Annotated in this window: 217 protein-coding genes, 1 tRNA gene and 7 pseudogenes (2 of these 225 only partly in view); 109 read left to right on the top strand and 116 right to left on the bottom strand. The window is 62.9% G+C overall.

Annotated elements, in window-relative coordinates:
* On the bottom strand, positions 1 to 112 hold the 5' portion of the coding sequence (locus ACK3BK_RS15415) for a MarR family winged helix-turn-helix transcriptional regulator (RefSeq protein WP_186710151.1). Its footprint begins 344 nt before the window's first position; 112 of the gene's 456 nt are visible here — the first part of the coding sequence; the start codon lies at positions 110 to 112; its stop codon lies beyond the left edge, outside the window.
* Positions 113 to 217: 105 nt separating this feature from the next.
* Between ACK3BK_RS15415 and ACK3BK_RS15410 the strand changes: the two genes are divergently transcribed.
* Positions 218 to 1201, top strand: coding sequence for an aldo/keto reductase (locus tag ACK3BK_RS15410; protein WP_186720998.1), 984 nt, complete (start codon positions 218 to 220; stop codon positions 1199 to 1201).
* A gap of 3 nt (positions 1202 to 1204) precedes the next feature.
* On the opposite strand, the gene ACK3BK_RS15405 is transcribed toward ACK3BK_RS15410, so the two are convergent.
* The 3 genes from ACK3BK_RS15405 to ACK3BK_RS15395 form a co-directional block, all read right to left on the bottom strand.
* Positions 1205 to 2170, bottom strand: coding sequence for an endonuclease (locus ACK3BK_RS15405; protein WP_186669075.1), 966 nt, complete (start codon positions 2168 to 2170; stop codon positions 1205 to 1207).
* Positions 2171 to 2218: 48 nt separating this feature from the next.
* Complete coding sequence (locus ACK3BK_RS15400; RefSeq protein WP_186669077.1) at positions 2219 to 2458, bottom strand: DUF1654 domain-containing protein; 240 nt, start codon at positions 2456 to 2458, stop codon at positions 2219 to 2221.
* A 221-nt stretch (positions 2459 to 2679) separates the two neighbouring features.
* Positions 2680 to 3768, bottom strand: coding sequence for an asparaginase (locus ACK3BK_RS15395; RefSeq protein ID WP_411382774.1), 1089 nt, complete (start codon positions 3766 to 3768; stop codon positions 2680 to 2682).
* Between the two features lie 400 nt (positions 3769 to 4168).
* Here ACK3BK_RS15395 and ACK3BK_RS15390 point away from each other — a divergent pair, with 400 nt between their 5' ends.
* The 7 genes from ACK3BK_RS15390 to ACK3BK_RS15360 all read left to right on the top strand — a co-directional run bounded on the left by ACK3BK_RS15390 (position 4169) and on the right by ACK3BK_RS15360 (position 11207).
* A complete protein-coding gene (locus ACK3BK_RS15390; protein WP_186669081.1) occupies positions 4169 to 5122 on the top strand; it encodes a sugar ABC transporter substrate-binding protein in 954 nt (317 codons plus the stop codon).
* Positions 5123 to 5217: 95 nt separating this feature from the next.
* Complete coding sequence (locus ACK3BK_RS15385) at positions 5218 to 6771, top strand: sugar ABC transporter ATP-binding protein (RefSeq protein ID WP_186669156.1); 1554 nt, start codon at positions 5218 to 5220, stop codon at positions 6769 to 6771.
* A complete protein-coding gene (locus ACK3BK_RS15380) occupies positions 6768 to 7760 on the top strand; it encodes an ABC transporter permease (protein ID WP_186669083.1) in 993 nt (330 codons plus the stop codon). The genes ACK3BK_RS15385 and ACK3BK_RS15380 overlap by 4 nt, the downstream gene beginning before the upstream one ends.
* 3 nt (positions 7761 to 7763) lie before the next feature.
* Positions 7764 to 8786 (top strand): LacI family DNA-binding transcriptional regulator, encoded by a 1023-nt coding sequence (locus ACK3BK_RS15375; RefSeq protein ID WP_411382773.1) that lies wholly within the window; start codon positions 7764 to 7766, stop codon positions 8784 to 8786.
* Positions 8787 to 8795: 9 nt separating this feature from the next.
* Positions 8796 to 9704, top strand: coding sequence for a ribokinase (rbsK, locus tag ACK3BK_RS15370; protein ID WP_411382772.1), 909 nt, complete (start codon positions 8796 to 8798; stop codon positions 9702 to 9704).
* Positions 9701 to 10105, top strand: coding sequence for a D-ribose pyranase (rbsD, locus tag ACK3BK_RS15365; RefSeq protein ID WP_186720906.1), 405 nt, complete (start codon positions 9701 to 9703; stop codon positions 10103 to 10105). Before rbsK ends, rbsD begins: the two co-directional genes overlap by 4 nt.
* Before the next feature lie 136 nt (positions 10106 to 10241).
* Positions 10242 to 11207, top strand: a complete 966-nt coding sequence (locus ACK3BK_RS15360) for a nucleoside hydrolase (RefSeq protein WP_186669157.1) — start codon at positions 10242 to 10244, stop codon at positions 11205 to 11207.
* Here ACK3BK_RS15360 and ACK3BK_RS15355 read toward each other — a convergent pair.
* Positions 11179 to 11391: a hypothetical protein gene (locus tag ACK3BK_RS15355; protein ID WP_186669091.1), complete on the bottom strand. Its 213-nt coding sequence runs from the start codon at positions 11389 to 11391 to the stop codon at positions 11179 to 11181. The genes ACK3BK_RS15360 and ACK3BK_RS15355 overlap by 29 nt on opposite strands.
* Before the next feature lie 291 nt (positions 11392 to 11682).
* Between ACK3BK_RS15355 and ACK3BK_RS15350 the strand changes: the two genes are divergently transcribed.
* A complete protein-coding gene (locus tag ACK3BK_RS15350) occupies positions 11683 to 12006 on the top strand; it encodes an I78 family peptidase inhibitor (protein WP_411382771.1) in 324 nt (107 codons plus the stop codon).
* 87 nt (positions 12007 to 12093) lie between these two features.
* On the opposite strand, the gene ACK3BK_RS15345 is transcribed toward ACK3BK_RS15350, so the two are convergent.
* Together ACK3BK_RS15345 and ACK3BK_RS15340 are read right to left on the bottom strand one after the other, a co-directional pair.
* Positions 12094 to 12306: a cold-shock protein gene (locus ACK3BK_RS15345; RefSeq protein WP_003250656.1), complete on the bottom strand. Its 213-nt coding sequence runs from the start codon at positions 12304 to 12306 to the stop codon at positions 12094 to 12096.
* A 163-nt stretch (positions 12307 to 12469) separates the two neighbouring features.
* The gene (locus ACK3BK_RS15340; protein WP_186669096.1) at positions 12470 to 12772 is read right to left on the bottom strand and encodes a hypothetical protein; all 303 of its coding nucleotides are present in this window, start codon (positions 12770 to 12772) and stop codon (positions 12470 to 12472) included.
* Between the two features lie 330 nt (positions 12773 to 13102).
* On the opposite strand from ACK3BK_RS15340, the gene thrS reads away from it, so the two are divergent.
* The 9 genes from thrS to ACK3BK_RS15295 all read left to right on the top strand — a co-directional run bounded on the left by thrS (position 13103) and on the right by ACK3BK_RS15295 (position 20579).
* Positions 13103 to 15025 (top strand): threonine--tRNA ligase, encoded by a 1923-nt coding sequence (thrS, locus tag ACK3BK_RS15335; RefSeq protein WP_186720904.1) that lies wholly within the window; start codon positions 13103 to 13105, stop codon positions 15023 to 15025.
* Positions 15025 to 15576: a translation initiation factor IF-3 gene (gene infC / locus ACK3BK_RS15330; RefSeq protein ID WP_172964767.1), complete on the top strand. Its 552-nt coding sequence runs from the start codon at positions 15025 to 15027 to the stop codon at positions 15574 to 15576. The genes thrS and infC overlap by 1 nt, the downstream gene beginning before the upstream one ends.
* Before the next feature lie 61 nt (positions 15577 to 15637).
* Entirely contained in the window at positions 15638 to 15832 is a 195-nt protein-coding gene (gene rpmI / locus ACK3BK_RS15325) for a 50S ribosomal protein L35 (protein WP_003250667.1), read from the top strand.
* Positions 15833 to 15860: 28 nt separating this feature from the next.
* Complete coding sequence (rplT, locus tag ACK3BK_RS15320; protein WP_003250671.1) at positions 15861 to 16217, top strand: 50S ribosomal protein L20; 357 nt, start codon at positions 15861 to 15863, stop codon at positions 16215 to 16217.
* 110 nt (positions 16218 to 16327) lie between these two features.
* Positions 16328 to 17344 carry a phenylalanine--tRNA ligase subunit alpha gene (pheS, locus tag ACK3BK_RS15315; RefSeq protein WP_054892050.1) on the top strand — a complete coding sequence of 339 codons (1017 nt, stop codon included), beginning with the start codon at positions 16328 to 16330 and terminating at the stop codon, positions 17342 to 17344.
* 33 nt (positions 17345 to 17377) lie between these two features.
* Complete coding sequence (gene pheT / locus ACK3BK_RS15310; protein ID WP_411382770.1) at positions 17378 to 19759, top strand: phenylalanine--tRNA ligase subunit beta; 2382 nt, start codon at positions 17378 to 17380, stop codon at positions 19757 to 19759.
* 4 nt (positions 19760 to 19763) lie between these two features.
* Positions 19764 to 20066, top strand: a complete 303-nt coding sequence (gene ihfA, locus ACK3BK_RS15305) for an integration host factor subunit alpha (protein ID WP_003250679.1) — start codon at positions 19764 to 19766, stop codon at positions 20064 to 20066.
* Complete coding sequence (locus ACK3BK_RS15300) at positions 20047 to 20403, top strand: MerR family transcriptional regulator (protein ID WP_054892048.1); 357 nt, start codon at positions 20047 to 20049, stop codon at positions 20401 to 20403. The genes ihfA and ACK3BK_RS15300 overlap by 20 nt, the downstream gene beginning before the upstream one ends.
* A 99-nt stretch (positions 20404 to 20502) precedes the next feature.
* A tRNA-Pro gene (locus tag ACK3BK_RS15295) sits at positions 20503 to 20579 on the top strand.
* 69 nt (positions 20580 to 20648) lie between these two features.
* On the opposite strand, the pseudogene ACK3BK_RS15290 reads toward ACK3BK_RS15295, so the two are convergent.
* Together ACK3BK_RS15290 and ACK3BK_RS15285 are read right to left on the bottom strand one after the other, a co-directional pair.
* Positions 20649 to 20882 (bottom strand): annotated as a pseudogene (locus ACK3BK_RS15290) (site-specific integrase); the annotation flags it as partial.
* On the bottom strand, positions 20875 to 21420 hold the full coding sequence (locus ACK3BK_RS15285) for a hypothetical protein (RefSeq protein ID WP_411382769.1): 546 nt from the start codon (positions 21418 to 21420) through the stop codon (positions 20875 to 20877). The pseudogene ACK3BK_RS15290 and the gene ACK3BK_RS15285, both read right to left, overlap by 8 nt.
* Positions 21421 to 21534: 114 nt before the next feature.
* Here ACK3BK_RS15285 and ACK3BK_RS15280 point away from each other — a divergent pair, with 114 nt between their 5' ends.
* Complete coding sequence (locus tag ACK3BK_RS15280) at positions 21535 to 22104, top strand: GNAT family N-acetyltransferase (RefSeq protein WP_411382768.1); 570 nt, start codon at positions 21535 to 21537, stop codon at positions 22102 to 22104.
* A 54-nt stretch (positions 22105 to 22158) separates the two neighbouring features.
* Here ACK3BK_RS15280 and ACK3BK_RS15275 read toward each other — a convergent pair.
* A pseudogene (locus ACK3BK_RS15275) lies at positions 22159 to 22755 on the bottom strand (hypothetical protein).
* On the bottom strand, positions 22730 to 22990 hold the full coding sequence (locus ACK3BK_RS15270; RefSeq protein ID WP_411382767.1) for a hypothetical protein: 261 nt from the start codon (positions 22988 to 22990) through the stop codon (positions 22730 to 22732). The pseudogene ACK3BK_RS15275 and the gene ACK3BK_RS15270 overlap by 26 nt, the downstream one beginning before the upstream one ends.
* 87 nt (positions 22991 to 23077) lie before the next feature.
* Here ACK3BK_RS15270 and ACK3BK_RS15265 point away from each other — a divergent pair, with 87 nt between their 5' ends.
* Positions 23078 to 24100 (top strand): hypothetical protein, encoded by a 1023-nt coding sequence (locus tag ACK3BK_RS15265; protein WP_411382766.1) that lies wholly within the window; start codon positions 23078 to 23080, stop codon positions 24098 to 24100.
* 8 nt (positions 24101 to 24108) lie between these two features.
* Positions 24109 to 24486 (top strand): hypothetical protein, encoded by a 378-nt coding sequence (locus ACK3BK_RS15260; RefSeq protein WP_411382765.1) that lies wholly within the window; start codon positions 24109 to 24111, stop codon positions 24484 to 24486.
* 223 nt (positions 24487 to 24709) lie between these two features.
* Here the strand turns inward: ACK3BK_RS15260 and ACK3BK_RS15255 are convergent, their stop codons facing one another.
* Complete coding sequence (locus tag ACK3BK_RS15255; protein WP_186710128.1) at positions 24710 to 25258, bottom strand: RNA 2'-phosphotransferase; 549 nt, start codon at positions 25256 to 25258, stop codon at positions 24710 to 24712.
* A 153-nt stretch (positions 25259 to 25411) separates the two neighbouring features.
* Here ACK3BK_RS15255 and ACK3BK_RS15250 point away from each other — a divergent pair, with 153 nt between their 5' ends.
* Complete coding sequence (locus ACK3BK_RS15250; RefSeq protein WP_411382764.1) at positions 25412 to 25762, top strand: hypothetical protein; 351 nt, start codon at positions 25412 to 25414, stop codon at positions 25760 to 25762.
* 105 nt (positions 25763 to 25867) lie between these two features.
* Entirely contained in the window at positions 25868 to 26386 is a 519-nt protein-coding gene (locus ACK3BK_RS15245) for a GNAT family N-acetyltransferase (protein ID WP_411382763.1), read from the top strand.
* Positions 26387 to 26429: 43 nt separating this feature from the next.
* On the opposite strand, the gene ACK3BK_RS15240 is transcribed toward ACK3BK_RS15245, so the two are convergent.
* On the bottom strand, positions 26430 to 27593 hold the full coding sequence (locus ACK3BK_RS15240; protein ID WP_186669116.1) for an AAA family ATPase: 1164 nt from the start codon (positions 27591 to 27593) through the stop codon (positions 26430 to 26432).
* Between the two features lie 197 nt (positions 27594 to 27790).
* The gene (locus ACK3BK_RS15235; RefSeq protein ID WP_411382762.1) at positions 27791 to 28486 is read right to left on the bottom strand and encodes a type 1 glutamine amidotransferase domain-containing protein; all 696 of its coding nucleotides are present in this window, start codon (positions 28484 to 28486) and stop codon (positions 27791 to 27793) included.
* Positions 28487 to 28639: 153 nt separating this feature from the next.
* On the opposite strand from ACK3BK_RS15235, the gene ACK3BK_RS15230 reads away from it, so the two are divergent.
* From ACK3BK_RS15230 to ACK3BK_RS15220, 3 genes are all read left to right on the top strand, one after another.
* Positions 28640 to 29209, top strand: a complete 570-nt coding sequence (locus ACK3BK_RS15230) for an AraC family transcriptional regulator (RefSeq protein WP_411382761.1) — start codon at positions 28640 to 28642, stop codon at positions 29207 to 29209.
* Between the two features lie 279 nt (positions 29210 to 29488).
* The gene (locus ACK3BK_RS15225; RefSeq protein WP_411382760.1) at positions 29489 to 29803 is read left to right on the top strand and encodes a DUF3077 domain-containing protein; all 315 of its coding nucleotides are present in this window, start codon (positions 29489 to 29491) and stop codon (positions 29801 to 29803) included.
* A 135-nt stretch (positions 29804 to 29938) separates the two neighbouring features.
* Positions 29939 to 31174 (top strand): hypothetical protein, encoded by a 1236-nt coding sequence (locus tag ACK3BK_RS15220; RefSeq protein WP_186669121.1) that lies wholly within the window; start codon positions 29939 to 29941, stop codon positions 31172 to 31174.
* Between the two features lie 11 nt (positions 31175 to 31185).
* On the opposite strand, the gene ACK3BK_RS15215 is transcribed toward ACK3BK_RS15220, so the two are convergent.
* Positions 31186 to 32190 carry a 5'-nucleotidase gene (locus tag ACK3BK_RS15215; protein WP_411382759.1) on the bottom strand — a complete coding sequence of 335 codons (1005 nt, stop codon included), beginning with the start codon at positions 32188 to 32190 and terminating at the stop codon, positions 31186 to 31188.
* 339 nt (positions 32191 to 32529) lie between these two features.
* Between ACK3BK_RS15215 and codB the strand changes: the two genes are divergently transcribed.
* The 6 genes from codB (at position 32530) to ACK3BK_RS15185 (ending at position 37651) form a co-directional block, all read left to right on the top strand.
* Entirely contained in the window at positions 32530 to 33789 is a 1260-nt protein-coding gene (codB, locus tag ACK3BK_RS15210) for a cytosine permease (protein WP_186669125.1), read from the top strand.
* Entirely contained in the window at positions 33786 to 35003 is a 1218-nt protein-coding gene (locus ACK3BK_RS15205; protein WP_186669127.1) for a PucR family transcriptional regulator, read from the top strand. Before codB ends, ACK3BK_RS15205 begins: the two co-directional genes overlap by 4 nt.
* A 4-nt stretch (positions 35004 to 35007) precedes the next feature.
* Complete coding sequence (codA, locus tag ACK3BK_RS15200; protein ID WP_186711392.1) at positions 35008 to 36249, top strand: cytosine deaminase; 1242 nt, start codon at positions 35008 to 35010, stop codon at positions 36247 to 36249.
* A gap of 26 nt (positions 36250 to 36275) precedes the next feature.
* The gene (locus ACK3BK_RS15195; RefSeq protein ID WP_411382758.1) at positions 36276 to 36614 is read left to right on the top strand and encodes a LysE family translocator; all 339 of its coding nucleotides are present in this window, start codon (positions 36276 to 36278) and stop codon (positions 36612 to 36614) included.
* A 2-nt stretch (positions 36615 to 36616) separates the two neighbouring features.
* Complete coding sequence (locus ACK3BK_RS15190; RefSeq protein ID WP_411382757.1) at positions 36617 to 36829, top strand: hypothetical protein; 213 nt, start codon at positions 36617 to 36619, stop codon at positions 36827 to 36829.
* 81 nt (positions 36830 to 36910) lie between these two features.
* Complete coding sequence (locus ACK3BK_RS15185; RefSeq protein ID WP_411382756.1) at positions 36911 to 37651, top strand: hypothetical protein; 741 nt, start codon at positions 36911 to 36913, stop codon at positions 37649 to 37651.
* On the opposite strand, the gene glcF is transcribed toward ACK3BK_RS15185, so the two are convergent.
* From glcF to ACK3BK_RS15165, 4 genes are all read right to left on the bottom strand, one after another.
* Positions 37605 to 38870 (bottom strand): glycolate oxidase subunit GlcF, encoded by a 1266-nt coding sequence (gene glcF, locus ACK3BK_RS15180; protein ID WP_411382755.1) that lies wholly within the window; start codon positions 38868 to 38870, stop codon positions 37605 to 37607. The genes ACK3BK_RS15185 and glcF overlap by 47 nt on opposite strands.
* A gap of 9 nt (positions 38871 to 38879) precedes the next feature.
* Entirely contained in the window at positions 38880 to 39932 is a 1053-nt protein-coding gene (glcE, locus tag ACK3BK_RS15175; protein WP_186669133.1) for a glycolate oxidase subunit GlcE, read from the bottom strand.
* Positions 39932 to 41431, bottom strand: coding sequence for a glycolate oxidase subunit GlcD (gene glcD / locus ACK3BK_RS15170; RefSeq protein ID WP_411382754.1), 1500 nt, complete (start codon positions 41429 to 41431; stop codon positions 39932 to 39934). The genes glcE and glcD overlap by 1 nt, the downstream gene beginning before the upstream one ends.
* A gap of 70 nt (positions 41432 to 41501) precedes the next feature.
* Positions 41502 to 42590: an AbrB family transcriptional regulator gene (locus ACK3BK_RS15165; protein ID WP_411382753.1), complete on the bottom strand. Its 1089-nt coding sequence runs from the start codon at positions 42588 to 42590 to the stop codon at positions 41502 to 41504.
* 116 nt (positions 42591 to 42706) lie between these two features.
* Between ACK3BK_RS15165 and ACK3BK_RS15160 the strand changes: the two genes are divergently transcribed.
* On the top strand, positions 42707 to 43609 hold the full coding sequence (locus tag ACK3BK_RS15160; protein WP_186669135.1) for a LysR family transcriptional regulator: 903 nt from the start codon (positions 42707 to 42709) through the stop codon (positions 43607 to 43609).
* Between the two features lie 116 nt (positions 43610 to 43725).
* On the opposite strand, the gene ACK3BK_RS15155 is transcribed toward ACK3BK_RS15160, so the two are convergent.
* Together ACK3BK_RS15155 and ACK3BK_RS15150 are read right to left on the bottom strand one after the other, a co-directional pair.
* The gene (locus ACK3BK_RS15155) at positions 43726 to 43938 is read right to left on the bottom strand and encodes a hypothetical protein (protein WP_186669163.1); all 213 of its coding nucleotides are present in this window, start codon (positions 43936 to 43938) and stop codon (positions 43726 to 43728) included.
* Between the two features lie 389 nt (positions 43939 to 44327).
* Positions 44328 to 44780 (bottom strand): Lrp/AsnC family transcriptional regulator, encoded by a 453-nt coding sequence (locus ACK3BK_RS15150; RefSeq protein ID WP_186711385.1) that lies wholly within the window; start codon positions 44778 to 44780, stop codon positions 44328 to 44330.
* Positions 44781 to 44890: 110 nt separating this feature from the next.
* On the opposite strand from ACK3BK_RS15150, the gene ACK3BK_RS15145 reads away from it, so the two are divergent.
* The 3 genes from ACK3BK_RS15145 (at position 44891) to ACK3BK_RS15135 (ending at position 48554) form a co-directional block, all read left to right on the top strand.
* Complete coding sequence (locus tag ACK3BK_RS15145; protein ID WP_186669137.1) at positions 44891 to 45505, top strand: LysE family translocator; 615 nt, start codon at positions 44891 to 44893, stop codon at positions 45503 to 45505.
* An 88-nt stretch (positions 45506 to 45593) separates the two neighbouring features.
* Positions 45594 to 46226: a LysE family translocator gene (locus tag ACK3BK_RS15140; protein WP_186711384.1), complete on the top strand. Its 633-nt coding sequence runs from the start codon at positions 45594 to 45596 to the stop codon at positions 46224 to 46226.
* A 99-nt stretch (positions 46227 to 46325) separates the two neighbouring features.
* Positions 46326 to 48554 carry an ATP-binding protein gene (locus tag ACK3BK_RS15135; protein ID WP_411382752.1) on the top strand — a complete coding sequence of 743 codons (2229 nt, stop codon included), beginning with the start codon at positions 46326 to 46328 and terminating at the stop codon, positions 48552 to 48554.
* Positions 48555 to 48712: 158 nt separating this feature from the next.
* Here ACK3BK_RS15135 and ACK3BK_RS15130 read toward each other — a convergent pair whose 3' ends face one another.
* From ACK3BK_RS15130 to ACK3BK_RS15085, 10 genes are all read right to left on the bottom strand, one after another.
* Positions 48713 to 50899, bottom strand: coding sequence for an ATP-binding protein (locus ACK3BK_RS15130; protein ID WP_411382751.1), 2187 nt, complete (start codon positions 50897 to 50899; stop codon positions 48713 to 48715).
* 116 nt (positions 50900 to 51015) lie between these two features.
* Entirely contained in the window at positions 51016 to 51579 is a 564-nt protein-coding gene (locus tag ACK3BK_RS15125; RefSeq protein ID WP_411382750.1) for an NUDIX hydrolase, read from the bottom strand.
* A 21-nt stretch (positions 51580 to 51600) separates the two neighbouring features.
* Positions 51601 to 52347, bottom strand: a complete 747-nt coding sequence (locus tag ACK3BK_RS15120) for a GntR family transcriptional regulator (RefSeq protein WP_054892021.1) — start codon at positions 52345 to 52347, stop codon at positions 51601 to 51603.
* Between the two features lie 86 nt (positions 52348 to 52433).
* On the bottom strand, positions 52434 to 52823 hold the full coding sequence (locus ACK3BK_RS15115; protein ID WP_054892020.1) for a carboxymuconolactone decarboxylase family protein: 390 nt from the start codon (positions 52821 to 52823) through the stop codon (positions 52434 to 52436).
* Between the two features lie 99 nt (positions 52824 to 52922).
* Entirely contained in the window at positions 52923 to 53408 is a 486-nt protein-coding gene (locus tag ACK3BK_RS15110; protein ID WP_065862551.1) for a flavin reductase family protein, read from the bottom strand.
* A gap of 13 nt (positions 53409 to 53421) precedes the next feature.
* On the bottom strand, positions 53422 to 54903 hold the full coding sequence (locus ACK3BK_RS15105) for an aldehyde dehydrogenase (RefSeq protein WP_186669142.1): 1482 nt from the start codon (positions 54901 to 54903) through the stop codon (positions 53422 to 53424).
* Entirely contained in the window at positions 54900 to 55733 is an 834-nt protein-coding gene (locus tag ACK3BK_RS15100; RefSeq protein ID WP_411382749.1) for an alpha/beta fold hydrolase, read from the bottom strand. The genes ACK3BK_RS15105 and ACK3BK_RS15100 overlap by 4 nt, the downstream gene beginning before the upstream one ends.
* A gap of 60 nt (positions 55734 to 55793) precedes the next feature.
* Entirely contained in the window at positions 55794 to 56390 is a 597-nt protein-coding gene (locus ACK3BK_RS15095; protein ID WP_054892016.1) for an amino acid synthesis family protein, read from the bottom strand.
* A gap of 226 nt (positions 56391 to 56616) precedes the next feature.
* Positions 56617 to 57660 carry an LLM class flavin-dependent oxidoreductase gene (locus ACK3BK_RS15090; RefSeq protein WP_186669143.1) on the bottom strand — a complete coding sequence of 348 codons (1044 nt, stop codon included), beginning with the start codon at positions 57658 to 57660 and terminating at the stop codon, positions 56617 to 56619.
* Between the two features lie 141 nt (positions 57661 to 57801).
* The gene (locus ACK3BK_RS15085) at positions 57802 to 58287 is read right to left on the bottom strand and encodes a flavin reductase family protein (RefSeq protein ID WP_186669144.1); all 486 of its coding nucleotides are present in this window, start codon (positions 58285 to 58287) and stop codon (positions 57802 to 57804) included.
* Between the two features lie 318 nt (positions 58288 to 58605).
* Between ACK3BK_RS15085 and ACK3BK_RS15080 the strand changes: the two genes are divergently transcribed.
* Positions 58606 to 60009: a purine-cytosine permease family protein gene (locus tag ACK3BK_RS15080; RefSeq protein WP_411382748.1), complete on the top strand. Its 1404-nt coding sequence runs from the start codon at positions 58606 to 58608 to the stop codon at positions 60007 to 60009.
* Between the two features lie 43 nt (positions 60010 to 60052).
* Here ACK3BK_RS15080 and ACK3BK_RS15075 read toward each other — a convergent pair whose 3' ends face one another.
* Positions 60053 to 61663 carry a methyl-accepting chemotaxis protein gene (locus ACK3BK_RS15075; protein ID WP_411384480.1) on the bottom strand — a complete coding sequence of 537 codons (1611 nt, stop codon included), beginning with the start codon at positions 61661 to 61663 and terminating at the stop codon, positions 60053 to 60055.
* Positions 61664 to 61910: 247 nt separating this feature from the next.
* Positions 61911 to 63113 (bottom strand): NAD(P)/FAD-dependent oxidoreductase, encoded by a 1203-nt coding sequence (locus tag ACK3BK_RS15070; RefSeq protein ID WP_411382747.1) that lies wholly within the window; start codon positions 63111 to 63113, stop codon positions 61911 to 61913.
* A gap of 278 nt (positions 63114 to 63391) precedes the next feature.
* Between ACK3BK_RS15070 and ACK3BK_RS15065 the strand changes: the two genes are divergently transcribed.
* Entirely contained in the window at positions 63392 to 63934 is a 543-nt protein-coding gene (locus ACK3BK_RS15065; RefSeq protein WP_186663871.1) for an RrF2 family transcriptional regulator, read from the top strand.
* Here the strand turns inward: ACK3BK_RS15065 and ACK3BK_RS15060 are convergent.
* A complete protein-coding gene (locus ACK3BK_RS15060) occupies positions 63931 to 64269 on the bottom strand; it encodes a cupin domain-containing protein (RefSeq protein ID WP_411382746.1) in 339 nt (112 codons plus the stop codon). The genes ACK3BK_RS15065 and ACK3BK_RS15060 overlap by 4 nt on opposite strands.
* 73 nt (positions 64270 to 64342) lie before the next feature.
* On the opposite strand from ACK3BK_RS15060, the gene ACK3BK_RS15055 reads away from it, so the two are divergent.
* Positions 64343 to 65242: a LysR family transcriptional regulator gene (locus ACK3BK_RS15055; protein ID WP_411382745.1), complete on the top strand. Its 900-nt coding sequence runs from the start codon at positions 64343 to 64345 to the stop codon at positions 65240 to 65242.
* Positions 65243 to 65355: 113 nt separating this feature from the next.
* A complete protein-coding gene (locus ACK3BK_RS15050) occupies positions 65356 to 66555 on the top strand; it encodes an MFS transporter (RefSeq protein ID WP_411382744.1) in 1200 nt (399 codons plus the stop codon).
* A gap of 64 nt (positions 66556 to 66619) precedes the next feature.
* Here the strand turns inward: ACK3BK_RS15050 and ACK3BK_RS15045 are convergent, their stop codons facing one another.
* The 8 genes from ACK3BK_RS15045 to ACK3BK_RS15010 all read right to left on the bottom strand — a co-directional run bounded on the left by ACK3BK_RS15045 (position 66620) and on the right by ACK3BK_RS15010 (position 73634).
* Entirely contained in the window at positions 66620 to 67279 is a 660-nt protein-coding gene (locus ACK3BK_RS15045; RefSeq protein WP_411382743.1) for an HAD family hydrolase, read from the bottom strand.
* Between the two features lie 81 nt (positions 67280 to 67360).
* A complete protein-coding gene (locus ACK3BK_RS15040) occupies positions 67361 to 68722 on the bottom strand; it encodes an ATP-binding protein (protein ID WP_186663878.1) in 1362 nt (453 codons plus the stop codon).
* Positions 68719 to 69381 carry a response regulator gene (locus ACK3BK_RS15035; RefSeq protein ID WP_186663880.1) on the bottom strand — a complete coding sequence of 221 codons (663 nt, stop codon included), beginning with the start codon at positions 69379 to 69381 and terminating at the stop codon, positions 68719 to 68721. Before ACK3BK_RS15035 ends, ACK3BK_RS15040 begins: the two co-directional genes overlap by 4 nt.
* Before the next feature lie 2 nt (positions 69382 to 69383).
* Entirely contained in the window at positions 69384 to 70025 is a 642-nt protein-coding gene (locus tag ACK3BK_RS15030; RefSeq protein WP_411382742.1) for a tetratricopeptide repeat protein, read from the bottom strand.
* Positions 70022 to 70828 (bottom strand): SDR family oxidoreductase, encoded by an 807-nt coding sequence (locus ACK3BK_RS15025; protein WP_186663884.1) that lies wholly within the window; start codon positions 70826 to 70828, stop codon positions 70022 to 70024. The genes ACK3BK_RS15030 and ACK3BK_RS15025 overlap by 4 nt, the downstream gene beginning before the upstream one ends.
* Positions 70815 to 71495, bottom strand: a complete 681-nt coding sequence (locus tag ACK3BK_RS15020) for a TenA family transcriptional regulator (RefSeq protein WP_411382741.1) — start codon at positions 71493 to 71495, stop codon at positions 70815 to 70817. Before ACK3BK_RS15020 ends, ACK3BK_RS15025 begins: the two co-directional genes overlap by 14 nt.
* Positions 71496 to 71503: 8 nt before the next feature.
* Entirely contained in the window at positions 71504 to 72967 is a 1464-nt protein-coding gene (locus tag ACK3BK_RS15015) for an AMP-binding protein (protein WP_411382740.1), read from the bottom strand.
* The gene (locus ACK3BK_RS15010; protein WP_186663890.1) at positions 72957 to 73634 is read right to left on the bottom strand and encodes a thermostable hemolysin; all 678 of its coding nucleotides are present in this window, start codon (positions 73632 to 73634) and stop codon (positions 72957 to 72959) included. Before ACK3BK_RS15010 ends, ACK3BK_RS15015 begins: the two co-directional genes overlap by 11 nt.
* Before the next feature lie 183 nt (positions 73635 to 73817).
* Between ACK3BK_RS15010 and lexA the strand changes: the two genes are divergently transcribed.
* Genes lexA through ACK3BK_RS14990 form a run of 4 tightly spaced genes read left to right on the top strand, consistent with a single transcriptional unit; the run spans position 73818 to position 79557 of the window.
* Positions 73818 to 74435: a transcriptional repressor LexA gene (lexA, locus tag ACK3BK_RS15005; RefSeq protein ID WP_411382739.1), complete on the top strand. Its 618-nt coding sequence runs from the start codon at positions 73818 to 73820 to the stop codon at positions 74433 to 74435.
* A complete protein-coding gene (gene imuA, locus ACK3BK_RS15000) occupies positions 74435 to 75055 on the top strand; it encodes a translesion DNA synthesis-associated protein ImuA (RefSeq protein ID WP_186711259.1) in 621 nt (206 codons plus the stop codon). Before lexA ends, imuA begins: the two co-directional genes overlap by 1 nt.
* A 6-nt stretch (positions 75056 to 75061) precedes the next feature.
* A complete protein-coding gene (locus tag ACK3BK_RS14995) occupies positions 75062 to 76480 on the top strand; it encodes a Y-family DNA polymerase (protein WP_411382738.1) in 1419 nt (472 codons plus the stop codon).
* On the top strand, positions 76456 to 79557 hold the full coding sequence (locus ACK3BK_RS14990; protein ID WP_411382737.1) for an error-prone DNA polymerase: 3102 nt from the start codon (positions 76456 to 76458) through the stop codon (positions 79555 to 79557). Before ACK3BK_RS14995 ends, ACK3BK_RS14990 begins: the two co-directional genes overlap by 25 nt.
* A gap of 478 nt (positions 79558 to 80035) precedes the next feature.
* Here the strand turns inward: ACK3BK_RS14990 and ACK3BK_RS14985 are convergent, their stop codons facing one another.
* A complete protein-coding gene (locus ACK3BK_RS14985) occupies positions 80036 to 81460 on the bottom strand; it encodes a PLP-dependent aminotransferase family protein (RefSeq protein ID WP_411382736.1) in 1425 nt (474 codons plus the stop codon).
* A 333-nt stretch (positions 81461 to 81793) separates the two neighbouring features.
* Between ACK3BK_RS14985 and ACK3BK_RS14980 the strand changes: the two genes are divergently transcribed.
* On the top strand, positions 81794 to 83206 hold the full coding sequence (locus ACK3BK_RS14980; RefSeq protein WP_411382735.1) for an amino acid permease: 1413 nt from the start codon (positions 81794 to 81796) through the stop codon (positions 83204 to 83206).
* A 56-nt stretch (positions 83207 to 83262) separates the two neighbouring features.
* On the opposite strand, the gene ACK3BK_RS14975 is transcribed toward ACK3BK_RS14980, so the two are convergent.
* The gene (locus tag ACK3BK_RS14975; RefSeq protein WP_288375104.1) at positions 83263 to 83997 is read right to left on the bottom strand and encodes a FecR family protein; all 735 of its coding nucleotides are present in this window, start codon (positions 83995 to 83997) and stop codon (positions 83263 to 83265) included.
* A gap of 151 nt (positions 83998 to 84148) precedes the next feature.
* Between ACK3BK_RS14975 and tam the strand changes: the two genes are divergently transcribed.
* Complete coding sequence (tam, locus tag ACK3BK_RS14970; protein ID WP_186663905.1) at positions 84149 to 84925, top strand: trans-aconitate 2-methyltransferase; 777 nt, start codon at positions 84149 to 84151, stop codon at positions 84923 to 84925.
* Here the strand turns inward: tam and ACK3BK_RS14965 are convergent.
* Both ACK3BK_RS14965 and ACK3BK_RS14960 read right to left on the bottom strand, forming a co-directional pair.
* Positions 84915 to 85286 carry a DUF2784 domain-containing protein gene (locus ACK3BK_RS14965; protein ID WP_186707877.1) on the bottom strand — a complete coding sequence of 124 codons (372 nt, stop codon included), beginning with the start codon at positions 85284 to 85286 and terminating at the stop codon, positions 84915 to 84917. The genes tam and ACK3BK_RS14965 overlap by 11 nt on opposite strands.
* An 83-nt stretch (positions 85287 to 85369) precedes the next feature.
* Entirely contained in the window at positions 85370 to 86239 is an 870-nt protein-coding gene (locus ACK3BK_RS14960; RefSeq protein WP_411382734.1) for a LysR substrate-binding domain-containing protein, read from the bottom strand.
* A gap of 240 nt (positions 86240 to 86479) precedes the next feature.
* Between ACK3BK_RS14960 and ACK3BK_RS14955 the strand changes: the two genes are divergently transcribed.
* The 5 genes from ACK3BK_RS14955 to ACK3BK_RS14935 all read left to right on the top strand — a co-directional run bounded on the left by ACK3BK_RS14955 (position 86480) and on the right by ACK3BK_RS14935 (position 92665).
* Positions 86480 to 87796 (top strand): MFS transporter, encoded by a 1317-nt coding sequence (locus ACK3BK_RS14955; protein ID WP_411382733.1) that lies wholly within the window; start codon positions 86480 to 86482, stop codon positions 87794 to 87796.
* Positions 87797 to 87810: 14 nt separating this feature from the next.
* Entirely contained in the window at positions 87811 to 89202 is a 1392-nt protein-coding gene (locus ACK3BK_RS14950; protein ID WP_186663913.1) for an FAD-dependent oxidoreductase, read from the top strand.
* A gap of 213 nt (positions 89203 to 89415) precedes the next feature.
* Complete coding sequence (locus tag ACK3BK_RS14945) at positions 89416 to 90126, top strand: YebC/PmpR family DNA-binding transcriptional regulator (RefSeq protein ID WP_023631852.1); 711 nt, start codon at positions 89416 to 89418, stop codon at positions 90124 to 90126.
* Positions 90127 to 90200: 74 nt separating this feature from the next.
* Positions 90201 to 91145, top strand: coding sequence for a LysR family transcriptional regulator (locus tag ACK3BK_RS14940; RefSeq protein ID WP_411382732.1), 945 nt, complete (start codon positions 90201 to 90203; stop codon positions 91143 to 91145).
* Between the two features lie 107 nt (positions 91146 to 91252).
* Positions 91253 to 92665: a DOPA decarboxylase gene (locus tag ACK3BK_RS14935; RefSeq protein WP_411382731.1), complete on the top strand. Its 1413-nt coding sequence runs from the start codon at positions 91253 to 91255 to the stop codon at positions 92663 to 92665.
* A gap of 33 nt (positions 92666 to 92698) precedes the next feature.
* On the opposite strand, the gene ACK3BK_RS14930 is transcribed toward ACK3BK_RS14935, so the two are convergent.
* Entirely contained in the window at positions 92699 to 94069 is a 1371-nt protein-coding gene (locus ACK3BK_RS14930) for an MFS transporter (RefSeq protein WP_411382730.1), read from the bottom strand.
* A 279-nt stretch (positions 94070 to 94348) separates the two neighbouring features.
* On the opposite strand from ACK3BK_RS14930, the gene quiC reads away from it, so the two are divergent.
* Positions 94349 to 96244 carry a 3-dehydroshikimate dehydratase QuiC gene (quiC, locus tag ACK3BK_RS14925; protein ID WP_186720617.1) on the top strand — a complete coding sequence of 632 codons (1896 nt, stop codon included), beginning with the start codon at positions 94349 to 94351 and terminating at the stop codon, positions 96242 to 96244.
* An 88-nt stretch (positions 96245 to 96332) separates the two neighbouring features.
* On the top strand, positions 96333 to 97001 hold the full coding sequence (locus tag ACK3BK_RS14920; RefSeq protein WP_186663922.1) for a TetR/AcrR family transcriptional regulator: 669 nt from the start codon (positions 96333 to 96335) through the stop codon (positions 96999 to 97001).
* Positions 97002 to 97016: 15 nt separating this feature from the next.
* On the opposite strand, the gene ACK3BK_RS14915 is transcribed toward ACK3BK_RS14920, so the two are convergent.
* Complete coding sequence (locus ACK3BK_RS14915) at positions 97017 to 98024, bottom strand: GlxA family transcriptional regulator (protein WP_186707864.1); 1008 nt, start codon at positions 98022 to 98024, stop codon at positions 97017 to 97019.
* 169 nt (positions 98025 to 98193) lie between these two features.
* Between ACK3BK_RS14915 and ACK3BK_RS14910 the strand changes: the two genes are divergently transcribed.
* The 4 genes from ACK3BK_RS14910 (at position 98194) to ACK3BK_RS14895 (ending at position 102572) form a co-directional block, all read left to right on the top strand.
* Positions 98194 to 98406, top strand: coding sequence for a PLDc N-terminal domain-containing protein (locus ACK3BK_RS14910; RefSeq protein ID WP_054891554.1), 213 nt, complete (start codon positions 98194 to 98196; stop codon positions 98404 to 98406).
* A gap of 119 nt (positions 98407 to 98525) precedes the next feature.
* Complete coding sequence (locus ACK3BK_RS14905; RefSeq protein ID WP_411382729.1) at positions 98526 to 99029, top strand: GNAT family N-acetyltransferase; 504 nt, start codon at positions 98526 to 98528, stop codon at positions 99027 to 99029.
* A 106-nt stretch (positions 99030 to 99135) separates the two neighbouring features.
* Positions 99136 to 101616 (top strand): EAL domain-containing protein, encoded by a 2481-nt coding sequence (locus tag ACK3BK_RS14900; protein WP_411382728.1) that lies wholly within the window; start codon positions 99136 to 99138, stop codon positions 101614 to 101616.
* 77 nt (positions 101617 to 101693) lie between these two features.
* The gene (locus tag ACK3BK_RS14895; protein ID WP_186663930.1) at positions 101694 to 102572 is read left to right on the top strand and encodes a DMT family transporter; all 879 of its coding nucleotides are present in this window, start codon (positions 101694 to 101696) and stop codon (positions 102570 to 102572) included.
* A gap of 3 nt (positions 102573 to 102575) precedes the next feature.
* On the opposite strand, the gene ACK3BK_RS14890 is transcribed toward ACK3BK_RS14895, so the two are convergent.
* On the bottom strand, positions 102576 to 103205 hold the full coding sequence (locus ACK3BK_RS14890) for a hypothetical protein (protein WP_411382727.1): 630 nt from the start codon (positions 103203 to 103205) through the stop codon (positions 102576 to 102578).
* 350 nt (positions 103206 to 103555) lie between these two features.
* Between ACK3BK_RS14890 and katG the strand changes: the two genes are divergently transcribed.
* Complete coding sequence (gene katG / locus ACK3BK_RS14885) at positions 103556 to 105805, top strand: catalase/peroxidase HPI (RefSeq protein ID WP_411382726.1); 2250 nt, start codon at positions 103556 to 103558, stop codon at positions 105803 to 105805.
* A gap of 126 nt (positions 105806 to 105931) precedes the next feature.
* Here katG and ACK3BK_RS14880 read toward each other — a convergent pair whose 3' ends face one another.
* Entirely contained in the window at positions 105932 to 106882 is a 951-nt protein-coding gene (locus tag ACK3BK_RS14880) for a DMT family transporter (RefSeq protein WP_411382725.1), read from the bottom strand.
* Positions 106883 to 106985: 103 nt separating this feature from the next.
* Here ACK3BK_RS14880 and ACK3BK_RS14875 point away from each other — a divergent pair, with 103 nt between their 5' ends.
* Both ACK3BK_RS14875 and ACK3BK_RS14870 read left to right on the top strand, forming a co-directional pair.
* Positions 106986 to 107870: a LysR substrate-binding domain-containing protein gene (locus ACK3BK_RS14875; protein WP_186663942.1), complete on the top strand. Its 885-nt coding sequence runs from the start codon at positions 106986 to 106988 to the stop codon at positions 107868 to 107870.
* 81 nt (positions 107871 to 107951) lie between these two features.
* A complete protein-coding gene (locus tag ACK3BK_RS14870; protein WP_411382724.1) occupies positions 107952 to 109112 on the top strand; it encodes a GGDEF domain-containing protein in 1161 nt (386 codons plus the stop codon).
* Positions 109113 to 109127: 15 nt separating this feature from the next.
* Here ACK3BK_RS14870 and ACK3BK_RS14865 read toward each other — a convergent pair whose 3' ends face one another.
* Positions 109128 to 109451, bottom strand: coding sequence for a DUF2790 domain-containing protein (locus ACK3BK_RS14865; RefSeq protein WP_065862581.1), 324 nt, complete (start codon positions 109449 to 109451; stop codon positions 109128 to 109130).
* A 224-nt stretch (positions 109452 to 109675) separates the two neighbouring features.
* Here ACK3BK_RS14865 and ACK3BK_RS14860 point away from each other — a divergent pair, with 224 nt between their 5' ends.
* Positions 109676 to 111013, top strand: coding sequence for an OprD family porin (locus ACK3BK_RS14860; RefSeq protein WP_411382723.1), 1338 nt, complete (start codon positions 109676 to 109678; stop codon positions 111011 to 111013).
* Between the two features lie 108 nt (positions 111014 to 111121).
* Here the strand turns inward: ACK3BK_RS14860 and ACK3BK_RS14855 are convergent, their stop codons facing one another.
* Positions 111122 to 112120 (bottom strand): FecR family protein, encoded by a 999-nt coding sequence (locus ACK3BK_RS14855; protein WP_186663949.1) that lies wholly within the window; start codon positions 112118 to 112120, stop codon positions 111122 to 111124.
* Between the two features lie 227 nt (positions 112121 to 112347).
* Between ACK3BK_RS14855 and ACK3BK_RS14850 the strand changes: the two genes are divergently transcribed.
* The 4 genes from ACK3BK_RS14850 (at position 112348) to ACK3BK_RS14835 (ending at position 116420) form a co-directional block, all read left to right on the top strand.
* Positions 112348 to 112836 carry a MarR family winged helix-turn-helix transcriptional regulator gene (locus ACK3BK_RS14850; protein WP_288375075.1) on the top strand — a complete coding sequence of 163 codons (489 nt, stop codon included), beginning with the start codon at positions 112348 to 112350 and terminating at the stop codon, positions 112834 to 112836.
* Positions 112837 to 112851: 15 nt separating this feature from the next.
* Positions 112852 to 114048 carry an HlyD family efflux transporter periplasmic adaptor subunit gene (locus ACK3BK_RS14845; RefSeq protein ID WP_411382722.1) on the top strand — a complete coding sequence of 399 codons (1197 nt, stop codon included), beginning with the start codon at positions 112852 to 112854 and terminating at the stop codon, positions 114046 to 114048.
* On the top strand, positions 114045 to 115580 hold the full coding sequence (locus ACK3BK_RS14840; RefSeq protein ID WP_054891541.1) for a DHA2 family efflux MFS transporter permease subunit: 1536 nt from the start codon (positions 114045 to 114047) through the stop codon (positions 115578 to 115580). Before ACK3BK_RS14845 ends, ACK3BK_RS14840 begins: the two co-directional genes overlap by 4 nt.
* A 93-nt stretch (positions 115581 to 115673) precedes the next feature.
* Positions 115674 to 116420, top strand: coding sequence for an SDR family oxidoreductase (locus tag ACK3BK_RS14835; RefSeq protein WP_186663955.1), 747 nt, complete (start codon positions 115674 to 115676; stop codon positions 116418 to 116420).
* A gap of 3 nt (positions 116421 to 116423) precedes the next feature.
* On the opposite strand, the gene ACK3BK_RS14830 is transcribed toward ACK3BK_RS14835, so the two are convergent.
* The 13 genes and pseudogenes from ACK3BK_RS14830 to ACK3BK_RS14770 all read right to left on the bottom strand — a co-directional run bounded on the left by ACK3BK_RS14830 (position 116424) and on the right by ACK3BK_RS14770 (position 127579).
* Positions 116424 to 118112: an ATP-binding protein gene (locus ACK3BK_RS14830; protein WP_411382721.1), complete on the bottom strand. Its 1689-nt coding sequence runs from the start codon at positions 118110 to 118112 to the stop codon at positions 116424 to 116426.
* A gap of 48 nt (positions 118113 to 118160) precedes the next feature.
* Positions 118161 to 119570 (bottom strand): GntR family transcriptional regulator MpaR, encoded by a 1410-nt coding sequence (gene mapR, locus ACK3BK_RS14825; protein WP_186663959.1) that lies wholly within the window; start codon positions 119568 to 119570, stop codon positions 118161 to 118163.
* A gap of 50 nt (positions 119571 to 119620) precedes the next feature.
* Entirely contained in the window at positions 119621 to 121027 is a 1407-nt protein-coding gene (ccoG, locus tag ACK3BK_RS14820) for a cytochrome c oxidase accessory protein CcoG (RefSeq protein WP_411382720.1), read from the bottom strand.
* A 121-nt stretch (positions 121028 to 121148) separates the two neighbouring features.
* Positions 121149 to 121364: a DUF3203 family protein gene (locus tag ACK3BK_RS14815; protein ID WP_411384479.1), complete on the bottom strand. Its 216-nt coding sequence runs from the start codon at positions 121362 to 121364 to the stop codon at positions 121149 to 121151.
* A 45-nt stretch (positions 121365 to 121409) separates the two neighbouring features.
* Positions 121410 to 121777, bottom strand: a pseudogene (locus tag ACK3BK_RS14810) (transposase); the annotation flags it as partial.
* Positions 121778 to 121837: 60 nt separating this feature from the next.
* Positions 121838 to 122200: an OprD family outer membrane porin gene (locus ACK3BK_RS14805; protein ID WP_411382719.1), complete on the bottom strand. Its 363-nt coding sequence runs from the start codon at positions 122198 to 122200 to the stop codon at positions 121838 to 121840.
* Positions 122163 to 122830: pseudogene (locus tag ACK3BK_RS14800) on the bottom strand (OprD family outer membrane porin). The gene ACK3BK_RS14805 and the pseudogene ACK3BK_RS14800 overlap by 38 nt, the downstream one beginning before the upstream one ends.
* 68 nt (positions 122831 to 122898) lie before the next feature.
* A complete protein-coding gene (locus ACK3BK_RS14795; RefSeq protein WP_353886866.1) occupies positions 122899 to 123135 on the bottom strand; it encodes a transcriptional regulator in 237 nt (78 codons plus the stop codon).
* A 199-nt stretch (positions 123136 to 123334) separates the two neighbouring features.
* Positions 123335 to 124384 carry an ABC transporter substrate-binding protein gene (locus ACK3BK_RS14790; protein WP_411382718.1) on the bottom strand — a complete coding sequence of 350 codons (1050 nt, stop codon included), beginning with the start codon at positions 124382 to 124384 and terminating at the stop codon, positions 123335 to 123337.
* 37 nt (positions 124385 to 124421) lie between these two features.
* A complete protein-coding gene (locus ACK3BK_RS14785; RefSeq protein ID WP_186663965.1) occupies positions 124422 to 124886 on the bottom strand; it encodes a hypothetical protein in 465 nt (154 codons plus the stop codon).
* A gap of 2 nt (positions 124887 to 124888) precedes the next feature.
* A complete protein-coding gene (locus ACK3BK_RS14780) occupies positions 124889 to 125752 on the bottom strand; it encodes an ABC transporter permease (protein WP_411382717.1) in 864 nt (287 codons plus the stop codon).
* 11 nt (positions 125753 to 125763) lie between these two features.
* Positions 125764 to 126813, bottom strand: a complete 1050-nt coding sequence (locus ACK3BK_RS14775) for an ABC transporter ATP-binding protein (protein WP_186663969.1) — start codon at positions 126811 to 126813, stop codon at positions 125764 to 125766.
* Positions 126814 to 126817: 4 nt separating this feature from the next.
* Entirely contained in the window at positions 126818 to 127579 is a 762-nt protein-coding gene (locus tag ACK3BK_RS14770) for an ABC transporter permease (RefSeq protein WP_238343341.1), read from the bottom strand.
* Between the two features lie 479 nt (positions 127580 to 128058).
* Between ACK3BK_RS14770 and ACK3BK_RS14765 the strand changes: the two genes are divergently transcribed.
* Together ACK3BK_RS14765 and ACK3BK_RS14760 are read left to right on the top strand one after the other, a co-directional pair.
* A complete protein-coding gene (locus ACK3BK_RS14765) occupies positions 128059 to 128976 on the top strand; it encodes a LysR family transcriptional regulator (RefSeq protein WP_186720595.1) in 918 nt (305 codons plus the stop codon).
* 102 nt (positions 128977 to 129078) lie between these two features.
* Positions 129079 to 130911, top strand: coding sequence for a CocE/NonD family hydrolase (locus ACK3BK_RS14760; RefSeq protein WP_186663975.1), 1833 nt, complete (start codon positions 129079 to 129081; stop codon positions 130909 to 130911).
* 371 nt (positions 130912 to 131282) lie between these two features.
* Here the strand turns inward: ACK3BK_RS14760 and ACK3BK_RS14755 are convergent, their stop codons facing one another.
* The 4 genes and pseudogenes from ACK3BK_RS14755 to ACK3BK_RS14740 form a co-directional block, all read right to left on the bottom strand.
* Positions 131283 to 131648 (bottom strand): histone-like nucleoid-structuring protein, MvaT/MvaU family, encoded by a 366-nt coding sequence (locus ACK3BK_RS14755; RefSeq protein ID WP_186663977.1) that lies wholly within the window; start codon positions 131646 to 131648, stop codon positions 131283 to 131285.
* Positions 131649 to 131989: 341 nt separating this feature from the next.
* Complete coding sequence (locus ACK3BK_RS14750) at positions 131990 to 132283, bottom strand: hypothetical protein (protein ID WP_189665166.1); 294 nt, start codon at positions 132281 to 132283, stop codon at positions 131990 to 131992.
* Positions 132284 to 132637: 354 nt separating this feature from the next.
* On the bottom strand, positions 132638 to 132790 hold the full coding sequence (locus tag ACK3BK_RS14745; protein WP_346655470.1) for a hypothetical protein: 153 nt from the start codon (positions 132788 to 132790) through the stop codon (positions 132638 to 132640).
* Positions 132791 to 133031: 241 nt separating this feature from the next.
* Positions 133032 to 133313: pseudogene (locus tag ACK3BK_RS14740) on the bottom strand (hypothetical protein); the annotation flags it as partial.
* A 179-nt stretch (positions 133314 to 133492) separates the two neighbouring features.
* Here ACK3BK_RS14740 and ACK3BK_RS14735 point away from each other — a divergent pair.
* Entirely contained in the window at positions 133493 to 134020 is a 528-nt protein-coding gene (locus ACK3BK_RS14735; RefSeq protein ID WP_054891536.1) for an MgtC/SapB family protein, read from the top strand.
* 532 nt (positions 134021 to 134552) lie between these two features.
* On the opposite strand, the gene ACK3BK_RS14730 is transcribed toward ACK3BK_RS14735, so the two are convergent.
* Entirely contained in the window at positions 134553 to 135032 is a 480-nt protein-coding gene (locus ACK3BK_RS14730; protein ID WP_186663981.1) for a GNAT family N-acetyltransferase, read from the bottom strand.
* Positions 135033 to 135164: 132 nt separating this feature from the next.
* Between ACK3BK_RS14730 and ACK3BK_RS14725 the strand changes: the two genes are divergently transcribed.
* The 4 genes from ACK3BK_RS14725 (at position 135165) to ACK3BK_RS14710 (ending at position 137354) form a co-directional block, all read left to right on the top strand.
* The gene (locus tag ACK3BK_RS14725; protein WP_411382716.1) at positions 135165 to 135539 is read left to right on the top strand and encodes a hypothetical protein; all 375 of its coding nucleotides are present in this window, start codon (positions 135165 to 135167) and stop codon (positions 135537 to 135539) included.
* The gene (locus ACK3BK_RS14720) at positions 135536 to 135739 is read left to right on the top strand and encodes a helix-turn-helix transcriptional regulator (protein WP_411382715.1); all 204 of its coding nucleotides are present in this window, start codon (positions 135536 to 135538) and stop codon (positions 135737 to 135739) included. Before ACK3BK_RS14725 ends, ACK3BK_RS14720 begins: the two co-directional genes overlap by 4 nt.
* A 101-nt stretch (positions 135740 to 135840) precedes the next feature.
* Complete coding sequence (locus ACK3BK_RS14715; RefSeq protein ID WP_054891533.1) at positions 135841 to 136461, top strand: LysE family translocator; 621 nt, start codon at positions 135841 to 135843, stop codon at positions 136459 to 136461.
* A gap of 20 nt (positions 136462 to 136481) precedes the next feature.
* Positions 136482 to 137354, top strand: a complete 873-nt coding sequence (locus ACK3BK_RS14710) for an alpha/beta fold hydrolase (protein ID WP_411382714.1) — start codon at positions 136482 to 136484, stop codon at positions 137352 to 137354.
* Positions 137355 to 137360: 6 nt separating this feature from the next.
* Here ACK3BK_RS14710 and xthA read toward each other — a convergent pair whose 3' ends face one another.
* Positions 137361 to 138173, bottom strand: coding sequence for an exodeoxyribonuclease III (xthA, locus tag ACK3BK_RS14705; RefSeq protein WP_186663987.1), 813 nt, complete (start codon positions 138171 to 138173; stop codon positions 137361 to 137363).
* A 161-nt stretch (positions 138174 to 138334) separates the two neighbouring features.
* Here xthA and ACK3BK_RS14700 point away from each other — a divergent pair, with 161 nt between their 5' ends.
* From ACK3BK_RS14700 to ACK3BK_RS14690, 3 genes are read left to right on the top strand one after another with little or no spacing between them, the layout of a single operon-like run.
* Positions 138335 to 138976 (top strand): GNAT family N-acetyltransferase, encoded by a 642-nt coding sequence (locus tag ACK3BK_RS14700; protein ID WP_411382713.1) that lies wholly within the window; start codon positions 138335 to 138337, stop codon positions 138974 to 138976.
* 52 nt (positions 138977 to 139028) lie between these two features.
* Positions 139029 to 140771 carry an autotransporter assembly complex protein TamA gene (locus tag ACK3BK_RS14695; protein WP_186663991.1) on the top strand — a complete coding sequence of 581 codons (1743 nt, stop codon included), beginning with the start codon at positions 139029 to 139031 and terminating at the stop codon, positions 140769 to 140771.
* Positions 140771 to 144442 carry a translocation/assembly module TamB domain-containing protein gene (locus ACK3BK_RS14690; RefSeq protein WP_411382712.1) on the top strand — a complete coding sequence of 1224 codons (3672 nt, stop codon included), beginning with the start codon at positions 140771 to 140773 and terminating at the stop codon, positions 144440 to 144442. Before ACK3BK_RS14695 ends, ACK3BK_RS14690 begins: the two co-directional genes overlap by 1 nt.
* On the opposite strand, the gene ACK3BK_RS14685 is transcribed toward ACK3BK_RS14690, so the two are convergent.
* The 4 genes from ACK3BK_RS14685 to ACK3BK_RS14670 all read right to left on the bottom strand — a co-directional run bounded on the left by ACK3BK_RS14685 (position 144424) and on the right by ACK3BK_RS14670 (position 146869).
* Complete coding sequence (locus tag ACK3BK_RS14685) at positions 144424 to 144996, bottom strand: DUF2589 domain-containing protein (RefSeq protein WP_411384478.1); 573 nt, start codon at positions 144994 to 144996, stop codon at positions 144424 to 144426. The two genes, ACK3BK_RS14690 and ACK3BK_RS14685, sit on opposite strands and share 19 nt — an antisense overlap.
* Before the next feature lie 115 nt (positions 144997 to 145111).
* Entirely contained in the window at positions 145112 to 145753 is a 642-nt protein-coding gene (locus ACK3BK_RS14680) for a DUF2589 domain-containing protein (protein ID WP_186663997.1), read from the bottom strand.
* A gap of 42 nt (positions 145754 to 145795) precedes the next feature.
* Positions 145796 to 146176 carry a Mor transcription activator family protein gene (locus ACK3BK_RS14675; RefSeq protein ID WP_186663999.1) on the bottom strand — a complete coding sequence of 127 codons (381 nt, stop codon included), beginning with the start codon at positions 146174 to 146176 and terminating at the stop codon, positions 145796 to 145798.
* 231 nt (positions 146177 to 146407) lie between these two features.
* Positions 146408 to 146869 carry a hypothetical protein gene (locus ACK3BK_RS14670; protein ID WP_186664001.1) on the bottom strand — a complete coding sequence of 154 codons (462 nt, stop codon included), beginning with the start codon at positions 146867 to 146869 and terminating at the stop codon, positions 146408 to 146410.
* A 149-nt stretch (positions 146870 to 147018) separates the two neighbouring features.
* Here ACK3BK_RS14670 and ACK3BK_RS14665 point away from each other — a divergent pair, with 149 nt between their 5' ends.
* Entirely contained in the window at positions 147019 to 147207 is a 189-nt protein-coding gene (locus ACK3BK_RS14665; RefSeq protein WP_186665399.1) for a hypothetical protein, read from the top strand.
* Between the two features lie 35 nt (positions 147208 to 147242).
* Here ACK3BK_RS14665 and ACK3BK_RS14660 read toward each other — a convergent pair whose 3' ends face one another.
* Entirely contained in the window at positions 147243 to 147617 is a 375-nt protein-coding gene (locus tag ACK3BK_RS14660; RefSeq protein ID WP_186720588.1) for a fe2+ zn2+ uptake regulation protein, read from the bottom strand.
* A gap of 171 nt (positions 147618 to 147788) precedes the next feature.
* On the opposite strand from ACK3BK_RS14660, the gene ACK3BK_RS14655 reads away from it, so the two are divergent.
* Complete coding sequence (locus ACK3BK_RS14655) at positions 147789 to 150131, top strand: acylase (protein WP_411382711.1); 2343 nt, start codon at positions 147789 to 147791, stop codon at positions 150129 to 150131.
* Positions 150132 to 150182: 51 nt separating this feature from the next.
* On the opposite strand, the gene ACK3BK_RS14650 is transcribed toward ACK3BK_RS14655, so the two are convergent.
* Positions 150183 to 150905 carry a UDP-2,3-diacylglucosamine diphosphatase gene (locus ACK3BK_RS14650; protein ID WP_186664007.1) on the bottom strand — a complete coding sequence of 241 codons (723 nt, stop codon included), beginning with the start codon at positions 150903 to 150905 and terminating at the stop codon, positions 150183 to 150185.
* Positions 150902 to 151402, bottom strand: coding sequence for a peptidylprolyl isomerase (locus ACK3BK_RS14645; RefSeq protein WP_186664009.1), 501 nt, complete (start codon positions 151400 to 151402; stop codon positions 150902 to 150904). Before ACK3BK_RS14645 ends, ACK3BK_RS14650 begins: the two co-directional genes overlap by 4 nt.
* 246 nt (positions 151403 to 151648) lie before the next feature.
* Between ACK3BK_RS14645 and ACK3BK_RS14640 the strand changes: the two genes are divergently transcribed.
* Entirely contained in the window at positions 151649 to 153349 is a 1701-nt protein-coding gene (locus tag ACK3BK_RS14640; RefSeq protein ID WP_411382710.1) for a glutamine--tRNA ligase/YqeY domain fusion protein, read from the top strand.
* A gap of 9 nt (positions 153350 to 153358) precedes the next feature.
* Entirely contained in the window at positions 153359 to 154741 is a 1383-nt protein-coding gene (gene cysS / locus ACK3BK_RS14635; protein ID WP_411382709.1) for a cysteine--tRNA ligase, read from the top strand.
* Positions 154742 to 154825: 84 nt separating this feature from the next.
* Here cysS and ACK3BK_RS14630 read toward each other — a convergent pair whose 3' ends face one another.
* The 6 genes from ACK3BK_RS14630 to ACK3BK_RS14605 all read right to left on the bottom strand — a co-directional run bounded on the left by ACK3BK_RS14630 (position 154826) and on the right by ACK3BK_RS14605 (position 162148).
* A complete protein-coding gene (locus tag ACK3BK_RS14630; RefSeq protein ID WP_186664014.1) occupies positions 154826 to 156205 on the bottom strand; it encodes a sensor histidine kinase in 1380 nt (459 codons plus the stop codon).
* A complete protein-coding gene (locus tag ACK3BK_RS14625; RefSeq protein WP_186664016.1) occupies positions 156183 to 156863 on the bottom strand; it encodes a response regulator transcription factor in 681 nt (226 codons plus the stop codon). The genes ACK3BK_RS14630 and ACK3BK_RS14625 overlap by 23 nt, the downstream gene beginning before the upstream one ends.
* A gap of 189 nt (positions 156864 to 157052) precedes the next feature.
* Positions 157053 to 158069 carry a branched-chain amino acid aminotransferase gene (locus ACK3BK_RS14620; protein WP_054891515.1) on the bottom strand — a complete coding sequence of 339 codons (1017 nt, stop codon included), beginning with the start codon at positions 158067 to 158069 and terminating at the stop codon, positions 157053 to 157055.
* Positions 158070 to 158196: 127 nt separating this feature from the next.
* A complete protein-coding gene (locus ACK3BK_RS14615) occupies positions 158197 to 159777 on the bottom strand; it encodes an ATP-binding cassette domain-containing protein (protein WP_411382708.1) in 1581 nt (526 codons plus the stop codon).
* A 1079-nt stretch (positions 159778 to 160856) separates the two neighbouring features.
* On the bottom strand, positions 160857 to 161225 hold the full coding sequence (locus tag ACK3BK_RS14610) for a glyoxalase superfamily protein (RefSeq protein ID WP_411382707.1): 369 nt from the start codon (positions 161223 to 161225) through the stop codon (positions 160857 to 160859).
* Between the two features lie 65 nt (positions 161226 to 161290).
* Positions 161291 to 162148 carry a LysR substrate-binding domain-containing protein gene (locus ACK3BK_RS14605; RefSeq protein ID WP_186664022.1) on the bottom strand — a complete coding sequence of 286 codons (858 nt, stop codon included), beginning with the start codon at positions 162146 to 162148 and terminating at the stop codon, positions 161291 to 161293.
* Between the two features lie 273 nt (positions 162149 to 162421).
* On the opposite strand from ACK3BK_RS14605, the gene ACK3BK_RS14600 reads away from it, so the two are divergent.
* The 6 genes from ACK3BK_RS14600 (at position 162422) to metC (ending at position 168914) form a co-directional block, all read left to right on the top strand.
* Positions 162422 to 163261 carry a transporter substrate-binding domain-containing protein gene (locus tag ACK3BK_RS14600; RefSeq protein WP_186707807.1) on the top strand — a complete coding sequence of 280 codons (840 nt, stop codon included), beginning with the start codon at positions 162422 to 162424 and terminating at the stop codon, positions 163259 to 163261.
* Positions 163261 to 163995, top strand: coding sequence for an amino acid ABC transporter permease (locus ACK3BK_RS14595; protein WP_411382706.1), 735 nt, complete (start codon positions 163261 to 163263; stop codon positions 163993 to 163995). Before ACK3BK_RS14600 ends, ACK3BK_RS14595 begins: the two co-directional genes overlap by 1 nt.
* The gene (locus ACK3BK_RS14590) at positions 163985 to 164665 is read left to right on the top strand and encodes an amino acid ABC transporter permease (protein ID WP_411382705.1); all 681 of its coding nucleotides are present in this window, start codon (positions 163985 to 163987) and stop codon (positions 164663 to 164665) included. The genes ACK3BK_RS14595 and ACK3BK_RS14590 overlap by 11 nt, the downstream gene beginning before the upstream one ends.
* Positions 164655 to 165473 carry an amino acid ABC transporter ATP-binding protein gene (locus tag ACK3BK_RS14585; RefSeq protein ID WP_186664030.1) on the top strand — a complete coding sequence of 273 codons (819 nt, stop codon included), beginning with the start codon at positions 164655 to 164657 and terminating at the stop codon, positions 165471 to 165473. Before ACK3BK_RS14590 ends, ACK3BK_RS14585 begins: the two co-directional genes overlap by 11 nt.
* Before the next feature lie 29 nt (positions 165474 to 165502).
* Positions 165503 to 166093 carry a cysteine dioxygenase gene (locus tag ACK3BK_RS14580; RefSeq protein WP_411382704.1) on the top strand — a complete coding sequence of 197 codons (591 nt, stop codon included), beginning with the start codon at positions 165503 to 165505 and terminating at the stop codon, positions 166091 to 166093.
* Between the two features lie 121 nt (positions 166094 to 166214).
* Positions 166215 to 168914 carry a cystathionine beta-lyase gene (gene metC / locus ACK3BK_RS14575; RefSeq protein WP_411382703.1) on the top strand — a complete coding sequence of 900 codons (2700 nt, stop codon included), beginning with the start codon at positions 166215 to 166217 and terminating at the stop codon, positions 168912 to 168914.
* Position 168915: 1 nt separating this feature from the next.
* Here the strand turns inward: metC and ACK3BK_RS14570 are convergent, their stop codons facing one another.
* From ACK3BK_RS14570 to argH, 5 genes are all read right to left on the bottom strand, one after another.
* Positions 168916 to 170112 carry an MFS transporter gene (locus ACK3BK_RS14570; protein ID WP_411382702.1) on the bottom strand — a complete coding sequence of 399 codons (1197 nt, stop codon included), beginning with the start codon at positions 170110 to 170112 and terminating at the stop codon, positions 168916 to 168918.
* A gap of 88 nt (positions 170113 to 170200) precedes the next feature.
* A complete protein-coding gene (locus ACK3BK_RS14565; protein WP_186664038.1) occupies positions 170201 to 171025 on the bottom strand; it encodes an ABC transporter substrate-binding protein in 825 nt (274 codons plus the stop codon).
* A gap of 33 nt (positions 171026 to 171058) precedes the next feature.
* Complete coding sequence (locus ACK3BK_RS14560) at positions 171059 to 171823, bottom strand: amino acid ABC transporter ATP-binding protein (RefSeq protein ID WP_186665400.1); 765 nt, start codon at positions 171821 to 171823, stop codon at positions 171059 to 171061.
* A 23-nt stretch (positions 171824 to 171846) separates the two neighbouring features.
* Complete coding sequence (locus ACK3BK_RS14555; protein ID WP_054891502.1) at positions 171847 to 172725, bottom strand: amino acid ABC transporter permease; 879 nt, start codon at positions 172723 to 172725, stop codon at positions 171847 to 171849.
* A gap of 88 nt (positions 172726 to 172813) precedes the next feature.
* Complete coding sequence (gene argH / locus ACK3BK_RS14550; protein WP_411382701.1) at positions 172814 to 174241, bottom strand: argininosuccinate lyase; 1428 nt, start codon at positions 174239 to 174241, stop codon at positions 172814 to 172816.
* Between the two features lie 246 nt (positions 174242 to 174487).
* On the opposite strand from argH, the gene ACK3BK_RS14545 reads away from it, so the two are divergent.
* The 15 genes and pseudogenes from ACK3BK_RS14545 to ACK3BK_RS14475 form a co-directional block, all read left to right on the top strand.
* Positions 174488 to 175456, top strand: a complete 969-nt coding sequence (locus tag ACK3BK_RS14545) for a LysR family transcriptional regulator (RefSeq protein WP_186664042.1) — start codon at positions 174488 to 174490, stop codon at positions 175454 to 175456.
* 70 nt (positions 175457 to 175526) lie between these two features.
* Complete coding sequence (locus ACK3BK_RS14540) at positions 175527 to 179852, top strand: NEL-type E3 ubiquitin ligase domain-containing protein (RefSeq protein WP_411382700.1); 4326 nt, start codon at positions 175527 to 175529, stop codon at positions 179850 to 179852.
* A gap of 414 nt (positions 179853 to 180266) precedes the next feature.
* A complete protein-coding gene (gene proP / locus ACK3BK_RS14535; protein ID WP_186664046.1) occupies positions 180267 to 181766 on the top strand; it encodes a glycine betaine/L-proline transporter ProP in 1500 nt (499 codons plus the stop codon).
* An 86-nt stretch (positions 181767 to 181852) separates the two neighbouring features.
* A complete protein-coding gene (locus tag ACK3BK_RS14530; RefSeq protein ID WP_411382699.1) occupies positions 181853 to 182926 on the top strand; it encodes a helix-turn-helix domain-containing protein in 1074 nt (357 codons plus the stop codon).
* Between the two features lie 177 nt (positions 182927 to 183103).
* Positions 183104 to 183589 carry a DUF2589 domain-containing protein gene (locus ACK3BK_RS14525; protein ID WP_186720561.1) on the top strand — a complete coding sequence of 162 codons (486 nt, stop codon included), beginning with the start codon at positions 183104 to 183106 and terminating at the stop codon, positions 183587 to 183589.
* 10 nt (positions 183590 to 183599) lie between these two features.
* Positions 183600 to 184199, top strand: a complete 600-nt coding sequence (locus ACK3BK_RS14520; protein WP_063545193.1) for a DUF2589 domain-containing protein — start codon at positions 183600 to 183602, stop codon at positions 184197 to 184199.
* Between the two features lie 93 nt (positions 184200 to 184292).
* Positions 184293 to 184565: a hypothetical protein gene (locus ACK3BK_RS14515; RefSeq protein ID WP_063545192.1), complete on the top strand. Its 273-nt coding sequence runs from the start codon at positions 184293 to 184295 to the stop codon at positions 184563 to 184565.
* On the top strand, positions 184565 to 184864 hold the full coding sequence (locus tag ACK3BK_RS14510; protein WP_411382698.1) for a hypothetical protein: 300 nt from the start codon (positions 184565 to 184567) through the stop codon (positions 184862 to 184864). The genes ACK3BK_RS14515 and ACK3BK_RS14510 overlap by 1 nt, the downstream gene beginning before the upstream one ends.
* On the top strand, positions 184848 to 185081 hold the full coding sequence (locus tag ACK3BK_RS14505) for a hypothetical protein (RefSeq protein WP_411382697.1): 234 nt from the start codon (positions 184848 to 184850) through the stop codon (positions 185079 to 185081). Before ACK3BK_RS14510 ends, ACK3BK_RS14505 begins: the two co-directional genes overlap by 17 nt.
* A gap of 32 nt (positions 185082 to 185113) precedes the next feature.
* Positions 185114 to 185494 carry a hypothetical protein gene (locus tag ACK3BK_RS14500; protein ID WP_411382696.1) on the top strand — a complete coding sequence of 127 codons (381 nt, stop codon included), beginning with the start codon at positions 185114 to 185116 and terminating at the stop codon, positions 185492 to 185494.
* A 103-nt stretch (positions 185495 to 185597) separates the two neighbouring features.
* Entirely contained in the window at positions 185598 to 186380 is a 783-nt protein-coding gene (locus ACK3BK_RS14495; RefSeq protein ID WP_186664058.1) for a glycoside hydrolase family 19 protein, read from the top strand.
* Between the two features lie 66 nt (positions 186381 to 186446).
* Positions 186447 to 186974 carry an EndoU domain-containing protein gene (locus ACK3BK_RS14490; RefSeq protein ID WP_186664060.1) on the top strand — a complete coding sequence of 176 codons (528 nt, stop codon included), beginning with the start codon at positions 186447 to 186449 and terminating at the stop codon, positions 186972 to 186974.
* A gap of 72 nt (positions 186975 to 187046) precedes the next feature.
* Positions 187047 to 187295, top strand: coding sequence for a hypothetical protein (locus tag ACK3BK_RS14485; RefSeq protein ID WP_186664062.1), 249 nt, complete (start codon positions 187047 to 187049; stop codon positions 187293 to 187295).
* Between the two features lie 90 nt (positions 187296 to 187385).
* The gene (locus ACK3BK_RS14480; protein ID WP_411382695.1) at positions 187386 to 188219 is read left to right on the top strand and encodes a hypothetical protein; all 834 of its coding nucleotides are present in this window, start codon (positions 187386 to 187388) and stop codon (positions 188217 to 188219) included.
* 165 nt (positions 188220 to 188384) lie between these two features.
* A pseudogene (locus ACK3BK_RS14475) lies at positions 188385 to 188585 on the top strand (aliphatic sulfonates ABC transporter substrate-binding protein); the annotation flags it as partial.
* A 139-nt stretch (positions 188586 to 188724) separates the two neighbouring features.
* Here the strand turns inward: ACK3BK_RS14475 and ACK3BK_RS14470 are convergent.
* The gene (locus ACK3BK_RS14470) at positions 188725 to 189429 is read right to left on the bottom strand and encodes an SDR family oxidoreductase (protein WP_186664066.1); all 705 of its coding nucleotides are present in this window, start codon (positions 189427 to 189429) and stop codon (positions 188725 to 188727) included.
* Positions 189430 to 189538: 109 nt separating this feature from the next.
* Positions 189539 to 190432, bottom strand: coding sequence for a LysR substrate-binding domain-containing protein (locus ACK3BK_RS14465; RefSeq protein ID WP_186664068.1), 894 nt, complete (start codon positions 190430 to 190432; stop codon positions 189539 to 189541).
* A 113-nt stretch (positions 190433 to 190545) separates the two neighbouring features.
* On the opposite strand from ACK3BK_RS14465, the gene ACK3BK_RS14460 reads away from it, so the two are divergent.
* Positions 190546 to 190863, top strand: coding sequence for a c-type cytochrome (locus ACK3BK_RS14460; protein WP_411382694.1), 318 nt, complete (start codon positions 190546 to 190548; stop codon positions 190861 to 190863).
* Positions 190864 to 190997: 134 nt separating this feature from the next.
* On the opposite strand, the gene ACK3BK_RS14455 is transcribed toward ACK3BK_RS14460, so the two are convergent.
* Positions 190998 to 191912: a LysR family transcriptional regulator gene (locus ACK3BK_RS14455; RefSeq protein WP_186707772.1), complete on the bottom strand. Its 915-nt coding sequence runs from the start codon at positions 191910 to 191912 to the stop codon at positions 190998 to 191000.
* Between the two features lie 68 nt (positions 191913 to 191980).
* On the opposite strand from ACK3BK_RS14455, the gene ACK3BK_RS14450 reads away from it, so the two are divergent.
* Positions 191981 to 192763 (top strand): SDR family oxidoreductase, encoded by a 783-nt coding sequence (locus ACK3BK_RS14450; protein WP_411382693.1) that lies wholly within the window; start codon positions 191981 to 191983, stop codon positions 192761 to 192763.
* A gap of 6 nt (positions 192764 to 192769) precedes the next feature.
* Here ACK3BK_RS14450 and ACK3BK_RS14445 read toward each other — a convergent pair whose 3' ends face one another.
* Positions 192770 to 193123: a VOC family protein gene (locus tag ACK3BK_RS14445; RefSeq protein WP_411382692.1), complete on the bottom strand. Its 354-nt coding sequence runs from the start codon at positions 193121 to 193123 to the stop codon at positions 192770 to 192772.
* A gap of 177 nt (positions 193124 to 193300) precedes the next feature.
* On the opposite strand from ACK3BK_RS14445, the gene ACK3BK_RS14440 reads away from it, so the two are divergent.
* Complete coding sequence (locus ACK3BK_RS14440; protein WP_186707766.1) at positions 193301 to 193780, top strand: isochorismatase family protein; 480 nt, start codon at positions 193301 to 193303, stop codon at positions 193778 to 193780.
* A gap of 26 nt (positions 193781 to 193806) precedes the next feature.
* On the opposite strand, the gene ACK3BK_RS14435 is transcribed toward ACK3BK_RS14440, so the two are convergent.
* Together ACK3BK_RS14435 and fabF are read right to left on the bottom strand one after the other, a co-directional pair.
* Positions 193807 to 194274: a RidA family protein gene (locus ACK3BK_RS14435; RefSeq protein ID WP_186707765.1), complete on the bottom strand. Its 468-nt coding sequence runs from the start codon at positions 194272 to 194274 to the stop codon at positions 193807 to 193809.
* A 69-nt stretch (positions 194275 to 194343) separates the two neighbouring features.
* Positions 194344 to 195615 carry a beta-ketoacyl-ACP synthase II gene (gene fabF, locus ACK3BK_RS14430; RefSeq protein WP_411382691.1) on the bottom strand — a complete coding sequence of 424 codons (1272 nt, stop codon included), beginning with the start codon at positions 195613 to 195615 and terminating at the stop codon, positions 194344 to 194346.
* A 112-nt stretch (positions 195616 to 195727) separates the two neighbouring features.
* Here fabF and ACK3BK_RS14425 point away from each other — a divergent pair, with 112 nt between their 5' ends.
* Positions 195728 to 196216, top strand: a complete 489-nt coding sequence (locus tag ACK3BK_RS14425; protein ID WP_411382690.1) for a winged helix-turn-helix transcriptional regulator — start codon at positions 195728 to 195730, stop codon at positions 196214 to 196216.
* On the opposite strand, the gene ACK3BK_RS14420 is transcribed toward ACK3BK_RS14425, so the two are convergent.
* The 5 genes from ACK3BK_RS14420 to ACK3BK_RS14400 all read right to left on the bottom strand — a co-directional run bounded on the left by ACK3BK_RS14420 (position 196217) and on the right by ACK3BK_RS14400 (position 198637).
* Positions 196217 to 196468 (bottom strand): hypothetical protein, encoded by a 252-nt coding sequence (locus ACK3BK_RS14420; protein WP_411382689.1) that lies wholly within the window; start codon positions 196466 to 196468, stop codon positions 196217 to 196219.
* Positions 196469 to 196757: 289 nt separating this feature from the next.
* A complete protein-coding gene (locus tag ACK3BK_RS14415; protein ID WP_411382688.1) occupies positions 196758 to 197171 on the bottom strand; it encodes a GFA family protein in 414 nt (137 codons plus the stop codon).
* On the bottom strand, positions 197122 to 197385 hold the full coding sequence (locus ACK3BK_RS14410; RefSeq protein ID WP_411382687.1) for a hypothetical protein: 264 nt from the start codon (positions 197383 to 197385) through the stop codon (positions 197122 to 197124). Before ACK3BK_RS14410 ends, ACK3BK_RS14415 begins: the two co-directional genes overlap by 50 nt.
* Entirely contained in the window at positions 197355 to 197744 is a 390-nt protein-coding gene (locus ACK3BK_RS14405) for a nitrilase-related carbon-nitrogen hydrolase (RefSeq protein WP_411382686.1), read from the bottom strand. The genes ACK3BK_RS14410 and ACK3BK_RS14405 overlap by 31 nt, the downstream gene beginning before the upstream one ends.
* Positions 197745 to 197773: 29 nt before the next feature.
* A complete protein-coding gene (locus ACK3BK_RS14400; RefSeq protein ID WP_411384477.1) occupies positions 197774 to 198637 on the bottom strand; it encodes a diguanylate cyclase domain-containing protein in 864 nt (287 codons plus the stop codon).
* Positions 198638 to 198951: 314 nt separating this feature from the next.
* On the opposite strand from ACK3BK_RS14400, the gene ACK3BK_RS14395 reads away from it, so the two are divergent.
* The 3 genes from ACK3BK_RS14395 (at position 198952) to ACK3BK_RS14385 (ending at position 202608) form a co-directional block, all read left to right on the top strand.
* Complete coding sequence (locus ACK3BK_RS14395) at positions 198952 to 199770, top strand: substrate-binding periplasmic protein (RefSeq protein ID WP_411382685.1); 819 nt, start codon at positions 198952 to 198954, stop codon at positions 199768 to 199770.
* An 85-nt stretch (positions 199771 to 199855) separates the two neighbouring features.
* The gene (locus tag ACK3BK_RS14390) at positions 199856 to 202045 is read left to right on the top strand and encodes an OsmC domain/YcaO domain-containing protein (RefSeq protein ID WP_411382684.1); all 2190 of its coding nucleotides are present in this window, start codon (positions 199856 to 199858) and stop codon (positions 202043 to 202045) included.
* Between the two features lie 236 nt (positions 202046 to 202281).
* A complete protein-coding gene (locus ACK3BK_RS14385; RefSeq protein ID WP_411382683.1) occupies positions 202282 to 202608 on the top strand; it encodes an NUDIX domain-containing protein in 327 nt (108 codons plus the stop codon).
* Between the two features lie 42 nt (positions 202609 to 202650).
* On the opposite strand, the gene ACK3BK_RS14380 is transcribed toward ACK3BK_RS14385, so the two are convergent.
* Entirely contained in the window at positions 202651 to 202824 is a 174-nt protein-coding gene (locus tag ACK3BK_RS14380; RefSeq protein ID WP_288374990.1) for a DUF2986 domain-containing protein, read from the bottom strand.
* Between the two features lie 149 nt (positions 202825 to 202973).
* Between ACK3BK_RS14380 and ACK3BK_RS14375 the strand changes: the two genes are divergently transcribed.
* On the top strand, positions 202974 to 203408 hold the full coding sequence (locus ACK3BK_RS14375; RefSeq protein WP_411382682.1) for a GNAT family N-acetyltransferase: 435 nt from the start codon (positions 202974 to 202976) through the stop codon (positions 203406 to 203408).
* 71 nt (positions 203409 to 203479) lie between these two features.
* Here ACK3BK_RS14375 and ACK3BK_RS14370 read toward each other — a convergent pair whose 3' ends face one another.
* The 13 genes and pseudogenes from ACK3BK_RS14370 to ACK3BK_RS14310 all read right to left on the bottom strand — a co-directional run bounded on the left by ACK3BK_RS14370 (position 203480) and on the right by ACK3BK_RS14310 (position 217122).
* Entirely contained in the window at positions 203480 to 204691 is a 1212-nt protein-coding gene (locus tag ACK3BK_RS14370) for an RES family NAD+ phosphorylase (RefSeq protein WP_411382681.1), read from the bottom strand.
* 43 nt (positions 204692 to 204734) lie between these two features.
* On the bottom strand, positions 204735 to 205388 hold the full coding sequence (locus tag ACK3BK_RS14365; RefSeq protein ID WP_411382680.1) for a hypothetical protein: 654 nt from the start codon (positions 205386 to 205388) through the stop codon (positions 204735 to 204737).
* Positions 205389 to 205399: 11 nt separating this feature from the next.
* Positions 205400 to 206398, bottom strand: coding sequence for a hypothetical protein (locus tag ACK3BK_RS14360; protein WP_411382679.1), 999 nt, complete (start codon positions 206396 to 206398; stop codon positions 205400 to 205402).
* A gap of 43 nt (positions 206399 to 206441) precedes the next feature.
* Positions 206442 to 206897, bottom strand: a complete 456-nt coding sequence (locus ACK3BK_RS14355) for a GNAT family N-acetyltransferase (RefSeq protein WP_411382678.1) — start codon at positions 206895 to 206897, stop codon at positions 206442 to 206444.
* A gap of 69 nt (positions 206898 to 206966) precedes the next feature.
* A complete protein-coding gene (locus ACK3BK_RS14350) occupies positions 206967 to 208241 on the bottom strand; it encodes a PD-(D/E)XK nuclease family protein (protein WP_411382677.1) in 1275 nt (424 codons plus the stop codon).
* 155 nt (positions 208242 to 208396) lie between these two features.
* A complete protein-coding gene (locus ACK3BK_RS14345) occupies positions 208397 to 208738 on the bottom strand; it encodes a copper-binding protein (RefSeq protein ID WP_411382676.1) in 342 nt (113 codons plus the stop codon).
* Positions 208735 to 211893: an efflux RND transporter permease subunit gene (locus ACK3BK_RS14340; protein ID WP_411382675.1), complete on the bottom strand. Its 3159-nt coding sequence runs from the start codon at positions 211891 to 211893 to the stop codon at positions 208735 to 208737. Before ACK3BK_RS14340 ends, ACK3BK_RS14345 begins: the two co-directional genes overlap by 4 nt.
* Positions 211893 to 213131, bottom strand: a pseudogene (locus ACK3BK_RS14335) (efflux RND transporter periplasmic adaptor subunit); the annotation flags it as partial. The gene ACK3BK_RS14340 and the pseudogene ACK3BK_RS14335, both read right to left, overlap by 1 nt.
* Positions 213128 to 214381, bottom strand: a complete 1254-nt coding sequence (locus tag ACK3BK_RS14330) for a TolC family protein (RefSeq protein ID WP_411382674.1) — start codon at positions 214379 to 214381, stop codon at positions 213128 to 213130. The pseudogene ACK3BK_RS14335 and the gene ACK3BK_RS14330, both read right to left, overlap by 4 nt.
* 89 nt (positions 214382 to 214470) lie before the next feature.
* Positions 214471 to 214824, bottom strand: a complete 354-nt coding sequence (locus tag ACK3BK_RS14325) for a hypothetical protein (protein WP_186664106.1) — start codon at positions 214822 to 214824, stop codon at positions 214471 to 214473.
* A 180-nt stretch (positions 214825 to 215004) separates the two neighbouring features.
* On the bottom strand, positions 215005 to 215313 hold the full coding sequence (locus tag ACK3BK_RS14320) for a hypothetical protein (protein ID WP_186664108.1): 309 nt from the start codon (positions 215311 to 215313) through the stop codon (positions 215005 to 215007).
* A 352-nt stretch (positions 215314 to 215665) separates the two neighbouring features.
* A complete protein-coding gene (locus ACK3BK_RS14315; RefSeq protein ID WP_186664110.1) occupies positions 215666 to 216643 on the bottom strand; it encodes a D-2-hydroxyacid dehydrogenase family protein in 978 nt (325 codons plus the stop codon).
* Positions 216644 to 216714: 71 nt separating this feature from the next.
* Entirely contained in the window at positions 216715 to 217122 is a 408-nt protein-coding gene (locus ACK3BK_RS14310) for an ACT domain-containing protein (RefSeq protein WP_411382673.1), read from the bottom strand.
* Positions 217123 to 217303: 181 nt separating this feature from the next.
* On the opposite strand from ACK3BK_RS14310, the gene ACK3BK_RS14305 reads away from it, so the two are divergent.
* Positions 217304 to 217759 (top strand): VOC family protein, encoded by a 456-nt coding sequence (locus tag ACK3BK_RS14305; RefSeq protein WP_411382672.1) that lies wholly within the window; start codon positions 217304 to 217306, stop codon positions 217757 to 217759.
* A gap of 141 nt (positions 217760 to 217900) precedes the next feature.
* Here the strand turns inward: ACK3BK_RS14305 and ACK3BK_RS14300 are convergent, their stop codons facing one another.
* Entirely contained in the window at positions 217901 to 219154 is a 1254-nt protein-coding gene (locus ACK3BK_RS14300) for an OprD family porin (RefSeq protein WP_411382671.1), read from the bottom strand.
* A gap of 60 nt (positions 219155 to 219214) precedes the next feature.
* Positions 219215 to 219935: the 3' portion of a CitMHS family transporter gene (locus ACK3BK_RS14295; RefSeq protein ID WP_186664122.1), read on the bottom strand. Its footprint extends 584 nt past the window's final position; the window shows 721 of its 1305 coding nt (coding positions 585-1305); its start codon lies beyond the right edge, outside the window; its stop codon occupies positions 219215 to 219217.

Below are 219935 nucleotides of genomic sequence, written 5' to 3'. Positions count from 1 at the left end.
TGTTCTTCAGGCCTATGGCAGCCAGGTGCTGGTCGTAGTGACGGGTGACCATGCGCGTCAACTGGCGCAGTTTGAGATTTGTGCAGCCGGAGGGCTTGATTGGTGTGTTCATGTGAAATATTGTACCTGCAACATTTGTATATGCAAATGTTCTGTCAACCGGGAGCGATCATTCCTGGCGGCTGTTGGAACGGTATTCATCAGTTCAGGAGCATTCATGCGTTACACACCCTTTGGCAAGACCGGATTACGACTGTCCCAGCTGGCATTGGGTACAGGCAACTTTGGCACCGCGTGGGGCCATGGCGCCGACCCCGAGGCGTGCAAGGCGATGTTCGACACCTACCTGGAGGCGGGCGGCAACCTCATCGACACGGCGGACATCTATCAGTTCGGCGAATCTGAAACACATCTGGGGCGCTTGCTGGCGGGGCGCCGCGATGAGGTGGTGCTGTCGACCAAGTTCACCCAGGGTGCGTCGCCCGCCGCGGGGGTGCTGACCACCGGCAATAGCCGCAAGGCCATGGTCACCTCCCTGGAGGCCAGCCTCAAGCGTTTGAACACGGACCGTATCGATCTGTACTGGGCTCACTTCCCCGATCATGTGACCCCGACCGAAGAGCTGCTGCGTGGCCTGGAAGACCTCTCGCGATCAGGCAAGGTGCTGTATGTCGGCCTTTCCAACTTCCCCGCCTGGCGTGTGGCTCACGCGGCCACCTATGCCCAGCTTTCTCGCGCCGTACCCATCGCGGCTGCGCAGTTCGAACACAGCCTGGTGCGCCGCGAATGCGAGCTTGACCTGTTGCCGACCTGTCGGGCATTGGGTTTGGGCATGATGACTTTCTCGCCCTTGGGTGGCGGCATGCTGACCGGCAAGTACCGCCAGGGCGAGTCGGGGCGCGCCCAGGGCCTGGGCGGCAAAGTGTTCCAGCCGGAGAATTCGCCGCAGCGCAGCGCGATCCTCGATGCGCTGCTGGACGTGGCACAGGAGCATGGCGTCCCGGCAGATCAGGTAGCGATCGCCTGGGCTGCCAGTCACGACACGCTGCCGCTGATCGGGCCGCGTTCGCTGGTGCAGTTACAGTCGAACCTGGCGGCCCTTGAGGTGAAACTCAGCAGCGAGCAGTTGCAGCGCCTGGATGACGTCAGCCAGTTCGTGTCGCTGCCCGTCGAGCGGACCTCCCGCGCCCCGGTGGCATGAGGGTCAGCGGCAGTTGCCGGCCTTGCGGTAACCGGCGGCCTGGGCTTGCGACTCGGACTCGAAGCTGACCTGGTTCTTGGCTGACACCTGATTGTAGCCAGGGCAGCCGCTGGGCAAATGGTAGAGGTGGCTGTTCTGGTTGCCGATGATCGCACCCGTCACGCTGACCTTGGCCAGGGTAGGCTGAGGTGCGGCCTTGGTAGGTTTGTCGGCAAGGCTGCTGACAACACCGTCGCCGACGGTCTTGTAGCCGGCTGTCCAGCGTCGCTCGCCGCTCACGAACGGGTTGGCGTGCCCCATGATGCCGGCGATACGGCGGTCGCGCTCGCGCTCCCAGGCGGTGACCGGGTACTGCTTGTCCCAGGCCATGAGCAGTTGTTGCTGCTGGCGCGACATGTTCAGGCCATAGCGATCGAACATATAGAAGGTGGTGCGGGCGACCAGGCCCTTGACTTCATCGCGCGGCTCGGCAGCGCGCTGGTTGAAATCGACGCGGGTCTTGCACTGGCCGTACTGCTGCCCCACACCCGAGGCCATGCCATAGTTGAAGTTGCTGCGATCGCCATTCACCTCGCCCACCGCCGGGTACAGGTTGAACAGGTCGGCTTCCATGGCGCGAAATACCGGGTCGTCGTCGGCGCAATGCTCGCGGCCGCCGTTCTTCCAGCACTGGCGTTGATGGCCCAGGGTCCAGGCCGGCACGATGTGTTCCCATTCGGTACGGTCGGCGCGGGTCTGTTGCTTTCGGGCTTGCAGGCCGCAGGAGGCGGGGTCGATACGCCCCCCGGACTTGCCCACCCAGGTCCATTTGCAGCCGCAGTAGAGCTCACCCATGGCGCTGCTGGCCTGGTCGAGATAGATCTTCTGTTTGGCCACGACCTTGGCTTCGGCAAAGGTGGCGGGAGGGTTGGCGAGCGCTGGAGTGGCGACGGACAGGAGCAGGGCTACGGCAGACAGCAGTTTTTTCATGGGCGAGCGCAAATCATCTTTCGGTGGAAGAGGGGGCGGGGGAAAGGATCAGTCTTCTTTGGGGATGGTCCAGAAGATCTGAATACCGCCATCGTCGCGATGGGCGAGGGTGACGTTGTCGTTCTCGGCAATTTCCTCGAGCAGCGTTTCCCAGTCATCGGGGGACTCGTGCTCCAGGCGGAAGATCAGCGCTGCTCGGCTGCGCTGGGCGGTGGGGCTGTTGATGATCTTCTGGATGCGTACGCCGAGTTGTTCATAACTGCTGGGCGCTGCGGCGGGGCTGGCCATGGGGCTTTCCTTGTTTTGCTGTATGTGCGTACAGTATTTCACTGTCAGTTTTTTCGCAACAGCGTGTCAGGCAAAAAGCATCTATGGCGCTTGAAGGGGCTGGCACGAGTAGGCCGCCCCGAAGGATGAGGCTGCCGCAACCTCTAGGGAGAGATCGCGGCAGCTTTACTCTTTACATCGTGAGCTGGGCCGTCATACCTGCAGCCTTGCTCATGGCTGGATCAATATTCCCAGAAGATCCGCTGCAGCTCCTTGCTGTCCTGGGTCTTGGTCATGGCTACCATGGCCAGGATCCGCGCTTTCTGCGGGTTCAGGTCATGGGCCACGACCCAGTCGTTCTTGTCGTCCGGCTGCTCGGCGTTACGCAGCACGAAACCGCCCTGGTTGACGTGCGAGGAGCGAATGATCTGTACGCCGTCCTTGCGCAGTTCTTGCAGTGCCGGCACCACGCGCGACGACACCGAGCCATTGCCGGTGCCAGCATGGATGATCGCCTTAGCACCGCCCTGGGCCAGGGCTTTGTACGCGGTGTCGGTCACGTTGCCGTAGCCATAGGCGATGTCCACCTGTGGCAGGCTGCTGATCTGCTTGATGTCGAACTCGGAGTTGGTGGTGTGGCGCTTGGCTGGCAGGCGGAACCAGTAGGACTTGCCCTCCACCACCATGCCCATCGGGCCCCAGGCGCTCTTGAAGGCTTCGGTCTTGATGTTCACCGACTTGCTGACATCGCGACCGGACTGGATCTCGTCGTTCATGGTCACCAGCACGCCCTTGCCGCGCGACTGCTTGTCGCCAGCCACAGCCACCGCGTTGTACAGGTTGAGCATGCCGTCGGCAGACATCGCTGTGCCCGGGCGCATGGAGCCGACGACCACGATCGGCTTGTCGGTCTTCTCGACCAGATTGAGGAAGTAGGCGGTTTCTTCCAGGGTGTCGGTGCCGTGGGTGATGACGATGCCGTCGACGTCCTTGCTGTCGGCCAGTTCCGCGACGCGTTTGGCCAGCTTGAGCAGGTCGTCGTTGCTGATGCTCTCGGAGGCGATCTGCATCACCTGTTCGCCGCGCACATTGGCAATGTCGGCCAGTTCCGGCACGCCGGCAATCAGCTTGTCGATGCCCAGCTTGGCAGCTTGGTAGGTCGCGCTGTTGGCGGCGCTGGCGCCGGCGCCAGCAATGGTGCCGCCGGTGGCGAGGATGACCACATTGGCGAGCTTCTGCTGTTGTTCGGCTTCCTTGGCGGAAACGGTCATCGGCAGTGCAAGCAGCAGGGCGAGGGCGCCCGGCGCGAAGGTTTTCAGTGCGGTGTTCATTATTTTTTCTTCTCTCTTCCAAATGAGATGTTTGTTCGCAACAGGTTGTAGGCAGGTTCCGTACCAAGGGTGCAGTAGCCGCGAGGTGCGGGACGAGTTGAGTCGGATTTTTCGCGAGCAAGCCCGCTCCCATCCGTGTGTGGAGAGCGCAAGCATGGCGTTGCCAGTGGAGGGATGGGCTTGTCCAAGAAGAGGGTGGCAGGTGTTTTGCTATTCGGAAACCCGAACAATCCCTACAAGGGCTATTCGGTTTTCCGACTATTTGCCGGATAATCTCCGACTAACACGACCGGGCCTGGAACGCCGGAAAGTCATTTGACAAAACCTGTTCCTGTTCCCATAGTAAGGCAGCGCAAACGTTTGCGGTCCGATAAAAATCACAAGATTCGGAGTTAATCCCATGAAACTGCCGTTCCCCGGTCGTCTGCTGGCTATTGCCGTTCTCTCTTCCCTGTCTCTCGCCATTCCGCTGTCCCAGGCCCATGCCGAGGACAAGCCCAAGGTCGCACTGGTCATGAAATCGCTGGCCAACGAATTCTTCCGCACCATGGAAGACGGCGCCAAGGCCTACCAGAAAGAACATCCGAATGAATTCGACCTGGTCGCCAACGGCATCAAGGACGAAACCGATACCGGCAACCAGATCCGCATCGTCGAGCAGATGATCGCCACCGGCGCCAACGCCCTGATCATCGCGCCGGCCGACTCCAAGGCCTTGGTCCCTGTGATCAAGAAAGCCATGGATGCCGGCATCACTGTCGTCAACATCGACAACCGTCTCGACCCCGAAGTGCTCAAGAGCAAAGGCATCAGCGTGCCGTTCGTTGGCCCTGACAACCGCAAGGGCGCGCGTCTGGTCGGCGACTACCTGGCGAAAGAGAAGCTCAAGGCTGGCGATCAGGTTGGCATCATCGAAGGTGTGCCGACCACCACCAACGCCCAGCAGCGCACCGCCGGCTTCAAGGATGCGATGGAAGCCGCGCAGATGAAAATCGTCTCGGTGCAGTCCGGCAACTGGGAGATCGACAAGGGCAACGCCGTTGCCGCCTCGATGCTCAACGAATACCCCGACCTCAAGGCGCTGCTGGCGGGTAACGACAGCATGGCCCTGGGCGCTGTCTCGGCCGTGCGTGCCGCTGGCAAGACTGGCCAGGTGCAGGTAGTCGGTTACGACAACATCAACGCCATCAAACCGATGCTCAAGGATGGCCGCGTGCTCGCCACGCTCGACCAGGCCGCCAGCCAGCAGGCTGTGTTCGGTATCCAGGCGGCGCTGAAGATGGTCAAGGGCGAGAAGCCTGATGTCGATGCCGACAATGTCATCCAGACACCGGTAGAACTGATCACCAAGTGATGCTGACAGTGCGCTGAGTCCGATGGCAGTGGTGGTTCGCCGCTTACGCAGAGTCAGCGCCAGTTCAACCAGTTGCAGCTCGTTCCATGAGAGAGGTGGCCATGTCGGCCCATGAATCCGTGCTCAGTGTCACCGGCCTGGGCAAGACGTACGCCCAGCCCGTGCTCGGTGATGTCACGCTAGACCTGCGCGGCGGCGAGGTGCTCGCTTTGACCGGCGAGAACGGCGCCGGCAAGAGCACCTTGTCCAAGCTCATCAGTGGCCTGGAAACCCCCACCACCGGGCAGATGACCTACCGCGGCCAGCCCTATAGCCCTGGCAGTCGCAGCGAGGCCGAGCGCCTCGGTGTGCGCATGGTGATGCAGGAACTCAACCTGCTGCCCACGCTCACTGTTGCCGAGAACCTGTTTCTCGACAACCTGCCCAGCCATGCCGGCTGGATCAGTCAGAAACGCCTGCGTCAGTTGGCGACCGCGGCCATGGCCCAGGTCGGGCTGGACGCCATCGATCCGGACACCCCGGTCGGCGAGCTGGGCATCGGCCATCAGCAAATGGTCGAAATCGCCCGCAACCTGATCGGCGACTGCCATGTGCTGATCTTCGACGAGCCCACCGCGATGCTCACTGCGCGCGAGGTGGAGCTGTTGTTCACGCAGATCGAGCGCCTGCGTCAGCGGGGTGTGGCCATCGTCTATATCTCGCACCGGCTCGAAGAGCTGCAGCGCGTATCGCAGCGTATTGCCGTGCTGCGCGACGGCAAGCTGGTGTGCGCCGAGCCGATCGCTCGCTACAGCAGCAACGAACTGGTCAATCTGATGGTGGGGCGCGAAGTCGGCGAGCACATCGACCTTGGTCGCCGCGAAATCGGCGCACCGCTGCTCAAGGTGGAGCACATGACCCGTGGCGACAAGGTGCGCGATGTGTCGTTCGAGGTCAGGGCAGGGGAGATCTTCGGTATTTCCGGGCTGATTGGCGCCGGGCGTACCGAGTTGTTGCGGCTGATCTATGGTGCCGATCGCGCCGACAGCGGCAGCATTCAGCTGGGGCGCCCGCTACAACCGGTCAACATCGATTCGCCCAAGGCTGCCGTGCGTGCCGGCATTGCCCTGATCACTGAAGACCGCAAGGGCGAAGGCCTGTTGTTGCCGCACTCGATCAGCGCCAACGTCGCCTTGGGTAACCTCGGCGCGGTCTCCCGCGCTGGAGTGCTCGACCCCCACGCCGAGCGCCAGCTTGCCGAACGGCAGATCAGCGCCATGCGTATCCGCAGCGCGAGCCCCGCCCAGGCGGTCGGTGAGCTGTCCGGTGGCAACCAGCAGAAGGTGGTGATCGGTCGCTGGTTGGAGCGCGACTGCCAGGTGCTGATGTTCGATGAGCCCACCCGCGGCATCGATGTTGGCGCCAAGTTCGATATCTACGGGTTGCTGGCCGAACTCGCCCGCCAGGGCAAGGCCCTGGTGGTGGTGTCCAGCGACCTGCGCGAGCTGATGCTGATCTGCGACCGCATCGCCGTGCTTTCCGCTGGCCAACTGATCGAGACCTTCGACCGTGATGGCTGGAGCCAGGACCAGATCCTTGCCGCTGCCTTCGCCGGTTACCAGAAACGTGACGCATTGCTGCACGACGCAGCTCCCAGGATGGACGCATGAAGACTCCCACCCTCGACTCCGCCGGTACGCCGGTACGCCGCAGCGGCACCTATTTCGGCCTGGGCACCTACCTGGGCCTGGCCGGTGCCTTGCTGGCGATGATCGTGCTGTTCTCGTTCCTGAGCAGCCACTTCCTCTCTTATGCCACCTTCAGCACCTTGGCCAACCAGATCCCTGACCTGATGGTGCTGGCCGTCGGCATGACCTTCGTGCTGATCATCGGTGGCATCGACCTGTCGGTCGGTTCGGTGCTTGCGCTGGCTGCCTCGACCGTCAGCGTCGCCATCCTCGGCTGGGGCTGGAGCGTATTGCCTGCCGCGCTGTTGGGCATGGCCATTGCCGCTCTGGCCGGCAGCATCACCGGCGCGGTGACCGTGGCCTGGCGCATTCCGTCGTTCATCGTCTCGCTTGGCGTGCTGGAAATGGCCCGTGGCCTGGCCTACCAGTTCACCGATTCGCGCACCGCCTACATTGGCGACGCGTTCTCCTGGTTCTCCAACCCGATCGCTTTCGGTATTTCTCCGGCCTTCATCATTGCCTTGCTGGTGATCATCCTCGCCCAGCTGGTACTGACCCGCACGGTGTTCGGTCGCTACCTGATCGGCATCGGCACCAATGAAGAAGCCGTGCGCCTGGCAGGTATCGATCCGCGTCCGTACAAGATCGGGGTCTTTGCCTTGATGGGCCTGCTGGCGGGGTTGGCCGCGCTGTTCCAGATCTCGCGCCTTGAGGCTGCAGATCCGAACGCCGGTTCTGGCCTTGAGTTGCAGGTGATTGCCGCGGTGGTGATCGGCGGCACCAGCCTGATGGGCGGGCGAGGCTCGATCATCAGCACCTTCTTCGGTGTGCTGATCATTTCCGTGCTGGCCGCAGGCTTGGCGCAGATCGGCGCTTCCGAGCCAACCAAGCGTATCATCACGGGCGCTGTGATCGTCATCGCCGTGGTCCTCGACACCTACCGCAGCCGACGCGCGACCCGGCGGAACTGACCCATGGCAACCATCAAAGACGTCGCGGCACTGGCGGGTATTTCCTACACCACCGTGTCCCATGTACTGAACAAGACCCGCCCGGTCAGCGAACACGTGCGCCTGAAGGTCGAGGCCGCCATCGCCGAGCTGGACTACGTGCCCAGTGCCGTGGCGCGCTCGCTCAAGGCGCGCAGCACCGCGACCATTGGCCTGCTGGTGCCCAGCAGCGTCAACCCTTACTTCGCCGAGCTGGCTCGCGGTATCGAGGACGGCTGCGAGCGCAACGGTTATTGCGTGATCCTGTGCAACTCGGACGATGATCCGAAGAAGCAGCGCAGCTACCTGCGGGTGCTGCTGGAAAAACGCATCGATGGTCTGATCGTCGCCTCGGTGGGCGAGGACCGTGACCTGCTCGAAAGCCTGGCTGCCGTGCGCACGCCAATGGTCATCGTCGACCGGGCCCTCGAAGGCGTCGATGCCGACCTTGTGCGTATCGATCACGAGCTGGGGGCCTATCTGGCCACGCGCCACCTGCTTGAGCTCGGCCATACCGACATCGCCTGCATCGGCGGCCCGGCCGAGACCGGCGTCAGCCAACTGCGCGTGAGCGGTTTTCGTCGTGCCATGGCCGAGGCCGGGCTGAGCGTGGCGGACAATCGCGTGCTGCACAGCGACTTTACCAGCCCCGGTGGCCACGCAGCGGCCGCACAGTTGCTCGAGGATGAGCCGCCGACGGCGATTTTCGCTGGCAACGACATGATCGGTTTCGGCGTGTTGCGCGCTGCGGCCGAGCGCAATATCGAAGTCCCTGGCCAGCTATCGGTGATCGGTTTCGATGACATCGAGCTGAGCCGCTATGTGTATCCGCCGCTGACCACTGTCGGCCAGTCGATCCGCGAGCTGGGCGACAGCGCCGCGCAGTTGCTGCTGTCGCGCATCGCCACACCGCGTCGCGATGCGGCGCAGCAACGTATCGTCGCGCCGCGTATCGTGCTGCGCGAATCCACCGGGCCGCGCCCGGACCTGTTCAATGATTACCGCTAAGGAAGACCCATGCATGCCAAGGTCGTAGTGGTCGGCAGCCTCAACATGGACCTGGTGGCCCGTGCCGAGCGTCTGCCGCGTGGCGGCGAAACCCTCGCCGGCGACAGTTTCTTCACCGTACCCGGTGGCAAGGGTGCCAACCAGGCCGTTGCTGCCGCGCGCCTGGGGGCGAGCGTGGCCATGGTCGGCAATGTCGGCGATGACGCCTATGGCCAGCAGTTGCGCCAGGCGCTGGAGGCAGAAAAGATCGATTGCCAGGCCGTGAGCGTCTGTGCAGGCGTATCCAGCGGTGTGGCGCTGATCGTGGTGGATGCCACCAGCCAGAACGCCATCGTCATCATCCCGGGCGGCAATGGGCTGCTGACCCCCGAGTCGGTGCAGCGCTTCGATGCGTTGCTGCAGAGCGCCGAGGTGATCATCTGCCAGCTCGAAGTGCCGCCTGCCACTGTGGAGTGGACGCTGGCCCGCGGTCGCGAGCTGGGCAAGACGGTCATCCTCAACCCGGCACCGGCAACGGGCCCACTGCCGCGGGAGTGGTTCGCCCATATCGACTACCTGATCCCCAACGAGAGCGAGGCCGAGGCCTTGACCGGCCTGTCGGTGAGCGATATCGACAGTGCTCGCTGCGCCGCCGAGCGCCTGCGCGAATGGGGTGCGAGCAAGGTCATCGTCACCCTGGGTGCCGAAGGGGCGCTGTTCGTCAGTGAGGGCGGCAGCCGTCATTTCCCGGCAACCAAGGTCAAGCCACTGGACACTACGGCGGCAGGCGACACCTTCGTCGGCGGCTTCGCTGCGGGGCTTGCCTGCGGGCTGCAGGAGGGCGAGGCGATCGTGCGTGGCCAGCGGGCTGCGGCCATCTCGGTCACCCGCGCGGGGGCGCAGCCATCCATTCCCTTCCTCAAGGAGTTGTCGCCATGAAGAAGACCGCGCTGCTCAATATCGCCCTGTCACGCACCATTGCCGGTCTGGGGCATGGCGACATCCTGGTGATCGGCGATGCCGGCCTGCCGGTGCCGCCAGGTGTGGAGCTGATCGACCTGGCATTGACGCCGGGCATTCCGGACTTTGCCAGCGTGCTGCGCGTGGTGCTCAGCGAAATGCAGGTGGAGCGGCATGTGTTGGCCGACGAGATTTTCAGTGCCGCACCGCCTGGGCTGGTGGGGGTCGAGGAGCAACATGCGCTGGGCTTGCTCGGTGAGCGCGAGCGTATGCCCCATGATGAATTCAAGGCCCTGAGCCGACGGGCGCGGGCGGTGATTCGCACGGGGGAATGCAAGCCCTACAGCAATATTGCGTTGATTGCGGGCGTCACGTTCTGAGGTAGTCGGCGGATGTGCCGGCCTATCGCGTGACGCGCCCTCTGAAACAGACCAAACAATAAAAGCAAAGGAGTGAAGCGGGATGTTGATCAACAAAGCCAAACGTTTGCTACAAGGAGTCGTGCTTATGTCCACGATGGCTGCTGCCAGTGCATTCGCCGCCCCGCGTGACCTGATCATCGACACTGACCCCGGCGCCGACGATGTCGTGGCCTTGTTCCTGGCCATGGCTTCGCCTGAGGAGCTGAAGATCCGCGCCATCACCACCGTCGCCGGCAATGTGCGCCTCGACAAGACCTCCCGCAATGCGCGCCTGGCGCGCGAATGGGCCGGTCGTGAAGACATTCCGGTATACGCCGGGGCAGGGCGCCCACTGGTGCGTGCGCCGATCTACGCCGCCGATGTCCATGGCGAGGAAGGCTTGACGGGTGTCGCGGTGCATGAGCCCAAGCAGCCTCTGGCCAAAGGCAACGCCGTGCAGTATCTGGTCGACACCCTCGATGCCGCCGAACCCCACAGCATCACCATCGCCATGCTCGGCCCGCAGACCAACCTGGCCCTGGCGCTGATCCAGAAGCCGGAAATCGTCAAGGGCATCAAGGAAGTGGTGATCATGGGTGGCGCCCACTTCAATGGCGGCAATATCACCCCGGTGGCCGAGTTCAACCTCTACGCCGATCCGCACGCTGCCGAAGTGGTGCTGGCCAGCGGCGTCAAGCTGACGTACCTGCCGCTGGACGTGACCCACAAGATCATCACCAGCGACGCACGTCTCAAGCAGCTCGCCGCTGTCGGCAACGACGCCAGCAAGAAGGTGGTGGACATCCTCAACGCCTACATCAAGTACGACATGGACAAGTACGGCATGAGTGGTGGCCCGGTACACGACGCCACCGTCATCGCCTACCTGCTCAAGCCAGAGCTGTTCAGTGGCAAGCAGATCCACATGACCGTCGACAGCCGCGAAGGCCCGACCTTCGCCCAGACTGTCGCCGACTGGTACGGCGTGCTCAAGCAGCCGGCCAACGTGATGTGGATCGAAAATGGTGACGCCCAGGGCTTCTTCGACCTGCTCAGCGCGCGCCTGGCTCGATTGAAATAGTGTCGTGCGGCGCGTAGCGCTCGAACACCTGTTCGATGAAGCTGCGCGCCGCCTCGCTGCCACGATCGCGCACCAGCAGGTCGATGGCGATCAGCAGCAATTCTTCCGGAGTGCCCGGGCTGTAGGCACTCTGGCCCTCGGCCCATTTGACCTTGATGTCGGCGTCTATGCTGTGGGTGTTCATGCGGGTACTCGCGACTGTGCCTGGTGCCTGGGGTCGAACACCGGCTCCTGGCGTTCGCGGGGGAGGCGAGACGCACTCCACGTCTGCCAAGTAAATCATGCCTTTGCAGCCGTTGCGCTGCGACTTAAGCATAAGCAGGCCGCTCGCCCTAACCAATCGCCACGGTGCAAAATCCGGTCACGATTGCTTTTGGCCTCATCTGGCGAGATCAGGCAGACTTGAGCGGTTTTGCAACAAACTGTAAGCGGAGCGGTCGCATATGACAGTTCCCAAGATCGATTAGGAGGATTCATGTTCCGTACCCGCGCTTCCCTGGCGACCTTGCTGATGGCTGCCGTCCTGGCTGGTTGCAGCACCGGTGGCTCGTCTGATGGCGGCAGCGCCGCGCCGGCGATCCCCGTCGGTGGTGATGGCCGTTGCAGTGCCAGCGGCGCCGATTTCACCGTCGGCAAGCCGGGCACGCCCGAGCTGCTGGAGCAGGCCCGCAAGGCAACTGGCGCGCAGATCGCCCGGATCCTCAAGCCCCATGATGTCGTCACCCTGGAATACCGCTCCGACCGTTTGAACCTGAACGTCGATGAGCAGGGCAAGGTCATTCGCGCCAACTGTGGCTGATCGCCTGTGAGGGCTGGCCTGTCCAGGTAGCTCGAGCCCATAAAAAACCCGCCGGTGAAGGCGGGTTTTTTTACTGCGGTATCCGAATTACTCCGGACGAACCTGAGCAGCCTGCATGCCCTTCTGGCCTCTTTCGGCTACGAAGGAAACAGTCTGGCCTTCTTTCAGGCTCTTGAAGCCGTCGGATTCGATGGCCTTGAAGTGTACGAACAGGTCGTCGCCGCCGCCTGCTGGGGTGATGAAGCCGTAGCCTTTCTCATCATTGAACCATTTGACGGTGCCTTGTTGGCGATTGGACATGAGGTGAATCTCCAGAACATTTAGTTTTTCAGTGGTGCAATGCGGCCGAGGCTACGGAGCACCGGCAACATCATAGTCTAATTCTGCTTATGTAGCGCTCTTTACCTTAGCCGGATACTGATCTGGCGCAAACAATGCGCGATCGGTACGGCTCGGCGGGTCATCATTTTGGCTTGCAGGCGGCCTGTACTACGGTCTGAGCCTTCTGCATCAGCGCAGCGTCGACGCCGTCCTTGCTGTCGAGGTCCTGGATCTCCTTGTCGGTGAAATTCTTTTTGATGGCTTGGGCGCCGCAATCGCAGTGCTTCTTCGCCGTCGCGGCGTCCACGCCCTGGCCGGTCGCGACTTGCTGGCACTGAGACATGTACGCCTGCTCCTTGCCGGCGGGGAAGTTACCTGCGTTGGCGGCCAGTGGCAGCAGCAGGACGCTCGCGGCACACGCGGCCAGAAGAGACTGAACTCGCATAACCAGACACTCCTTGGGTTAGGTCTCATCAAGAGTAGGATGCTTCAGAGGGTCTGATAGGAATTTTTCCGTACAAGTTCACCGCCCCGGCGTAAATTCCAAATATTTCTGCGTCAGGCGCAGGCCGCGTGCTAGCATGCCCGGCTTGCAGCTGCTCACGTCCAGCGCGCAAGTTATCTTTCCAGTCACTCTGGTTCGCCCCTGACAGGCCGAAAGGCTTCTGCCGCTGTGAGGCAGGCTTTCCCCCGGGAAAGGCAGGTCGGATCTTGTACTGGCTCATCCCAACCCACGTGACCTTTGGTAGGGGTCACCACTAGGAGAGGAGGCGCCATGCCCACTATTACTCTTCCCGATGGCAGTCAACGCTCGTTCGACAAGGCCGTAACCGTAGCTGAAGTTGCCGCATCCATTGGTGCAGGCCTGGCAAAGGCCACCTTGGCCGGCAAGGTCGACGGCAAATTGGTCGATGCCTGCGACCTGATCGAACACGACGCCACCCTGCAGATCATCACCCCCAAAGATGAAGAGGGACTGGAGATCATCCGTCACTCGTGCGCCCACCTGATCGGCCACGCGGTGAAGCAGCTGTACCCGACCGCCAAGATGGTGATCGGTCCGGTGATCGACGAAGGCTTCTATTACGACATCGCCTACGAGCGTCCTTTCACCCCCGAGGACCTCACTGCCATCGAACAGCGTATGCACCAGCTGATCGACAAGGACTACGACGTCATCAAGAAGATGACCCCGCGTGCCGAAGTCATCGATGTGTTCAGCACCCGTGGCGAAGACTACAAGCTGCGTCTGGTCGAAGACATGCCGGACGAGCAGGCCATGGGCCTGTACTATCACGAAGAATACGTCGACATGTGCCGTGGCCCGCACGTGCCGAATACCCGCTTCCTCAAGGCGTTCAAGCTGACCAAGCTGTCCGGCGCCTACTGGCGCGGCGACGCCAAGAACGAGCAGCTGCAGCGGGTGTATGGCACCGCCTGGGCTGACAAGAAGCAGCTGGCGGCCTATATCCAGCGCATCGAAGAAGCCGAAAAGCGCGACCATCGCAAGATCGGCAAGCAGCTCGATCTCTTCCACCTGCAGGAAGAAGCCCCGGGCATGGTGTTCTGGCACGCCAACGGCTGGACCGTCTACCAGGTACTCGAGCAGTACATGCGCCAGGTCCAGCGCGAGAATGGCTACCAGGAAATCAAGACCCCGCAGGTCGTCGACCGCATCCTCTGGGAGCGTTCCGGCCACTGGTCCAACTATGCCGAGAACATGTTCACCACCTCGTCGGAAAACCGCGACTACGCGGTAAAACCGATGAACTGCCCATGCCACGTGCAAGTGTTCAACCAGGGCCTGAAGTCGTACCGCGACCTGCCGCTGCGCCTGGCCGAATTCGGCGCCTGCCACCGCAACGAGCCGTCCGGCGCCCTGCACGGCATCATGCGCGTGCGCGGTTTCGTGCAGGACGATGCCCACATCTTCTGCACCGAAGAGCAGGTGAAGAAGGAAGCGGCTGATTTCATCAAGCTGACCCTGGACGTGTACAAGGACTTCGGCTTCACCGACGTCGCCATGAAGCTGTCCACTCGTCCGGCCAAGCGTGTCGGTTCCGAAGAGCTGTGGGACCGCGCCGAAGGCGCGCTGGCCGACGCCCTGAACGAATCCGGCCTGGCCTGGGAATACCAGCCGGGCGAGGGCGCGTTCTATGGTCCGAAGATCGAGTTCACCCTGCGCGACTGCCTCGGCCGTAACTGGCAGTGCGGTACCCTGCAGTACGATCCGAACCTTCCGGAGCGTCTGGATGCCAGCTACATCGCCGAAGATAACGCCCGTAAGCGTCCTGTGATGCTGCACCGCGCCATTCTCGGCTCCTTCGAGCGCTTCATCGGCATGTTGATCGAGCACTACGCTGGTGTGTTCCCTGCGTGGCTGGCGCCGACCCAGGCGGTGATCATGAATATCACCGACAAGCAGGCCGATTTCGCCCTCGAAGTGGAAAAAACGCTGAATGGAAGCGGTTTCCGTGCCAAGTCCGACTTGAGAAATGAGAAGATCGGCTTTAAAATCCGCGAGCATACGTTGCTGAGGGTCCCGTACCTTTTGGTTATAGGGGACCGCGAAGTCGAAACGCAAACCGTCGCTGTGCGTACTCGCGAAGGCGCAGACCTGGGCTCCATGCCTGTCGCGCAATTCGCTGAGCTCTTGTCGCATGCGGTTTCCCGGCGTGGTCGCCAAGAATCGGAGTAATGACTATTAAGCGTGAAATGAGAAACGATAAACGAACTGCACCTAAGGCACCGATCAACGAGAATATCTCGGCACGCGAGGTTCGGTTAATTGGCGCTGATGGCGAGCAGATTGGCATCGTCTCGATTGATGAAGCGCTTCGTATCGCTGATGAAGCGAAGCTGGATCTGGTGGAAATCTCCGCTGACGCAGTCCCGCCTGTTTGCAAGGTGATGGACTACGGCAAGCACCTCTTCGAGAAGAAGAAGCAGGCCAACGAAGCGAAGAAGAACCAGAAGCAGATCCAGATTAAAGAAATCAAGTTTCGTCCAGGGACGGAAGAAGGGGATTACCAGGTAAAACTACGCAACCTGGTACGTTTCCTTACCGATGGGGACAAGGCCAAGATCTCTCTGAGATTCCGCGGCCGTGAGATGGCCCACCAGGAGCTGGGTATGGAACTGTTGAAGCGGGTCGAAACCGACCTCGTCGAATACGGGACCGTCGAACAGCATCCTAAGATGGAAGGACGCCAGCTTATGATGGTCATCGCTCCCAAAAAGAAGAAGTAATCTCCCGGGCACGGCAGGCCTGATGATTATTGTGTAATTTTATCGAATGCGGAGTTCCAACATGCCAAAAATGAAAACCAAGAGCGGTGCTGCGAAGCGTTTCCTGAAAACCGCTTCCGGCTTCAAGCACAAGCACGCTTTCAAGAGCCACATCCTGACCAAAATGTCGACCAAGCGTAAGCGTCAACTGCGCGGTGCCAGCCTGCTGCACCCGTCTGACGTGGCAAAAGTCGAGCGCATGCTGCGCGTACGTTAATTTCGGTCAAAGATAGAGGAAGTTACTCATGGCTCGTGTAAAGCGTGGCGTCATCGCTCGTAAGCGTCACAAGAAAATTCTGAAACTGGCTAAAGGCTACTACGGTGCACGCTCGCGCGTATTCCGCGTTGCCAAGCAAGCGGTCATCAAGGCAGGCCAATACGCCTACCGTGACCGTCGCCAGAAGAAGCGTCAGTTCCGCGCTCTGTGGATCGCTCGTATCAACGCCGGTGCCCGCACCAACGGTCTGTCCTACAGCCGTCTGATTGCTGGCCTGAAAAAGGCGTCGATCGAAATCGACCGCAAGGTTCTGGCCGACCTGGCAGTGAACGAAAAAGCGGCGTTTGCTGCGATTGTCGAGAAAGCTAAAGCCGTCCTGGCTTAAGTACCCGCGACAATCATCCGCCGGCACCCTGTGCCGGTGGGTGTAAAACGTCATCGATAGGGGAAGAGCCTTCAAAGCTCTTCCCCTATTTTCGTATCTGGAGTCTGTACATGGAAAACCTGGACGCGCTGGTCTCCCAAGCCCTCGAGGCCGTGGAACGCGCTGAAGACATCAATACCCTGGAACAGATCCGGGTCCAATTTCTCGGCAAGAAGGGCGAGCTGACCCAGGTGATGAAGACCCTGGGCAACCTGCCAGCCGAAGAGCGCCCCAAGGTCGGTGCGCTGATCAACGACGCCAAGGAACGCGTCACTGACGTGCTCAACGCACGCAAGGCCGCCTTCGAAGAGGCTGAGCTGAACGCTCGCCTGGCTGCCGAATGCATTGATGTCACCCTGCCAGGCCGTGGCCAGGCCACCGGTGGCCTGCACCCGATCACCCGTACCCTCGAGCGCATCGAGCAGTTCTTCACCCACATCGGCTACGGCATCGCCGAAGGCCCAGAGGTCGAAGACGACTACCACAACTTCGAAGCGCTCAACATCCCAGGCCACCACCCGGCCCGGGCGATGCACGACACCTTCTACTTCAATGCCAACATGCTGCTGCGCACCCATACTTCGCCCGTTCAGGTGCGGACCATGGAAAGCACCCAGCCGCCGATCCGCATTGTCTGCCCCGGCCGCGTATACCGCTGCGACTCGGATATCACCCACTCGCCGATGTTCCACCAGATCGAAGGCCTGCTGGTCGATCGCGACATCAACTTCGCCGACCTCAAGGGCACCATCGAAGAGTTCCTGCGGGTGTTCTTCGAAAAAGAGCTGGCAGTGCGTTTCCGCCCGTCGTTCTTCCCCTTCACCGAGCCGTCCGCCGAAGTCGATATGGAGTGCGTGATGTGCTCCGGCAAAGGCTGCCGCGTGTGCAAGCAGACCGGTTGGCTGGAAGTGATGGGCTGCGGCATGGTCCACCCGAACGTACTGCGCATGTCCGGTATCGACCCGGAAGAATTCTCCGGCTTCGCCTTCGGCATGGGTGTCGAGCGCCTGGCCATGCTGCGCTATGGCGTCAACGATTTGCGTCTGTTCTTCGACAACGACCTGCGGTTCCTGGCGCAATTCCGCTAGGCCACACCTCGACGCAATCTTCAGGAGAACAGCATGAAATTCAGTGAACAGTGGCTGCGCGGTTGGGTAAACCCGCAAGTCTCCCGTGACGAACTGGTCGCCCGCCTGTCCATGGCCGGCCTGGAAGTCGACAGCGTCACCCCGGCGGCTGGCCAGTTCAGTGGCATCGTGGTGGGCGAGATCCTCGCCACCGAACAGCACCCGGATGCCGACAAGCTGCGCGTCTGCCAGGTCAGCAATGGCCAGGAAACCTTCCAGGTTGTCTGTGGCGCCCCCAACGCACGTCCCGGCATCAAGATTCCGTTTGCCATGATCGGCGCCGAACTGCCCGGCGACTTCAAGATCAAGAAGGCCAAGCTGCGCGGTGTCGAGTCCTTCGGCATGCTGTGCTCGGCCGCCGAGCTGCAGATCAGCGAAGAGAACGACGGCCTGCTGGAGCTGGCACCCGACGCGCCGGTGGGTGAAGACATTCGCCAGTACCTCAATCTGGACGACGCCAGCATCGAAATCGGCCTGACCCCCAACCGCGGCGACTGCCTGTCGGTGGCGGGCCTGGCGCGCGATGTCAGCGCACTGTACGACGTCCCGGTCAGCCGTCCGGTGGTTCCGGCCGTCGCGCCTGCCCACGACGAAGTACGCCCGGTTGAAATCAGCGCCCCCGCTGCTTGCCCGCGTTACCTGGGCCGTGTCATCCGCAACGTCGACCTGAGCAAGCCGACCCCGCTGTGGATGGTCGAACGCCTGCGTCGTAGCGACGTGCGCAGCATCGACGCTGCCGTCGACATCACCAACTACGTGATGCTCGAGCTCGGCCAGCCTATGCACGCCTTCGACCTCGCTGAAATCAACGGCGGCATCCGCGTGCGCATGGCCGAGGAGGGTGAGAAGCTCGTCCTGCTCGATGGTCAGGAAGTCGCCTTGCGGAGCGACACCCTGGTCATCGCCGACCATACTCGCGCCCTGGCCATCGCCGGCGTCATGGGTGGCGAACACAGCGGCGTCAACACCGAGAAGACCCGCGACCTGTTCCTGGAAAGCGCCTTCTTCGAGCCAGTATCGGTCGCTGGCAAGGCCCGCTCCTATGGCCTGCACACCGATGCCTCGCACCGCTACGAGCGCGGCGTCGACTCGCAACTGGCCCGCGAAGCCATGGAGCGCGCTACCGCCCTGGTGCTCGAGATCGTCGGCGGCGAAGCCGGCCCGATCGTCGAAGCCGTGAGCGAGCAGCACCTGCCCAAGGTTGCCCCGGTCACCCTGCGCGCAGAACGCGTCAGCCAGATGCTCGGCATGGACATGGCCCCGGCCCAGGTCGAACAACTGCTCAACGCCCTGGAGCTGAAAACCAGCGCCAATGGGGCAGGGGTGTGGACTGTCGAGATTCCGAGCCACCGCTTCGACATCAGCCTCGAAGTCGATCTGATCGAAGAGCTGGCACGCCTGTACGGCTACAACAACCTGCCGGTCCGCTACCCGCAAGCCCGCCTGGCCCCCAAGGCTCGCTCGGAATCGCGCGGAGAACTGCCGATTCTGCGTCGCCTGCTGGTCGCCCGCGGCTATCAGGAAGCCATCACCTACAGCTTCATCGACCCCAAGCTGTTCGAGCTGTTCACCCCTGGCGTCGAGCCGCTGATGCTGGCCAACCCCATCTCCAGCGACATGGCCGCGATGCGCGCCTCGCTGTGGCCGGGCCTGGTCAAGGCGCTGCAGCACAACCTCAACCGCCAGCAAGACCGCGTGCGCCTGTTCGAAAGCGGCCTGCGCTTCGTCGGCCAGTTGGGCGACCTCAAGCAGCAACCGATGATCGCCGGCGTGATCACCGGCAGCCGCCTGCCGGAAGGCTGGGCCAACGGCCGTGACAGTGTCGATTTCTTCGACATGAAGGCCGACGTCGAAGCCCTGTTGGGCTACTCCGGCGCGCTCGCCGACTTCAGCTTCAGCGCAGGAAAGCACCCAGCCCTGCACCCCGGCCAGACCGCCCGCATCGAGCGCGACGGCAAGGAAGTGGGTTACCTGGGCGCTATCCACCCGGAGCTGGCAAAGACCCTGGGCCTTGAGCGTCCGGTGTTCGTCTTCGAGCTGGTGCTGGGTGAAGTGGTCGAAGGCCGGCTGCCGAAATTCAGCGAACTGTCCAAGTTCCCTGAAACCCGTCGTGACCTGGCGTTGATCGCAGGACGTGACGTGGCGTCGAGCGCCGTGCTTGAAGTAATTCGTGACAATGCAGGGGAATGGCTCACAGACCTCAGGCTGTTTGATGTCTACCAGGGTAAAGGTATTGATCCTGATAGAAAAAGCCTCGCGGTCGGCTTGACCTGGCAGCATCCATCGCGCACTCTTAACGACGATGAGGTGAACACCACCCTGCAAAATATCCTCACCTCGCTCGAACAAAGGTTGAACACCACGTTAAGGAAATAACGGCATGGGTGCTCTGACGAAAGCTGAGATGGCCGAAAGGCTGTACGAGGAGCTGGGGCTTAACAAGCGCGAGGCCAAGGAGCTGGTCGAGTTGTTTTTCGAAGAGATTCGTCACGCGCTTGAGGAGAACGAGCAGGTCAAGTTGTCCGGATTCGGCAACTTCGACCTTCGCGACAAACGCCAGCGGCCGGGCCGCAACCCCAAGACAGGGGAAGAGATCCCGATCACCGCGCGGCGCGTCGTCACCTTTCGTCCAGGGCAGAAACTGAAAGCCCGGGTTGAGGCCTATGCTGGAACCAAGCCATAACGACGAGCTGCCCCCCATTCCGGGCAAACGCTACTTCACCATTGGTGAAGTCAGCGAGCTCTGTGCGGTAAAACCGCATGTGCTGCGTTACTGGGAACAAGAGTTCCCGCAGCTCAACCCGGTCAAGCGCCGCGGAAACCGACGGTATTATCAGCGTCAAGACGTGCTGATGATTCGCCAGATCCGCGCCTTGCTGTATGACCAGGGCTTCACCATTGGCGGTGCGCGCTTGCGCATGTCCAGTGATGAGGCCAAGGATGACACGACCCAGTACAAGCAGCTGATTCGGCAGATGATTGCGGAGTTGGAGGATGTGCTGGTGGTGTTGAAGAAGTGACCTGCTTGGCGATGAGTGGATTTTTTTAAAAAAAAGCTTCCATTATTCAAAAGGTTAGGTTAGATTTCTTACCGTTCTCAGCGGTATTGAGAATAGAGTCGGGGCGTAGCGCAGCCCGGTAGCGCACTTGCATGGGGTGCAAGGGGTCGAGTGTTCGAATCACTCCGTCCCGACCAATAATCCCAATGACTTAGCCACCTTAGGGTGGCTTTTTCATTTCTGCGTGTGGGGAGTTTTTCGGGACTTCATCCGATTTTCCTCTTCAAGATCGTCAACACCGGCCCGCGAGAGTCAGTTGTTGATACCATGTTCGCAGCCTCAATCAGCTTGCCCAGCTCAGCGCCGGAATAGTGGCTGGTGATGCTGCCGTTCTTGTGCCCGAGCAGTGACTTCCGATCTTCTTCAGTAACGCCTGCGGCGCGCAGTCGGCGACCGAAGGTGTGCTTCAAGTCATGAATCCTGATCGATGCGTCAGGCGGCGATCGGGTACTGCTTGGCCAGGGCCAGCTGCACTGTCGCGATGATGCGGCAGAGGTAGGCCCAGTCCGGGTTGGGTTCCATGGCGTCGGCCGGCAGGTTCCACCAGTCGTCACCGAACACGCGGTGCATGAACTCGCGGTGGGCGCCGCCGCACTCATCAAGCGAGCTGGTGTGGCGAACATCCTCGGCCTCGTCGAGCATGTTCCGGGCGTCTTCTGCGTCCAGGTCCCGGTCACGCCGCATTTGCACGATCACCTTCCGCGCTTTGTCGGCCAGGGCCTCGGCGCTGAACCGGCGAGAGCTCAGCGACCGGTCGAAGTAGCCGATGATGTAGGCGTCGTGCAGCTTGCAGAAGAACTGGCCGATGGTCAGGCCATCCCACATGTCGCCCCAGTAGGCGTGCCAGGTCTTGTCGTAGCAGCTGACGGTGATCTTGCCTTTGCAGGGTTCGAAGTCTTCGAAGTAGACGCTGATCGGGTCCAGGCCTTCGGCGCCGGTGATCAGCAGCTTGGTGACGGTCGAGGTCTCGACTTGCATTGCGGTACTCCATGCATGCGCCGCCCTCCGTGGCCGGATGCGGCATGGGTTAGATAGTAAAAATGGGCAGCGCCTGTGTTAACTTAACGACACATTGTCAGCGGACTTATCGAAGTGCTCACAGTATTTCCCGAGTTTTTGTTAGGAAGAATTTCACTTAGAAAGATACTTCCTTCACACATAAGCGATGTGTACAAGGCGCTTTCCAACCCCCAAGTGATCGCCCACTATGGCGTTTCATATTCGAGCCTTGCCGAGACTGAAGAGCAAATGCGGTGGTTTGAGCGAATCGTCACCGAGAGGTCTGGCATCTGGTGGGGAATATCACTAATCAACAACCAATCATTGATAGGGGCTTGCGGCTTTAACAATGTGTGCCATGAGCACCGAAAAGCAGAGATAGGGTACTGGTTGATGCCGGAGTACTGGCGTCGCGGTCTACTATCTGAGGCTCTGCCGTCAATGATTGACTACGGATTCAACACAATGGGCTTGCACCGTATTCATGCAGATGTTGAGCCGGAGAATGAGCCCAGTTGCGCTCTTTTGAGGAAGTTTGGATTCAAGCTTGAAGGGACTTTGCGCGATGTGGAATTCAAAGACGGGAGGTTCTTAAGTCTCCATCAATATAGTTTGCTTTCTACAGACTCTAGACTGCGCCTAGATGACGCCCTCAAAAAGTAGTCGTTGATAGCTCAGGTGTTGTTGCTTAGTGAGGCTAGTTGTGCTTTGCCCGGTTCACATGGGAAAAGCGCGCCCATTGTGGACGCCACGGTCATAGGCAGAATCTTCGCTGGCAAGTTGTAAGGCAACAGTGCGGACTAAGCCAGGTGCGATAATCTCGTCGCCCGGATCATGCCGAATCATCAGCATGCTTTTCCGGTCGAAGACTAGGGCCAGGCGCGGCGAAATGCTGATCTCATGCCGCGGCGGGGTCAGAAACTTCGCCGCGTGCTGCCGGCCAAGGACATGGATGCCGTGAACCAGCGCTTCGATGATCTGCCCGTGGGTAGCATCGGCCCACCCGCAAATCGCTCGCAGGTGCTGGCCTGTTCGCTTCCTGGCCGAAAGCCGCAACGACTCGGTGCGCGCCACATTCCGGTGAGCTTCGATTTCGTGGCGCGTGATCCTGAACAGTGCATAGTGCCCAAGCGCTTCGACGTGATGAATCATCAGCGTCATCGCCTCGCCCTGTTCCTCGATCCCGGCCCACTCCATCAGTTACAGCAGGGCCTGTTTAGTCCCTGGTCGAACCTTCAAGCGCAGGTCTTCTTCCTGCAAGCGCTCGGCCATGGCCCTGCGCTTTTCGTCACGCTGCTGCTGCGTCAGAGCCATCATCGCCTCCATTGCGCACAAAGCGGGTGCCTGGGGCGTACTCCAGCAGGTCGCACACCCGGTTGATGATCTTGAGCGCGGCATCGAACACCTTCGCGTCGTGCGGCTCGCGGGCCAGGCGCTTCATGTTCGGCTGGTGCTCGAGGCAGACCTTGTCGACCAGGCGCCGCGCCAGCCTGCGGAGGTGATCGGCGCTGTCGTGCACGCGCAGGCTTAGCGCGAAGGCCAGGGCCACGTCATCAGGCCGGTACTGGCCGCCACTGACCTGTTTGTGGTTGGGACCGTGCTAGGCACTGGAGCGGGAAGTGACAAGGCTAATCGTGTGCTGGTCGCACGCGAACTCACCCGCCAGATCGGCAGCCGAAGTGAGGAAACCCGAGCCGCCACCATCAATGCACTTCTGGACAAGGTGGCACCAGGCGAGCGGACCCAGGACTTTGAGCTCGTCGCTCGAAGCCTGACTGCCATCGGGGCAGACGATCCGGAAAAAGTGCTCGGCATCTTGAGCGTGATGAATCGCGCCAACCTTGTGCAACAAAGCCAGCAAAACATCGTCCCTGCCGTTTGGGCCGGCTATGTACTGATGGGGGCACTCGCGACCACGCTGACTGCCACTCAGTTACCTCCCGAGCGCCAGGCCGAGATGCAGGCGGCGGTATCGAGTGCCATTGACTCGATCGAGTCGAATGTGCGCGACCTGAATCAGCGTGCCGAAATGGTTAAGCTGATTGTGGATGTCGCCATTGAAAACGTCGGCTTGCCGATACATGTGCTTGACCCGAGTTTGAAGAAGTACGAAGGTCTGCTGGTCGAAGCGGGTAAGCAGAATCCCGGCAGCGGGGGCTATGCTGGCGGTGAGCAGCCGACCAGCACATCGCATACAGGCGGCAATCAGCTTGATGGGCAGCCGGGGAGGGAGATCTACGTCACTCCCGGGCATCAGCTGAATCCGGGTGCCGTTTATTCGGAGGGCGCTGGAGATAGCGGTGCAGGTGCTAAAGACCTCGGGAAGATTTCATTTGATGCGGCTAACGGTGTGGGAACCATATATTCACCAAAAGTAACTCTGAAGGCCGGTGAAGTTATTTTCGACGATTTTGCTGTTGGGACATCGAAAGGTTTTATAGGTCATGGCTCCGATGGAGCTGCGGAGCTTGTGGGGCCGCTTAAGGAGCTTTTAGCTTACACTCAAGCTAAATGGGGGGAGACTGTCACGCTCAGAGGTTATTATGCATCGGAAGAGGGAGCCGCGCTGGGGGCGGGAAAAGTAGGAGAAAAATTTTCCTTCAGTTTCCCTGCAACGAAAGAAGGACTGCGCGAGTTTTTAAAAGGGCTAGAGCAGTGAGCGGAATTATGGCAATTGAGAAGTATTTGCAGAGCCTGCAGGCCTCCGGCTACGGCGAATATCCAGAGCCTCAAAGCGATTTACTATTGGGGGCGAGCGTGTACAAATTGCCCTTGAATGAATCCGGTATAGAGTTGTTTGAAAATGGTTTCAGGGTTGATGGTCGGATGGTGCAAGTGAAAGTTGTTATTTCAGGAGTTCTGAAAATAACGAGCCATCTCTCCGCAAAGGTGTTCTCTGAGGCTTCAGCGAGTCAGCGTGTGGATACCCTTGTTCCTATGGAGATACACACAAAAAACGCAATGTTGGTACTGAGTGTGCCATTGCTCATTTATTCGCGACTGTTAATAATTTTTAATGAAATGTGGCGCCGCCATAGGGGCTAGCCTAGGTGGCGTTCATGTTGATAGGGGAATTGTTTTTCGGATGCTGCAAGAGCCAGGACAAGCTTCAAGGGGGTGACGAGTATGATGTACTTTACGGAAGTTTAATTGCTGATGCCTGGGTTATAGGATGTGAGTAAGCTGGCTTTAGATTGATCCCATTAATCGTGATGCTTTTCATTCCCTCGAAACTTTTTTGGCAGAGTGAAGCCATTTACCGCTCCTGCTACCCTCGACTCCAATAGCCCACCGGTACCTCATTCACCAACCACACACCATTGTCCGCTTGGTAGAAACGCGCGCCGGCTTCGCGCATCTTCGATGTATTTATCACCAGCAATACGGGTTCTCCGTAGCGTCTACCCACGCCCAGCGCCGTTTCTGGGTCTTCACTCAGGTGCACATGGTGGCGAGAACCGGCAACCAGACCCTGTACCTCAATGGACGCCATGAAACGGCTGGCGGTTCCGTGGTAGAGCAGGGCGGGTGGGGTCTTTTCGACATGTTGGAGGGCGACCTGAGTCGTGCTGTGGCCTTGGGCGGCGCGGATATATCGCGCATCGTCCGAAAGGGTGAAGCGCTTCTTGTCGTTGGTTTCAACCACGTCGTGCAGGGCGGCGCGGTCAAAACTGCGTCCTTGCTCAGCGGCATTACGCAATAGTGTATCCACCTCGGCCCAACCTTCGCGGTCCAGGGTCAAGCCGATGGAGTGCGGAGCATGGCGTAGCACATAGCTGAGATACTTACTGAGTTCGTCGCGTTGTTTCTTGTTCAAGGCAATGATCCTTTTGTCTTAATCCTTTTTTTAGCGCGGTGATTGTGATCCCTAACATGCCGCTGCTCAAGTAGTGCCGCTCGCTTGACGGCCACCACGCACGCCTTTAATGTCCCGGCGCGTCCATCCGGGCAAACCTCAAAAGGAGTTGTAATGAACACGATGTCATTGTGCGCCGGTGCCTTGCTCGGGCTTTTCATGGTCGGTTGCGCGGTGCAGGACAAGCTCGACACCAGTCGCCTGACCCGTTTCGATGAGTACCACGCCAACCTTGAGGCCAATGGTGCGCGCTATACCCTCGACGCCTACATCATTCCGTTCTACCAGCCGTTCTTCATCACCGTCGAACGTGACGATGGCAAGCCGATGGATCTTGCCGAAGCGGCTGCGGTCGCCCAGCCGTATATCGTACCGCGCGGCTGTACGCAGCCTGCCGTGCGGCGCCCTGATCTGGACCGCAGCAATGCGGCCAAGACCCAATGGATCGTTGGCATCGAATGCTAACGCCAGTGGCAGCGCCACTTCCGAAGCGGCGCAGCAAATAGTCAAAGCCTTGCTGATACTAGGGGGCTCCAGGCTTTCATCCCGCGATCCAGATTTCGGGTAGCTATGTTTACGACTGTCCGCGTTGCTGTGCCAGAGGATGCGAGCCTCTTACTCTCAATCGAGCGTTCTGCCGCGCAAGCCTTTCGTGTGTTTGAAGGGTTAAGCTGGCTCGCTGATTCTCCTCCTATGCCGCTTGAACGGCATCTTGAGCTCATCGAGCGCTCGACGTGCTGGGTGGCCATCGATGCTGAAAATCGTCCGCAAGGATTTCTCAGTGCCGATATCTACGGTACAGACCTTCATATCCATGAACTTTCCGTTCGACACACCCTGCAAGGGCAGGGCATAGGGCGACAGCTCGTTCAAGCGGCGCAGGCTTATGTTGAGATCAATGAGCTGCATGCGCTGACTCTCACAACCTTCAAAGACGTACCGTGGAATGCTCCGTTCTACGCTCGTCTCGGTTTTCAGATTGAATCCGACCAATGCGTCGATGAAAGGCTGTCAACACTGTTGAATGAAGAGTATGAACACGGATTTCCCGTGGGAAGCAGGTGTGCAATGGTCTGGAGAGCGGGCTAGCAATGTTGAAGAGCGGCACTGGGAGCGGTGGTGTTTCGAAGGCTCAATCCACCCACCGCCACAGCGGCTCATCCAGCAACCCGACCCCACGCAACTGCGTCTGCCCCTGATCCTTCTCAAGCTCCAGCACATTGCACCCCTCACACGCGGTCAGCGCGTCGATCAGCGGCCTGCTGTGCGACACCACCCACACCTGGCTGCGTTGCGAGGCGCGGATGATCAAGCGCGCCAGCGCCGGCAGCAGGTCGGCATGCAGGCTGGTTTCCGGTTCGTTGAGCACCATCAGTGACGGTGGTCGAGGCGTCAGCAGGGCCGCGACCAGCAACAGGTAACGCAAGGTGCCGTCCGACAGCTCCGTCCCGCCCAGCGGGCGCAACAGCCCGTGCTGGTGAAGCCTTACGCTGAACAGCCCGCCGGGTGGTGCATCGATCTCCAGGCGGCTGCCGGGAAATGCGTCATCCAGCGCGGCAACCAGGTCTTCGACGTCACCAATCTCGATGATGGTCTGCAGTGCCGAGGCGAGGTTGCGGCCGTCGTGGTGCAGTACGGGCGAGCGGGTGCCTAGCTGTGGCTGGCGACAGGGGGCGTCGCGGTCGATGCGGAAGTGATCGTAGAAGCGCCAGCTGTTGATGAACGCGCGCAGCTCGCCGATCTCCGGGGCCTGGCGGGGGCGGCCGACGATGTTGAAGAAGCTTTCGCTGCTGTCGGCATGCTGGTCGAGTACGGACCAGCTGTTGCCTTCGCGGGCGCGTACCAGGGCGTTCTTGCGCTCGACCAGCAGGGAGGAGGGGCGGTAGGCGCCGGCGCCCCAGATGGCTTCGCACTTGATCTCGGGGTCGAGCATGAATGCGCTCGGGTAGGGCAGCGGGATGGGTAGGCCCAGGGAGATGGCGAAGCCGAAATCCTCGGTGGCGAAGCCCAGGCGCAGGCGTCTGACGTCGGTGGGGTGCTGGCCTTGGATGGGCACTTCGCCGCGCTTCATGCGGGCGCTGGTTTCCGGGCCGGCCCACCAGGTCGAGTCGAGGCCGCCTTCGCGGGCGAGGGCTTCGATCACGCCGCCTTGGGCGGTTTCGGCCAGCAGGCGCAGGGCTTTGTACAGGTTGGATTTGCCGCTGCCGTTTGCACCAGTCACCAGGTTGAGTTGGCCTAGCGGCATGACGAGGTGCTTTATCGAGCGGTAGTTGCCGATGGCGAGGGTGGTGAGCATGCGGGGCGTCCTGGCTTGGGCATGAGGGGCGATTGTCACCGATGCTGGGTGGGGTTGCCAGCCGCCGGGTGGCGGTGATGTGAATCCGTTTGTATCGGTTGTGGGGGACGGCACCGGCTTTGCCGGTGATCGCGGGACGAGCCCGCTCCTACAGGGATCGTCATCTGCGGGAGCGGATCGCGCCTGTGCCATTCGTCTCAGGCGCCTGGCTCGTGCGCCAGACGTTTGAGCAACGCCTGCGCCGCTGCTTCAGACGAAGCGGGATTCTGGCCGGTAATCAGGTGGCCATCTTCGACCACGTAGCTCGCCCAATCAGCTGCCTTTGAGTACTCACCGCCGTTGGCCTTGAGCATTTCCTCCACCAGAAACGGCACCACATCGGTCAACCCGACAGCTTCTTCCTCGCTGTTGGTAAAACCGGTGACGCGCTTGCCTTTCACAACCGGCTGGCCGTCCGCTGCCTTGACCTGCTTGAGCACGCCCGGCGCATGACAAACTGCAGCGATGGGTTTGTTCGAGGCGTACAGGGCTTCGAGCAAGGTGACCGAATCCGTGTCCTCGGCCAAGTCCCACAGCGGCCCATGACCACCTGGATAGAACACGGCGTCGAAGTCGTAAGGGTCGATTTCTCCCAACGGAATTGTGTCGGCCAGGGCCATCTGCGCCTTTGTGTCTTGCTGGAAGCGGCGCGTGGCGTCGGTCTGGGCGTCGGGCTCGTCGCTCTTCGGGTCCAGCGGTGGTTGGCCGCCTTTGGGTGAGGCGAGGGTGATCTGTGCGCCTGCGTCGATGAACACGTAGTAAGGGGCGGCAAATTCCTCCAGCCAGAAGCCGGTTTTCTTGCCGGTGTTACCGAGCTGGTCGTGGGATGTCAGCACCATCAGGATCTTTTTCATACGGAACATGCCTCCGGGTCTTCATGGGCAGCGCGCCTTTCGCCCTGCGTTAGTGTGGGAGGCCCAGGACTGGCAGATGTTCCATCGGGTGATTTTCACAACGTTTCACAGGTACGCTATGGCCAGACGCAAGGCCCAGCGGACATGTGCTCGTTGGGTGGCTCCTTCGCGTGCGACGACACCGATCCGGCGTTACTGATAGCCCTGCTGCCCACCGTCGTGCATGTCAGGAGCTCGGTGCGCTTGTCGCAGTTGGTGCAGATGGTCAGCGAGGAGTCCGTGGAGCAGAAGCCAGGCAGCGAGTTCGCCTTGTCGCGCCTGGTCGAGTTGTTGCTGATCGAAGCCATGCGCCTGGTCGCGATCGAGAATGCCCCGGTCGAGTTGCTGCGGGGGCTGGCGGATGGGCGCCTGGCGCCGGTGCTGAATCAGTTGCACGCACGTATCGATCACCCTTGGAGTGTCGATCAGTTGGCGAGCATTGCCGCGCTCTCCCGCTCGGCGTTCTTCGAGCGCTTCACGCGAACGGTGGGCGTGGCGCCAATGGCGCATCTGCTGGCCTGGCGCATGGAGGTCGCCAAGCAGTTGCTCAGGGCCCGGCAGTTGTCTGTCGCCGAGATCGCCGAGCGGGTGGGCTACGGTTCGGCCAGCGCGTTCAGCGTGGCGTTCAGCAAGCATGCCGGACAATCGCCCAGCCGTTTCCGGTTGCCTGAACGGATCAGATAAGCGAGGTGGAAAGGGGCGAATGTGCACAAATATCGTGAAACTTCCTATTGTCGCGTAGGGTATTTCTTGGGATCACGTTTCCCTGGGTTGCGCTGTTGTGCAGGCCCGTCTGGCCTTCTAATCTGCCCGTGCCCGCCGCATTTCATCTTCACGCTTTCAGCTTACGGGCAGAGACTCACGCCGGGTTCGCGTGGGTCGGGCTACAGGCGTGCGGGGGAGATGCGGCGGGCACTTTTCAATCCAGCGCTGGAAGCGCTACCGATTCTCGATGGGGGACGCATGGATAACGACGATCAATCGAACAGGAACGCTGGCCTGAAAGTGGTCAGCGCAGTACCGCGCATCCGCCGCCCACCGCGGTTGGCCTGGGTGCAGGCGATACCCGGGCTTCCGCCCAAGGAAACGCTGATGGAGGTTTCGAGCATGCTGGGGTGCGTGACCGAACTCACCCATCGCGCCCTCAACACGCCGCGCGACGCCGAGCCACTGATGCGTGCCATGTATTACCTGAGTGGCATGAGCAAGGCGATGATCGACGGGCAACTGGCGATCGTTCGCGGTGAGGTAGTGGTCGATAAAGGGAGTGACACCTAGGGGCTTTCGTCGCGAGCGCTATCAAACCCAGCATTGGATGCAGGGTGCATCGCAGAGGCCCGAGCTGGGAACTATCGCCCGCAGGCGTGATAGATTCCCGGGCTTTGTGTTACAGACCATGGACAGGCGAGTGAAATGAGCAATACCCCGCAACCTACTCCCCGTGCACATCGTGTGCGCCCGACCTTCGCCCAGGTATTTCGCAAGAATCTCAAGCGTGTGCTTGAGCACTGGACACCCTTCACCGTGACGCTGGTCTTCTTCGGGACCTTCCTCGGCAGCCTCAGCCTCTACATCTATACCCGCGCCATCGGTCGCGCCGACCTGTTCATGTCGGCGCTGGATTCCAAGTCGTCACTCGCCGCCTGGATGTTCGTGGTCGTCGCGGTGATGTTCTCCCACCTGATCATCCTGATGGGCTCGTCGTGGCTCTACGGCACGGCGGTATCGCTGTTCGGCAGGGTGCGCTGGCTCACCCGCCATGTCGCGCTGTGGCTGGTGATTCCGTTGGCGGTGGGCTACGCCGCCTTCATCGTCCTGGGCTTTTTCTACCACCGAATGCTCAGCCCCGGCGTCGCCATGCTGTTGATCTCGGCAGCCACCTTGCTGGCGTTCGCCGCGCTGTTCTTCTCCCGGTCGTTCAGGTCGTTGTTCGTTCTCGCGGCGCCGAAGAACAAGGGCAAGGCCGATCGCTGGTTTCTCGGGATCTTTCTTTCGTTCACCCTGGTGTTCGCCGTCATCGCCAGTTCGTTGTCGATGCTGTTGATCATCGACACCTACGTCGGGCGGGATAACGAGGCGGCGGTGTCGTTCGTGGCAGGCTTTTCACTGTTCACGCTGCTGATGAGCCTGCTGCCTTCGATGTTGTACTTCGTGTTCAAAGGCGATATCTACCGCAAAGTCGCCGCAGGCATCGGCGGCGCCTTGCTGTTCTTCGTGATCTTTCTCACCACCGCCAAGGGCGCGATGTCGAGCATCACCTATTCGGTGGCCGGCAGCCTGGAAGTACGCCAGGGTTTCTCCCAGCGCTACGTGCTCGATCGCCAGGTGACACTGGCCGATATCGATCCGCTGCTCTGGCACAGCCGTCTGCGTCACGATGGCAAGGTGCAGGTCAGGGCCTACCAGCTGTTCGCCTTCGGTGACCTGCTGTTGCTGTGCCCGCACAGTTTGCTCGGGGCCAGGCTTCACCAACTGCCTGACTACACCCGCCTGTGCATCTTCACCCGCAGCAGCCAGGTGGAGCGCTTGCCGCCGCTGCTGTTGCCAATCGTGCAGCGCGAGCCGCAACGGGCGCAGTGGCAAGAGGCGGCGGACCGGCGAATGGGCTGGCAGCAAATACGTGGGCAAATGCTGCAGGACAAGCGCTAGGCATGCGGCCTTTATCGGCCTGTCGCCTGTTCACTCGTAGCTTCGCCAGTGCCCTGAGTCATTACCTCCTGCACTGGCTGGCTGGCGACGTTGCGGTTGGCCACCCCGAACGGCACATGGACCATCGGCAGGTTGCCCGCCGCCGAGCTCAGGTGGCTGCGCTGGTCATCGAAGAACATGTGCGGCTTGAGAATGGACAGCACGCGGCCCTTCTCCATCCCGCCCAGAAAGAACGATTCATCTGGCGAAACGCCCCAGTTTTTCAAGGTGGTCACCACGCGCTCATGGGACGGTGCGTTGCGCGCGGTAACGATGGCAATGCGCAGGATGCGCTTGTAGTCAGGGTCTTGCGCAAGCTTCTGGTCTTCCAGGGTGCGGATGTGCGAGAGCTTGCGGTACAGGTCTGCCAGCGGTCCCGGCTGATGCGGGATAGCCTTGCGGGCGAACTCGTGGGCCTGGAAGTCGTGGAGGTTGTTGTGCTGCTTGTAGACCGTCTCGGCTTCGTCGTCGGCGATCACGCCGTCGAAGTCGAAGGCTACGCGCAGTTCGGTGTCGATCTCGTCGTCGTAGATGCGTGTGGGCAGCACCAGGCCGGCCGGATAGTCGGCGTCGATGGCGCGCTGCACGTCTTCTTCGTTGGCGCTGAGAAACAGCGACGCGTTGAACGCCGGGATGTATTCGTAGGGCGAGCGGCCAGACATGAATGCCGCGCGGGTGATGTCCAGACCGTAATGGGTGATCGAGCGAAAGACCCGCAGCCCGGTTTCGGGCGAGTTGCGCGACAGCAGCACCACTTCCACCGGCAGTTGCCCGGGGAAGGCCTTGTTGATGCTCAGGAAACGGCGGATGAACGGGAAGGCCACGCCCCGGGGGAACGGATTGTCGAGGTTCGCTTCATGATGCTGGCGATAGGCTTCGACGCCTTCGCTTTGATAGATGTCGTCGGATTCAGCGAGGTCGAACAGCGCACTGGAGGCAACGCCGACGACAAGTTTCTGTTCGATGGGGTAGGGCATGGAGAAGTCCTGAACCGAGAGGTATCACCGAGACCTGGCGCGGTGCGGCCATGATTGTACTGCCAAGGAAGGATAGCCGTGATGCTCAAGGTGTTCGTCGGCACAAAGCGCTGGAAATCCCCGGCGTGCTGGCGCAAGTCCGCCACCCAAAGGTGCACGCGTGCGTCAAAATGAGATATAAAGCCCACAAAATTTTCCAGAAATCAATAAATTATGTGCACATAGCACATGAACGGATATCGCTAGAGCCCAATTCCCAGCCTGATCATCGTCTACCCTGAATCCGGCCCAATTATTGCTCCGCCAGCGCCAACCCCCTAACACTGGAACACTATAAAAATGAGCTCACCCGGCGAATTCCCCCTGACCGAAGCCCCCCAGCACGCCCGCAAGGGCCTGCTGCCGATTGCCATGGTCCTGTTCAGCTTCACCTTCTTCACCGGCACCATGTTCGCTGGCGGCAAGCTGGGCATGGCCTTCAATTTCGTCGACATGCTGTGGATCGCCACCATCGGCAACACCTTGCTGGCGATCTATGCGGCAACGCTGGCTTTCATCGCCTCGCGCAGTGGCCTCAACACGGTGCTGATGGGGCGTTTCTGTTTTGGTGAGTCGGGCAGTCGGCTCTCCGATTTCCTGCTGGGCTTCGCGGAACTGGGCTGGTACGCCTGGGGCACGGCGACGGTGGCGATCGTGCTGGTCAAGCTGCTGGGGCTGTCCGAAGGCCTGACCATCCCCCTGATGGTGTTGTTCGGGCTGGGTTTCAGCATCACCGCGATCATTGGCTTCAAGGGGCTGGACTGGCTGTCGCGGCTGTCGGTACCGCTGATGTTCGTGCTGCTGGTGATTTCGATGGTCATCGCCACCCGCTATGTGGGCGGTTTCGAAGGGCTGATGGCCGTGGTGCCGCACGAGACGATGAGCTTCTCGGCAGCGGTGACCATGGTCTTCGGCACTTTCGCCAGCGGCGCGACCCAGGCCACCAATTGGACCCGCCTGTCGCGCAGTGGCCGGGTGGCGGTCACGGCCAGCGTGGTGGCGTTCCTGGTGGGCAACGGCCTGATGGTAGTGGCAGGCGCCTGGTGCGCGATGGTCTACCAGCAGGCCGACATCGTCGAAGTGATGATGCTGCAGGGCCTGTCGTTCGCGGCGGTGGTGATGCTGTGCCTGAACCTCTGGACCATTCAGGGCCCGACCATCTACAACGTGGCCGCGGCGACCTGCCACCTGGTGCGCAGCGAGCGTCGTCGTACTGCGACGCTGGTGGCGGCCGGCGTGGGCATCGTGCTGGCGATCGGTGGTATGTATGAATGGCTGATCCCGTTCCTGGTGCTGCTGGGCTCGATCATTCCGCCGGTCGGCGGGGTGATCATGGCCGACTTCTGGTACCGCCACCGTGGCAAGTACCCGACCCTGGCTTCGGTCAGCCTGCCACGCTACAACCGCGCCGGTCTGTTCGCCTACGCAGTGGGGGCGGTGCTGGCCTACAGTTCGCCGTGGGTCGCCCCGCTGGTGGGTATCGGTGCTTCGGCGCTGTGCTACATCGTCCTGCTTGAAGTCGGTGCGCGCGTGCGCCCCGTGGCACAGGCCAAGCCGTGAGCCTGGCACTCGATGAGTTGCTGGGGCTGCCCGGTCTCGAAGAGATGACCGTGCGAGCCGGTGCACGCAACCTGCAGCGGCGGGTGCGCTGGCCGTATGTGGCGGAGAACGAAGGCATTGCCGAATGGGTGATGGGGGGCGAGCTGGTGTTCGTCACCGGTATCAACCATCCGCGTGGCGAGGCCAACCTGCTGAGCCTGGTGGAGGATGGCGACGCTGTCGGTATTGCCGGCCTGGTGATCCTCACCGGCGGCAGCTTCATCCAGCATATTCCGGCGGCGGTGGTCGAGCGTGCCGAGCAACTGGGGCTGCCGCTGATCGAGCAGCCCTACGCCTTGAAGATGGTGGTGGTCACCCACCTGATCGGCACGGCGCTGGTGCAGATGGGGCAGGTGCGGCGCTCGCGTGACGACATCCTCGGCCAGCTGTTGACCGGCGACTACCCGAGCCTGGCCATTGCCCGCCAGCGGGCTGCACACCTGCAACTGGCGCTGGACGAGCCCCGCCGTGTGGTCGCGCTGCGACTCTCGGCAGTCGATGGCCTGTTCGAGCGGCATCGACCGGAGCAGGCCGAGCGCCTGTGGCAGAACACCCGCCAGGCGCTCGAAGAACAACTGGAGGCCTGGTGTCGCACGGTCGCCGGGGCGGTCATGGCGCAATTGCCGGGTGACCTCTTCGTGCTGCTGTTGGCCGACGCCCCAGATTTGCGCCCAGCGCTCGCCGCCTTGTATCGGCAGCTGTCCGAGGTGACTGGCGAGATGGCGCTGTTCATGGGCCTGTCGTGCCTGGCCGAAGACTGCGCCCACTACCGCCAGGCCCTGGGAGAAGCGCGCCAGGCCCTCGAAGTGGCGCAGAACATGCGCCCGGCAACCGGCCTGTGCGATTTCAGCGAGCTGGGGGTTTTGCGCCTGTTGCAGGGGATTACCGACCGTTCGCTGATCGACAACTTCGTTGCCCAGACCCTCGGCCCGCTGATCGAGACCGGACGCAAGCATCCCTACGCTCTGGTGCACACCCTCGATGTGCTGCTCAAGGAAAACGGCAACGGCGCCCAGGCCGCGCAACGCCTGGGGGTGCACCGCAACACCATCATCCAGCGTATTCAACGCATCGAGCAGTTGAGCGGACAGTCGCTCGATGACACGCTTTTCCGCATGAACGCTTCCGTCGCGCTGCTGATCTGGCGCATGAGCGAAAGCCAAGGCAAGGAGTAACCCCATGAACATCATCAACGCCCGCCTGCGCGGCAAGACCGGCCTGTTCCGGATCGAGCTCGATGGCGATCGCATTGCCGCCATCGAACCCCAGGATGCGGCCGTCGCACTGGGCAACGCCGAGGACATCGACGCGGCGCAGAACCTGGTGATCCCGCCCTTCATCGAACCGCATATCCACCTCGATGCCACTCTGACTGCCGGCGAGCCGCGCTGGAACATGAGCGGCACGCTGTTCGAGGGGATCGAGTGCTGGGCCGAGCGCAAGGCCATTACCACCCACGAGGACATCAAGGCCCGTGCCAAGAAAACCATCGGCGCCTTGGTCGATCACGGCATCCAGCACGTGCGCACCCACGTCGATGTCACCGACCCGACGCTGGTCGCGCTCAAGGCGATGGTCGAGGTGCGTGAAGAGGTCCGCCACCTGGTCGACCTGCAGATCGTCGCCTTCCCTCAGGAGGGGATCGAATCGTACGCCAACGGTCGCGCCCTGATGACAGAAGCCGTCGCTCTGGGCGCCGATGTGGTCGGTGGCATCCCTCACTTCGAGAACACCCGTGACCAGGGCGTGTCGTCGGTGAAGTTCCTGATGGACCTGGCCGAACGTACCGGCTGCCTGGTGGACGTGCACTGCGACGAGACTGACGACCCGCAGTCGCGTTTCCTCGAAGTGCTGGCCGAAGAGGCGCGGGTGCGCAACATGGGCGAGCGCGTTACCGCCAGCCACACCGTGGCCATGGGCTCCTACGACAACGCCTACTGCTACAAGCTGTTCCGCCTGCTGAAGATGTCGGGTATCAACTTCGTGTCGTGCCCGACCGAGAGCATCCACCTGCAGGGGCGGTTCGACAGTTTCCCCAAACGTCGCGGCGTGACCCGGGTGGCAGAGCTCGATCGTGCAGGCATGAACGTGTGCTTCGGCCAGGACTCGATCGTCGATCCGTGGTACCCGCTGGGTAACGGCAACATCCTGCGCATTCTCGAAGCGGGCCTGCACATCTGCCACATGCTCGGCTATGAAGACTTGCAGCGGGCGCTGGACCTGATCACCGACAACAGCGCGCGTACCCTGAACCTGGGCGAGCGCTACGGCATTGAAGTGGGGCGCCCGGCGAATCTGCTGGTGCTGTCGGCGCCGGATGACTACGAGATGATTCGCAGCCAGGGCCATGCGCTGGTTTCGGTGCGCGGCGGCAAGGTGTTGATGCGCCGTACCCCGGCACAGATCGAGCGATTCGCCTGAAGCGCTGTGTGGGGGCAACGGTTTGTTTGCCCCCACACAGCACCCAGGGCCGTGCCTATGCGGTGGCGACTGCCGTGGGCCTTGCGATTGCGCGGGCCGTGCACGTGACCTTGGCGGCATTGGGGCTGGCGGTTCTGCTCAAGACGGTCGCCTGGGCCTTCGAGCTGGTCCGTGTGGTGGGCGTGGTGTACCTGATCTGGTTGGGGCTGCGCATCGCGCGTGCGCCCAGCCTGATGCCTGAGCTGAACGCTGCAGGCTTGTCGGTAGCGCGACGCGCCTATGGCACGGCGGTATGGCGCGGGCTGCTGACCAACATCAGCAATCCCAAGGCGTTGTTGTTCTGCTCGTGTCGATGCTGGCGGTGACCATGCTCACCTATCTGGGCACCGGTGTGGTGACGTCGGCGATGCTGCCCTGGTTCGGTGTGGTGGCCCTGGCCATGCTGATCCCCACGGTACTGGGCGCGCGGGTCTACCTAGGTATCAGCGAGGCGGCGTTTCGCCGGCTGGTGCTGGGGCTGCTGACCTTGTCGGGGATAGCCATGCTGGTGGCGTCGGTGCCGGTGTTGCTGGGGCGCTGAACGCTTGCCTATGGGCGCTTTACTTGGCACGCTTGGCCCCGGTCTTCAACCGCACACGCCGCGATACAAGGAACCGCCAAGGTGAGTTGGGAAAAAGTCGGGAAAGCCCTTGCGGGCCTGCTGGTCATCGTCGTCGCTGTCGTCGTGTTGTATGCGTCGCTCAAGGATGATCGTGGCCTGAAGGCCTATGTCGCCTACGAGGCCCTGACCTACCCCAGCCAGTTCAACGAGCGCATCGGCCAGGCCCGTGAGCAACTCAAGTACGAACGCCTGTTCGCCGGTGTCGAGGCGCTGGCCAAGGGTGCGTTGAGCCGTGACCAGGTCGAGGCCTTGGTGGCCCAGGCGCAGACGCCCTACATGCAGTTGTTCGCCAAGCCCTTCGAGGCGGGGCTGGTGGACCATCGCACCGGGCTGTTCATCACCTTGCACAACACCCGCGACACGCCGCTCAAGCAAGTGCATATCCGCCTGCCGGCCAAGGGCCTGGTACAGGTGCGCGATGACGCCGGGGACGACAGCATTCCCGAGAACGCCACCAACATCATCGAAATCCCGTCCATCGAGGCCGGCGGGGTGTGCCGGGTGTGGGTGTACTTCGATGCCGACTTCCCGCAGATCACCCAGGGCGGCATCAGCATCGTGCATGCCGAGGGGCCGGCGGATATCCAGGTGATACGCCAGGTCAGCGGTTTCCAGGCGCTGATGGCCCGTTATGGCCAAGTGCTGAGCGGCCTCGTGGTGGCGCTGGGCACCCTGGTGCTGGGGCTGACCTGGGTCATCCTGCGTCAGCGCCGTCGTTTGCGCCGGCTGCGCAACTGCTGAAATCGGGGAGTGCCTCGTCCACCAGTTCGATCCAGTGCCGCACCGGTGTTCGCCCGGCACTGTCGAGGTGGGACTGGCAACCGATGTTGGCGGTGACGATCACCTCGGGGTTGCCACTCTCCAACGCATTCAGACGGTTGTCGCGCAACTGGCGTGACAGCACCGGCTGGGTCAACGAATAAGCCCCCGCCGAACCACAGCATAGATGACCATCCGACACCGGGGCCAGGCTGAAGCCCAGGCGCTGCAGCACGCTCTCGACTGCACCAGCAAGCTTTTGCGCATGCTGCAGCGTGCACGGGCAATGGAAGGCCAGGCGCCGGTCAGCCTGGATGCCCAACTGCTCCAATGGCTCCTCGCGCAACACCTGGACCAGGTCCCGGGTCAGTTCGCTGATGCGTGCGGCCTTGGCGGCGTAGGTAAGATCGGTGGCCAGCAGGTGCCCATAGTCACGCACGAAGGCACCGCAGCCGCTGGCGGTCTGCACGATCGCTTCGGCGCCGGCTTCGATGGACGGCCACCAGGCGTCGATGTTGCGCCGAGCGCGATCAAGGCCGGCGGTCTGCGCGTCGAGGTGATAGTCCACGGCGCCACAACACCCGGCTTCACGGGCCGTGATCACCGAGATCCCCAGGCGATCCAGCACCCGCGCGGCTGCCGCGTTGGTGTTGGGCGACAGCGCCGGTTGCACGCACCCTTCGAGCATCAGCACCCGACGTGCATGTTGTACGACGGGACGTGGTTTGGGGGCACGCGCCTGGCGCGGCAGCTTGGCCTGCATCGGCTTGGGCAACAGTGGCCGAAAAGCCCTGGCTGTGCGGGTCAGTGCCTTGAACAACGCAGGCCTTGGGACGAACAGGCGCAATCCTTGGCGTGCCAGACGCTCGCCCAGAGACCGCTGCACCTGCGCGTCGACCACGGCACGACCGATGTCCAGAAGGTTGTGATAGTCCACCCCGGAAGGGCAGGTGGTTTCGCAGTTGCGGCAGCTCAGGCAGCGGTCCAGGTGGGTCTGGGTGCTGGCTGTGGCCGGTTGGCCCTCGAGTAGCAGCTTGATCTGGTAGATGCGCCCACGCGGCCCGTCCAGCTCATCGCCCAGCAACTGATAGGTCGGACAGGTGGCAGTGCAGAAGCCACAGTGCACGCAACTGCGCAGGATACGCTCGGCCTCATCGGCCCGTGGCAGGCGCTTGGCCTGGTCGCTCAGGTTGGTCTGCATGTTTGGCCCTCACAGGTCGGCATACAGGCGACCCGGGTTGAAGATACCGCTCGGGTCGAGCTGCTGCTTGAGGTTGCGCTGGTAACGTAGCAGTGGCTCGGCCAGCGGATGAAAGCTGGCGCTGTGGCAGGCATGCAGGGTGGCATGACCGCCGAGGTGCGCGACCGCCTCACGGATTACCGCGGGCGAAGCGGCGGATTTCAGCCAACGCTGGGCGCCGCCCCAGTCGAGCAACTGTCGGCCGGGCAGGCTGAGCGATGGGCTGTTGTGCGGCAGCGACAGGCGCCACAAGGGCTCGTCACCGGCGAAGAAGGCCAGGCGCTGTTCGCGCAGGTCGTGCCAATAGCGGTTGTCCAGCAGCGTACCGCCCAGGCGCTCGGCGGCAGAGGCCACGGAGCCTTCACCGCCCTCCAGGCGCAGGTGCAGGGCTTCGCCGTCATGGCAGGCAGCCGTGATCGGCAGGGCTTGCTGACCCCAGGCCGCCAGCTCATCCAGGGCTTGCCGAAGGCCCATCGTCAGACACAGGCTCTGGCAGCTGCGCGGTCGCGGCAGGACTTTCAGCGATACCTCGGTCAATACCCCCAGGCAGCCGAAACTGCCGGCCAGCAGGCGCGACAGGTCGTAGCCCGCGACGTTCTTCATCACCTCGCCGCCAAAGCGCAGCAGCTTGCCGTGCCCGGTGATGACGCGGGTGCCCAGCACATGGTCGCGTACCGAGCCCGCCCAAGGCCGGCGCGGCCCTGCCAGCCCGGCGGCGACCATACCGCCCAGTGTGGCGCCGTCGCCCAGGTGCGGTGGTTCGAAGGGCAGCATTTGCCCGGCGCTGTGCAGTGCAGCCTCGATCTCGCGCAGCGGCGTGCCCGCGCGTGCCGTGATCACCAGCTCGGTGGGGTCGTAGCTGACGATGCCGCGATGGCTGCGGGTGTCGAGGGGCCGGCCGTTGACCGGGCGCCCGAGCATCGCCTTGCTGTCGCTGCCCTGGATGCGCAGTGGCGTGCAGTCGACCAGTGCCTGGCGCACCTGCTCCAGCAGGGCCGAGCTGTCGTCGTGATCCTGATCCATCAGAAACGCTCCAGGTCGGGGAAGGGCAACTGGCCGTGGTGCACATGCATCGCGCCGAATTCGGCGCAGCGCTGCAGTGTCGGGATGTTCTTGCCAGGATTGAGCAAACCCAGCGGATCGAAGGCGTGCTTGACGGCATGGAACAGCGTCAGCTCGTCGGCGTTGAATTGCGCGCACATCTGGTTGATCTTCTCGCGCCCGACGCCGTGCTCGCCGGTGATGCTGCCACCCACTGCCACGCACAGCTCCAGGATCTTGCCGCCGAGGGCCTCGGCACGCTCCAGCTCGCCGGGCTGGTTGGCGTCGAACAGGATCAAGGGGTGCATGTTGCCGTCGCCGGCATGGAACACGTTGGCCACGCGCAGGCCGTGTTCGCGCGACAGCTCGCCGATGCCGTGCAGCACCCCCGGCAGCGCCCGGCGCGGAATAGTGCCGTCCATGCAGTAGTAGTCGGGGGAAATGCGCCCGACCGCAGGAAAGGCGTTCTTGCGCCCGGCCCAGAAGCGCACGCGCTCAGCCTCGTCGCGCGCCAGGAGCACCTCGCTGGCGCCGGCTGTCTTGAGCACGGCCTCCACGCGCAGGCAGTCGTCCTGCACGTCAGCCTCCACGCCGTCGAGTTCGCACAGCAAGATGGCGGCGGCCTCGACCGGGTAGCCTGCGTGGATGAAGTCTTCGGCGGCCTGTAGCGACAGGTTGTCCATCATCTCCAGGCCCGCGGGAATGATGCCTGCGCCGATGATGTCGGCCACCGCACGACCGGCCTTTTCCACGCTGTCGAAACTGGCCAGCAATACCCGCGCCACCTGTGGCTTGGGCAACAGCTTCACGGTGACCTCGGTGACGATGCCCAGCAAGCCTTCGGAGCCGGTGAACAGCGCCAGCAGGTCGAACCCTGGGGCATCCAGGGCATCGCTGCCCAGCGTCAGGTATTCGCCCTCGATGGTGAGGATTTCGACCTTGAGCAGGTTGTGCACGGTCAGGCCGTACTTCAGGCAATGCACGCCCCCTGCGTTTTCCGCGACATTGCCGCCGATCGAGCAGGCGATCTGCGAGGACGGATCTGGGGCGTAGTACAGCCCGTGCGGTGCTGCGGCCTGGGAGATGGCCAGGTTGCGCACGCCAGGCTGAACCCGGGCGAAGCGGCCTGCGGGATTGATCTCAAGGATGCGGTTGAAGCGCGCCATTACCAGCAGGATGCCCTGTTCCAGCGGCAAGGCGCCGCCCGACAGGCCGGTACCGGCGCCCCGGGCCACCACCGGCACCTGGTGCGCGTGGCAGATCTTCAGCAGCGCCTGGACCTGTTCCAGGCGTTGGGGCAGCACCACCAGCAGTGGCACCACGCGGTAGGCGCTGAGGCCGTCGCACTCGTAGGGGCGCAGGTCTTGTGCGGTGTGCAGGATGTCGAGGTCGGGCAGAGCACTGCGCAGGGTGTCCAGCAGCGCGGCCTTGTCGACCGTGGGCAGGGCGCCGTCCAGGCGCTCGTCGTACAGGATGTTCATGGGGCGGACTACCAGGCACTTGTCGTTGTTGTGCGGGGAAGGATAGCTACCCCTCGGCCTAGTGCACCCTTCAGTGGGCGTTCTGTGTGAGGCGAATGATCTGCCGGGCCAGATACGCACCGGTCAGGATCACCCCGAACAGGCGCAGTGTCTGCATCGCCAGCACCATGCCGACATCGGCGTGGGTTTCCACCGCGATGATCGCCATCGCATCCAGGCCGCCGGGGCTGGTGGCCAGGTACATGGACAGGAAGTCGGTGCCGGCGACCCGCGCCAACAGCCAGGCACAGCCTGCGCAGAGCAGGATCAGCACCACGGCGCCGGCGATCATGGTCGGCAGACGCTTCCACACATAGCGCACGGTCTGGCGGTCGAAGCGCAGGCCGATGTAGCAGCCGATGGCACCGTAGGCGATGGCCAGCACTTCGCTGGGCAGGCTGACGTGCAGCAGGCCCGTCAGTTGCAGCACTGCGCCAAGCATCAGCGGCATCAGCAGGGCACCGGCGGGCATCTTCGCGCCGACGGCTACGCCCACCAGCACCACGCCCAGGCCGAGCAGCAGGTTGCCCAGTTGCACGCTGTCGGCGGCCACCGGCACCTGGGCCACGTCGCTGGCAACACTGGTGGCGCCGAGCAGATGGCTGACCAGCGAGCCGATCATCACCACGCACACCACGCGCACGTATTGCATGGTCGCCACCACGCGCCCATCGGCGCCGTTGTCCTCGGCCATCGACACCATCGCCGAGGCCGCGCCGGGTGCGGTGCCCCAGGCCGCCGTGCTGCCGGGGATGTCGCCGAAGCGCACGGTACCCAGACCGACCAGCGCGCTGAGCGCGACGGTGGCGAAGGTGGCGAACAGCATCAATGGCCAGGCGTCGGCCAGCGAGGCGAGCACCGGCCAGGTCACCGAGTGGGCCACCAGCAGTCCGACACAGCCTTGGCCGAAACGGAACACCTGGCGATGCAGGCTTAGTTGCGCGCCGGATACACCGAAGACGATGGCCACCAGCATGGGGCCGAGAAACAGCCCTGCCGGCACGGTGAGGGCGTGCAGGATCTGCCCGGCGGCGCCGGCACAAAGGATCAGCGCGAGCCATTGCAGGATCAGGGTTGGGGACGGGTTCTTTGCTGCTTGGGGGGGTAGGGTGGGGGGCAAGTCGATCTCCCTTTACGGCGAGAGCCAGAGATGGCTGACAGAGAAAATTATCGACCTGTGGATTGATCAAGTCTATTTTCTACTTTCTATGAATCCATAACTGAAATTCATCGATCATGGACCTACGTGACCTGACCTATTTCGCCACCATCGCCGAACTCGGCCACCTGGGGCGCGCCGCACAGCAACTCAACCGCAGCCAGCCGGCGCTGAGCAAAAGCATCCAGCGCCTTGAAGAATCTCTGGGCGCGCGGCTGTTCCAGCGCGACGGAAGGCGCATCAAGCTGACCGATGCCGGCGCGTTGTTGCTGGCGCGTGGCAAGCAGTTGCAGGTGAGCATCGCCGAGACCGAGCGTGAAGTACGCGACTTCGCCAGCGGCCTGGTGGGCAATATCCGCCTGGGCTGCGCGGCGAGCATGGCCGAGCACCTGCTGCCGCAACTGACCGCTTCGCTACTGGAGCGGGCGCCGGAGCTGACCTTGAAGCTGTCGATCGGCCAGGACGACATGCTCAAGGACTCGCTGCGCTCAGGCCGGCTGGACGCGATCATCTGCGGCCTGATCGTCGACGATCCGCAGTTCCGTTCCTACCCCATCCTGCAGGACGAAGCGGTGGTGGTGGCCAGCGCCGATCATCCGGTGTTCTCGGGTGAGGTGCAGTTGAAGGACCTGTGCACCTACCGCTGGGTACTGGCGGCACCGACGGTGACGGCGCGGCGCTGGATCGACAATGTGTTCAGCAGCCATCAGTTGCCGCTGCCCGAGGTGCAGATCGAGACCAACTCGATTTCGCTGCTGCCCCGGCTGATCGCCAAGACCCGCCTGCTGAGCTTTGCCGCGCGCGAGACGCTGGAGCACGGGCTGGGCATGGCATGGTTGCGCGAAGTGCCGCTGGAGGCCACCACCATGCGCCGCACGGTTGGGGTGACTGTACGTGCCGAAGGGTATCTGCCGCCGGCGGCGGGGGCGATGGTGGAATTGCTGAGAAATGCCGGAGATGGGTTCTTTCGCGGGGATTGATGGCTGATAGATGGCTGATAGTGCGCCGCAACCCGAGACTTGCGGGGGCTTTTGTGGGCGCGGCGGTTCGGCACCCCGACTTGCCCGCGATGGGCCGCACTGCGGCCCTGGCGATCTCAGCCTTGAACGTGCTGCTCGACCCCATCCAGCAAGGATTCGACCAGCGCCTTGCAGGCATCGAGCCCATGATCATTGCTCAGCAGCAGATCCCGACAGATGCCGGTGGCCAGTTCCATGGCGGTCTGGTTTGCCGCTGAAGCGCCTTTGAGCAGGGTGGACAAGTGCACCAGCGCGTCTTCGGCCGCGACACCGGCACAGACCGCAAACAGTGCACGATGGCTACCGTCGCAGCTACCGAAATGCGCAGGCGCGGTGGTGGGTGTAGGGGGATCGGGCAAGCCTTTCGTCATTGTGTCGCTCCTTGATTCAATGGAGTCGCCACCGTTCGCTACCAAACGAAAGGGTGGCGGCTGTACGCAGGTTGGTAGACCGGGAATCAAGGAAACCGGCGCGCACGAAGGCGCCCTGCGCACAGCCACCGTCGAACGCAACAGCAGGTACAAAAACCAACTGAAAGTTAGAGCGGGCGCTTGTGCGCCTTGATTGATCGCGGGCTACCAAACCCGACTGCTGGACTTACAGCAGCGCGCAGAGGTTACCGGTCCGAGGGAAGCGTTTCAAGGCGGGGCCACCTCCAGATACATTTCAGGGTGCTCACTCACATGGGCAACAACCGATCCTGGATCACTTCCTTCATCACCAGCGTCGAGCTCAGCCGTTTCACATTGGGAATGCTGGTCAGCACCTCGTCATACAGCTTCTGGAACGCCGGCAGGTCCTTGGCCACCACATGCAGCAGGTAGTCCGGGTCGCCGAACAGGCGCTGTGCCTCGACGATCTGCGGCACCTCGGTCACCGCGGCCTCGAAGTCGGCCACTGGCTGGCGGGTCACCTCGCGCAAGGTGACGAACACCAGCGCCGCAAAGTTCAGGCCCACCGCCGACGGCGCCAGGCGTGCGTGGTAACCGAGGATCGCCCCAGACGCTTCCAGCGCCTTGAGCCGGCGATGGCAGGGTGAAAGGCTCAGGCCGACACGATCGGCCAGCTCGGTGACCGACAGGCGACCGTCTTTTTGCAGTTCGGCAAGGATTTTTCGATCAGTGCGATCCATGGGGGAGAATCTTCCAAGGTGTTCAAGGTTGCCAGCAATATACGAAAGATAATCCCCGGGCGGAATCCGTAATCTTCCTTTCAACCAGACCCCTGAAAGGAACACCCGAAATGACCCTCAGTGTATTGGCCGCGTTCTGGGCCGTGTCGTTGCTGTTCGTCATCACCCCCGGCGCCGACTGGGCTTACGCGATCTCGGCAGGCATGCGCGGGCGTTGGGTGATGCCGGCGGTGGCCGGAATGCTGTCGGGGCATTTCATGGCCACCCTGGTGGTGGCGGCCGGGGTCGGCAGCCTGATTGCCGGGCACCCACTGGCGCTGATGCTGCTGACACTCGCCGGTTGCCTGTACCTGCTCTGGCTGGGCGGCAACCTGTTGCTCAAGCCGGCGGCGCCACAGGCGGGGCTGGAGCTGGCAGGTGAGACCGGTTCGCGCTGGGCGCTGCGCGGGTTCTGCGTGAGCGGGCTCAACCCGAAGGTGTTCCTGCTGTTCCTGGCCTTGTTGCCGCAATTCACCGACCCGACCTCAAGCTGGCCGTTGCCGCTGCAGATCCTCCTGTTGGGCCTGGTGCACCTGTGCAGTTCGCTGGTGATCTACCTGATGGTGGGCTACGGCGCCAAGGCTGTGCTGGGCACACGGCCGCAGGCAGCGAAGATCGTCGGGCGGGTCTCCGGCGCGGTGATGATCGCGATTGCGCTGGGCTTGATGCTCGGGCAGCTTGGTTGAGCGCAGCACCTTGCACTGACGGGCGTTCCAAGGTCGGCCCCACTGCGGATACACTCTGCGCTCTCTCCGCACGCCAAGGATGCGCCCGATGCCCGAGTCCTCCCACCTGCTGGCCTTTGCCCTGATCGCACTGGGCATGGTCCTGACCCCCGGACCGAACATGGTCTACCTGATTTCCCGTTCGATCTGCCAGGGGCGGATTGCCGGGCTGATTTCCCTGGGGGGTGTCGCCCTGGGCTTCGTGTTCTACATGCTCTGCGCGGCGCTCGGTATCACTGCGTTGGTGATGGCCGTGCCCTATGCCTACGACGCATTGCGCATCGGCGGCGCGCTGTACTTGCTGTACCTGGCCTGGCAGGCGCTCAAGCCCGGAGGACGCTCGCCGTTCCAGGTCCGCGACCTGCCGGCCGACAGCCCGCGGCGGTTGTTCATGATGGGCTTTCTGACCAACCTGCTGAACCCCAAGATCGCGGTCATGTACCTGTCGCTGATGCCGCAGTTCATCGAGCCGGGCCACGGCAGCGTGCTGCTGCAATCGCTGGTACTGGGCTCCACGCAGATCATCATCAGCGTCACGGTCAATGCGATCATCGCCCTGATGGCCGGTTCCATCGCCGTGTTTCTTGCTGGGCGCCCGCTGTGGCAACAGGCACAGCGCTGGTTGATGGGCACGGTATTGGCCGCGCTGGCGGTGCGCATGCTGGCTGAAGGGCGTCGCTGAACGCGCTGATGCACAGGCGGATGGAACATCTGCGCCGCGCGGGTTTCATATCCTCAGATACTCAATACAGTGCCTGGAAACACTGATGGTCTGCATGACATGAAATCACTACAGGACCGTGATACCGAACACGCTCGGCGCCCGGAGCCCGGCTTTCTGATCAACGGCGGCACGGTCGGCTCGCTGCTGCAGAGCCTGGAATGGACCGAATCTCCGCTTGGCGCCCCAGGCCGCTGGTCATCCGGCCTGCAGACGCTGATGGCCACCATCCTCCCGGCCAAGGCTCAGATCGTGCTGTTCTGGGGCCCCGAGTACGTGGCGCTCTACAACGATGCCTACGCCCCGACCATCGGTGCCAAGCACCCGCGTGCACTGGGGCGGCCGGCCCGCGAGCACTGGAGCGAATTGTGGGACGACCTCGAACCGTTGCTGCGCAATGTGCGTGAAACCGGCGAGACCTTCTCGGCGCGCGACCGGCCGTTCTACATCGAGCGCCGGGGCCTGGGCGAGACCGCCTATTTCGATGTCTCCTATTCGGCGGTACGCGAGGCCGATGGTAGCGTGGGTGGGGTGCTGTGCATCGTCACCGAGACCACCGAGCGCGTGCAGTTCGAGCGGCGTCAGTCGTTTCTGCTCGCGTTGGGCCGAGCGCTGCCGGAGATGGACGAACCCGAGGCGATCGAGACCTATGCCACGCGCCTGCTTGGTGAGGAGCTGGGCGCTTCCCGGGTGTTCTTCGCCGAGGACCTGGGCGATGACGAACGCTATGTCGTCGCCCGTGACTGGGTCGATGGGGTGCCGTCGCAAACGGGGGAGCACTTCTGGCGCCAACATGTCGGCTTGTTGCGTGAGCAATTGCAGGCGGGTCATGAGGTGCATGGCGACTACCCGGCTGGCGCCTCCAGGGACCTGTGCGCCAGCCTGAAGGTGCCGCTGCTGCGCGGCGGCGTGCTCGAGGCCATGCTGTGCGTCTACTTCAATCGCCCCCATGTATTCGCCGACGATGAGTGCCGGCTGGTGGAAGAGGCGGCCAAGCAGACCTGGTCGGCGATCATCCACGCCCGGGCCGAGCGGGCATTGCGCGCCAGCTCCGCACACCTGGAGGCCACGCTGGCCGAACTGATGACGCTCAATGCCACGCTGGAGGAACGGGTTGCCAGCATGCTGGCCGAGCGTGAGTCCGATCTCATGCAACTGCATGAGGCGCGCAAGATGGAGGCCGTTGGTCAACTGACCGGCGGCATTGCCCATGATTTCAACAACATGCTCACCCCGATCATCGCCTCGCTGGAGCTGATCGCCCGACGCCCGGACGACGCGGCGCGTTCGACGCGTCTGATCGAAGGCGCGCTGCAGGCGGCGGAGCGGGCACGCAGCCTGGTCGGCCGCCTGCTCAGCTTCGCTCGGCGCCAGACGCTCAAGCCCCAGCCTGTTTCCCTCGCGGCACGGGTCGGTGACATGCACGAATTGATCACGCGTTCGCTGGGGCCGACCATCGAGGTGCAGGTCGATATCGACCCGGCGCTGCCGGCGGCCGTCGTGGACCCGCATCAACTGGAACTGGCGCTGCTCAACCTGGTGATCAACGCGCACGATGCGATGCCGGACGGTGGCAGGCTGAGGATCAGTGCGGGGCTGGACACCGCGCGGGCAGGTCGGCCGGCGGGGCCGGAGCGAGGGGCGATGGTGCGGCTGGAGGTGGCCGATAACGGCTGCGGCATGAGCGATGAGGTGCTGGCACGCTGCTGCGAGCCCTTCTATTCCACCAAGGGCACGGGCAAGGGCACCGGGCTTGGCCTGCCGATGGTGCAGGGGCTTGCGATGCAGTCTGGCGGCGGATTCGCCATTCGTTCGCAGCCGGGGCAAGGCACGACAGCGACACTGTGGCTGCCGATTACCGATGCCGATACGTTGTGTCGGGATGAAACGGCGGATGAAGTGTCCAGGCCGACGCGCCCGGTCAGGGTATTGCTGGTGGACGATGAAGCCATCGTGCTTCAGGCCACGGCAATGCAGTTGCGTGACCTGGGGTATGAAGTGAAAGCGGTCATGAGCGCGGCCGAGGCCGAGCAGGTGCTGGAGCAGGGGTTTGCCGTGGAAGTGCTGGTGACCGACCAGATGATGCCCGAGCGCACCGGCGCCGAGTTCGCCCAGGGGCTGCGGCGGCGTATGCCAGGGCTGCCAGTGTTGATCATCACCGGCTTTGCCAACCTTACGCCCAGTGAGCTCTGTGGTTTCGAGGTGTTGCGCAAGCCGTTCCGGCAGGCGGAGCTGGCGCAGAGCCTGGCGCGGTTACTGCCGCTGGTTTGCACGCAAGCCGAGCGCTGACGCTGGTTTTTCTGTTTTGTGGGGGCGGCGGTTCGGCGCCCCGACTTGCCCGCGAATACGGGCGCAGCCCGTGCCATACAAAGCGGTGCCCTTTTCGCGGGCAAGCCCGCTCCTACAGATCCAGCTCTCACAGATCCAACGGACAGGGTGCAAGGCCGTTACAGGTGTTGTGTCAGCACTTTGTCCAGCAACTGGCACACCTGCTCGGCCGAATATGGCTTGGCCAGGAAGGCGAAGCCCTGGTGGCCGCCTTCGGCAATGGCATCACTGTAGCCGGAGGTGAGGATCACCGGCAGTTGCGGCCTGGTGCGGCGCAGTTCCCGGGCCAGAGCCAGGCCTCCCATGCCGGGCATTACCACGTCGGAAAACACCACATCGAAGCCCCGTGGTGTCATGTGCAACTGCGCCAGTGCATCCTCGGCACTGGTCGCCCAGCTGATCTGGTAGCCATGGTCCTTGAGAATCTGCGCGGTAAAGCTGCCGACGTCGCGGTTATCCTCCACCACCAGGATGCGCCGTGGCCGGCTGTCGATCGATGCGCTTGCCGCGCTGGCGAGGCTTTGTTCAGCTTCCGGTGTCGGGACCTGAGGCAGGTACAGGGTGAAGGTGGTGCCCTGGCCCGGCACGCTGGTGACCTGCACATCGCCGCCGGACTGCTTGACGAAGCCGAACACCTGCGAAAGGCCCAGGCCCGTGCCGTGGCCCGAGGGCTTGGTGGTGAAGAATGGGTCGAAGATGCGCTCCAGCAGTTCGTGGGCGATCCCGACGCCGCTGTCGATCACCGAGATCGCCGCGAACACGCCCGGCTGCCCCGCTTGCCCACGTTGCCCCGGCATCACCTGGTCAGGCTGCAGGTGCAGGCGCAGCGTGCCTTCGCCGCTCATGGCGTCGCGGCCGTTGATCATCAGGTTGATCACCGCCGTTTCCAACTGGCCGAGGTCGGCGCGGATATGGCAGGGCGTGTCGGGCAGCTCAAGTTTGACCTGGATCCGTGCGCCGGTAGCGGTGTCGAGCATTTCGGCCATCGCCGCCAACTGCGGCCCGACTTCGAACACTTGCGGGCTCAGGGCCTGGCGACGCGCGAAAGCGAGCAGTTGGCCAGTGAGCTTGGCGCCGCGATCGACGGTGTCTGAGACGGTCTTGAGGTAGCGCTGGCGGCGGCTGTCGTCGAGGTCCGGGCGCTGCAGGAAATGCAGCGACGAGCGGATGATGGTCAGCAGGTTGTTGAAGTCGTGGGCGACGCCCCCGGTGAGCTGGCCTATGGCTTCGAGCTTCTGGGCCTGACGCAGCACGGCCTCGGTATGCAGCAACTGTGCGGTACGTTCTTCGACACGCTGCTCAAGGGTAACGTTGAGCGACTCGAGCGCCTGCACCGCTTCGTGTACTTCGGCGTGTGCCTGAACCCGCTGGATGTGCGCCCAACTGCGTTCGGTGACTTCGCTGATCAGCGCCTGTTCGTAGCCGGTCCAGACACGCGGCTGCTTGTCATGGATGGCCATCAACGCCGTCAGGCGCCCATCCTTGATCAGCGGCATGCAGATGATCGCCGTGATGCCGATGGCCTGGAAGGTCGCGGCCTCCTGTGGTTCGAGCTCGCTTAGGTTGTCGTTGATCACCAGCGTCAGCCCCGCGCGCAGGCGCTGCACGGCGAGGCGGCCGAAGTCGGCGAGATGGTACTGGCCGAGCAGGCGTGGCGAGCCGGGCGTGACCCAGTCGCCGCAGATGGTGAAGCCGTCCTGATCGGGCTCCATCACGGCGTAGGCGCAGCTCGACAGACGCAGGTGTTCGCCCAGCTTGCGGGTGGTGATGGCCAGGATCCGGTCCGGGTCGGTGGCGTTGGCCACGGCGCGGCCGAGGTCGTCGAGGAAGTTCAGGCGGTGGTTGGCGACCACGCTGGCCGTGGTTTCGGTGACAGTGTCGAGCATGCCGACGATCTGGCCGTCCTGGTCGCGGATCGGGCTGTAGCAGAACGTGAAGTAGGCACGCTCCGGCCCGTTGTGGCGGTCGATGACCAGCGGGAAGTCTTCGATGTATACCGCCTCGCCGCCCAGGGCGCGGCGGGCCATGGCGCCGATATCGTTCCAGGCTTCGTGCCAGACGTGGCTGAAGGGCCGACCGAGGGCTGGGGGCTTGCCGCCGAGGATTTCGCTGAAGGCGTCGTTGTGCAGGGTGATCAGGTCATTGCCCCACAGCACCGCTTGCGGGAAGCGCGAGGCCAGGCACAAGGCCACGGTAGTCTTGAGCACGTCGGGCCAGGCATCCAGTGGGCCCAGGGGCGTTTTCGCCCAGTCGTGATTGCGGATGCGTTCGGCCATGAGCCCGCCGCCTTCCAGCCATTTCGCCATGAGGTTTGCCGCTTCGTTTGCATGGAAGGGATAGGTTGCACCGAGAATGTCGGGCTGGCGAGAAATTTGTGGGGTTGTTTGGGTGCCGGGCCGTTGCGCGACAGGCGCGGGCCTGCTCAGCGCATGAAGTGCACTTTGCCGGTGTCGTCATTGCCCATGTAGATGCCATACACCCCGGCCTGGCGTTCGAGGATGTAGCGTTCGAGGATCTGGCGGATCGCCGGGTAGTAGATTGCGTCCCAGGGAATGTCCTCGGGCGCGAAGAAACGATAGTCGAGGGTCTCGGGGCCGAACTGGCCCGTCTCTTCGCTGGCGATGGCGCGGAAGATGATGTACACCTCGCTGATCTGCGGCACGCTGAAGATCGAGTAGGGCGAGACGATGTCGGCGCGTACGCCGGTTTCTTCCCAGACTTCGCGCAGCGCCGCTTGCTCGGTGGTTTCGCCGGCCTCCATGAAGCCTGCAGGCAGGGTCCAGGTCCCGGGGCGTGGCGGGATGGCACGCTGGCACAGCAGGTACTTGCCGTCGCGTTCGATGATGCAGCCGGCGATGATCTTCGGATTGATGTAGTGGATATAGCCGCAGGCGGGGCAGTGCAGGCGCTCGTGGGTGTCGCCGCTGGGAACGCCCCGGTCCAGTGCCGTGGTGCAGTGCGGGCAGTAGCGCGGGGCGTTGGGCATGATCGGTGGCCTGTGTGGGGGTTAAATGCGTGGATCCTTCAGCGCCAGGGGCTCGACCATGTCGCGGACCTTGGCATTGTCGTCCTGCTTCTGGCGCAGGTAGTCCAGCGCTACCTTGGCGGCGGCGCGTACATGGTCGACCGACGCCTGGTGAGCGGCCAGCGGATCGCCGCTCTTGATGGCCTCGACCATCTTCTCCATTTCACGGTTGCTGGCGCCGCGGCGGTTTTCCTGCGAGACCGAGGTGGCGCGCAGATAGCTGATACGGGCCTGCAGCTGACGCAGCTGGGTGGCGGCGACGTGGTTGCCGGAGCCTTCGAGCAGCACATCGTAGAAGCCCTGTACCGAATCGAGCACCTGCTGCAGTTCGCCTTCCTCCAGCGCTTCGCGGTTCACGTCCAGGGCGCGCTCCAGGGCGCGGATGTCCTTGGCTTTGGCATTGAGGGTGAACAGCTGGACGATCAGGCCTTCGAGCACGCAGCGCAGCTCGTAGATGTCGCGGGCGTCTTCCAGGGTGATGATGGCCACGCGCGGGCCCTTGGCATCGGCGAACTCCACCAGGCCCTCGGACTCGAGGTGGCGCAGGGCTTCACGCACCGAGGTACGGCTGACGCCGAGACGGTCGCACAGGTCGCGCTCGACCAGACGGTCGCCCGGCAGCAGGTGGAAGTTCATGATCGCCCCGCGCAGCTTGTCGAGCACGATTTCGCGGAGCGTGACGGGGTTGCGGTTGACCTTGAAGCTGTCGTCGAGTGGCTGGCGTTTCATCAGGTGCGCTCTTTATGAGGCTGTTGCGCCAACGTCGGAGTGCCCCGAACCCAGGCGCTCCTTGCAGTGGTTCGAACAGCCCGCTGTTAACGGGTTGGCTCCGCATCGGCTTCGGCGAACGCTTCGCGGGCCAGGCGGAAGCTGTCCACCGCCGCGGGCACGCCGCAATAAATGCCGACCTGGAGCAGGATTTCGCGAATCTGTTCACGGCTCAGGCCATTGCGCAAGGCGCCGCGGATATGCAGCTTGAGCTCGTGGGGCCGGTTGAGGGCGGAAATCATCGCCAAGTTTATCATGCTGCGCTCTTTGAGCGATAAGCCGTCGCGGCCCCAGACATGGCCCCAGCAATACTCGGTGACCAGCTCCTGAAGTGGCTTGGTGAAGTCGTCCGCGTTCTGGATGGAGCGGTTGACGTAGTCCTCGCCCAATACCTGGGTGCGGATCTGCAGGCCCTTCTCGTACTTTTCATTGCTCATTGCAGTGCTCCGAATGAAAACAGGGGCCGCAACCGAGGGTGAGACGATTAGCGCGGCCCCAAAAAACAGGGTCATCGGCGTGGGCTTCTTCGCGGTCTATCAGCCCAGCGAGGGCAGGGCACCCAGCTTGCCCTTGTGATAGACCATCGGCGTCACCGGCTCGGCCGGCAGCACCAGGTTTTTCACTGCACCGACGATGATCGCGTGATCGCCGCCGTCGTACTCGCGCCACAATTCGCACTCGATGATCGCCGTGGCTTTGGCCAGCAGCGGGTTGCCCAGCTCGCTCAGGTGCCAGTCGATGCCTTTGGCCTTGTCCTTGCCTTTACCTGCAAAGGCGTAGGCCTCGGCGGTCTGGTCGGCCGACAGCAGGTGAATGGCGAACTGCTTGCTGTCGCGCAGTATCGGGTAGGTGTCGGAGGCGTAGTTGGGGCAGAACAGCACCAGCGCCGGCTCGATCGACAGCGCGCTGAAGGCGCTGGCGGTGATGCCGACGATGCCGCCATCGCCATCGAGCGTGGTGACCACGGTCACGCCGGATGGGAAGGAGCCCATCACGTCTTTGTAGATGCCAGGTTCGATCATCTCGTGCTCCTTCTCAACGCATCACAAACGGATCGGGCATCGGCGCCGTGGACAGGTTGATCCACACGGTCTTCAGCTCGGTATAGGCCAGCACCGAATCGATGCCGCTCTCGCGGCCGTAGCCGCTGTTCTTGAAACCACCGATCGGCGCCATGGCCGAGACCGCGCGGTAGGTGTTGACCCAGATGATCCCCGAGCGCACGTCGCGCGCCAGGCGATGGGCGCGGCCCAGGTCGCGGGTCCAGATGCCGGCGGCCAGGCCGAACTGCGAGTCGTTGGCCATGGCCAGCGCTTCTTCCTCGGTCTTGAAGCGGATCACCGCGGCGACCGGGCCGAATACTTCTTCCTGCATGATGGTCATCGAGTTGCTGTCGCACTCGAACAGGGTCGGCTCGTAGAACCAGCCGTCGCCTTCGACCTCGGCGCGCTTGCCACCCAGGCGCAGCTTGGCGCCCTCGGCCTTGGCCGCAGCGACCAGACCTTCGACCACGGCCAGTTGCTGGGCGGTGGCCATCGGGCCCATCTCACTGGCATCGTCCTGCGGGTTGCCGATGCGGATGCGCTTGGCCCGCTCGATCAGGCGCTCGACGAACTCGTCGAAGATCTCGTCCTGCACCAGCAGGCGCGAGCCGGCCACGCAGCTTTGCCCGGAGGCGGCATAGATGCCGGCCACTGCGCCATTGATGGCGCTGTCCAGGTCGGCGTCGGCGAAGATGATGTTCGGCGACTTGCCGCCCAGCTCCAGCGACAGCTTGGCGAAGTTCTCGGCGCTGCTGCGCACCACATGGCGGGCTGTGGCGGCGCCGCCGGTGAAGGCGATCTTGCGTACCAGCGGATGACGGGTGAGCGCAGCACCGGTGCTTGGGCCGTAGCCGGTGACCACGTTGACCACGCCAGCCGGGAAACCGGCCTCCAGCGCCAGGCGGGCCAGCTCCAGGATAGTGGCTGACGCATGCTCGGAGGGTTTGAGTACGATGGTGTTGCCCGCAGCCAGGGCCGGGGCGAGCTTGATCGCGGTGAGGTACAGCGGGCTGTTCCACGGAATGATGCCCGCCACCACGCCGATGGGCTCGTGCACGGTGTAGGCGAACAGGTCGGGCTTGTCCAGCGGCAGGGTGCCGCCTTCGAGCTTGTCGGCAAGGCCTGCGGTGTAGTGGAAGAACTCCGGCAGGTAGCCGACCTGGCCGCGGGTCTCGCGGATCAGCTTGCCGTTGTCGCGGCTTTCAAGCTGGGCCAGGTGCTCCTTGTTCTCGGCGATCAGGTCACCCAGGCGGCGCAGCAGCTTGCCCCGTGCGGTGGCGGTGAGCCCGCGCCAGGCCTTGCTGTCGAAGGCACGCTGGGCGGCCTGTACCGCCAGCTCGACGTCCTGCTCGCCGGCGTCGGGCAATTGTGCCCAGGGCTGGGCGGTGGCCGGGTCGAGGCTGTCGAAGGTCTTGCCGCTCTGGGCATCGCGCCACTGGCCGTCGATGCACATCTGGAAACGAACGAGGGTCATGCAACTATCCCCTTGGCGGATTCGGTGAGGGTGCGGGCTTGGCTCAGGAAGTCCAGCAGCATGCGGTTGACTTCGCGCGGAGCCTCAACGGGCATCATATGCCGTTGTTCGGGCAGGACCACGCTGCGGGCGCCGGGAATGCGCGCGGCGAGCTGGCGGGTCATGGCCGGGGTGGAGCCGGAATCGAGTTCGCCGGTGGCGATCAGCGTTGGCACCTGGATGCTGCCCAAGTCCGCTTCGCGGTACATGTCCTGGGTGGCGAACAGCGAATAGGTGGTGTGGTAGCCCTGGGGGTCGTTGCTGGCCAGCACCTGGCGGATGGCCGCGACCTGGGCCGGGTTGGCCGCCTTGTACTCGCGGCTGAACCAACGGTCCAGCGCCGCGTCGACGTTGGCGTCCGGACCAAGCTCGGCAGCCTGCGCGGCGCGGGCGATGACACCGGCGCTCTGCTCGGGGCTGCGGTTGAACACGCTGTTGAGCACGACCAGTGCCGACAGCAGCTGCGGGTAGTGCAGGGCGAAGGCGCGCGCGACCAGTCCGCCCATGGAGAAGCCGATGACGGTGGCCTGGGGGATCTGCAGGTGGTCGAGCAGTTCGGCGAGCTGGGTGGCGTAGCCTTGCAGGTCGGTGTCCGGCGCGGGCAGCGCGCTCTGGCCATGGCCGAGCATGTCGTAGGCGATGACCCGGTAGTCGGTGGACAGGCCGACGAACTGGCCACCCCACATTTCCTTGTTCAGGCCCACGCCGTGGATCAGCACCACGGGTTGGCCCTGGCCGAGGCTCAGGTAGCTGGTCCCGGCAGGTGTACGTTCAGCGACAGGCTGAATCATGGATGGCGCTCCTTGAAAGGCCGGTGCCGTGACGCTTGGCTCCGGCCTGTCTGCTTATTGTTATTGAGCGTTGGCTTTCTCGGCAGCCAGTTCTTCCAGGTCGATGTAGCGGTTGCCGATGCGCGGGTGCAGGCGGCCGCCGTCGGAGGCGCCCAGGACCACGACGATCTCGTCGGCGCGCGGGGCGTCTTCGATCTGCATTTCCAGGGTGATGTAGTGCGAGCGCAGGCCTTCGTCGTCCTTCTGCATCATCGGGATCTGGATCGAGGTGCCCGGGCCGCCGCGCTTGTTGGTGAAGCTCAGGTAGCTCTTGGCCTGGACCGCTTCACGGTAGTGGTTGCCAAAGCGCAGGGTGTGGATCACCGCCGACGCGTGCTCGATCTCACCCTCGGCACCGACCACGGCCGCCTTGCCGTATGCCTCGATCTTGTCGGCCCCGCCGATGGCGGCGGTCAGGCGCTCGACCATCAGCGCACCCAGTTCGGAGCAGTTGGCGCGGATTTCCGGCTTGAGGTCTTCGACGAAACCACGGCCAGCCCATGGGTTCTTGATTACTACGGCCAGGCCGACCATGGTCACGGGTTTGTCGGTGGCCTTGCCGCCTTCGATGCGTGTTTCTTCGGAGTAGGTGACGATCTTGCGGATTTCGAAACTCATGGGGGGCTCCTGGATTTTTGGGTTATCAGGCTTTGTTGTCTGATGGTATACCATAATATTGGATGTGCAAGAGGAATGCTGAATTTCTCTTGTACGGTTGCCTGTTAGGGCCCTATCGCGGGCAAGCCCGCTTCTGCAGGGCGCGAGAGGGCTGCTACAGGCAAAAAAATGCCCACCCCCGCACGCAGGAGCGGGCCGTTCCCGCAATCAATCAGACAAAAGGCATTCAGCTGAACGCAGGCACCACTTCCTTGATGAACAGCTCCAGCGATTTGCGTTTCTCTTCGTGCGGCAGGCTGTTGTCACACCAGAAGCTGAACTCGTCGACGCCAAGCTCCTGGTAGTACTTGATCCGCGCGATGATCTCTTCGGGGGTGCCGATCATGGTGTTCTTGCGGATGTTCTCCAGCGCGAAGGCCGGCACCTCGGCGAACTTGGACTCGGGGCTGGGCTCCAGGAATCCGTTGACCGGGGTGGTCTTGTTACCGAACCAGGCATCGAAGGTGCGATAGAAGCGCGAGATCGCCTGGGCGCCGATCTTCCAGCCATCAGGCTCGGCCGGGCTGTGCACGTGGGTGTGGCGCAGCACCATCAGTTGCGGGCGCGGCACGTCTGGGTTGTTGTCCAGGGCGGCCTGGAACTTGTTCTTCAGGTCCAGCACCTCTTCGTCACCCTTCATCAGCGGGGTGACCATGACATTGCAGCCATGCTTGACCGCGAAGTTGTGCGAGTCCGGGTCACGGGCGGCGATCCACATCGGTGGCATGCCGTGCTGCACTGGCTTGGGCACGCTGGTAGAGGTGGGGAAGTTGTACACCTCGCCTTCATGGGCGTAGTCGCCCTGCCACAGGGCGCGAACCGCCGGGACCATCTCGCGCAGGGCCTTGCCACCGTCGGTGGCGGGCATGCCCCCGGCCATGCGGTCGAACTCGAACTGGTAGGCGCCGCGGGCCAGGCCCACTTCCATGCGGCCGTTGCTGATCACATCGAGCAGGGCGCATTCGCCCGCCACGCGGATCGGATTCCAGAACGGCGCGATGATGGTGCCGGCGCCCAGGCGAATGGTCTCGGTACGGGCAGCCAGGTAGGCCAGCAGCGGCATGGGGCTGGGCGAGATGGTGTATTCCATGGCGTGGTGTTCGCCGATCCATACGGTGCTGAAACCGCCGTGCTCGGCCATCAGGGTCAGTTCGGTCAGGTCTTCGAACAGCTGGCGGTGGCTGACCTGGTCATCCCAACGTTCCATGTGTACGAACAGCGAAAATTTCATGGGGCTTTCCTCGGAGCTTGTTGTGGTCGATGTGAGGACGGCGCGGCACAGGGAGACAAGCCGCGTCCGGAATGACACCGGCTTTGCCGGTGATCGCGGGACGAGCCCGCTCCCACAGAGTCTTGCGTCGAACTGCAGGTATCAGGCGAAGGCGGGCAGGCTGGCCATCTTGCCGCGGCAGTAGACCATCGGTCGTGGGGCGTCCTCAGGCACGATCAGGTTGTGTACCTTGCCGACCATGATGGCGTGATCGCCGCCTTCGTATTCGCGCCACAACTCGCACTCGATGATCGCGGTGGCCCCGGCCAGCAGCGGGTTGCCCAGCTCGCTCAGGGTCCACTGGATACCGCTGGCCTTGTCCTTGCCTTTTTTGGCGAATGCATAGGCTTCGGCCTGCTGCTCGCCGGACAGCAAGTGGATGGCGAAGCGCTTCTGCTTGATCAGTACAGGATAGGAGTCGGAGCTGTAGTTGGGGCAGAACAGCACCAGCGGCGGATCCATGGACAGGGAAGAAAAGGCGCTGGCGGTGAGGCCGACGACCGAGCCGTCGTCGTCCAGGGTGGTGATGACCGTGACGCCGGACGGGAAGGAACCCAGGACGTGCTTGTAGACGGTTGCGTCGATCATGGCGTGTACCTCTAAGGGGCGTGCGGTGGTCCGCGTTTTTTATCGTTGATGTGTCTGATGGTATACCGTAATACCTATATTGCAAGCAGAATTTTCCACGCACCGGAACACACGATGAACGGTAAAGGCCCCGTATTCATTGGTCTTGATGACTAGAGCCCTGCGCCGCAGTGGCGTACAAGGCAGATCAGATGCGCTGAAAAAACGCGGCGCAGTGTTGTCAAAAGTTTGGAATACCATAATATGGTCTTCAGCTGAGAGGCCGCCTCGAGCGGTTTCCATACAACGATAAAAATGATCCTTTCGAGCTGAAATCCTATGTCCCAACCGTCGTCGCAACACCAGTTTGTCGAGAATCATACGGTCGATCATGTTCCCCCCTCCGAGCGCCACGGGAAGGCGCGCGACCTCTTCACCCTCTGGTTCAGCACCAATATCGCGCCACTGCCGATCGTCACCGGCGCGATGGTGGTCCAGGTGTTCCACCTGAACCTGCTGTGGGGCCTGGTCGCCATCGTGATGGGGCATCTGCTGGGCGGGATCGTCATCGCCCTGGCCTCTGCGCAGGGACCGCAGCTGGGCATTCCGCAGATGGTGCAGAGCCGCGGCCAGTTCGGGCGCTACGGCGCCTTGCTGATCGTGTTCTTCACCGCGCTGATCTATGTCGGCTTCTTCATTTCCAACATCGTCCTGGCGGGCAAGTCGATCCACGGTATCGCCCCGAGCGTGCCGATGCCCACGGCCATCGTCATCGGTGCCCTGAGCGCCACGGCCATCGGTGTGATCGGCTATCGCTTCATTCATAGCCTGAACCGCATCGGTACCTGGGTGATGGGCTCGGCGTTGCTGGCCGGCTTCATCATGATGTTCGCCCAGGAACTGCCGGCAGACTTCTTCAGCCGCGGCGCCTTCAATCTGTCGGGCTTCATCGCCACGGTGTCGCTGGGCACCATCTGGCAGATCAGCTTCTCGCCCTACACCTCGGATTATTCGCGTTACCTGCCGCGTGAGATCGGTATCGCCAAGCCGTTCTGGGCGACCTATTTCGGCGCGACCCTGGGCACCATCCTGTGTTTCAGCTTCGGGGCAGTGGCGGTGCTGTGCGTGCCGGAAGGTACTGATGCGATGGATGCGGTGAAGCAGGCCACCGGCTGGCTGGGGCCGATCCTGATGGTGCTGTTCCTGCTCAATATCATCAGCCACAACGCGCTCAACCTGTATGGTGCGGTGCTGTCGATCGTCACCGCGATCCAGACGTTCGTCGCTCACTGGACGCCGAGCGTGCGGGTGCGGGTAGTGCTGGCGTCGGTGATCCTGCTCGGGTGCGGGCTGGTGGCGCTGAATGCCTCTGCGGGGTTCATCGGCCAGTTCATCGGCCTGATCCTGGCACTGCTGCTGGTGCTGGTGCCCTGGGCGTCGATCAACCTGGTGGACTTCTACCTGATCAAGAAGGGCGAATACGACATCGCTTCGTTCTTCCGCGCCGATGGCGGGATCTACGGGCGCTTCAACCACCACGCCATCGTCGCCTATGTGTGCGGGATTCTGGTGCAACTGCCGTTCGCCAATACGGCGTTGTATGTGGGGCCGTATTCGAACATCGTCGAGGGCGCCGACCTGTCGTGGCTGTTCGGGTTGCTGGTGACGGTGCCGCTCTATTATTGCCTGGCGACTCGCGGCAAGGCGGTGAAGGCGGGACGTGCAGTAGGTGTGAGCGACTAGTTGGTTGGCAAGAGGGCCGCAAAGCGGCCCCCGGTGTTTCAGTTCACACCTTGAACTGCGCCACCATCCCGTTCAATTCCACCGCCAGGCGCGACAGATCCTGCGCCGCAGCGCTGGTCTGGTTGGCGCCCGCCGAGGTCTGCATCGCCAGGTCGCGGATGTTCACCAGGTTGCGGTCCACCTCACGCGCCACCTGGGCCTGCTCTTCGGATGCGCTGGCGATCACCAGGTTGCGCTGGTTGATCGCGGCGATCGCCTCGGCAATCAGTTCCAGGGCCTGGCCCGCCGCCTGGGCAATCTCCAGGGTGCCGCTGGCACGGCCTTGGCTGCTGTGCATCGAGCCCACGGCGCGCTCGGTGCCGGTCTGGATACCCCCGATCATCTGTTCGATTTCTGCGGTGGACTGCTGGGTCCGGTGCGCCAGTGCCCGCACTTCATCGGCGACCACGGCAAAACCACGCCCGGCCTCACCGGCCCGTGCGGCTTCGATGGCGGCGTTGAGCGCCAGCAGGTTGGTCTGCCCGGCGATCGAGCCGATCACATCGAGCACGCGGCTGATTTCGTTGGCGCTGTTGGCCAGCTGTTCGATCTCGCTGGAGGTGCCGGTGACGTCCTCGACCAGTTGCTGGATCGAGCTCAGTGCCTGGTTGACCTGGTCGCGGCCATCGCGGGTGGTCTGGTCGGCGCCCTGGGAGGCGTCGGCGGTGCTGACCGCGTTGTTGGCCACTTCCTCGACGGCAGCGGTCATCTGGTTGACGGCCGTGGCGGCCTGGTCGATCTCGGCACTTTGCTGGTGCAGGCCGCGGCTGGTGTCTTCGGTGACGGTGTGCAGCTCTTCGGACGCCGAGGCCAGTTGGTCGGACGAGGCGGCGATCTTGCGGATGGTGTCGCGCAGGCTTTCCTGCATGCGGCTCAAGGCCCGCAGCAGCAGCGCCGGCTCGTCACGACCGACGATGCGGATTTCCTGGGTCAGGTCGCCGGTGGCCACGCGCTCGGCAACGCTCACGGCATCGGCCAGCGGCACGACGATGCTGCGGGTCAGCAGCACGGCGATGGCCACCAGCGCGAGGATGATCGCCACCAGCGACAGCACGATCAGGGCAAAGGCTTCGTCATAGGCGTCACTGCTGCGCTGCGAGGCTTTGTCGGCGCCGTCGGAGTTGTACTGGATCAGGGTGCCGAGCGCTTTCATCATCGAGTCGGCGTATTCGGCCAGCGGGCCGTTGACCAGGCGTTTGGCCTCGACAATGTCGCCATTGGCCGCGGCATCGCGGATCGACTTCTGCAGGCCGTGGTAGCGCTGGGCGAGGGAGACGAAGTTATCGAACAGGGCGCGGTCGTCCTTTTCGATGATGGTCGATTCGTAGGATTTGATGCCTACCTCGAGCGAAGCATTGATCTCGCCGATGCGGCCGAGAGTTGCCTGGCGGACGGCGGGGTCTTCCTCGATCACGCTGCGCAGAGTCATAGCGCGGGCGCGGCCGAGATTGGTGCTGACCTCGTTCAGATAAATGATCGCCGGAATCCAGGTGACACGGATCTCATCGGTGGCGCTGTCCATGCGCCGGGTTTCGTACAGCGATATCAAGCCCATGACCAGTACCAGGACGCCCAGCAGCGTAAATACGCTGGCCGCCCGGATACCGATCTTCATATTCCTTAACTGCATGGAGCTACTCCTTGAATGTGGCGTGCAGGCTTCAAGCGCTGGGGCGTGGGGCCGGAACCGGCGAAAGGGCCAGGCGTCTCGGTGCGCTGCGGGAAAGTACAATATCCTTAACTTTAGTGGGTTTTTTGACGTCAATAATGCCACGGTGCCACTATTATTGACCAGTCATTCAATGTAACTACACGTACAAACAGATCCGTCATTTTTTGACGGATCTGTCAGGTTTATTCGCTTAAACGATGGCGATCATTGGATCGGCAGCGGCCAGGGCCTTGCTGCGATCAGCCTCTGGCGGGTAGATCCACACCGAGTTGATCTGGCGCTTGAGCTGCTTGCCTTCGTCACCCTGCAGCTTCAGTTCACGTTCCCAACCTTCGCTGAACGCCGCGCCCCAGTCGCCCAGGTCGAGGCAGGTGACGTACTTGGGCTGGCGATACACCACCGGCGCCTCGCCGAGCAGGTCGGCCATGGCATTGTTGCCCGAGTGACGGCCCATGGGGATGGCATGCTGGCAGGTCATCATCGCGTGGTTGCCCAGGTCATCGACTGCGGCCCAGGCCACGTCGCCGGTGGCGTAGATGTACTGCTGACCGATGACCTTGAGGTGCTCGTCGACGCGCAGGCGGCCCTGGGCATCGCGCTCGCCGGCGATCTGCGCGGTCAGCGGGCTGGCCTTGACGCCTGCGGTCCAGATCACCGTCTTGCTGGCGATGTACTCGCCGTTGTCCAGGGTCACGCCACCGGTATCCACCGCGATCACCGAAGCATTGGTGAACCATTGCACGCCGGCGTGCTGTGAGGCGGCAACGATGGCTGGGGTGATGCCTGCACCGAGGGCTGCGCCGACCTGTGCGCCGCGATCAATCACGATCACGCGGATATTGGCCTGCTCGCCGAGTACTGCGCGCAAGCGGGCAGGCATTTCGGTGGCGGTCTCGATACCGGTGAAACCGCCGCCGCACACCACCACGGTGTCGCGGGCCGGGGAGGCCGGCAGGCTGGCGAGGTCGGTCAGGTGCTGCTCCAGCTTGATCGCCGACTCCATCTGGTCGACATCGAAGCTGTGCTGGTCCAGGCCCGGTAAGGCGGGGCGGGCGACCTGGCTGCCGGCGGCCAGCACCAGGCGGTCATAACCCAGGTGGCGGGTCTGGCCATTGGCGTCGATATAGGTGACCGAGCGTGCGGCAGCGTCGATGGATTGGGCATGGCCCTGGATGAAATTCACCCCTACAACCTCGAACAGCTCGCCAAGCGGCGCTTTCATCGAGTGCACATCGGCCTCGTAGAAGCGCGGGCGGATGCGCAGCTCGGCCTGCGGTGCGAGCACGCTGATGTGGATGTCGCCACGCTTGGCGAGGTCGAGCAGGCGGGCGGCGCTCAGGGCGCTCCAGACGCCGGCAAAACCGGCACCGATGATCAGGATGTGTGGATTCATGGACAGGCTCCGCGAGAGGGTCGAAGGGTTTTGGGTCGAGGTTCGGCGTGCGTTGCTGCGCTTGCCGAGTAACTGCGACTCTATTGGTCGTAGTTTAAAACGACAAGCTTTTTTTTAACGGGCAGTCGCGGGCGGCCCTCGCTATGCAGGTGAAGCAGCGATAAATCAAGGGTTCTGGGCTATTGAGAAAAATAGGCGGGCGACCGGTGGTGGCCGACGGCTTTGCCAGTTTCTGGAGAAGGGCGTACTATTTGCGACAAATTTGGTCGGAGATTGATATGTCGTTATACAGCGCGGGCGTCGAGTACGGCATTCACTGCCTGCTGTTTCTCATCGACGAGCGCGGCGACAGCCGCGAGTCCAGCGTGCGCGATCTCGCCGAACTGCAAGGGGTGCCGCAGGAATACCTGGCCAAGGTCTTCACCAAGTTGGCGCGTGCCGGGCTGGTGGCGGCCACCGAAGGCGTGCGCGGCGGTTTTCGCCTGGCCCGGCCTTCGGATGAAATCACCGTGCTGGATATCGTCAATGCCATCGATGGGCCGAAGAAGATCTTCGATTGCCGCGAGATCCGCGAGCGCTGCTCGCTGTTCGACGGCACGGCGCCAGGATGGGCAACCGAGGGCACCTGTGCCATCCATGCGGTGATGCTCAGCGCACAGAAACGCATGGAAGAGGCGCTGGCCCAGCAGACCATCCTCGACCTGGCGCGGCGCTTCGGGCGCAAGGCGCCGGCCGAGTTCGGGCAGAAGGTCAACGACTGGATGAGCGAGCGGCGCGATGGCAAGGGTGGGGCGGCGGAAATCGCGCTCAAGCAGCTCTAGTCGGTGGCGCTCCCGTAAAACACTGCCAGCCAGACTGTCGTCGCATCGGCTTGCGTCCACTCTACGCGGTGCCTGCAATGTGGCGGGATATCCAGGTGGTCGCCCGCCTTTAGTACGCGTGTTTCGCTCTCGTGCTCCAGGCGTAGCCCGGCACTGCCGCTGAGTACCACCACCCACTCGCCTTCGGGCTGGTCGTACCAGAAACCAGGCGGGCTGCATTGGCCGCTGGAGACGATACGCTCGATGCGCAGCCCCGGGCGGCGCAGCAGCTCGTCGAATTGCTCGGCTGTTGCAGGGTCGAGCGGGGGCAGGGGGCTGAACAGGTTGTCGGGCATGAACGTTTGCCTTTCTTGATTCCGGACTGTGATTGTAGGAAGGTTCCGGGATTTTCTGCACGGAACCACGCCAATGGACAAGCTGCTAGCCATCAAGATGTTCATGGCGACTGTTGAAGCCCAGGGCTTTTCCGCTGCCGGCCGACGGCTCGGTGTCGCGACCTCGTCGGTGACACGTCTGGTCGATGCGTTGGAAAGCGAGCTGGGTACCAGCCTGCTCAACCGCTCGACCCGGCAGGTCAGCCTGACCGAGGCGGGCGTCGGCTACTATCAGCGCGCCCGCGCTATCGTTGCGGCCCTGGCCGAGGCCGATGCCAGCGTCGCCGATCGTGGACAGGAACCGGTGGGCGTGCTCCGCCTGTGCCTGCCGGTGGAGTTCGGGCGGCGGATGATCGCGCCACACCTGGGGCGCTTCATGGCCCGCTACCCCGCGCTGGAGCTGGATATCGACCTGAGCGATCGCTTCGACGATTTGCTCGACGGGCGCTATGACCTGTCCATTCGCCTGGGTGATCCGGCGCCGAGCGACGAGCTGGTCAGCCGTACCCTGGGCACTTTCGAGCGCTGGCTGGTGGCCAGCCCGGACTACCTGGCCAGCCATCCTGCGCTCGAGCACCCCGCGCAACTGAGCGAGCATGCCTGCTTGCGCTTTCGCTATGGCGGCCTGGGGCGACCGTGGCAACTGCGCCAAGGTGATGAGCTGATCGAGGTGGATGTGACCGGGCCCTTGCGCTGCGCCAACTCCGATTTACTGCGCGAGGCGGCGGTGGCGGGCAGTGGTGTCAGCCTGCTGGCTGACTGGTTGGTACGGGACGATGTCGCTGCCGGGCGTCTGGTGCGGTTGTTCCCGGGCTGGCAGGCCAATCCGATCGCTGCCAGTGGCAATATCAACGCCTTGTATCTGCCCAACCATCGTTGGTCGCGGCGGGTAACGGCTTTCATCGAGTTCTGCGAGTCGTTGCTCAGGCCTTGAACGTAGTGGCGTTGCGCCTGGCGCAACGCCGCTTTGCGTTGCGTTCCGATTCCCTCGGCAGGCCCTGGCCGCTAAGGTGCGTGGCATGTCTTGCCATGTGTGAAGAATCTGAAATGACTGCTTCTTTAGCGACATCCTCTACATCCGGCACATCACTGAGCCGAGGCCTGGTGACGCTGCTGGCGTTCTGCTGTGGTGCCATCGTTGCCAACATCTACTACGCCCAACCCATCGTCGGCCTGATTGCGCCTGACCTTGGGCTGTCCACCGAGCGTGCCAGCCTGATCGTCTCGCTTACCCAGCTGGGTTACGCCCTGGGCCTGCTGTTGCTGGTGCCGTTGGCCGACCTGGTGGAGAACCGCCGGCTGATGATCGCCACGGCGGTGCTGTCTTGCGCCAGCCTGCTCCTGGCGGGCAGCAGCGGGCATGGCCAAGGTGAGCTGTTTCTTGGTTATGCCTTGCTGATCGGCTTCAGTTCGGTGGCGGTGCAGATGCTGATCCCACTGGCTGCGCATCTGTCGCCGGAGCAACAGCGTGGCCGGGTGGTGGGCAACATCATGGGTGGCCTGCTATTGGGCATCCTGCTGGCACGGCCCTTGTCGAGCCTGGTGGCCGATCACTTCGGCTGGCGTGCCGTGTTCCTGGGGGCGGCGGTGCTGATGGCGGCAATCGTCGTGCTGCTGGCCGTGACCCTGCCGCGACGGATGCCGGAGCACAAGGCCAGCTACGTCGAGTTGATGGCCTCGCTGGGCGGGCTGCTTCGGCGCTACCCGTTGCTGCGCCAGCGTTCGCTGTATCAGGGCCTGATGTTCGCGACGTTCAGCCTGTACTGGACCGCCGTGCCCTTGGCGTTGGCGACCGAACATGGCCTGTCGCAGAGCCAGATCGCGTTGTTCGCGCTGGTGGGCGCGGTGGGCGCGATTGCTGCACCGATTGCCGGTCGCCTTGCCGATGCCGGGCATGCGCGCCAGGCGTCGTTGCTGGCCTTGGTGCTGGCGCCATTGTCGCTGCTGTTCGGATTGAGTGCGCCGGGCTACAGCGTGATCGGCCTGGGGTTGACCGGGGTGCTGCTGGACTTCGCCGTGCAGATGAACATGGTGATCGGCCAGCGTGAGGTGTACGCGCTGGACCCGGCCAGCCGTGGGCGGCTCAATGCCGTGTACATGACCAGTATCTTCATCGGCGGTGCGCTGGGGTCGGCGGTGGCCAGTGCCTTGTATGCGGGTTATGGCTGGAATGGCGTGGCGCTGGTGGGCGCGGTATTGCCGGGGCTGGCGCTGGTGATCTTCCTGATGGTTGCGCGACGGGCTTGAACCACCCTTCGGTAGGCGCGGGCCAAGTCGCAGTGGCGAACCGCCGCTCCTGTCGAGGAGCAGGTTACGCCTGCATCTCTTTGATCAACGCCCACAGCCGTGGGTCGTTGTAATCCTCGATCACCAGTTGCGCGCCGGCCTGCAGCAGGCGCTCGGCTGGTTGGGTGGTGGCCAGGGCCACGGTGAAGATCCCGGCGTCGACCGCCGCTTTCACGCCGGGCAGTGAGTCCTCGAAGGCCAGTGCCTGCTCGGCCTTGGCTTCCAGGCGCTGGAGGCCGGTGAGGTAGGGCAAGGGGTCGGGCTTGGGCCGGGCCAGCTCGTCGGCCACCAGCACATGCTCGAAGCGCTTGCCCAGGCCCATGGCCCCTAGCATGTGCTCGGCATTCAGCCGTGGGGCATTGGTCACCACGCACATGCCGATGCGGTGGCGCTCGGCGTGGTCCAGCAGGCGCAGCAGGCCCGGCATCGGCTCGAGCGTGGGCGACATGTCGCGGAACAACGCCTCCTTGCGGTCGGCCAGAGCCTTGCACTCAGCTGCATCGGCCTGGGGGAACAGCTCCTTGAACAGCAAACCGTTGGAACGCCCGCTGACCTGGGCGTTGAATTGCTCCTGGGTCAGTTCGCGGCCGTCGTACTCGTGCAGCAGCTTGCGAAATGCCTGCAGGTGGAGGGTGTCGGTGTCGGTGAGGGTCCCATCGAGGTCGAACAGCAGGGCGGTCAGCATCGGGCATCCTGGCAGTGAAGAAACAATTCAGCAGCAGCCATCATACCTGTATTGATCGATGACCGGTCAAGGGCCTCGACATCACGCCATGGGCAGTCGCAAGGTGGCTGCCAGCCCTTTGTGCGGTCGATTTTTCAGTCGCACCTGGCCCCCAAGGCGATCGATGATAGTCGCCACTATCGAAAGACCCAGACCTGCACCGTTCGTGGTGTTACGACTGTAGAACCGTTCGAATACACGGGAAAGACTCGCTTCATCGATACCCGGGCCTTCATCCTCGACCACTAATTCGAAGGCGTTGTCCAGGCGCTTGAGTGACACGATGATGCGGCCTGCCGGCGGTGAATGCTCTACCGCGTTGGACACCAGGTTCTGCAGGGCGATGCCCAGCGCGCCAGCATCGATCACCAAGTGATGGTCGCCTTCGTCGATTTCCAGGGAGGGCTCCAGCCCCCGGTCCAGTATCCATGGGGTCAGATCGGCCAGTGTGTCGGCGACCACTTCGGCCAGGTCTACGCGGGTAGTCGCACGCTGACCCAGCCGGGGCTCGACGCGGGCCAGTGTCAGCAGCTGATTGACCACTCGCGTCAACCGATCGACACCGCCCATGAGAAAGCCCAGCGCTTTTTGCCGCTCGCTATCGTTACTGGCAGCCAAGGCATTCTGTGCATGCAGGCGCAGGACCGCCAACGGCGTGCGCATTTCGTGGGCGGCATCGGCGATGAACCGATGCTCGCGCCGTAGCAGGTCCTTGATCTGGGCCAGCAAGCGGTTGATGGCGGCCTGCATGGGCTCAAGCTCCGAGGGCAGGGGCACCAGTTGCAGAGGCTCCAGCGAGTCGGCGTGACGCCCGCGTATGACATTGGCCATGTTCTGGAGCGGTCCAAGCCCCCAGCCAATGGCGGCCCAGACCAGCAATGCCAATGCCAGGCTGCCGAGTAGAAAAGGCAGCAAGGTGTGACGCACGATGCGGTCGATCAGGTCGTAACGTACGTCGTCACGCTCGCCTACCCAGATCACCCAGTGTTTCTCCGGCACCGGTAACACGAAACCACGCCACTGTTCGCCAGCGGAGGTGAAATCGTAGAAGCCCGCCGCAGTTGGAGGAGGCATGGTCGGTGCGCTGGGGGTATGCACCAGCAGGCCTGCCCCCTCCTGCCACACCTGGAAAGCCAGTTTGCTTTCATATGGGTGCCCGACCTGATGCCGTCCTGCCTTGCTCAGAGCCTCGTTGAAGGCCTGATACAGCACTTCCCGTGAGCCTTCCTGCACCGGCATGTTCATGACGCCCTGTAGCAGGCGAGCATTCTGGGCGAGGTGGGCGTCATAGACTTCGTTAATCTCGCGGCGGCTGTCGTGATAGTTGTAGAGCGCCAGCAGGCCGGTGCCCAGTAGCAGCAACAGCATCACCCGCCAGAGTGTGCGTTGGCGTAGCGAAGTCATGCCTTGGCCTCGACCAGGTAGCCGATCCCGCGCACCGTCCGAATCAGACCGTTGAACAGCTTCTTGCGCAGGTGGTAGATATTGACCTCCAGGGTATTGCTCTCGGGCTCTTCGTCCCAGCCATACAGTAGCTGGGTCAGGCGTTCACGGGTGAAGACCCTGCCCGGTTGCGCCAACAGTTCGTGCAGCAGCAGGTATTCCTTGGGGGTCAGCACCACCTCGTTACCTTTGTAGTGCACTTGCTGGGTGGCCGGATCGAGGCTGACGCCTGCATGCTCGATCAACAGCTTGGCGCGCCCGGCGCTGCGCCGCAGCAAGGCGCGCAAGCGCGCCTTGAGCTCGTTGAGGTCGAAAGGCTTGACCAGGTAATCGTCAGCGCCGGCATCGAGGCCGGAGATACGGTCGTCCAGTGCATCCCGTGCCGTGAGGATCAGCACCGGCAGGCTTTCGCCACCGGCGCGTACCCGTCGCAACAGTTCCAGGCCATCCATGCGAGGCAGACCAAGATCCAGAATCACCAGGTCGAAGCTCTCATGTTGCAGCGCATGCAAGCCACTGACACCGTCACGAAGCCAGTCCAGGGTGTAGCCCTCCTGGCGCAAACCGTCACAGATCCCTTCACCCAGTGCAATTTCGTCTTCAACCAGCAGCAGCCGCATGCTCAGTCCTGTTTGTCCTTGATCATTTTCATTAAAGCATCGATATCGCCGCGCCGACCTTGGTCAGCCAACTCACGTCCTGGTCGCGGTGGGGCTTGCAAGGCTTTGTGCAGGGCTTGAGTGGCTTCAGGATAACGCTTCTGCCGGTAGAGGTGATCGGCCCAGAAGTAGTTGCTGTCGATCCCGTTGGGGTTGATCTGCAGGGCTTGGCGCAGCAAGGCGTCTGCCTTGTCGGAATCGCCGAACCCGATCGGCCAGCCAGGCACTTGGTCGTATAGCGTGCCGAGACTGGTGTAGGCCGAACCCTGCAAGGCGTTGGGGTCCAGTTTCATGGCTTGTTCCAGGCTGGCCTTCGCCGCCTTGACCTTGCTCAATGCGCCAAGGCCACCTGTAGCCCCGGCCCAGCTGCTGTTGATGATGCCTTGCCAGATCAAGGGTTCAGGGGTGCCGGGGTACTGATGCACGAACGTGGCGGCATCGGCAGCCAGCTTTTCAAGCGCGTCGGCGCGTTTTTCCTTGGGCAGTTGATACTGGATCTGCGCCCAGCGCTGCTGCAGGCTGCTCAGGTGTTCGGAGCCGGCTTGGTCCAATGCCCAGGTCAAAGGTGTGAATGCCAGCAAGCTGGCGACGAACAGGCGCTTCATTTGATTGACTCCTTGGAGTGGTTACCGATATAGCGGCGAATGACGGGCAGTTGCTTGCGTAGCGCCCGATCGACGATGCCTGGCAGCATGCTGTTGATTCGCACGAAGAGTTTTTCCGGCCAGCCCAGGTATACCTCGCTGCGCTCGGACTCCACGGCCTCAAGCACAGCGCGCGCGACATCTGCCGGGTCGTCCATGCCGACCTTCAGCGCTTGGTTGAGCGCGGTCGCGGCGCTGCTGTTCATGGCGGTATGAGTTGCCCGTGGGGCGGCGTACAGGACGTTGACCGTGGTGTCGGCCAGCTCACGGCGTAACGCCTCCGAGAACCCGCGCAAGGCGAACTTGCTGGCGCAGTAGGTGGCGTAGCCCGGATAGCCGATCGATCCGTAGGTTGAGCCGACGTTGACCACCAGCGCCTTGGGCTGAGCACGCAGCAGTGGCAGGCAGGCACGTGTCAGTTGCAGCGGCGCCTTCAGATTGATGTCCAGCAGTTCGTCGAGCGCCTGCTCGTCCAGCTGATCGAGCAGGGCGAAGCTGTTCACGCCAGCGGCGTTGATCAGCACGTTGACGTGGCCCCTCTCGCGGGCGCGGGCGACCACCTGTTCTCGCCCCTCTCGTGTGCGCAGGTCGGCGGCTTGCCAGTACAGACGGTCCGGGTATCGGTTCATCAGGCTGGCCAGCTTGCCCATGTGTCGGCTGACGGCCAGCACCTGGGCACCGGCAGCGCACAATTGCTCGGCCAGCTCCAGGCCAATGCCGCCACTGGCGCCGGTAAGGATCACGACAGATTCAGGCAAACGCATGATTCACCTCATGCTGCCCAGCGCGTGGCAAGCCTTGGAACATCTCGGTGTACAGGCGATAGACGACTTTCGCTGCGTGGATGACGGCCTGTTGATCCGCAGCATCGTCGAGACGGTCCATCAACTGTTTGTAGGTCTGCATGTGGCCCTGGTCGAGCGCACCATGGGAGCTGAGGTAGCTGAACGCTTGGTTGGGCAGGCCCAGGGTGCTTTGGATGGTGCCCGCCGCCTGGGTGGCCAGGGCGATGCTGGTGCCTTCGAGCACGTTGACCATGCCGAACAGGCCGACCGGGTTGTCGCGAGCAATCAGGTCGTAGAGGTAGGCGACCATCAGCTCTATCGACAGTGCCGGTCGACCATCACGTACCGCTTCCCAGTCACCGCCGCACGCCTTGATGTCGTTGAGAATCCACTGCTCGTGGCCGTACTCCTCCTCGATGTATTCGCACACCGCGCCGCGCAGCCACTCCAGCCGCGACGGCAAGCGTGCGCCACAGGCCATCATCAGTGGAACGGTGTGACGAACATGGTGGTAGGCCTGGGTCAGGAAGGCGACATAGCTGTCCAGGCTGACCTGGCCGGCCAAGGCTTCACGGATCACCGGCACAGCGAACAATGCCTGGCGTTGTTGGGCTGTCTGTGTTTGCAGGGTGTCGAAAAAGGACATGGTAGACCTCACAAAGAAATGTCGGATAACAACGTGTGGTAACGCTTCAGGATCGCCTCGCGCCGAGGACGGCCATTGGCAGTCAGGGTCTCGTCATGGATGCTCAGTGGGGTCGGCAAACGGCGCCATGCAGACACTCGGGCGTAATCGGGCAGTTGCGCGTTGCAGTGCTGCACGGCCTGCTCGATGGCTTCATCGCTGGCGGTGGGGTCCAGTGGCCACAGCAGTGCCAGGTTGTGCGGCAAGGCTTCGCCATGTACGAATGCCTGGGCGATGACGCCGCTCTGGGTCAGCTCGGCTTCAACCCACTCTGGGTTGACGTTGCGCCCGAAGCTGGTGATGAACTGGTGTTTCTTGCGCCCGTTCAGGTACAGGTAGCCCTCGTCGTCGAGGTGGCCGAGATCGCCGGTCGCCCACCATGACTGGGTAACCGGGGCGTCCTCCAGGTAGCCAAGCAAGGTCGAGCCGGCCACCAGCACCTCGCCGTCCTCGGCAATGCGCACCTGCACGTGGGGCAATGGCTTGCCGACGCTGCCAGGGCGAATGGCCCCCGGACGGTTCAGCGCAACCACGGACGCGCATTCCGACAGACCATACCCTTCGAACACCGGTAGCCCGACCGCTTCGGCCCGTGCCAGCAGGCTTGGCGATACCCGTGCACCGCCCACCGCGACTAAACGCAGTGGGCCAACGCGCATCAGTCCGCGCTCGATGGCCATGACCAGCCCCATCAGCAATTGCGGTACGAGTATCAGGCTCTGCGTACCGCTGAGCGCAATGACGCCCAGCAGCCGCTTGAAGTCGACCTGGCTCGCCCCGTTCATGCCCAACTGCTGCTGCGGATATAGCTGTACGCAGGCGCCCGCCATCAGTGCGGCGTAGACACCAATATTCTCCAGCAGCACACCCACTGGCAGCACTGCCAGATAGTGCAGTGTTTCGGCTGGTCGGCTGGCAGCTTCCAGCTCGCGCGCTACACGCAGTATGGCTTCGGCGCTGAGGCAGACACCTTTGGGGTTGCCGGTGCTGCCAGAGGTGTAGGTGATCTTGGCTGTGCCATCAGGCAATTCCGCGCAGGTCGCTTTTTCGCGTACCCAGAACTCACCATTCTGGACAAATCCCTTGTCTAGCAGATGCGGCGTCCACTGCGTCGTGCACAACACGGCTGATGCACCGCTTTGGACAATGCAGTGATCGAACTGCGCCGCACTGAAGAACGACGGCACGATCACGCAGGGGCGCTCTGCGAACAAGGCCGCCAGATCCCAGAACAACAGCTCAGGGCCGTTATCCAGGGCCAGTACCAATGTACCCGCAGGTTGTCGATGCAGCACCTGAGCGCGCAGCTCCACCTCTGCGAGCAATTGCCGATAGGTGTAACGGTCAGTCGCACCCTTGACCGCCACGGCACCTGCATGATCACGTGCGAACGACATCAGTTGCTCGCGGAAACGCTCCAGTTCACGCAGCATGACCGGCCTCCCTGGCAATCGCGGGAAAGCCCAGTCGTTGGAATACGCCGGATCGGGTCAACGCGTCGAAGCCATCGCCGATGCGCCCGACGAACACCTGGGGGCGTTGGTCATAATAGGTCCCCCATTGGTCTACCTGGCCTGGTAAGCGGTTTGGGTCGGCCGACGCCAGCACGGTGGGTGTCAGCCCTAGCCGCCGAAAGCTGTTGATCAAGGTCGCGGCGCCGGTGAATGCGACCCACTCAAGGCCACGGATGGCAAGCAGCCAGGTGATGGCAATGATAATGATGCGGGCGCTGCCGGCGCTGAGCGAAGCCAGGTTGCCTACCTCGACCATGCAGGCGCGGCTTGGCGAAGTGCCTGTGAGCTGGGAAACGGCGGCCTCCAAGGGCATGTCCAGATACTTTTCGAGGAAAAGCGGACCCTCGCAGGCGGGGCGCATGCCTGCAGCTGCGATCAGTTGGCCGTGACTGTCCTGCAATGCCAGCAGCTCTGGCAGGTAATGCTGCACATCGGCCTGGTGCACGGTGGCAAAACATTGGTGGATAAAGTGCTCCAAGTCCTTGCGCGTGGGGTCATCCGCTCGATGAAGCGACAGGTGCGCGCGATGATCCGGGTGATTGCCGATAGCGAGTGGGAGCAGGCTGCTCCATTGAGATTCGGTCATGAAATTCCCCCCAATTGGGCTTGACGGGGTGGATTATCGGTATCGAATCTGAATGGAATCTGAAGTGGTGCGTTCGATGTCGGTTGCGCGCCACAGGGGCGCTGTTCGAGGGCGTCGGCCTGGGCAAAGACCCGAGGTGCGGCGACGAAGGGGGCTGTTCAGTGTTCCTGGAAAAGAGTACAAATGTGCTCCATGAACAGATTATCCCCCAAACGCCGCGCCATTCTCGAATTCATCCGCGAGCGCATCGCCGACCACGGCCAGCCGCCGAGCCTGGCCGATATCGCCGAGCGCTTCGGTTTTGCCTCGCGCAGCGTGGCGCGCAAGCACATCACCGCCCTGCATGAGGGCGGCTACATCGAGGTCACGCCTAACCAGGCGCGAGGCATTCGCCTGGCCGAACCGCTGCGCCGCCCGGAGATCCTCGAGATTCCGGTGCTTGGCCGGGTCGCCGCCGGTGCACCGATCGGCCCGGACCTGGGCATCCACGAACAACTGCTGATCGACCCCAGCCTGTTCCGCCGCACGCCCGACTACCTGCTCAAGGTGCGGGGCGATTCGATGATCGGCGACGGCATCCTCGACGGCGATCTGGTTGGCATTCTCCAGCAGGCCGATGCCCGTGACGGGCAGATCGTCGTCGCGCGGCTCGATGGCGAGGTCACCATCAAGCGCCTGCAACGGGTGGTTGGCGGCTATCGGCTGTTGCCGCGCAACCCGGCCTATGCCCCCATCGACGTGGGCCCCGAGCACGACTTCTGCATCGAAGGCGTGTTCTGCGGCCTGCTGAGGCGTGACTGATGGGCGCGGTGGTCGATCTCGAGGGGCTGCTCGACCAGCGCCGAATCTGGCGTGGGCGGCAGGTTCAGGCGCGCCCGCTCGGCCTGCAGCCCACCGGTCATGCCGTGCTGGACGAGCGTCTGCCTGAGGGGGGCTGGCCGTCGGCGGCGCTCAGCGAGTTGCTGCTGGCCAGCCCCGGTTGCGGTGAGCTGCAGTTGCTCTGGCCGACACTCGCCCGGCTGAGTGGCGAGGGTGGGCGGGTGGTGCTGGTGGCGCCGCCATTCATTCCCTACGCACCGGCCTGGCAGGCGGCAGGCGTCGATCTGCGCTGGTTGGCGCAGGTCGCGGCTGAGCCGGACGATGCCCTGTGGGCTGCCGAGCAGTGCCTGCGCTCTGGCAGTTGTGCCGCGGTGCTGTGCTGGCCGGAACGCACCGACGACCGAGCGTTGCGCCGCCTGCAGGTGGCCGCTGAAACCGGCGATGCGCTGGCCTTCGCCTGTCGATCCCAGCAGGCGGCACACAACCCGTCGCCTGCGGCTTTGCGTATCGCCATCGATACGCGTCCGGCACAGTGGCGCGTGCTCAAGTGCCGTGGCGGCCTGGTGCCGGCCACGCCCATCGCTGCTCCCGGACGAGGCTGATGCGCCATGCTCTGGGCCTGCATCCTGCTGCCGCAACTGGCGCTGGACACTGTCCAGCGCGGACGGGACGACGCCGATTCACCACTGGTACTGCTGGGCGGCCCAACTCAACGGCGCGTGTTGCAGGCGGTCAATGCGGCGGCCGCCGACCTGGGCCTGCGCGCCGGGCAGACGTTGGCTGCCGCCCGGGCCCTGGCTGACGGCTTCACCTGTGTCGAGGCCGATCCGGCGCGTATCGATGAGGTACAGCAACTGTTGGCGGCCTGGGCCTATCGGTTCAGCGCCCAGGTCAGCCTGCACTATCCACGTGCGTTGTTGCTGGAGGTGGGGTCGAGCCTGCAACTGTTCGGTCCGTGGTCGAGTTTCGAGGCGCGCCTGCGTACAGAGCTGCAGGAGCTCGGCCTGCGCCATCGTATTGTGCTGGCGAGCAACCCGGTGGCGGCACGCATGCTGGCCAACGGGCACGATGGCTTGGCGCTGACCTGCGCCGAGCAGACGCGCGCGGCATTGGCGAACATGCCTCTGGACCGGGTGGGCTTGCCTGCCGATGCCGCCCAAGCCTTCTCGCGCATGGGCTTGCGTCGGCTGGGGGAGGTCATGGCCTTGCCGCGCGCTGCCCTGGCCAAGCGTTTTGCTGCGCCTGTGCAGTTGCACCTGGACCAACTCTTCGGCCAGCGTGCGCTGGGGCTGGATTTCTATCAGCCGCCAGACCGCTTCGAGTCCAGGCTGGAGCTGAATTTCGATGTGGAATCGCACCAGGCGTTGTTGTTTCCCCTGCGCCGGTTGATCAACGATCTGGCCGCCTTTCTTGCCGGGCGTGACTGCGGCGTGCAGCGCTTCGACCTGCATCTGGAGCACGCCGAAGGGCCGGATACCGTGCTCAAGGTCGGCTTGCTGGCGGCCGAGCGCGAAGCGGCGATGCTCTTCGAACTGGCCCGTGGCCGGCTGGAACCGCTGCGCATTCCGGCACCGGTGCGCAACCTGCGCCTGCTGGCCGACGACCTGCCACCCTTCGTGCCTCAGCATCGTGCGTTGTTCGACCCGCGCGCGCAGCAGGCCCAGCCCTGGGAACAGTTGCGCGAGCGCCTGCGGGCGCGGTTGGGGGACGAGGCGGTCAAGGGCCTGCGCGCCGAAGCCGATCACCGTCCCGAGCACGCCTGGCAGGCCAGCGAGCAGGGCGCGGCGGGCAGCCTGGCGGTCGCGCCCGGTAGCCGTCCTGGCTGGTTGCTGGCCCAGGCCCTGGCCCTGCCCGAGGGCGGCCTGCAATGGCTTGGCCAGGCCGAGCGCATCGAGTCGGGCTGGTGGGATGGCGGCGATGTGCGCCGTGACTACTACCGCATCGAAACCCGCGAAGGGCTGCGCGGTTGGGCCTACCGCGACCTCGCCCAACCCGGCCCCCTATGGCTGCAGGGCTGGTTCGCATGAGCCTGCCTGAGTATGCCGAGCTGCATTGCCTGTCGAATTTCAGTTTCCAGCGCGGCGCCTCCAGCGCCGACGAGCTGTTTCGTCGAGCCCATGAGCAGGGCTATCAGGCCCTGGCAATCACTGACGAATGTACCCTGGCCGGTATTGTCCGTGCCTGGCAGGCAGCCCGTGAGCATGGCGTAAGGTTGATCGTCGGCAGCGAAGTGCAGGTGCAGGACGGGCCGCGCCTGGTGCTGCTGGTGGAGAACCTGACCGGCTACCAGAGCCTCTGCGCGCTCATTACCCGCGCGCGGCGCCGGGCAGAGAAGGGCGAGTATCGATTACTGGCCGAAGACCTGCAGGCACATTGCGCAGGCTTGCTGGCGCTGTGGATCGCTGACGTCCCTGGCGACCCCGAACCCGGTCGCTGGTTGCAGACACTGTTCCCCGAACGCCTGTGGCTGGCGGTGCACCTGCACCGTGGCAGCGACGACGCATCGCGCTTGCAGCGTTTGCGTGTCCTGGCCGGGCAACTGGCGATTCGCCCCGTGGCCTGTGGTGACGTGCACATGCATGTGCGTGGCCGTCGCGCCTTGCAGGATTGCATGACCGCGATCCGCCAGCACTGCACGGTGGCCGAAGCCGGTGGCTACCTCTACCCCAATGGCGAACGTCACCTGCGCAGCCGCGAACAACTGGCCGAACTGCACCCCGGCGACCTGCTGGCCGAAACCCTGGTCATCGCCGAGCGCTGCCGCTTCGAGCTGAGCGAGCTGAAGTACCAGTACCCCCGTGAGCTGGTCCCCGAAGGCCACAGCCCGGCGAGCTGGTTGCGTCGGTTGTGCGAGCAGCGCCTGGCGATACGCTGGCCGCAAGGCGCGAGCGCCGAGGTGTACCAGACCCTCGAAGGCGAGCTGGCGCTGATCGAAGAGTTGGGGTACGAGAGTTACTTCCTCACCGTCTACGACATCGTCGATTTCGCCCGTCGGCAGAACATTCTCTGCCAGGGGCGGGGATCTGCCGCCAATTCGGTGGTGTGTTTCGTGCTGGGCATCACCGAGCTCGACCCGATGACCCACCGCCTGCTGTTCGAGCGTTTCCTTTCACGCGAACGCAACGAGCCGCCTGACATCGACGTGGACTTCGAACACGACCGCCGTGAAGAGGTGATCCAGTACGTGTTCAGGCGCTATGGCCGGCACCGCGCGGCACTTACGGCGGTGGTCAGCACTTATCACGCCGCCGGCGCCGTGCGTGACGTGGCTCGGGTGCTGGGCCTGCCGAGCGACCAGGTGGATGCCCTGGCCAAATGCTGCGGGCGCTGGAGCGACCGCATCCCCGATGCGCAGCGCCTGGCCGAGGCCGGCTTCGAGGCGCAGAGCCCGTCGTTGCGACGCATCCTGGTGCTGGCCGGGGAGCTGATCGGTTTCCCTCGGCACCTGTCGCAGCACCCTGGCGGCTTCGTGATTTCCGAACAGCCATTGGACCAGCTGGTGCCGGTGGAGAACGCCGCCATGCCCGAGCGCACGGTGATCCAATGGGACAAGGACGACCTGGACATGGTCGGCCTGCTCAAGGTCGATGTGCTCGCCCTGGGCATGCTCAGCGCCCTGCGCCGTTGCTTCGATCTGCTCCGGCTGCACCGTGGCCGCGAGCTGACCCTGGCCAGCATCCCCCAGGAAGACCCGGCCACCTACGCGATGATCAGCCGCGCCGAGACCATGGGTGTGTTCCAGATCGAGTCGCGGGCACAGATGGCCATGCTGCCGCGCCTTAAGCCGCGCACCTTCTACGACCTGGTCATCGAAGTGGCGATCGTGCGGCCCGGGCCGATCCAGGGGGACATGGTGCATCCGTATCTGCGGCGGCGTCTGAAGCAAGAGCCGGTCACCTATCCTTCGGAAAAGCTCAAGGCGGTTTTCGAGCGCACCCTCGGCGTGCCCTTGTTCCAGGAGCAGGTGATGGAGCTGGCCATGGTCGCGGCCGACTACACGCCAGGCGAAGCCGACCAGTTGCGCCGCAGCATGGCGGCGTGGAAGCGTCATGGCGGGCTGGAGCCGCATCGCGTGCGTTTGCTCGAGGGCATGTTGCGCAACGGTTACGAGCTGGCCTTTGCCGAGCGCATCTTCGAGCAGATCAAGGGCTTCGGCAGCTATGGTTTTCCCGAGTCCCACGCCGCCAGCTTCGCCTTGCTGTGCTATGCCAGCAGTTGGCTCAAGTGCCACGAGCCGGCGATCTTCACCTGCGCGTTGATCAACAGCTGGCCCATGGGCTTCTACAGCCCCGACCAGCTTTTGCAGGAGGCGCGTCGGCAGGGCATCGAAGTGCGACCGGTGGATGTCGTTCACAGCCTCTGGGACTGCACCCTGGAACCGCAGGGCAATGGCGCCCTGGCGATTCGCCTGGGGCTGCGGCAGGTCCGCGGTTTCGGCGAAGACGACGCCCGGCGCCTGGAGCAGGCGCGGGCGCAGCAGCCATGGCGGGATGTCGAGGATCTGTGCCTGCGTGCGTCCCTCGACAGCCGCGCCCGCGCGCGCCTGGCCGATGCCGGTGCCTTGCGTGCCCTGGCTCGCGATCGCCATCAGGCGCGCTGGCAGGTCGCTGCCGTGCAGGCGCAACTGCCGTTGTTCGCTGGGGTCGAGTCTGCGCCTGAGAGCGAAGTGAGCTTGCCGGCGCCGAGCATCGCCGAAGACCTGTTCGCCGACTACGCGACCCTTGGCACCACACTTGGCCCGCATCCCTTGACGCTGCTGCGCTCACGCCTGCGCGCGCTGGGTTGCCGCAGCTCCCGTGAGCTGGATGGCTTGAGCCATGGCGACAGTGTCGCCGTGGCCGGCATCGTCGTAGGTCGCCAGCGCCCCCAGACGGCCAGCGGCGTGACCTTCGTCACCCTGGAGGACGAGTTCGGCATGCTCAATGTGGTGGTGTGGCGGGATCTGGCCGAGCGACAGCGGCGAGCCCTGGTGGGCTCGCAATTGCTCAAGGTCAGTGGTCGGCTGGAGCAGGAAAATGGTGTCAGACACTTGATCGCGCGGCGGTTGGAGGATGTCAGCGGGTTGCTGCAGGGCCTGGATACAAGAAGCCGGGATTTCCATTGAGCCCGGCATTGGCTTCTGTTTTTGCTCCGCTTTTGCTTCTAGGCGCGCAGCGCCCTGAGGCGTAGCCGAAGTTGCCAGGCGAAGTGTTTGCGTAGAGGCTGATAGGTGCTCGCCGAAAGATATTTAGCGCCTCTGAGATCGAGCGCCGCCCGCGCGGCGCTTCGCGGGCAAGCCCGCTCCCACATTTGTTTTCGGGCCAGTTTCTCCTGTATCCATCGGTACGCGGCCCCTTGGCGCATGACTGGATATGGAAGAAAGGTAACTGCTCAAATGCGATATCGAAGGGGGCAAACAAGGGGCGCGCGGCAATCACTCAGGAATAATTGGCCCGAAACAAATGTGGGAGCGGGCTTGCCCGCGAAGCGCCGCGCGGGCGGCGCTCGATCTCAGAGGCGCTGAAAAGCTTTCGACGAGCACCTGTGAGCCCTCACGCAATCACACGCAAACACCTTGAAAGGCAAGGCTATAAAAGCAAAGCTCAACCCCCCCCGCGCCTGACATGCCTGACCAGAACCTTCTCCAGCAACTCCCACATCCTGGCATCCGTACTGAACGCCACATTGAACCGCATCCACCCCGTGGCCTGCGCATCGACCATGAACAACTGCCCAGGCCCAAGCATGATCCCCTGTTCCAGCGCATCGTCCAGCAATGCCGCACTGTCGGGGATGGCCGGGTGGCGGGTCCAGATGTACATGCCTTCATCCGATTCGATGAACAGCTCGAAGCCCAGCCGATGCAGGTGTCGACCCACTTCCTGATGCGCTTCGGCCAGGCGCTGGCGCAGGCGCTTGAGGTGCTTGCGCCAGCGACCGTCGATCACTGCGGCGTACACCACGCGCTCCATCACCTGCGAGGTGGTCAGCCCTGAACGCATCTTCAACTGCAACAGCTGCTGCATCACCTCGGCTTCAGCCACCAGGTAGCCCACCCGTACGTTGGGCGAGATGCTCTTGGAGTAGCTGCCCACGTATACCACCTGCTGCAGATGGTCGAGGCTGGCAAGGCACGGCTGCGGCTCGGCGATCATGTCGGCGTAGAGGTTGTTCTCCACCAGGCGCAAGCCATGCTGCGACGCCAGTTGCAGCAGGCGGTGCAACTGCGCCAGCGGCGTGCGCGAACAGGTCGGGCTGTGCAGGTGTGGCTGGGTGAAGAACACTGTCGGGCGATGGTGGGCGAGCAAGCGCTCCAACTGGTCGAGGTCGTAGCCCACCGGTGTGCGCGGCACGCCGACCAGGGTCGCGCCCTGAAAGCGCAGGATGCTCATCAGGTTGGGATAGCCTGGGTCGTCCACCAGCACCACGTCACCCGGTCGCACCAGGGTGCGCACCGCCAGGTCCAGCGCCTGGCTGGCGCCATGGGTGAGCATCAGTTGCGCAGGGCTGGCGACGATCGACAGCTCCTGCTGCAGGTTCTGCGCGGTCAGCGCGCGCAGTTCGGGCAGGCCCATCGGGTCACCATAGCCAGACAGCTCCAGCGGGCTGCCGGCCACCTGGCGCATGCCGCGACGCAAGCCGTCTTCGTACATCCAGTCGTTGGGCAGCCAGCCGCAGCCGGGTTTGAATGGCAGTTGGCGGGTCTCGAAGATCTGTTGCAGGTACCACTCGGAGTTGAACGATGGTCGGGTTGTGTCAGCTTGCGGGGTGTGCGTGTCGAGCAACTCGCCCGCCGAGCGGCTGACGAAGAAACCCGCATTGCCGCGACTGACCAGCAGCCCCTGGGCCACCAGGCGGTCGTAGGCTTCGACCACGGTGAAGGTACTCACCGAGTAGGTCGAGGCGAACGCGCGGATAGACGGCACCTTGGCGCCGGGCTTGAGGGTCTGGTTGTCGATGAGCTCGCGCAACCCGTCAATGATCTGGTTGACCAGCGGGGTAGGGGAGTCCGGATGTAGTCGCAGCATGGGGTGCCTTCAGGTGTGCGTAACGCCAAGCGCCTGCAGGGTGTCGCGGGTGTATTGCATTGGCGGCCTGTACAGTGCAGTGCGAGTTTCATGCCACTGTGCATGGCTCTATGTGGCGGACATTTTTACATTAGGTGTCAGATATCGCCAGATGCAACACGTTCAGTTCGCCCGAGCGGCAACCCTCGGGCGCGTCAGCAGGCCGCCATGGAAGGTCTGCGTGTGTTCCTCACACCTCCTGCCCGCAATAGCGCTGATGTACAGGTGAGGCCGATAACCATCGGGGTTTCACAGTTTTTCCTTGGATAAAAAGAAGCACGGGGTACACAACTGATGGACGCAACATCCACATCCACCACCTCCGCGAAAGGCGGGCACGAGAGCAAGCTCAGTGCCTCGCTCAAGTCGCGCCACCTGACGATGATGTCGATCGCCGGGGTCATTGGCGGCGCCTTGTTCGTCGGCTCTGGCAGCGTGATCCACAGCGCCGGCCCAGCGGCTGTCCTGGCGTACCTCGCCGGCGGCATCCTGGTGGTGCTGATCATGCGCATGCTCGGCGAGATGGCGACCTCCTCGCCGGACACCGGCTCGTTCTCCACCTACGCCGACCGCGCCATCGGGCGCTGGGCCGGTTTCACCATCGGTTGGCTGTACTGGTGGTACTGGGTCATCCTCATGGCCTGGGAAGCCTACGTGGCGGGCAAGATCCTGCATGGCTTCTTCCCTGATGTCAGCGTCAACGTGTTCGTGCTGGCGACCACCTTGCTGCTGATCACCGTGAACTTCTTCAACGTCAAGCACTACGGCGAGTTCGAGTTCTGGTTCGCCTTGATCAAGGTGGTGGCGATCGTCTGCTTCCTGGTGGTGTGTACCGCCGCCGTGATGAACGTCTGGCAGTTCGGTGAGGTACGCGGCATCACCCACCTGACCGCCGAAGGCTTCATGCCCAATGGCATCACCACGGTGATCGGCGCCTTGCTCGGGGTGATGTTCGCCTTCCTCGGTGCCGAAATCGTGACCATCGCGGCCTCGGAAGCGAAGGATCCGGCTACCCAGATCGTCAAGGCCACCAACTCGGTGGTGTGGCGTGTGTGCCTGTTCTACGTCGGCTCGATCTTCCTGATCGTCTGCCTGGTGCCGTGGAACGATCCGCACCTGGGCGTTTCCGGTTATGGCGCCTACCGCCGCACCCTGGAACTGCTGGGTGTGCCGTATGCCGAGCTGCTGATGAACTTCGTGGTGTTGACCTCGGTGAGCAGTTGCCTGATCTCCGGCCACTACACCGCTTCGCGCATGCTGTTCTCGCTGTCCCAGCGGGGCGATGCGCCGTCGTTCTTCAAGATCACCCGCGCCGGCACGGGTGTCCCGGTGTACGCAATCCTCGGCTCGTGCGCCGTGGCGGTGGTCTGCGCGCTGATCAACTTCAGCGAGACCCTGCGCCCGAAGGACGTGCTGGAAACCCTGATGAACACCACTGGCATGATCGCCCTGCTGGTGTATCTGGTGATTGCCTTCTCGCAACTGCGCATGCGCCGCAAGCTGATCGCCGAAGGCCGCGAGGTGCGCCTGAAAATGTGGCTGTTCCCCTGGCTGACCTACCTGGTGATCGCCTTCATCGTTGCCGCACTGGTAACCATGGCCTTCATGCCTGACTACCAGATTCTGGTGATCTCCACCGGTATCGCCGCAGCCATCGTGGTGGCCATGGGTGTGGTACACCAGATCCGCAGCGCCAAGCGTCACTGACCGCTGCCGGGCTGTACGGAAAACGCGGCCGGCTCCCCAGGGGACCGGCCGCGTTTTCATTTGCGGCGCACCACGGTCAGCCAGTCGGTGTAGTGGGCAATCTTGATCGGCAAGCTGGCCTGCAGGTCATCGAGGGCCTGGTCGGTGTCGTCCAGGGCCAGGTCGTCGGCGACCTTCAGGTCGGCCAGCGACGGGGCATCGAACAACAACAGGCCGCGGTGGTGTCGGGCCAGACGCTCGAGCGTTTCGTTCAGCGGTTGACCGTCGCCTGGCAGGCGCTCCAGGTACCAGGCTGCCTGGGTATCGCCGGTATCGACCTGGGTCAGGGTTGCGGGCGTGATGCCATCGAAGCGCAACTGCTGGCCGCGGTTGAGCGACAGTTGGCGACCGTTGACAGACAGTTCGACCCGCCCCTCCAGCACGGTGACTTCGCTGCTGTCCTGCAGCCGCTCGACGATCAGTTTCGCGTCCAGCGGACGCAGGCTGCCCTGTGGGGTGACGATGAACAGCGGGCGGGTATCGCCCCGGGCCACTTCCAGCAGCAACTGGCCCTTGAGCAGGTCGATCCGTCGCTGAGTCCTGTCGAACGCCAGGTCCACGGCCGACCCGCTGTCCAGGGTCAGCAGGCTGCCGTCCTCCAGTTGCCGGGTCAGGCGGTTCTGGCTGTCGGTGGACAGGTCGGACAGCTCGAAGCCCTGACCCATCCAGGGCGAGGCGAGCAGGATGGAGGCGCCGATCAACGCAAGGATGGCCAGGGGCAGGGCGAGACGCGGGTAGGGGAAGGCATTCATGGCGAGCGACGTATGGAGGTTATGCGGATGACCTCCAGCATAGGCTGTCAGTTCCTGTTTTCGTTCAGGCGAAGCGGATCGGTCAGACCGATACCCCGAACGTTCGGCAAAAGGCATATGCTAGCGCTTCCAACTGCCAAAGGAGTCGCCCATGGCCTGGTCCGCCACCCAGTATTCGCTCTTCGAAAACGAACGCACCCGTGCCGTGCGCGATCTGCTCGCGGCTGTGCCAGCGCGACCGGTACGCCACGCCACGGACCTTGGCTGCGGCCCTGGCAACTCCACCGAGGTCCTGCTGCAACAGCATGGCGACGCCCAGGTGCTGGCCTTGGACAGCGACCAGGACATGATCGACAAGGCGCGCGAGCGACCACGCCTGAAGGTGCCGCGGGTGCGTTGCGAGGTAGCCGATATCGCCACCTGGAAGGCTGCCGAACCCCAGGACCTGATCCTCGCCAACGCCTCGTTGCAATGGGTGCCGAACCACCGTGAGCTGTACCCGCACCTGATCCGCCAGCTTTCCGAGGGGGGCAGCCTGGCGGTGCAGACCCCCGACAACCTCGATGAGCCTGCCCACAAGCGCATGCGCGAGATTGCCAGCCAAGGCCCGTGGAAAGACAAGTTCAGCGATTTTTCCTTGCCACCGCGACACAGCGGCGCGTTCTACTACGACCTGCTCAGCCCACTGTGCACACGCGTGGATGTGTGGCGCACCACCTATCACCATGTCCTCGAGGGCGGCGCGAGCGCTGTGGTGGAGTGGTTCAAGGGCTCGGGCCTGCGGCCGTACCTGGCGCGGCTGGACGAGGCCGAGCGCGAAAGCTTCCTGCAACTCTACCTGCAGGCCATGGAGCAGGATTACCCGAAAGCCACCGATGGCAAGGTGCTGCTGCCGTTCCCCCGGTTGTTCGTGATCGCTACCCGCTAGCACGCCTCCCGCGCCAGAGCACATAGCCGTAGATGCCGAGGTTGACCAGCAACACGATCAACCCAAGCAGCACCTGGACCTGTGGCGTCAGCCCGGCCGGGTAGATCAGCGGCCAGACATAGTGCTCGACGAACCCTCCCTGGTAGCCGGCCTGGCCGGCTGCCAGACGCATGCGGTTTTCCCAGTCGGTCAGAGGGCACTGCAGGTGCAGGCATTCCACCGCCAGGCCCCAGGCCAGGGCCGGCAGATGCAGGAGCAGGGCGCGGCGCCAGCGCAGCACCAGCAGGCCGCCGAACAGCACCAGCAGGATGAAGGCCAGGTGCAGCAGAACCAGAGTGTCGGCGCTGAGGCGGTAGAGCATGGGCGGGGTCCGCTGTGGGGCGAGTCATCAGCATAGGGCAGATCACGGGGGGCCGGCATGGTCGCGGGGTGGCACCGCTGAACTCACAACGCTTCTTGCACCATCTGCAGAAACGTCGCCACCACGCGCCGCGTGCGTTGTTCGCTCAGGCACACCAGCGTCTCGGTCAAGTGGCGTTGGCAATCGACGATGGGGAGTGCGCACACCCGTGAGTCGGCGCCGAACTCCGCCGCCGACACCACGCCCACGCCGATCCCCACCACCACCGCTTCACGCGCCGCTTCGCGTCCCTCGACCTGGATGGCCGGGCGGATGCGCAGGCCCGCGCGCTGCATTTCTTCTTCCAGGGTCTGGCGTGTCACCGAGCCGGGCTCACGCAAGACCAGCGGCGTGTCGTCCAGGTCGGCCAGGCTGATCGAGGCGCGGCTGGCCCAGGGGTGGTCCTGGGAGACGAAGGCCACCATTGGGTCACGCCGCATCGGCACGCAGAACAGCCGCTGGTCATCGACGTCGCGCCCGAGCAGAGCCAGGTCAGCCTGGTAGCTGAACAGGCGCGCCAGCGACTCATCGGTGTTGCCCGTCTCGATCTTGACCTGAATCCCCGGATAGCGCTGACAGAAGCGCGCAACCTGCGGCAGTACGTGCACGGGGGCATCCACTGCCAGCACCAGGCTGCCGGTGTGCAGGGCACGCGAATCCTGCAGCAGCTCCAGTGCTTCGGCCTCACAGGCGAACAGGCGTTGGCTGATGCCCAGCAGGCGCTCGCCCAGGTCGGTGAGCTGCACCGAACGCTTGTTGCGCTGGAACAGCAGCACGCCGAAGCGTTCCTCCAGCTTGCGCACCTGGTCGGACACCGCTGGCTGGGTGAGGAAGAGTTTCTCGGCGGCCCGGGTGAAGCTGCCGTGTTCGGCCACCGCGTGAAAGGCCTTCAGTTGCGCTTGCGAGACAGACATGGAGCACCTCGGAACAGGTTCTTTTAAAAGCTGGGCTTATGTGTGAAATACGATAAATCGATTTTATTTATCAGTCACCAGCTGTTTCCATGTCGCTCAACCCGGGGCAGCTTCACACCCCCTTGCACCGGGCCATGGTCCAGCCAGATGACGTCCCTCCGTCATGCAGTGCGCAACACAACAACAAGACAGGCGTTTCTTCACATTCTGCCGGCACACTCAGCAAGAGGTCAGAGTCAAATGAACCAGTCTTTCGGTGCCATCAAGCGGTGGCGCATGCAGATCTTCGCCATCACCTGGCTGGCCTACGCCGCCTTCTACTTCACCCGCAAAGCCTTCTCGGTCGCCAAGCTTGGCATTGCTGAAGACCCAGGTTTCATGCTCGACAAAGCCGCCATGGCCAACCTCGATGCGATCTACCTGGCGGCCTACGCCGTAGGCCAGTTCACCTGGGGCATGCTCGCCGACCGCTTCGGCCCGCGCGTGGTGGTACTCGGCGGGCTGCTGATCTCGGCCGCAGCAGCGGTGGTGATGGGCAGTTACGCGACCTTCCCGATCTTTGCCACCTGCATGCTGATCCAGGGCCTGGCGCAGTCGACCGGCTGGGCAGGGCTGTGCAAGAACATCGGCAGTTTCTTCCCCGCCTCCCAGCGTGGCCGGGTACTGGGCCTGTGGAGTTCGTGCTACGCCTTTGGCGGCCTGGTGGCCTCGCCCTTTGCCGGGTGGTGGGCGTACACCCTGGTCGGCAGTTGGCACGCAGCGTTTTTCTCCAGTGCCGTGGTGGTGGCGGTGGTGGCGCTGCTGTTCTTCCTCTTTCAGCGCAACAAGCCCGAAGACGTCGGCCTGCCAGCGGTAGAGCCGGAGCCACAGAGCATGGCGCCAGGCGCGAACCTGTGCAGCGTCTGGGCGCCGCTGCGCGAAATCCTGCGCAACCGCACGGTCCTAACGCTAGGGCTGGCCTACTTCATGCTCAAGCCGGCGCGTTACGCGATCCTGCTCTGGGGGCCGGTGATCGTTTTCGAGCAGATGCCTTCGGTGGGCAAGGTTGGCGCAGCGATCATTCCCACGGCCTTCGAGCTGGCCGGGTTGCTTGGGCCGATCCTGATCGGCCTGGCCTCGGACAAGCTGTTCGGTGCACGGCGCATGCCTGCCTGCGTGATCAGTCTGCTGCTGCTGACCGTCACTCTGGCCGGCTTCATGGCGGCCATGCACAGCGGCAGCGTGCTGCTGGTGGTGGCGCTGCTGTTCGTCATGGGCCTGACCCTGTACGGCCCGGACTCGATGATCAGCGGCGCGGCCGCCATCGACTTCGGCACCGCCAAGGCCGGCGCTACCGCAGCCGGGTTCGTCAATGGCTGCGGCTCGGTAGGCGCGGTGCTGGGTGGGCTGCTGCCGGGCTACTTCGACAGCGTCACCGTGTTCATTGTGTTCGCCGGCACTGCGCTGTTCTCCGCCCTGGTGCTGCTGCCGCACTGGAACAGCCGCCCGGTCAGTGCAGACGCGGTACATGACGTGGCACCCAATACCGGCATGGCGATCAAGCCGGTACGTACCTGAAGGAAAGTGAAACGATGAGACCGTTCTGGCTGCAACAGGCCCTGGACCCGCAAAACGAAGCCGTGTGCCCGCCGCTGCAAGGCGATGTGCGCTGTGATGTCTGTATCGTCGGCGGCGGCTACACCGGCTTGTGGACCGCACTGCTGCTCAAGGAGGCGGTGCCGGCGCTGGATGTGCTGTTGATCGAGGCGGATATCTGCGGCGCCGGTGCCAGCGGGCGCAATGGGGGCTGCGCGCTGTCGTGGTCGGCCAAGTACTTCACCCTGGAGCGCTTGTTCGGTGTGGCCGAGGCGGTGCGCCTGGTCCGTGAGTCGGAGCGCAGTATCGCGGCCATCGGCACGTTCTGCGCCGAACATCACATCGACTGCGACTACCGCATGGACGGCACCTTGTACACCGCCACCAATGCCGCGCAGGTCGGCAGTACCGATGCGGTGATCGCGGCGCTGCAGCGCCAGGGCATCAACTCGTTCCAGCGTCTGGCGCTGGATGAAGTGCAGCGCCGGGCCGGCTCTGACCGCCACCGGGAAGGCTGGTTCTCGCCAGCGGCCGCCACGGTGCAGCCGGGCAAGCTGGTGCGTGGCCTGCGCCGGGTGGCCTTGCAGCGCGGCGTGCGCATCCACGAAGGCACGGCGATGACCAGTCTTGAGCACGGCACCCCGGTGCAGGTGCGCACCGCCCACGGCACCGTACGTGCCGACCGGGTGGTGCTGGGCCTCAATGCCTGGATGGCGCGGCAGTTTGCGCAGTTCGAGCGCAGCGTGGCGATCGTCTCCAGCGACATGGTGATCACCGAGCCGTGCCCCGAGTTGTTGCGCCAGACGGGCCTGGAGACCGGGATCAGCGTGCTTGATTCGCGCATCTTCGTGCACTACTACCACAACACCCCCGACGGGCGCCTGATGCTCGGCAAGGGCGGCAACACCTTTGCCTATGGCGGGCGCATGCTGCCGGTCTTCGATCAGCCGTCGCCTTACCGAGCGCTGCTGCAACGAACCTTGGGCGAGTTCTTCCCGGCGTTGGCCGAGGTGCCGCTGGCTGCGAGCTGGAACGGGCCATCGGATCGCTCGGTGACCGGCTTGCCGTTCTTCGGCCGCCTGGACGGGCAGGGCAACGTGTTCTATGGCTTCGGTTATTCCGGCAGCGGCGTAGGGCCTTGTCACATGGGTGGGCAGATCCTTTCGTCGCTGGCCCTGGGGATGGACAACGCCTGGACGCGCTCGCCCCTGGTCAAGGGGCCGCTGGGGCAGTTTCCGCCGGAGCCGATCCGCTACCTGGGGTCGCTGATGGTGCGCGATGCCGTGCGGCGCAAGGAACGCGCCGAAGACCGAGGGCAGCGCCCGCGGCGGCTGGATGTGCGGCTGGCGAAGTTCGCGGCGGCGGCGGGGAAGGCGGACAAGGGTTGAGTCGGTGTGGGCTTTTTCGCGGGCAAGTCGGGTCGCCGCACCGCCGCTCCCACAGGTAGCCACCGCTTGCAGGAGCGGCGGTTCGCCGCTGCGGGTTGCCGGCGAATGGCTGCCACGCGATTTCTTGTCGATCCCACCCGCGAGGGCGTATAAACTCTCCCCACTTTTGGCCGGTCGCTTCCTGAACCGGCCGCTGAGACAAAGAGAGTCGAAATGGGCGCACAGTGGAAAGCCAAGCATAGAGAAACCGCCGCCAACGCCAAGGGCAAGATCATGGGCAAGTTGGCCAAGGAGATTCAGATCGCTGCCAAGTCTGGCGCCGACCCGGACATGAACCCGCGCCTGCGCTTGGCCATCGTCCAGGCCAAGAAAGCGTCGATGACCCGCGAAACCCTCGAGCGTGCGATCAAGAAAGGCGCTGGCCTGGATGGCGAGGCGGTGCAGTACCATGCCGTCAGCTACGAGGGCTTTGCGCCTCACCAGGTGCCGCTGATCGTCGAATGCCTGACCGACAACGTGAACCGTACCGTCGCCCAGATCCGGGTGTTGTTCCGCAAGGGCCAGCTTGGCGCAAGCGGCTCGGTGGCCTGGGACTTCAACCATGTCGGCCTGATCGAGGCCACCCCGGAAGGTGATGCCGACCCGGAAATGGCCGCCATCGAAGCCGGCGCCCAGGATTTCGAAGACGGCGAGGAGGAGGGCTCGACCCTGTTCATCACCGACACCACCGACCTGGACGCGGTGCAGAAGGCCCTGCCCGAGCATGGTTTCACCGTCACCTCGGCGAAAATCGGCTACACCCCGAAAAACCCAGTGAGCGCCGCCAGCCTGAGTGCTGAAGCCCTGGCCGAGGTCGAAGCCTTCCTCGAGGCGATCGACGAGAACGAAGACGTGCAGAACGTCTATGTCGGTCTGACGGACTGACTTCCTGCCGGGCTGCCTCGCGGCCCGATGGGCCCCTTCATGGGGCCCTCCACCTCACCCGCGCAGGTCACCCCATGACCCCCACTTTCGCCTCACTGAGCCTGGCCCACCTGCGCACCCTCGATTGCCTCCTGCAATTGAAGAACCTCAGCCACGCCGCCGAGCGCCTGGGTTGCAGCCAGTCGGCCTTGAGCCGTCAGCTTGCCCACCTGCGCGATGCCTTCGGCGACCCGCTGCTGGTCCGCCAGGGCCGCGGCTATGTGCTCAGCGAACATGCCGAAACCTTGGTCGAACCCTTGCGCCAGGTGCTCGATGAGCTCAGCGCCCTGCGCCAGCCTGCCGCCTTCGACCCGGCACGTTGCGAGCGGCGTTTCTGCATCGCCGCCTCCGACTATGTTGCCGAGCATATCCTTCCGGACCTGGTGACGGCACTGGAGCATGAGGCGCCCGGAGTGTCCCTCGAGTACCGCACCTGGCAGGCTGGCCAATACGCCTCGCTGGCCAGTGGTGAGGTCGATCTGGCTACCACGCTGTTCGATGAGTCCCCGCCGAACCTGCATGGCCGGCTGCTCGGTGAAGACCGGGCCGTGTGCCTGATGGCGGGCGAGCATCCGCTGACTGCCTGTGCCACGATCAGCCAGGACGACTACCTTGCCTATCGCCATGTGCGGGTTTCCGGCGGCGGCGACAAGGACAGCTTCATCGACCGTCACCTGCGTGCCCAGGGGCTGCAGCGGCGCATGCAGCTCCAGGTGCCGTTCTTCAGTGCCATGGTGCAGGTGATCGGCAATGGCCAGGCGTTGGCCACGGTGCCGGAGCATATCGCCCGCCAGCTTTGCCGTTTGCATGGCCTGGCCTGGCGGCCGCTGGGTTTCATCGAGCACAGTCAGCGCTACTGGGTGGTCTGGCATCAGCGCTTGCAGGCCTCGGCCGAGCACCGCTGGTTGCGTAACCGGGTATTCGAGCTGTGGCGCCAGTCGTCGTTCGGCGTGCAGGGCGCAGATGCGCGGTTGCGATAGCAGCTATGCGCGAAACGGGGTTATTGCGCGGGGACGGGTTGCCTAGACTGGGCTGATTGCGGGGTGTCGGTGCTGACACCTCATCCCTTCCCCCAGGAGCCCGCCCAGTGACCCCCGAACAATTTCGCCAATACGGCCACCAGCTCATCGACCTGATCGCCGACTACCGCCAGACCGTCGGCGAGCGCCCGGTGATGGCCCAGGTCGAGCCCGGCTACCTCAAGGCCGCGCTGCCCGAGGCTGCGCCGCAGCAGGGCGAGCCGTTCGCCGCCATCCTCGATGATGTCTCCAGGCTGGTGATGCCCGGCCTGTCGCACTGGCAGCATCCGGACTTCTACGGCTACTTCCCCTCCAACGGCACGCTGTCGTCGGTGCTCGGCGACTTCCTCAGCACAGGGCTTGGCGTGCTCGGCCTGTCCTGGCAGTCCAGCCCGGCCCTGAGCGAGCTGGAGGAAACCACCCTCGACTGGCTGCGCCAACTGCTGGGGCTGTCGGCGCAGTGGAGCGGGGTGATCCAGGACACGGCCTCCACCAGCACCCTGGTCGCGCTGATCAGCGCACGTGAGCGCAGCACCGACTATGCCCTGGCTCGCGGCGGCCTGCAGGCCCAGGACAAGCCGCTGATCGTCTACGTCAGTGCCCATGCCCACAGCTCGGTGGACAAGGCTGCGCTGCTGGCCGGGTTTGGTCGCGACAACATTCGCCAGATCCCCACCGACGAGCGCTTCGCCATGATTCCCGAAGCGCTGCAGGCGGCCATCGAGCAGGACCTGGCGACAGGCAACCAGCCCTGTGCGGTGGTCGCTACTACCGGCACCACCGCTACCACGGCGCTGGACCCGTTGCGCCCGGTCGGTGAGATCGCCCAGGCGGCGGGGTTGTGGCTGCATGTCGATTCGGCGATGGCAGGCTCGGCGATGATCCTCCCGGAATGTCGCTGGATGTGGGACGGTATCGAGCTGGCTGACTCGGTGGTAGTCAATGCGCACAAGTGGCTGGGCGTGGCCTTCGACTGTTCGATCTATTACGTGCGCGACCCGCAGCACCTGATCCGGGTGATGAGTACCAACCCCAGCTACCTGCAGTCGTCGGTGGATGGCGAGGTGAAGAACCTGCGCGATTGGGGCATACCGCTGGGGCGGCGGTTCCGTGCGCTGAAACTGTGGTTCATGCTGCGCAGCGAAGGGGTCGAGGCCTTGCAGCAGCGCCTGCGCCGAGACCTGGAAAATGCCCGCTGGCTGGCCGAGCAGGTCGAGGCTGCGCCGGGCTGGAAACTGCTGGCGCCGGTGCAGTTGCAGACCCTGTGCATTCGGCATGAACCCGAGGGGCTGGAGGGTGAGGCGCTGGATGATCACACCCGTGGCTGGGCAGATCGGCTCAATGCTTCCGGCGACGCCTACGTGACCCCGGCAACCCTGCAAGGCCGCTGGATGGTTCGGGTGTCGGTCGGCGCGCTGCCGACCGAACGGGCGGATGTGGAGCGGCTGTGGGGGAATCTGCAGGCGGTGGTCAAGGCTTGAGATTGTCGGGGCCGCTGCGCGGCCCCGACTGCCTTACTGGCTCACCACCTCGAAGCTGCTTTTGCGGCTGGCTTCATAGGCGTCCTTTTCCAGCGGTTTGGCCTGCGGGTTACCCAGGTCTTCCATGGCCAGCCGGTAGGTTTCAGGCGCCACATAGGCTGCCAGTGCGCACACGCAGGTGATGGCGAAGGCCAGGGCACCGACCACCAGCCAGATATGCTCTGAGCCAGGTGGGGCGACGGCCGCGAACAGCGCCGGCAGCATCGCAGTGAGCATGGTGCCGATGTTCTGTGCGATGGCCATGGCCGACACCCGGTAGCGGGTCTGGAACAGCTCCGGGTAGAAGCTTGGGAACACGGCGTTGTAGCCCTGGTAGACCATGCCCCACATCAGGATCGAGCCGACGAAGGCAAGTGGCACGTTCTGGATGCTGATCGCATACAGGTAGACGAACGCCAGCAGACCCGATCCCAGGCACCCGGCAATCATGGTCGGACGTCGGCCGATGCGGTCCGACAGGTTGCCCACGAACGGAATCACCAGCACCGCGACGACATTGCCCACCACCGGGATCCACAGGTACACGCTCTTGTCGAAGCCGATGCCATAGGCCGGCTGTACCGCATAGGCCGCGCCGAAGATGGTGGCGACCACCGGGATCACGTTCATCAGTGCCATGAACATCACCAGCACCATGTGTTTCCAGTTGTGGCGGAACGCTTCGCCGATCGGCGACTTGGCCACCTTGTCCTGTTTTTCTTCCTGAACGAATGCCGGGGTTTCATGCACCTCCTTGCGGATGATGAAGCCTGCGATCAGCACCACCGCGCTCATCAGGAACGGAATACGCCAGCCCCATTCGTTGAACGCTTCGCTGGGCATGAAGTAGGCCAGTGGCAGGAACACCGCGGCGGCCATCACCTGGCCGGCCTGCACGCCTTGCAGGGTGTAGCTGGCGTAGTAGCCGCGACGCCCGAAGGGCGCGTGCTCCATGATCATGGAACTGGCGCCGGAGATCTCTCCGGCCACGGCGAAGCCTTGGACCAGGCGCAGGACCACCAGCAGGGCAGGGGCGAGGAGGCCGATGTCGTGGTAGGTGGGCAGTAGGCCTACCGCCATGGTCGAGATGCCCATCAGGAACATGCACAGCAGCAGCACGTTCTTGCGTCCTCGCGTGTCGCCCCAATGACCGAGCACGAAGGCGCCGACCGGACGGGCCAGGTAGCCGACGCCATAGGTGGCCAGGGAGGCGATGATGGCCATCTTCGGGTCGCTGGACGGGAAGAAGATCTGCGGGAAGATCAGCGCTGCCGCCTGGGCATAGATGAAGAAGTCGTAGTACTCGAGGGCCGAGCCGATCCACCCGCTGGCGGTGGCTTTCTTGGCCTGTGAAGAGTGGGCCATGGTGTCTCCGTTGTTCTTGTTGGTTGTCGGATGGCGGTCGCACTCGGGCAGGCATGAGCCCGGATGGCGGCGACTGAATCCATGGTCGTCCAGGGTTCTGCGCTGAATCAATTCGTCTTGCTGGCTTCTGTTCGGTTATCGAACACAAACTAACCATTTCGTACAAAGTGCATTGCCGCCACGACTTTACCTGCGAATAATCGATCCTGCCATCGTCGAGAACAAGCAGGTTCACAGGTCAGACGAACCTGCCCCTGTACAAACAACAAGGAACTCCACATGCAGCGTTCGATCGCCACCGTCTCACTCAGCGGTACCCTGCCCGAAAAGCTCGAGGCCATCGCCGCCGCAGGCTTTGATGGCGTCGAGATCTTCGAGAACGACCTGCTCCATTACGCCGGCGCCCCGCGTGAGATTCGTCAGCGGTGTGCGGACCTGGGGCTGGCCATCACGTTGTTCCAGCCGTTTCGCGACTTCGAGGGCTGCCGCCGTGATCGTCTGCACAAGAACCTCGATCGCGCGGCGCGCAAGTTCGACCTGATGCAAGAGCTGGGCACCGACCTGGTGCTGGTGTGCAGCAATGTGCAGCCCGATGCGCTGGGCGATGAGCAACTGCTGGTCGATGACCTGCGCCTGCTGGCCAAGCATGCCGGTGACCGAGGCCTGCGCATCGGTTACGAAGCGTTGGCCTGGGGGCGTCACGTCAACACTTGGCAGCAGGTGTGGCACTTGGTGCGTGAGGCTGATCATCCGGCCCTGGGGGTGATTCTCGACAGCTTCCACACGCTTTCGCTCAAGGGGGATCCCCGTGGGATCCGCGATATTCCCGGCGAGAAGATTTTCTTCGTGCAGATGGCCGATGCGCCGATCCTGGCCATGGATGTGCTGGAGTGGAGCCGGCATTTTCGCTGCTTCCCCGGCCAGGGTGAGATGGACCTCGCAGGTTTCCTGGCGCCGATCATCGCCAGTGGATATCGCGGCCCACTGTCGCTGGAAGTCTTCAACGATGGTTTTCGCGCCGCGCCTTCGCGTCAGAACGCCGCCGATGGCCTGCGCTCGTTGCTGTACCTGGAGGAAAAGGCCCGTGTGCGCCTGGCCGAGCAGTCGGTCGCGGTGGAACCCGGCGTGTTGTTCACACCGCCTGCGGCGAGCCGCTATGACGGGGTGGAGTTCGTCGAGTTCGCCGTGGATGACGCGGTCGGTGCGCGGCTGGGGGGGTGGTTGAAGCGCCTGGGGTTCGCCGAGGCTGGGCGGCACCGCAGCAAGGCGGTCAGGCTGCTGCGCCAGGGAGATATCAATATCGTGCTCAACGCCGAACCCTATTCCTTTGCCCACAACTTCTTCGAGGCCCATGGTCCATCGCTGTGCGCTGCAGCCTTGCGTGTGGATGACGCCCAGGCCGCGCTGCAACGAGCCGTGGCCTATCGCGGTCAGCCATTCCGTGGCCTGGTCGGCCCCAACGAGCGGGAAGTCCCGGCGGTGCGCGCGCCGGATGGCAGCCTGATCTACCTGGTGGAGCGGGCCGGGGCAGGGCAGAGCATCTACGACAGCGACTTCTGCCTTGATCCGTCGGCTTCTACCGATGGCGGGCTGCAGCGCATCGACCACATGGCCTTGGCCTTGCCGGCCGAGGGTCTGGACAGCTGGGTGCTGTTCTACAAGAGCCTGTTCGACTTCACCGCCGACGACGAAGTGGTGCTGCCTGACCCTTATGGCCTGGTCAAGAGCCGCGCCCTGCGCAGTCCGTGCGCAACGTTGCGCCTGCCGCTGAACATCTCCGAGAACCGCAACACCGCCATCGCCCACGCCCTGTCGAGCTACCGTGGTTCGGGCGTGCACCATATCGCCTTCGACTGTGCCGACATCTTTGCCGAGGTCACGCGGGCCAAGGAGGCTGGCGTGCCGTTGCTGGAGATCCCGTTGAACTACTACGACGATCTGGCGGCACGCTTCGAGTTCGACGATGAGTTCCTCAGCGAGCTTGCGTACTACAACGTGCTGTACGACCGCGATGCGCAGGGCGGCGAGCTGTTCCATGTGTACACCGAGCCGTTCGAGGGGCGTTTCTTCTTCGAGATCCTCCAGCGCAAGGGGGACTACGCGGGGTATGGCGCGGCGAACGTGGCCGTGCGCCTGGCGGCGATGGCCAAGCTGCGCGCGAGCCCGGGCAGCTAGCACGTTCCACATCCACCCTTGCGCTTCCCTGCACCGCCCGGCTCACGGATAATCCCCGCACATTCCAAACAACAGCCTGTGAGTCGGTATGAGTGATCCGCAAGTCAGCCTCGGTCAGTCCGAGGCCGGGGCGCGCAAGTCGCGCAAGAACAACCCGGAGAAAACCCGCGAGGACATCCTCCAGGCTGCGATCCACGAATTCGTCCAGCAAGGCCTGGCTGGCGCGCGGGTCGATGCGATCGCCGAACGCACCGCCACGTCCAAGCGCATGATCTACTACTACTTCGGCAGCAAGGAACAGCTGTACCTGGAATGCCTGGTCAAGCTCTATGGCGACATCCGCAAGACCGAGCACAGCCTGGACCTGGAGTCGTTGCCGGTCGAGCAGGCGATCCGCCGGCTGGTGGAGTTCACTTTCGATCACCACGACCACAATGTCGACTTCGTACGCATCGTCTGTACCGAAAACATCCATTACGGTGAGTTCGTCAAGCAGGCGCCGGTGATCCGCGAAATGAGCAGCCTGGTGCTCGAGTCACTGGCGCGCACCCTGCAGCGCGGGGTCGAGGAAGGCATGTTCCGTGCGGGCATCGAGGTCATCGACCTGCATATGCTGATGAGTTCGTTCTGCTTCTATCGGGTCTCGAACCGGCACACCTTCGGCGAAATCTTCCAGATCGACCTGGCGGACGAGGCGATCAAGCTGCGGCACAAGCAGATGATCTGCGAGGCCGTGCTCAGCTACATCCGCGCCTGATCGCCAGGCGCCGCATCACTCGCCGAGCCGCTGCTCGCGTGAGGGCGGGTAGCCGAAATACGCTGCGTAGCACTTGCTGAAGTGCGACACCGAAACGAACCCGCAAGCCACCGCCACTTCCATTACCGACAGGTCCGAGTACTGCAGCAGCCGCCGGCTCTTGGTGATGCGCAGCTCCATGTAGTAGCGCCGCGGCGAGGTGCCGAGCTGGGCCTGGAACAAGCGGTCGATCTGCCGACGCGAGCGGCCGCTGTAGGCGGCCAGCTGATCGAGGCTGAGGGTCTCCTCCAGGTTGTTTTCCATCAGCTCGACAATGGTGCGCAGTTGCAGGCTCATGGACTTCTTCGCCCCGGGCCCGACCTGGCGATAACGGGCACCTGAGAACGACAGGATCTCTTCGACACCTTCGGCCAAGGCATCGCCATACAGCCGGCGTACCAGGCCCAGCATCAGTTCCATGGCGCCATTGGGGCTGGCAGCGGTCAGGCGATCTCGATCGAGGGTGAAGCTGGCCGGCGTGATGCGCGTCTGCGGGCTGCGTTCGGCGAGGCTGGCGCGCTGTTCGGGGTGGATGCTGCAACCGTAGTCGCCCAGCACCCCGGCGCGGCCGAGGAACCATGCACCGCTCCACAAGCCCCCCAGGGCCATGCCGTGGACCGCGCAGTCGCCCAGCAGGCGGTCGAGTTCGGGATATTTGAGCGGGGTGCGCAGGCCGGCGCAGATGACCAGGAGGTCGGGCTCCTTGAGCTTGCGCGGGTCCAGCTCGCTGGCCACCAGTTCCAGGCCCAGGTCACTGAGCACCCGGTCACCTTCGAGTGACAGCGGAGTGAAGCGGAAACTCTCGGCTCGCAGCAGGTTGGCGGTGACCAGCACGTCCATCGCCACGGTGAAACTGGCCATGGAAAAATGCTCGAGCAGAACGAAGTCGACGCGGTACGGCACCTGTTCGTCGCTGGCGCCGGATTTGAGCCGCAACATGTTACTGGTGCTAGTCTTCTTGCTGAACTGGCGAGGCGTGGGCACAGCGGACTCCGTTTCCTTCGATGGCGCAGGAAGTGTGCTGGGAGTTGCGGGGAAAGACAATCACTGGCCGGATAATGCCGCGAGCCCTGGCACTGGCGGTAGGCGGATTGGAATGAACCCTTGGCGCCTGGCGTGAACAAATGCAGTACATGCTCACAGGAGAACGCTCATGGAAATCGGAACGGTCTGGATCCTCGTCGCAGTGCTGGTGATTCTTCTGCAGATCTGGGCGATATGGCACATCATCGGCAGCGAGCGCCGTGCCGAGCGCAAGATGTTGTGGGTCGTGTTCGTGGTCTGGGCGCCGTTCCCCGGCCTGTTGTTCTGGGCCTGGCGCGGGCCGCGGGCGGTGAAGGGCAGGGCCGTGCTGGAAGAGAAATGAGCCTTGCCTGGCGCCTGTCGCAAGGACAGGCGCCACGGACTTGGATCGAGGTGCCGATCCCTGGAAAAACCTGTCTGGGCGGGTAGAATTGGCGCTCCTGCCTTCAGCGAGTCCGCCCCATGTCAGCGCCGACACTCGAGCTGTTCCCAACCGGCGCTGAACACGCCGACGTCATCCGCAATCTGTACCAGTTCTATGCCTACGAGTCCTCCGACTGGGAGCAGGAGGACGTCGAGGCGGACGGGCGTTTCTACCTGCATGAGGCGCATATGGCGCGCTACTGGCAATCGCCCGGGTGGTGCGCCAGCCTGGTGCTGGTCGACGGTTTCATCGCCGGTTTCGTGCTGGTCGAGCGCAGCGAGCTGCCAGGCATCGAGGCCCTGGAACTGGCCGACCTGTTCATCCTCAAGCGCTACCGTCGCCAGGGCATCGGCCGGGCGGTAGCGTCCCAGGTGCTTTGCAGTGGCGCCCACGACTGGCTGCTGCGCTGCTTTCGGCAGGATGAAGTGTCCATGGCTTTTTGCACCCGCATCGTTGCCGAGTTGCCGCGCGCCGTGCAGGTGATCGCGCTGGAAGATGATCCGCAACTGCATTCCTGGCGCGTCATGGCGGTGCGCCACTGAAGTGCCGCACGCGCGAATTTTTGTGAACCACTTCACAAAATCCTGTCGCTCAGCGGCATAATGCCAGTATCTTGAAAAACGGCCCCGCAGGTTCAGGAAGAATGCCATGTCGCTAGTCGCGAGCCCCGACGTCATGTACCGGTTGTTGATCCAGAGTGTGGTGGACTATGCCATCTACCTGCTGACCCCGGAGGGGATTGTCGCCAACTGGAACCCGGGGGCGCAGCGCGCCAAGGGCTATGAGGCCAGCGAGATCGTCGGGCAGCACTACTCGCTGTTCTACAGCGAGGCGGACCGCGCTGCCGGACTGCCGCAAGCCAACCTCGAGCAGGCACGCCGCAGTGGTCGTTTCGAGGAGCATGGCTGGCGCCTGCGCAAGGATGGCAGCCTGCTGCGCGCCCATGTGGTGATCGAGGCGGTGCATGACGACGACGGGCAACTGGTAGGATTCGCCAAGATCACCCGTGACTGCACCGAGCAGTACCATGCACAGATGGCCCAACGCGAGCAGGAGCGACATTTCCGCCTGCTGGTGCAGGGCGTGCGTGACTATGCCATCTACATGCTCGACAGCGCCGGTCATGTGATCAACTGGAACGCCGGTGCCGAGCGAGCCAAGGGCTACAGGGCCGATGAGATCGTCGGCCAGCATTTCTCGGTGTTCTACACCCACGAAGACCGCGTCCGCGGCCTGCCCGAGCATGGGCTGGAGACGGCACGGCGGGAAGGGCGCTTCCAGGCCGAAGGTGTCCGTCAGCGCAAGGACGGCTCGCATTTCTGGACCAGCGTGGTGATCGAGGCCATCCATGACGAGGACAGCGGCCAACTGATCGGTTTCGCCAAGGTGACCCGTGACATCTCCGAGCGTCGCCGCTACGAGCTGGAGCTTTTGCAGGCCAAGGAACTGGCCGAGCAGTACAGCCAGGAGATGAGCACCCTGTCGCAGTTTCTCGATTCGGTGATCGCCAATATTCCGGCCTGTGTCATCGTCCAGGACCTGGCCAGCCAGCGCATCCTGTTGGCCAACCAGCAGGCCGAGCGTTTGTTTGGTGGCCAGGGGGCGAGCCTGATCGGTACGCTGCCCGCCGAGTGCGTGGTGCCGGCTGCCGCCGAGTTTCTCGAGCAGCAGTTGGCGCGCGGCGCACGCAGTGCCAAGGGCTACGCCGCTGAAACCCGTGTCGAAACCCTCGCAGGTGCCCGCACCTTGCGCAGCCGCGCGCTGATCAGCCAGAACCGCGACAACCAGGCCGATTACGTGCTGTTCATCGCCGAGGACGCCACTGAAGAGCTGGCAGCCCACGCGCAGATCCACCACATGGCCCATCACGATGCACTGACCGGCCTGCCCAATCGCACGCTGTTCCACGAGCGTCTCAAGCAGGCGCTGGCGCGCGGCGAGGACAGTGGCAAGCTGACCGCCACCTTGTGCCTGGACCTGGACAACTTCAAGAACATCAACGACTCCCTCGGCCATGCCTTCGGCGATAAACTGCTGCGTGCCCTGGGCAAGCGCCTGCGTCGAGAGCTGCGCGAGCACGACACCCTGGCCCGGCTAGGCGGCGATGAGTTCGCCGTGGTTCTAGCCGGGCTGGACAACCGCGAGGCGGCCTGCAATACCGCCCGGCGCCTGATCGATGCGATCTGCCCGCCATTCCAGATCGAAGGGCACCAGTTCACTGTCGGCGTAAGCATCGGGATTGCCTTTGCGCCTGAGGACCAGGACAACGCCGAGCTGCTGCTGGGTTACGCCGACATGGCCCTGTACGAAGCCAAGCGCAATGGTCGCAACCGCTACGAATGCTTCCATGTCGAACTTGACGTTGCCGCACGCCAGCGCCGCCTGGTGGAGACCGACCTGCGCACGGCCCTGCACCTGGGGCAACTGCAATTGCACTACCAGCCGGTGGTGGACCAGCAGTGCAACAGCGTCACCGGCTACGAGGCGCTGCTGCGCTGGGAGCACCCCAGCCGCGGCATGATCATGCCCATGGACTTCATCCCCATCGCCGAGGAAACCGGGCTGATCCACGAGATTGGTGCCCGCGTGCTGAACCTCGCCTGCCAGGAGGCGGCAACCTGGGAAGGGCAGGAGGTGGTGTCGGTCAACCTGTCGCCGGTGCAGTTCAAGAATACCGGGCTGGCGCATACCGTTTCCCTGGCACTGTCGGACTCAGGGCTTGACCCGCAGCGCCTGGAGCTGGAGATCACCGAGTCGGTGCTGCTGGGCAACAGCGAGGAGAACGTGCGCATCCTGCGGGAGCTGAAAGACCTGGGCGTGTCGATCTCGCTGGATGATTTCGGCACAGGTTATTCGTCGCTGGGTTACCTGCGCTCGTTCCCGTTCGACCGGATCAAGATCGACAAATCTTTCGTCCACGACATGTGCGACAGCCGTGAGGCGATGTCGATCATCCGCGCGATTACCGAGCTGTCCAACAGCCTGATGATCAAGACCACGGCCGAGGGCGTGGAGTCGGTCGAGCAGATGGAGCGTCTGGCCGCAGAAGGGTGTTCGCACTTCCAGGGCTACTTCTATGGACGACCGGCACCGGCCAGCGAGCGCTTGAAGCAGATTGTCAGGGATTGACGGGCTGGCAAAAACACTTGCCACCCGACGCCCCATCTCTTCTAAACTCGCAGGGTTCGCCTCACCCAGAGATCCGCATGACCACCCGTACCCCGCTGTCCGGCGTCAACCACCCCTTGCGCGGCATCGCCCTGGTGGTGGCCGCGACGTTCCTGTTCGCCAGCCACGACGGGCTGTCGAAGTTCCTCGGTGGGATCTACCCGGTGATCATGGTGGTCTGGGCCCGCTATGTGGTGCATACGCTGCTGATGGCCGGCATCTTCATGCCCCAGGCTGGGCTGAGCGTGCTGCGCACCCGACGCCCGTTGCTGCAGACCTTGCGTGCCTTGAGCCTGCTCAGCACCAGCCTGCTGTTCACGGCGGGGCTTCAGTACTTGCCGCTGGCCGAGGCCACGTCGGTCAACTTTCTCGCCCCGGTGCTGGTCACTGCGCTGTCGGCTCCGCTGCTCAAGGAGCGGGTCACGCCGGGCCAGTGGCTGGCGGTGGTGATGGGCTTCATCGGCGTGCTGGTGGTGGTGCATCCGGGCGGGGCGATGTTCACCCCGGCGATCCTGTTTCCCTTCGGTTCTGCCCTGGGCTTCTGCTTCTATCAGCTGCTGACGCGGATTCTGGCCGCCCACGACAGCCCAACCACCAGCAATTTCTACGCAGGGCTGTGCAACACCCTGATCATGAGTGTGCTGGTGCCGTTCTTCTGGCAGACGCCGCAATGGCAGCACGTGCTGCTGATGCTCGCGCTCGGCGGTTGCGGCATGACTGCTCACCTGCTGCTGACCAAGGCCTTCCGCCACGCAGCGCCGGCGCTGCTGGCGCCGTTCAGTTACTGCCAGATCGTCTTTGCGGGGGTGCTGGGCCTGGTGGTGTTCGGCCAGGTGCCGGACACCACCAGCATCGTGGGCATCGCCATCATCTGCTTGAGCGGCCTTGGCGCCGCCTGGATGCAGCGGCGCAAGTGACCGTCAGCCGTTGACCAGCGCCTTGAGCGAGGCGTCGAAGCTGCGCAGGGCATCGGCCTGCACGTTCTGCTCGACCTGCAACTGGTGGGCAAGATTCGTCATGTCACTGGGCAACGCTTCACGGGCCTGACCTTCGGCGCGGCCGATGTAGGTCAGTTGGTCATCGTAGAAGCGTGCGACCACCTGGGTTTCGATGTCTGGGCTGGTGGCGCTGGCGAGGCGGCTCTGGGCATCGAGCAGCACGATCACGTCGGGGTGGTCGGCGAGCAGGGTATCCAGATCGTCGTAGAAGGTGACCTCGGCGAAGGTCTGCGCCAGCGACTGGGCCAGCCAGCTGTAGGCCTGGCTGCCACCGTTGAGCGTGGCCACTTGCACGGCACGCGAGGCGCCAGGCACTGAAGGCGGGGCTTCGCGATGGCGCTGCAGGTAGTCCAGGGTAGCGGAGGCATTGCGGCCCAACAGCACGGCGACATGCTGGCCCGGTGTCAGCGACACGCTGGACAGCTCGGTGGCCGAATAGAAGTGGCCGTAGGGTTGCGCCACCTGCGAGGTGGCCGAGGCGGCACAGCCACCCAGGGCGGCCAGCAGGGCCAGGATCGCGGCGAGCATGCCGCCTTTGCTGATCGATGCCATGATCGTTGCCTCATCGAAGGTTCAATGAAGCCATCTTCCGCCTCCGGTTCTCGCGGTGGAACTTGAAGATATTCATGGTCGCTATCGACGATGTCGATGGGCGGCGCTGCCAAAGCCCGGCCTGACAGACCCAGCCTATCGCCTTTCAATAGTCGCTCTATTAGACCTCTGCCCATGCTGGGCTAGTCTTTCCCGTGGCCTCCCGATTTGCGCGTGCAGCGCCGCGGCCCCGCGTCGGCAACAGACCGACCACCACCTGATGAAGAGAAGGCCCGAGCCTTGCGGCTCGGGCTGCAGAACACCTGGCATAGACCGGAAATCTGGACAACCGACCCATAAGGTACCCGCAGATGTCGAACGAATCGAAATGCCCGTTCCATCAAACCGCAGGCGGCGGCACCACAAACCGTGACTGGTGGCCCGACCAGCTCAACCTCAGGATTCTCCACCAGCATGGCAGCCAGTCCGATCCCATGGACCCGGCATTCGACTATGCCAAGGCGTTCAAGAGCCTTGATTTCCAAGCCCTGAAAAAAGACCTCACAGCGCTGATGACCGACTCCCAGGATTGGTGGCCTGCGGACTTCGGCCACTATGGACCGTTGTTCATCCGCATGGCCTGGCACAGCGCAGGCACCTACCGCATCGCCGACGGCCGTGGTGGCGCGGGCTCCGGCCAGCAGCGCTTCGCCCCGCTCAACAGTTGGCCGGACAACGTCAGCCTGGATAAGGCCCGGCGGCTGCTGTGGCCGATCAAGCAGAAATACGGCAACAAGATTTCCTGGGCCGACCTGATCGTGCTCACCGGCAACGTTGCGTTGGAGTCGATGGGCTTCAAGACCTTCGGCTTCTCCGGTGGCCGCGCCGATGTCTGGGAGCCGGACGAAGATGTGTACTGGGGCTCGGAGAAGGTCTGGCTGGGTGGCGACACCCGCTACGGCAAGGCCCAGCCACCTGGCAAGGGTGATCTGGTGGCCGAGCCTGGCAAGCATGCGCAGGAGCAAAGCCGCACCGAGCCTGCGGGACGCAATCTGGAGAACCCGCTGGCTGCCGTGCAGATGGGCCTGATCTACGTGAACCCCGAAGGCCCGGAGGGCAATCCTGACCCGGTCGCTTCGGGCAAGGATATTCGCGAGACCTTCGGCCGCATGGCGATGAATGATGAAGAGACCGTGGCCCTGATCGCCGGCGGCCACGCCTTCGGCAAGACCCACGGTGCAGGCCCTGCGGACAACGTCGGCGCCGAACCTGAAGCCGCCGGGCTCGAGCTGCAAGGGCTGGGCTGGGCCAACAAGCTCGGCAGCGGCAAGGGTGGCGATACCATCACCAGCGGCCTGGAAGTGACCTGGACCTCGACCCCGACCCGCTGGAGCAACGAGTACCTGAACAACCTGTTCAACTTCGAGTGGGAACTGACAAAGAGCCCGGCGGGCGCCCACCAATGGCGTCCCAAGGACGGCGAGGGTGCCAACAGCGTGCCCGATGCCCACGACCCGACCAAGCGCCATTCACCGATGATGCTCACCTCTGACCTGGCCTTGCGCTTCGACCCGATCTACGAGCCGATCGCCCGGCGTTTCAAGGAGCATCCCGAGCAACTGGCCGACGCCTTCGCCCGTGCCTGGTACAAGCTGATCCACCGTGACATGGGGCCGCTGGCCCGTTATCTGGGCCCGGAAAACCCACAGGAAGAACTGCTCTGGCAGGACCCGATCCCCAAGGTCGATCACCCGCTGGTCGGCGAGCAGGACATCGCGGCGCTCAAGGCCAAGGTGCTGGCCTCGGGTCTGAGCGTTGCCGAACTGGTGTCCACCGCCTGGGCGGCAGCCTCGACCTTCCGTGGCTCGGACAAGCGCGGGGGCGCCAACGGCGGGCGTCTGCGCCTGGAGCCTCAGCGTTCCTGGGCCGCCAACCAGCCTGAGCAGTTGGACAAGGTGCTCAAGGCGCTGGAGAACATCCAGGGCGAGTTCAACAGCGGCGGCAAGAAGATTTCGCTGGCCGACCTGATCGTGCTGGCTGGCTCCGCTGCGGTCGAGAAGGCTGCCAAGGACGCTGGGCACACGGTCAGCGTGCCGTTCCGGCCGGGTCGTACCGACGCCTCCCAGGCGCAGACGGATGTCGAGTCGTTCGCCGTGCTGGAGCCGCTGGCCGACGGCCTGCGCAACTTCACCAAGGCCAGGTACAGCGTCAAGGCCGAGAAGCTGCTGCTGGACAAGGCCCAGTTGCTGACCCTCACCGCGCCGGAACTGACCGTGCTGGTCGGCGGCCTGCGGGTGTTGGGCGCCAACCATGGCGGCAGCCAGCATGGGGTGTTCACCGACAAGCCTGGCACCTTGAGCAACGATTTCTTCCGCAACCTGCTGGACATGGGCGTGGAATGGAAGCCGACCTCGGCCGACAACGAGACCTTCGAAGGCCGTGATCGCAAGACCGGGCAGGTGAAATGGACTGGCACCCGGGTCGACCTGGTGTTCGGCTCCCACGCCCAGTTGCGGGCGTTGAGCGAGGTGTACGGCAGCAGCGATGCCGAGGAGAAATTCGTCAAGGACTTCGTGGCGGCCTGGGTGAAGGTGATGGAGCTGGACCGGTTCGATTTGTAGAAGCGGGGTCGTGGGGCGCTTTTTCGCGGGTAAACCCGCTCCCTCAGGTGTTGCGCAAGCCTTGAAGGTTTGCCGAGACCTGTGGGAGTGGTTTATCCGCGAAAACAGCACCGCAGTGGTCAAGACTCAGGCGACAGCCTTCTGCACCTCGGCCACCTTGGGTTTGGCCGGCTTGAGCCGCGATACCCCCAGCAACACCAGCACCAGCCCGGCAATCTGATACCCCGAGATCGCCTCACTGAGGATGGCCCAGGACGCCAGCATGGTCAGCACCGGCCCCAGGTTGCCGACCGCCGCAGTGTGCGTCGGCCCCAGGCGCTGGATCGCCAGGGCTACCCAGTAGATCGGCAGTACCGTGGAAAACAGCGCCATCATCGCTGCATTGGCCCACACCGCAGCGGGCAATTGCGTCAACTGGGTGACATCCGCCACCAGCAAGTAGTGCGCCAGCACCATCAGCGACGATGCCGAACCACACAGCCCGGCCATGCGCATCGAGCCCATGCGCTTGAGCATCATCCCGGTACCGGAGTAATACAGCGCGTAGGTCACTGCGCTGGCGAACACCCACAGCGACCCCGCCAGCACTGCGTGCCCGCCGCCGGCGGCACCCAGGTCGTGCACGAAGGCGATGCCCAGCCCCAGGTAGCACAAGCCCATCGCCAGCAGGGTGCGCGGGGTAGGGCGCTCACGCATCGCGATGGCCTGGAATACCAGCACCAGGGTCGGGTAGGTGAACAGGATCAGGCGCTCCAGCCCCGCGCTGATGAACTGCAAACCATAGAAATCGAACAGGCTCGACAGGTAGTAGCCCAACAGGCCGAGCACTGCCACGCGAAACCCGTCGCCCAGGGTCAGCGGGATGCTCGCCGGGCGACGGCTGGCCCACACCAGCCAGGCGAACAGCGGCAGCGACAGGCCCATGCGCAGCGCCAGCAAGGCCACTGCATCCACAGGCCCCGCAGCGTAGGCAAGCTTGACGAAGATCGCCTTGAAGCTGAAACCCAAGGCGGCCAGGACTGCATAGAGGCTGCCGTTTTGCAGGTGTCGTTCAAGAGAGGTACGCAGGCTGTTCATGCTGAATCCGCAACAAAATAAGTCAGAGGCTTATTCTGAATAGAAGGCCCGAAAGCTAGAATCGCTTTTTCTGGAACATGGCGTTCGCTTTTGGAGAAACCCCATGCACTTCGATCTTCAAGACCTGCGCTTGCTGGCTGCCATCGCTGCGACCGGTAGCCTGAGCAAGGCCGCAGCCGGTTTTCCGGTGGCGGTGTCGGCGGCAAGCACGCGCTTGCGCCTGTTCGAGGAGCGTAGCGGTCTGACCCTGTTCACCCGCAAGGCCGACGGTATGCAGTTGACCCCTGCCGGGCGGCTGGTGCTGGAGTCGGCCCGTGGGGTGCTGGGCGAGGCGCAGAAACTGCAGGACACGCTCAAGGAGCTGGCGGGCCAGCGGCGCATCAACTTGCGCCTGGCGGCTTCGACGGTCACCAACAGCACCTTGCTGCCAGCGGTACTCGGGCCTTTCCTGGCCGACTACCCCGAAGTCGACCTGCTGCTGGTCGAGCACAAGAGTGTCGATGTACTGCGCGTGGTGCTGGCCGGGGAGTGCGAGATCGGCGTGTTCGACGGCAACCTGGTCAACGATGGCCTGGTATCGCTGCCGTTTCGCACCGAGCGCCTGGTGCTGCTGGTGCCCGCCGATCACGAGCTGGCCGGGCGTGAGCAATTGCGGCTGATCGATGCGCTGGATCATGCCTTTGTCTGCCTGCCGGCAGAGCGCGCCATGCAGCGATTCGTCGAGGAGTTGGCGATGAACCTGGCCATGCCGCTGAAGATCCGCGTGCGTGCGCCCAGTTTCGAGGCCATTGCCCAGTTGGTCGCCCAGCGTGCCGGGCTGGCGATTGTCCCGGAGATTGCTGCCGTGCGTGCCGAGCAGGAGCTCGCGGTGCGCCGGGTGGCACTGGAGGAGCGTTGGGCGACCCTGGAGCTGCGCATCTGCTTTCGCAGTTGGGAAGGTCTCAGCTCCCACGCCAGGCAACTGGTCACCTTCCTTTCCGGGCAGTAATCCGATGAGGTGGCACTCTGCAATCCTGCCGGGAGCGCTTACAATCGCCGCTTTTGCACTCCAAGACAGGCACGCCGGTCAATGACGCTCGACCCCCCAACCCTCCTGGCCCTGACCGTTGCCCTCGCGGCAGCGGCGGCGCTTTACCTGACGATCGAATGGCGCAGTGTGCGCGAGTCGTCGTTGCTCTACTGGAGTGCCGGTTTCGCCACCATCACCGTTGGCTCCACCCTCGCGCTGCTGCGCATGAACGGTTTCCTGCTGATTGGTATCTGGTTCGCCAACGGTCTGCTGGTGTTCGCGCATTTCTGCTTCCTGCTGGGCGTTGCCCGTTTCACCGAAGTGCGATTGTCACGGGGCTGGCTGCTGGTCGTGCTGCTGTGGGTGAGCCTGCTGCTGCTGCCGGAAGGGCCGTCGTGGTCCAAGATCATGCTGGTGGTCAATTCGCTGCTGGTGGCGCTGGTGTCGCTGCGGGCCAGTTTTCTGCTGCGTCCGCACGGTGTGTCGCTGAGTGTGGGGGCGGTGCAACTGCGCTACGTGATGCTGATCCACGGGCTGTTCTACGTGATCAAGGCCCTGACCGTGGTGATTCCGGGAGCCTTGCTCGATCTTGCGGCCTTTCGCGGGGAAATCATCCAGATCTCGCTGATCGAAGGGGCGATGGCGATCATGCTGATCGCCCTGTCGATGACTGGCACCGAGCGTTACCGTCGCGAGGAACGCATCGCGCTTCTGGCCGCGCGTGATCCGCTCACGGCGTTGTTCAACCGCCGCGCCCTGGAAGTGCGCGCGCCGGTGCTGCTGCAGGCGACCAGCCACGAGCGCCCTGGCGCCGTGCTGTTGATCGATATCGACAACTTCAAGCTGGTCAATGACCTGTACGGCCACACCGCCGGTGACCGGCTGCTGGTGGCGCTGAGCGAAACCATTCGCGGCCTGCTGCCGGCCAATGCCCTGGCCGCGCGACTGGGTGGCGATGAATTCGTCATTCTGCTGGGCAACGCGCGCCGCGACGAAGTCGAGGTGCTGGGCACGATACTTCGTGAGCGCTTCCAGGACATCGCCGCACAATCCTTCGTCACCCCGATGGCGGTGACCTTGAGCATCGGTGCCAACCTGTTCGATCAGCCGCCGGCCAGCCTCACGGCGCTGATCGAACAGAGCGATGCCGCGCTGTATCAGTCCAAGCGCAGTGGACGCGACAGCATGCGCCTGGTGGACGTGACCTTGACGGGCAATTGAGCCTGCGTCGGGTTTTCACTTGTTGTTGATGCATTCGGACTGCACCGAATAACGCACGGTACGCAAGGTGCCCTGGCTGTCCTCGAAGGTCATCAGGCGCGGTACCACCTCGCAGGTGCGCGGGTCGCCCGACTGGCGCACCAGGCGCGCCACATCCAGTGGCATGCCGTAGCGGTAGTCGACGATCTCCGGCATGGGTTTGTCGCGCTTGATGGCGTAGGCGGCCACGGCTTGCTGGTGGGCCTGCAGCAACTGCTCGCTGCGCTGAGCGGAAAAGCCGGTGGCCTGGACGCCGAAGGCCAGCAGGAGCAGGGCGATCGCTGTGCTCAGTCGTTTCATGGGGTGTCTCCGGAAGGGCTGTGGTTTCCGGATCACGCTAGCGAGCAGCAGCCAACAGGGGCATGACGACAGCCTTACAGTTGTGAAAGGTCCGCACGCATGACGTCATTGTAATGTGCCGATCACCTTCCCGTTATCCATCTGCGGCGAGCATCGATGCTGGCCGCGAACGCACCTGCGCAACGGCCTGACAAGAACAACAGCCGTTATCGAAGGAGCATCGCATGAGATACCGACCAGGACTTTCCCTGGCCGCGCTGGTGGCGCTGGCCGGTCCTTCGGCGTGGGCCGAGGACGCTGCGAAGGAAGGGTTCATAGAGGGCAGCCGCCTGAGCGTGCTGAACCGCAACTTCTACTTCAACCGTGACAACCGCGACGGGGTGGCGCCGACCTACAACCGGGCCAAGGCGCCCGACAATGGCTATTCCGAAGCCTGGGCGCATGCCGTCATCACCCGCTTCGAGTCCGGCTTCACCGAGGGAAGCGTGGGGGTAGGGGTCGATGCCTTTGCCATGCTCGGGCTCAAGCTCGACACCGGAGGTGGACGCAACGGTGGACGCAGCTCGTTCGATGTACTGCCGGTGGATCGTGACGGCCAGGCGCGCGACGAATACAGCAAGCTTGGCGGCGCGGCCAAGATGCGGGTGTTCGACACGGTGCTGCGGGTGGGCGATGTGTTTCCGGCCAACCCGGTGGTCGCGGCAGGGGATTCGCGCCTGTTGCCGCAGAGCTTTCGCGGCGTGACCGTCGAAAACACCAGCCTGGCGGGCCTGAACCTGCAGGCCGGGCGCCTGCATGCCATGAGCCAGCCGATGTCCAGCGACATGCGCGAGTCTTTCGCGACCTTCTATGGTGGGCCCGTGGACTCGCCATGGATCGCCTATGGCGGCGGCGACTATGCCGTCAACGAACAGGTCAGCGTCAGCCTGTTCGGCAGCCGCCTGAAGGATGTGTGGAACCAGTACTACGCCGGTACCAGCGTTACCTGGCCGTTGAGCGATGAGCTGGCGCTGATCGGTGGCTTCAACTTCTACAACGCCAAGGACGAAGGGCGCAAACGCCTGGGCACCTTCGACAACGACATCTGGAGCGCCAAGATGGGTGTGCGTTACGGCGCTCACACCCTCGCGTTGACCCACCAGCGCAACAATGGCGACGACGATTTCGATTATCTGCGCCAGTCCGACTCGATCTTTCTCGACAACTCCATCCAGTACAGCGATTTCAACTCGCCCAAGGAGCGCTCATGGATGCTGCGCTATGACCTGAACATGGCCGGGTACGGGATTCCCGGGCTGTCGTTCATGACCCGTTATGGGCGCGGCAGTGATGCGGATTACTCGAACGCCAACGCCTACTACATGCGTCGCGACGGCAATGGCGATCCGCTGACCGACCAGAAGCGCTGGGAGCGCGACATCGAGGTCAAGTACGTGGTGCAGACCGGCGTGGCCAAGGATCTCTCGCTGCGCGTGCGCCAGGCGACCACCCGGGCGACGGCGTTCGAGTCCGACCTGGATGAGGTGCGGGTGATCGTCGAGTATCCGTTGTCGATTCTTTGAGCTTGAGCCCATTCACCTTCAGAAGCCTTGCGCTCCTTTGGTTGCAGGTGAATGTTTTGGCGCCTCGATGAGGCGCCTTTTTTACGCCTGCCATTTCGGCAGCGCACATCACCCTTTGTCGGCGGACGGCAGGATGCGATTGATGACCGTGCTGCCGTTGTCGTTACGGGTCAGGTAGATCGGCAGGACCTTGGGCAGGTTGTCCACCAGGCGGCTGACCTCACGGGTGTCGTAGATGCCGCTGATGCGGATGTTACCGACACTGCTGTCGGCCAGCAGCAGGGGTTTGTCCAGGTAGCGGTTGATCACCGGCAATGCCTGGGAGAGGCTGAGGTTGTCGAGTACCAGGCGACCGCTGCGCCAGGCCAGGCTGTTGGCATAGTCGTCGCTCTGTGCCAGTTGCGGCTCGAAGTCGCCGATGCGGTAGCTGGCCTGCATGCCGGGGCCGAGGCGGTAGCCGCCTTCGCCACCATTGCTGGAAACCAGCACTGAGCCTTCGACCAGCGTCACCTTGACCTGGTCTTCGTACTTCCACACGTTGAACTGCGTGCCGGTGACCCGCGTCTGGCCGTGACCGGCGCGCACGATGAAGGGGTGCTCGCTGTCGTGGGTCACCTTGAAGAAGGCTTCGCCCTGGATCAGGTCGACCTGGCGCCGGTCCTTGTAGTTGAGGTAGCGCAGCTCGCTGTTCAGGTTGAGTTCGACCTGGCTGCCGTCGTGCAATTGCACTGTACGCACCTGCTGGTCGCTGTCGAAATGCTGGTAGCGATTGGGTAGCCAGCCTTGCTCCCAGCCAATCCAGCCGGCCAGGGGTAGGGCGAGCAGGGTGATCACCGCGGCTGAAGCCAGTGGGCGCCAGTTGCGTTGGCGGGGTCTGGCCGCAGGCAGTTCGATCACGTTGGCGGCACGCGGCAGCATGTCGGCGGTCTGCCAGATCTCCAGCATCGCCTGGTATTCCTCGGCATGCCGGGTGTCGGCGGCCAGCCACTGAGCAAACGCCTCACGCTCGTCGGCCGAGCAGTCCTCGGCGTGCAGGCGCATGCACCAATGCGCAGCGGCATCGGTGATGGCATCGTCGTCGAGGGGGGTGAAGCGGTCTTGGTTCATTGCGGCTCCCGGTTTTGCGCATTCTACCTTCCAGAAGGGCTCCGCGAGAACCGAGATAATGGCGAATGACTATCAGTTGCGATTTTTTTCGTCGGTTTTCCGGCGCAAGCGCATGGAGACAACCGAGAGGGCTGGCGGAACAATGACTTAGATAGCCTGCTAATAAAAGCTTTGACATTAACTGCCTAGGCAGTAATATTTTCTAACATCTTTGTTGAGCGATGCCGATGGCCCATTTCACCCCGGAAAATTTCCAGACCTGCGCCATTGGCATGTTGCTCGGCCGCGCCTCGTTATTGAAGGACCGCATTCTCGACTGGCACCTGGAAGCTGATGGCGTTACCGCTGCGCAGTTCAAGGTGCTGATCATCGTGACCCAGTACCAGGTGGATACCCCGGCCGAGCTGTGCCGCTGCCTGGGGCTGGACAGCGGTTCGATGACGCGCATGCTCGACCGCCTCGAGCAGAAGGGCCTGATCCTGCGCAACCGCTGCCCCGACGACCGTCGCCAGGTGCGGCTGGTGCTGACCGAAGACGGTCAACGCTTGGCTGACCGCCTGCCGGAGATCGGGGCAATGGCGATGAACGAGCTGGTCGGTTCACTCGAAGCCGACGAGCTCAAGACCCTCGAGACGCTGCTGGCAAAGATTCTCATGGCCGCCAGCGACCCGTTGACGATTGCCCGTTTCGGCGATCGCACCCCTGATCCGACTTGATTCAAAGGTACTCCCATGGCCACACCCTCGGATGCATCCACTCCCGCCGAAGTGCCCGACGCCACGCGCAAGCGCAAGACCTGGCTGCTGGCCCTGCTGCTGGTATTGATATTGGCCGGCGCTGCCGGCTGGGCCTGGTACACGTTGATCGGGCGCTGGCACGAAAGCACCGACGATGCCTACGTCAACGGTAATGTGGTGGAGATCACGCCGCTGGTGACGGGAACCGTCACCAGCATCGGCGCCGACGATGGCGACCTGGTGCATGCCGGCCAGGTGCTGTTGCGCTTCGACCCCAGTGACAGCGAGGTGGCCCTGCAGGCCAGCGAGGCCAAGCTTGCGCGCACGGTGCGCCAGGTGCGCGGCTTGTACAGCAACGTCGATGCGCTCAAGGCTCAGGTGCAGACGCGCCAGGCCGAACTGAAGAAGGCCCGCGAGAACTACGACCGCCGTAAGGTCCTGGCTGACAGCGGGGCGATCGCCGCAGAAGAACTGTCGCACTCACGCGACGACCTGACCGCCGCGCAGAGCGCCCTGGACAACGCCCGCCAGCAACTCAACACCAGCACTGCGCTGATCGACGACACCGTGGTGTCGTCGCACCCGGAGGTGATGGCGGCCGCTTCCGACCTGCGCCAGGCCTACCTGGACAACGCTCGCACGACGTTGGTGGCGCCGGTGACCGGCTACGTCGCCAAGCGCACCGTGCAATTGGGGCAGCGCCTGCAACCAGGCACCGCGACCATGGCGGTGATTCCGCTCGACCAGGTCTGGATCGACGCCAACTTCAAGGAAACCCAACTGCGTGACATGCGTATCGGCCAGCCGGTGGAGATCACCGCAGACCTGTACGGCAGCGAAGTCAAGTACAGCGGCACGGTCGACAGCCTGGGCGCGGGCACCGGCAGTGCCTTCGCTCTGCTGCCCGCGCAGAACGCCACGGGCAACTGGATCAAGATCGTCCAGCGTGTGCCGGTGCGCGTGCACCTGAACCCCGAGCAGCTCAAGGATCATCCGCTGCGCATCGGCCTGTCCACCGTGGTCGAGGTCGACCTGCACGACCAGAGTGGCCCGGCCCTGGCCCAACAGCCACCGCAGCAGGCCAGCTACACCACCCAGGTGTATGACCGCCAACTGGCCGAGGCCGATCGTCTGATCGCCCAGCTGATCCATGACAACAGCGCCGCCAGTGGCAAGACGGCGCAGCGATGAGCAACGGCGCATCCGCCCAGTTCACCCCGCCGAGCCTGCTGCTGACCACCATCGGGTTGTCGCTGGCGACCTTCATGCAGGTGCTCGACACCACCATCGCCAACGTGGCGTTGCCAACCATTTCCGGCAATCTGGGGGTGAGCTACGAGCAGGGCACCTGGGTCATCACCTCGTTTGCGGTAAGCAATGCCATTGCCCTGCCGCTGACGGGCTGGCTGAGCCGCCGCTTTGGCGAGGTCAAGCTGTTCATCTGGGCCACCTTGCTGTTCGTGCTGGCGTCGTTCCTCTGTGGTATCGCCCAGTCGATGCCCGAGCTTGTGGGCTTTCGCGTGCTCCAGGGCGTTGTTGCCGGCCCGTTGTACCCGATGACCCAGACCTTGCTGATTGCTGTCTACCCGCCTGCCAAACGGGGGATGGCCCTGGCGTTGCTGGCAATGGTGACGGTGGTGGCGCCGATTGCCGGGCCCATCCTCGGCGGCTGGATAACCGACAGCTACAGCTGGCCGTGGATTTTCTTCATCAACGTACCGATCGGTCTGTTCGCGGCCGCCGTGGTGCGCCAGCAGATGCGCACACGTCCAGTGACCACCAGCCGCCAGCCCATGGATTACATCGGCCTGCTGACGCTGATCGTCGGTGTCGGCGCGTTGCAGGTGGTGCTCGACAAGGGTAACGACCTGGATTGGTTCGAGTCCTCGTTCATCGTGGTGGGTAGCCTGATTTCCGCGGTGTTCCTGGCCATATTCGTGATCTGGGAGCTCACCGATCGGCACCCGGTGGTGAACCTGCGGCTGTTCGTGCACCGTAATTTCCGCATCGGCACCCTGGTGTTGGTGGGCGGGTACGCGGGCTTTTTCGGCATCAACCTGATCCTGCCCCAGTGGCTGCAGACGCAGATGGGCTATACGGCGACCTGGGCGGGGCTTGCGGTAGCACCGATCGGCCTGCTGCCGGTGATCATGTCGCCCTTCGTCGGCAAGTATGCGCATCGCTTCGACCTGCGCCTGCTGGCAGGGATCGCCTTCCTGGCCATTGGTGCAAGCTGCTACATGCGTGCGGGCTTCACCAGCGAGGTCGACTTCCTGCACATCGCCCTGGTGCAGTTGTTCATGGGGATCGGGGTGGCGCTGTTCTTCATGCCGACCCTGACCATCCTGCTCTCGGACCTGCCGCCGCATCAGATTGCCGACGGCTCGGGCCTGGCCACGTTCCTGCGGACACTGGGCGGCAGTTTCGCCGCCTCGCTGACCACCTGGATCTGGATCCGCCGGGCCGACCAGCACCATGCCTACCTGAGCGAGCACATCAGCCAGTACGACCCGGCAACGCGTCACACCCTCGAGCAACTCGGTGGGGCGAGTCCGCAGAGCTATGCGCAGCTTGAGCAGATCCTCAACAGCCAGGCCTACATGATGTCGACGGTGGACTACTTCACCTTGCTGACCTGGGTGTTCGGCGCCTTGATTTTGCTGGTGTGGCTGGCTCGCCCGCCCTTCACGGCCAAGGCAGGGCCGGCGTCGGCGGGGCACTGAGGTGTACTTGCGGCACGGCTGCGTGCAGCCGTTGCCGCGATCGGGGCTTTTCCCCTAACCTTGTAGGTCTATTCCCTCGACAGTGGCAGTTTCATGGACAAGGTCATTCTCATCACTGGCGCCAGCCGCGGTATCGGTGCCGCGACCGCGCGGTTGGCGGCGCAACAGGGCTATCGCATCTGCATCAATTACCACGCCGACGATCACGCTGCCGAACGCATCCTGGACGAGGTTCGGGCGCTGGGCGCCCAGGCCATCGCCGTGCGAGCCGATGCCAGCGTCGAGGATGAGGTGATCCAGGTGTTCCAGCGGATCGACCAGGAGCTCGGCCCTGTCACGGCATTGGTCAATAACGCCGGGACCATCGCGACCCAAAGCCGGGTCGACGAGATGTCCGAGTTCCGCCTGCTCAAGCTGATGAAAACCAACGTGGTCGGCCCGATGCTCTGCGCCAAGCATGCCTTGCTGCGCATGTCGCGCCGCCATGGCGGGCAGGGTGGTGCGATCGTCAACGTGTCGTCGGTGGCTGCACGCCTGGGTTCGCCCAACGAGTACGTAGACTATGCCGCCTCCAAGGGCGCGCTGGATACCTTCACCCTTGGGCTCGCCAAGGAAGTGGCGGGCGAGGGTGTGCGGGTCAACGGCGTGCGTCCTGGCTACATCCATACCGACTTTCACGCCCTGAGCGGTGATGCCCAGCGGGTCAGCAAGCTCGAACCTGGCCTGCCCATGGGACGTGGCGGGCAGCCGGAGGAGGTGGCGGAGGCTATCCTCTGGTTGCTGTCGGACAAGGCGTCCTATTCCACCGGCAGTTTCCTTGATCTGGGGGGCGGGCGCTGAGCCTCAAGCCAGGATGTTCGTCACCCGTTCGAGCAGTGTTTTCAACTCGAACGGGTTGGAAATGACTTCGGTGTTCGCGGGCAGACCGTCATGGGCTGCCTGTGTTTGCGTGGCATAGCCGTTGATGAGCAAGGTCGTGCAGCCAGGCGTCAAGGCCACATTCATTTCTATCAGTTGTTGGCCCTTCGGGCTGTCCGACAAGGCGGTGCCACCGACCAGCAGGTGCGGGCGCAGCCCCTTGCGCAGGGCGGCAAGCGCTCGATCGGGGCTGGCAAAGGCGTGTACGTCATAGCCTGCCTCGCTCAACAGCTCGCTGATGACCAGCCTCATCGCCGCCTGATCTTCGACCAGCAGGATCGACTGCGCAGTTGGCGGGGGCGACAGGCGCTGCGGTTCGTGGGCTTGCAGGGTTTCAGCCCTGGGCAGGTAAAGGTGGACGCAGGTGCCGCTGCCCGGGATCGAATCGAGGTGCATCTGCCCACCTGACTGACGCACGAATCCGTACACCATGGACAGCCCAAGGCCGGTGCCCTGGCCCAGTGGCTTGGTGGTGTAGAAGGGTTCGATGGCCCGTTGCGCGACATCCGCAGGCATGCCCTGGCCGTCGTCCTCGACCCGCAAGTGCAGGTATTGGCCCGCAGCGAGCCCCAGGCGCTGCGCTTGCGCCGGGGCCATCTCCAGGTTTTCGCAATGGATCTGCAGGGTGCCACCGTGGGGCATGGCATCGCGGGCGTTGAGGCACAGGTTCAGCAGCGCGCTTTCCAGTTGCGAGGGGTCGATGCAGGTTGGCCACAACTGTGAGGCTGTGCGGTCGATGAGCTGGATGTCCGAGCGCAGCGAGCTCTGCAGCAGCGCAAGCATGTCGCCGACCAGTTGCTGGATGTCGGTGGCGCGGGGCAGCAGTGTCTGTCGGCGCGAGAAGGCCAGCAGACGCTGCACCAATGACGCGGCCTTGGATGCATTTTGTTCGATGATGTCGAACAGGCGGCTCACCTCATCGTTATGCGGCCCGCCCAAGCGTGGCTTGGCGAGCTCCAAAGCACCGAAAATGCCGCCCAGCAGGTTATTGAAGTCGTGGGCGATGCCGCCGGTGAGCTGGCCAACCGCTTCCATTTTCTGCGCCTGGCGCAACGCCTGCTCGGCTTCGTACAGGCGCTCCTGTTCGAGCGTGCGCTCGGTGATGTCGTAGGCGAACAGGCAGGCGCACAGTAGTGGGTTGTCGTCGCTGCGTAGCGGGGTGATCCGTAGCTCGTAGTGGCGCCGATAGGGTGGCCCGTCGAAGGCGACGCTCTCGATCAGGGTTTCACCCGCCAGCGCTCGGGTAACCAGCGGCAGCAGGCAGTGGAGCGGTTGTTCCAGGCCTGCGAGTGACTCGTCGATGCGATCGCCAATCCTCGGGCAGAAGCCATGTAGGCGTTGGAATGTCTGGCGGGCGGTACGGTTGATCGCTTGCAGGCGCAGGTCCGGAGCGATGACGAAGACATTGGCCAGGCTGTGATCGACCAGCTCGATGAACAGCCGGCGTTCGGCCAGGGTCTGGTCGAAGCGCTGCTCCAGTTGCTCGTGCACCCGGCGCATCAGGACGTTGTCCGAGGGCGACATTTCGGCTTGCTGCGCCAGCCTGTTTTCCAGCTCGCCGTTGCGCTGCTGCAAGGCCAGGATCTGTTGGCGCAGTTGGGTGGGATCGTCCATCGCATGCTCATCCTTGGGCAGATTAGCCTCACTATAGCGGCTGATCCTTCAAAACGAGCGTACGATACGCCCCAGTGTCTCCATCGCAGTCTCCGTGGCGTCGTTCCACGGGCTGCCGTAGTTCAGCCTGATGCAGTTGCCGAAGCGCCGGGTCGGCGAGAAGATAGGCCCTGGTGCGATGCTGATGCCTTGTGCCAGGGCCATGTGGAAGAGCTTGAGCGCATCCATCTGCTCGGGCAGTTCCAGCCACAGGAAGTAGCCGCCGGCGGGCTGGCTGACCCGTGTCTGCGCCGGGAAGTGGCGGGCGATGGCGGCGAGCATGCTGGCCTGCTGGCCTTCCAGGGCATAGCGCAGCTTGCGCAGGTGGCGGTCGTAGCCGCCATGTTGCAGGTAGTCGGCGATGGCGGCCTGGGCCGGCATCGAGGCGCACAGCGATGTCATCAGCTTGAGCCGCTCGATCTTCTGTGCAAAACGCCCGGCGGCGACCCAGCCCACTCGGTAGCCGGGCGCCAGGCTCTTGGAGAACGAGCCGCAGTGCATTACCAGCCCGTCGCGGTCGAAGGCCTTGGCCGGCTTGGGCGCTTGCTGGGCGTAATACAGCTCGGCGTAGACGTCGTCCTCGATCAGTGGCACCTGGTGGCGGTGCAAGAGTTCGACCAGTGCCTGCTTTTTCGCCTCGGGCATGCTCGCACCGACCGGGTTCTGGAAGTTGGTCATCGACCATACGGCCTTGACCGGGTGCTTCTCCAGGGTTTGTGCCAGTACCCCCAGGTCCATGCCTTCACGTGGGTGCACGGGAATTTCCACGGCCTTGAGCTTCAGGCGTTCGAGTACCTGCAGGCACACGTAGAAGGCCGGGGCTTCGATGGCAACCAAGTCGCCAGGCTCCGTGACGGCCTGCAGGCACAGGTTGAGGGCCTCCAGCGCGCCATTGGTGATCAGCAGCTCTTCCATCGGCAGCATCAGGCCGCCAACCATGTAGCGCAGGGCGATCTGGCGGCGCAACTGCGGGTTGCCCGGTGACAGGTCGGTGACCACCACGCGTGGGTCCATGGCGCGGCTGGCGCTGGCCAGCGAGCGGGCCAGGCGCTGCAGCGGGAACAGGGTGGGGCTGGGGAAGGCCGAGCCGAAGGGGACGGTATGGGGGTCCTTGATCGAATCAAGGATGGAAAACACCAGGGCACTGACGTCGACATCGGTGGATTCACTGACCGGTGCCTGTGCCTGTGGTTCGCTGAACTGGCGAGGTGCGTGGGTATTGACGAAGTAACCCGAACGCGGCCGGGCACGAATCAGCCCGCGGCGCTCGAGCAGGTAGTAGGCCTGGAACACCGTGGAGGGGCTGACCCCGTGGGTCTGGCTGGCGTAGCGTACCGAGGGTACACGCTGTCCGGGGCCAAGCACCCCGGAGCGGATCAGTTCGGCGATATCGTCGGCGAATCGTTCGTAACGTTTCATCGTTGTGTTTTTTTCGGCCTGGCAGGCAAGGTTGAAGGCAGTGTAAGGGATCAGCGGTTCAGTGGCGCGACGAAACGGCTGCGTGCACGGCTATACACCTGCGGCTGGTCGCTGTCCTGTACTTCGAACGTGAGGTCTACCGAGCTGCTCGTCGGGCGATCGGCGAGCATCGCCACCGATACCGGCAGCTCGCTCATTTCTCCGGCGGGAATGAACACCGCTTGCTTGCCGTGCAGCACGAAGCCTTCGGCGTCGACCAGACGCAGTTGATAGTGCTGGGGCTGCTGGGTCTTGTTGATGATCTTTAGCAGGTAGATGTTCTCGATCTGGCCCTGGGCGTTCTCGCGGAACAGGCCGCGGTCCTTGATGACGTCCAGCGACACCATGGGGCGCATCTGCAAGGCAATCACCAAGGCACCGATCATGACCACCAAGGCCGTGGCGTAACCCAGCAGGCGCGGTCTCAGCCAGTGGGTGCGGCCGCCTTGCAGGTTGTGTTCGGACTTGTAGCCGATCAGCCCGCGGGGGTAGCCCATCTTGTCCATGACCCCGTCGCAGGCGTCGATGCACGCGGCGCAGCCGATACAGGCCATCTGCAGGCCGTCGCGGATGTCGATGCCGGTGGGGCAGACCTGCACGCACAGGGTGCAGTCGATGCAGTCGCCCAGGTGCTGTGCCTGGCGATCGCTGCCTTTCTTGCGTGGGCCACGGGTTTCACCACGACGTGGATCGTAGGCCACGGCCAGGGTGTCCTTGTCGAACATCACGCTCTGAAAGCGCGCATAGGGGCACATGTGCATGCACACCGCTTCGCGCAGCCAACCGGCGTTCAGGTAGGTGGCGGCAGTGAAGAAAACCACCCAGAACAACGCGACGCCGCCCAGTTGCAGGGTCAGCAATTCCTGGGCCAGCGGGCGGATGGGGGTGAAATAGCCGACGAAGGTGAGGCCGGTGATCACGCCGATGGCCAGCCACAACCCGTGCTTGAGGCTGCGGCGGACGAGCTTGTCGAGGCTCCAGGGCGCGGCGGCCAGGCGGATGCGCTGGTTGCGGTCGCCTTCGGTGACTTTTTCGCACCACATGAACAGCCAGGTCCAGACGCTCTGCGGGCAACTGTAGCCGCACCACACCCGCCCGGCGAAGACGGTGATGGCGAACAAGCCGAACGCGCAGATGATCAGCAGTGCCGACAACAGGATGAAGTCTTGCGGCCAGAAGGTCGCGGCAAAGATATGGAACTTGCTGTCGGCAAGGTCCCAGAGCACGGCCTGGCGGCCGTTCCAGTTCAGCCAGGCCGTGCCGAAGAACAATACGAACAGCAGGCCGGCGAAGCCAATTCGCAGATTGCGGTACAGGCCTGTGAAGCTGCGGGTGTGGATGCGCCCGTTTGCTTGGCGCTTGGGGGTGTTGGCCGCAGGCTCGATCTGGATGATTCGGAAGGGGATTCTCTCGCTCATGGTGGTTCGCTCATCAGGCCTCGATCAGGCCCGGGCACTATGGCCCCCGATCTGTTTACAGCACAGGCTCAGGTAGGGCGATAAAAACCATATCAGATGAACGAGAACTCCCTTGCAGGCCTCAGATCACGGAGCCTGGAGCACTGCTCTTGAGATGTCTGCGACTATCCACCGCACCGATCACGGTCAGGGCGTCGGCTTCGGCTTCGGCTTCGGTGATCGGTATGCGTTCACCCGCCAGCACCGCGACCGACATGCGCAGCTGTTCATCGGTGAAGATCTCGATCTCCGGCCCCAGGCCTTCTATGCGTAGCTTGTCACCGATCAAGCCTAGCAGACGATGATCTTCTTTTGCTCGGGCAGATTGAGGCTCGGCCAATTAGGCGTAATAGCCGCTGGGATGCACCTTGAGGGTTTGGCAAAGGCGCCGCACCGGGTAATCCGTCGAGTGCTTCTTGATGAAGGCGTACTTCAGCCGCACTCCTTGGCAAAGTACGCGGCGGCCTTCTTTAAGATGTCTCGCTCTTCCGTCACGCGCTTGAGTTCAGCGCGCAGCTTACGCAGTTCGGCTTGCTGGTCATCGTCTTGCTGACGCTGCTCTTGGGGTTTGATGTAGAGCTTGATCCAGGCGTAGAGGCTGTGAACAGACATGCCCAAGCGCTGGGCAATATCAGCGACAGGCTTGCCTTTCTCGGTCACTTGCTTGACCGCTTCGATCTTGAATTCTTCAGGGTAACGCTGACGACTCATGGCACCTCCTATTTGGGCCTCATTATGAGGCTTGGAGGTGTCTAGGAAACCAGGGGCGATTCAGAATGAGTTAATCATTTGGTCGGTGTACATATAGAATGAAGCGCCAGACTGACCTTCCAAGCTAGATTTACCATCACGAACAGATCCGCTGTTCACAGAAACCATGGAGCCATCATCGCTTACTCGTTGGTGACCAATCAAAACTGTGTGACCACTAACGGTATAAGTTATGGTCGTTGACCAAGTATTATTCTTCACTTTACCAGGTTTTGCAGCATAGCCACCCATGTTGCTAAATAAGTAGTCAGATTGCCCCGCTCGACCATTAGATCTGTTATTGAAATATCTAAGCTCGGCTTGTAGTGATTGTCTTTCGTCAATTTTAAAAGTTCTTGCTAAGCCAAAGAAAATCCTGGTCATAGTAATCTTTCAGAGTAGCGTGATAATACTGCAGCAACAGATCATTTCGCGGTCGCCAATCTCCACCCCTATACTGGAGGTCATTGCTACCCTTAGCCCCCCTGCGACAGCGAGCCCCGAGTAGTTGCTGGATGCCCGGCTAGCAGTTTGAGTCAGCTTACCAGCTGCTAGTGTCAGTCCAGGGATCTCCTTGACCGTGAGCATTGCTCCACCGAACGTCTGTGGAAACAGCCGGCCATCATTAATAACCAAGATTGGCAGGGTAGATGAAAGTGTATTCCCCACGACAAGTTCGGACTCGGAAACCTTAGCTTTGAGATTCCCACCTCCCCGAGACCAACTGGAGACAGGAGTACCATCGCTGTCGACAGGAGTCATTGAATTGGAAGTTGCCTGCGTAGGGTGATCAATGCCGCCATCAATGTTAAATCCAGCTATTGCTTGAATATCAAGGCCGAATCCCACAATTCCAGATGTATAGCCAGAAGAGAAGTCTACTTTAAAGCCCTGTGCTGTTTGGCGTTGATCCTGTCCGTCTGTTTCTCGATTGTTGTTGAAGTAAAGTGTTCGCGAGCTAACTACTGCTTTGCTGTCTTGGATGAAATCAGTGGCATTGGCTTGCGCGACCATAACTGCAGCCGCTGATACAAAAAAGTAACGTACTACACACATGAGCTGCCCCCGGGAAATAGTTTTAGTTATAGGCAGTCAGTCTTTTTCTTGCGGAGCATTAAGCTGTTACGCTGTCGATCCAGCTCAAGCACGCTCGCATTCAACAAATCAGGTATGTCAGCCCCGCTTTCTACTCTAGATATCCATTCCAGAACAGCATGTTTAAGAAGCCAATGCGGGGAACGATCTATCCTTTCGGCAGCTGACTTAAGTCTTTGCTTTGTTATTGTGTCAACCTTAACGCCCAAGGTGGTATGCGACATCGGAACCTCCACTTATCCTGGGCATTGCGACAGAACAGATCTCCCAGTTGCTAACGCCAGCTACGGCAGTGCCGCTCCGGCCATCAAAAAAATGCCCAGTTAATTAACACTAAATATGAGCACGAGCTCTAGCAAATAATCCACAAATCAATAGCAGGCCTTTTCGCCCAGTAGTAAACGTACCAGTGAAACAGCCAATCTATCCTTTGAAAGTTTTATTCCACATTTCCAGCATGCTAGATTGATTTGCAATGATGTATGCATAATCAGGTTTCATCATTCGATCTTTCTCTGCTTGGGTGAAGTTGATCTGCTTGTCCAGCTCTGCTGGCAATGAGGCATTAGAGACTGTTGGGACGTAACCCATTTTTTGAGCGAACGCGATTTGTGCCCGTGGATCAAGCATGGCATTGAGGTATTGGGAGGCCTCTGGCTTCCTTCTAGATTTTTTAGGAATTCCCGCACCGTAAACGTTGGGATACCCACCTTCTGTGGGTACGACAGATGCCAACGGCATCCCGGCTTTTTTCCACATGTATCCCCGAGCCTTCGAGATGACTGTGATCCAAATATCTTCCGACTTCAAGGCAGCAGCCACGGCCTCGGTGGAGGGAAGAATTTTCACACCAAGAGCGCGAAGCTCTGCTAGCTTGGCCTGGGCGGGGGTAAAATCAGTCATTGATCCGCCACCCGCTAAGGCAGCTACCGCGATATTTGTATTGAAGAGGAAGTCAGACAGTCCGATTCGCCCTTGATATTTGGGATCCCAAAGGTCGGCAAAGGATTTCGGCGGAATTTTGATACGGTCAGTGTTATAGACAATGACATGTGCCGAGTAGATAGTCGGTATCGAAAATTCCTGCCTTAGGAAGGGAAGTACATTTTCGAGGTTCGGCACCTGATCAGCGGTGATTGCTTCCAATGCATCACGCTGTGCTACGGCCTGCATATCAAAGTCAGCCAGACAACATATGTCCATCGAACTGCGTCGGGAAAGTCTCTCAGCTAGCACCTTGGTACGGCGCTCCGTTGGTGAGCCAATGCTTTGAATAACCTCGATGCCTTGCGGCTTCAAAAGCACGTCTACACTCGAACGAAGCAAATCGCCAAAGTCTCCGCCCCAAGTTCCTACCACCAAGGGCGTATCAGATGCACCGAAAGAGAATCGGGGTAAGAAAAGTGCGGCAGCAGCAGTGGCAGCAGTGACGGCAGTACCACCCAAAAGCTTACGCCGAGTAATATCAAACATAGCGAACTCCAGGTTTAAGGATGAGATTTATATCTCATTATACCGCTGACCCTTGCGATCTAACGGAGGGGGACTCATTGAAAAATGATGACACAAGTTGAAGCGCCAACTTCACTTTTCCGTGATCATAGTAATACTCATCGTGCATGAGGTTGACTTGACCAATTACGCCTTCAGGCGATTTGATTGGAACGTTCAACAGAGAGGCGCATCCCATAGCGAAAACTTTTTGGTGGTCTGGGTAATCACGTTCAATTTCAAACCGATCAATTGCAACATAGGCTAGGCCTGTATCGCGAACGAACGCCATTTTTGGCCCTTGATCCATTGGTTTCCGTCCTCGATCAGGGAAAACCTGAGGGTTGCTGCTATAAACGCGCTCTGCCTCATCGGCACCGCTATCGTAAAGCAGTACCGTCATGTATTTATGACCTACTTGCTGAGCGAGCCTTTCATCTAGGTCACCCAGAGCCTTCATGAAACTGACGTTTTGAACGACCATCGTCAGGCTCCCATGGTTTTGACGTAATTGCGGTGAATCAACCAGTTTGACAGTGTTGCGAGGAGCAATGTTGTGACGATGAGTACCAACGCCATGGCGGCGCCGAATGGCCAGTTTGATGCTTTTGCGATCTGGTCATACAGCGAAGGAGCCATCATGGTTAAACCAGTACCGCCCAGCAAAACCGGGGTCGCATATGCGTTCATGCAGAGAATGAACACAAGCATGGTTCCCGCTGCTACGCCAGGAGCTGCAATGGGTAGCACGACGCGACGGAAGGTGGTAGCGAATGTAGCCCCCAAATTCTGGGCCGCTTCCTCAACCGAGAAGTCGATGCCCTCTAGAACGCTTTGAAGAGTAAGAATCATGTAGGGCATGACTACTGCAGTAGTGCCAACGATCACTGCAAAGGGCGTGTACATGAACTTGATAGGTTCATCGGTGATACCCAGCCACATCAGCGTTGCGTTGACCACACCGACATTACCCAGGATCACCATCCAACCAGCCGCACGAACAACGTTCCCTACCATGAGTGGAAACACGAGCAGCACAATCAACAGGCTCTTGTAGCGACTCTGGGTTTTTGCCAAAAAGTACGCGACAGGGAAGCCCAGTACAAGAGCAAAAACCGTACACAGGGCGGCAACGCCGAGGGTGGAAATAAAGACCTTACGGTAATACTCATCGCTAAAAAACTTTACATAGTTCTCTAGTGTGAAAGTTTCCACCATCAAGTCCATTGGATCAAAATGGTTAAAGCTGTAACCCATCATGAGAAACAGTGGTACGACTATGATGCCTAAAACTACGACAGATGCTGGAAACGCAATGCTTGCACCTGTAACTCGAGAAGAGCCGCTCATACTTTCACCTTTTACTCTGCAAACAGAACGCAATCACTGGAGCGGAACGAAGCAACAAGTGGCGATCCAGGGGCGATGGCTGTGTTTGCTGAGGAAGCATTATTGGGTACGTGCAGATTTAAGATGTCCCCACCCTGCAGGCGCAGGCGGATGTCGATGAGGGAACCAAGGTAAGCAGCCGATTCGACCCAGCCATCAAATACGTTGTCGGACTCCGGATGGGCTCCCACATTGATACGCTCCGGACGGATACCAATTCGTCCAACCTTCTGACCGCTGGCGACTTGGATGTTGGTGCCGGCTTCGCTCACAAAACGCCCATTCGCCACGAGGTTTCCTTTGAAGAAGCTCATCCGTCCAAGGAAGTCAGCTACAAAGTGGTTGCTCGGAGAATCGTACAGTTCCTTTGGTGAACCAATCTGCTGAACTCTGCCGTTGTACATAATTGCCATGCGGTCAGAAATGGCAAGGGCTTCTTCTTGGTCATGCGTTACGAAGACAGTGGTAAGACCGAGATTCTGTTGCAGCGAGCGAATCTCTTCACGCACCTCCACGCGAAGCTTGGCATCCAGGTTGGAGAGTGGCTCGTCGAGCAGGAACACTTTGGGCTGAATGGCCAATGCTCGGGCAATCGCTACGCGCTGCTGCTGGCCTCCAGACAATTGGCGAGGGTAGCGATCACGGAATGAGGTCATCCGCACCATATCCAAGGCCGTGGCGATTCGACTATCACGCTCTTTGCCGGAAACGTTATGCATCTCCAAGCCGAATGAGACGTTCTGGGCCACCGTCATATGTGGGAACAGGGCGTAACGCTGGAAGACCATACCAGTGTTACGCTTATGAACTGGCAGGTTTGTGACGTCAGTTTCGCCGATATGGATGCTTCCCGCTGTCGGTTCAATGAACCCTGCGATCATCCGAAGCGTGGTCGTTTTACCGCAGCCGCTTGGGCCTAGGAATGCGACCAACTCGCCGTCTGCGATCTCCAGCGAAAAGTCTTCGAGCGCTACCGCATCGCCAAACTGTTTTTTCAACTTGTTGATAGATACTTTGGACATAGCGCTACACCACTTGGCTGAGTTTGACGAAACGGTCGGTTACCAACATCACGATCCCTAGCAACAGAATCTGAACGGCAGAGACTGCAGCGATGGTGGGGTCGAGGTTGAATTCGAGGTACTGCATAATTGCAATTGGAAGCGTCGTCTTACCGGGGCCAACTAGGGCCAACGACAGCTCCAGGTTCTCGAAAGAAACAATGAAGGAGAACAGCGAAGCTGCAACGATTGAAGGCCGAAGCATGGGCAGCGTGACTCGGCGAAATGCCGCCCAGCTGGACGCTCCGAGGTTACGTGCAGCTTCTTCAATCGAAGGGTCTAGGCCTGCCATACCGGTGGAAACCAAGCGCACCGTCCACGGGATGGTCAGGCATACGTGAGCGATTACCAGCCCACCGAATGTGCCTACGATGTCCGTATCTAATACATTTTCAGCTCGCATGTAGAACAGGTAAATCGCGATGCCTGCCACGATGCCTGGGATAAGGAGTGGAGATAGTAGGAGAGTGTTGACGAACTTGCTCCCCAGGAAACCATTCCGAACGATCCCGAGCGCAGCGGCTACTCCGAGAATGACCCCAGTGATCGAGGCTACAGCAGCTACCTGAAAGCTAAGCACCAAGCCATTCATGAATGACGAGTTCTGCCAGGCGCTTTCGTACCACTTCAGCGTGTAGCCAGATGGTGGGAAATGCGGGATGGCATCGACAAAGAAGCTCATCCATACAACGAAAATGAGCGGGCTGAGCATGAAGAAGTACATCATGCAAACGAATACCCGGTGTAGCAAAGATGACCATCTCACTCGCCGCCTAACCTTGGGTGCCGTAGCTGCTGAGATATTTGAAGCGGCAACGCTGGACATGACGATGTCCCTCACATAGAAAAAACTTGGGCGCATCCTTGCGATGAGCAACGAGAACAACTCAAGCAAATGCGCTTTTAGCTTTTCTCTGGATAGGGATAGCACTCATTGCCCAAGCCTTCTGATGGCTGGCGATGAACGTCACTACGATGAGGGTGATAGGAAGGAAAACTCATTGACGTACTCCTCTCGGAAGCCTGGTTTTTGTGATTAGTGGCAGCATACGAGTAAGCAATCTTCGTTAAGAAGATGAAGCCCTTGATCAGGGCAACGGGATTTCTTCCCGAATTGTTGTAGGTCGAGAATGATCCGTCACAAAACCTGTGTAAAGTGCGAAAATTTTTGCTATACATGCGAAAAATGCATGTTTGGAGCAGGCTATGTTGACGACGAAAGGCCTTGAGGCCCTCCGCGCTTTTGTCGAAACAGGTTCAGTGACTCAGGCTTCGGTACGCCTGAACCGCACGCAACCGCAAGTGGGTAGGCTGCTATCCAATCTTGAGGAAGAGGTCGGATTTGCGCTGTTCCAACGCACCAAAAAACGACTCAGTCTTACTCCAGATGGATGGAGCTTTTATCGTCAGGTTGAACGCCATTTGGCTAGCCAGGAGTCTCTTCAAAAGCTCGCTGGCCGTCTAAAAGCCAGACAAAATAACCACGTTCGAGTACTGACTGCCCCTCATCTCAGCAACGCCATCGTGAACGATGCGCTAGCCATAATGGCCGAACGCTCAGCGCGATTTTCCGCAAGCATCGATTCACGGGTGAGGCTCGATATTGAGACATGGGTTGGTCAGGAAAACTTCGATCTCGGCGTGACCGTACTCCCCCTAGAGAACCCCCTGTTAGAGGTTGAGCCATTCATCAGCGTAGAGGTGGTAGCTGCCATGAGTGCCGACCACCCTTTTGCATCCAAACCAGTCATTACCGTAGACGACCTTTCGGGGGAGTCGCTGATTGCTCTCCATCCTCGCTCCTTGATTCGTCAGTCATTGAGTCTAGTCACGGAGTCCCTGCAACCTCAGCCAAACATCAGGTTCGAAACGACTAATGGCATCCTCGCGTGCCAGCTTGCTGCTCGAGGATTGGGTATCGCAATCTCGGATCCTTTCATCGCAACCTCAAGCGAGGTGCCTCTTGTGCTTCGACCGTTTCAGCCAGCTATCACTTTGGACTACGGTTTCATTTTCCCAGCCTGGCAGGAGCGCAGTGGAGTGGTGAACGAACTGGCCAATTTGATCAAGGAGCATGCGGAGAAGCGAATATCAGCAATCCGGGATCAGCAACGCTATGCTTAATATGCGTTAAACGCACATAATCATTAAATTTACGAACTTTACGCACGTTGCAAGAAGTCGCAATCTGCTGCCGTCAACCTTGATTTGCAGTGGAGAGATTTGATGTCAGATGCAGATATTGGCAGTGTAGCTTGGCGGCTGCCCCCGAGTGAATACCTGGCTAGGCGGGAACGCGACTTCACCGTTCCTTCGGCCCCCGCGTCCCAGTACATCGCTATGCGAGATGGCTGCAAGATCGCGATTGACGTTTTTCTCCCTCAGACGGAAATCGATGCTCACGCTGATCGGCAATTCCCAGCAATCGTCGTCTTCACGCCCTACTATCGTCGTTTCAAGGTTGCAGAAGGTTCGAAGCAAGAATGCAGTCCCAACACCTTCAAGTACCGTGACCAGTTCGTGCCCTATGGTTACGCAGTGGTAGTGGTCGATGTCCGTGGTACAGGCGCAAGCTTCGGTAGCCGTGATAGCTTCCGCTCTCCAGCTGAGCGAGCTGATACTGTCCAAGTTGTGGATTGGATCATCGCCCAGTCATGGTCGAACGGGCGCGTTGGTGCCACAGGCGTTTCGTACCTCGGCGCCTCATCTGACTTCCTCGCAAGTACCGGCCACCCTGCGGTCAAGGCCATCGCACCTCTGTTTTCGGTATGGGATACCTACCGTGACAATTATTACCCTGGGGGTATCCAGGTTAAGTCACTAACTCGCCTGTACGACGACATCATGATTGGCTTAGATCATGACCGCCGCGACGTCTTGAGGCAGTTCGCGTACTTTAATCATCCAGACTTCCAAGGCCCACAGCCGGTCGACGAAGATCACAACGGCGAGATGTGTGCCGCTGCTATTCAAGAGCACTTGGCCAACTTCAGGCAGACTGACTTCATGGCTGAATTCAAGTTCAGCGATGACTGCCTGCCCTACGATAAAAACTTCACGCCCGCGACTTTCAGCCCCCACTCTTACTGTGCAGGCACCCGCAGTGACCTCGCCATCTACTCGGTGTCTGGCTGGATGGATGGCACCGGGTACATGAACGGAGCAATCTCGCGGTTCCTCACTCTGAGTGAAAACCCGAAGCACCTGCTGCTAGGCCCCTGGGATCATGGGGCACGTATCAATGTGTCCCCGTGGCGTCTCGAGGAAACTGCTCAGTTCGGTTTGATGCCCGAGTTGCTGCGCTTTTTCGATCATTACCTGCAGCAGCGCCCAACCGGTCTCGACCAAGAAGCACCAATTCACTATTTCAGCATGCACGACGAACAATGGTGTGCTGCTGAGCAGTGGCCACCGACCGAGATTGATTCGGTGCTGTTCTTGGGCAACAACCAAAAGCTGTCCGCCGAGCCGCCCCAGGAAGGTGCCAAAGACGAGTATCAAGTCGACTTCCGTCATGGCAGCGGTAACGGTACTCGGTACGAGCGAATTGCTGGCGTAGACAGCCGTATTTACTATGCTGACTGGCAAGGGCGAACAAAGGATCTATTGAGCTACACAACAGCATCGCTACCTGATGGCCTGGATATCTGCGGCCATATCGTTGCGGACTTCTGGGTCGAATCCAACCAGCCTGATGCCGCACTGTTCGTCTACGTCAGCGAGATCGAGTCAGACGGAACAGAGCGCTATGTCACTGAGGGGCTGCTGCGAGCACTTCTGCGCAAGGAAACGACGCCACCAGCGACCTACCGCACCACCTGGCCATATCAGAGCCTTGCGCGGAAAGACGCGCAAGTAATGCATCCGGGAACAGCGGAGCATATTCGCCTTGCACTAACTCCAACGGCTTGGGCGTTCAAGCCTGGCAGCAAGATTCGGGTGTCGTTCGCAGGAGCAGATAGCGATCACTGTGGCCAAATTCCTCACGGTCGCCCACCACGATTGAAAATTCTGCGTGGCGGTTCGCATCCATCGAAGATCATCGTTCCATCACGGTGAGGTGTGGCCAATACAGATGTACCAGCTATGAGTTGGAGCTTGAGGGTTCTTCAGCATCCAGTATGGCTTGAACCACAATAAAGTAGGTCACAAAAATGCGAGGTCTGGCATGTGGTGAGGCCTCGCAGCAAGTGTGGAACTATTCTGGGCAGCATACGTATTACACGTAATAAACCTCCGCGCAGTACCCTTTAAGACGAAAAAAAACCGCCAGAAATGGCGGTTCTTTAAAATCTTGCTCGGAGTCTCCGACTCTCCACGGCTGGGTTTAAGGTGCCGTTAAAGAGGTCACTTCCTCTAAGAGGGTTTGGTGTCGGATACATACACAATCAGGCTAACTTTCGTATACTCATTGCGTCAAGGCGCAATATTCACTGGCGCCAGGACTCGACGGTTTCAGCGCCGTGCTCAGCTTTCCAGGCCTTCAGAACCGCATGATTCCCGCCCTTGGTCTGAACAACTTCGCCGTGGTGCGGGTTTTTATAGACCTTTACTTCGCGAGGCTTACGGCTGGTCTTCTCTTGGGCGGCAAGGGCGGGAGCACGTGCCGAAGCCTTGGGATCAAGGATATTGATCACCTCGCGCAGGCTGTATCCGTACTCACCGAGCAAGGCTCGCAGTTTCTCTTCAAACTCCATCTCCGCCTTGATGCCCGAGTCACCCTTCATGGCTTCGAGTTCTGCCAATTGCTGAGCGAGTTGTTGCTCCAAACGACGGAATTCTACGAGACGAGACATGGGGACGGTTTCCTTTAGGAGGCTAATGATCTATCAAGATTACAGAATCGGCTGAAGAAAGTCATAGCATTCTCAGATCGGCCAAGCCCCATGATCCGGCAGAGCGGCCCGCCCTTCAGTGACTAGGGTTGTAACGCTAATTCTGGAATGTAACAGCGCCAACGTTGCATTCCCAAAACCACGTTACAAGCCCCATAACCATTGGGTTTGCGACCAAATCGCAAGCGGAGCGCGCAAGTTAGGAAGGCTGAAGGCGTGAGGATGGAAGCCCGCAGGGCCGGGCAGCACGAACGTGAGGCCTGGTTCACGACAGCCGTCCGCGAATGCGGCCCGCCCAAGGATCAGCGGTGCAGTTTGCTGAAACGCTCTACAAGCAACGAGGGTGCAATTGAATTCCACGTGTCAAGGCCTGAAGTGTTGTGAAACAGGTAAATACCGCAACCCACAAAGAATCCCCCTGTCAGCAGTCCTATGACTGAGGCGCCCGAGCTGATAAAAGCCCATTGCAGCGACATCGAGCGGCTGCCCATCAAAAAATCCGATCCGAAGACCAGGGCAATCCAGCTCAAAACAAATGCCACAGCAGCCCAGATCGTAGCAATTACCCAAAAATGCAACTGCACTTTGTAGCGCATGCTTGGCACGCGTAGGAGCCTGCCACTGGCAGTCTTGGCTGCAAGAACAATTGCAGTATTTTTAACCTTGTTTTTTGAGTTCTGCACAAGAGCATATAACTCAACATGAGATCCTTGCTCTAACTCTTCATAAATCTGAATCGGAACTTTGACATTGGGGGGCTAACACCCCATCAATTTTCATGATGGCTTGCACGAAACCCGAGAGATGGTCGAAAACTCGAATATCCTCTAGGCAGCCAGCAAATTTTAGGTATTCAAACTTTATAAACACTTACAGCTCCTTGCTCGGGCCCAAATTTCAGGCAGGGGAAGGCCTTGGGCACACCTTGGCGTGCTCAGGCTCGATCTAAATCAGTGCAGTTGAGTATTGGGGAAGTGGTCACCCACCAGGCGGCAAAAGTCCCTCAAGCTATGGCGCCCACCATCACGGCGAAAGGTAGCCACGACGTACTTGGAGTTCATGGTCGTGATCACCCAGAACTTGCCTTCTTTCTTAATATTCACGATGTCGGATGTCTGGATCAGATGCCCATCGGAGAATCGGCGAATCGGCTATGAGGCCCTTGCCGCACATGCCCGAAGACGACGCCAACGGCACTGAGTCGATGAATGTGGACATTCACCAGAGACGCGGTGACCTCGTCCTAGTACTCTTGGCCTACAGCTCGAGCAATACGCAACAGGTCGAAGTCCGAATAGCGCTTCACGAGGTAGTCCACCTTCACCGTGTTGACCTCTGACATCCCTAAGCCCTCCGAGGCTCTCCAGTGTTGGCCTGAGCCATACCGCGTCGATAGAGCTCTTTGACCCCGTTTAGCGAGTCGACACCGAGACCCTGCTCATGCGTATCGATGTACACAGCACCACCCTCTACTTCCAGAACACAGACGGCCACACCAGCCTGGTTGTGTCCCATCGAAAGCGACGTGAGCTTCTCCATCTTCCAACTGCCATACTTGTTCATCCAGGATGGAGTGACAGTTTGGACTTCCTGCACAACCAAGCTCTCATCTTGGGCTACCAGCAGCGTTGGTTGCTTTCGTCGATTTCTACCGGCATGACGTTACCCTCCGCAGGTGGTTACGAGTGTGACCACAGCGTGCTTCGGGTTGCTGCATCGTTCCGCCGGGCGGATGCTGCCGCACTCCGGGCAACTGTCGCGGTCCACCTTTCAATACGCCACGAGGCGCTGGTGTGGAGAAGCCCATGGATTCCTGGTGGCAGAACGTCTGGCAAGCGATACGGGCAGAGTTCACCGACATCACCGATGAAGGCGAGGTGACGCGGATTCTCGTGCGTCTGCTGATGGCGGCGGTGCTTGGCGCGGTGTTGGGTTTCGAGCGCGAGCACAAGGGCAAGTCGGCCGGGGTGCGGACACACATGCTGGTGTCCATGGGTGCAGCCCTGTTCGTGCTGGCACCGAGCATGGCCGGTGCCGATGCACAGGCGCTGAGCCGGGTGATACAGGGGATCGTCGCCGGGATCGGTTTTCTCGGCGCGGGCACCATTCTCAAGGGCCATGGCCAGGACACCAATCACGTCAAGGGGCTGACGACGGCGGCAGGCCTGTGGATGACGGCGGCGATCGGCACGGCGGCGGGCATGGGGCGCGAGGCGACGGCGTTGGTCAGCACGGTGCTGGCGTTGCTGGTGTTGAGCAGCATGCCGGTGCTGGTGGAGAAGGTCGAGGGGGAGGGTGGTGAGGCGAAGAATGAGGAAAACACAAAGCACTGAGGGGAGCCGAAGCTCCCCTCAAAGCGTTGTTGCCTGCTCTTTTTATTATTGAAAACCGGCCTGTTGTTGTTTTTGTCAGCCTGTTTCGGTGTAACCGGGCCCCTATCCGGGGCCAAGAGCAAACGTATTTTTTTGGGCGCTGACCTGCCTTCATCATTGCTGATCCGATCCTGACAGTCGCTACCTCAAGGTAGTTTTGTTGTTCTGCGTCAGGTCGCGGGGACGAACCCCTGGAACGCGTGTCTACTCCAAAAAAATCTGCTTGCTGCGCCTCTGCCGTGTTGTTCTTGTTATGTCAGAGCCGGTGCATGTTGTTTTTATTGGGGTGTCACGTTTTTTTATTTTTGTTGTGCCAGAGATAAAGCAGATGCCGTGCCAACTTTTCAATATCCATTAAAATCAATGGCTTAGAGATTTGAGGCGATTTTTCACGACCTGAAAATCTCTCGAATTGTTTCCGTGTTACCCGACTTTTTGCTGGGTGGACGGGGCCGGGTAACACTTTTGACACAGTCGTGTGGTCGGGCGCGGCTTACCCCTGTGCGAATGCCTTCAGGCGCTCGCCATCCAGGCGATAACGTACCCATTCATCTTGCGCTTCTGCGCCCAGCGCCTGGTAAAAACCGATAGCCGGTTCATTCCAGTCCAGTACGCTCCATTCCAGGCGCCCGCACCCTCTGGCTACGGCCTCGCGAGCGATGTGCCGCAGTACCTGGCGACCAGCACCGCCGCCGCGTTGTTCGGGGGTGATGTACAGGTCTTCGAGGTAAATGCCGTTGCGGCCCAGCCAGGTTGAGTAGCTATAGAAGTACACGGCAAAGCCGATGGCCGTGCCGTCGCGCTCGCACATCAGGCTGTGCACGGTGCTGCCTTCATCGAACAGGCTGTGCTCGATATCAGCCAGGGTCGCTACCACTTCGTGGCGGGCGCGCTCGTAGTCGGCAAGCTCGGTGATGAAGGCGAGGATCTGGGCGGCGTCGGTGCGGCGGGCAGGGCGAATGGTCAGACTCATGAAGGCTTCCTTGTGGTTGGCGGGCACCATGGTAATGGGCCTGGGCCGGCTTGCCGAGATGTAAAGCAAGCTTGACATGGTGCGCGGCCTCGCCTTCAATGTAAAACACACTTTACATCCGAGGCTGTTGGCATGCTGCACAAACGTCATGTGATTTCATTCGTCCTGTTCCTCGTCGTCTATATGGCCTGTGTGCTGGTCAGCAGCCATTTCCTCGCGTCCATGGCGCCAGGGGTTGCCAAGACCCTGGTGGCGCTGGTGCCGGTGCCGGCCATGATCGGTATGGCCTGGGCTGTGGTGCAGCAACTGCGCAGCCTCGATGAAATGGTCCGGCGCATCCAACTGGAGGCGTTGGGGCTGGCATTCGTCGCGACGGCGCTGTTGACCTTCAGCTACGGTTTTCTGGAGACCGCAGGCTTCCCACGTTTGTCGATGTTCATGGTCTGGAGCCTGATGGGGCCGTTGTGGGCGCTGGGGACCTTCATCGGGGTGAGGCGTTACCGTTGAACAACCGCATCCGTGAATTGCGAGGTGGGCGTGGCTGGTCGCAGGCCGAACTGGCCGAGCGGCTCGGTGTTTCGCGCCAGACCGTCAATGCCATAGAGACCGGCCGCTACGATCCCAGCCTGCCGCTGGCCTTCAGCATTGCCGGCGTTTTCGAGTTGAGTATCGAAGAGATCTTCGATCCCTCTGCGGCGGTACAGTGATGTGTATAGGTGTAATTTAAGGTAACTGTACCGGTCTGCGCGAGAGGGGTTCCGCTAGTGTGGCAGGACACGATAATCAGTACCTGACGGAAGTCCCTGCCATGCTCGGCTCATACGATCTGCTCACCGCATTCATCCTGTTTGCCTTCGTTTCTTCGATCACCCCAGGGCCGAACAACACCATGTTGCTGGCGTCCGGCGTCAACTTCGGTGTGCGCCGTTCGATCCCCCATGCGATGGGCATCAGCATCGGCTTCATGCTGATGGTGCTGGGCGTGGGGTTCGGGCTGGGCGAACTGTTCAAGGCCTGGCCGCCGCTGTACAGCATCCTGCGCTACGTGGGGGCCGCTTACCTGCTGTACCTGGCATGGAAGATCGCCACTTCCGGGCCGATCTCCGGGGACGCCGCAGGGACGCGCAAGCCCCTGAGCTTCTGGGGAGCGGCTGCTTTCCAGTGGGTCAATCCGAAGGCCTGGGTCATGGCGGTCGGTGCGATCACGACCTACACCCCGGCCCAGGGCTATGTGCTCAACGTCATCGTCATCGCCGCGCTGTTCGCCCTGGTCAACCTGCCGAGCGTGGGGATCTGGGTCATGTTTGGCAGCGCCTTGCGCAACCTTCTGCAAAATCCTCGCTGGCTGATGCTGTTCAATGTCCTGATGGCCTTGCTGCTGGTGATTTCGTTGTATCCGCTGCTGTTTGTAGAATCGTCGTTTTCCTAGTTCGATGAGTGCGGTACACGATGCAGCTGATTCCCTGGTCCCATGATTGCTCGGAAGGTTTCACGCTACGCGGCTGGCATTCCGAGCCGAGCGGCAAGCCGTTGCTGCATTTCTTGCACGGCAACGGTTTCTGCTGCCTGGCGTACGAGCCCATGCTGATGCGCCTGGGGGAGCACTTCGACCTGTGGTTGTGCGACGTCCAGGGGCACGGCGACAGCGATCACGGCGGCGCCTTTCGTGGCTGGAACCGCACTGCGGAGTTGGTCCTGGAAGCATTCGAGGCGGGACGCCCGGTGTTTGGCGATGTGCCGCGCCATGCGCTCGGACACAGTTTTGGTGGGGTGCTGACCGGGCTGATTCTCGCCAGCAGGCCTGGGTTGTTCGAGCGTGCAGTACTGCTCGATCCGGTGTTGTTCAGTCGCCGCATGATCGGGGTGATGGGCGCAGCGGCACTGGTGGGCCTGCACCAGCGCCATGCCCTGGCGCGCAAGGCCGCAACCCGGCGCAGCCATTGGCCGGACCGCGAGGCGGCGCTGGCGTCGCTGCAGGGGCGGGGCATCTTCAAGGGGTGGAGTGATGCGGCGCTTCACGCATATATCGGCCATGCCATCGGCGATTGTGGCGAAGGTGTGGTGCTCAAGTGCCGGCCCAGCCGCGAGGTGGAGATCTTCAGCTCGTTCCCGGCGCGGATGTGGCCAAGCCTGCAGCGCATCACCACCCCGACGCTGATCCTGCATGGTGAAACCACCTACCCGTTCGTGCCGCATTCGGTGCGGCGCCTGGTGGGGCTCAATGCCAATGTCAGCGAGCGGCAGGTGGCGGGTGGGCATTGCTTCATGCAGGAAGACCCGGTGAGCGCCGCGCAGGCGGTCGAGGCGTTCCTGCGCGGTTGAGCCTGGTCAGGCCAGTTCCAGCCAGATGGGGGCGTGGTCCGAAGGTTTCTCCATCGCCCGCAGTTCGTAGTCCACGCCTGCCGCCTTCAGGCGTGGAAGCAGTGCCTGCGACGCCATGATCAGGTCGATGCGCAGGCCGCGCTTGGGTTCGTCCTCGAAACCGCGGCTGCGGTAGTCGAACCAGCTGAAACGGTCTGCCACTTCCGGGTGCAGGTGACGGAAGCTGTCCACCAGGCCCCAGCCCTTGAGGCGTTCCATCCACTCACGCTCTTCGGGCAGGAAGCTGCACTTGCCGGTCTTGAGCCAGCGCTTGGCGTTGTCGGCGCCGATGCCGATGTCGCAATCCTGGGGCGAGATGTTCACATCGCCCATCACCACCAATGGCTGGTCATTGCGGAACTGGTCTTCGAGCAGGGCCTGCAGGTCGCTGTAGAAGCGTTGCTTGGCCGGGAACTTGGTAGGGTGGTCGCGGCTTTCGCCCTGGGGAAAGTAGCCGTTCATGATGGTGATCGGGGTGCCGTCGGCATCGGCGAAGGTGCCCCAGATGAAGCGGCGTTGGGCGTCCTCTTCATCGGTACTGAAGCCCTTGACCAGCGACAGTGGCGCCTGGCGCGAGAGCAGGGCAACCCCGTAGTGACCCTTCTGGCCATGGAAATGTACGTGATAGCCCAAGGCCTGTACTTCGGCCAGCGGGAACTGATCGTCACTGACCTTGGTTTCCTGCAGGCCGATAACGTCTGGCTGGTGCTTCTCGATCAGCGCAGCCAGCTGGTGCGGGCGGGCGCGCAGGCCATTGATGTTGAACGAGACGATCTTCATGGAAAGCCGATCCTGGTAAAAGCTTCGGATGCTAGCTGACATCGGCCGTCATCACCAGCGTGGCAGCGTGGGGGGCGCGCTGCTAACGTGCTGGTGGGGGAACGATGTGCGGCAGGACACCTCCAAGGCTCTGATACGTACATTCCAGGAGGATCATCGCAATGTCCGACGCCCCGGCGCATATCAGCCTGCTCGACGATGGCTACAGCCGCGAAGTGCGTTCGCTGCTCTACCATGCCTATCGCCACGAGCCGACCTTTGCCTACCTGTTCGATGCACAGCGCAGGGGTTATGAGCGACGCTTGCGAGTGATGGTGCGCGAATGGGTGCGCCAGCATTTCTACCTGCAGTTGCCGGCAATCGGTGTGCTGGTCGACGATCGCCTGGTCGGTGCGGCGCTGATCGTGCCGCCGCAACGTCGCCTGGGGGTGGCCGACAGTTGGGCCTGGCGCCTGCGCATGCTGTTGGGCACGGGCAGGCGCTGCACGCGTCGTTACCTCGAGTACCAAGCGGCACTGGCCGCGTGCATGCCGAGCCAGCAGGTCCACGTGCTGCCTCTGCTGGGGGTGCACCCGCAGTTCCAGGGGCGGCATTATGGTGAGCAATTGTTACAGGCAGTACACGACTGGTGCGCCGACGATCCGGATACCCAGGGCGTGATACTGGACACTGGCAATGTCCATTACCTAGCGTTTTACGAGCGCCAGGGCTATCAGGAGATTGGCGAGGTCGCGATCGGACCAATCCGCGAGAGGGTATTCTTTCATCCGAATCCGCTGTCCTCCAATCCAGCAATTGCTTGATCGCAACTACCCGCAGCTTACGCTGCCGCTTCGCTCTGGTAGCATGCCCCGCATGACGTATTCAGGAAGACTCGGTTGGGGCGTGCTGTTGCTCGCCGCCAGCTGCACAGCATGGGGCCAGAGCGAACTGCTGGTACGGGTCAAACCGTCCAACAAGGCGCTGCAGGCCAATATCGAAGGCTACATCGGCAGCCTGGGCGATCGCGACGAGGAGGCCTTGCTGCGGTTCAGCCGGGGCGCCGAGGAGCAGGCGCGCAAGGCGGCCCAGGCGCTGGGCTACTACCAGGCGCAGATCGACACGCAGGTCAAGCCGCCGAGCAAGGCCGATCAACCCGTACAACTGATCATTCGCGTCGACCCGGGCGAGCCGGTGCGCCTGCGCAATGTGACCGTGCGCATCGAAGGCCCGGCGAGCGAGATGAAGGCCTTTCGCATTCCCGACAGCAAGGCATTGCGCCAGGGCGAACAGCTCAACCATGGTGTCTACGAGGACGCCAAGCGGCTGATCCAGAACCAGGCTTCGCGCTATGGCTTTTTCGACGGGCGTTTTTCCCGTCAGCGCCTGGCGGTAGACCCGCAAGCGGGCGTCGCGGATATCGAACTGGTGTACCAGAGTGGTCCGCGTTATCGCCTGGGCAAGGTGACCTTCGGCGGCGACGCACCACTGGACGACGACCTGCTGCAACGCATGGTCGGCTTCAAGCCAGGAACGCCCTACGACTCCGAGCTGGTGGCCGAGCTGAACAACGACCTGCAGTCCAGCGGCTATTTCGACGGGGTACGGGTCGATGCGGCGCCGACCGCGGCGGTCGATGACGTCGTGCCAGTGGACGTGCGCCTGGACACCCGCAAGCCGCGAACGCTGGGGCTGGGCCTGGGCTTCTCGACCGACGTGGGGCCACGGGGCAAGGCCAACTGGACGCGGCACTGGGTCAACCCCCAGGGCCACAGTTATGGTTGGGAGACCGAGCTCTCGGCGCCTCGGCAGAACGTCGGCCTGTGGTATGACATCCCCCTGGACCCTCCGCTGACCGACAAGCTGCGTTTTGCCGGTGGTTACCAGAACGAAGAGATCTCCGGCACCGACACCCTCAGCAAACTGCTGACCGTCGGCCCCGAATGGCACAGCAAATTGCCCAGCGGCTGGCAGCGGGTGATCTCGCTGAAGTACCAGCGCGAGGAGTACCGCCTGGGTGACGATTCCGGGCTGAGCAACCTGCTGATGCCTGGCGTGAGTTTTTCCTACTTGCGCAGTGACAATCGCATCGACCCGCACAATGGCTATCGCCTGCAGTTCGACCTGCAGGCAGCCAAGGAAGGGCTGGGCTCGGACACCAACCTGGTGCATGGCAATGTCCTGCTCAAGGGCCTCACCACCCTGGGGCAGAACCATCGCTTCCTGGGGCGCGTGCAGTTCGGTGGCAGCGCTACCAACGGCTACCAGCAGAACGTCCCGCCCTCACTACGCTTCTTCGCCGGTGGCGACCAGAGCGTAAGGGGCTATGACTACCAGACGCTGTCGCCGAAGAACAACAAGGGCGACCGTATCGGTGGCCGCTACCTGGTGGCCGGCAGTGCCGAGTACCAGTATTCGCTCACGGAGAAATGGCGCGTGGCGACCTTCATCGACCAGGGCAACTCGTTCAATTCGCTGGAACTGCCCAGCCTCAAGACCGGCGTCGGCATTGGCGTGCGCTGGGTTTCGCCGGTCGGGCCGCTGCGCCTGGACCTGGCGCGCGCGCTGGATGATGACGGTGGTATCCGGCTGCATTTCTCCATGGGGCCTGAACTGTGATGCGTCTGCTCAAACCTGCGTTGTCGATCGTATTGGGCTTGTTGCTGCTGGTGGGGCTTTGCGCAACGCTGGTACTGGGAACGCAAGCGGGCAGCCGCTGGGTTCTGGGCCTGGTGCCGGGGCTTGAGGTCGAGGACTTCCAGGGCCGACTGGGAGGCCAATGGGAGGCTGCTCACCTGGTCTGGGCCCAGGATGGCAGTCGGGTCGAGCTGCAGGCACCGCAACTGCAATGGTCGCCGTCGTGCCTGTTGCGCGCCACGCTGTGCGTGCAGCGGTTGCAGGCCGAACGTATCGACATGGCGTTCGCTGCGAGTGAGTCGCAGCCGGACACCGGGCCGTTGCAACTGCCTGAGTTGCGTTTGCCGATCGCCATCGAGCTGGGTGAGGTCAAGGTCGGTCAATTACGCCTGGATGGCAGCGACCTGCTCGGCGACCTGCAACTGGCCGCCCACTGGACGACCGAAGGCCTGCGTATCGACGCCCTGCAATTGCAGCGTGACGACCTGCACCTGAGCCTGCAGGGCAGCCTGCTGCCCCAGGGAGATTGGCCGCTTCAGGCCGATGCCACGCTGCAGTTGCCGGCAGTGGATGGTCAGGCCTGGCAATTGGTGCTCAATGCCAAAGGCGACCTGCAGAAGACCTTGACCCTCGAGGGCACCAGCACGGGTTACCTTGAGGCTCAGCTCGAGGGTGAGCTGCAGGCGCTGGCCGATCACCTGCCCGCGACACTGCAGATCCGCGCGCAAGCGTTCCGTCCATCTGCCTCGTTACCTGATCCGCTGCAACTGAACCAGCTCCACCTTAAGGCCAAGGGTGACCTGCTCAAGGGATACCTGCTCAAGGGCACGGCCAGCCTTCCGGCCGAGCAGGGGCCAATTGCCCTGGCCCTGAATGGCAAGGTCGATGCCAAGGGTGCCCGGCTCGAGACACTGGATCTCACGGCCAGTGAGACACAGCGACTCGCGCTGCAGGCCAGTGCCGACTGGCAGCAAGGGCTGACGGCCGATGCCAGGATCGACTGGCTCGACTTTCCCTGGCTGCGCCTGTACCCGATGGACGAAGCACCGCAAGTTACGCTCAAGCGTTTCAATGCCCAGGTGCACTATCGTGACGGCACCTACAACGGTGATTTCAAGGGAGATCTCGATGGCCCGGCCGGTGCGTTCAGCCTGGCCAGTCCGTTCGCTGGCGACCTGACCCAGGTGCGCCTGCCACAGCTGGCACTGCTTGCTGGCCAGGGCAAGGCGTCGGGAGCCGTGACGCTGGGCTTTGCCGACGCGATTACCTGGGATGTCGATCTGCAACTGTCGGCGCTCGACCCCGCCTATTGGCTGGCGGAGCTGCCGGGCACCCTGGCGGGCCCGCTGCGCAGCAAGGGCGAATTGAAGAACGAGCGTCTGCAGCTCGAGGCCCAACTTGACCTCAAGGGGCGCCTGCGTGGCCAGCCGGCGGTGCTCAAGGCTGATGCCAAAGGTGCAGGTGAGGCGTGGACGCTCGGTGCGCTGGCGATCCAGTTGGGCGACAACCGGATCAACGGCAGTGGCAGCCTGCAGCAGCGCCTGGCCGGTCGCATCGACCTCGACCTGCCGCGCCTCGGCCAGCTCTGGCCGCGTTTGCAGGGGCAGGTCAAAGGCCGCCTCGACCTTGCTGGCACGCTGGCCGCGCCGCAGGGTGTCTTTAGTCTTCAGGGGCAACAGCTGGCCCAGGCTGACAACCGCATACAGCGTCTGGATCTCGACGCACGCCTGGACAGCGCTCAGCGTGGGCTGATCACCCTCAAGGTGGGCAATATCCGCCTGGGCGAAACGGCCTTGGGCAATCTTGATGCCACGGGCAAAGGTGATATCCGTCAGCAGGCGCTGACAGTGGCGCTGAATGGACCCCAGCTCAAGCTCGACCTTGCACTGGATGGCACGCTCGGTAAAGGTGATTGGCGTGGCCGCCTGGCCAGCGGGCGTATCCAGGCGGGCGGTCAGGACTGGCAATTGCAAGCCCCCGCACGCCTGCAGCGTCTGGCCAACGGCCAGCTCGACTTCGGTGCACATTGCTGGCGCTCTGGCGCTGCCAGCCTGTGTGGCGAGGATCAGCGCCTGGCGCCGGATCCACGCTTGCGCTACCACCTCAAGCAGTTCCCGATCGACAGCCTGGCCCAGTGGCTGCCGAAGGATTTCGCCTGGCAAGGCATGCTCAATGCCGACATCAATCTGGATATGCCGGCCAGCGGCCCCAAAGGCACGGTGCGCATCGACGCCAGCGGCGGCACGCTGCGGGTCCGCGATAACGGGCGCTGGATCGACTTCCCCTACCAGACGCTCCGCCTGGACAGTACTTTGGCTCCGCGGCGGGTTGACACGTCGTTGGCGTTTCGTGGCGACCGGTTGGGTGAGTTGAACCTGTCGACACGCATTGATCCCTTGGGCCGGGACAAACCGCTTTCTGGCGAGTTTCGCCTTTCCGGGCTGGATCTGTCGATCGCCCGGCCTTTCGTGCCAATGGTCGAGCGCCTGGCTGGGCAGCTCAACGGAGACGGGCGCTTGTCAGGTACCTTGCTGGCGCCACAGATCAACGGCAACCTGGTGCTTAGCGGCGGGCATGTCAGTGGCGCCGAGTTGCCGGTCAGCCTGGAAGACCTGTCGCTGCGTGCGCTCGTCGCCGGGGAGCAGGTACGGATCAGCGGTGATTGGCGAAGTGGCGAGGTCGGTCGCGGGCAATTGACCGGCGAGTTGGCCTGGGGGCAGGCGTTGGCTGTCGACTTGCGTTTGCAGGGCCAGCAGCTTCCGGTCAACGTTGAACCCTATGCCGCTCTGGAGGTTGCGCCGGATCTCAACATTCGTCTGTCCGGCGACAAGCTGGCAGTGACCGGCAAGGTGCAGGTACCCAAGGGCAAGATCACCGTCCGCGAGCTGCCGCCTTCGACGGTGAAGGTCTCCGACGACACGGTAATTGTCGGCCACCAGACCGAAGAGGGCACGCCGCCGATGGCGGTCGCGATGGACATCGATGTCGAAGTCGGTCGTGACAAGTTGTCGTTCAGCGGCTTCGGCCTGACCGCCAATCTGCTGGGCCATGTGCACATCGGTGACAACCTGGATACGCGTGGTGAGCTGAGCCTGGCCGACGGTCGCTATCGGGCCTATGGCCAGCGCCTGACCATTCGCCGTGCGCGCCTGCTGTTCGCAGGCCCCCTCGATCAGCCATACCTGGACATCGAAGCGATTCGCAAGGTCGACGACGTCATCGCGGGTATTCGCCTGAGCGGCAGTGCCGAGCAGCCGACCACCCAAGTGTTCTCGGAGCCGGCCATGAGCCAGGAGCAGGCGTTGTCGTATCTCGTGCTGGGACGTCCCCTGGGCAACTCGGGCGAGGATAACAACATGCTGGCTGAAGCGGCCTTGGGCCTGGGCCTTGCCGGGAGCGCCGGGATTACCGGCAGCCTGGCCTCGAGCCTGGGGATCGATGATTTCCAACTCGATACCGAAGGTTCGGGCAACAAGACCAACGTGGTGGCCAGCGGCAACCTGACCGAGCGCCTCAGCCTGCGTTATGGGGTCGGTGTGTTCGAGCCGGCCAACACCATTGCACTGCGGTACAAACTGAGCAAGAAGGTCTATCTGGAGGCCGCCAGCGGGCTGGCGAGCTCGCTGGACATCTTCTACAAACGCGACTTCTGACCCGCTCGGCGGACAGTGGCGGCTTCTATGAACTGGTTGCTGTCCGCGTCCGGCTCCGGGGTGGGTTTGGGCGGTGTGCGCAGAGGCAGGATCAGGTTGGTGTACTCCTCGATCAGCCGGTTGATCGCTTCGGGCGGCTCGCAGGCCTGGAACTGCATGCGGATTTGTACTTCGTCGGGGTCGCGTCCTTCGCCACGGCGCGCCTGGGCGCCCACGGTGACTTTGAAGTGCGAGCACGAAGTGGTCTCGTTCGCCTGCTGCAGCACTTCCTGGCGGGCCTGTGCGTTCTTCACGTGAACCGACAGGTCGACCTGCATGCGCTCCAGGGCCAGGCCCTTGGCAGACACCAGGGCAATCAGTGGGATGCGCAGGGTGTGCGTGTCGTCCATCGCCACTTCGACCATCTTGGCACGCATCGGCATGCCGGGCTGCTCGGCGTCCACGTCGAAGAACTGATCGAAGAGTCTGAGGTACTGTTGGGCAATCAGAGTATTGGTTGCCGCGGCGGCTTCCTGGAGTCCGCGCGTGATGTCGCGCAGGTCGGTGGAAGTCATGGGCGTCGGTTGAGGGTGTTCGCAGGGCTGATCCAATCATCGGTCTCCAGTGCTGATGCCGCAGGTGTCCGGGCGGAGACCTGCGGCAGGTGGGGACGGGGCAAGGCGCTGGGCATCATGGCGTTGCGGAGGGTTTCTCTGCGCCGGGCAGGGTGTCTTCGCTGGAGATGTTGTCGGTACTGCGCAGTTCTGCGCTGGCGAGCACGGTAGGTTTGGTTGCGGCATCGGTGAGGAATTCCATCACGCGCATGAGGGCTTCCGGTGGTTCCTGGCGGCGCACGGTGGTGTTGAAGGCATAGCGCGCTCGGGTATCGGTCTTGCGGGTTTGTTCCGACTTGTGGCTTACACTGCCTTTCACATTCAGCTTGAAAGGTCCCCAACCGAGCGAGGCCTCCATGCTGCCTTCCATATCCTTGGCGGATCGATCCTCGGCCATCTGGTTGATGGTCATCTCGAACTCGATCTTGCCCTCGTCGATGGCAATGTTCGGGTGGGTGATGGCCGCCAGCAGCGGCACCTTCATGCTCTTGGCAACGACGCCTTTGTACTCGCCATCCTCACCGACGACGGTTTCGTCGTAGTCGAACTGGATGGCGACTGCCTTGCCGTCCTGGATGCAGACATTCATGAGGAAGTCGGCGTATGACTTGCTCGCGGTGACCTGCGCCTGGACCATGGCCTGCAAGGGGCCGGCGATCATTCGGTCCATGGGCAGAGAGTTGATGACGGAGCCGATCAGGCTGCTGTCAATGGACATAGGCATTACTCCTTGGTGGGTGGTGACCGTTCAGGTCTGTTTTCAGTGGGGGTGATTGTCTTGGCGCCGGATGTTGCCAATCTGACGCAGGCTCAGTCCGTACTTGTCTGCGAGCAGGCTGCGCGACAGCCCGCTGGCGCTTTCTTTCTGAATTTGCAGATTGCGCAACTGGCGCTGGAAGTGATCGGCCTTGGGGATCTCCAGTGCGACACCAGCGTAGCGCTTGATCAGTGCGTCCAGTGCTTCTGCCGGCAACAGCTCGGCCAGCCGTGTACGGTCCCGATGTTTGGGGATGTACTTGGGGCGGCCACCGTAGGCGCACGTCAGCCGGTAAGCATTTTCAAGGCCGACGCACTCGATCAGTGATTGCAGCGAATGGGGTAATAGAGTGACATCGATTGCAGTCAGATCTGGCAGTTCCATATGCGATTTCCTTTTGTCTTTGAAGCCTGCACGGTTGGTGTGCAGAGATTCTCAGCCACCCCTCCCAGTCATTCCTAGGCGCCAAGTGGCCCATGCTTTGTAGTTTCAGTAGCGCGTCTCTTGCAGGCAGAGGCGAGCTTTTACGTAGGAAGTTGATCCATGATTTCGCTGTAGGTCTTGATCTATCTCGATCGAGTTTTTGGTTGTGCTCCAAGGGTGTGCCCACCCATTTCATTCACAGGGATAGGCTTTACGCAGGCTTACCACGCCCAGATAGTGCTGAGGGTTGTCTACCGCGCCGGCGGGCAGTGCGCGCCAGTCCACGTCCACGCACAGCGCTTCGAGCGCCTGGCCGCCGCGATAGCCGATGACTTGCGGGCTGAATACCCGGCGGTAGCGCGCATGGGTGCTGGCGAACGCCTCCACCTGCTGCGCCTGTGCCAGGGTCAACCTGGCCAGGACCGGCAGTTCCGAGGGTTGGAGGACGAAGTGCAACTGGCCTGGCTGCGCCTGCAGCAAGCCGCTGCCACGCACTTGCTGCCACAGTTGCTGCCACTGGTTGTTACTGCTGGTGGCTTCGAGGCGTGCGCCGAGTTCGAGCAGCTGTTCGCGGGGCAGGGTGCTGGTGTCAATGGCGTGGGCGAAGGTGAGCGGGACAACTATCAGGGTGCAAAGCAGGAAGGGTCTTGTCATGGGTGCTCCAGGGCATGAGCCGGGCGTCCATGTTTTCAATCTTGAGCGGTGAAGCTCAGCAGGAAATGCATCGCACCTGGATTTGGCCATGTATCATGTGGCCGGCTCGTGACGAGCTTTTTTGTCCCCGATGTTCCAAGGAATTGCCGATGACACACATGCAGCGCTTCAAATATTCGATTCTCATCATCGCGGTGATGATGGGGGTGATGTTCGGCCTGAGCTATCTGCAGAAACAGGGCACGATCAGCGAGCAGACCTTCCAGTATTTGGCCATTGGTATCGCCGTGGTCGTCGTGGTGATCAACGGCATCATGCGGCGCAAGGTCAAGTCCTGAGACAGGCGAGCCGGCCGTCCTGGCCGGCCCGGGATTCAGCGCAAGGCGTTCTGTTCCAGCACGGCGCGGGCTGCGGGCTGGAGGCTGTAGCACTTGTCATCGCCCAGGCTGATGACGCCCTCGGTGCAGAGTCGCTTGAGCACTTCGCGCACACTGAGGAATGACAGCGGGATATCCAGTTGCTCCAACTGCGCATGCACCCCGCGCACGCCGATGCTGCGCCCGCTGCGATCGGCCGAATGCAGCGCATCGATGACCTTCAGGCGGATCAGGCTGGTGCGCAGACCGTAGGCGCGCAGCAGCTCGCGGATCTGTTCGTTGCCGATCCGTTCCTGTGCGCCAGCGCTGTCTTGCGGCGTTGCACGGTCAGCGGTGCGCTGGCGCTGCGGCTGCAGTTGCGGGTTGTACATGTGAATGCTCCTTTTCGTGGACTGTCCCGAAATCATGAGTACCTAACTACTAGGACGAATGAGCGCGGGAAAACTGCAGTTCTGGCTGAAAAAAAACTGCCACGTCCTCTTCAAGACGTTCTCGCGCAGCGCAATACGTAAAATTTTCATCCGGCCGCTCGTCTGATCGGGATGACCTCTCATTCCCCAGGAGTGCCCGTGATCACACTATCGCGTCCCTTGTCCTGCCTTGGCCTGGCCATCGTGCTCGCCACCGCTGCCGCCGGCGTGCAGGCGCGGGAAGTTGCCGGCGATGCTTCGGCGCAGATCCGTCGCACCAGCTTCGGTGTGCCGCACATCCTGGCCAGCGACGAGCGTGGCCTGGGTTATGGCATCGGCTACGCCTACGCCCAGGACAACCTGTGCCTGCTGGCTGGCGAAGTGCTTACGGTCAATGGTGAGCGGTCGAAGTATTTCGGTGTCGAAGGCAAGACGGTCGAGCAGCGCGACAACCTCGACAGTGACCTGTTCTTCACCTGGCTGAACGACAATGTGGCGGTCAACGGATTCCTCCAGGCGCAGTCGGCGTCAATTCGCGATCGTCTGGAGGGCTACGCTGCCGGCTACAACCGAGCGCTTGCCGAGCGCAAGGCCCAGGGGCTGCCGGTGGAATGCGGGGCGGGCGACTGGGTCAGGCCAATCACCAGCCTGGACCTGGTGAAGCTGACCCGCCGACTGCTGGCTGAAGGGGGCATCGGCCAGTTCGCCGAAGCGGTGGTCGCGGCGACGCCGCCGAGCCTTGCCATGCACAGGCCCAAGGCCGACTACAGCGTGGCCCTGGCGCGCCAGCGGGCGTTCGCCAGCGAGCGCGGCAGCAACGCCGTGGCCGTCGGTGCACAGCGTTCGGCCAATGGGCGCGGCTTGTTGCTTGCCAACCCGCACTTTCCTTGGGTGGGAGGCCTGCGGTTCTACCAGATGCAGTTGACCATTCCTGGGCAACTCGACGTCATGGGGGCGGCGCTGCCGGGGTTGCCCGTGATCAATATCGGCTTCAACCGCGACCTGGCCTGGACCCACACGGTCGACACCTCCAAGCACTTCACCCTCTACCGCCTGCAGCTCGATCCGAAGGATCCCACCCGCTACCTGCTTGATGGCCAGTCGCTGCCGCTCGAACAGCAGACCATCACTGTTGCGGTGAGAGGGGTAGATGGAACGCTCAGTCAGGTGCAGCGCCAGGTCCATGTCTCGAAGTTCGGACCTGTGGTGCAGTGGCCGGGGCGCCTGGACTGGGATAGCCACTATGCCTACAGCCTGCGCGATGCCAATCTCGATAATACGCGAGTGCTCGAGCAGTGGTACGGGATCAACCGCGCCAAGGACATCGATGGCCTCAAGGCCTCGGTGGCCAAGCTGCAGGGTATTCCCTGGGTCAATACCCTGGCAGTGGATGCCGGTGGCCGTGCGCTGTACCTGAATCAGTCTGTGGTGCCGTATGTCGACAAGGCCCTGCTTGCCCAGTGCAGCGACCCGTCGCTGGCGGGGCCGTTGGTGGTCCTGGATGGTTCGCGCAGCGCATGCCAGTGGAAGATCGACGCCGATGCCGCACAACCTGGAATCTTTCCGGCGCGCCTGCAACCAAGCCTTGAACGCGGGGACTTCGTGCAGAACTCCAACGACTCGGCCTGGCAGGTCAACCCGGCCCAGCCACTGACCGGCTTCTCGCCGCTGGTCAGCCGTGAAGACCAGCCCTTGGGCATGCGCACCCGCTTTGCCTTGCAGCGCCTGCAAGGCCGCGACAAGCTCGGGGTGCCGGAGTTGCAGCGAATGGTGATGGGCGACGAGGTGTATCTGGCCAGTCAGGTGCTGCCAGAGCTGCTGGACTGGTGCAAAGGTGCCGAAAGCGAGCTGCAGACGCTGTGCGCGAGCCTCAAGGCCTGGGACGGCAAGGCCGGCACTGATAGCGGCATGGGGCTTGTGCATTTTGCCAATATCATGGAAGCACTGAGCGACCAGCCACACATCTGGCGTGTGGCGTTCGATCCGGCCGATCCGCAGCACACGCCGCGCGGTCTTGCGGTAGAGCAAGCGGCAGTGCGCAAGCTGCTCCGCGAGGCGGCGCTGGCTTCGTTGGCGCAGGTTCAGGAAGGCGGCATGGTGCAAGAACAGCAGTGGGGGCAGGTCCAGCAGGCGCTGGACGGCACGCCGGTGCCTGGTGGCCCGCAGGAGCTGGGGATCTATAACGCCATGGTCAGTGTGCCCCATGGGGCAGGGAAGCGTCTGGTGGTCAGCGGTACCAGCTACCTGCAACTGGTCAGCTTCACCGAACAGGGGCCTCAGGCTCAGGGGCTGCTGGCGTTTTCACTGTCGAGCGAGTCGGCCTCGGTGCATGCCTTCGACCAGACGCGTGCCTTTGCTGCCGGGCAATTGGCGCCGTTTCCGTTTACCGAGGCGCAGATCACGTCCGATCCTCAGTATCGCCAGTATGTCGTGCGCGAACGGGATGAGCAGGCGTTGGTCAGCACGGGAAAATAGGCGGAATCAGTGGCCCTGCGGTGGCGCAAACCACCTCAGGGCCGCTGCACATCAGGAAAATTCGAATGGCGCCAGGTGCATGCCCTGGTCGTCCACCTGCAGCGCCCAGCCTCGGCGATCCCAGTCTCCCAGTACGATGCGTCGCGCCGGCTGGCCTTCGACCACCAGCTTGTGCAGGGCAGGGCGGTGGGTATGGCCGTGGATCAGCGTACGCACATTGTGCTCGCTCATCACCTTGGGCACTTCGTCGGGGGTGACATCGACGATTTCGGTGTTCTTCATCCGCGTCTGCGCCTGGCTTTCACTGCGCAGCTTGCGTGCCAGCTTCTGGCGCGTGGACAGCGGCAAGTGACGCAGGATCCAGAGGCTCAGCGGGTTGCGCAGGTAGCGGCGCAGCTTCATGTAGGCGACGTCGCGGGTGCACAAGGTGTCGCCATGCATCAGCAGTACCGGCTCACCGCCCAGCTCAACCACGCTGGGGTCGGCCAGCAGGGTGCAGCCAGCGGCCTTGCAGAAGTCCTGCCCGATGAGAAAGTCGCGATTGCCGTGCATCAGGTAGATGGCTGTGCCGCTGTCTGACAGCGTGCGCAGTGCCTGGCAGATCGATTGCTGGAAGGGCGTCATGGCATCGTCGCCGATCCAGGCTTCGAAGAAGTCGCCAAGGATGTACAGCGCCTTGGCGTGCCGCGCCCGCCCATCGAGCAGATCTAGAAACGCCCGGGTAATGTCCGGGCGTTCTTCTTGCAGGTGCAGATCGGAGATCAGCAGGATCACTCAATGATCTCGGCTTTCTCGATGATCACGTCGTCCTTCGGCACGTCCTGGTGGCCAGCCTTGGAACCGGTGGCGACTTTCTCGATGGCATCGACCACTTCACGGCCTTCGGTCACTTCGCCGAATACCGCGTAGCCCCAGCCCTGCACGTTCTTGCCGCTGTGGTTGAGGAAGTCGTTGTCGGAAGCGTTGATGAAGAACTGCGCCGAGGCCGAGTGCGGCTCCATGGTGCGGGCCATGGCGATGCTGTACTTGGTGTTCTTCAGGCCGTTGTCGGCTTCGTTTTCGATGCTGGCGCGGGTTTTCTTCTGGTTCATGCCAGGCTCGAAGCCGCCGCCCTGGATCATGAAACCCTTGATCACACGGTGGAAGACGGTGCCGTCGAAGTGGCCGTCCTTGACGTACTGAACGAAGTTCTCGACGGTTTTCGGGGCTTTTTCGGCGTTCAGTTGCAGAACGATGTCGCCGTGGTTGGTGCTCAGTTTGACTTTGGACATGCTGAAATTCGCTCTTTCAAGGCATTCGAGAATAGGGTGCACAGGTCGCGTACTGTACCTGACGCAGGATCTGGCGGCGGCGACACAAGGCGCGCGGCGGCCATTTTGCCAGCTGGCGACAAAACGCTGCGAGAAATCGCGCCAGTTTGTCGGTGCCCGGCTGTCAGCAGCTTGACTGCTTCGGCTATGATAGGCCCTTTGATTCAATCGGCCTACCCGGACCGGACATCTGCATTCAAGGATCCTATGAGCAAGCCCACCGACAACGCGACCAACGCCGCTGCCAAAGGCGCCCCCGCCGTCCCTGCGAACTTCCTGCGACCGATCGTCCAGGCTGACCTGGACTCGGGCAAGCACAGCAGTATCGTCACCCGCTTCCCGCCGGAACCGAACGGTTATCTGCACATCGGCCACGCCAAGTCGATCTGCGTCAACTTCGGTCTGGCCCAGGAGTTCGGTGGCGCCTGCCACTTGCGTTTCGACGACACCAACCCGGCCAAGGAGGACCAGGAGTACATCGACGCCATCCAGCGTGATGTCAAGTGGCTGGGCTTCGAGTGGACAGGTCCGGTGCGCTTCGCTTCCGACTATTTCGACCAGTTGCACGACTGGGCGGTCGAGCTGATCAAGCGCGGCAAGGCCTACGTGTGCGACCTCACCCCCGAGCAGGCCAAGGAGTATCGCGGCACCCTGACCCAGCCCGGAAAGAACAGCCCGTTCCGCGAGCGCAGCGTCGAGGAGAACCTCGACCTGTTCGCACGCATGAAGGCCGGCGAGTTCAAGGACGGCGAGCGTGTGCTGCGTGCCAAAATCGACATGGCCTCGCCGAACATGAACCTGCGCGACCCGATTCTTTACCGCATCCGCCATGCCCACCACCACCAGACCGGTGACAAGTGGTGCATCTACCCCAACTACGACTTCACCCACGGCCAGTCGGACGCCATCGAGGGCATCACCCACTCGATCTGCACCCTGGAGTTCGAAGGCCATCGTCCGCTGTACGACTGGTTCCTCGACAACCTGCCGGTACCGGCGCATCCACGCCAGTACGAGTTCAGCCGCCTGAACCTGAACTACACCATCACCTCCAAGCGCAAGCTCAAGCAACTGGTGGACGAGCAGCACGTCGAGGGCTGGGACGATCCGCGCATGTCCACGCTCTCGGGCTACCGCCGTCGTGGCTACACCCCGGCCTCGATCCGCAACTTCTGCGACATGGTCGGCACCAACCGCTCCGATGGCGTGGTCGACATGTCGATGCTCGAGTTCAGCATCCGTGACGACCTCGACCGCACCGCGCCGCGCGCCATGTGCGTACTGCGTCCGCTGAAGGTGGTGATCACCAACTACCCTGAAGACCAGGTCGAGCAACTCGAATTGCCGCGCCACCCGAAGGAAGACATGGGCGTGCGCGTCCTGCCGTTCGCCCGTGAGCTGTACATCGACCGTGATGACTTCATGGAAGAGCCGCCCAAGGGGTACAAGCGCCTGGAGCCAGCCGGCGAGGTGCGCCTGCGCGGCAGCTACGTGATTCGTGCCGACGAGGCGATCAAGGATGCCGAGGGCAATATCGTCGAGTTGCGCTGCTCGTACGATCCGGACACCCTGGGTAAGAACCCCGAGGGCCGCAAGGTCAAGGGCGTGATCCACTGGGTGCCGGCCGCCGCCAGCGTCGAGTGCGAGGTGCGCCTGTACGACCGCCTGTTCCGCTCGCCCAACCCGGAGAAGACCGATGAGGGCGGCAGCTTCCTTGAAAACATCAATCCGCAATCGCTGCAGGTGCTGACGGGTTGTCGTGCCGAGCCTTCGCTGGGCCAGGCCCAGCCAGAAGATCGCTTCCAGTTCGAGCGCGAAGGCTACTTCTGCGCCGACCTGAAAGACAGCCAGCCGGGTCGCCCGGTGTTCAACCGCACCGTGACCCTGCGCGATTCGTGGGGCAGCTAAGGAATCCTCGTGCTTAACATCTACAACACCCTGAGCAAGACCAAGGAAGTTTTCAAACCCCTGGATGGCAACAAGGTGCGCATGTACGTCTGCGGCATGACCGTGTACGACTACTGCCACCTGGGCCATGGTCGCAGCATGGTGGCGTTCGACCTGATTACCCGTTGGCTGCGCAAGAGCGGCTATGAGCTCACGTACGTACGCAACATCACCGACATCGACGACAAGATCATCAACCGCGCCAACGAAAACGGCGAGCGCTTCGATGAGCTGACTGCGCGCATGATCGATGCCATGCACGAGGATGAGCGGCGCCTGAACATCCTCAAGCCGGACCTGGAGCCGCGTGCCACCGATCACATTCCTGGCATGCACGCGATGATCCAGACCCTGATCGACAAGGGCTATGCCTACGCACCGGGCAATGGCGACGTGTACTACCGCGTCGGCAAGTTCGTCGGCTACGGCAAGCTGTCGCGACGCAAGATCGAAGACTTGCGTATCGGCGCGCGGATCGAGGTCGACGAGGCCAAGCAGGATCCGCTGGACTTCGTCCTGTGGAAGGGCGCCAAGCCGGGCGAGCCGAGCTGGGATTCGCCCTGGGGCCCGGGCCGTCCGGGCTGGCACATCGAGTGCTCGGTGATGTCCACCTGCTGCCTGGGCGAGAGCTTCGACATCCACGGTGGTGGCAGCGATCTCGAGTTCCCGCACCACGAGAACGAGATCGCCCAGAGCGAGGCGGCCACCGGCAAGCCTTATGCGGCGGCCTGGATGCACTGCGGCATGATTCGCATCAATGGCGAGAAGATGTCGAAGTCGCTGAACAACTTCTTCACCATTCGCGACGTGCTCGAGAAGTACCACCCGGAGGTGGTGCGTTATCTGCTGGTGGCGAGCCACTACCGCAGCGCCATCAATTACTCCGAAGACAGCTTGCGCGATGCCAAGGGCGCCTTGGAGCGTTTCTATCACGCACTGCGTGGCCTGCCGCGCGTAGCCGCCAAGGGTGGCGAGGCGTTCGTCGAGCGGTTCAGCGTGGCGATGAACGATGACTTCGGCACCCCTGAAGCCTGCGCCGTGCTGTTCGACCTGGTGCGAGAGATCAACCGCCTGCGCGACAGCGACGCTGATGCAGCGGCAGGGCTTGCCGGTCGCCTGCGTGAGCTGGGTGATGTGCTGGGTGTGCTGCAACTGGATGCCGACGACTTTTTGCGTGCCGGTGCCGAAGGCCGTGTCGATGCTGCCGAGGTCGAAGCCTTGATCCAGGCGCGTCTGCAGGCGCGTGCGGACAAGAACTGGGCGGAGTCCGATCGCATTCGCGATCAACTGACTGCCATGGGTGTGGTGCTGGAAGACAGCAAAGGCACCACCACCTGGCGTCTGGCTGACTGATACAGCTCGAGGGCTGCCCTGCAGCCCTATCGCGGGACACGTCGGGGCGCCGAACCGCCGCTCCGACTTGTCCCGCGATGCTTTTCAGGCGGTCGAGCAGTGCAGTACCAACTTCGCCCCGCCTAGCTCGCTACTGCCCACTTCCAGTCTGAACCCGTGCAGGTCGACGATCGCTGCGACGATCGACAACCCCAGCCCGAACCCTGGGTGACGATGGCCTTCCTCGCTGCGATAGAAGCGCTTGAGCACCGCCGCCCGCTCCTGTTCCGGAATCCCTGGCCCGCTGTCCTCGATGGCGATATGCACGCCATCGTCGTCCTGCCGTGCCTGGATCCGTACCTGCCCACCCTCTGGGGTGAACTTGATGGCATTGCCGACTAGGTTGGCCAAGGCCTCGAACAGCAGCTCCCGGTCGCCGTGCAGCGCGGGCAGTTGCGCAGGCTGCTCCAATTGCAGTCGAATGCTGCCATCCTCTGCAAGCGGCAGGTAGAAGTCGTGCAGCTCCACCAGCAAATTGTGCGGATCAAGCTCGACGAACCCTGCGCGGCGCTGGCGGTCTTCCAGCTCGCTGATGCGCAGCAGGCCGCGGAAGCGTGCCATCAGGGTGTCGGTCTCGCTGATGGCTTGATCCAGCGCTTCGGCTTCCGGCGAGTTCGCTCCGCTCTGCTGGCGAATGCGGTAGAGCTGGGCGCGCAGGCGGGTCAGCGGTGTACGCAGGTCGTGGGCAATGTTGTCGCAGACACCCTTGACCTCGTGCATCAGCCGTTCGATGCGGTCGAGCATGGCGTTGACGATCGCGGCCAGCATGTCCAGCTCGTCACGCCGTGCCGACAGCGGCAAGCGGTGGGTGAGGTCGCCGGCGACGATCAGCTCGGCGCTGGCTTGTACCGCGCGGATACGCTTGAGCGGGCGCCTGCGTAGCAGGTACCAGCCGGCGAAACCGGGAATCAGCGTCAGTGAAATCCCCCAGAGCAGCGCGTGCAGAATGATCCGGGTCACCACGAACAGCGAGCCGTTGTCGCGCACCAGCACCAGCCAGCGGCCATCGGAGATGCGGATCGCCACGGCATCGCAGCTGTCGCGCGGCAAGTGCGGATCGTCGGCATCCAGGCAACGCTTGAGTTCGTGAACCTTGCCATCCAGGCCCAACTCCGCCGGGATCGAGCGGATACGACCGCCGATGGGGTTGAGTTGCGGGTCGAACAGGCCGTAGGCGTCGAAGCTGCGTTCTTCGAAGGCCTGGCTGGCGATCAGTGCATCGTCCAGCTGCTTGCCGGTCATGTGCGCGAAGAGGTGCTGGCGTTGCAGCATGGAGTGGCGGGTCAGCTTGTTCAGATAGCTGGTGACCTCGAAGTACAGCACCCCCATGAGGATGCTGCTCCAGGCCACGAACAGGAAGCTGTACAGCGCCAGCAGGCGGCTGGTCGAGGAGCTCCAGCCTTTAGACGGGTTCAGCAATGGCATAACCGGAGCCCCGTACGGTTCGGATCAGCGGTGTCTGGCCGGGTGGATCGATCTTCTTGCGCAGACGACCGATGTGGACGTCGATCAGGTTGGTGCCTGGATCGAAGTGATAGCCCCAGACTTCCTCGAAGATCATCATGCGAGTGATGACCTGCCCGGAGTGGCGCATCAGGAATTCGAGCAGTTTGTATTCGGTTGGCAGCAGGTTCAGGCTGCTCTCGCCGCGTCGGGCTTCATGGCTGATCAGGTCCAGCTCCAGGTCGGCGACCTGCAGGCGGGTCTGGGTCATGGGCACGCTGTTGCGCCGCAGCAGCACTTCGACACGGGCCGCCATTTCGTCAGAGGCGAAAGGTTTGGTCAGGTAGTCGTCGCCGCCGGCACGCAGGCCGCGCACGCGTTCGTCGACATCGGACAGGGCGCTGATCATCAGGATTGGCGTGGCGATCTTCAGGCTGCGCAGGGTGGTGACGATGGTCAGGCCATCGACTTCCGGGAGCATCCGGTCCACGGTGATCAGGTCATAGCCGCCGGCAATAGCCTTGGCCAGGCCTTCGCGGCCATTGTCTGCCCAGTCGACTTCCAGCCCGTGGCTGGAAAGTTCGGCGACGATTTCCTGGGCGGTGACGGCGTCGTCTTCGATGGTCAGTACGCGGGGCATGCTAGTACCTGGGCGGCGATTGGATGACTGATTGTGCCAAAGAATAGACAAACGGCGATTTAAGAAAAATTCATCTATCGGGGGCATGGTGCCAGTATCGGCTTTTCCCGCACAGAGACTGGCCCTGACAGCAATGAAAACGGGGCGTGCCATCACTGACACGCCCCGTTTTCATTGCAAGGCGACGCCTCAGGCGACCTTGATGATCCAGCCCGCCGGCGCTTCGACGTCACCGCTCTGGATGCCGGTCAGCTCGTTGTAGAGCTTCTGGGTGACCGGGCCGACCTTTTCCAGGTCGTGGAACACGTGCAGTTTGCCGTTGTACTCGATACCACCGATCGGGGTGATCACTGCGGCCGTACCGCAAGCGCCCGCTTCGATGAAGCGATCGAGCTTGCTGATTTCGACATCGCCTTCGATCACGGTCAGGCCCAGGCGCGATTGCGCCAGTTCCATCAGCGACAGGCGAGTGATACCTGGCAGTACCGAGGCCGATTTCGGCGTGACGAACTCGTTGTTGGCGGTAATACCGAAGAAGTTGGCCGAACCGACCTCCTCGATCTTGGTGTGGGTCAGCGGATCCAGGTAGATGGCGTCGGCGAAGTTGGCTTTCTTCGCTTCGGAACCCGGTTGCAGGCTGGCGGCGTAGTTGCCCCCGACCTTGGCTGCGCCGGTGCCCTGTGGGGCGGCACGGTCGAAGCTGGAGATCTGGAAGTTGTGCGGCTTCATGCCGCCTTTGAAGTACGAGCCCACCGGGATGGCGAATACCGAGAAGATGAACTCCGGCGCGGTACGCACGCCAATGTTGTCACCGGTGCCGATCACGAACGGACGCAGGTACAGGGCACCCTTGCCGTGCGGCGGAACGAACTTCTCGTTGGCCTTGACCACCTGCTTGCACGCCTCGATGAACACATCGGTCGGCACGTGCGGCATCAGCAGGCGGGCGCAGCTGCGCTGCATGCGGGCGGCGTTCTGGTCCGGGCGGAACAGGTTGATCGAGCCATCCTTGCAGCGGTAGGCCTTCAGGCCCTCGAAGCATTGCTGGCCGTAGTGCAGGGCAGTCGAGCCTTCGCTGATGTGCAGCACGTTGTCGTCGGTCAGGGTGCCTTTGTCCCACTCGCCGTTGCGCCACACGGACAGGTAGCGCTTGTCGGTCTTGATGTAGTCGAAGCCCAGCTTGTCCCAGTTGATCTCGTTGCTCATGACACCCTCTATTGTCTTGCAGAGGCCCGATCGCTCGGGCTGCTTTTAAATGCGCACCTCGCCACGATAATACATCCGCAGAGGATGGGGAACGGCCAGTCATGAATTGCCCTGGATGCTTCGTCGTTCAGCCCAGGTCGAGGCATCCATCAAGGTGCAGGCATTCAAGGAATACGCTGTCGTGGGAGGCGACCAGCAGGGCGCCAGAGAACTGCTCCAGCATGGTTTCCAGTGCCTGCAGCGAAGGCAGGTCCAGGTGGTTGTTGGGTTCGTCGAGCAGCAACAGGTCCACCGGTTGTTCGCGGTACAGCACTGCAGCCATCGCACCCTTGATGCGCTCCCCGCCACTGAGCAGTGTGCTGGGCAGCTCTATTCGGGCGGCGTCCAGGCCCAGTTGGGCAAGACGGGTTCGCATCTGTGCCTGTGAAAGGGCAGCGTTGCCCTGGCGCAGGTGCTCGAGCAGCGACAGCCCAGGCGTCAACTGACTGCAATGCTGGTCGAGCAGGGCAACGTCGCCGCTGATTTGCAGGGTGCCTGCTGTGGCCTGTAGCTCTCCGGCCAGCAGCCGCAATAACGTGGACTTTCCGCTGCCATTGGCCCCAAGCAGCCCCAGGCGCTCACCAAGTGACAGGCTCAGGCTCAGCGGGGTAGCTGTGCCCCGTGGCAGGCACAGCGCGTCTAGTCGCAGTACTCCGCGCCCGCGATGACGTGCGGGTGTCGGCGCGTGCAGGGTGATCGCCGTGTGTCGCTCGACCTGTCGCGCAGCCTCCCGGACCTGTTCGTGCAGCGCTTGATGTGTAGCCTGCTGGTCGCGCCGTTGCTTGCCGGCGCTCACCTGGCTACGTTGCTGCTGGCGATCAATGAGGATCTTCGCCTGGTTGGCATGCTTGGCTTGATGCCCCACTTGCGCCTGATGCCGCACGAGATTTTCGTGCTGGCGTTGCAGTTCGCGGGCCTGGCGTTGCTGTTGCTGCTTGGCACGCGCAAGCGCCTGCTCGGCCCGGGCTTGGGCGTGCATTTTCTGCTCGGCGTAGAACGCGTAGTTGCCGCCGAATGCCTGCAGCCCGAGCGATGAAAGCTCCACGATACGTTCCATGGAGGCCAGTAGTGTGCGGTCATGGCTGATCACCAGCAGGCCTTTGTCCCAAGCTTGGATCATTTCCAGGAGATTGGCGCGAGCGCAGCGGTCCAGGTGGTTGCTGGGCTCGTCAAGGATCAGGAAGTCGGCATCACTGGCCCACGCACCGAGCAGGGCGATGCCCATTGCCTGGCCGCCGCTGAGCGTGGCTGGGGCTTGCTGCAGGTCGACGCTGGCAAAGCCTTGTCGGTCGAGCAATGCCCGAAAGCGCTCGCGAACATCCCAGCGATCCGCGACCAGGTCGAAGTCGTTGGGGGCGGTGCTGCCTGCTTCAATGCGCTCGAGGGCCTGGACTACCGGGGCGACCTGGGCCAACTCGGCAACCGTCGCGCTGCGGTGGATGCTCTGCTGGTCCAGATGGTGGACGCGGCCGATGCGTCGACAGCGCCCTGAAGTGGGCGCGCGCAGGCCGGCAAGGATATGCCCCAGCAGGCTCTTGCCCACGCCATTGCGTCCGACCAACCCGGTACGCCGCTGGTCGAAGGATTCATTGAGTTCGGAAAACAGCAACCTGCCATCGGGCAAGGCCAGGGAGACGCTCTCGAGCGTCAGGATCGACGTATTCGTCATGGGTAACTCCACGCATGCCACAACATCCCCACCTGTAAGCAGGGGCTGAAGATTGGCCGTCGAAGGGGACGGCGGCATTAGTGGCGCATTGGACGAACACCTCGTGAATGAGTAGCGGTGCCAAGGGTAATGGTCAGGAGAGCCCAGGTAAAGGGCTCAACCCGGATCGCTGCTCTGCGTGCTGTTCAGTGGTCCCCAATCTGCTGACAAAACCGCAGCAAATTGCCGAACGGATCACGGATCTACATCGGAACAATATTTCGTCTGATTGGTAAGCAAGTGGATTCCTGTGGCGGCCAGAAATATAGGCCATAGAAATCCTGGGATGCCCAGCAATGTTACATGTCCGAGAAAGAAAAGGCTTGCAATGGAGCATGACATTAGAACGATGCCCGTCCACTTGCGCCTGTTTGGACGACGAAGGGTTCTGTCTGTGAGGAACGCAATCAGTGACAAGAAGGCGATGCTGATCAGATCGTTCATCATGCTGCTCGGCTGTTGATGATCAGGCTCTTGATGGTGCGCTGGGGTCCTATGCCGCCTTGGACTTGGGCTTGAATACTGACGATTCTGTCGCGGGAATGGAATGTAGGGATGCGGCTGGTGACATAGGAGCCGACCAGGCCCCCTACTACAAAGCCGCCTATTGGCGTAATGGTTCCGATGGGGTGCTGACCGCGCTTCCGAACAAAGCGCCGGCGCTGTTGCGCTGCTCGTTCAGCAGGTCAGCCTGGCTTCGAGAAATGGGGGAGGAGATAGCTACGCGCAGCCAGCATGGTCTGTCATTTGCCTGCATGCGATCGTAGACCTCGAGGATGAGGTCGATAACGCGATAGTTGTCTTGACGGGCTGCAGTTAAGCAAAGCTGGTTCAAGCGACTTCGATCTGAGGGTTGGACGGTCACTTCATTGATTTGGAACGTGATCCCGTGATGATCGACGACGTGATATGTACTTGTAGCCTGCAAGCGAAGTCCCTTACTGGTGCCGAACCTGTTTCAGATGCGCGCACAATGCAGAACTTTCGCTGCTGAGCCTATTCAGGGGTGTCTAAACAGTGTGTGGGAGATTTCAGCAATGTTATTCATCCCCAATCTGCTGACAAAACCGCAGCAAATTGCCGAACGGATCACGGATCTGCATTTGCAGCCCCCAGTCCACCCGCTCGGCTTCGGGGCGTGAATAACCGTACTTTTTGGCCTGCAGTTCGCTTTCGAGCGCCTTCAGATCCTCGACCCGGGCAAACACGGTAGAGCCCGGCGTGGCGTCGCCATAGTGCTCGGACAGGTGCAGGATCAGCCCGTCGCGGTGTATTTGCGCGTACAGCGGCAGGTCGGGGGCGAAGCGGTGTTCCCAGTCGAGGCTGAAGCCCAGGAAATCGAGGTAGAACTCCTTGGCCTTGTCGACCGAGAAGATGCGCAGCACGGGAATGGCGGGGGCGAATTGCATGGGGGCATCCTTACCGGGTGAGAGATCGCCACTCTAGCGCATCGCGGTCGGCCGTGGCGATTGGCTCACAGCCCCACGCTGGCGCGTACCATAGCATAGGCCTGGCGTACCAGGGGGTTGACCGTGTTGGCCCGCACCCACAGGTGATAGGTGACGTCAGGCAACGGCGGCAGGCCATCACTCTGGCCGAGCACACGCATGTCCGGGCCGACCATTTCCTGGCTGCGCGCGGTGATGCCCAAGCCTGCGCGTACCGCAGCCTTGATGCCGATCAGGTTGGACGCCAGGTAGGCCTGGCGCCACGGGATGCCGGCCTGTTCCAGGGCGTCCAGGGCCAGTCGGCGATACAGGCTCGGTTCGTCCACCAGCACTAGCGGCAGCGGTTCGCCGGGGATGTGCTGGTACTGCGCTGCACAGATCCACCACACCGGCGAGGTACGCAAGGCGAAACCCTCGACGCCGGGGGCGTTGACGGTGGAAATGACCATGTCGACCTTGCCACGCTGCAGGTCGTCCATCAGGAATGGGCTACGGCCGACGTCTATCTCCAGGCGCAGGTTCGGCGCCGAACGGGCGATATGGCCGAGCAGCGGTGGCAGGATGGTGTCGGCGATGTCGTGCGGCGAACCGATCCGCAGCACGCCGCTCAGGCCGTCCTGGCGCAGGCCGGCGAGGGCTTCGTCGTTGAGTGCGAGCATCTGCCGGGCATGGCGCAGCAGCTGCCGGCCGGCGTCGGTGAGGGCTTTGTGCCGGCCCTGCTTGCGCAACAGCGCCACGCCCACCTGCTGTTCCAGGCGTTGCATGTGTTGAGTGACCGAGGCCTGGGTGCGGGCCAGGTGACGACCCGCTTCGGCGAAGCTTGTGTGATCGACGATGGCGACGAAGGTGCGCAGCAAATCGAGGTCCAGGGCGGGTGTGGTCATGGGTGGGCCTGCGGTTGGAATGGGGGCGGATCGCCTGTTTTTACATTACTGTCGATCAATAAACGATAAAGAAACATTATGTTTTGTTGGCCTGGATTTGCAATGTCTGGGTGCAATCCCCTTTGTTTTCGCTGCTTATGCCAAATAAAGCTGCTGATCACTCGATCCAAGTTATAACGATAGGCAATATTTGCATTTCCCCTGATCCTGCCAAGTTTCTAGGATGCGCCCTCACTGGCCGGGTGTTCCGGCTGCCGGGATCAGGAGCCCACCATGTCGCTGTCCACCGTTGCCCGTCGCGGCCTGTTTGCCGCGTTGCTCGCCACCACCGGCCTGGCCGCCAGCGGCCTTGCCCAGGCCGATGCCACCCTGGACAAGATCCAGCAGCGCCACAAGCTGGCGGTGGGTGTGGTGCTTTCCGGTGGCCCCTTCGGGGCCATCGACCCGAATACCCGCGAGCCAATCGGTTTCAGCGTCGACCTGGCTCGCGACCTGGCACGCCAGTTGGGCGTCGAGGTCGATCTGGTCGCCGTACAGCCGGCCAACCGCGTGCAGTTCCTGCAACAGGGCAAGGTCGATCTGCTGATTGCCAACATGGAATGGACACCTGAGCGCGACAAGCTGCTGGGCCACGTGCCCACGCCGTTCTACCGGGTCGGCGGCACCGCCGCGCTGGCCAAGGACAGCCCGGTCAAGACCTGGGCCGACCTCAAGGGCCAGCCGGTGTGCACCTCCCAGGGCAGCAGCTACACCCAGGCGCTGATCGACCTGGGCGCCGACCTCAAGGCCTTCAAGACCTCCGCCGAATCCCTGCTGGCCCTGCGCGGCAACAACTGCGTGGCCGCGGTGCATGACGCCACGCTGATCAATCCGCTGTTGGCCAAGGGGGGAGAGTGGAGCGGCTATCGTGCCCTGGCCCCGGAACTGAACCCCGCGCCCTCGGTGATCTGGACCCGCCTGGGCGAAACCGATACCCAGCAGCGCCTGGACCCCTTCGTCAAGCAGTGGCACCGCAGTGGCTGGCTGATCGAGCGTGAGCAGGCCAACCACATCACCCCGGCCTCGCCGGCGCTGGTGGAGTTGCGTGCCAAGCTGCAGGGCGAAGGCGCCTGATGAGCGACAGCCTGCACTGGCTGGTGGGGCAGCTTGCCCATCTCGGCCTGAACTACGCCTTCCTGCTCGACGCCTATGCCAGCGGCAAGCTGCTCGACGGTGCGTTGACCACCCTCGGTCTGTGCCTGTTCAGCATCGTCGGCAGCCTGCTGGTGGGGGTGTTGTTGGCTGCCGCGGTCACGTCCGGGAAGCGCTGGCTGACCTGGCCGGCGCGGGCCTTCATCGAGGTGACGCGTAACACGCCGACCCTGGTGCAGCTGTATTGCGCTTTCCTGGTGCTGAACATGCTGATCAACCAGAGCCTGGGCAGTGCCAACCCCATGACCCCGTTCGCCTGGGTGGTGCTGGTGATCTCCCTGCACAAGGGCGCCTTTCACGCCGAAGCCCTGCGCGCCGGGATCGAAGCCGTGCCGGCGGTGACGCTCGAAGCGGCCAGCTCGCTGGCCTTCAGCCGTCGCCAGCAACTGCTGCAGGTGCAACTGCCGCTGGCCGTGCGTTTCGCCTTGCCGGCGCTGGTCAACAACTTGATCGACCTGGTGAAGATGACCGCGGTGGCCTCGGCCATCGCCGTCAACGACATTACCTATGCGTCGATCATGATCTGGACCCAGGGCGACAACGTCATCGAGTTGATGCTGCTGATCCTGGCCTTTTTCGGACTGCTCAGCTTTGCAGTCAACTGTATCGGTCGCGCCCTGGAAGCGCGCCTGAGGATGCCAGGTTATGGCCATTGAGCATTTCGCCACGCTCTGGCAGTGGTCGCCCACCCTGGGGGCAGGCCTGCTGCAGAATATCCAGATCAGCGTCGGCGCCATTGGCCTGGGCACGCTGCTGGGGCTGCTGGTGGGGATCCTGCTGCTGTCGCCGCTGCGCCCCCTGCGCGGCGTGGCGCGGTTGTGGGTGCAGGTGTTTCGCAATGCACCCTGGTTGGTGCTGATCTACTTTACCTCCTATGTATTCCCGTTCGATGTGCAGATCGCCGGTGCCTGGGTGGCCTTTCCCGACTGGCTCAAGGTCACCGTGGGCCTTGCGCTGCCAGCCAGCGCCAACGTAGCCGAGATCTTCCGGGGCGCGGTCGCCTCGATTCCGGCCACTCAGTGGGAGGCCGCGCGCTCGTTGGCCTTCAGCCGTGGCCAGATTTTCACCTCGATCATTCTGCCGCAGTGCCTGCGGCGCATGCTGGCGCCGTGGATGAACCTGTACGCGGTGGTGACCATGGGCACCGCGCTGGCTTCGCTGGTGGGCGTGCACGACCTGATCGACAGTGCGCAGATCGCTGCCAACACCGTCAACCGCAGCGGTTTCACGGTGCTGGTGTATTTCAGTGTGCTGGCGCTGTTCTTCTTCTACTGCTACCCGATTGCCCGCCTGACCCAACGCCTGGAGCGTCGCTATGCCTTCTGAACCTTTGATCCAGCTTCGCGATGTGCACCTGGCCTTTGGCGACAATCCGGTGCTGCGCGGTATCGACCTGGACGTGCAGGCCGGGCAGGCGGTGTCGATCATCGGCCCGTCCGGCTCAGGCAAATCGACCATCCTGCGCTGCATGACCGGGCTGTTGCGCCCGCAGCGCGGCAACATCCGCATAGGGGATACCGCAGTGGAGCAGTTGCAGGGCGAAGCCGGGCTGATCGCCCTGCGCAAGCAGGTCGGTTTCGTCTTTCAGCAGTACAACCTGTTTCCCCACCTGAGTGTGCTCGACAACCTGCTGATCGCCCCGACCAAGGTGCTCGGCCGCCCGCGCCAGGCTGTGCGCGACGAGGCCCTGGCGCTGCTCGACAAGGTTCGCCTGGGGCACAAGGCCACGGCGTTCCCGGGTGAGCTCTCCGGTGGCCAGCAGCAGCGCGTGGCGATTGCCCGCGCCCTGGCCATGCGGCCCAAGCTGATCCTGTTCGATGAAGTGACCTCGGCGCTCGACCCAGAGATGGTCGGTGAGGTGCTGGCGGTGATCCGCGAGTTGACCGAGGAGGGCATGACCTGCGTGCTGGTCACCCACGAGATGCGCTTTGCCGAAGAGATCAGCGACCAGGTGTATTTCACCGAGCATGGGCGCATCGTCGAGCACGGCAGTGCCGAGCAGGTGTTCCGTGCCCCGACCCATGCACGTACCCAGGCCTTCCTCCAGCACGCGCTGGGCGAGGGCAGCCAGCGTCCGAGCCGTCCGGCGCCCGATGTATTGACCAACCTGGGGCGCTACAGCCTCAGCGTGTGATTTCAGCCTCCAGCCAAGAGAGACCGACAATGTCCCGTGATTCCGTGATCCAGCCGTTCCTTGCGCAAGTGCGTGCCATCCATGCGTGCGGCGTCGACCGTGCAGCCCTGCAGCAGATCGTCAAGCTGCTCGAGGGCCTGGCCGAGCGCCGCGAATTGTTCAACTTCGAGCGCTTTCCGGCCCCGGATGCCGCGACCGGCGAAACCCAGTTTCGCTATCGCCTGAACGACGACGGCGAGTCGCCGACCCTGTACGTCAATTCGCTGTTGCCAGGCAAGGCGACCCTGCCGCACAACCACGAGACCTGGGCGATCATCGTCGCCGTCGAGGGCCAGGAGCTCAACCGCGTGTACCGCCGCGAGGACGACGGCAGCGATCCGGCCCGTGCCACCCTGGCGCTGGAGCGCGAGATCGTGGTGCAGCCTGGAACCTCGGTGGCCTTCCTGGGCGAGGACCTGCATGGCATCCGCGTCGAGGGCGACAGCCCGACGCTGCACTTCCACCTCTATGGCCGCCCGCTGGAGTCTCTGGAGCACCGCTACGGCGTCAAGGATGACGGTAGCGTGGTGAACTACAACAAATCACAGATGGCGCCTTCGATCGAGGCTTACGGGCTTTGAGATGGGTGTCGCGCTTTTCGCGGGCAAGCCCGTAAGGCACCTGTAGGAGCGGGCTTGCCCGCGAAAGGAACGACACGATCTCCCAGCGCTGCTCCCCACCAACGACCACGGACTGCGTCCCATGATCCCCAGCATCACCCCCGAGCTTCTGCACACCTGGCTGTTCGACGGCCAGGAAATTGCCCTGTTCGACCTGCGCGAGCACGGTCAATACGGCGAGGCCCACCTGTTCTACGCCGTCAATCTGCCCTACAGCCGCCTTGAGCTCGAAGCGCCGCGCCTGGCGCCCAATCCTGCGGTGCGTGTGGTGGTCTACGATGAGACCGGCGGTGCGTTGGCCCAACGCGGAGCCGAGCGTCTGCAAGCGTTGGGCTATACCGCCGTGCATTGCCTGGAGGGCGGCAGCCTGGGCTGGCAGCGCGCCGGTTTCGAGCTGTTCGCCGGTGTGCACCTGCCTTCGAAGGCCTTCGGCGAGCTGGTCGAGCATGCCTGCCACACCCCGCGCATCAGTGCCCAGGAGCTGGCTGAGTGGCAGCGCCAGGGCAAGCCGTTGGTGCTGCTCGATGGTCGCCCGCTGGAGGAGTTCGCCAAGATGAGCATCCCCGGCGCCACCTGCTGCCCGAATGGCGAGCTGGGCTATCGCCTGGAAGACCTGGTGAGCGACCCGCACACCCCGGTGGTGATCAACTGCGCCGGTCGCACCCGCAGCATCATCGGTGCGCAGACGCTGATCAACCTGGGTATAGACAACCCGGTCTATGCCTTGGAGAACGGCACCCAAGGCTGGTACCTGGTGGACCTGCCGCTGGATCACGGTAGCGAGCGTGGGTACTCCGAGCACAGCGGCGCCGCGCTGACCAGGCAACGTGCGCGGGCGCGGCAACTGGCCCAGCAGGCGGGGGTCGCCTGGGTGGATGCAGAGCAGGTCCGACAGTGGGCCGCCGACGCCGGGCGAAGCCTGTTTCTCTGCGACGTGCGCACCCCCGAAGAGTTCGCCGCCGGCAGCCTGCCGGGCGCACAGCATTGCCCAGGTGGCCAGCTGATCCAGGGCACCGACCTGTATATCGGTGTGCGCAAGGCCCGTGTGGTGCTGTTCGACACGGATGGCGTGCGCGCGCCAGTGGTCGCCAGTTGGCTGCGCCAGATGGGCCACGAGGCCCATGTGCTCGAAGGGGGCCTGGACAGCGGCCTGGCTCTGGACGTGACTGCACCATTGCCGGTGACCCTCGCAGAAGCCCGCGTCGATGAGCTTGCAGACGCGTTGCTGATCGACCTGCGCTCCAGCACCGCCTACCGCAAGCGCCACCTGCAAGGCGCCCGGTGGTCGATCCGTCCGCAGCTGGCGCAGCAGGTGGGCGGGGCTGGGCAGCGCCTGGTGTTCATCGCCGACGATCCGCGCGTGGCGCAGTTGGCGCTCGCCGAGCTGACACCTGCTCAGCAACAGGCCGCACGCCTGTTCCCCCGTGCATCGCTGAACGACTGGCCGCAGGTGGAGAATGACCTGTCGTTGCCGGATGCAGCCTGTATCGACTTCCTGTTCTTCGTCCATGACCGGCACAGCGGCAACAAGGACGCGGCTCGACAGTACCTGGCCTGGGAAACCGGCCTGATCGCCCAGATGAACGAGGCCGAAACCGCAAGCTTCAGTCCGTTGACCCCTGTCGACCCGGTGGCCACGCGCCTGGTGCACGGTGGTCGGGGCGAGCCGGGTACAGGTGCGCATGGGGTCAATCCGCCTGTGAGCCGCCTGAGCACGGTGCTGTTCGACAGCGTCGCCGACATGCGCCAGGCCCGCAGCCGCCGCGACCAGGAGCGTGTGCTCAGCTACGGAGCCCGTGGCAACCCCACGGCCTTTGCCCTGGAAGACCTGGTCAGCGAGCTGGAAGGGGGGTATCGCACCCGCCTGTACGCCACCGGCCTGCAGGCAATCGCCCAGACGTTCCTGGCCTACTTGCGTCCGGGAGATCATCTGCTGGTCAGCGATGGTGTCTACGATCCGGTGCGGCGCCTGGCGCGTGAGCTGCTCGAACCCTTCGGCGTGCAGGTGCAGTACTTCGCCGCCGACGGCCGTGACCTGGAGCAGGTGCTGCGCGCCGAAACACGCATGGTCTACAGCGAAAGCCCCAGCTCGTTGCTCTACGAGCTCAACGACCTGCCGGCCATGGCTGCCCTGTGCAAGGCCCGCGGCGTGCTGCTGGCCGTCGATAACACCTGGGGCTCGGGCTACCTGCACCGGCCGCTGACCTTGGGCGCCGACATTTCGGTCATGGCCCTGACCAAGTACCTGGGCGGACACAGCGACGTGATGATGGGCAGTGTCTGTACTACCCGCGAAGCCTTTGCCGCGCTCTCGCGCATGAGCGACAACTGCGGCTGCACCGTAAGCCCCGACGATGCCTGGCTAGTGTTGCGTGGTGCGCGTAGCCTGGCCAGCCGCATGGCTGTGCACGAGCGTCAGGGGTTGGACATCGCGCGCTGGTTGCAGCAGCGCGAGGAGGTGGCACAGGTGTTCCATCCAGCCTTGCCGGAGCACCCTGGGCACGCCTTGTGGCAGCGCGATTTCAGCGGTAGCAATGGCTTGCTCAGTTTCACCCTGGCGAACCCATCGCTGGCGAGCGCCGAGTCCTTTGTCAATGGCCTGCGCCTGTTCGGGATCGGTGCATCCTGGGGCGGCTACGAAAGCCTGGTGACCTTGGCCGGGACCCGCGAGCGCCAGTGTGTGCCAACCCTGGTCGGGCCCCTGGTGCGCCTGCACGTGGGGCTGGAGGACGTGCGTTCGTTGCAACGCGATCTGGACCAGGCCCTGCGCCGGGCGCGTTGAGTCAGAGCATCGGCGGTCCCTCACGCCGGCGCTGCGCCCACAGGCATGCCGCAGCACACAATCCGCCGCCGCACGCGGCGGTGACCATCAGCGCGATGAACATGCTGCCGGGCATGCCTGTCCCCAGCAGGTAGCCGCACAGTACCGGGCTCAGTGCGCCGCCGACTGCCGCCAGGTTCTGGAATCCGTAGTAGCTGCCCTTGAGGTGTTCAGGGGCAATGCTGTCGATGAACAGGAACTCGCTGGGCAACAGGATCATTTCGCCGAGGGTGAAGACGAACATTGCCAGACACCAACTGATCAGATTGTCGGCATACAGGAACCCCGCCAGCCCGCCGATGAACAGCACCGCGCCGATGCTCATCCAGCGCCCCAGGTTGTCGCGGCTGAGCAGCCGGCCGAACTGAAATTGCAGCACGATCACCACCAGGGCGTTGCAGGCCAGCAGCGCCGGGAGGGTGGTCATGGCCTGCGCCGGTGGGTACTTCACCAGCAGGTACTGCGACAGGTAGATGGTGAAGCGTCCGTGCACCAGGGCGTTGAGCACGCTGCCCGCGGTGAACAGCAGCAGGATGCGGTCGCTGCGCACCGCCGCCAGTACGGCCATGAAGCGCGTTGGCGGCTGCGCGGTAAGGGTGGTGTTCGCCGTGCTGGCGGGCACCGCGCTCATCACCCACAGGCTCAGCAGGGCCACCGCGCTGGCGGTCCAGAAGGGCGCCAGCGGGTGCAGCCCGACCAGCACCACGCCGAGCATCGGGCCGGTGGCGTAGCCGATGTTGGTGAGGGTGTAGCGCAAGGAGAAGGCCTTGGCGCGCTGCTCGATCGCCAGGTATTCGCCGAGCATGGCCTTGGAACCAATGACGAACAGTGCCGAGGCCGACTCGGTCAGCACCAGGGTCAGCGCGGCCTGCCAGGCGTCCTGGGCGAAGGTCAGCAGCAGGAAGCCGATCGCGGTCGAAAGCATCGCCAGGCCCAGCAGGCGACGCTTGTCGAAGCGGTCGATCACGTAGCCGCCGTAGAGGCCGAACACGGTGCCCGACAGTGCGGCGACACTGATCAGCAGCCCCACGTCATGCTGGGCCATGCCCAGTTGTGTGGTGAGGAACAACGCCAGCAGGGGGCTGGTGAGCGAGCGGCTGATCACCAGGGTCAGCGAGCTCAGCATCAGGCGGCGGATGACGGGGGAGTAGGTGGCCACAGTCCATTCTCGGGCATTGGGAAATGTCGGTATGGGCCTTTTCGCGGGTTCACCCGCGAAAAGTACGCCGCAATTTCAACCTGTCGAATCACTTCCCGCCGTTGATGGTGATCGGGTTCAGCTCGCCATCGGCTGCGCCCCATTTCTCCAGGATCTTGCGGTAGCTGCCATCGTCGACCATCGCCTGCAGTTCGCTGCGGATCGCAGCCGACAGCGCAGCGTTATCCTTGGCCACGCCCAGCCCGGTGAGCTGGGTGGTCAGCGGGGTACCCAGAATCTTGAAGGTGCCTTTCTCCAGGTCCTGGATATAAGGCAGCGTTTCGCTGCCTTGCACGGCGGCATCAAGGCGCCCTTGGCGCAGTTGCGCGCGCGCATCGGCACTGCCCTCGGAACCGAGCACGATCACTGCCGGCTTGCCATTGGCTTCGCAGTTGGCCTTGCTCCAGGTGGCGACATCGTTGGGCCAGGTAGTGCGGCGGCTGGTGCCGACTTTCTTGCCGCACAGGTCGGTCATCTCGTTGATCTCGCCGCGGCTTTGCAGGGTGTAGAACTGCGGGCCGCTGGTGAAGTAGTCGACGAAGGTCACCACCTGCTGGCGTTCCTTGGTGTCGGTCATGCCCGAAAGGATGATGTCGACGCGCTTGGTGACCAGGGCGCTGATCATCTGCTCGAAGGCGGTCTCCTGCCACTTGATCTTCACCCCCAGGCGTTCGGCCAGGGCGTTGCCCAGGTCGACATCGACGCCGGTCAGCTGGTTGGTGGCCGGGTCCTTGAAGTCCATCGGTGGGTAGTTGGGGACGATTGCGGCGACGATTTCGCCCTTGGCCTTGATCGAGGCCGGAAGTTCCACGGCGGCCTGGGCGTTGAAGGCCAGGGCGGTCAGTACGCTGCACGCAAGAAGGGTTTTTTTCATGCCTAGGGTTCTCTTTATGGTTGTGGGCGGCAGTCAGGTACGAACCGCGGAAATGAAGTTCTGGGTCCGCGGGTTCTGGGGGGCCAGGAGCACCTCTTCGGGGCTTCCTGCTTCTACGATCTGTCCGGCGTCCATGAACACCACTCGGTTGGACACCTCGCGGGCAAAGCCCAGCTCGTGGGTGACCACGACCATGGTCATGCCGGACTTGGCCAGGTCACGCATGACCGACAGCACCTCGCCGACCAGCTCGGGGTCCAGCGCGGAGGTGGGTTCGTCGAACAGCATCAGTTTCGGGCGCATGGCCAGGGCGCGGGCGATGGCGACACGCTGCTGCTGACCACCGGAAAGCTGGATGGGGTAGTGGTCGCGCTTGTCGCTCAGGCCGACCCGGGCCAGCAGTTCGAGGGCATCCTCGGTGGCTTCCTTGGGCGAGCGGCGCAGCACCTGGCAGGGCCCTTCGATGATGTTCTGCAGCACGGTCAGGTGGGGGAACAGGTTGAAACGCTGGAACACCATGCCGGTGGCCAGGCGCTGGCGGGCGATCTGCGATTCGGTCAGTTCGTGCAGCTTGTGGCCGGCCATGCGGTAGCCGACCAGCTCGCCGTCGACCCACAGACCGCCGCCATCGACCTTTTCCAGCTGGTTGATGCAGCGCAGGAAGGTGCTCTTGCCGGAGCCCGAGGGGCCGATCACGCAGAGCACTTCGCCTTGCTCGATCTCCAGGTTGATGTCGTTCAGCGCGTGGTAGTCGCCGTAGTATTTCTGCAGGCCGACGGCCTTGACGATGCTTCTCATGGGCATGTTCTCTCTAGGGCCGATCAGGAGCGCTTGCCAGCGCCCTTGGCGAAGTGACGTTCCAGGCGGCTCTGGCCGAACGACAGCAGGGTCACCACTGCCAGGTACCAGATGCCGGCAACGATCAGCAGCTCCATCACCCGCGCGTTGGCGTAGTAGATGTTCTGCGCGTTGTGCAGCAGCTCCGAATACTGGATGACGCTGGCCAGGCTGGTCATCTTGACCATGCCGATGAACTCGTTGCCCACCGGCGGGATGATGATGCGCATGGCCTGGGGCAGGATGATCCGGCGCAGCGCCTGCAGGCGCGGCATGCCGATCGACTTGGCCGCTTCGTACTGGCCCGTGTCCACCGACAGCAAGCCGGCACGCACCACCTCGGCGGTGTAGGCGCCCTGGTTGATGCTCAGGCCCAGCAGCGCGGCGACGAAGGGGGTCATCAGCGTCACGGTGTCGAACTGGAACAGGCCAGGAATGCCGATGGTGGGGAAGATCAGCGCCAGGTTGAACCACAGCAGCAGTTGCAGGATCAGCGGCGTACCCCGGAACAGCCAGGTGTAGGCCAGCGCCACGTACTGCAGGATCGGGTTCTGCGACATGCGCATCACTGCGGTGATGACGCCGAAGACGATGCCCAAGGCCATGGCGATCACCGACATGACGATGGTATTGCCCAGGCCCCAGAGGATCGCCTCGGAGGTCAGGAACTGGCCGACGAAGGCCCATTCGATCTTGCCGTTGGCAAAGGCATTGGCCAGCCCCAGCAACAGCACGACGATCAGCGTGGCGAAGAACATGCGCCCGTAGTAACGGCGCGGGACATGTTCGTAGCGGCTGATGTCGAACTCGTTTTCCTGTTGCCTGCGCTCATCGGCGAGGCGTTTGGCGTGTATCTGACTCATGGTGTGGCTCCGCAGTCGGCGCAGGGCGCCTGGGCGTGTCGATCGGTGGCGGGCAGCGGGTCCTTGCGAAACCGCTGCCCACAGGTCTTCAGGTGCGCGGCCCTTGGTAATGGGCAGCCCAGGCCTGTTGTTCTTCAAGGGCGACTTTCAGGCGCACGATCTGCTCGCGCACGCGTTGTGGCGCAGTACCGCCGTGGCCGCTGCGCATGGCGATGGCCGCTTCCAGGGTGAGGCTCTCGCGCACCTCGGGTGTCAGGCGCGGGTCGATGTCGGCGAGCATCGCAGGGCTCGCCTGCCACAGCTCGATGTCCTGCGCCTCACAGGCGCGCACCAAGGCTCCGGTGATCTCGTGGGCCTCCTTGAACGGTACGCCGCGCATGGCCAGCCAGTCGGCGACCTCGGTGGCCAGGGTGAAGCCCAGCGGCGCCTGGCGGCGCAGTTCGTCCACGCGCACCTGCATGGTCCGCACCATGCCGGCCATGGCGGGGAGCACCAGGCCTAGCGTGTCGAGCGTGTCCATCACCTCGCTCTTGTCCTCGGCCAGGTCGCGGTTGTACGACAGCGGCAGGGCCTTGAGGGTGGACAGCAGGCCGGTCAGGTTGCCGATCAGGCGCCCGGCCTTGCCACGGGTGAGCTCGGCGATGTCCGGGTTCTTCTTCTGCGGCATGATCGAACTGCCGGTGGCATAGGCATCGTCCAGCTCGACCCAGCGGAACTGGCGCGACGACCACAGGCAGAATTCCTCGGACAGGCGCGACAGGTTGATGCCGAGCATGCTGGCGATGAACAGGAACTCGGCGACATGGTCGCGGCTGGCCACGGCGTCGATGGAGTTCTCGCACGCGCCGCTGTAGCCCATTTCCAGCGCTGACTGTTGTGGTTGGCGGGCGATGGCCGAACCGGCCATCGCCGCAGCGCCCAGGGGCGACAGGGCCGTGCGCGCATCCCAGTCGACCAGGCGTTGCACGTCGCGCAGCATCGCTTGCGCATGGGCCAGCAACTGATGGGCGAAGCTGATCGGTTGCGCCTGTTGCAGGTGGGTGAAGCCTGGGCACAGTGTGTCGACGTGCTGTTCGGCCTGGCTCACCAGGGCGTCCTGCAGGGCCAGCACCTGTTCGGCGAGCTTGCGTGCGTGATCGCGCAGGAACAGACGCAGGTCGTTGGCCGCCTGGTCATTGCGCGAGCGCCCGGCGCGCAGTTTGCCGCCCAGCGCGCCGAGACGCTCGGTCAGCACGCGCTCGAGGAACGTATGCACGTCCTCGTCGTCCTTGATCGGCTGCACGCGGCCGGCACGAAAGTCGGCATCGAGGGTGTCGATGGCGGCCAGCATGCGCGCGGTCTCGTCGCTGTCCAGCAGGCCTGCGCGCTGCAGCTCACGGGCATGGGCACGGGAGCCTGCGAGGTCGTAGGGCGCCATCTGGAAGTAGCGTTGTGGCGAGCGCGACAGGGCGGCGAGGGCGGCTGCCGGGCCTGAGGCGAAGCGGGCGCCCCAGAGGCGGTCGGTGGGCTGAGTCATTGTTGTCGTTCCTCGAAGGAGAATCTTGTGTCAGCAGGTTCGGGCCGTCATGACGCCTGCGAAGGCAGGTTTCACATAGGCTGGGGCAGGGTATAAAAATGAATTAAATCAATCGCTTGCGACTGAAATAGAAAGTTTGGAGAGTCTTGCAATATGCCGTTGCATAGGGTCATGATGGCGAGACCGGCTGATTTCTTGTTGTGCTGTCCAGCCTGTTGAAAGCCGAGCGCGAGGTAAATACTTACAATGGAAACCTCACTTTCCACTGCGGGAAACCTGCCGGAAAAAACCCGGATTCGTGCGCCACTGGCCTTGAGTGGCCAGGACTTCAAATTGCTCAAGGTGTTCAAGGCAGTGGTCGAGGCAGGAGGCTTCAGCGCCGCGCAGAACGAATTGAACGTGGGCCTGGCAGCCATCAGCAAGCAGATTTCCGATCTGGAAATCCGTATCGGCATGCGTTTGTGCAGCCGTGGGCGGGAAGGCTTCAGCCTGACCGAAGAGGGGCAGGTGGTGTACCAGGCCTCGATCGAGCTGTTCAACTCGGTCGACAACTTTCGCGACCGCATCAGCAGTGCCCAGAACGAGCTGATCGGCGAACTGGGCGTGGGCGCCATCGACAACACCCTGTCCGACCGAAGCTCGCCCCTGATCGCCGCGATCCGGCAAATTTCCAGCGATCATCCGAAGGTGCGTGTACGCCTGAACGTGGCGCAACTGGACGAGGTGGAGCGCGGCGTCATCGAGGGTCGGTTCATTGCCGGCATTGTCCCGCTGTACCAGCGCCGGGAAGAGTTCGACTATTTCGAGATGTACCAGGAAGCTTCGGCGCTGTATTGCGGCGAAGGCCATCCATTGTTCGCCCGAAGCGATGCCGACATCCCCCTCGACAGCCTGCGCGAACACAACTTCGTCCACCACCGCTATGCCATGCACACGGCCAAATGGCAGTTCTTCGAGCAGGAGAACAACCAGACGTCGGCCACCCAGGTCGAGGCGGTGGCGATGCTGCTGCTCACCGGCAACTTCATCGGTTTTCTGCCGTGCCACTATGCACAATCGCTGGTCAGCCAGGGCCGCCTGCGTGTGATCCATGCCGAGGTGGTGCGTTTTCACACACCTTTCTGCCTGATCCTGCGCCACAACACCCCACGCAGCCCACTGGTGAAAACCTTCGCCCAGGCCATGGGGGTAAACCTGCGTTTGTCCGGGACTTGAGAAATAGCTACCACGTGCGTCCCTGCACTCGCTGGCTTCATGCGCTTTTTCAATGCCATGGAGCAGCATCATGCCGACCCGATCCCTTCCCGATGAAACGATCGATACACTGATCGCCAGCCGTCTGCCCAATTGGTTGAGTGCAGCCACGCCCGAACAACTGGACGCACTGCACCGGGCGTTGCGCGCCCAGCAACAGACGCAACATGCGGTGCGTGCCTTGCTTGGGCAGATCCAGCCACTGGAGGAATTTGCCGCGCCCCTGCTGAGCGAGGCGCTGGACAAACAGGTTCAACCCTCGCTGGATGTGCGCCGCAGCATGCTGCGGCGCGAGGTCCAGATCCGCTTCCCGTCGGGCGTCGGCTGGGCCCCGGATGGCATCGTCATGCGTAGTTTCGAACACAGCCTGCTGGCCTCGGCGCTGCATAATTTCGAGCGCGCCGAAACATCGAAGGTCGCTTGGCGGGCAGCGTCGGCAGTACTCGATGCCGAAGGCAACACGCTTGCCCTCCAGCCCCGGGCCTTCGCGGGCCTGTGTCGCACCCTGGATCTGGGGGGGCTCTACCAGCAGCATCTCAAGCACGTGCTGTTCGGCAACGATGCCATACGCCGACACAACGAAGCCCTGCTCGAACAGGGCTGGCGAGAGGGGCTGGAGGCCACAGCGTGGCTGGCGCGGCTTAAGGGTGATATCGACGAGCACATGCTGGCGGCGCTACAAAAGGTCTGCGCTTCGCCCTCCCAGCCAGCCTCGCTGACGGCACTGGACATACGCCTGTTGGGCCGCAGGATCCAGGGGGTGGTGGTGTTCCAGATGCCCGGGCAAGAGGGAGCAGAAGGTCAACCTGAGCAGTTGATCGCCTGGATACCGGACGATCCGCAGGGCGCCTTGAGTGTCCACAGCTCCTGGTCCGAGCTGTTCAAGGCGCTGGGCCGGCGTTTTCGCCAGGCGGGTTACTGGTCGTTCTTCCAGCGTTTCGTCAGCGTAAAGGACCGCGTGCATTTCGCCCAGGTGCTGGAGCGCTTGCTGGCCCAAGGCGGCCCGCAGGATGCCATCGAGCTGGATGGTCGGTGGCAGCCTGTCGCAGGCCCGTTGTTCGCCCACCTGCGCCAGGTGCAGGTCGATACCCTGCTGGACGATGCAAAGGTGCTGGCCGTGCCGACCAGCCTGGTCGACAGCGTCGAGCGTGATCGTCGACTGCACTGGCTCAAGGGGCTGGGGCTCGACGTTCTGGGAATCGCCAGCTTCTTCGTTCCAGAACTCGGCTTGCCACTGCTGGCGATCACGGCCGAGCAACTGACCGAAGAGGTGTATGAGGGGTACCGTGACTGGGAACTCGGCGATCGGGAGGCAGCGCTTGGCCATCTTGTGGCGGTGGCGCAGAACCTTGCCCTGCTCGGCGTCACAGCCGGCGCCAGCAAGGTGCTTGAGCGGGTCGCGCAGGTCGACGAACTGGCCCCCCTACGGGGCGCCGATGGTCAATTGCGCCTGGCGCGTGCCGATCTTCCCGGTTATGCCACGCAAGAAGTGGCGCTGGCGCACGGTGAGCGGGCAACCCTCGACGGGCAGACGTATCAGGGGATCGAGGGTACGACCTATCGCTTGGGCGATGACCCGGATGTAGCGGCAGCGGCGCACCCGAACCGACCCGAGGCATCGACCATTGCGCTTGAGGACAACGGTGCCGGTGGCCTGCGCCATGCCCTGGAGCCTGCCCAGCAATGGCAGGGGGAAGGCATGCTGATACGCCGTCTGGGCAGAGGGTTGCGCCAGGTGAGTGACGATATGGCCGGTCCGCTGCTGCGCAGTATCGGGATGGACGAGGCGCAGCTACGGCGACTGCACCTTGAAAATGCACCTGCGCCAGCGCGTCTCTACGATGCGGCGCAGCGTTATCAATTGCACGACAGCTTTCCCAAACTGCGTGGCGCCGCGTTCGAAGCTCACGTCCGGGAGCAGGAGAACACACCAGGCCCGGCAGCGCAGCCCTTGCACCGTGATTTTCCCTCCCTCACGACGCGTGCGAGCCAGGAACTGCTCGACCAGGCCAATGCTGACCAGCTCCAGCAACTGCTGGAGCACGGACGGGTGCCGCTGGCGTTGACCGAGCGTGCGCGCTGGCAGTTGCGTGACGCCCGTCTTGATCGGGCCTGTGCAGGTTTCGAGCAGACCGCCGCGGTGGTTCAGGATACCGAACAACTGGCGTTGGGACTGTTGCAGGCCTGGTCGCCCTGGGACAGCTCTGTACGTATCGAGGTGCGTGACGGACATTTCGATGGCCAGGTGCTGGCACAGGTAGGCGATTCGCTTGCCAGCCAGACGCGTCGAATGATCAAGACCGCGAAAGGCTATCTGGCAGTCGATGCTCAAGGGACGCCCATGCCGGGTGCCTACGCCACGGACGATCTGTTCCAGGCCCTGCTATGGCATCTGGATGCACCACAACGGTTGCAGTTGGGCGAGGCGGCCCGTTCTGCCCGGCACCTGGCCGATGCCCTGGCCGCGCGCGCCTTTGCCCAGCGCGAGCAGGCTGCCCGCCTCATTGGCATGGCGCCCATCGGTGCAGGTCTGCGCCCTGCGCAACGGTTGGGCGACGGACGCATCGGTTACCTGTTGAGCGGCCGCCCCGAAGGGTCACGTCGTGCCTTGCTGCGGGGTTATCAGCAAGTCTTTCCGACCCTGTCGGATGTAGAGGTCGAAGCGTATCTGGAGACTGTGCGCCAGCGCGGCGAGGGCCTGTGGGATCACCTGCGCAACCTGCAACAGCAAATGATTAGCCTCAACCAAAGCCTGGGCAGCTGGCGTCGTGAGGCAACCCGCGCGCCCATGATCGAGCGGCGTCGCCTGATCGCCCAGCGCATCCGCCATTGCTGGCGGCGCAAGCGTGTCGAACACGATGGCACGTACCGACTGATCATCGACAGCGAACGGCTTGATAGCCTGCCCACACTTCCTGAGGGCGTGACGTTCGAGCATGTCACCCAACTGACATTGCGCCGCCTGAACCTGCAGGCCATCGACGCAGATTTCCTCTCGCGCTTTGCCAGCCTGCGCAGCCTCGATCTGCGTGACAACCTGATCGACAGCATTCCTGAAGGGCTGCAACTACTGACGCAGCTCACCGAACTGCACCTGGCCGGCAACCAGATCGTCATCGACGAAGCCGGCATGGCCAGGCTGAGCGTGCTGACGCAACTGCGTACCCTGGACCTTGCGCACAACCCCATCGGCCGACTGCCGCCGCTTGGTCCCCTGGAGAACCTGCAGCGTCTGTCATTGCGCGGTACGGGGTTGGTTGAGCTGCCAGTCGAGGTGTACATGCATCCGCAGCTCGAGGATATCGACCTGCGCGACAACAACATCAGCGACATGAGCCCGACTCTTGCGCGTTCGCGTCGTCGCCTGGCCGGCCTGAGCCTGCATGACAATCCGCTGCCTGAAACAGCACAGGCCACACTGCGTACCGCAATGGGAGAGGATGCTGCGGTGATCGTGCCCCTGCGCCGACATGCCCCGGGAGGGCAGGAGTCGCTCGAACTCTGGCTGGCAGGTTCCACCGATGCGCAGCGGACGGTGCGCGAGGGCCAATGGAATGGTCTGTTGCACGAGCCGGGTAGCAGTGACCTGATGCGCTTCCTGTATGATCTTGGCCGCTCCCGTGATTACGCAATGCAGGGGCTGGATCTGCGACGCAGGGTCTGGCAGGTGATCGACGCCTGCGTACAGAACAGCGAGGTTCGCGAGGCGATCTTCCAGCAGGCTGCCGGGCCACGTACCTGCTCCGACCAGATGCTGCTGATTCTCAGCCTGCTGGAAGTTCGCGCCCTGGTCGCCACACGTACCATCGGGCTGGCCCCCGCTGCGGTTGGCCCCGCATTGACGCAATTGGGCCGCGAGCTGTATCGGCTGGACGAGGTCGACAGCATCGCCGCCCGGCACATTCAGCAGGCACGTATCGCCAATCCCTATGGTTTGCACGACGAGGTTGAGGTGCATCTGGCTTACCGGGCCGGGCTGGTCAAGCCGCTCGGGTTGCCGGCCCAGTCACGTTACATGTACCACCGGATGTTCTCCGATGTCGGGGAGGCAGAACTGCGTCGGGCGAGCACGGCGATCCTGCAGGCGGAAACCAATGCCCGCATTGCCGCATCGTTGGTACAGCGCAGTTTCTGGCAGGACTACCTGCGCAACACGCAGGCCGAAGCCTTCGAAACGCTGAATCAGCCCTACCATGAGCGCCTCGAAGCACTGATGGCCGAGGTCGAGTCCTCGCCTGAGCAGGGCGTGCTCGACGACATCCAGACGTTGGCCGAGGAGCGCAGTACTGCCGAGCGCGAGTTGGTCCTGGCGTTCACCTTGAGCATGCTGGATGCGCATCCGTGGGTTGGAAGCTAGCTGCTTGAGCGGGCGCTGTTTCAAGACCTGCAGGGCAGGATGGGGGCGCTCGCGAGGATGTGCCAGGTCGATAGGCAGGTCTTCGCGAATGCGCCCCGGGTGGGCATCCATCACGATCACTCGGTCACCCAGGTACAGCGTTTCTTTGATGTCATGGATGACCTACACCCAGACATTGTTCGCTCATTCGCCGCGTTTGCACCTGTGTCCTGCAGGTGCGGCGGCGTACCTCTGTCGCAGCGGACACCAGGAAAAAATCATCAAGTGCGGAATTATTTAGTGTCCATTTGTATCTGACCCCATAGGGCCCGTTGCCACTATTGCTTTGGCTGCGTGGCCAAAAACCGTTCGCCCGCCCGATCTGCCCCGGGGACAGCGGATTGTCACGACAGGTCAGCTACAGAGTAAGCACTTATGAAATCACGCAAGAGAGTCAAGCCGATCGGCTTGAAAGACATCACCATCGTCGACGACGCCAAGATGCGCAAGGCGATCACCGCCGCGGCGCTCGGCAACGCCATGGAGTGGTTCGACTTCGGCGTCTACGGCTTCGTCGCCTACGCCCTGGGCAAGGTGTTCTTCCCCAACGCCTCGCCCAGCGTGCAGATGATCGCGGCTCTGGCTACCTTCTCGGTGCCTTTCCTGATCCGGCCGCTGGGCGGTCTGTTCTTTGGCGCCCTGGGGGACCGCTACGGTCGCCAGAAAGTCCTGGCGGCGACCATCGTCATCATGTCGCTGAGCACCTTCGCCATTGGCCTGATACCGTCCTATGCCTCGATCGGCATCTGGGCGCCGATCCTGCTGTTGCTGGCCAAGATGGCCCAGGGCTTCTCGGTCGGCGGCGAGTACACCGGCGCCTCGATCTTCGTCGCCGAGTACGCCCCGGACCGCAAGCGCGGCTTCCTCGGCAGCTGGCTGGACTTCGGCTCGATCGCAGGCTTCGTGCTGGGTGCCGGTATGGTGGTGATGATCTCGGCCATCGTCGGCGAGGAGAAATTCCTCGACTGGGGCTGGCGCCTGCCGTTCCTGGTCGCGCTGCCGCTGGGCATCATCGGCCTCTACCTGCGCCACGCCCTGGAGGAGACGCCAGCCTTCCAGCAGCACGTCGACAAGCTCGAGCAGGGTGATCGCGAAGGCCTGGCCTCGGGGCCCAAGGTGTCGTTCAAGGAGGTGGCCACCAAGCACTGGCGCAGCCTGCTGACCTGCATCGGTGTGGTGATCGCGACCAACGTCACCTACTACATGCTGCTCACCTACATGCCCAGCTACCTGTCGCACAACCTGCACTACAGCGAAGACCACGGCGTGCTGATCATCATCGCGATCATGGTCGGGATGCTGTTCGTGCAGCCGGTGATCGGCTTCCTCAGCGACAAGGTCGGCCGACGTCCCTTCATCGTGGTAGGCAGCGTCGGCTTGTTCGTGCTGTCGATTCCGGCGTTCATGCTGATCAACAGCGGCAGCCTCGGGGTGATCTTCGCCGGTTTGCTGATCCTGGCGGTGCTGCTGAACTTCTTCATCGGTGTGATGGCCTCGACCTTGCCGGCGATGTTCCCCACCCACATCCGCTACAGCGCCCTGGCGAGCGCCTTCAACATCTCGGTGCTGATCGCCGGCCTCACCCCGACCATCGCCGCCTGGCTGGTGGAAAGCACCGACAACCTGTACATGCCGGCCTATTACCTGATGGTCATCGCCGTGATCGGTCTGCTCACCGGGCTGACCATGAAAGAGACCGCCAACAAGCCGCTGCGCGGCGCGGCGCCTGCGGCCTCGGACCTTGAGGAAGCCAAGGAACTGCTGCAGGAGCACCACGACACCATCGAGCAGAAGATCGAGGACATCGACGAGCAGATCGCCGAACTCGAGGCCAAGCGCAAGGTGCTGGTGCAGCAGCATCCGCGGATCGAATGAGTCAGGAAGTGATGATGGCAAAATGATGCAGCCCCCTCGGGAGTGAACCAACTTTCCGGCTCCACTATGGACAGTGAGTCGGAACCATGGAATCAACCCTTACCCCGCAATCGCAAACCCCAGCAGCGCAGGACACTGCGCTGCTGCCCACCTTCAGCAGTTCTGCTACGCACACCTCGGTCCAGGATCTGGCCCACTGGCAGTTGCTCGCCAGCGTGCTGTTCGATGTCGGTGCTCGCAGAGCCACGCCTTTTCGCACTTCCCTGACGGTCTACCACTTCAGTCGTTTTCTGTTTTGCAGCGGCCATCTGGACGCAGCCCGTTATCGGCGCGACAGCACCCGCCTGGGGTGGTGCGACCTCGATCACTACCTGTTGCACTTGCCACTGCAGCGTGGCCTGGCCTGCGCCAATGGCCTGCGGGTGCGCCCGTGGGACGTGGTGTTGCTCGATCTGGCGCAACCGGCCACGTTCAGCATGGCGGCCAGTGAGGGGATCAGCCTGCTCATACCGCGCACAGCGCTATCGCTGCTGTTGTTCGACGCCGGCCAGTTGCATGGCCTGGTGCTGCGTCGGGAGACGGCCGCCGGTATGTTGCTGGCGCGTCTGTTGTCGTCGCTGGAGGCCACCGCGCCGCAGCTGGGCATGGATGAAGCGCTACGTCTGGCCTTGCCGCTACTGGGGATGGTCGCGGCCTGCCTGGCCAAGGCCATGGCTGGCCAGGCGCAGGTCCAGGTCGCAGGCCAGGCTGACCTGGGGCGTCGTGTACGCCTGCACATCGAACGCAACCTGCACCGTGAAGACCTCACCCCGGCGGTGCTGGCCAAGGAAGTCGGCACTTCGCGCAGCCAGCTGTACCGCTCGTTCGAGCGCTTCGGCGGGGTGCGCCACTACCTGCTGCAACGCCGCCTGCGTCGCTGCCTGTTCGCCCTGTGCGACAGCACCAACGCCGGTCGGCGCATCGGCGACCTGGCCTACGACCACGGCTTTGTCGACGAAACCCATTTCAGTCGCCTGTTCCGCAAGGCGTTCGGTCTCTCGCCGCGGGCTGCGCGTACGGCGCTGAACAATGGCGGCGTCTCGGGATTCTGCTGCCTGGTGCCGGCCAATGGCGAGCGGCCTGTGCTCGATCACTGGATCAGGGAACTGATCCATGGCTGAGTGCACGGCCAGATGAACCTGGGACGCACATCCAGGTTTTCGGGACGCCCATGCCGGGACGGCGCCTGTCACTGGCCATAACCTGAGCTCACCCACCCACAACAGGTGTCAGCCGCAGATGGCCCGTTCCCGTGACGGCCCGCGCCCGGCACCGACAATCGACAAGGAGCGTCTGTCGTGGCGAACCACTCCCTTCATCACTTGATCCAGAGCATTGCCGGTGCCGTGGCCGAGGCCCAGGACAAGATCCAGCGCTTCCAGATGGCGACCGTGCGCCAGTACTTCGATGACGACAACCGTCCGGTCAGTGTCGATGTGCGCCTGCCGCTGCAGTCACCCGATGCCAAGGAGGGCGAGGAGCGCCTGGTACGGGTGCCCCTGCTGTCGCTGGTCGGCTCGCGTTTGCTGACCGTCAAGGACATGCAGATCGACTTCGAGGTCGGCCTGCATGCCGATCACCGTGAGCCGAGCGCTGCACAGGCCGGCGAGGTCGACCCCGACTCGCCGTGGCCGACCGATACACACACGCCTTTGAACGTCGATATGGGCGTTCGCCGAAATGGTGAAAGCGGGCCAGTGGCGCGCGTCACCCTCAGAGTCGAAACCCAGCCCTCGTCCGAGGGCATGGCGCGACTGATCCACAACCTCGATAAATTGATCTAGGAGAGACGTCATGTCTGACTTTGTTATGGGTAACCAATTCCGCGGCCTGCCGATGGCAGACCTGATCGGTGCCCCCCTGAGCGCCGCCTGCGACGCTCAGGTCCGCCTGGCCAATGCCACCGCGAACTTCATCAAGGTGATTGGCTTCCTGCCCCCGGCCGACCCGGCCAACGCCGGCCCCAACGATGTCGGCGACATCCGCAACGTGTCGTTCCGCTACGACCGTTCGGCACCGACCGAAGACGATCCGGCCGCCATCGAAAAAGTCGAGCTGCAACTGCCGCTGCTGGCGGTGGTGAAGGTGCCCAACCTTGCGATCAACAAGGTGGACATCAGCTTCGACATGGAGGTGCGCAACTCCGAGCAGTCACGCGACACCGAAGACCGCTCCGGCAGCTTCTCCGCCGAGGCCAAGTTGGGCTGGGGGCCGTTCAGCGCCAAGGTCAACGTGTCCGGTTCGGTGGCCTCGCACAAGGAGAACACCCGTTCCACCGACCAGTCGGCGAAGTACCACGTCGAGGTCCATGCCGTGGACGATGGCATGCCTGAAGGCCTGGCGCGGGTGATGGACATCATCGCCCAGTCGGTCACGCCCAAGATCGCCGCGTGATGCGCGGATGTCCTGAGCGACACGCTGGCGAGGGATGGGCCTGATCCGCAGGCCGACGCTGGCAACCAGTTTTTCCGGAGAGGGAATGCCGTGATGTTTGATTTGACGGATGTTGGATATGTGAAGCGCATCGTGGTCGGCAGCCTCGATCCGGAAAAGCTGACCCCGGAGGAGGCGGTCGAGGCACAGGCCGCATTGCTCAACCGCTGCCTGAGCGGCACGCCGCGCGGGCGGGTGCTGGGCATCGAGAAGAGCTTCAAGCTGCTCAACATCGGCGAGCACCAGGTCGTGCTGCAGGCATTGACCTATCACGTCGGTTTCGCCCGCAGGCCCTACTGGCTGACGGACGAGGCGGAGCAATCGTGATGGGCAGCCTGGAACAGTTCGTGATGGCGCTGGGCGCCGAGATGCAGCGTGCGCAGCAGGCCTGCAATCGACTATGGCCGGGCACCCGGGTGGCTTCGTTGAGCATGGTGCTGGACGCCACGGTGGAGCCGGTCGGGGACGGTCTGGCGTTGCGTGTCGGCGGTACGCCTGCACGCGGACGGGGCAGTCATGCGTTGAGCATCGAGGTGCCGGGCTATGGCAACGAGGCCATCGTCGTGCGCGTGGATGGCGAGCTGCTGGGGATCTACAGGAGGCCAGGCGATGAGCAGGCGCAATGACCGTTCGATGCTGTTGGTTCTATCCCCGGAGGAGGGCAGTGCCTTGAAATCGATCATCGATCTGAAGTCGGTTCGCAGCCGCAGGATGTCCGGCCCCAGGCGACTGGTGATCGGCATCGGTGCCGGCCTGCTGGTAGCGCTGATGGCACTGGGCCTGGTGCGTCCGGAGTTGGCGATCGCCATCGCCGAATGGGCGGGCTTGCTGTTGGCGTTCTGAACATGTGCATTCATTCAACAAGGAGAGTCGAGATGAAATCCACCCTTGCAACACTGGCTGGTGCACTGGCACTGGCGACACTGCTGCCGGCGTTTGCCGAGCAGAAATTCGTCGGGCAGTTCGAGACCGCGGACGAGTTCCTCGACCTGATCCTGGTCATTCCCGACGAGGGACGTGAAGGGAAAGGCCGACTGCGCATCGATACTTGGTCGTGCAATCTGGAGTTGGGCTCGCCATCCCGGATCGCCGATGCCATTCGCTACCCCATCACCAAGGCCGATGCTGGCTACTGCGCCGCGCTGGACAAGGGCTACGTGCTCGGTTGGCCGGTCGGCAACGATCTTCAGGTCCAGGTGTTCAGCCGCAACAAGAAGGACAGGTTCGGCGCTCGCCTGACCCTCGTTCGCAAGTAGCGGCCAGACCCGCTCGACCCACCGCAATCCCTATCGAAACCAGCGCAAGGCAGGCAATCGCCGTCGCCGACGGGAAAGTCGTGCCCGCTGCAAGGAGGCAAGCATGTGCATCAAGCAATCGGTTGGTGAAGGTGGCAACAACGACAAGGGCGATGTCCGCACCCTGCAGTTGTTGCTCAACATGAACAGCGGGCGCGGCGAATTCGTCTGTGCCCTGGTTACCGACGGGCTCTGGGGGCCGGGCTCGCGCACGGCCCTGAAGCGCTACCAGGAACTCCAGGGCATTGCCCAGAGCAAGACGGTCAGCGCCAACGACAACACCTTGAACGCCCTGCGCGCAGGCCTGCCGTCGACGATCGGCACGGCGACCTTGTGGGCGGTGCTGATCCATGCGACCGGCGCCAAGGTCGAGGCGTTTCGACAGCCCATCCTCGATGTGTTCGCTCGCTACAAGATCGACACGCCACTGCGCCAGGCGCACTTCCTGGCGCAGATCGCTCATGAAAGCGGGTGCCTGCTCTACACCGAGGAAATCGCCAGCGGCAGCGCCTATGAAGGGCGCAAGGACCTGGGCAACACCCAGTCGGGCGACGGCAAGCGTTTCAAGGGACGAGGCCTGATCCAGCTGACCGGACGGGCCAACTACCGCCAGTACGGCCAGGCCTGCGGGCGCGACTTCGAACTCAAGGATGCGCCCACCCTGGTCAGTACCGACCCGTTCCTGGCGGTGGATGTCGCGGGCTGGTTCTGGGACAGCCGCAAGCTCAACACCTACGCCGACAAAGACGACGTGAAGGAAGTCACCCGCCGCATCAACGGCGGCTTCAACGGCCTCGACGACCGCATCGCCTACCTGACCCGCGCCAAGTGGCTGCTGGGGCTGTGACCGCTTTGCCGGGCACTCGCCCGAGCAACGCATCAATGATTCAACCCAACGAAAAGGAGCTTCACGATGAACAAGCGTATTGTCAGAAACTGCACACGCCTGGCCCTGGTCAGCCTGGTGACCCTGGCCGGCATCGGTGCCGCCCAGGCCGACCCGACCTGCAGCAAGGGAATCCTGGCCGGCACCCCGCGGATCAATGCCCAGCACATCTTCTGCGGTGAGGTCAGCGCACCTGACGTTGCCAAGGGCTTCCACAGCCGTCCGGGCGGGATCAACCCCGACAGCGTCAGCAATGCACCGGCCGGAACGCACGGCGCGGGTGATATCTACACCTTGAAGAACTTCACCATCGCCGAGGGTGCCAGAAGCGGGACGAAGAGCATTTCCACGATGTTCCCCGATCGCTGCACCGAGACCCAGGTGATCGCGGCGGTGCGCAATGCCTACGCCACCAAGGTCCAGGATGCCTCGAACAAGAGCAAGTATGTGGGCTCGTCGGGGACCGAGTGCCAGAAGGGCACACCGGCCGCTGCGTTCGATATTGTGTTCTATTTGAACGGCGATCTGATCAATACCGCCTATCCTAAACCCTGATTGCATCCACTCGTCGCCACGGGGCAGGTACCCGTGGCGACCGTTTTTTTACCGTGCGACAGGAGTACGCCCATGACCGTTTCCGATGGCTTGCAGGCATTCATCGCCGAAGAGTTGACTCGCGAAAGCATCGATACCCTGCTGGAAAAGGCAGAGGCCGTGCGCTACGGATCGGCCGATGTCACCTACAGTGGCAACGCCTTCCTGGTGACTTTCGAGGCGGACACCGCTGTGCTGCGCCATCACCACGTGGCTGACTGGCCGGTAGTGCGGGTTCCACTGGCCGAGTTCATTCAGCGCTTGCGCGAGTGGGCCGAGTAGGGTGATCCGAGAGCGTTTCATGCGATGATGGCCAGCCGCTTTTAGCCGGGACACCCCAAGCACAGGGCGGCTGCCTTCGACCAACCATGGATGATCATCGTGTTCAAACCGCTACTCCCTCTCGCCCTGAGCGCCCTGTTCCTGGGCGGCTGTGCCGGCCACTCGCCGAGCAAAGACCAGGTTTCCCTGCGCACCGACAAGGGTGCGATCGTCGGTATCTGGGCGATGATGCCGCTGAAGAACGGCATCGCCAACGTCGCCGAATACAAGGCTGACGGCAAGGTGCTGCTGCACCCGTTCAACTGCGCCGAGCCCAAGACCCAGGCCGTAGAAGTCTCCGACTACAAGGTCGCGGAGGACGGCAGTTCGATCCACGTTCAGTCCGAGGCGCGTGCGTTCGACCTGAAGGTCTTGGGTTTTGCCCCGAAGGTCATGATGTTGAGCATGCCGGTCGCCGATGCCCAGCTCACCTTCCTCTACCGCAAGGTCGAGCAGGTGGCGCCGCTGTGTGACCTGTACGTCGATACCAAGGGCGAGACTGCGCGGCGCACGCCGTTTCAGGCAAGTGACTTCACCCCGGCGCCGGCGGTGCCAGCCCATGCGGGGCTGGAGCGCTATATCGGCAAGTGGGCGAGCAAGGCCGGGGCGGTGCAGATCGAGGTCGTGCGTGACGCCAGCGGCGTCTACCTCTATCACCGCCCGGACGAGAACTGGCACTACCTGTACAACAACGTGCGCTGGACCGGCGATACCCTGGCCTTCAACAGCTACGCCTACACCAAGAAGCCGGCGCTGTTCCGCCATCCCTACCACAAGACCAATACGCCCATGACCCTGGAGCCGCTGGAAAACGGCCAGGTGCGCATGACCTACCTGATCGACGGCAAGCGTTTCGACAGCCTGCTGCAACGGACCAAGGACTGAGCCGAAGCCTGTAGAGGTGGGCCTCCATCATGGCGGCCTGTCTCTACAGGGTTACGACTTATAAACTAATTTGCATATTAGTTTATTTCTAAAATCAATTTAATTTATGTATGGCGACTCGGTACAGTCAGTGCTCCAGCGCACGTCCACCCCCCGAGGAGCGCCATGCCGATCCGTTCCCGCCTTCTGCTGATTGCCGCCAGCCTGCTGCTGGCAACCCAGGTCTTTGCCGCCGAGCGCCTGACCCTGCGCATCGGTGACCAGAAGGGCAACATGCGCGCCCAGCTCGAAGCTGCCGATGCACTGCGCGACCTGCCCTACGACATCCACTGGGCCGAGTTTCCGGCCGCCGCACTGGCAGGGGAGCGATGAGCACACCGTGGCCCAGCAGCAGGAGACCGCCGACTTCTACCACGCCCATGGCCTGATGACGCAACGGCTGGACGTTACCCCAACCTTCGCCAAGGGTTTCAGCGTACCTGCCGACTGAGGCACGCGGCGAGGTTCATACCCCTCGGGTCAGTCCGCCATCGACCTTGATGTTCTGCCCGGTGATGTAGGCCGCGCCTTCGCTGGCCAGGAAGGCAATGGTCGCGGCGATTTCCTCGCTCTTGCCGTAGCGCTTGAGCGGCACGCTGTCGCGGCGCTGCTCGGTGGCCGGCAGGCTGTCGATCCAGCCGGGCAGGACGTTGTTGATCCGCACGTTATCCTTGGCATAGGTGTCGGCGAAGATCTTGCTGAAGGCTGCAAGGCCGGCACGGAACACGGCCGAGGTCGGGAACAGGTCGCTGGGTTCGAAGGCCCAGGCGGTGGAGATGTTGATGATCACGCCGCTTTGCTGTTTCTGCATGGTCGGGGTGACCAGGCGGGTCGGGCGAATGACATTGAGCAGATAGGTGTCCATGCCCTTGTGCCAATCGTCGTCGCTGATTTCCAGGATCGGCGCGCGCGGGCCATGGCCTGCGCTGTTGACCAGCACGTCGATGCGCCCCCATTTCTCCAGCACGGTGCCGACCAAGCGTTGCAGGTCGTCGTTGGACTGGTTGCTGCCGGTCACGCCGATGCCACCCAGTTCGCTGGCCAGGGCCTCGCCCTTGCCCGATGAAGACAGGATTGCCACCTTGAATCCGTCTGCGGCCAGGCGCCGCGCCGCGGCTGCACCCATGCCGCTACCGCCGGCGGTGATGATCGCTACTTTTTCTACTGACATGTGACCTCCAAAGGAATGCTTGGCTGATGTGATGGGATCAGCCTAGCACCCGTGCGCCGCTGGCAGGGAGGCAGCAGGGGCTTGTCGATTCAGTAGAAAATCTATTGCCTCAGGGCGTTTCTACCTGCTCCAGCAGCCAGCCGCGAACCACGTCCAGAGCGGTAGGCGTGCCGCCCCTGCGGGGCCAGACCAGATAGAAGTGCTTGTCCATCTCCAGCGCCTGCTCGAACACCTGCACCAGCCGCCCGGCCTGCAGGTCTTCCTGCACGAACAGTTCGCTGGACAGCGCCAGCCCTTGCCCGGCCACGGCGGCTTCGATGGCCAGCGAGGTCTGGTTGAAACGCACGTTCTTCGGCATCGGCTGTGTCGGCTGGCCGAACAGCTGGGTGATGAATTCAGGCCAGAAATTATGCGCATCGTGCAGCAGCAGGAAATGCTGCAACTGCTCGAGGCTGTGCGGTGCACCCCATTGCGCCAGCAGTGCAGGGCTGGCCACCGCGACCACCCGCTGCCTGAGCAGCAGTTCAGTGTTGAGCCCGGCGCCGAAAGGCGGATGGCCGTAGCGCACGGCAAGGTCCACGCCGTCGGCCTGGAAGCGCGACAGGCGATCGGTGGCCAGCACCCGCAGGTCGATCTCGCCATGGGCCTCGGTGAACGAACTCAGCCGGGGGATCAGCCATTTCGAGGCGAAGGTCGGGGTGACGCTGACGGTGAGGTGAAGGTTGTCCGGGCGCAGTGCCGCAGTGGCTTCGCCGATCAGGGCCAAGGCGTTGCGAATACTGTGGCTGTAGCCCAAGCCCGCGTCGGTCAGGCGCAAACCACGTGGCAGACGTTCGAACAGCCTGATGCCCAGGCTCGCCTCCAGCCCCCGTACCTGCTGGGCCACGGCAGCCTGGGTGACACCCAGCTCCTCGGCCGCCAGGCGGAAATTCAGGTGGCGCGAGACAACTTCGAACACACGCAGGGCATTGAGTGGGGGGAGGGCGGTCGGGCCTTCGGTCATGGTCGTGTCTGCTGGTGGGGATCGACGGAGGATAACAGTTTGCGCCGCCAGCCCTGTTGCAGGACCGGTGTAACCGGTACCCTCGACGGCCCACCGTTTTCAGGAGCATGCCCATGCCTATGCCTCGAGGTGCCGTGATCGCAGCCGGGCTGCTGCTGTTCGCCAGTGCACAGGTACTCGCCGAGCCCCCCGCCGTGATGCAGCGCTACGCCTGCAGCGCTTGCCACCAGTTGGATGTGCGGGCCGTGGGCCCGTCCTGGCGAGAGATTGCCTCGCGTTATCGCGATGGCAGCAAGGGCACCGGGCAGCTGGTGCAAAGCATTCGGCAGGGCAGCCGGGGGCAATGGGGCGTGGTGCCGATGCCGCCACAGGCGCAAGCCCGCGAGGAAGATTTGCAGGCCATTACCCAGTGGATTCTCGAACAGCGCTGAGTGCTGGGTTGACTATCCTGAAAATCGCAATGAAGCGTCCTGATTTATCCTTCTTATCGAGACGGTCCTGAACGCATAACCTGTGCCTCACCGACATCCGGCGAGGCCGTCAGCCCATGCAGCAAGTCCCTGTCTCACGTGCCCTCGCGGCACGCCTGCTCTGCCACTTCCCGAGCCAGTGCGAGAAACGCGGTCATGCCTGCCGAGGGATTGCGCCGCCCCGCGTAGTACAGGCACAGCCCCGGCAATGGTGGCGTCCAGTCGTCCAGCACGCGCACCAGGCGACCGGCCGCGATGTCCTCGCGCACATCCTGTTCCATGAAGTAGCCAAGGCCCACGCCAGCCATGACGGCAGTACGTGCCAGGCTGGCCTCATCCAGGGTGATTGGCCCTTGCACCTCGATCTGCTGTGCGCTGTTGCCGTTGGCGAAGCGCCAGCGGAACAGTGCGCCATCGGGCAGGCGCACGCGGATGCAACTGTGGCGCTGCAGGTCGGCTGGCAGCCTTGGCGTGCCCCGCGCGGCCAGGTAGGCAGCGGAGGCGACCACGGCATAGCGCTGCGGCCGGCCGAGGGACAGGCTGATCATGTCACTGGGCACCAGGTCGGCGACCCGCACGCCCAGGTCGAAACCGTCGGCGACGATATCCACCAGCCGCCCCTCGGTGACCAGGTCCACCTGCATCTGCGGATAGCGCCGCAGGAACTCCAGTACCAGCGGCCCGATGATCTCGCGTGCGGCGAAGGCCGCAGCGTTGATGCGCAGCATGCCGCTGGGCTGTTCGCGCTGGGCGCGTACTACCTCCAGGGCGCCTTGTACCTCGCCCAGCGCCGGGGCGACGTGCTCGACGAACAGGCGCCCTGCATCGGTCAGCGACACGCTGCGCGTGGTGCGGTTGAACAGGCGCACGCCAAGGTTCGCCTCGAGCTTGCCGATGGCGTTGCTCAAGGCAGTGGTGGACATCCCCAGGTCTATGGCCGCCGCGCGAAAACTGGCGCGTCGGGCGATGGCGAGGACGGCATCGAGGTCATTGAGGCTGACGCGCTCCATGGTTCGGCTCGTTCGGACAAAAACACGATTCTATCCGCAACCCAGGTTGCTACCACCGGAGAATATCCATGAGTGATCCATCAGAAACCCTGCGCGGCAAGCGCGTACTGGTCACCGCCGGCACCAAGGGCCTGGGCAAGGCCACGGTCGAGCTGTTCGTCGAACTGGGCGCCCGGGTGCTGACCTGCGCGCGCAGCGCGCCCGCCGATGCCCCTCAGGTGTCTTTCGTCAGCGCCGACCTCACCACCCTCGCGGGGTGCGAGCAGTTGGCGAGCGAGGTCGAGCGGCACCTGGGCGGGGTCGATGTCATCGTTCATGTGCTGGGCGGCTCCAGCGCACCGGCCGGGGGCTTTGCCGCGTTGGGCGAGGCGCATTGGCAACAGGAACTGGACCTCAACCTGCTGCCTGCCGTGCGCCTGGATCGCGCCCTGTTGCCCGGCATGCTGGCGCAGGGCGGCGGGGTGATCGTTCACGTCACCTCGATCCAGCACCAACTGCCGCTGCCGGAGGCCACCACCGCCTACGCGGCGGCCAAGGCGGCGCTGTCGACCTACAGCAAGAGCCTGTCCAAGGAAGTCGCGCCCAAGGGCGTGCGCGTGGTGCGGGTCGCGCCCGGCTGGATCGAGACCGAGGCCTCGGTAGCCCTGGCCGAGCGCCTGGCCAGCGAGGCGGGCACCGATTACGAGGGTGGCAAGCGCATCATCATTCAGGCCTTGGGCGGCATCCCCCTGGGTCGGCCCGCCAGCCCTAAGGAGGTGGCCAACGTCATCTGCTTCGTGGCCTCGCCTGCCGCAGCAGCGGTGACCGGCACCGAATTCGTGGTGGATGGGGGGACCATTCCGACTGCCTGAGCCGCGTTACGAGGCGGTCCACACCGCCAGTTCGTAACCGTCCGGGTCGATGAAGTGGAAGCGCCGACCGCCAGGGAAGGCGAAGGTGGCGCGGCTGATGCGAGCGCCAGCGGCTTCTACACGCTGTTGGGTGGCGTCGAGATCGTCGGCGTAGAGGATCACCAGCGGCCCTCCGGGCCGTACCGCTTCGCCGGTGGTGAAACCGCCGCTCAGGCGGCCGTCGGAGAACTCGGTATAGGTGGGGCCGTAGTCGGTGAAGGTCCAACCGAACACGTCGCCGTAGAACGCCTTGCTGCGGCTGATGTCGGTGACGTTGAACTCGATGTTGTCGATCTGTCGATCCTGTCCGCGAATACCCATGTTGCCTCCTTGCGTAGTGGAGCGCGCAGTCTAGCGCATCAGCGCAAGCGCAGGGTCACGGTCTCGCCCTGCGTGCCGCCGGCCCACCTGCTCGTGGCTTACCCAAGCTCCAAGGCCTGCAACGATCGCCCACGGACGATATACTCCGCCGCCTCATGTCGTCCCCCGGAGAACCCCATGCGGCAGGCTTTGCTTATCGTCGATGTCCAGTCCACCTTCAGCCCTCCTGAGTGGCTGATCGACGGAATCCGCGCGTTGGCCGCGAAACTCCCTGCCATCGCGTCGGTCGAGCTGCACGACGAGCAGGTCACGCCGTTCCAGCAGCAACTCGGCTGGCACCCGGCGCGCGAGGACGAGAGCCTGATCGAGGCGGACGAAGTGTTCGTCAAGCATGGCTACGGGCAGACCCCCGAGGCCATCGACTACCTCAAGAAACTGGGCGTGGAGCGCGTGCTGGTCTGCGGCCTGCAGACCGAAACCTGCGTACTGGCCGCCGGCTTCGCGCTGTTCGATGCCGGGCTGAACCCGACCCTGGTCACTGACCTGACAGTGGGCTCTTCACTGGACCGCTCGGGCAAGCTGGGTATCGAGCTGTGGACTCATCACTTTCGCCAGGTGACCACGGTGGCGCAGGTGGTCGAAGGGCTTCAAGGCTGAAGGGGCTGCACGCGAGCCCCTTGCACCTACACCACCGCGATCAGGTCAATCTCCACCGCGGCATTCTTCGGCAACTGGTACACCCCCACCGAGGTGCGGGTATGCCTGCCGGCCTCGCCCAGCACCTCATGCAGGATCGCCGAGGCGCCGTTGGCCACTTCGCTCTGCTGGGTGAAATCCGCCGCCGACTGCACGAACACGCTGATCCGCGCGATTCCCTTGACCTTGTCCAGCGAGCCCAGGCTTTCGCTCAGCAGCTTCAGGCAGCGCAGGGCGCTGACCTTGGCGGCGATCTGCGCGTCGGCGAGGCTGACGTCCTCGCCCACCCGCCCCGGGTGCACCACCGTGTCGTTGACCCGCGGGATCTGCCCGCTGATGTACACCTGGTCGCCCAGGTGCAGCACTGGCACATAGTCGCCGCCGATCTTCAGCGGGCCATCGAACGAATAACCCAGCGCCTGCAGAGCGGCTTCATAGCGGTCGTGTCTGGACATCGGTAGTACTCCCTGTGTGCTCGAGGCGATGGCCAAGCCTAATCAAACGCCTGCGTGCCGACCAGTGGCTCAACCCTCCCAGCGCTTGAAAATCACGCTGGCATTGACGCCACCGAAACCGAAGCCGTTGGACAGTGCGTATTCGGTATCCAGCGGACGTGGTTGGCCTGCGGCAATGTCCAGCCCGGCAGCTGCCGGGTCAGGGTCGACCAGGTTGAGCGTGGCCGGTGCCCGTTGGTCGCGCAGGGCAAGCACGGTGAAGATCGCCTCGATACCGCCGGCGGCGCCCAGCAAGTGGCCGGTAGCAGACTTGGTTGCACTGATCACCGGCGAAGGTACGTGGGCGAACACCGCCTTGATCGCTGCCAGTTCGCCCTTGTCGCCCACTGGTGTCGAGGTGGCGTGGGCATTGAGATGGCCCACCTGTGCGGCCTGGATACCGGCCTGGCGCAGGGCCAGGGTCATGGCGCGTCGCGCGCCGTCGCCGTCTTCCGGCCCCGAGGTGATGTGATAGGCGTCGGCGCTGGTGCCGTAGCCCACCAGTTCGGCCAGCGGCGTGGCGCCGCGTGCCAGTGCGTGCTGCAGTTCTTCGATCACCAGCAGGCCGGCGCCTTCGCCCATGACGAAGCCGTCGCGGGCCGTGTCGAACGGGCGCGAGGCCTGTTCCGGGTGCTCGTTGAAATCACTCGACAAGGCTCTCGCTGCCGCAAAGCCGGCCAGGCTGACACGATGAATCGCCGCCTCCGCGCCCCCGCACAGCGCCACGTCCGCTTCACCGGCCAGGATCATCCGCGCGGCGTCGCCAATCGCCTGCACCCCGGCCGCGCACGCGGTGACCGGTGTACCCAGCGGGCCTTTGAGCCCGTGGGCGATCGACACCTGGCCGGCGGCCAGGTTGCCGAGGAAGGAGGGAATGGTGAAGGGCGACAGCTTGCGCGGGCCCTTGCTGTCGGTGGTGCGCACTGCCTCGGCAATGGCCGGGAAGCCGCCCACGCCAGTACCGATGATGGTTGCCGTGCGTTCCTGCTGTTCGACGGTTTGCGGTTGCCAGCCGGCCTGCGCCAGGGCCTCCTGCGCGGCGCCCAGGGCGAACAGGATGAAACGATCGACCTTGCGCTGCTCCTTGGCCGGCAGTACGCGGTCCGGATCGAAGCCGGCCTCGCTGTCCTGTTGCAGGTCCGGCACCTGGCCGCCGATGCGCACCGCCAGGTCGCCGATCAGCGATTCCGGCAACTGCGCGATGCCCGAGCGCCCCGCCAGCAGGCGTTCCCAGACCCGCTCCACGCCACACCCTAGTGGTGTGACCGCTCCCATTCCGGTAACGACGATACGCTTGCTCATGAAGGTCAGACTCCCATGGAGGTTTGCTACTATTCAGCTGAAGAGACGTTACTATCATTATAGAAGTAACATCCAGCCCGAATGTTTAACAAACCCGTGGTGAGCCTGCCTGATGCAACGCAAGACGCTTGTGGATTCCGAATGCCCTATCGCCCTGAGCCTTGAACACGTGGGGGAGTGGTGGAGCCTGTTGATCATGCGCGATGCCTTGCAGGGCCTGAGCCGCTTCGACGATTTCGCCAAAAGCCTGGAGATCGCGCCGAGCATGTTGACCCGCAGGCTCAACGCGCTGGTGGAGGCCGGCCTGCTCGAGCGGCATGCCTACAGCACCCGTCCCCTGCGCCACGAATACCTGCCCAGTGCACGGGGGCGCGACCTGCAGGCTGTGCTCTATGCGCTGATCGCCTGGGGCAATCGGCATTTCGCGCCTGAGGCCGTCAGTGTGCAGGTGGTGGAGAAGGGGACGGGCAAGGCCTTGCAGCCGATGATGGTTGAGGTCGAGTCCGGGCGTGTGGTGCCCTGGTCAGCGTGCGAGCTGGTGCAGGGGCCTGGCGCCAGCGAGGGGATGCGGGCGCGGCTGCAGCGCAGTCGCGAGGGCTGATCAGCCGCGCAGGGCAGGGTCCTGGCGCAGGCCGTCGCCGGCCACTTCGACCTGGTCGGCACGCAGGATCGCAGCGCGCTGGTGTTCGTATTCCTGTTGCGACAGGCCTCGGCGTTGCAGAGCCTCGAGCTGCAACTGGCGCGTTTCCTCGGCGGTATAGGGGCGCTGTTCGGGATGGCTGGCACAGCCGGCAAGTGCGGCGATACCAAGGGCGGCCAGGGCAGCGAGCAGCAGGCGGGCGGTGGCGTTCATCGGCGGGTTTCCTGGTTCGAGGATTCGTCTGGCGAGTCGTTGAACACAGGTTATCGAGCACGGCCGCCGGGCAGAAATCGTCGTGCTCGATAGTCACTATCGATGAGCGCGCCCGGCTCAGATCACCCGGGCACTGTGCAAGGCTTCCAGCGCCTGGCCGCGCAGGCGGGCCAGATGACCGCGGAGACAGCGAAGGCGCTGATCGGCCATGTTGAGCCCATGGCCTTTGCCTGCGCCACGTCTGCCGAGGTCCAAGTGCCGGGAAGCACGGTGCGTGGGGACTACGCGATCAATCTGGGGTTGGGGTATCACTGGTAATGTCAGGGGCGCGCCAATACCACAGCGGTTCGTCGCCAACATGCACATGTTTGTGCTTGCTCGCCTCGAACGGTGTGTCGAGTGTTGCCAGTGCCACCGAAACCCAATCATTGAACGCACCTTGTGAGCGCGACCAGAACAGCGTCGATCCGCATCGGCCACAGAACTCGCGCAGTACCGAGGCCGATGAGGCATAGGCGTTGATGTCCGTGGCCCCGCTCGATATCCGCAAGGCCTCCCGAGGCACACTGCCGTAGGAGGCGAACATTGCCCCGTGCGCCTTGCGGCATTGACCGCAATGGCAGTGGCTCACGGCCTTGGGACGTACCAGCAGTTCATAGGTGATCGCTGAACACAGGCAGCTTCCCTTGTACACATCGGCCATACGCGCATCCACCATCCTTGAAAAGTCCTTTGCTTGACGGCATGTGGCCGTTATCAGGCCATTGTGTCATTTCTCGCCCAGCCGTGGCGGCGACGGCCAGTGGCTGGCCAGAGGTGGAGTACGCCATGCTGTGGCCGCCAAAGCGCTGACCCTGTGCAGCCTGCCCGCTGCGGTTGGCGCTGATCACGTAGGCGCCGGAAACGATGGCCGCCATCGCAGCGGCGCAATCCCAGTAGCGATAGTCGGTGCCGGAGGCGCGGGGGACGCGATCAGGTCGGGGCCGTCACGTCCGTAGTGGCGGGCGCGCTCGTTGAGCATCAACTCGGTACACAGCAGCACACCGAGCTTGAGCGTGCCCACCTCGATCACGTCGAATCCCGGCTTGGCGGTGGTGAACCAGGTCTGTTCATGAAAGCCTGGCTCTTCGGGGAAGAAGTGTTTCTGGTGGACGAAGCGGTAGCCTGTAGCATCCAGCACGAAGGCTTCGTTGACCAGGCGCCCGTTCGCCAGCAGCGGCCTGCTCGATAGCACGGCAGGGACGTCGAGCCTGGCCTGGGCGTCGAGGGCGGGCACTTGCAGATTCTTGCGCTTGAATCGGTGTCTCAGCTCGCTTGCGAGCGCCGCCGCTTGATCCGGTACATCTCGCCATCGGCATGGCTCAAGAGGGCATCGGCGTCGCGCCCGTCTGCTGGGTAGCAGGCGACGCCGATGCTGCACGCCGGCATCCCGAAACCGCCGAACTCCGCATCCAGCGGCTCGGCCATCACAGCGACGATCTGCGCGACCTTCTCGAACACGGCGCTGTGCGACGGCAGGTCGGTGAGCAACAGGGTGAACTCGTCGCCGCCGATTCGCGCCACGGTGGCATGCGCGCCGGCGCAGCGTTCCAGGCGCTGGGCCACCAGGCGCAGGACGCGGTCGCCAGCGCTGTGGCCGTGGGTGTCGTTGATCTCCTTGAAGTCGTCGATATCGACGAACAGCAGGGCCAGGTTGCCGCCGTGCTGCTGGGCTGCCTGCAGGGCGGCATCCAGGCGGCTGTTGAACAGGGCGCGATTGGCCAGCCGGGTCAGCGGGTCGTGGTGGGCGAGAAAGCGCAGCTCTTCTTCGGCCTGGGTGAGGGCGGTGACGTTGCGCGCCACGCCGATGCGTGCGCCCACTTCTTCGGACCAGAAGGCCGCCCAGAGGATATGGACGATGCCGCCGTCCTTGCGGATGTAGCGGTTGCGAAAGTCGAAATGCGCTTGGCCGGACATGACCCGGACGATCGAGGCGCGGGTGGCGGGCAGGTCGTCGGGGTGCATGTAATGCGTGATCGGCGTGCCGATGAGTTCCTCGGCGCGGTAGCCCAGCAGCGCTTCGCAGGCATCGCTGACGAACACGATCTGGTCGTCCTGGTCGACCACGAAGACGGTGTCGAGCATCAGGTGGATCAACTTGGGGTAGAGCGCTTGCAGGTCGACGGGCATGGGGCAGGTGTCCGGGTCGTGAGACTCGATCAGGGCCAGATCGCAGAAGGGCCGACGAGTCATCCTGCGCGCGCCCGGCACCCAGGCGGTACCGGCCGATCGTTCGCGGCCACTGCACAGCCTACAGGGTCTGGCCGTTATGGCCAGCAGGGTGGTGAAAAATAGTGGCAGGCGCAGCCGAACGTGGGCAGTGATGGCATCATGCGCCGACGAATGGCATCGTGCAGCGATCATTGCTGGCACCTGTCGGTTTCTGGTCCAGACTGTCTGAACCCTGTCGCCCTTCCTGCCGCCTACCGAGACGAGGGTCATCCATGATCGAGCCCCACTTCTGCCGGACCCTGCTGCTGTCGCTCACCTGGTGCGTGCTGTCTCAGGGCGCGCTGGCGGTGGAGGCGTGCGCGCGCCTGACCGCCACGGGCAACCCCGAGTATCCGCCCTACCTCTGGCGCGACCCGCAAGACCCCCAGCGGCTGATCGGCGCCAACGCCGACCTGCTCAAGCACGTGGCAGGCGAGCTTGGACTGGACGTGGAGTTGAAGTATGTCGGACCCTGGGGGCGGGCCCAGGAAGAGGTGCGCACCGGGCGCGTCGACCTGCTGGCCGGCTACTTCCTGACCCGGGCGCGGCAGAACGAGGTGGACTTCATCGAACCGCCGTTCCTGTACACCCCCAGTGTCGTCTGGGTGCGCAGCGACAGCGCCTTCCCCTATAAGGGCTGGGACGATCTGCGCGGGCTCAAGGGTGGGGTGCTGGTCAACAACAGCCATGGCGAACAGTTCGACGAGTTCGCCCGCACCAATCTCAACCTGGAGGCAGTGCCAGGCGCCAAGCAAGCCTTCGAGAAGCTGCTGCACAAACGCAGTGACTACGTGATCTTCGAGCAGTTTCCAGGCATGGCCCTGGCGCGTGTGCTGAACGTGGACCAGCAGGTGCAGGTGCTCGAACCGCCAGTGTCCAGCGAGGGGCTGTACCTGGCAATGTCCCATGACTCGCCGTGCAACCGGCCGCAGTTGCGTGAGCGACTGGCCGCGAAGATGAAGCAGATCGTGTCCAGCGATCTGCCGGAACGCCTGGTGGCACGAAACCTTGAGCTTTGGCGTCAGCAGCAGGAGGGCGCGGCGGCGCCTTGATCCGGGCCTTGCTGGCGCGGCAAGACTTCCCGGTGAAAAACCCGGATAATGGCGCCCATTTCGTTTTACGCGCTGGTGTGCCCGCATGGAAATCAAGGTCAATTTTCTCGACAATCTCCGACTTGAAGCCAAGTTCGACGACTTCACGGTGATCGCCGATCAGCCCATTCGCTACAAGGGTGATGGCTCGGCGCCAGGTCCTTTCGACTATTTCCTGGCCTCTTCGGCCCTGTGCGCGGCGTATTTCGTCAAGCTCTACTGCCAGACTCGCGACATTCCCACCGAAAACATCCGCCTGTCGCAGAACAACATCGTCGACCCGGAAAACCGCTACAACCAGATCTTCAAGATCCAGGTCGAGCTGCCTGAAGATATCAGCGAGAAGGACCGCCAGGGCATCCTGCGCTCCATCGACCGCTGCACCGTGAAGAAAGTGGTGCAGACCGGCCCCGAGTTCATTATCGAAGAGGTCGACAACCTCGACGCCGACGCCCAGGCGCTGCTGATGCCGGTGTCCGACACCACCACCTACATTCCTGGCAAGGACCTGCCGCTGGAGCAGACCATCGCCAACATGTCGGCGATCCTGGCCGACCTGGGGATGAAGATCGAGATCGCCTCCTGGCGCAACATCGTGCCCAACGTCTGGTCGCTGCACGTGCGCGACGCGCAGTCGCCGATGTGCTTCACCAACGGCAAGGGCGCGACCAAGGAAGCTGCGCTGGCCTCGGCACTGGGCGAGTTCATCGAGCGCTTGAACTGCAACTTCTTCTACAACGACCAGTTCTGGGGCGAGGACATCGCCAACGCACCGTTCGTGCACTATCCGAACGAGCAGTGGTTCATGCCAGGCCCGAAGGACGCGCTGCCGCAGGAGATCCTCGACGAGTACTGCCTGGAGATCTTCAACCCCGATGGCGAGCTGCGTGGCTCGCACCTGTACGACACCAACTCGGGCAACAAGGCCCGTGGCATCTGCTCGCTGCCGTTCGTGCGCCAGTCCGACGGGCAGACGGTGTACTTTCCGTCCAACCTGATCGAAAACCTCTACCTGAGCAACGGCATGAGCGCCGGCAACACCCTGGCCGAAGCCCAGGTGCAGTGCCTGTCGGAAATCTTCGAGCGGGCGGTCAAGCGCGAAATCCTCGAAGGCGAACTGTGCCTGCCGGACGTGCCACAGGACGTGCTGGCCAAGTACCCAGGCATCGTCGCCGGTATCCAGGGGCTGGAGGGGCAGGGCTTCCCGGTGCTGGTCAAGGATGCCTCGCTGGGCGGTGAATTCCCGGTGATGTGCGTGACCCTGATGAACCCGCGCACCGGCGGTGTGTTCGCCTCGTTCGGCGCGCATCCAAGCTTTGAAGTGGCGCTGGAACGCAGCCTCACCGAGTTGCTCCAGGGGCGCAGCTTCGAGGGCTTGAACGATCTGCCGCAACCGACCTTCGAAAGCCACGCGTTGACCGAGCCGAACAACTTCGTCGAGCATTTCATCGACTCCAGCGGCGTGGTGTCGTGGCGCTTCTTCAGTGCCAAGGCCGACTTCGAGTTCGTCGAGTGGGACTTCTCGGGCCAGGGTGAGGACTCCAACGAGCAGGAGGCGCAGACGCTGTTCGGCATCCTGGAAGGGCTGGGCAAGGAAGCGTACATGGCGGTGTACGACGACCTCGGTGCCACCGCCTGCCGCATCCTGGTGCCGGGTTACTCGGAAATCTACCCGGTCGAGGACCTGATCTGGGACAACACCAACCGCGCGCTGGGGTTCCGTGCCGACATCCTCAACCTGCACAGCCTCGACAGCCGCTCGCTGAAGTTGCTTTACAAGCGCCTGGAGCAGGTCGAGGTGGACGAATACACCACCATCACCACGCTGATCGGCGTCGAGTTCGACGACAACACGGTGTGGGGCCAGTTGACCATCCTCGAGCTCAAGCTGCTGATCCAACTGGCGCTGCAGCGTTTCGAGGAGGCCAAGGAACTGGTGGAGATGTTCCTGCAGTTCAACGACAACACCGTCGAGCGCGGGCTGTTCTACCAGGCGCTGAACGTGGTGCTGGAAGTGGTGCTGGACGACGAGCTGGAGATGGACGACTACGCGCCCAACTTCCGGCGCATGTTCGGCAATGAGCGCATGGACGCGGCACTCGGCTCGGTGGACGGTAGCGTGCGCTTCTACGGGCTGACCCCAACCAGCCTGAAGCTCGAAGGCCTGGAGCGCCACCTGCGTCTGGTCGAGAGCTACAAGAAACTGCATGCGGCGCGTGCCCGGGCAGCCGGCTGACGCGTTAGCTCTGCCCCGGGAGGTCTGTTCAGCGGGCCTCCCACCCTTCCTGACATCCCTCACCGCAGCCATGTGTCTCCTGGGCTGAACTTGGCGTCATACTTGCCTGTCAATGATGTAACAAAACTGTCATATATGGCTGACACAGGTTCCCACCCGATCCGATGCCTCACGCAAACCTACCCGCCAAGCACAGAGCGACGATCATCTGCTTCGATGAGCGGCGGGTTTTGCTCGTGCGCAAGAAAGGCGGTAAATGGAATTTCCCGGGTGGCCTGATAGAGCAGGGCGAGCAGCCGCATGAAGCGGCCGCGCGCGAGTTGCATGAGGAAACCGGCCTGAGCGGCCATGGCCTGCTGCACTTGTGCACCCTGGAAGTGGCCGGGATTCTCCATCACATCTTCACCACCCACCTGCACCCCGGCGATCGGCCGTGTGCGCGCAGAGAAATTGCGGCATGCACATGGATAGAGCGCCGTGGGCTGGCGCGTGCGCCGCTGACCCCCGCGGCCGAGGCGTTGCTGGCCTGCCAGATTCCGGCGCTGTCGACCTGGGCGGCCTGAAAATACAAGCCTTGCCGATCGCGGTGGGCAAGGTTTGACGGCTCAGGCCTGCGCAGGCTGATCCTGGGTTGGGGCATCCAGCATCGCCTCGACCTCCAGCTTCAACCGGTCGGCCTTGCTGATGTACTTGGGCTTGTTGCTCCTGGGCGCCAGCTTGGCGTTGGCTTTCTTGGCGTGGGCCTTCAACAGCTGCTTGATCTTTTTCTGACGATTCATGTTCTCTACGCCCCTTGAGCGCATCCGCTAGCGAAACGCCGCGAGCTTAGCCTTGTGGGCATCGATGGACAAGGCAGATGCGCGCTGCTGGGTACGTTCATCTCTTTCTGCTAGCGTAGGCGGCCCTCTCAAATGGAGCGCTGGCCACCATGATCACCTACCGCCCGATGACCCTCGATGATTACGATGCCATCTTGGGGCTGATGCGCCAGACCCCTGGCGTTTCGGTACGTGAGGCCGACTCGTTCGAGGCTACACAACGCTACCTGCAGCGAAATCCACAGTTGAGCTTCGTCGCTGCGGCGGGATCGGTGTTGGTCGGTTGCGCGATGTCAGGGCACGATGGCTGCCGGGGTTACCTGCAACATGTGCTGGTGCTGCCGGAGTTTCGTCGTCAGGGCATCGCCAGGCAGCTCGTGGAGCTGTGTTTGCAGGGCCTGGCCGAGCAGGGTATTCGCAAGTGCCACCTGGATGTGCTCAAGACCAACCCGCAAGCGGCCGACTACTGGGCCCGGCATGGCTGGCAATTGCGCACGGACATCGAGCGTTTCTCCTTCACGCGGGCGGGCGACGAGAACGCCTGAGTCAGCACTTGGCCGCCTGGCGGTGTGTTGCAACCAGGGCAGGGCCGGACGTTCGTGCGGACTGGCCTGGATTATTTCCCACGTCTGGTAAGGCCATGCAGAAGTGTGGCGAAGGGTGTTTCCTCGTTTTTATCGTACTCATGCTCCAGGTGGTGCTTCTCCAGAATCGGCATCTTCTTGATCGTGTATTCGACGGCCGCAACTTCATGCACGTCCGCGCTGTCGTCCACCCGTTCGAACGCGCCCGGCGTGAAGCAGGTCAGGTTTTCCCCCTTGGACACAGTGCTTGGAAACAGAATGCCGTCGTACCCCTGTGTTCGGATGACGTCGGCAAAAAGCTGGGTCACGCTGTAGAGGTAGCGGTGCTCGGGTTGCACCGGCACGTTCAATACCGCGGCGATGGAGAGGATATCCCTGAGTCGCTCGAGCCGTTCGTCACTCAGAAAGTTTCTGATATCGAAGTTTGAGAAGTCGGCGACCTCCAGGGGACGCGTCGAGCGGAACTTCGAGGTCGAGATCAGGTGCCCCGGATGAGGGCGTATCTCCGCCACGGCAGTCAGTACATCGGAGGCCAGGTACAGGATGGAGACCCGGGCGCGGTTGAACCTGCCTTCCGTTGCAAGGTGCAGCGGGGGCGCGCCGATTTTCGCCTCAGCGTAGGGTTGGTAGACGAAGCCATTGTCGGTAGGTGAAAGGCTGGCCAGTTCCGTCAAGCGTGACTGGACACCTACCCGTGCGCGATAGAATTCACTCCCGCATGTCAGCTTGCGGCTGATGTCGCCGCGCAGGCTCTCCAGTAGCCTGGCGACATCCGACTCCACTTCAAAGTGATTGTTCTCCAGTGCGCGCTTGACCAGCAAGCGCACCCGATCGCTGTCGTAATCGCGTAGGCCCCACAGCACATTTCCATCGTAGTAACCGCCCCCCAGCGAGATGTCTTCGCCGGATTCGGGGTACCAGCCGTAATCTTCCACTGGGAGCCAGATTTCGTCGGGAATGTAATCGCTGTAGCGCTTGGAGAGATTGAAGATGGTGTCATCCCTGGCCATCAATGCTTGCAGGCTGTCGCCACCGATGTGGTGGTTGTAGTCCCACTCTGAATAGTTGAGGCGCACGAGTGCACGCAGGATGCGCGTGATCCTGTAGTCCTCGACGCTGAGCCCTTTGCCATTGCTGCTTTTGCACGTGGGGCAATGCCTCAGGCGCTTGCCGCGCTCCTGCAGTTCTGCACGAAGGCTCGGGTCGCTGACGCAGAATTCGCAGATGAAAGATCGGTATGGCATGTGCCTCTCCAGCAGCCCACCCATCCGTGGGCATGTCGGTGTTCTAGGCTTCGGTGGTCGCTTTGTGTTCGTTCTTTCGTGGTTCTGCGGGTGTCTGCTTGCGCAGATTGTGCAGGACGACTTCCTTGAACCGTGATGAGAGCCGGCTCAGTCGGTTATGCATGATGCTGGAGTACATGAAGGTGATCGCACAGACCAGGAAGATGACCAACTTGTGCTGCTGCGGGGCATAAAACAACGCAGTGAGCCCCCCGGCAAAGGCATTGAACGCCACCCCTCGGGCAATGCGATCCCTGCTGACGTAGGTTTCCATCGCCCTGACAGCGTCTGGGGCGGAGCGGGCAATGATCTCAGCGGTTTTTCCGTAGGGCTGCTGCTTGGGGCTACCCACGAGGCGTTGCCACAGCGACAGCACGCGGTCGCGCAGGCCCGAAAAGCGATTCAGCCGCGTATCGATCCACTCGTCCACCTGGGCGCCCCTTCTTATCAGGTACGAGGAGGTTGCATCGACGTAGATCCCCAGCACGTAGACGATCGGCAGGTAGATCAGAACGATGATCTCCTTGTAGTCCTTGAGCGTGCTCCAGGGAACCTCGGCAAAATAAGCGGGGTAATGTTCTCGGAGGATGGCGAGCATCCAGGCCGACGCGGCAATGCCGGAAATCAGGTATTCGATAAGCGCTACTGCGAACTGCATGGTGCCCTCGGTCAGGCTCGGGTGGGGGGGAGGGGTGGGGTGGCCGCGATGTGCAGGATTCTCCCATCGGGATGATCCGGGTTTAGCCAACAGCCGTCATGCTGTAGCCATTTGCTGGGGGTGAGGTCGACATCCTCGTATTGATTGAGCTGGATGCGCTTTTGGGTTTGCTTGCGCAATTGACGGACGTGCTTCATGGCCTGAGCGTGTGCAGCGACGAAGCCGGACTCGTTACCGTGATATTTGACCACGACGAGCCGTTTTCTCCCATCGGCTGGTGCCGTGAACTGTCTGAAGTAGCGTGGACGGTAGCGTTCGTCGCACTGTGCAAGCCAACCGACGACAAGGCGAGCAGCAGGCATCGCGCTCTCTGAAACCACCAGATTGGTGATCGAGTCAATGTTGTCCCAGTCGTTATCGCTGGAGGCTTTCTTGACCTTCACCGAGTCGTAGGCAATGCCATGGTGGCTATCAAAGTCAAGATAACGCTTGGCCGTGTCGTTGATGACGGCATAAAAGCCCTTGTCATTGCTTTTGAACAGGTCACTGAGCAGCTTTGCAAAATGACCGCTGTCGGGGTCCGCGTAGACGAAGTGGGTATCGTTCTGCAGGGTGAAGTAGCTGAACAGGAAGTAATCGCCTGGCTCGATTCCGCATTCCTTCAAGGCCACATAAGGATGGTCCGCCAGGTACAGCTTGCGCTCGCCATGGTCATTGAAGCGACCCATGCGAGTCTTTGCGGCCGGCGGGAAGAATTCATCGATATCGACCGTTCCACTCATGAAGGTATGTACACGTGCAGCCTTGATCCTGCGCACCCTTGAAAATACCGAGCCCTTGCAGTAAGTGCGAGAATCAAGAGGTACAGCACCCAGGCTGTAGGCGAACGGGTTCGATTGAGGCAACAGGTATTGGCGGATAGCTTCGCGGTAGCCTTGTACCCCGAAGATGGGATTGTAAGTATCGAAGCTGACAGTCAGCGGCGGAATGAATCGAAGCTGGAAGTTCATGCGTAGAGCCTTGGGACGTCCTTGCAGATATTGACCGAGGCACTCAGCGCGTTAGGCCAAGTTTTTTCTCGAAGTACACCCGGTTGAAGCCGTCCTCGCTGCGTCGGGCGATCTCGACATAGCCGAGCCTGGGGTAGAGGCAGAGGTTCTCGGTCATTCGTTCGTTGGTATAGAGCTGCACTGCATTCAGCCCGAGCTGGCGCGCGCGGCTTTCGCACAGGTTGATCAGCGCCTTGCCGACACCACGTCCGGCGGCACTGGGCAGTACGGCTACGTTTTCCAGCAGCATGTGGTTGTCGTCGGGGTAGAACACGATGAAACCTTGCAGGCTGGCCTGCTCGTCCAAGGCCACGTGTACCCAGCCCGCCGCGATCTGGCTGGCGTAGTCGGCCTGCATGGGGGCAGGCTTGCGGCCGATCAAAGGGATGTAGCGGGCATAAGCCTGCTCGGCGCAGGCCTGGATGGCGGGTTGGTCGGCGGGGGTGGCAGGTCGAATCATCGTGCGCTCTCCTGGGGGCGGATGCGGGCTGAACCCGCGGGCGCGATCAGACGCCCGCAGGCTTGCAACCTAGTGAAGATCCTTGAGCAAGGCAACCAGGCTGCGCATGTGCTCGACAGCTTCGGTTGCTGCCTTGGCCGGTGGCAGGCTTTCGCTGCGACGGATAGTGAAATAGCCGTCGTCCTGTGACGTTTTGCGAATGCCGCGCCGTGCCCGTTCGGCGTTGGCGATTTCGATCAGTGGCTCACGGTACTGCGCGTGCACGGAGTTGAGGTAGATGTAGGAGTTGATACGGAAGTGGTCGCCTTCCTGGCGGATCAGGAGCGCCGCCGCAAACAGTGTGCCCAGATCCGGGTCAAGGAAGCGTTCGAACTCTTCCAGGCTGAAGTAGGTGATGACCCGACGAGGATCGGTGGTGAGGCCGTCGAAAGCTTCGTTTAACGCTCTGTGGAACCGAGCGAACTTGCGTTCTTTCAGGCACCTGTCCCACACCTGCGGTCTACGCGCATAGAGCTGGAACAAGCGCACATTGGCCTTTGCATCATTGCCCGTCGGCCCGTTGACCAGTGCTGCCAGATCCTTGGCGCGCGAACTCGGCGCATTGGGGGTGAGGATCTTGTGCAGGGCGTCGAGTGCCTCCTGATGCTTGCTTGCCACCGTGGTGACCAGCTTGCCCAGGCCGTCGCCTTCGGCGATCTCCTCTTCTTCCTGGATGGCCTTGCGAAACTGCGCCAGGGTGGATTTCACGTGAGGCGCGGTCCACTGCAGTTGTTCGATCTGGGTGAGGAACTCGGTCAGCCAGGTGTACCCAACCGGAATCCACTGGTCGTGCTCCGGGTCGTTCTCGTGGCCGTCGAGGAAGATATGGATGCCGCGATAGTTCGGGTAGAGACTGTTCAGGGCTTCGTAGTAGGTCTTGGTCTGGTCTTCCCCCTCGTGATGACCAAACTTGTTTTCGATGGCGATGTAAATCTTGGCCGCCGGGTCCAGCGCGAGCACATCGATATAGCGCTTCTGGTTACGCAGGCCCAGTTCGGCCTCGGTCATCACCATGAGCGAGGAGAAGGCCAGGGTCTGTACGTTCGAGGCGGCCAGGAAGCGGCGGTCATTGAGGCTCAGGTTTTCGACATGGCTGGATTGCCCTGCCCGGGTCAGCAGCGACTTGATCGCCTGGTCACCCAGCCCGTGCCCCTGGGTCGGATCGATCAGCCAGGCGAGGAAGCGGGATACGTTCACTTCCTTGGGGAAGCAGATCTGAAGAGCGTCGCTGTGGGTCGACAGCGCGAGCATCCGTTGCACATCCGGGTCGCCGTACAGGGCGTCCACCAGAGATTCCAAAGTCATACAAGTCCTGCAAGTCACGTGGAGAATAGCGATTTCGGGTGTTGGAGCCATTCACATGGCGGGCTGATGCAACGTCGGGCGGACCGAGCGTTGGACAAGCGCTAAGGCATTGTGCCATTAGCGCTTGGGGTGTTGCTATCGAGTCACTCCAAAGATTACTGCTTACGAATACCGACGATGTTCGCAGCCCCCCCTTCCATACGGAAATCGAAGCCGACCTTGTCACCGACCTTCAGCCTTTCGAGCTGCTCGGCGCTGGCCTTGAAGCCCATGGTCATCGCCGGCCACTGCAGTGCTGCCACAGGCCCATGGGCCAGCGTCACCTTGCTGTGCTCGGTGTCGATCGCCTTGACCGTGCCCTCGGCATGCGCGCTTGGCGCCGCCTGGCTGGCCGACATGTCCATGCCCTCCATTGCCATGCCTTCCATGCTTTGCTGCGCTTGCGCGCCGGTGGCGAAGGCGATCATCAATACAGCGCCGAGGTACAGATTTTTCATTGGGTTTCTCCTGGTTGGGGGGTATCGGTTACGGCAAGATCGCGGCGCCTGATCAGCCAGTACGCGGCGGGAATCACGAACAACGAGAGCAGCGGGGCGGTCAGCATGCCGCCGATCATGGGCACGGCGATGCGGCTCATCACTTCGCTGCCGGTGCCGCTGCTCCAGAGAATCGGCAACAACCCCGCGACGATCACTGCCACGGTCATTGCCTTGGGCCGGATACGCTGCACGGCGCCCTGGCGAATTGCCTCGCGCAGTGCCGCTTCGGACCGCTCGCCAGCGGCCTGGCGCTCGGCCCAGGCGTTGTTCAGGTAGATCAGCATGATCACCCCGAACTCCGCCGCGACCCCGGCCAGGGCAATGAAGCCGACCCCGGTGGCCACTGACAGGTTAAAACCCATCAGGTACAGCAGCCACACCCCGCCCGTCAGGGCGAAGGGCAGGGTGCCCATGATCAGCAGCGCCTCGCCGAGGCGGCCGAAGGTCAGGTAGAGCAGCACGAAGATGATCGCCAGGGTTGCCGGGACCACCCAGGCCAGGCGAGCATTGGCGCGTTCCAGGTATTCGAATTGGCCGGAGTAGCTCAGGCTCATGCCCGGGTCGAGCTTCACCTCGCGATCCACGGCCTGGCGCAGGTCGGCGACCACCGACGACAGGTCGCGCCCACGCACGTCGATGTACACCCACCCGGAGGGGCGGGCGTTCTCGCTCTTGAGCATTGGCGGGCCTTCGGCAATGCGCACCTGTGCCACGCTGGCAAGGGTGATCTGGCCGCCCAGGGCGGTGTAGATCGGCAACTCGCGCAGTGCCTGGACCGAGTCGCGCCACTCGCGCGGGTAGCGCAGGCTGATCGGGTAGCGCGCCAGGCCCTCGACTGTTTCACCCACCGTTTCGCCACCGATGGCACCGGCGACGATGGCCTGCACGTCGGTGATGTTCAGGCCATAGCGCGCCGCAGCCTGGCGATCGATGTCCAGGTCGATGTAGCGCCCGCCGGTGAGGCGCTCGGCCAACGCCGAGATGACGCCCGCGACGCCCTTGGCTGCACGCTCGACCGCCTGGGTGGCGCGGTCGATCTGGGCCAGGTCGCTGCCGGCCACCTTGACCCCGATCGGGCTCTTGATACCGGTGGCGAGCATGTCGATGCGGTTGCGGATCGGCGCAATCCAGATGTTGGTGAGCCCCGGCACGCGCACGGTGCGGTCGAGTTCCTCGACCAGCTTTTCGCTGGTCATGCCTGGGCGCCACTGATCCTTGGGCTTGAGTCGCACGAGGGTTTCGAACATCTCCAGCGGCGCCGGGTCGGTGGCCGACTCGGCGCGCCCGGCCTTGCCGAACACACTGGCCACCTCGGGTACGGTGCGGATCAGGCGGTCGGTACGTTGCAACAGCTCTGCGGCTTTTTGCGCCGACAGCCCAGGCAGGGCGGACGGCATGTACAACAGGTCGCCTTCATCCAGCGGTGGCAGGAACTCGCCGCCCAGGTGGCTCAGCGGCCACAGGCTGCTGAGCAGCACCAGCAGAGCCCCGGCCAGGGTCAGCAACGGCCTGCGCAGCACCTGCTCCAGGGCTGGCCGGTAGAGGCGGATCAGCCCGCGATTGAGCGGATTGCGCGCTTCCGCCGGCAGGGGCCCGCGGATCCAGTACCCCATCAGTACCGGCACCAGGGTCACCGCCAGCCCTGCAGCGGCGGCCATGGCGTAGGTCTTGGTGAACGCCAGCGGTGCGAACAGCCGCCCCTCCTGGGCCTGCAGGGTGAATACCGGAACGAACGACAGGGTGATGATCATCAGGCTAAAGAACAGTGCGGGTCCGACTTCTATCGCCGCCTCGGTCATCACCCGCCAGTGCGGCTCACCGCGCAGCACCTGCCCAGGATGCCGCGCATGCCAGGCCTCGACATGCTTGTGCGCGTTCTCGATCATCACCACGGCCCCGTCCACCATCGCGCCGATGGCGATGGCGATGCCCCCCAGCGACATGATGTTGGCGTTGATGCCCTGGTGACGCATGACGATCAGTGCGATCAGCACCCCCACCGGCAACGACACGATCGCCACCAGCGAGGAGCGCAAGTGCCAGAGAAACGCGGCACAGACCAGCGCGACGACGATGAACTCCTCGAGCAGCTTGTGGCTGAGGTTGTCCACCGCGCGGTCGATCAGTTGGCTGCGGTCATAGGTGGTGACCAGCTCCACGCCGGTCGGCAGGCTGTTCTTGAGCACCTCGAGCTTGTCCTTGACGCGCCCGATGGCCTCGCGGGCATTCTTGCCGCTGCGCAGGATCACCACGCCACCCACGGCCTCGCCTTGGCCATCCAGCTCGCCGATACCGCGGCGCTCCTGCGGGCCAAGCTGGACCCTGGCTACATCGCCCAAGGTTACCGGTGCGCCATTGGCCGCCAGACGCAAGGGGATGGCGCGAAAGTCATCGAGCGTCTTCAGGTAGCCCGAGGCGCGCACCATGAACTCCGCCTCGGCCTGTTCCAGCACGCCGCCGCCGGTCTCCTGGTTGGCCTTGCCGATGGCCTGCGCCACCTCGTCCTGGGTGATGCCCAGGCTTGCCATGCGCAGGGGATCGAGCACCACCTGGTACTGCTTGACCATGCCACCGATGCTCGCGACCTCGGCCACATCGGGCAGGGTCTTGAGCTCGAAGCGCAGGAACCAGTCCTGCAGGCTGCGCAACTGCGCAAGATCGTGCCCACCGCTGCGGTCGACCAATGCGTACTGGTAGATCCAGCCCACCCCCGTGGCATCCGGGCCAAGCACAGGCTTGGCCGTAGCCGGCAGGCGCGACTGCACCTGGCTCAGGTACTCCAGCACGCGCGAACGGGCCCAGTACAGATCGGTGCCGTCCTCGAACAGCACGTAGACGAAGCTGTCGCCGAACGCCGAGAAACCGCGCACGGTCTTGGCCCCCGGCACCGAAAGCATGGTAGTGGTCAGTGGGTAGGTGACCTGGTTCTCGACGATCTGCGGGGCCTGCCCGGGGTAGGAGGTGCGGATGATCACCTGCACGTCCGACAGGTCCGGCAAGGCATCGATCGGCAGGCTGCGCAGGGAAAACACGCCCCAGGCTGCCAGAAACAGCGTGGCCAGCAGCACGAGGATGCGGTTGCCGACCGACCAGCGAATCAGTTTCGCGATCATGGTCGAGCCTCCTGCGGGGCAGGCATCGAGTCCGGCGCGGTGGTGGCCTCGATGCCCTTGAGGCTGGCCTCGGAGTCGATCAGGAACTGCCCCGATGCGACGACCTTCTGGCCTGCCTGCAACCCCTGCAGCACGGCGACCTGGCCGCCGCTCTCCTGGCCCAGCAGCACCTCGACCGGGCGGAAGCGGCCCTGGTCCTCGGCGAGCATCACCAGGTCGCGCTTGCCGGTACGGATGACGGCCTCGGCCGGCAGTGTCAGGCCCTCGTCGTTTGGCGCTTCCGGGCTCAGGGTCACCTGTGCCGTCATGCCGGGTCGCAGTCGTCCCTCGCGGTTGGGCAGCTCGATGCGCAGGCGCAAGGTGCGGCTTTGCGGATCGGCATCCGCCAGCAGGGCGGTCAGTGTGCCGCTCACCGTCTCGCCGGGATACGCCGGCAGACGCGCCTGCACCGCCTGGCCCTCGCGCAGACCCTGGGCCAGGGCTTCGGGTACCGCGGCTTCGAGCCACACCTGGGCGATACCGTTGATCCGCGCCAGCGTCGCGCCCGGCGTCAGGGTCATGCCCGGTCGCAGGTCCAGGCTCTGCAGCGAACCCGCGCTGGGCGCCACCAGGGTCACCCACTGCTGCACCTTGCCACTGCGCGCGACTCGCTCGATCAGCTCGGCAGGCATGCCGGCCAACAGCAACCGCTGGCGCGCAGCAGCCTGCAACCCTGCATCGCCGGTACGGCGCAGTGCGAGAAACTCCTCCTGCAACCCGGCCCATTCCGGTGTCAGCACATCGGCCAGCGGTGCGCCCTTGGCCACCACATCGCCGGTAGCGCGCCCGTAGGTGCGCTCGACGAAGCCCCCAGTGCGTGCCTGCAATACGCTGAAGTCTCGTTCGTCGAAGGCCAGCATGCCGCTGACCTGCAACGTGCGTCGCAGGGGGCTGCGCGTCACGGTCGCCAGGCGCACCCCGAGATTCTGCTGAATGCCCTGGGTGATCTGCACCGCCAGTTGCCCCTGACCGGCATCACCCTCGGCATACTTGGCCACCAGTTGCATGTCCATGAAGGGCGACTTGCCCGGTGCCGGGAAATGCTGCTGCGGGTACATCGGGTCATACCAGTACAGCGCCCTCTGTTCTGCCGGTGCCGCCGCCGTGGCCGGGCCGCCTTTGAGGGCGAGCCCGTAGCCGGCGCTGGCACCGACCGCCAGGGCCAGCACCGCGATCAAGCCGATGGATGTGTGTTTCATGCCTGCACCTCGCCATAGATGAAGTGCAGTCGTGCAGCGGTCGCCGCCAACTGCCCTTGCCAATCGATATCCTGCAATTGCGCCTCGACCCGCTGGCGACGGGCTGCGAGCAGATCGCCCAATGCCGACTTGCCGGACCGGTAATCGGCCAGGGCCAGGCGCACCCGTTCTTCGGCCAGGGGTAGCAACGTCTCGCGACTGCGCGTGACGGCCCGTTGCAGGCGCTGGTATTCGGCCAGGTCCGTTTCCAGTTGCGCGGTGTGCTCGCGCAGGGCGGCTTGCTGCTCATCCTCGAGCTGACGTACCTGGGCCTGGCGGGCGGCGATGGTCGGGTCCTGGCGCGAGCCGGTGAACAGCGGTAGTTGGAAGCTGACTTGCAGGCTGACCATGTTGCTGAATGCAGGGCCGCGTCGCTGGTAGTCCAGCTCCCAGCCCCAGTCAGATTTCTTCTCGGCCTGTGCCTGGTGCACCTGCGCCTGTGCTTCGCGGGTCATGGCGCCATAGGCGGCCAGTTCCGGGTGCACATGCAGAGCGTTCAGGTATGCCGGGGCATCCACTGCCCATTGCGGGAAGCTGCGCGCCAGGGCCTCGCCGTCCTGGCCGATCCAGCGTTTGAGGGCCGCACGTGCCTGGGAGGCCTGGCTGAGCAACTGGTCTTTCTGCTCATCCAGTTGCGCGGCCTCCTGCCCAGGTGCCAGGGCATCGGACGCAGTGCCGCCACCACCGGCCAGGCGCGCCCGTACTGCGGCGTCCAACAGGCGGTTCTCGTGGTAGAACGCTTCGAACTGCTGCAGCTTGCGCTGCACCGTGTAGGCCGCGATCCAGGCCTGGGCCGTGGCTGCGCGCACTTTCAGGCGTTCTACCAAGGCTTCGGCGTCGGCCCGCTCGACGGTCGCCCGGGCGGTCTCGACCCGCGCCTGGCGCTTGTCGCGGTTGGGCACCTCCTGGGCCAGGCCGACCACTTGCATGGTCATGAAGTCGCGGTTCGTGCTCCAGCGGTCGCTGCCGTCCACCGGCAGGTTCTGCAGCCCGAGGTTCAGGCGTGGGTCTGGCAATTCACCGGCTGGCAGCACCGCATTGCGCGCTGCAGTGACCTGCTCCTGGCGCGCCTGCAGGGAGGGGGCGTTGCGCTCGGCCAGTCGCAGTGCATCGTCCAGGGACAATGCAGCGGCCTGCGCCGACAGTGTCGGCAGCAGGATCAGCAGGGCGGCCGCAAGCGTCCACCCGGCTTGGAAACGTAGGGGAGTCATGGACATGATTCCTTGAAAACACTCGCGCACAGGCGCATGCCATTGCCTGGCCGCGAGGGCAGGGCAATGGTGTGAGGGTCAGCAAGGGATCAGGCGCGCGGAGGCCGCCAGCGATCGGGCGGTGCGCGCGACAGCAGGCTGTGGGCGTAGCTGTCCGAGGGGCGTGGGGTGGCGAAGGTCAGGGCAGGTGTCGCGAGGCTGACCTGCAAGGTGGTGGCGGTCTTGCACTCTTGGCCGGCCTTGCAGGCCTTGGAGGCGTGCTGCGAGGAAGATTTGCCGTTGTCCTTGTCCTGGCAGCAGTCATGGTCCATCCCCGCCATCATGCTCATGCCCATGGCCTGCATGGGGCAGGGTTCGGCAGGCGACTCGATGCCCGCCATCCCGGAGAGGGGAAGCGAAAGCATCAAAAGCAGGATGATCAGGCGGCGCAGGGTGGCGGACATGGCGCGAGTCTAGCGGGGTTTGGGTTAGGGTAACATTAACAAAATGTGTCTGCGCCATCCCTCTGTAGGAGCGGGCTTGCCCGCGAAAAGGGCACTGCGGTGGATGGCACGGGCTACGCCCGTGTTCGCGGGCAAGCCCGCTCCTACAGAGATACGGGCTGGCCTTTGATGCCGGGCGGTTCAGTGAACGGCGCCGAACCCCGATCCTGGTACCTGCCGCAATGCTCCGACCAGCGCATCGGCCTGTCCGAGCGCGACCTCAAGGCTGCGCATGCTGGCACTCATCAACTGGCGTACCTCGGCATCGGCACAGGTATCGTGGGCGTGGTACGCGTCGGTATAGGCGTGGAGCATGAAGTGGCAGGCGTTGGACAGCACTTCCTCGATGGGGACCAGGCCTTCGAGAATGGCGGTTGAGAGGGATTTGCCGGCGGGGATCGCGAATTTGCGGAGAAGATTTTCGGGTGGGTCGGGGACGATTTTTTTCATGTGATTTCCTGAATGCAGTGAGTGCTGCACCATCCGTTTCCACACGAAAGGGTGGCAGCTATACGCGGGGTGGAAACCCGAGAGCATTCAGGAAAGCTCGGTAGGCACAGGGCCTCCCGCGCATAGCTGCCATGACGACACAACGCTGAATACTCTTCGGGTTTCCACACCCGGTCGCTGAACACCAGCGACCGGGGAAGCCTATTGGCCAGGCTTCCCCGGGACAATCAGACGGGAGTCGACAGGTTGCGTAGGGTATTTCTCTGTGGTCATGGCTCTCTGTCGGACGTGGAGTAGTTCGCTGTAGGAATTGGCTCTTTATCGCGGCGCTTGCGGCAAGTCCAGGCTGTGCTCAGCGACCACGCCCCAGCGCATCCGGATTGGCCACATTCATCGGCGCACCCTCGAAAAACGCCCGCACATTGTCGAAAGCATCACCGAAGTACAGCTCGTAGCCCGCCTTCTCCACATACCCCAGGTGCGGCGTGCACAGCACGCGCGGGTGCTGGAGCAAGGGGTGGGCAGGGTCGAGCAGCGGTTCGCTCTCGTACACATCCAGGGCAGCAAAGCCCGGGCGTCCATTGTCCAGCGCCGCGAGCAGGGCACCCGGGGCGATCAGCTCGGCGCGGCTGACGTTCACCAGCAAGGCGTCGGGCTTCATGCGTGCCAGGTCATCGCCGGTCACGAGGTGGCGAGTGCTGTCGGACAGGCGCAGGTTGAGGCTGACAATGTCGGCGTCGGCAAAGAACGCCTCGCGCGAGGCTGCAGCCCGGTGGCCATCGGCCTGGGCAGCCGCGCGGCTGCTCTCGCTGCCCCATACCAGCACCGGCATGTCGAAGGCCTGGGCGTAGCGCGCCAGGCGTTGGCCGATCTTGCCGTATCCCCAGATCCCCAAGGTCTGCCCCGCCAGGGCCTGGCCCAGGTTGACCTGCCAGCGCCCTTGCCTGAAGGCATCGATCGCCGGCACCAATTGACGGCGAGCGTTGAGGATCAGCGTCCATGCCAGCTCCGCCGGCGCCACCGGCGAGCCGCGGCCTTCGGTCACGACAACGCCACGTGCGGTGCAGGCAGCCAGGTCCAGATGGCTGGATACCTTGCCGGTCTGGCTGATCAGCTTGAGCTTGGGCAACCGGTCGAGCAGCGCCGCGTCGATGCGCGTGCGCTCGCGGGTGAGCACCAGCGCGTCGGCATCGGCAAAGCGCTCGACGAGCTGGTCCTCGGTGGCCGGTTGCAGTTGATGGAGGACAGTGACCTGGTGGTTGCCCAGGCGGGCGAAGCAGTCGAGCGTGCGGATCACGTTCTGGTAGTCGTCGGGGATGACAATGTGCATGTGCGGCGGTCCGAGCGGGTCTGGGGGAGGTCAGACGATAGCCGAATTCGCCAACGCTGCACGAGCCCTCTTCAGTGTGTATCGCCACCGCGCGACAGCGCCTGGAGAACTGCCATCGCCTGGGCGGCGTCGCTGCTGGCGACAAAGATATGGTCGTGATAATAGGCGGCGATCACGTTGCAACTGATGCCCGCTTCTCCAAGTGCGCTGGCGAAGGCCGCAGTGAGGCCGACGGCATCGAGCGCGGAGTGGATGGTCAGGGTGATCCAGGCCGCGACGAAGCTGTACTCCAGGCCCAGCGCATCGGCGCGGGAGCGTTCGAGGATCACGGTCAAGCCTTCCTGCTCGCGGAAGCTGCCGAGCACTTCGCTGCCCTGCAGCACTGCGCTGTCGGCCACGGTGCAGAATACGTATTCGCCGGGGTTGAGGTTGGGGCTCATGCCGCGCAGCAGCGCGGTGATGGATTTTTCGCCTGACATGGGGGAGCTCTGCGTCTGAAAAGTTCGCCAGTGTGCCTGGCCCGTACTGATCAGTAGAGCGAATGTTGCTGATAGCCGATTAGCCTAGCTTATGTAAACAACGATGGACGCAGGGTTGCGGCCTGTGGAAGATTGATTGCCCTTTCCCGCCAGACTGTTCCCCCGCAAAGCGAGTCAAGCAATGGATCTGAAATTCAGTCATGTCGATGTACTGGTCAGCGACCTGGAGGCCGCGTGTGCGTATTACGCACGGGTACTCGGTGCGCGGATCTCGAAAACCCAGGTCTGGGAGCGCGGCGGTCTGCATGTGCGCTACGCCGTGGTGCTGATGGGGGCGGAGCGTTTCATGCTGGTCCAGCCGCTGGCAGGCAATCTCAAGACGCTGCTCGAGACCCAGGGCGAGGGCACTATCTACCGCCATTGCTATTCGACCCCGGACATCGAGGTGGTGTACGACCAGCTGATGGCGCAAGGTGTCCAGCCCGAGGACGAGAATGGCAACCCGCTGGCCCGGAATGACCTGCAAGCGCCGGGAGGCGGGCGGATCATCTGGCTGCCCAAGCAGTTCGGGCACTTTTCGATCGAGATCCTCGAGGCCGAGGGGCTGGAGCGCTTTATCGAAGAGGTGTTTGCCTGAGGCACTGTCGAACTCGGTCGCTCACCGCAAGATCAGTGGGCTATAGGCGAAGCGTCCCGTAACCTTGACGGCGTTACCAGGGCTGTGTGCCCTTGGCCGAGGGGTGATTTGCCGGTATCGATCGATACCGGCACAGGTCGGTCACCAAAGCACGATATCGTAGGTCAGGTAGAGCCGATTGCTATCGCGGCCACGGGCGAAATCCGAGCGGTACACGTAGTTGCGCAGCTTGGCGCCCAGCCCCTTGAACGGTCCGGATTGCACAACGTAGGCAAGTTCCGCGTCGCGTTCCCATTCGCGCAACCCGTCCTCACCTGAGCGGTGGTTGTCGCCGCTCAGGTAGCGGGTCATGAAGGTCAGTCCGGGAACCCCTGCGGCAGCGAAGTTGTAGGCATAGCTGGCCATCCAGGTCTTTTCGTCTTCCTCGATGAATTTTCCGATACCGACGTTGCTGAACGAATACACGGTCGCGCCGCTGATGTAGGGCAGGCCGGCGTCGCCGCGCAGCACCTGGTAGCCGGCGCCGAAGGCATGGCCACTGTGGCTGTAGGTCAGTTGCCCGCTGAGCATGTGGTTGTCGATGCGTCCGGCCTGGGCCGCGCCGTCGTCGCGGCTCCTGAAATAGCGCAGGTCGCTGGCAAGCGTGCCCCCGCCCAGCGGCAGGTCATGTTGAATGCCGGCGAAGTCCTGGCGGTAGAAGTCGCTCAACTCGCCGTGGAAATAACTCAGGCGCAATTGCTTGCTGACCGCGTAGTCGGCGCCGCCGTAGCTGAAATCGCCGGATTCGCGACCGCTGTAGCCGTCCAGAAACAGCCCGGTGCTGTTCGATGAGTCGCGTAGCTTGAAGCGATCCAGATGTCCGAATGTGAGGGTGAGGTTGTCGAGGTCGTTGCTGACCAGTTGGCTGCCCTGGTAGGTCTGCGGCAGCAGGCGGGCGTCGTTGTAGACCAGCACGGGGGTCTTGGGCAGCAGTGTTCCGTGCTTGACGACTGTCTTGCCCAGGCGTGCCTTGGCAGTGACGCCGGCGCTGGCGAATTCTTCAGCGGCGTGGCCGTCGTCGTGCACCGGCAGCAGGCCTGTGCCACTGCGTCCACGACCAGAGTCCAGGCGTACGCCAAGCAGGCCCGACGCATCGATGCCAAGCCCCAGGACACCCGGGGTATAGCCGGATTGATAATCGAGCAGAAAGCCTTGGGCCCATTCCACTCGTTCGCTCTTGGCGTTGGCGGCAGCACGGCTGCTCATGCCGTGTTCGTCACGGAAATTCTCGTTGAAATAGACGTTGCGCAGTTGCAGCTTCAGTGTGCTGTCATCGATGAAACCGGCAGCGCCAGCAACTGGCATGCAGCCGCAGAGCAGGGCACAGCCGGCCCCTCGCAGAACGATTCGAGACATGATCGGTACTCTAATGTGGGTCGCACAGAGGGCGGGCGCCAGTTGGCGCCGCGCAGTGGTTCAGACGAAGAAGGACAGGGCGCCGGTGAGCAGCGCCAACGCGGTGATCACCAGCGAGGTCAGCACCGCCCATTTCACCGTGGCCTTCTGGAAGTCACCGATGTCGCGGTCGACCATGCCCACAAGCAGCAGGGTCGAGGCCACCAGCGGGCTCATCAGGTGCACCGGTTGGCCGAGCACCGAAGCCCGGGCAATCTCCACAGGATCGATGCCGTAGGCTGCCGCAGCGTTGGCCAGGATCGGCACCACGCCGAAGTAGTAGGCATCGTTGGAGAGCACGAAGGTCAGCGGCATGCTGGTCAGCGCCACCACCAGCGGGAACCAGTGGCTCCAGGCCTCTGGGATCCAGTCCACCAGCGTCTGGGCCAGCGCATCGACCATCTTGGTGCCGGAGAAGATGCCGGCGAAGATGCCCGCTGCGAACACCAGCAGCACCACGGTCATGGCGTTGCCGGAATGGGCGAGGATGCGTTCTTTCTGCACCTCGAGCTGCGGGTAGTTGATCATCAGTGCCGCGACGAAGCCGATCATGAACAGGATCGCAGCGTGCATCAGGCCCATGACCAGGGCACTCATCACGATGATCACCAGCACCAGGTTGACGTAGGCCAGGCGTGGGCGTTTGTGCGGGTTATCGCCGAGGATCTCCTTGATGTAGCAGTTGCCGCCCCCGGACTCCAGCGCCACGTTGCCGATGCGTCGGCGTTCGGCACGACCGAGC

Source organism: Pseudomonas sp. L7 (assembly GCF_046605565.1).
GTDB classification, from domain to species: Bacteria; Pseudomonadota; Gammaproteobacteria; order Pseudomonadales; family Pseudomonadaceae; genus Aquipseudomonas; species Aquipseudomonas wayambapalatensis.
This window is presented reverse-complemented; position numbering and strand designations above follow the sequence as displayed.

Excerpts from the sequence above, each read along its gene's own strand:
- ACK3BK_RS14445 (WP_411382692.1), bottom strand. The coding sequence starts at position 193,123 with ATGGGTATTCGCGGACAGGATCGACAGATCGACAACATCGAGTTCAAC.
- ACK3BK_RS14670 (WP_186664001.1), bottom strand. The coding sequence starts at position 146,869 with ATGACAAGACCCTTCCTGCTTTGCACCCTGATAGTTGTCCCGCTCACC.
- ACK3BK_RS14485 (WP_186664062.1), top strand. The coding sequence starts at position 187,047 with ATGACCGTTTCCGATGGCTTGCAGGCATTCATCGCCGAAGAGTTGACT.
- ACK3BK_RS14460 (WP_411382694.1), top strand. The coding sequence starts at position 190,546 with ATGCCTATGCCTCGAGGTGCCGTGATCGCAGCCGGGCTGCTGCTGTTC.
- ACK3BK_RS14835 (WP_186663955.1), top strand. The coding sequence starts at position 115,674 with ATGGACAAGGTCATTCTCATCACTGGCGCCAGCCGCGGTATCGGTGCC.
- ACK3BK_RS14780 (WP_411382717.1), bottom strand. The coding sequence starts at position 125,752 with ATGAGCGGCTCTTCTCGAGTTACAGGTGCAAGCATTGCGTTTCCAGCA.
- ACK3BK_RS14345 (WP_411382676.1), bottom strand. The coding sequence starts at position 208,738 with ATGAAAAATCTGTACCTCGGCGCTGTATTGATGATCGCCTTCGCCACC.
- ACK3BK_RS14515 (WP_063545192.1), top strand. The coding sequence starts at position 184,293 with ATGTTTGATTTGACGGATGTTGGATATGTGAAGCGCATCGTGGTCGGC.
- ACK3BK_RS14765 (WP_186720595.1), top strand. The coding sequence starts at position 128,059 with ATGTTGACGACGAAAGGCCTTGAGGCCCTCCGCGCTTTTGTCGAAACA.
- ACK3BK_RS15355 (WP_186669091.1), bottom strand. The coding sequence starts at position 11,391 with ATGAACACCCACAGCATAGACGCCGACATCAAGGTCAAATGGGCCGAG.
- ACK3BK_RS14435 (WP_186707765.1), bottom strand. The coding sequence starts at position 194,274 with ATGTCCAGACACGACCGCTATGAAGCCGCTCTGCAGGCGCTGGGTTAT.
- ACK3BK_RS15090 (WP_186669143.1), bottom strand. The coding sequence starts at position 57,660 with ATGAAATTTTCGCTGTTCGTACACATGGAACGTTGGGATGACCAGGTC.
- ACK3BK_RS14495 (WP_186664058.1), top strand. The coding sequence starts at position 185,598 with ATGTGCATCAAGCAATCGGTTGGTGAAGGTGGCAACAACGACAAGGGC.
- fabF (WP_411382691.1), bottom strand. The coding sequence starts at position 195,615 with ATGAGCAAGCGTATCGTCGTTACCGGAATGGGAGCGGTCACACCACTA.
- rpmI (WP_003250667.1), top strand. The coding sequence starts at position 15,638 with ATGCCAAAAATGAAAACCAAGAGCGGTGCTGCGAAGCGTTTCCTGAAA.
- ACK3BK_RS14785 (WP_186663965.1), bottom strand. The coding sequence starts at position 124,886 with ATGGTCGTTCAAAACGTCAGTTTCATGAAGGCTCTGGGTGACCTAGAT.
- ACK3BK_RS14365 (WP_411382680.1), bottom strand. The coding sequence starts at position 205,388 with ATGCAGTTCGCAGTAGCGCTTATCGAATACCTGATTTCCGGCATTGCC.
- thrS (WP_186720904.1), top strand. The coding sequence starts at position 13,103 with ATGCCCACTATTACTCTTCCCGATGGCAGTCAACGCTCGTTCGACAAG.
- metC (WP_411382703.1), top strand. The coding sequence starts at position 166,215 with ATGATCCCCAGCATCACCCCCGAGCTTCTGCACACCTGGCTGTTCGAC.
- ACK3BK_RS14965 (WP_186707877.1), bottom strand. The coding sequence starts at position 85,286 with ATGCTCTACCGCCTCAGCGCCGACACTCTGGTTCTGCTGCACCTGGCC.
- ACK3BK_RS14660 (WP_186720588.1), bottom strand. The coding sequence starts at position 147,617 with ATGTACAACCCGCAACTGCAGCCGCAGCGCCAGCGCACCGCTGACCGT.
- ACK3BK_RS14880 (WP_411382725.1), bottom strand. The coding sequence starts at position 106,882 with ATGAACAGCCTGCGTACCTCTCTTGAACGACACCTGCAAAACGGCAGC.
- ACK3BK_RS14415 (WP_411382688.1), bottom strand. The coding sequence starts at position 197,171 with ATGGCCGATGTGTACAAGGGAAGCTGCCTGTGTTCAGCGATCACCTAT.
- ACK3BK_RS14465 (WP_186664068.1), bottom strand. The coding sequence starts at position 190,432 with ATGACCGAAGGCCCGACCGCCCTCCCCCCACTCAATGCCCTGCGTGTG.
- glcE (WP_186669133.1), bottom strand. The coding sequence starts at position 39,932 with ATGGATCAGGATCACGACGACAGCTCGGCCCTGCTGGAGCAGGTGCGC.
- ACK3BK_RS14595 (WP_411382706.1), top strand. The coding sequence starts at position 163,261 with ATGAGCGACAGCCTGCACTGGCTGGTGGGGCAGCTTGCCCATCTCGGC.
- ACK3BK_RS15395 (WP_411382774.1), bottom strand. The coding sequence starts at position 3,768 with ATGAACACCGCACTGAAAACCTTCGCGCCGGGCGCCCTCGCCCTGCTG.
- ACK3BK_RS14890 (WP_411382727.1), bottom strand. The coding sequence starts at position 103,205 with ATGGCATCGATCAGCAAAGGCGGCATGCTCGCCGCGATCCTGGCCCTG.
- xthA (WP_186663987.1), bottom strand. The coding sequence starts at position 138,173 with ATGAAGATCGTCTCGTTCAACATCAATGGCCTGCGCGCCCGCCCGCAC.
- ACK3BK_RS14530 (WP_411382699.1), top strand. The coding sequence starts at position 181,853 with ATGGAATCAACCCTTACCCCGCAATCGCAAACCCCAGCAGCGCAGGAC.
- ACK3BK_RS15065 (WP_186663871.1), top strand. The coding sequence starts at position 63,392 with ATGTCGTTATACAGCGCGGGCGTCGAGTACGGCATTCACTGCCTGCTG.
- ACK3BK_RS15055 (WP_411382745.1), top strand. The coding sequence starts at position 64,343 with ATGGACAAGCTGCTAGCCATCAAGATGTTCATGGCGACTGTTGAAGCC.
- ACK3BK_RS15140 (WP_186711384.1), top strand. The coding sequence starts at position 45,594 with ATGCCCGAGTCCTCCCACCTGCTGGCCTTTGCCCTGATCGCACTGGGC.
- ACK3BK_RS14580 (WP_411382704.1), top strand. The coding sequence starts at position 165,503 with ATGTCCCGTGATTCCGTGATCCAGCCGTTCCTTGCGCAAGTGCGTGCC.
- ACK3BK_RS14700 (WP_411382713.1), top strand. The coding sequence starts at position 138,335 with ATGTCCGACGCCCCGGCGCATATCAGCCTGCTCGACGATGGCTACAGC.
- ACK3BK_RS15135 (WP_411382752.1), top strand. The coding sequence starts at position 46,326 with ATGAAATCACTACAGGACCGTGATACCGAACACGCTCGGCGCCCGGAG.
- ACK3BK_RS14340 (WP_411382675.1), bottom strand. The coding sequence starts at position 211,893 with ATGATCGCGAAACTGATTCGCTGGTCGGTCGGCAACCGCATCCTCGTG.
- ACK3BK_RS15375 (WP_411382773.1), top strand. The coding sequence starts at position 7,764 with ATGGCAACCATCAAAGACGTCGCGGCACTGGCGGGTATTTCCTACACC.
- ACK3BK_RS15020 (WP_411382741.1), bottom strand. The coding sequence starts at position 71,495 with ATGTCCTTTTTCGACACCCTGCAAACACAGACAGCCCAACAACGCCAG.
- quiC (WP_186720617.1), top strand. The coding sequence starts at position 94,349 with ATGCAGCGTTCGATCGCCACCGTCTCACTCAGCGGTACCCTGCCCGAA.
- katG (WP_411382726.1), top strand. The coding sequence starts at position 103,556 with ATGTCGAACGAATCGAAATGCCCGTTCCATCAAACCGCAGGCGGCGGC.
- ACK3BK_RS14390 (WP_411382684.1), top strand. The coding sequence starts at position 199,856 with ATGGAAATCAAGGTCAATTTTCTCGACAATCTCCGACTTGAAGCCAAG.
- ACK3BK_RS15285 (WP_411382769.1), bottom strand. The coding sequence starts at position 21,420 with ATGCAAGTCGAGACCTCGACCGTCACCAAGCTGCTGATCACCGGCGCC.
- ACK3BK_RS15115 (WP_054892020.1), bottom strand. The coding sequence starts at position 52,823 with ATGAGCAATGAAAAGTACGAGAAGGGCCTGCAGATCCGCACCCAGGTA.
- ACK3BK_RS14600 (WP_186707807.1), top strand. The coding sequence starts at position 162,422 with ATGTCGCTGTCCACCGTTGCCCGTCGCGGCCTGTTTGCCGCGTTGCTC.
- ACK3BK_RS15100 (WP_411382749.1), bottom strand. The coding sequence starts at position 55,733 with ATGATTCAGCCTGTCGCTGAACGTACACCTGCCGGGACCAGCTACCTG.
- ACK3BK_RS14505 (WP_411382697.1), top strand. The coding sequence starts at position 184,848 with ATGAGCAGGCGCAATGACCGTTCGATGCTGTTGGTTCTATCCCCGGAG.
- lexA (WP_411382739.1), top strand. The coding sequence starts at position 73,818 with ATGTGCTCCATGAACAGATTATCCCCCAAACGCCGCGCCATTCTCGAA.
- ACK3BK_RS14450 (WP_411382693.1), top strand. The coding sequence starts at position 191,981 with ATGAGTGATCCATCAGAAACCCTGCGCGGCAAGCGCGTACTGGTCACC.
- ACK3BK_RS14520 (WP_063545193.1), top strand. The coding sequence starts at position 183,600 with ATGTCTGACTTTGTTATGGGTAACCAATTCCGCGGCCTGCCGATGGCA.
- ACK3BK_RS14380 (WP_288374990.1), bottom strand. The coding sequence starts at position 202,824 with ATGAATCGTCAGAAAAAGATCAAGCAGCTGTTGAAGGCCCACGCCAAG.
- ACK3BK_RS14695 (WP_186663991.1), top strand. The coding sequence starts at position 139,029 with ATGACGTATTCAGGAAGACTCGGTTGGGGCGTGCTGTTGCTCGCCGCC.
- glcD (WP_411382754.1), bottom strand. The coding sequence starts at position 41,431 with ATGAACATCCTGTACGACGAGCGCCTGGACGGCGCCCTGCCCACGGTC.
- ACK3BK_RS14585 (WP_186664030.1), top strand. The coding sequence starts at position 164,655 with ATGCCTTCTGAACCTTTGATCCAGCTTCGCGATGTGCACCTGGCCTTT.
- ACK3BK_RS15130 (WP_411382751.1), bottom strand. The coding sequence starts at position 50,899 with ATGGCGAAATGGCTGGAAGGCGGCGGGCTCATGGCCGAACGCATCCGC.
- ACK3BK_RS15070 (WP_411382747.1), bottom strand. The coding sequence starts at position 63,113 with ATGAATCCACACATCCTGATCATCGGTGCCGGTTTTGCCGGCGTCTGG.
- ACK3BK_RS14350 (WP_411382677.1), bottom strand. The coding sequence starts at position 208,241 with ATGACTTTGGAATCTCTGGTGGACGCCCTGTACGGCGACCCGGATGTG.
- ACK3BK_RS15405 (WP_186669075.1), bottom strand. The coding sequence starts at position 2,170 with ATGAAAAAACTGCTGTCTGCCGTAGCCCTGCTCCTGTCCGTCGCCACT.
- ACK3BK_RS14560 (WP_186665400.1), bottom strand. The coding sequence starts at position 171,823 with ATGAGAAGCATCGTCAAGGCCGTCGGCCTGCAGAAATACTACGGCGAC.
- ACK3BK_RS14455 (WP_186707772.1), bottom strand. The coding sequence starts at position 191,912 with ATGGAGCGCGTCAGCCTCAATGACCTCGATGCCGTCCTCGCCATCGCC.
- imuA (WP_186711259.1), top strand. The coding sequence starts at position 74,435 with ATGGGCGCGGTGGTCGATCTCGAGGGGCTGCTCGACCAGCGCCGAATC.
- ACK3BK_RS14945 (WP_023631852.1), top strand. The coding sequence starts at position 89,416 with ATGGGCGCACAGTGGAAAGCCAAGCATAGAGAAACCGCCGCCAACGCC.
- ACK3BK_RS14930 (WP_411382730.1), bottom strand. The coding sequence starts at position 94,069 with ATGGCCCACTCTTCACAGGCCAAGAAAGCCACCGCCAGCGGGTGGATC.
- rplT (WP_003250671.1), top strand. The coding sequence starts at position 15,861 with ATGGCTCGTGTAAAGCGTGGCGTCATCGCTCGTAAGCGTCACAAGAAA.
- ACK3BK_RS14330 (WP_411382674.1), bottom strand. The coding sequence starts at position 214,381 with ATGACTCCCCTACGTTTCCAAGCCGGGTGGACGCTTGCGGCCGCCCTG.
- ACK3BK_RS14990 (WP_411382737.1), top strand. The coding sequence starts at position 76,456 with ATGGCTGCAGGGCTGGTTCGCATGAGCCTGCCTGAGTATGCCGAGCTG.
- ACK3BK_RS14905 (WP_411382729.1), top strand. The coding sequence starts at position 98,526 with ATGTCAGCGCCGACACTCGAGCTGTTCCCAACCGGCGCTGAACACGCC.
- ACK3BK_RS14325 (WP_186664106.1), bottom strand. The coding sequence starts at position 214,824 with ATGTCCGCCACCCTGCGCCGCCTGATCATCCTGCTTTTGATGCTTTCG.
- ACK3BK_RS14425 (WP_411382690.1), top strand. The coding sequence starts at position 195,728 with ATGCAACGCAAGACGCTTGTGGATTCCGAATGCCCTATCGCCCTGAGC.
- ACK3BK_RS15075 (WP_411384480.1), bottom strand. The coding sequence starts at position 61,663 with ATGAAGATCGGTATCCGGGCGGCCAGCGTATTTACGCTGCTGGGCGTC.
- ACK3BK_RS14870 (WP_411382724.1), top strand. The coding sequence starts at position 107,952 with ATGACGCTCGACCCCCCAACCCTCCTGGCCCTGACCGTTGCCCTCGCG.
- ACK3BK_RS15340 (WP_186669096.1), bottom strand. The coding sequence starts at position 12,772 with ATGCGAGTTCAGTCTCTTCTGGCCGCGTGTGCCGCGAGCGTCCTGCTG.
- ACK3BK_RS15345 (WP_003250656.1), bottom strand. The coding sequence starts at position 12,306 with ATGTCCAATCGCCAACAAGGCACCGTCAAATGGTTCAATGATGAGAAA.
- ACK3BK_RS15240 (WP_186669116.1), bottom strand. The coding sequence starts at position 27,593 with ATGCTCACCACCCTCGCCATCGGCAACTACCGCTCGATAAAGCACCTC.
- ACK3BK_RS15095 (WP_054892016.1), bottom strand. The coding sequence starts at position 56,390 with ATGAGTTTCGAAATCCGCAAGATCGTCACCTACTCCGAAGAAACACGC.
- ACK3BK_RS15360 (WP_186669157.1), top strand. The coding sequence starts at position 10,242 with ATGGCTGCTGCCAGTGCATTCGCCGCCCCGCGTGACCTGATCATCGAC.
- ACK3BK_RS14420 (WP_411382689.1), bottom strand. The coding sequence starts at position 196,468 with ATGAACGCCACCGCCCGCCTGCTGCTCGCTGCCCTGGCCGCCCTTGGT.
- ACK3BK_RS14375 (WP_411382682.1), top strand. The coding sequence starts at position 202,974 with ATGATCACCTACCGCCCGATGACCCTCGATGATTACGATGCCATCTTG.
- ACK3BK_RS14510 (WP_411382698.1), top strand. The coding sequence starts at position 184,565 with ATGGGCAGCCTGGAACAGTTCGTGATGGCGCTGGGCGCCGAGATGCAG.
- ACK3BK_RS15235 (WP_411382762.1), bottom strand. The coding sequence starts at position 28,486 with ATGAAAAAGATCCTGATGGTGCTGACATCCCACGACCAGCTCGGTAAC.
- ACK3BK_RS14920 (WP_186663922.1), top strand. The coding sequence starts at position 96,333 with ATGAGTGATCCGCAAGTCAGCCTCGGTCAGTCCGAGGCCGGGGCGCGC.
- codA (WP_186711392.1), top strand. The coding sequence starts at position 35,008 with ATGAACATCATCAACGCCCGCCTGCGCGGCAAGACCGGCCTGTTCCGG.
- ACK3BK_RS15060 (WP_411382746.1), bottom strand. The coding sequence starts at position 64,269 with ATGCCCGACAACCTGTTCAGCCCCCTGCCCCCGCTCGACCCTGCAACA.
- ACK3BK_RS14980 (WP_411382735.1), top strand. The coding sequence starts at position 81,794 with ATGGACGCAACATCCACATCCACCACCTCCGCGAAAGGCGGGCACGAG.
- ACK3BK_RS14590 (WP_411382705.1), top strand. The coding sequence starts at position 163,985 with ATGGCCATTGAGCATTTCGCCACGCTCTGGCAGTGGTCGCCCACCCTG.
- ACK3BK_RS15150 (WP_186711385.1), bottom strand. The coding sequence starts at position 44,780 with ATGGATCGCACTGATCGAAAAATCCTTGCCGAACTGCAAAAAGACGGT.
- ACK3BK_RS15400 (WP_186669077.1), bottom strand. The coding sequence starts at position 2,458 with ATGGCCAGCCCCGCCGCAGCGCCCAGCAGTTATGAACAACTCGGCGTA.
- ACK3BK_RS15245 (WP_411382763.1), top strand. The coding sequence starts at position 25,868 with ATGTTTACGACTGTCCGCGTTGCTGTGCCAGAGGATGCGAGCCTCTTA.
- ACK3BK_RS14950 (WP_186663913.1), top strand. The coding sequence starts at position 87,811 with ATGAGACCGTTCTGGCTGCAACAGGCCCTGGACCCGCAAAACGAAGCC.
- ACK3BK_RS14715 (WP_054891533.1), top strand. The coding sequence starts at position 135,841 with ATGCTCGGCTCATACGATCTGCTCACCGCATTCATCCTGTTTGCCTTC.
- ACK3BK_RS15120 (WP_054892021.1), bottom strand. The coding sequence starts at position 52,347 with ATGAAACGCCAGCCACTCGACGACAGCTTCAAGGTCAACCGCAACCCC.
- ACK3BK_RS14775 (WP_186663969.1), bottom strand. The coding sequence starts at position 126,813 with ATGTCCAAAGTATCTATCAACAAGTTGAAAAAACAGTTTGGCGATGCG.
- ACK3BK_RS15215 (WP_411382759.1), bottom strand. The coding sequence starts at position 32,190 with ATGCCCTACCCCATCGAACAGAAACTTGTCGTCGGCGTTGCCTCCAGT.
- ACK3BK_RS15080 (WP_411382748.1), top strand. The coding sequence starts at position 58,606 with ATGTCCCAACCGTCGTCGCAACACCAGTTTGTCGAGAATCATACGGTC.
- ACK3BK_RS15085 (WP_186669144.1), bottom strand. The coding sequence starts at position 58,287 with ATGATCGACGCAACCGTCTACAAGCACGTCCTGGGTTCCTTCCCGTCC.
- ACK3BK_RS15040 (WP_186663878.1), bottom strand. The coding sequence starts at position 68,722 with ATGACTTCGCTACGCCAACGCACACTCTGGCGGGTGATGCTGTTGCTG.
- ACK3BK_RS15050 (WP_411382744.1), top strand. The coding sequence starts at position 65,356 with ATGACTGCTTCTTTAGCGACATCCTCTACATCCGGCACATCACTGAGC.
- codB (WP_186669125.1), top strand. The coding sequence starts at position 32,530 with ATGAGCTCACCCGGCGAATTCCCCCTGACCGAAGCCCCCCAGCACGCC.
- ACK3BK_RS14850 (WP_288375075.1), top strand. The coding sequence starts at position 112,348 with ATGGCCCATTTCACCCCGGAAAATTTCCAGACCTGCGCCATTGGCATG.
- ACK3BK_RS14805 (WP_411382719.1), bottom strand. The coding sequence starts at position 122,200 with ATGACCAGGATTTTCTTTGGCTTAGCAAGAACTTTTAAAATTGACGAA.
- ACK3BK_RS14860 (WP_411382723.1), top strand. The coding sequence starts at position 109,676 with ATGAGATACCGACCAGGACTTTCCCTGGCCGCGCTGGTGGCGCTGGCC.
- ACK3BK_RS14615 (WP_411382708.1), bottom strand. The coding sequence starts at position 159,777 with ATGACGAATACGTCGATCCTGACGCTCGAGAGCGTCTCCCTGGCCTTG.
- ACK3BK_RS14985 (WP_411382736.1), bottom strand. The coding sequence starts at position 81,460 with ATGCTGCGACTACATCCGGACTCCCCTACCCCGCTGGTCAACCAGATC.
- ACK3BK_RS15390 (WP_186669081.1), top strand. The coding sequence starts at position 4,169 with ATGAAACTGCCGTTCCCCGGTCGTCTGCTGGCTATTGCCGTTCTCTCT.
- ACK3BK_RS14680 (WP_186663997.1), bottom strand. The coding sequence starts at position 145,753 with ATGTCCATTGACAGCAGCCTGATCGGCTCCGTCATCAACTCTCTGCCC.
- ACK3BK_RS15110 (WP_065862551.1), bottom strand. The coding sequence starts at position 53,408 with ATGATCGAACCTGGCATCTACAAAGACGTGATGGGCTCCTTCCCATCC.
- ACK3BK_RS15160 (WP_186669135.1), top strand. The coding sequence starts at position 42,707 with ATGGACCTACGTGACCTGACCTATTTCGCCACCATCGCCGAACTCGGC.
- ACK3BK_RS14770 (WP_238343341.1), bottom strand. The coding sequence starts at position 127,579 with ATGATGTACTTCTTCATGCTCAGCCCGCTCATTTTCGTTGTATGGATG.
- ACK3BK_RS14645 (WP_186664009.1), bottom strand. The coding sequence starts at position 151,402 with ATGTCCAAAGTCAAACTGAGCACCAACCACGGCGACATCGTTCTGCAA.
- ACK3BK_RS15300 (WP_054892048.1), top strand. The coding sequence starts at position 20,047 with ATGCTGGAACCAAGCCATAACGACGAGCTGCCCCCCATTCCGGGCAAA.
- ACK3BK_RS14690 (WP_411382712.1), top strand. The coding sequence starts at position 140,771 with ATGCGTCTGCTCAAACCTGCGTTGTCGATCGTATTGGGCTTGTTGCTG.
- mapR (WP_186663959.1), bottom strand. The coding sequence starts at position 119,570 with ATGAAACGTTACGAACGATTCGCCGACGATATCGCCGAACTGATCCGC.
- ACK3BK_RS14310 (WP_411382673.1), bottom strand. The coding sequence starts at position 217,122 with ATGTCAGGCGAAAAATCCATCACCGCGCTGCTGCGCGGCATGAGCCCC.
- ACK3BK_RS15260 (WP_411382765.1), top strand. The coding sequence starts at position 24,109 with ATGGCAATTGAGAAGTATTTGCAGAGCCTGCAGGCCTCCGGCTACGGC.
- pheS (WP_054892050.1), top strand. The coding sequence starts at position 16,328 with ATGGAAAACCTGGACGCGCTGGTCTCCCAAGCCCTCGAGGCCGTGGAA.
- pheT (WP_411382770.1), top strand. The coding sequence starts at position 17,378 with ATGAAATTCAGTGAACAGTGGCTGCGCGGTTGGGTAAACCCGCAAGTC.
- ACK3BK_RS15015 (WP_411382740.1), bottom strand. The coding sequence starts at position 72,967 with ATGCTGCGTGAACTGGAGCGTTTCCGCGAGCAACTGATGTCGTTCGCA.
- ACK3BK_RS14625 (WP_186664016.1), bottom strand. The coding sequence starts at position 156,863 with ATGCCCCGCGTACTGACCATCGAAGACGACGCCGTCACCGCCCAGGAA.
- ACK3BK_RS15190 (WP_411382757.1), top strand. The coding sequence starts at position 36,617 with ATGCTCACCTATCTGGGCACCGGTGTGGTGACGTCGGCGATGCTGCCC.
- ACK3BK_RS14830 (WP_411382721.1), bottom strand. The coding sequence starts at position 118,112 with ATGGACGATCCCACCCAACTGCGCCAACAGATCCTGGCCTTGCAGCAG.
- ACK3BK_RS15030 (WP_411382742.1), bottom strand. The coding sequence starts at position 70,025 with ATGAAGCGCCTGTTCGTCGCCAGCTTGCTGGCATTCACACCTTTGACC.
- ACK3BK_RS14865 (WP_065862581.1), bottom strand. The coding sequence starts at position 109,451 with ATGAAACGACTGAGCACAGCGATCGCCCTGCTCCTGCTGGCCTTCGGC.
- ACK3BK_RS14300 (WP_411382671.1), bottom strand. The coding sequence starts at position 219,154 with ATGTCTCGAATCGTTCTGCGAGGGGCCGGCTGTGCCCTGCTCTGCGGC.
- ACK3BK_RS14540 (WP_411382700.1), top strand. The coding sequence starts at position 175,527 with ATGCCGACCCGATCCCTTCCCGATGAAACGATCGATACACTGATCGCC.
- ACK3BK_RS14840 (WP_054891541.1), top strand. The coding sequence starts at position 114,045 with ATGAGCAACGGCGCATCCGCCCAGTTCACCCCGCCGAGCCTGCTGCTG.
- ACK3BK_RS15105 (WP_186669142.1), bottom strand. The coding sequence starts at position 54,903 with ATGACCCTCGTTCGTTTCCAGATGTGCATCGACGGCCAGTGGCGCGAT.
- ACK3BK_RS14395 (WP_411382685.1), top strand. The coding sequence starts at position 198,952 with ATGATCGAGCCCCACTTCTGCCGGACCCTGCTGCTGTCGCTCACCTGG.
- ACK3BK_RS14685 (WP_411384478.1), bottom strand. The coding sequence starts at position 144,996 with ATGACTTCCACCGACCTGCGCGACATCACGCGCGGACTCCAGGAAGCC.
- rbsD (WP_186720906.1), top strand. The coding sequence starts at position 9,701 with ATGAAGAAGACCGCGCTGCTCAATATCGCCCTGTCACGCACCATTGCC.
- ACK3BK_RS14955 (WP_411382733.1), top strand. The coding sequence starts at position 86,480 with ATGAACCAGTCTTTCGGTGCCATCAAGCGGTGGCGCATGCAGATCTTC.
- ACK3BK_RS14790 (WP_411382718.1), bottom strand. The coding sequence starts at position 124,384 with ATGTTTGATATTACTCGGCGTAAGCTTTTGGGTGGTACTGCCGTCACT.
- ACK3BK_RS14630 (WP_186664014.1), bottom strand. The coding sequence starts at position 156,205 with ATGCCATTGCTGAACCCGTCTAAAGGCTGGAGCTCCTCGACCAGCCGC.
- ACK3BK_RS15035 (WP_186663880.1), bottom strand. The coding sequence starts at position 69,381 with ATGCGGCTGCTGCTGGTTGAAGACGAAATTGCACTGGGTGAAGGGATC.
- ACK3BK_RS14910 (WP_054891554.1), top strand. The coding sequence starts at position 98,194 with ATGGAAATCGGAACGGTCTGGATCCTCGTCGCAGTGCTGGTGATTCTT.
- ACK3BK_RS14845 (WP_411382722.1), top strand. The coding sequence starts at position 112,852 with ATGGCCACACCCTCGGATGCATCCACTCCCGCCGAAGTGCCCGACGCC.
- ACK3BK_RS14855 (WP_186663949.1), bottom strand. The coding sequence starts at position 112,120 with ATGAACCAAGACCGCTTCACCCCCCTCGACGACGATGCCATCACCGAT.
- glcF (WP_411382755.1), bottom strand. The coding sequence starts at position 38,870 with ATGCAGACCAACCTGAGCGACCAGGCCAAGCGCCTGCCACGGGCCGAT.
- ACK3BK_RS14555 (WP_054891502.1), bottom strand. The coding sequence starts at position 172,725 with ATGAGTCAGATACACGCCAAACGCCTCGCCGATGAGCGCAGGCAACAG.
- ACK3BK_RS14480 (WP_411382695.1), top strand. The coding sequence starts at position 187,386 with ATGATCATCGTGTTCAAACCGCTACTCCCTCTCGCCCTGAGCGCCCTG.
- ACK3BK_RS14725 (WP_411382716.1), top strand. The coding sequence starts at position 135,165 with ATGCTGCACAAACGTCATGTGATTTCATTCGTCCTGTTCCTCGTCGTC.
- ACK3BK_RS14410 (WP_411382687.1), bottom strand. The coding sequence starts at position 197,385 with ATGGCGGCCATCGTTTCCGGCGCCTACGTGATCAGCGCCAACCGCAGC.
- ACK3BK_RS15220 (WP_186669121.1), top strand. The coding sequence starts at position 29,939 with ATGAGCAATACCCCGCAACCTACTCCCCGTGCACATCGTGTGCGCCCG.
- ACK3BK_RS14360 (WP_411382679.1), bottom strand. The coding sequence starts at position 206,398 with ATGAACTTCCAGCTTCGATTCATTCCGCCGCTGACTGTCAGCTTCGAT.
- ACK3BK_RS14305 (WP_411382672.1), top strand. The coding sequence starts at position 217,304 with ATGGATCTGAAATTCAGTCATGTCGATGTACTGGTCAGCGACCTGGAG.
- ACK3BK_RS15225 (WP_411382760.1), top strand. The coding sequence starts at position 29,489 with ATGGATAACGACGATCAATCGAACAGGAACGCTGGCCTGAAAGTGGTC.
- ACK3BK_RS15125 (WP_411382750.1), bottom strand. The coding sequence starts at position 51,579 with ATGCCCAACGCCCCGCGCTACTGCCCGCACTGCACCACGGCACTGGAC.
- ACK3BK_RS14315 (WP_186664110.1), bottom strand. The coding sequence starts at position 216,643 with ATGCACATTGTCATCCCCGACGACTACCAGAACGTGATCCGCACGCTC.
- argH (WP_411382701.1), bottom strand. The coding sequence starts at position 174,241 with ATGACTCAGCCCACCGACCGCCTCTGGGGCGCCCGCTTCGCCTCAGGC.
- ACK3BK_RS14735 (WP_054891536.1), top strand. The coding sequence starts at position 133,493 with ATGGATTCCTGGTGGCAGAACGTCTGGCAAGCGATACGGGCAGAGTTC.
- ACK3BK_RS14370 (WP_411382681.1), bottom strand. The coding sequence starts at position 204,691 with ATGCCATACCGATCTTTCATCTGCGAATTCTGCGTCAGCGACCCGAGC.
- ACK3BK_RS14760 (WP_186663975.1), top strand. The coding sequence starts at position 129,079 with ATGTCAGATGCAGATATTGGCAGTGTAGCTTGGCGGCTGCCCCCGAGT.
- ACK3BK_RS14605 (WP_186664022.1), bottom strand. The coding sequence starts at position 162,148 with ATGACCACACCCGCCCTGGACCTCGATTTGCTGCGCACCTTCGTCGCC.
- ACK3BK_RS15010 (WP_186663890.1), bottom strand. The coding sequence starts at position 73,634 with ATGACCGAATCTCAATGGAGCAGCCTGCTCCCACTCGCTATCGGCAAT.
- ACK3BK_RS14675 (WP_186663999.1), bottom strand. The coding sequence starts at position 146,176 with ATGGAACTGCCAGATCTGACTGCAATCGATGTCACTCTATTACCCCAT.
- infC (WP_172964767.1), top strand. The coding sequence starts at position 15,025 with ATGACTATTAAGCGTGAAATGAGAAACGATAAACGAACTGCACCTAAG.
- ACK3BK_RS14545 (WP_186664042.1), top strand. The coding sequence starts at position 174,488 with ATGGAAACCTCACTTTCCACTGCGGGAAACCTGCCGGAAAAAACCCGG.
- ACK3BK_RS14355 (WP_411382678.1), bottom strand. The coding sequence starts at position 206,897 with ATGATTCGACCTGCCACCCCCGCCGACCAACCCGCCATCCAGGCCTGC.
- ACK3BK_RS14960 (WP_411382734.1), bottom strand. The coding sequence starts at position 86,239 with ATGTCTGTCTCGCAAGCGCAACTGAAGGCCTTTCACGCGGTGGCCGAA.
- ACK3BK_RS14320 (WP_186664108.1), bottom strand. The coding sequence starts at position 215,313 with ATGAAAAAAATCGTCCCCGACCCACCCGAAAATCTTCTCCGCAAATTC.
- ACK3BK_RS14490 (WP_186664060.1), top strand. The coding sequence starts at position 186,447 with ATGAACAAGCGTATTGTCAGAAACTGCACACGCCTGGCCCTGGTCAGC.
- ACK3BK_RS14730 (WP_186663981.1), bottom strand. The coding sequence starts at position 135,032 with ATGAGTCTGACCATTCGCCCTGCCCGCCGCACCGACGCCGCCCAGATC.
- ACK3BK_RS14400 (WP_411384477.1), bottom strand. The coding sequence starts at position 198,637 with ATGCCCGTCGACCTGCAAGCGCTCTACCCCAAGTTGATCCACCTGATG.
- ACK3BK_RS14640 (WP_411382710.1), top strand. The coding sequence starts at position 151,649 with ATGAGCAAGCCCACCGACAACGCGACCAACGCCGCTGCCAAAGGCGCC.
- ACK3BK_RS14795 (WP_353886866.1), bottom strand. The coding sequence starts at position 123,135 with ATGTCGCATACCACCTTGGGCGTTAAGGTTGACACAATAACAAAGCAA.
- ACK3BK_RS14750 (WP_189665166.1), bottom strand. The coding sequence starts at position 132,283 with ATGCGCTACAAAGTGCAGTTGCATTTTTGGGTAATTGCTACGATCTGG.
- ACK3BK_RS14995 (WP_411382738.1), top strand. The coding sequence starts at position 75,062 with ATGCTCTGGGCCTGCATCCTGCTGCCGCAACTGGCGCTGGACACTGTC.
- ACK3BK_RS15250 (WP_411382764.1), top strand. The coding sequence starts at position 25,412 with ATGAACACGATGTCATTGTGCGCCGGTGCCTTGCTCGGGCTTTTCATG.
- ccoG (WP_411382720.1), bottom strand. The coding sequence starts at position 121,027 with ATGAGCGAGAGAATCCCCTTCCGAATCATCCAGATCGAGCCTGCGGCC.
- ACK3BK_RS14470 (WP_186664066.1), bottom strand. The coding sequence starts at position 189,429 with ATGTCAGTAGAAAAAGTAGCGATCATCACCGCCGGCGGTAGCGGCATG.
- ACK3BK_RS14900 (WP_411382728.1), top strand. The coding sequence starts at position 99,136 with ATGTCGCTAGTCGCGAGCCCCGACGTCATGTACCGGTTGTTGATCCAG.
- ACK3BK_RS15025 (WP_186663884.1), bottom strand. The coding sequence starts at position 70,828 with ATGCGTTTGCCTGAATCTGTCGTGATCCTTACCGGCGCCAGTGGCGGC.
- ACK3BK_RS14500 (WP_411382696.1), top strand. The coding sequence starts at position 185,114 with ATGAAATCCACCCTTGCAACACTGGCTGGTGCACTGGCACTGGCGACA.
- ACK3BK_RS14610 (WP_411382707.1), bottom strand. The coding sequence starts at position 161,225 with ATGCAATTCGCCCCCGCCATTCCCGTGCTGCGCATCTTCTCGGTCGAC.
- ACK3BK_RS15380 (WP_186669083.1), top strand. The coding sequence starts at position 6,768 with ATGAAGACTCCCACCCTCGACTCCGCCGGTACGCCGGTACGCCGCAGC.
- ACK3BK_RS14655 (WP_411382711.1), top strand. The coding sequence starts at position 147,789 with ATGACCTCTCATTCCCCAGGAGTGCCCGTGATCACACTATCGCGTCCC.
- ACK3BK_RS14875 (WP_186663942.1), top strand. The coding sequence starts at position 106,986 with ATGCACTTCGATCTTCAAGACCTGCGCTTGCTGGCTGCCATCGCTGCG.
- ACK3BK_RS15045 (WP_411382743.1), bottom strand. The coding sequence starts at position 67,279 with ATGCTGACCGCCCTGCTGTTCGACCTCGATGGGACCCTCACCGACACC.
- ACK3BK_RS14710 (WP_411382714.1), top strand. The coding sequence starts at position 136,482 with ATGCAGCTGATTCCCTGGTCCCATGATTGCTCGGAAGGTTTCACGCTA.
- ACK3BK_RS14895 (WP_186663930.1), top strand. The coding sequence starts at position 101,694 with ATGACCACCCGTACCCCGCTGTCCGGCGTCAACCACCCCTTGCGCGGC.
- rbsK (WP_411382772.1), top strand. The coding sequence starts at position 8,796 with ATGCATGCCAAGGTCGTAGTGGTCGGCAGCCTCAACATGGACCTGGTG.
- ACK3BK_RS14940 (WP_411382732.1), top strand. The coding sequence starts at position 90,201 with ATGACCCCCACTTTCGCCTCACTGAGCCTGGCCCACCTGCGCACCCTC.
- ACK3BK_RS14755 (WP_186663977.1), bottom strand. The coding sequence starts at position 131,648 with ATGTCTCGTCTCGTAGAATTCCGTCGTTTGGAGCAACAACTCGCTCAG.
- ACK3BK_RS14975 (WP_288375104.1), bottom strand. The coding sequence starts at position 83,997 with ATGAATGCCTTCCCCTACCCGCGTCTCGCCCTGCCCCTGGCCATCCTT.
- ACK3BK_RS14620 (WP_054891515.1), bottom strand. The coding sequence starts at position 158,069 with ATGAGCAACGAGATCAACTGGGACAAGCTGGGCTTCGACTACATCAAG.
- proP (WP_186664046.1), top strand. The coding sequence starts at position 180,267 with ATGAAATCACGCAAGAGAGTCAAGCCGATCGGCTTGAAAGACATCACC.
- ACK3BK_RS15145 (WP_186669137.1), top strand. The coding sequence starts at position 44,891 with ATGACCCTCAGTGTATTGGCCGCGTTCTGGGCCGTGTCGTTGCTGTTC.
- ihfA (WP_003250679.1), top strand. The coding sequence starts at position 19,764 with ATGGGTGCTCTGACGAAAGCTGAGATGGCCGAAAGGCTGTACGAGGAG.
- ACK3BK_RS14565 (WP_186664038.1), bottom strand. The coding sequence starts at position 171,025 with ATGAAAAAAACCCTTCTTGCGTGCAGCGTACTGACCGCCCTGGCCTTC.
- tam (WP_186663905.1), top strand. The coding sequence starts at position 84,149 with ATGGCCTGGTCCGCCACCCAGTATTCGCTCTTCGAAAACGAACGCACC.
- ACK3BK_RS15350 (WP_411382771.1), top strand. The coding sequence starts at position 11,683 with ATGTTCCGTACCCGCGCTTCCCTGGCGACCTTGCTGATGGCTGCCGTC.
- ACK3BK_RS15410 (WP_186720998.1), top strand. The coding sequence starts at position 218 with ATGCGTTACACACCCTTTGGCAAGACCGGATTACGACTGTCCCAGCTG.
- ACK3BK_RS14665 (WP_186665399.1), top strand. The coding sequence starts at position 147,019 with ATGACACACATGCAGCGCTTCAAATATTCGATTCTCATCATCGCGGTG.
- ACK3BK_RS14440 (WP_186707766.1), top strand. The coding sequence starts at position 193,301 with ATGCGGCAGGCTTTGCTTATCGTCGATGTCCAGTCCACCTTCAGCCCT.